The organism is Streptomyces bathyalis (genome assembly GCF_015910445.1).
Classification (GTDB): domain Bacteria; phylum Actinomycetota; class Actinomycetes; order Streptomycetales; family Streptomycetaceae; genus Streptomyces; species Streptomyces bathyalis.
Genome location: NZ_CP048882.1, coordinates 799241 through 1028820, shown reverse-complemented (window position 1 = coordinate 1028820; position 229580 = coordinate 799241). Strand labels below are relative to the sequence as shown.

The following is a 229580-nucleotide window of genomic DNA, read 5'->3' as shown; positions in this document are numbered from 1 at the left end:
GCACCTGGTTCGACAAGGACTACAAGGCGAAGCTGACCGACCCCGCCTTCGTCAAGGCCACCAAGTTCTACATCGACCTGGTGCGCAAGCACGGCGAGTCAGGCGCCACCCAGTCCGGCTTCGCCGAGTGCCTCAACAACATGACGCAGGGCAAGTCCGCGATGTGGTACGACGCCACGTCGGGCGCAGGCTCGCTCGAAGCCGCCAAGTCCCCCGTGAAGGGCAAGATCGGCTACGCGCCGGCGCCGACCGTGAAGACCAAGTCCTCGGGCTGGCTCTACAGCTGGGCGTGGGGCCTGCAGAAGTCCTCCCGCAACCAGGACAAGGCGTGGAAGTTCATCTCCTGGGCCTCCAGCAAGGAGTACGAACGGCTGGTCGGCAAGGAGTTCGGGTGGGCCAACGTCCCCGCGGGCAAACGCACTTCCACCTACGGCATACCCGAGTACAAGAAGACCGCCGGCGCCTTCGGCGAGACCACGCGCAAGGCCATCACCGAAGCCGACCCGCGTGACCCGGGCGTACAGCAACGCCCCACCATCGGCATCCAGTTCGTGGACATTCCCGAGTTCTCCGACCTGGGTACCAAGGTCTCCCAGGAACTCAGCGCGGCCATCGCCGGACGCCAGTCCGTGGAGACGGCCCTGAAGAAGTCGCAGCAGCTGGCCGAAGAGATCTCCGAGGAGTACGAGGGGCGAGGGCAGTGACGAACACGACCGAGTCGACGACCACCACTACGACCACACCGCCCGGCGGGTCCGGGCACCGCACCGCACGGCCCGCGGGCCCGGCGAAACCGCCGCCGGGGCTGCGCGCCTGGGTCACCCGCGCGCCGCTGATGCCCGCGCTGATCTTCCTGATCATCGTCACGCAGCTGCCGATGGTGGCCACGCTGGTGATCTCCGTCTTCGACTGGAACGCGCTGTATCCGGAGGCCCGTTCGTTCGCCGGGCTTGCCAACTACGGTGAGGTGCTGGGCGATCCGGAGCTGCGCAAGTCGGTCTTCACCACGATCCTCCTCACGGTCACCGTCGTGCTCGTCAGCCTCGTGCTGGGGATGCTCCTGGCCCTGCTGCTCGACCGCCGCTTCAGGGGCCGCGCGGCCGTCCGGACGATGCTGATCGCGCCGTTCCTGCTGGTACCCGTGGCCGCGGCACTGCTATGGAAGCACGTGCTCTACAACCCCGAGTACGGGCTCTTCAACGGCGTTCTGCACTGGATCCTCGGTGACGGCGCGGCCCAGCCGGACTGGGTCGCCGAGATGCCGCTCGGCGCGGTCGAGGCGTCGCTGGTGTGGCAGTGGACGCCCTTCATGATGCTGATCCTGCTCGCCGGGCTGCAGAGCCGGCCGACGGAGGCCGTCGAGGCCGCACGCATCGACGGCGCCGGCGCATGGCAGGTCTTCCGCTACATCACGCTGCCGCATCTGCGCCGCTATCTCGAACTGGGCGCGCTGCTCGGCACGGTCTACATCGTGCAGAACTTCGACGCCGTCTTCACCATCACCTCGGGCGGCCTCGGCACCGCGAACCTGCCGTACTCGATCTACCAGACCTTCTACCAGGGCCACGAGTACGGCACCGCATCCGCCGCCGGCGTGCTCGTCGTGATCGGCTCCATCATCATCGCCACCCTCGCGCTGCGGGTGGTCTCGTCCCTCTTCCGTGAGGAGGCCACATCATGAGCGCCGCGTCGCCCGCCACTTCCATACCGTCCGCCGTGGACACCGCGCCGAGGAAGGTGCGCAGGAGGAACGCCGCACTGGGCCTGATCGCATGGCTCGTCGGGATCCTCTTCGTACTGCCCGTGCTGTGGATGGCCCTGACCTCGCTGCACTCCGAGGCCGACGCCGCCACGAACCCGCCGTCGCTGGCCGCGCCCCTCACGCTCGACGGCTACCGCGAGTTCTTCGGAGCCGGGGGAGGACCGAGCCCGTGGTTCTCGCTCGCCAACTCCGTTACCGCGTCCGTCGTTTCGACGGCGTTCGTACTGCTGCTGGCGCTGCCGGCCGCGTACGCGCTGTCCATCCGTCCCGTGAAGAAGTGGACCGACGTCCTGTTCTTCTTTCTGTCCACGAAGATGCTCCCCGTCGTCGCCGGACTGCTGCCGATCTACCTCTTCGCCAAGTCCACCGGGACGCTGGACAACATCTGGTTGCTCGTCATCCTCTACACCTCCATGAACCTGCCGATCGCGGTGTGGATGATGCAGTCCTTCCTCTCCGAGATCCCCACCGCGCTCATCGAGGCCGCACAGATCGACGGGGCCCGGCTGCCGGTGATCCTCACCCGCGTCGTCGCGCCGATTGCCATGCCCGGCATCGCCGCGACCTCTTTGATCTGCTTCATCTTCAGCTGGAACGAGATGCTCTTCGCCCGGGTCCTGACGGGCGTGATCGCACAGACCGCGCCCGTCTTCCTGACCGGATTCATCACCAGCCAGGGCCTGTTCCTGGCGAAGGTCTGCGCCGCGTCGCTCGTGATCTCCCTGCCGGTGCTCGCGGCGGGGTTCGCCGCCCAGGACAAGCTGGTCCAGGGCCTGTCTCTAGGAGCCGTGAAATGAAGGCAGCTCTCGTCGAGTCCGTGGGCAAGGTCGGCCTCACCACCGTGCCCGATCCGACGCCGGACGCCCGCCAGGTCGTCGTCCGGGTGGCGGCCTGCGGCCTGTGCGGCACCGATCTGCACATCCGCCAGGGCGAGTTCGCACCGTCGCTGCCTCTCGTGCCCGGTCACGAGTTCGCCGGCGAGGTCGTCGGCCTTGGCAGCGAGGTGACGGAGCTGTCCGTCGGCGACCGGGTGGCCGTCGACCCCTCCCTGTACTGCTACGAGTGCCGCTACTGCCGGACGGGGCACAACAATCTGTGCGAACGCTGGGCCGCGATCGGCGTGACCACGGCAGGCGGCGCCGCCGAATACGCCGTCGCGCCCGTCGCCAACTGCGTGAAGCTGCCCGAGCATGTACGCACACAGGACGCCGCCCTCATCGAGCCGCTGTCCTGCGCCGTACGCGGCTACGACGTGCTGAAGAGCCAACTCGGGTCACACGTACTGATATACGGCTCGGGCACCATGGGCCTGATGATGCTGGAGCTGGCCAAGCGGACCGGCGCCGCCGCCGTCGACGTGCTCGACCTGAACGAGGAACGGCTGGCCACCGCACGCCGGTTGGGCTGCTCGTCCGCGGCGGCCACGGCCGACGAGCTGGACCGCCCGCAGGGCTGGGACCTCGTCGTCGACGCCACGGGGAACGCCGCCGCCATCCAGGACGGCCTCGGCCGCGTCGCGAAGGCCGGAACGTTCCTCCAGTTCGGCGTCTCCGACTACGCGACGACCGCCACCATCGAGCCGTACAAGATCTACAACCAGGAGATCACCATCACCGGCTCGATGGCCGTACTGCACAGCTACGAGCGTGCGGCCGAACTCTTCGCGGGCGGCGTGCTGGACCCGGAGATCTTCATCTCCGACCGGCTGCCCCTCGACGAGTACCCGGACGCGCTCGACCGCTTCGCGGCGGGCAAGGGGCGGAAGATAGTCGTCGTGCCCTGACGGGCGGCCTTCGGCCGTGATCCCCGGGGCGTTCACCGCCCCGGGGGGCCGCGAACCGTTCCCGGTCGCGCAACCGCTCCGACGGCGTGAACTGCGGCTCGTCCTTGATGGGTTGGCGTTCAGCGGGGCTCCCGCCCCCGGACGGGGCCGCGCATGTGCCGCGCACGCCGGCGGGCCTGCGCTATCCGCCCGCCTCCTGGCGGGCTGCTGTCATCCGCCCGCCTCCTGGCGGTCGACGTACTCGAACACGCTGCCGTCAGGATGGCGGGCGATCACACTGCGCCCGACCGGGGTCTCCTTGGGGCCTGCCACGATCTGGGCGCCGACCGCCTCCAGGTCCGCGACGGCTTCGCCGACGTCCTTCACGGCCAGCGTCGCCGCGATCTTCCGGAGGATCTCCAGATGCTCCGACGGGCCGCTCATCAAGACGAAGGGCCCCACGGCCGCGACCGAGACCGGTCCTTGGGCGAAACGCACCGCCTCGGTGCTCGTCAGCCGTTCGTACGCCGGAACTGCAGCGTCCAGATCATCGACGCAGACGCGCAGTGAAGTCCCCAGAATGTCCATGTCCCGCACCCTAGTTGGGCGACTCGGCGCACGTCAGGCCCGGCACAGGATCTCCCTGTGCGGCACGGCGAACCAGCCGTCCTCCCGCGCACCCCAATCCAGCCATGCGTCCGCCGCGTCCCTCAACTGCTCACGCGTGGCATGACCGCCCTCCACTGCGGACGTCGCGAAGGACGAGCTGAGCGTGCGCTCCGCCCACGACTCGCTCCACCACGCGCGGTCCTCGCCCGAGGCGAAGCACCACGTGGCCGACGACGCGGTGACGTCCCGCAGTCCCGCCTCACGCGCCCAGGCAAGCAGCCGGCGTCCGGCGTCGGGCTCGCCGCCGTTGGCACGGGCCACCCGCCGGTACAACTCCTGCCAGGCGCCCAGCCCCTCCACCAGCGGATACCAGAACATCGCGCCGTAGTCGGCGTCCCGTGCCGCCACGATGCCGCCCGGAGCGCACACACGGTCCATCTCCCGCAGCGCCCGCACCGGATCGCCGACGTGCTGAAGCACCTGATGCGCGTGCACCACGTCGAAGGCACCGTCCGGGTGCTTCAGGGCGTGCACGTCGCCCACCTCGAACGTCACGTTGGCCAGGCCACGGCCCGCCGCCGCCTCACGCGCGCGCTCCAGCACGCCGGATGCCGAATCGAGTCCCGTGACGTGCCCCTCCGGCACCAGCGCCGCAAGGTCCGCGGTGATGGTGCCGGGCCCGCACCCGATGTCCAGCACCCGCATGTCCGGCTTCAGTTCGGCCAGCAGGTAGCCCGCCGAATTGACCGCGGTGCGCCACGTGTGGGAACGCAGCACCGCCTCGTGGTGACCGTGTGTGTAGACGGCCGTCTCCTCGTTCCCGGCCGCCCGTGCCCCGTCATTCGCCGCCATGACGCGCAGGCTATTGCGTCTCGGGCGGTGGAGGACACCGGCGACCGGCATGCGGACCGGGGGCCGCGCTCACAGGCTCAGCGGCCGGTAGACACGCAGCGCCTCGTGCTCCTTGTCGAGCAGCAACCGCCCTGGCGCCTTCGCCACTTCACCGTCGTAGCTGAGATGGGTGCCGGGTGGGATGTCCGTGATCATCATGCGGCGCAGCCGCGTCGTGCTGTGGAGCGGAGATCGGTCGACGGCGCTGGTGAGGGCCGCTATGAACAGCCGGGTACGGGCCCAGCGGCCCGCCTTGACGATGCGGACGTCGAGTATCCCGTCTGCCAGGTCCTGCCGCCGCACGGGCGCCATGCCCACCCGGTAGGCGCAGTTGCCGGCGAAGAGCAGCCACAGCGCCCGCTCCTTGCCGCCCAGCCCGGCCTCGACGGGTCCGCTCGTACGCAGGACGCGCAGCGCGGCGAGCACCCCGGCCGGCCACGGGCCGATGCGGTGCGCCCACCGTTCGCGGATGCGGACCAGTTCCGGATACGCGCCGAGGCTGAAGGTGTTGAGGAAGTAGCCCGGCGCCCGCGGCTCCGGTGACGACAGCGCGGCCTCGGCTTCCGCGTCGCTCATGCCCCCCGCTTCCGCGGCCCGCACGATCTCCTCGGCACCCGAGACCGGCTGGGGCGTGAAGCGTCCCAGGTCCACGGCGACGGCGTCGCCCGACTGCACGGCCCGGCAGGTGTCGGCGAACTCCTCGATTCCGAGGTCGAAGGCGAAGTGGTTGTGCGTGCCGCCCGGCAGGACGGCCAGCGGAACCCCGGCACGCATCGCGCAGACGGCGGCGGTGTTCACCGTGCCGTCCCCGCCGCAGACGCCGAGCGCGCCGCCCAGCTCCGCGGCCCGCTTGGCCGCTTCCTCCAGCGCCAGGCCGATGTCGTCGGACTTCGGGTCGCAGGTGATGATCTCGGCCTTCGGCAGCATGTTCCGCACGACGCCGAGCGCCGCGGGTTCGATGGCCTCCGCGACCTTCTCCTGTTCGGCAGCCGCGGTCTCCCCGTTCCGGTTCACCTCCAGCAGGTTCGTCGCGGGGAGGAAGTCGGACTCCTCCAGCCGGGAACCGGACGTGGCGTTGGCGACCAGCACCAGCCCCGAACCCTCCGGCATCGCCGGCGCATCGGCCAACGGGCGTCCGGGGGAGGGGAGTTGCGAACGGGTGGGGGCGATGCCGCGTACGGCGAAGGCCGAACCGACGCCGAGGGCCGCGCCCACCAGGACGTCGCTGGGGTAGTGGACGCCGGTGTAGACACGGGAGAAGGCCACGGCCGCCGCGATGGGCGCGACCGCGGCGCCCCAGCGGGGAGACTCCAGGGCCACCCCTGTCACGAAGGCGGCGGCGGAGGCCGCGTGGCCCGACGGGAAGGAGGTGGTCACCGGCTGACGGTGCAACTGCCGGATGAGCGGCACTCCTTCGAGCAGCGGACGCTCCCGCCGCACAGCCTGCTTGCCGAGGGTGTTGACCGTCGTCGACGCCAGGGCCAGTGAAGCCAGCCCACGCGCGGCGGCCCTGCGGGCGCGCGGAGTGTTGGACAGCGCCATCGCACCGGCGACCGCGAACCACAGCCGCCCGTTGTTGGCGCTCCGGCTCAGGCGGGGCAGCACTCGCTCCGGACCGGGCCAGTCGCGGTTGGCAACCAGTTCGAAGAGGCGGCGGTCGGTTGCCGACCAGGCCCGTGACGCGGGCCAACTCCGCCAGGACGACGTACTGTCCGTCGCCGCAGCCGTCCTGTTCCAGCGGGCGAAGGGTGACTTGAGAGTCCCGGTCCCCGGCTTCGCCGTGCCGACCCGGTTCTGAAGGCGCCGCCGCTGCAAGCCGCGCAGACTCTCGCCCACACGGTCGGTGAAGGTTGCCATGAATCTGCGCCTTCTCTGACCTTGTTGTCCGTAAACCTTCGCGTCAGGCGACCGCGCTGTGCCCCTCTCGTGAAGCGGGTCCACGAGAGGGGCACAGCGAAGCGGTTCCCGTCGTCCGAGCGACGGGAACCGCTTCGCTCCTCTCATACGGCCGGAACCGGCGCCGGTCCCGTCACGGCCGCACAAGCCGCGTGGGCCCGCCGCGGGACCTCACCACGCCCGACGCGGGGCGGTGTGCCCGCGGCTTGCCGTTCCATGCCGGTCACGCCTGAGGCTTCCGCCCCAGCGCGGCCATCACCTCCTGCACATTTCCGTACTTCTCGCCGCCCTTGGGCAGCTCACGCACGGTCTCCACCAGGAAGTCCGGCGCGTACTGGTCCATGAGCGTGCGCTTGAGTCCCTCCCGGCCCGCCGGGAAGGCACCGCGGCCGAGATGCCGTGCCAGTTCGGAGCGCAGGGCCTCGTCCTCCGCCTCCTCGCGGTCGGTGGAGCGCAGTCCCTGCTGTACGGGGTGTTCCGTGATCTCGGGGTCGTCGTCGGCCCCGGGCTCGGGGTCGTCCCACTCCTCGGCCCGTGTGGGGTGCCCGGACCGGATCCAGCCCTGCATCTCCCGCTTGGCCTCGTCGTCCCGGTGGACATTCAGCCGGTCACTACCGCGTTGCATGTTGTCCGCCACCGGCTCCACCTCCTTCCGGTGCTCCTTCGTGCGGCCAGCGCAACAGCGCCCCGAGACCGCCGTCCGGCAGGTCCCGCGGCACGCCTTCCGGTACGTCGGTGTCGCGTACGCACAGCACGTCGGCGCCCGTTGCCGCCGCGGAACGCAGCAGCGCGTCGTCGGCGCGTGCCGGGGAAGGCTCGGTCGCTCCCAGGTACTGGGTTTCGCTGCGGCGCTGCGCGAGCTGGCCGGGCTCGTCGCCCACCCAGACCTCGCGGCGCGTGTCGGGGCCCTCCGGCCGTACGAGCAGCACGCCGATGCGGTGCTCGCGCGCCGCCTCGACCAGTGCCGGCACACCTTCGGCCGCGCCGATCCGGCCCGCGCCGCCCGGCGCGCGCCCGGCCTGGAAGCGTTCCATGACTTCGGCGGTCCGCTGCCGCGCATAGTCGGCCCGCGCGTTCGCGACCTCTTCCGCGAGCAGTCTCCGGCCGCCCGCGGTGTTCGAGGCGGGCCCCTCGGCGTGGCTGTCGGCGCGTACGCCGTGCTCCGCCTGGACGGTCCGTTCGCGCAGGTCGGGCGGCAGATGCGCGTACACGGAATTGCGTTCGCGCGCCTCACCGGCCAGCACGAGCACCTCCGCTCCGCACTTCTCCCAGCGGACGCGCAGCTCGTCGGCGATCTCCGCGGCGTTCTGCTCCCAGGTGTTCTCGACCCTTGCCTGGAAGTGCTGCTCCGACCAGTCGGCCGACGGGGTGCGGTGCAACGGCCAGTCGCTGCCCGTGACGCTGCCGGCGGGCTCTGCGCCGAGAGAGCCGGTCAGCTCGAATTCGGCGCCCTTGCGGTCGATGTAGGCCACGAGCGCCGGAGGATCGCTGTCGGCGAGTTCGACGAGCGGGCCCGTGTGCGGGAGCGGCTGCCAGACGGCGATCGGGCCGCCGCCGGGCGGTGGCGCTGTGAGCTCTGTGTCGAGGACGACTTCGCCCTGGGTGGCGAAGACCGCGTGAGCGGGGGGTTCCGGGCCCCGGCTCAGCGACATGAGCCTGTCGTGAACGGCTCTGCACGTGGGGTCGTCAGCGCCTGCGTCCTTGAGCTGGTCGCGCGCCGATTTGGCGTTGAGCTCGTGACGGGCGGCTGCGTCCTCGGAGGCCGTGCGGGTGTCGAAGTAGACCGACGCCCAAGGGCCCTTGCGCTCGAAGAGCGGACCGAGGAATCCGAGTTCCATTGATTCCCTCCTTGGATCGCCGAGGCCGGGTACCCGTACGGTCGCGGACCACACGAACCGCGCCGGCATGTCCGTCCGGGCAGGTCGGCGGCAGGTGGGCGCAGACGCAGCACGAAGCACGCAGAGTCACGAGAGCGACACGAGAGCGACACCGAGAGAGGGAGCCCCATGGGAATCGATCCCCGCGAGCTGTCCGACGCGGAGCTTCTCAGGGAACTGGAGACCATTCACCGCACCCGGCACGACACCCTGCTGCACGCACCGAAGGACGCGCTTTCCGCGCACAGCGTCAGGATGGCGGAGCTGGAGTCGGAGTATCTGCGCCGCCACCCGGACCGCCAGATCACGCCCGGCCGCACGAGGGAGGGCGCCCGCGCGAGGGAGTCGTCACCGGGGACATGACGGGGCATGACGGGACAGGGCGTATGGGGCGCCCGGGTCCGCACGACGGGGTCGACCGGTGCGGAGCCCGGGCACCACGCCCATCGGGACTCGCCCTCCGTGCCCCTGCCTTCGGGCGCTCCCGGCGCAGGCCGCCGCGCCCGGCCGCGGATCGTCCTACCCGTCCCGCTTGTTCGCGACCACGCGCAGCGTGCGCCAGGCCGGGCAGGGCGCTGATCTCGCGACGCAGCCACGCGGCCAACGCCAGTGCGCCGTCGAGCAGTTGGTGGACGGGCTGGTGGTGCCCAGCAGATTCTCACGGAGCTTCAGCACCGAGGGATCGACCAGCTGTCCCTGCCCCGCTCGTGGCATACGTCTGCGACGCCCTTGCTATCGGCGCACGTCCCGTACGCGGTCGGAGTGATCAGCACCGTGCCCACGGCGTCCGGTTGGCGGGCGAACGCGTCGGCAACTCCTGCGGCCCAACCCGTTGCGCTTGTAGTGCGCGAGGGCGTCGAGGACGGGCGCGCGGGAGTGGTCGAGTGTCCGCGACGGAGCGGCCGTGCCCGGCCGCTCCGTCCCAGGCGCACCGGCCGGTGCGCCTGGACCGGCCTCATGCGTCCGGCCCCTTCGCCGTGTGCTCGGGCTCGCGTCCGGCCGCACGCTTGCGCTTCTTGGGCTTCTTGCCGACCTTCTCCCCGCCACCCTTCGTCTTGCTCTTGCCTCCGTCCTCCTCGTGGGCGCCGGCGGCCTCGTCCGGCTCCTCGCTCCCGTCGGACGGATGGGGCCTGCCGCCCGGCAGGAACTCCTGCAGTTTCGCCTTGAAGCCCTGCTTGACCACGGCCTTGCGGTCGGGGTCGCCCTTCATGATCGACGCCACCGTGGCCTCGATCTGGTCCCAGTCGGCGTGTGGCGGGATCGGCGGCACGGAGGGGTCGGTCATGAACTCGACCACGGCCGGTCCGTCCGACTCCAGCGCCTGCCGCCACGCGTCCTCCACCTCCTCCGGCTTCTCGGCCCTGATGCCGGTCATGCCGAGGGTGCGTGCGAACGCCGCGTAGGAGACATCTGGCAGGGACTGCGATGGCACGAACTGTGGCGAGCCGCCCATGGCCCGCATCTCCCAAGTCACCTGGTTCAGGTCGCGGTTGTTCCACACGCCGATCACGAACCGCGGATCGTCCCAGGACATGCGGTACTTGGCGAGCGTGACGAGTTCGGCCATCCCGTTCATCTGCATCGCGCCGTCCCCGACGAGAGCGACGACGGGGCGGTCCGGATGGGCGAACTTCGCGCCGATCGCGTACGGAACGGCGCAGCCCATCGTCGCCAGCGTCCCCGACAGGGAGCCGCGCATGGTGCCGCGCATGGTCAGGTGACGGGCATACCAGTTCGTCGTGGATCCTGAATCGGCGGTGATGATCGCGTCGTCGGGAAGCAGCGGATCGAGGCAGTGGGCGACGTATTCCGGGTTGACCGGGTCCGCACTCACCTTGGCGCGCCGCCGCATCACGTCCTTCCAGCGGTCGACGGAGGCCATCAACTCCTCCTGCCACTCCTGCCCTTCCTCCTTCTGCCGGAGCTTGGGCAGCAGCCGCTGCAAGGTGGACCTGGCGTCGCCGATGAGGTTCACCTCGTACGGGTAGCGCATCCCCGCCATGTGCGGGTCCAGGTCGATCTGGACGGCGCGGGCCTTGCCGTACGGCGGCAGGAACTGGCTGTAGGGCAGGCTCGATCCGATGGTGAGGAACGTGTCGCAGTCCCGCATCATCTCGTAGCTGGGACGGCTCCCCAGCAGGCCGATGGGGCCGGTGACGTACGGCAGGGTGTCCGGCAGCACGTCCATCCCGAGCAGCGCCTTCGCCACTCCCGCCTGCAACATGCCCGCCATCTGCTGCACCTCGGCCTGTGCGCCGCGTGCGCCCTGGCCCGCCAGGATGGCGACCTTCTTACCGGAGTTGAGCACTTCGGCGGCGTGGTCGAGGGCCTCCTCGGTGGGCTCGGTGCGCCAGCCGCTGCTGCCGAGGCTCGAGGGAACCATCTTGAACTCGTGGCCGGGCGGCCGGTATTCGAGATCCTGCACGTCGGAGTGGACGATGATCGCCGTCGGCGCACGGCGGGCGTAGGCGGTGCGGATGGCGCGGTCGAGGACGTTGGGCAGCTGCTCGGGGACGGTGACCGTCTCCAGGAACTCCGAGGCCACATCCTTGAAGAGGGAGTGCAGATCGACTTCCTGCTGGTACGAGCCGCCCATGGCGGAGCGCGCCGTCTGGCCGACGACGGCCACGACGGGCACGTGGTCGAGCTTCGCGTCGTAGAGCCCGTTGAGCAGATGGATGGCGCCCGGGCCCGACGTCGCGGTGCACACCCCGAGCGTGCCGCGGAACTTGGCGTAGCCCACGGCCTCGAACGCTGCCATCTCCTCGTGCCGGGCCTGGACGAAGCGCGGTTCGTTCCCGGCCCGTTCCCAGGCGGCGAGCAGGCCGTTGATGCCGTCGCCGGGGTAGCCGAAGACGTGCTCGACGTCCCACTCGCGCAGCCTGCGCAGGATGTAGTCGGAAACCTTCTCGGACATGGATCGCGCTCCTCTCCCGCATGCCGGCCCTGCCGGCGAGTTCGGGTTCCGGTCCCCCGCTCGTTTGCTTCCGGGCCCCGGCCGGTCCCAAGACGGCCCTGGGCCCACGGCCGGCGTCAGTTCTCCGGCCTCGATGACTGCTGGGTGCGCCCCGGCACGGGGCGTCCTCGCGGACGGGCGCGGACCCGGCGGGCGTGGACGGAACCGGGCCTGGCCTCCCCGGTGTCGACGTCACCGGCCGGCTCGGCTCCTCCATGCCGGCGGATCCGGGCAGCGGGATTCCCGCCCGGGTGCGTCCCGCATCCTCCGCCGCGGGGGCACGCGGTCGCGGCCCCGGAGGACTCAGGTCCCCGCATGCCGGAAGGTGCCCGCACGTCGTCGCAGTCGGAAGGCATGCGGCCCCGGGTTACCGGGCGGGGAGGCAGGAAACCCACGGTCCTGCCACGGCCGACCCGGGGTTGAACCCAGTCGGGTGCCTTAAGACACAGCGCCGGAGCGGACGTTGACGTTTGCTGCCAGGAGTGAAGGGCAGCCGGAGAGTAGTGCTTCGGCAAGAAGGCACATCCGCGGGAGCGAGAGTTCTGTCTCTGCTCAGGGCCGTGATTCCGGTCCGTCCGCTGGTGCTCTTCTCCCGCGGTGTCCGCAGATGCGTAACACCTAGGGAAGGCCAAAGCACATGACTTCCGCAGTGACGCGCACCGAGCGTGCGCGCCATCCGCATGACGACGCCCCTGATACCGCGGCGGAATTCCGCCGTATCGCCTCCCTGCCCGAAGGCCGGGAGAAGGAAGAGCTCAAGCAGCGGGTCGTCGAGGCGTGGATGCCGATGGCGGAGCGTCTCGCGCAGCGTTTCCGCAACCGCGGGGAGACGCTGGAGGACCTGCAGCAGGTCGCCTCGCTGGGCCTGGTCAAGGCCGTGCGCCGCTACGATCCCGACCGCGGCAGCGCTTTCGAGAGCTTCGCGGTGCCCACCATCGTCGGTGAGGTCAAGCGGCATTTCCGTGACCACATGTGGGGGCTGCATGTACCGCGCCGGGTGCAGGAACTGCGCAACCGGGTGCGCACCAGCCGCCGTGAGCTGAGCCTGACGATGGGCGAGAGCCCGTCGGTGGCGCAGATCGCCGAGCACGCACGCATGTCCGAGGAGGACGTGCTGGTGGGCATGGAGGCGCTGGAGAGCTACAGCACCCTGTCCCTGGATGCCGAGCTGCCGGGCGCGGACGACGGGTACTCCCTGGCGGACACGCTGGGACGCGCCGAGCCGGGCTTCGACAATGTCGTCTACCGCGAGTCGGTCAAGCCGCGGCTGGAGCGGCTGCCGGAACGAGAGCGTCGCATTCTGTACATGCGGTTCTTCTGCGACATGACGCAGACGAACATCGCCGACCAGCTCGGCATCTCACAGATGCACGTCTCGCGCCTCATCAGCCGCACCTGCGACCGCCTCCAGCACGAGGTCGACGCCGACATGGAACGCGAGCGCGAACCCGAACTCGCCGCGGCCTGACCCGGCGCACCGGCATCCACCGGGCGAGGGGCCCGTCACATCTCCGTTCCGGCTGGTGTGGCGGGCCGCGTACGCGGTCGGTACGGGGCGCCACCCGGCCCGAGTTCACCACGTGCGCCGGGCGAGCGGGGGGTCGAACCGGCTCATTCCGGACAGTGCCCGGAGCTCCACGGCCCGCCATGGACTCCGCAGCCGTTCCGGAAACCCTGGGCACGGTCGCTGACGTCCCGACACCCGGCATGCGGCTCACGAGGCGCGGCCAGATCACCTGCCCGTCGCCGCTCGGGCCCCGCGATGTTCACGAAGCCCTCCGAAACTGCACACATGCGGCCGTTTTCCGTCCCCCTACCCGGGCAGCCGAACGCATGTGGAAGACCAGCAACCGCTCGGCGCCCTGGAGCGCCCCCAGCACGAGGCTCTCCTCTCCGTGATGCCGCTCGCGGAGCCGGACGAGCGGGCGACAGGGCGGGAAACCTTCTCCCGCGGGTTCAGCGAACTCGCGGAACACGCCGTCGTCTCCACCTCCGGGAGCTGCGCGGCCGCCGTCACGCTGACCGACCCCGAGGGCGGCCCGCTGACCGAGACGCCCGAGGGACGCGCCTCCGCCGTCACACACCCCGAGGTGTCCGAACTGGTCGCCGTCCAGTGGGAGTCCGAAGAGGGCCCGGTGCCCGAGGCTCTGGAGAGCGGCGAGCCGGTGTTCGTCAGCGATGTGCGGCACGAGACACGGTGGCCGCGCTACCGGGAGATGGCGCTGCAGCGGGGCCTGCGCGCGTGCGCGACGCTGCCCTTCCGCCACGAGGGCGCCGTGCTGACCGTCTCCGTCTACGCCTTCCACCCGGACGGGCTGAGCGGGGTGGTCGAGGAGAAGAGCACGGAGCTCGCCGGCCTCGCCGAGCAGGTCGTGCGCAGCCGCGGGCGCTGCGCGTAGCGGCGGGCGGGCAAGCCGCACCCCTGCGCCGGGCGCCTACGTGTCGTCACGCCTCACCGTCGGAACGTCTGCGAAGGTGGACGTATTGTGCGTTTGTCCGATTCGCCGCCCCCGACGGATGACATCGGGCGGCACGACGGCCGGAGGCGTGAGCGATGGAGGGCAGCGACGGCCACCGGCAAGCACGCTCCGCCGCAGCCGTCGCAGCCTGCGGCTACTGGCACCGGCGCGGCATGGAGACCCGTCCGGACCAAGTGGTGGCCGCACCCGGGGCCTCTCTTCTGCTCTTCGCGGTGCTGGCGGCGACAGGCTGTGGCACCGTCCTGATGCCCAGGCCCGGCGAGAGCTGGTACGCGCACCCCGCCCGCCTGCTGGGCCGTCCACTGCACACCGTGCCCGTTCCCGCCGAGTGCGGGGGAGTGCCCGATCCGGTTGCCCTGCGCGAGACGGTCAGGCGTGTGCGCACCGAGGTGCCCGAGCCGCCCCGCGTGCTGGTGCTGTCCGTGGCGGACGACTGCACGGGCACCGCCGCGCCCCCCGAGCTGCTGCACGAGGTGATCGAAGCCGCGGGTGACGAGCGGCTGCTGGTCGTCAGCGACGAGACATGGCGGGAGACGGCGCACGCGCCGCACAGCACCGTCGTCGTCAGCCCCGCAGAGATGGTCCAGGGAGGCCGGGAGACCGACGAGGTCGTCGTGCTCGCGGAACTCGGGGAGACGCTGCTGCCGCACGGCCTGGCCGCCGGGATCGCCCGCTTCCCTTCCAGCGGGCGCGGGCAGGGTCTCGCCGAGTCCGTGCGAGGGGTGCTGAAGTCGCTGCGTACCGGGCTGACCGGCCCGGACGACGCGGCCGTCGCCGACGCCCTCACCGAACCCGAGTCGCTGCGGGCCCGTCGTGCCGGCACCGCGCGCGCCTACGGGGCGGTCCTCGGCGAGCTGCACCGCGTCATCACGGAGGCCGGAGCGCTGTGCCGACCGCCGCGCGTAGGGCGGCACCTCTACGTGGACTTCGAGCCGGTGCGGGCCCGCCTCGACGCGCACGGCGTACGGGACTCGCCCGGCCTGGAGGCCCAACTTGTGCGGATGTTCGGGCCGTTCGTGTGCGGCGGGCACCGCTTCGGCGACGATCCGCAGGCGCTGCGGGTGCGGATGTCCAGCGGGCTCGTCGCAGATTCGGATCCCCCGGGATCTCCGGCATCACCCGGTGTCGGCCGGGCACTCGATTTCGTGAAATCGGCCCTTACCGAACTGACGGCCCTCCGGGGGTGACTGTGGAATCGGACCGGACGCTGACCGAACGGGAGACCGAGACAGACGAGAAGGCACCCCCGAGTGCGCCTGCCACGCCCGTCCGGCCGGCACATGTGGAGCCGCCGGTGCTGGTGCCCGTCGGAGCCAAGCGGTTCTGGCCGCGGACCTTCGCGCACCGGCTGACCGCGCCGCTTCCCGGCGTTCAGGCCCTCCTCCGCGTCGCACGCGAGGGGTCGATGCGGCCGGCGCCCGAGACGCTGGGGGACATCGCGCGGCTGCCGTACGAGCCGGGCCCGCTCCCCGCCGCGCGACCGGGCACCCTCGCCGTGACGTGGGCGGGGCACGCGAGCTGGGTCGTCCGCATCGGCGGTCTGACGGTGCTGACCGACCCGGTCTGGTCACGCCGCATCCTCGGCACCCCCGCCCGTGTCACGCCACCGGGCCTGCCGTGGGCGGACCTGCCGCGGATCGACGCGGTGGTCATCTCGCACAACCACTACGACCACCTCGATGCACCCACGCTCCGCCGACTCCCGCGCCGTACACCGCTGTTCGTCCCCGCCGGGCTGGGCCGCTGGTGCCGCAGAAGGGGCTTCAGGAGCGTGACGGAGCTGGACTGGTGGGAGGCGGCGGAGCTGCCCGCGAGCGACGGCGGGCGCGTCCGCTTCGAGTTCGTTCCCGCACACCACTGGTCGCGCAGGACGCTGACGGACACGTGCCGTTCGCTGTGGGGCGGCTGGGTGCTCACGCGGATCGGCAAGGGGCCGGGGGAGCAGGCAACCAGGCGCGTCTACTTCGCGGGGGACACCGGCTACGGCCGGTGGTTCTCCGAGATCGGCCGCCGCTGTCCCGGAATCGACGTGGCGCTGCTCCCGGTCGGCGCGTACGAGCCGCGCTGGATGCTCAGACCGGTGCACACCTCGCCCGAGGAAGCAGTGCGGGCCTGCGCGGACGTCGGGGCACGCGCCATGGCGCCCATGCACTACGGGACGTTCCTGCTCTCGGCGGAGCCGCCGCTGCAGCCGCTGGAGCGTGTACGTGCGGCGTGGGCCGCGGCGGGACGGGCGCGCGGTGATCTGTGGGACATTCCCGTGGGGGCGTCGCGCGCCTTGGAGGAGTGAGCCTCTCGGGTCGAAGCGGGTCCCGCGTCCGACGCTCAACTCGGCCTGAACCGCCGCCACACGGTGGGCGCGATGCTGATGATCACGGTGAGGGCGACCGCCGCCGCCACCCCCTCCCACGGTTCGGGGAAGACGGAGCCGCTGAGAAGCCCGATGAGCTGGTAGACCACGGTCCAGGCGAGGCAGGCGGGGAAGTTGCCGCGGACGAATTCGCGCGTGCGCATCCGCGCGAGCAGACAGGCCAGCATGACGGGTATGCGCCCGGCGGGTATGAGCCGCGAGACGATCAGCACGGCCACCTCGTGCCGGTGGAGTCTGTCCTGGGCCTGGCGCAGTCGCTCCGGGGGCGCGTGCTCCCGCAGCCGCTCCAGCCAGCGCGATCCGCTCTCGGAGTCCACGCCCCGCCGGCCGAGCGAGTACAGCGTGATGTCCCCGAGGAACGCGGCGGTCGCGCCCAGCGCGAACACCGCCGCCAGGCTGAGAACCGGCACGCTCTGATGCAGGGCCAGGACCGCCGCGAGGCTGACGATCGAGCCCGTCGGCACCACCGGGACCAGCGAGCCGAGCAGCACCAGGACGAACAGGGATGGGTAGGTGACGGCCTGCTGCGTGGACTCCGGAGGTATGACGGCGCCCGCGCCGGGGCCTGCCTCCGCGAGCATGAACTGAAAGGACATCAGGCCCCCTCCAGCGTCATGCTCTCACCGTGTCCGAGCCGGTGGACCGTGACTCCGGGTGCCAGCATCCCCGCCTTCCGCACGAACTCGTCGCCGGGGGCGTGGAATTCGTGCGGCCGCACCGCGTCCATGCCGATCGGCCAGTACGTGCCGTAGTGCACCGGCACCGCCGTGCGGGGGCGCAGACGCACCAGGGCCTCGGCGGCACGCTCGGCGTCCAGGTGCTCCGGGCCCAGCCACGGGCCCCAGCCACCGACCGGCAGCAGCGCCACATCGATGGCGCCGACCGCCTGCGCCATGCCGTCGAAGAGGCCGGTGTCGCCGGCGAAGTAGGTGCGGGCGGCGCCCTCCACCACGTATCCGAGCGCGGGCGTGCGGCGCGGCCCGTACGGAAGGCGACGCCCGTCGTGTGCAGCGGGCACCGCGCGTACCGTCACGTCGCGGACGGCGGCCCTCTCCCCGGGGCCCACCTCCTCGAGGCGCAGCAGGGACGCGAGCCGCCGCAGCCGCGGCACGGCGCGCAGCGCTCCCCGGGGCAACAGGACGCGCGTACCGGGCGTCAGCAGGGTCAGCGAGCCGAGATGCAGATGGTCGGCGTGGAGGTGGGACACGAGCACCACGTCGGCGTGCGCGGCAGCGGGCGGCGGCAGACTGCCCCGGCGTCTGCGCAGGTGAGCCATGCGCCGCACCAGCAGAGGATCGGTGAGAACCGTCACTCCGGAGTCCCGCACCGTTGCCGTGGCGTGCCCCCACCACGTGACTTCCACCGGCACCTGTGCTCCTCCTCATTACTGGCCGCGTGCTTCGAGCGTATGCGCCGGCGCACGGGGACGGGACGGGCGCTGTGCCACGAGCCGGGCGCAACGTGGAGAATTGGAGAATATCCCGCGCATCGGGTGGGTTCTCGTGTCAGAGGTGTGCGAGTGGATCAGGGAGAGTTGGGAGTCAGCATGCGGCTGCGGATCTTTCCCCCGGCCCTGCCGGGGGGCACCCCACGGCGCTTGCGGTCCTTCGGAGCCGCCGTGCTGCGGGTGCTGGCCGTCTGGCTGGTGAGCACCCTCACGCTGCTGGCGCTCGCGGGCATCCTTCCCGATTTCCGGCTGCAGTCACCGGACGGCGACAGCGCCACGTTCATCGCCACCACCGCCGCCATAGGAGCCGGCGTCTTCGGCCTGCTCGGAGCGGTGGTGTGGCCCGTGCTGGTGCGGGCCCTGCTGCTGGTGCCGGCGCTCGTGCTGGGCACGCTCGTTTTCTTCCTCAACGGCTCCCTGCTGTGGCTGGCGCTCTCACTCGTGCCGTACGGAAGAGGTTCGGCCGAGCCCGGCACCGCCGTGGTGGTGGCCGCGGTGATGTCCGCCGCTTCCTCCGCCACCGGCACGGCACTGGCGGTGCGCGACGACGGCGCCTACCGCCGCCGCCTGGCCCGCCTCACCGGCCGCAGGCGCCGCCGCGAGGGCCTGGGCCCGGCACCGCGCACACCCGGCACGGTATTCGTGCAGCTCGACGGCGTCGGTCACGACCTGCTGCGCGAAGCGGTGACCGGCTCGGAGAGCCAGCCCCCGCTGATGCCGGCCGTCGCCGAGATGTACGGCAGCACGCACCGGCTGACCCCCTGGCGCACCGACTGGCCCTCCCAGACCGGCGCGAGCCAGCTCGGCATCCTCCACGGCAGCAACAAGGACGTGCCGGCCTTCCGCTGGTACGAGAAGGAGTCCGGGGAGGTGCTGATCAGCAACCGCCCGTCCGGCGCCGCGGAACTCCAGCGCCGGGCGGTGGAGGAGACCGGCGACCGCGGGCTGCTCGCCGTCGACGGCGCCAGCCGGGGCAACCTTTTCAGCGGCGGCGCCAGCCAGGTCGCCCTGGTGGTCTCGGTGGCCGCTCGCCGGGACCGCGAGAACCGGTCCCGCGCAGGGTACTTCGCCTACTTCTCCGACCCGGCCAACGCGACCCGTACCGCAGTGTCCTTCGTCGCGGAGGCGGTGCGGGAGCTGATCCAGGCCAAGCGGTCGCGGATGCGCGGTGACCGGCCGCGCGTGCCGCGCGGCGGGCTGTATCCGCTGATCCGGGCGTTCGCCACGGTTGTCCAGCGCGACGTGGTGGTCGCCGCCGTGCTCGGGGACGTCTTCAGCGGGCGCAGCGCCGTCTTCGCCGATCTGGTCGGCTACGACGAGGTGGCCCACCACTCCGGGCCGCGGGGCGGTGACGCCCGGCAGGTGCTGCGCAAGCTGGACCGGTCCGTGGCACTGATCGCCAAGGCGGCACAGCGCGCGCCGCGCCCGTACCGCATCGTGCTGCTCTCCGACCACGGGCAGAGCGCGGGGGAGACTTTCCGCGCGTCCTACGGGCTGACCCTGGAGGACCTCGTACGGGCGGGCTGCGGGCTGCCCGTCTCCCGCCGCGTGGGGCGCACACCCAGCGGGGCGGAGGCGCGAGCCGCCGCACGCGCCGCGCTGCACAGGCCCGAGGAGGGGCCGCAGAGCGAGGAGCGGACACCGTCCAGGAGCGAGGGCCCGCTCGTGCTGGCCTCCGGCAACCTCGGGCTCGTCTCCTTCCCGGACGTGCCCGGCCGGATGTCGCGGGAGCAGGTCGACAAGCGGCACCCGGCTCTGCTGCGTACGCTCGCCGATCACCCCGGCATCGGATTCCTCCTGGTGCACAGCGACCGCTACGGGCCGGTCGTGCTCGGCGGCGGCGGAGCCGAACACCGCCTGGACACCGGCGAGATCACCGGCGGCCCGGACCCGCTGGCTCCGTTCGGCCCCGGTGCCGCGGATGCCGTACGGCGCAGCGCCGGCTTCCGCAACGTGCCCGACATCGTCATCAATTCGGTGGTCGATCCGGGGACCGGCGCCGTGCACGCCTTCGAGCAGCAGATCGGCTCGCACGGCGGGCTCGGCGGTGAGCAGAACGAGGCCTTCCTGCTCTCGCCGCGCGAGCTGTCCGCCCCGACGGACGGTGAGGAGCTGGTCGGGGCGGAGCGGGTGCATCTGGTCCTGCGCCGCTGGCTGAACGAGGCGGCGGCGGGTTCCCCCGTACCGGCCACGCGGGCGGCGGACGCGCTCGAGGCCGCGGACCGGGAACTCCCCTCGGCGCACCCGCCGGCGGCCCATCCCGCCTGAGCGCGCGATCCGCCGACGGCCGGGCGGGGAGCGGCACTTCAGCCGCGGAGCGGCGTGCCCACGTCGTGCAGATGACCCAGCGCCTCGCGCCACGAGGCGATCAGGCCCGTCTCGTGGTAGCCGATGCCCAGTTCGCCGCAGTAGTCGCGGACGATCACGCGGGCGCGGCGCAGATTCGGCGAGGGCATGCTCGGGAAGAGGTGGTGCTCGATCTGGTGGTTGAGCCCGCCGAGCAGCACGTCGGTCAGCGGCCCGCCCCGCACGTTGCGGGAGGTGAGGACCTGCCGCCGCAGGAAGTCCGGGCGGTCGTCCCCGCTGAGCGTCGGCATGCCCTTGTGGTTCGGGGCGAATATCGAGCCCAGGTAGACGCCGAAGACGGCCTGGTGGACGAAGAGGAACGCGAATGCCATCCCGGGCGGCAGGACGGTGAAGAGCGCCGCGAGATACGCCCCGAGATGCGCGAAGAGCAGGGACCCCTCCAGCACGCGCTGCTTCATGTGGGCCTCGCGCAGGGCGCGGACGCTGGAGACGTGCAGGTTGAACCCCTCGAGGGTGAGCAGCGGGAAGAAGAGCCACGCCTGGTGGCGGCCGATGAAGCGCGGCAGCCCCGTCGCGGCGCTCGCCTGGCCCTGGGACCACACGAGGATGTCCGGCCGGACGTCCGGGTCGAGCTCCTCGTGGTTGGGGTTGGCGTGGTGCCGGGTGTGCTTGTTCATCCACCAGCCGTAGGACATCCCGATGCCGAGGTTGCCGACGATGCGGCCTCCGATCTCGCTCGGTCTGCGCCGGGTGAAGACCTGACGGTGAGCGAGGTCGTGTGCGGCGAGGGCGAGTTGGCCGAAGACCAGCCCGAGGAAGCCGGCCACGGCGAGCTGCCACCAGGTCTCGCCGAGGGCGAAGAAGGCCGCCCAGCCGCCCGTCGCCGCCAGGCCCACCAGCGTCAGCCGCAGCGTGTAATAGCTGGGGCGGCGCCGCATCAGTCCCGCCTCGTCGATCCGCGCGTACAGCCGCGCGAAGTCGCTGCCCTGCCGCCCGGTCGGTCCTTCCCCGTGCCCCCGTCGGCGGGCCGTCGTCGCTGTCGTCGTCCGTGCCGCCGTATTCGCGGTCGTCGCCGGTGTCGTCATGCACTGAAGCCTCCCGGCGCGGGGGAGGGTGCCGACAGCCGTGCAGCCCGCCTCTCACCAGGGGTGTCCGCCGCAGCACGGGGGTGTCGCCAGGTGCACCCCCGTACGGGGGCGGGCCCGCGGGCACCCCCCGTGCAGGGTCGGTCTCAGAAGTCCTGCGAGGACTCCTGAGCCGCGTAGTTCCCGCCGTGCATCCGCAGCAGGTGCGTGTGGCGCACCATCCGGATGACCGGCCTCACCAGCAGCTCCACACTGCCGAAGACGAAGCACCAGGTACCGGCCGTCTGCCAGTCGGGGGAGAAGAACATGACGCTGCCGACGAGGAACCACACGGCGATGAGGATGTCGTTGGCGATGCTCGCCGCCTCGTAGCGCCGGCGGATCGCGGCCTCCGCGGCTTCGACACGGATCGTCAGCGGCCGTTTGCGGCTCCCGTGGGAGGGCTGACGGGGGCTTGACTCGGACACCTTGGTCCTCCTGTCACGTCACGCGTCGCGGGAACCGTGTGTCCAGCTCAGCAGCTCCGTGGCCGTCCAGGTGTTGATGACGCGCTCTTCGGGCACGCCGCACTCCGCCGCACGGACGCACCCGTTGATCTGCCAGTCCAGCTGGCCGGGCGCGTGCGCGTCGGTGTCGATGGAGAAGTGGACGCCCGCGTCGACGGCCCGGCGCAGCAGGCGGCGGGGCGGATCGAGCCGTTCCGGGCGGCAGTTGATCTCCACGGCGGTGCCCGACTCCGCACACGCCGCGAAGACCGCCTCCGCGTCGAACTCGGACTCCGGGCGGCTGGAGCGCAGCCTGCCCGTGCAGTGCCCCAGCACGTCCACGAGCGGATGACGCACGGCGGCGACCATGCGGCGCGTCATCTCCGCCGCCGGCATCCGCAGTTTGGAGTGCACGGACGCGACGACCACGTCGAGGCGGGCCAGCAGCTCCTCGTCCTGGTCCAGCGACCCGTCCAGGAGGATGTCGCACTCGATGCCGGTCAGCAGCCTGAACGGAGCCACCTGTTCGTTGACCTCCGCCACCACGTCCAGCTGTTCCCGCAGCCGGTCCGCGGACAGGCCGCGGGCCACCGTCAGCCGTGGCGAATGGTCCGTCAGCGCCGCCCATTCGTGGCCGAGTCCGGCTGCCGTACGGGCCATCGTCTCGATGGGGCTGCCGCCGTCCGACCAGTCGGAGTGCATGTGGCAGTCGCCCCGCAGCGCCGAACGCAGGCCCCGCGCCTCGTCGGTGACCGGGGCGTCGTCAACGGTCGTCGCCTCCGGCCGGGACTCCTCCTCGTCCTCCAGCTTCGCGAGATAGCCCGGGACCTCGCCGCGCAGCGCCTCCCGTACGACCTGTGCGGTCTTGGGGCCCACCCCTTTGAGTGATTCGAGCTGTCCTGAGGCCGCGCGCCGTTCCACCTCCTGCGGTCCCAGGCCCGCCAGCACCTCGGACGCGGTACGGAAGGCCCGCACCCGGTAGGTGGGGGCCAGCGCGCGCTCCAGCAGGAAAGCGATCCGGTCCAGTGCCGTGATCGGGTCCACCGGTTTCCCCTCCTCGCCGTGCCGTAGCCGTGTGCTCGCGGGGCCTGCCGGGCCTTCGCGTCGTCCTCATCTTCCACGGTCGGGCGCCCGGGCGGGGAGGGGCGCGCGCCGCTGCGAGCCGGGACGGACCGCCCGGAGTCAGCCGGCCCTGCCCCTCGGCCTTTCGGACCGGGTCCCCGAGGCCGCGGCTACGGCATGAGCAGCTGAAGGTCCTTGGCCGTCTCCGGACCGGCGGGCAGGAACGTCTCCACCGCCAGCTCGGAGACCGTCACGTCCATGGGTGTGTTGAAGGTCGTGACGGCCGAGAGGAAGGCGAGCCTGCGCCCGGCATGCTCGATGACCATGGGAAGCGCGAACGGGCTCGCCTCCCCGGCCGTCTCCTCGCCGCCCGGCGGCAGCGGGTAGGCCGTCACCTCCTCGTACAGGGCACGCAGCGGCTCGGACCTCAGCAGCGCCAGCTGCCGCTCCATCTGGTGCAGCAAATGGCCGCGCCACTCGCGGAAGTTGACGATCCGCCGGGCGAGCCCGTCCGGGTGGAGCGTGATGCGCATGGCGTTGACCGGCGGCTCCAGCAGCCACGGCGCGACGCCGTCGAGCAGCATCAAGATGCCCCGGTTGGCGGCGAGCACCTGGTAGGCGCCGTTCAGGGCGAGAGCCGGGTAGGGCTCGTACGCGGTGACCATGCGCTCCAGGTCGGCGCGCAGGGACTCCATGGCGGGGGAGTCGAGCGGCGTCTCCGGGTAGTGCGGTGCGTAACCGGCGGACACCAGCAGGGCGTTGCGCTCCCGTACGGGCACCTCCAGCTGTTCCGCCAGCTTCAGCACCATCGCCCGGCTGGGACGGGAGCGGCCCGTCTCGATGAAGCTGATGTGCCGGGACGACGACTCGGCCCGCAGGGCGAGATCGAGCTGGCTCAGCCCCGCACGCTCCCGCCAGCTCCGCAGCATGGGCCCGGCGCTGCTGTCACCGGCGGCGGAGGAGGTCATGGAGCAAGAGTAGGCCGCCCGCCGGTCGGGGACCGGCGGGGCTTCGTCCTAGGCTGGTGGGACGCCGTCACGCACGCCGCAACAGAAAGCGAGAGACCCCTCATGGCTCCCGAACCGCTGACCCGGCAGCAGACCGACGACGCACTGGCCGAGCTTCCCGGCTGGAGCACCGACGGCGACAGCATCAGCCGCACCTACTCCTTCGCGAAGCACCTTCCGGCCGCCGCGATGGTGGTCCATGTCGCCGCGATCCAGGAGGAGCTGAACCACCATTCGGAGATGTCGCTCGGCTACAACAAGCTGTCCGTCACGGTGAACACGCACAGCGTCGGGGGGCAGGTCACCGCGAAGGACATCGAGCTGGCCCGCCGCATCGAGGAGATCGCGGCGGGACACGGCGCGAGCTAGGCCTCCTGGCGCGTCAGCTGGTGCTCAGTTTCAGCTTGTACGCGGAGAGCGGCTCGGCGACCGGCTGATAGTAGGTCGTACCGCCCGTCGAGCAGTCGCCCGAGCCGCCCGACGTCGTCCCCTGGGCCTGGCCGCCGGAGACGAACGGCCCGCCCGAGTCGCCCGGTTCGGCGCACACGGACGTACGGCTCAGCCCCCGGACCGTGCCCTGCTCGTAGGAGACGGTGGCGTTGTGCTGCTCGATGGTGCCGCAGCGCCAGCCGCTGGTCGACCCGGAACGGCAGACCGAGGAACCGGAGGGCATCTTCTTCGACCCGGCGACCGACAGGTTCGCGGCGCCGGGGCCCTTCACGTGCGGCTTCGCCCGCCAGCCGCTGTTCACCGCGACCCAGCCGTAGTCGTTGCCCGGGAAGGACCGGGCCTGGACGGTGCCTTGTGCGGCTCTGTTGTGGCCCGTCGTCTTCGCGCCCGCCTTTCCGCAGTGCCCGGCGGTGAGGAACCCGTCGGTACCGCCCTTGGTGACGGCGAATCCGATGGAGCAGCGGGTCGAGCCGGAGGTGTAGTAGGCGTCACCACCGCGCAGATCCTCGGCGTACGTGCGGGGTTTCTCGGCGGACTGCGTCACCCGGACCAGCGAGGCGGACGCACCGCTGCGGGTGAGGAAGTCCTTCGCCGCGGCGGGCTCGTTCGCCCGCACGACGACGCTGTTGTTCCGTACGTCCACCGCCCACACCGAGGTGCCGCGCGGCGCGCGCTTGACCGCCGAGGTGTCGAGGGCGCTCTTCGCGGACTCCAGGCTGGCCAGGCTGTTCCGGACCACCTTCGGCTCGGCGCCGGCTTCCTTGATGGCGGCGATGTCGCCGCGGTCGGTCGTCGCGACGACGAGCTTCGAGGTCGCTCCCGTGACCCAGGCGCCTCCGAAGTGGTGCCCCAGCTCCTCGCGCAGCTGCTTCTCGACGGCGACGGCCCGCTCCTCGTTGGCGATCCTCTTCCTGGCGTCGTCAGCGGTGATGCCGAGGTCCTTGCTGATGCTCTTGAGCATCCCCGGCGCGATCTCGGGGGCGGGCGTCGCCGCCACGGAGGCAGCGGAGCCGGGAGGGGAGGGCTCACCCGCGGTCGCGGGCATCACGGCGATGCCGAGGGCGCCGACGGCCATGGCCGTGGCGGCGAGGACCGGGAGCTTACGGGGCATTGGCGCTCTCCTCGTGTCGCTGGTGCACAGGCATTCTGTGACCATGCCTCAGCGTCCGGCCGCTGCCTGGGGCGCACCACCCGTGGGGAGACCAGATGGACGTACGGTGCCATCACTCTGGCGTCCACCCGTCCGCCGTCCGGCGGCCCGTACCGCACGGACCCGTGAATCCGTGCGGTACGGGCCTGTCTCTTTGGTGCCTCCTGATGCCTGCTGTGCCTCTACTTCGGGGGGCATCAGGACCGAGTCGATGATGTGCACCGTGGCATGGGCCGTCCTCACGTTGCCGCAGCCCACCGCGGCCTCGTCGTTGACCGTGTAGGAGTCACCGGAGCCCGCGGTGGTGATCTCCTCCTTCGCCAGGGTGCTGGTAGGAGCCGTCGGCCCGCTTCTCCTTCGGAAGCTCCTCGCCCACCACGTGGTAGGTCAGGACCTTGGTGAGCATCGGCTTGTCGCTGAGGACCCTCTCCAGGTCGCCGCTCCAGCGCCGCCGACGCCCCGACCAGGCCGAACACGAGCACTCCGGCCGCGCCCGTACGCCGCCGGTGCAGCGCGAGCAGCCCGGCAGGCGGGGCTCACTTGTAGACGACGACCTTGTCGCCGAGCGCCCGGGCGAACAGCAACAGCAGTGCCCCGACGCCCAGTTGGAGGGCGAGCTTGTCCTGGCTGCCGAAGGTCCTGATGGCGAAGTCCTTGACGTCCGCCGAAAGGTCGGATCCGCGACCAAGCCGCCGCCCGTCCGGCTCCGAATGAGGTCGCAGAGGGCGGTGTTCGCCCCGTACGGAAGGAGCGGCATGGCAGAGCGCAGTGGCAGTGGCAGGCGGCGCCGGGTGGCCGTGGTCGGCAGTGGCGTGGCAGGGCTGACAGCCGCCTACGTGCTCCAGCGGTCGGACGAGGTGTCCCTGTACGAGGCGGACGGCCGGCTCGGCGGGCACGCCCACACCCACGACGTGCCGTCGGCGAACGGCCGTCTCCAGCGCATCGACTCCGGCTTCATCGTGCACAACGAACGCACGTATCCGATGCTGCTGCGGCTCTTCCGCGAACTCGGCGTCCGTACGCAGCCTTCCGAGATGAGCATGTCCGTGCGGTGCGAGGGCTGCGGCCTGGAGTACGCGGGTGCCCGGGGTGCGCGCGGCGTCTTCGCACAGCCCCGCAGCCTCGCCCGGCTCCGCTTCCTGCGCATGGTCGCCGAGGTGCCGCGCTTCCACCGTCAGGCCCGGCGACTGCTGGAGGAGGGCGACGGCCGGGGCCGGGCGGCCGGCGAGCGGGCCGACCGGGACGCCCTCACGCTGGGGGAGTTCCTCGCGAGGGGACGCTACTCGGCCTATTTCGTCACGCACTTCATGACGCCGCTGGTCTCCGCCGTGTGGTCCTGCGACTCGGCCACGGCGCTGCGCTACCCGGCCGCCTACCTGTTCCGCTTCCTGCAACACCACGGCATGCTCAGCGTCAAGGGCTCGCCGAAGTGGCGGACGGTCGCCGGCGGCTCGCGCGAATACGTCGAGCGGATCGCCAAGCAGCTGACGGCAGTTCACACCGCGACGCCCGTACGAACGGTGCGGCGCTTCGGCGACCGGGCCGAGATCGTCACGGAGGACGGGACGTCACACGATTACGACGCCGTCGTGCTGGCCACACACGCCGACACGGCGCTTCGGCTGCTCGCCGAACCCACCGGCGCGGAGCGCGAAGTCCTCGGCGCCTTCCGCTACTCGCGCAACCCCACGCTGATGCACACGGACCGCTCGGTGCTGCCACGGACCGGTGCCGCCCGCGCCTCCTGGAACTACCTGATGCCCTCCTGCCGCACCGACTCCGCGTCCGTGCGCATCACTTACGACATGAACCGGCTCCAGCGCCTCGACGCACCGGAGGACCATCTCGTCACCCTCGGCGGCGGAGACAGGGTGGACCCCGCCTCGGTGCTGGCCACCATGGTCTACGAACACCCCGTCTACACACCGGAGTCGGTCGCCGCCCAGCAGCGGCTGCCCGAACTCGCCTCCGCCGTCACCGCGTTCGCGGGTGCCTACCACGGCTGGGGCTTCCACGAGGACGGCTGCCGCTCGGGCGTCGACGCTGCCGCGGCGCTGGGGGTGCGATGGTGACCCCGCAGACCGCCGTCGTCCGGGCGGGAACGACAGGCCAACCGGCCCTGTACGACTGCCTCGTGACGCATGTACGGAACCGGCCGCTGCGCCACACTGTGCGGCACCGCACCTACATGTGGCTCGTCGACGTGGACCGCCTGCCGCGGCTGCCCCGCCTGCTGCGCCCCCTCGCCCGCTTCGAGAGCCGCGACCACTTCGGCGGCACGGCGCCGACGATCCGCGCCGGCCTGGAGCGCTTCCTCGCCGCCAAGGGCATGGACGCGCCCGCAGGGCAGGTGCTGATGCTCGCCAACGCCCGCGTCCTCGGCCACGTCTTCAACCCGCTGACGCTCTACTGGTGCCACGACCGCGGCGGCGAACAGACCTGCGTGGTCGCCGAGGTTCACAACACCTACGGCGAGCGGCACTGCTACCTGCTGCACACCGACGAGGGCGGATCGGCCACCACCGGCAAGGAGTTCTACGTCTCGCCGTTCTTCCCGGTCGACGGTGCCTACCGGATGCGGCTGCCCCGTCCCGGCACCGCGCTGAGCCTGTCCGTGCAACTGGAGCGCGCCGGCGGGCGGCCGTTCACCGCCACCCTGCGTGGACGGCGCCGGCCCGCGACCACCCGGAGCCTGCTCCGGGCCGCGCTCCGTCACCCCTGGCCCACCGCCGCCGTGACCGCCGCCATCAGGCTGCACGGCATCCGCCTGTATCTGCGCGGCCTGCCCGTGCGCCCCCGTCCCCGTCGCCGGATCCAGGAGGGTCTGGAGTGAGTCCGCACATACCATCCGAGTACGGGCGCCGCGCCGCCGTGGACCCCCTGCGCTGGCCCGACGTGGCCCGCGCTCCACGCCGCGCGCCCGTACGCACAGCCCTCGCTGCACGCCTGGTGCGGCGCGCCCTGCGGCGCCTGCCACTGCGAGTACGTACCGAAGACGGGGAGAGCCTCGGCCGGGGCGGTCCCGTGCTCGAACTCCACGATTCCGAGGCGTTCTTCGCGAGGATCGGACGGTCCGGCCTGATCGGCTTCGGCGAGTCGTACATGGCGGGGGAGTGGGACGCACCCGACCTGGCTGGGGTGCTCACCGTCCTCGCCGGGAACGTCACCGCGCTCGTGCCGCGGCGCCTGCAGCAGCTGCGTGCCCTGTGGGCGGCGCGGCAGCCCGCGAGCGGACGCAACACCGAGGATCACTCGCGCGAGAACATCCACCACCACTACGACCTGTCCAACGACCTCTTCGCCCTCTTCCTCGACGACACCCTCACCTACTCCTCGGCGCTCTTCAGCGGCATCCCCGCGGCGTGGCCCGACCTGGCTCCCGCCCAGCGGCGCAAGATCGACCAGCTGCTCGACATGGCCGAAGTGGGCCCCGGCACACGCCTGTTGGAGATAGGCACCGGATGGGGCGGGCTGGCGCTGCGTGCCGCCGACCGCGGCGCTCAGGTCGTCACGGCGACCCTCTCCGAGGAGCAGCTGAAGCTGGCGCGGGAGCGTGTACGGGCCGCGGGGCACGAGGATCGTGTGACGCTGCTGCTGCGCGACTACCGGCAGCTGACCGGCACGTACGACGCCATCGTCAGCGTCGAGATGATCGAAGCCGTCGGAGCGGAGTTCTGGGCGGGCTACTTCCGCTGCGTGGACCGGCTGCTGGCCCCCGGCGGCCGCGCCGTCCTGCAGGCCATCACGATGCCGCACGAACGGATGCTGGCCACCCGCAACACGTACACGTGGATCCAGAAGTACATCTTCCCGGGCGGGCTGCTGCCCTCCCTCGACGCCATCGACCACACCACCCGTGAGGCCACCGGGCTGCGGGTGACCCGGCAGGAACTCTTCGGGCCGCACTACGCGGAGACGCTCCGCCTGTGGCGCGAACGCTTCACCGAACGCGCTCCCGAGGCGGCAGCGCTCGGTTTCGACGCCACCTTCCAGCGGATGTGGACCTTCTATCTGGCCTACTCCGAGGCGGGATTCCGCGCCGGATACCTGGACGTCGGGCAGCTGCTCCTGACCCGGCCGTCAGAGCCCGCCGCACCCGGCGGGCCCGAGAAGGACAAGGAGAACCCCGCATGAACCCAGGCGGTGCCGCACAGAGTCTCTCGCCCCTGCTGAAGGAGTTCGTCGGCAGCCCGCTCCCCGTGCGGCTGCGCGCCTGGGACGGCAGCGAGACGGACCCCGAGGACTCGGCCGAGGACGCGCCGCTGCTGGTGCTCCACTCCCGCCGCGCGCTGCGCCGGCTTCTGTGGCAGCCCGGCGAACTCGGCCTGGCCGAGGCGTACATCACCAAGGACATCGACGTCGAAGGCGATCTCACCGATGCGTTGCGCACCGTGTGGCGCACGGTCCGCGCCGGCGGCCTGCGCCCGCCCCGGGTCACTCCGCGCGCCGCCGCCCGCGCGTTCCGGGTGCTATTGGGGCTGGGCGCCGTCGGGCTGCGGCCGCCCGCGCCCGCCCTGCGGGCCCGTCAGTCCGGGCGGCTGCACAGCCGGGACCGCGACCGGGCGGCCGTGAGCCACCACTACGACTTCTCCAACGACTTCTACGCCCTGCTCCTCGACGAGTCGATGGCGTACTCCTGCGGCTACTGGCGTCGCCCCGACGACCCGGCCTACACACTCAAGGACGCCCAGCACGACAAGCTCGAACTCGTCTGCCGCAAGCTCGATCTGCACCCCGGTGCCCGGTTCCTCGACATCGGCTGCGGATGGGGATCGCTCACACTGCACGCCGCGCGGAACTACAAGGCCCGGGTCACGGCCGTCACCCTGGCGAGCGAGCAGGCGGCCGCAGTGACCGGCCGGGTCCGCGAGGAGGGGCTGGAGGACCTCGTCGACGTGCAGCTGCGGGACTACCGCGACATCGAGCCGGGCACCTACGACGCCGTCAGCTCCATCGAGATGGGCGAACACGTCGGCGACGCCGAATACCCGGCGTTCGCCGCCTCGCTGCACGAGCGGCTGAGGCCCCGCGGGCGGCTGCTCGTCCAGCAGATGTCGCGTGGCCGCAACGCGCCCGGCGGCGGCGCCTTCATCGAGACCTACATCGCCCCCGACATGCACATGCGCCCTCTCGGTCACACCGTCTCCCTGCTGGAGGGCGCGGGACTCGAGGTGCGTGGCGTGGAGTCACTCCGCGAGGACTACGTCCGTACGATCGCAGCCTGGCGCCGCAGCCTGGAGGAGCGCAGGTCCGAAGTGACGGAGCTGGTCGGTGAGGAAGCGGCGCGGGTGTGGCGCCTGTATCTGGCGGGCGGGATGCTCGCCTTCGAGGAGGGACGCATGGGCGTGGACCAGATCCTGGCCGTACGTCCCGACGCGGAGGGCCGCAGCGGAATGGCGGGCGGCGGCCGGTGAACGGCTTCCCCTGGGGCGACTTCGCCGTCGGCCTCGCCGCCTGTGCCGGTGCCGCTCTCGCCGTCATGCTCGCGACCTTCGCCGTCGCCCTGGTCAAGGGCATGCACCGCATCGTCGACGTGGCGTGGGGGCTGGGCTTCACCGCCGTCGCCGCGGTCTCCTTCGCGCTGTCGGCCGGCCACGGCGACGACGGGCGGCGTCTGCTCGTCACGCTGCTGACCGCCGTCTGGGGGCTGCGGCTCGCCGGGCACATCGCCCTGCGCGGCCGCGGGCACGGCGAGGACCCGCGCTACGAGCGCCTGCTGGCGCGGGCCCGCGGCAACCCGAGGCTGTATGCGCTGCGCACCGTGTACCTGTTGCAGGGCGCGCTGGTGTGGCTCGTCTCGCTGCCGGTACAGGCCACCCAGTACGTGCCGGGGCCGGTCTCGGGTCCTCAGGCGGTACTCGCGGCGGCCGCGGTGGCGGTCTGGCTGACCGGCTTCCTCTTCGAGACCGTCGGGGACGCGCAGCTCGCCCGCTTCAAGGCCGATCCCGATGCCCGCGACATCACGGGCGCCCGGATCATGGACCGGGGCCTGTGGCGGTACACGCGGCACCCCAACTACTTCGGGGACTTCCTCGTGTGGTGGGGGCTGTACCTGACGGCGTGCGCGGACGCGGCCGTCGCGGCGGTGACGCTGGTCTCCCCGCTGGTGATGAGCCTGCTGCTGACCAAGGGCAGCGGAAAGCGGCTGCTGGAGCGGCAGTTGGCCAACCGCCCCGGCTACGCGGAGTACGCGGCCCGCACCAGCGGCTTCTTCCCCCTGCCGCCCAGGCGCGACGGGACAGGCCGAGCAGGGGTGTGACGGGACGGGCTGACCCCTTGCGGGGCGGGGCCCGGTGGGTCCGGGCCCCGCCCGGCTACGCCCGGGGAAGCTTCATCAGGGCCAGCGGCTCGGTCGTCGGCTGCGGCGAACCGCCCGCCGGCTCGACGGTGACACCCATCGCCGACGCCCGGCCCACCTTGCCCTCCATCAGAACGGCCTTGCTGCCGCCGCCCGCCGAGTCCATCAGTCCCGCCGAGCGCATCTTCTGCCCGTCGGCGAACCACAGTTGGTAGACCTTGCCCGTGGGAGGCGCCTCCAGACCGGAGGCGAGGAAGGCCGCACGGTCGCGGTCGCGGGAGACGACGACGGTGCCCGACGCCCCGCCCGGAAGTTCGCTGCGCCCGGCCGTCCTCGCGTCCGGCGCCGCCAGCACCCGTGCCAGTTCCTCCTGGTACTGACGTGACTGCTCGGCCTGTTCGCGTGCGTCCTGTGCCGCCTCGTACTGCCACACCGCGACACCGCCCGAGACGGCTGCCACTGCCGCCAGGCATGCCGCGAGCGCGAAGCGCGGCAGGGAGCGCAGCCGCCCGCGGCTCCCGCCGGGGCGTGCCCGCCCGCCGGTGCCTCGTCGGCCCGGTGCGGGTCCATCGGCGATCTTCGGCGGCTCCTGACGCACGCCGGCGATCTGCCGCAGCACACTCGCCCGCATCTGCGGCGACGTGCTCTCGGAGACGGCCAGGCCCAGCCGGCCGGCCGTGGCCCGCAGCTCGGCGACCTCCCGTTCGCAGGAAGGGCAGGCCGCAAGGTGGCGCTCGAACGTGTCGCGTTCCGTGGCGGGCAGCGCATGTACGGCGTATGCGCCGGTCAGCGTGTGCAGTTCGGCCCCGCTCACGCCGTCGGCGGTCGCGCTGTCGTCCGTCACGCCGTCACCCCCAGGCAGTCGCGCAGCCGGATCAGGCCGTCGCGCAGCCGGGTCTTCACGGTGCCGAGGGGCTGTGCCAGGAGCTCGGCGACCTCCCTGTACGTCAGCCCCCTGTAGTAGGCCAGGGTCACCGACTGGCGCTGGAGTTCGGTGAGGGTGCGCATGCAGCGGCGTACCTGCTCACGTTCGAGCCGGGCCTCCACCGCCTCGGTGACCTCGTCGAACGCGGGCGTGCGGTTCAGCATGGCCGCGCGCTGCTCGCGGTCCGCGGAGGCCTGTGCCGAACGCACCCGGTCCACGGCACGACGGTGCGCGAAGGTCAGCACCCACGACATCGCGCTGCCCTTCTCCGGACGGAAGTGCGCCGCGGTGCGCCACACCTCCACCAGCACCTCCTGGGCGACCTCCTCGGACTGCGCCGGGTCGCGCAGCACGCTGCGGACGAGGCCCAGGACAGGGCCGGCGATGCGGTCGTAGACGTCGGCGAAGGCGTCCTGGTCCCCGCGTGCCACCTGGGAGAGCAACTGGGCCAGATCGGGCGGGGCCGTGCCGCCCGTGCCCGCGATCCGCACGGTTTCTTTCACGCCACGGCACCTCCCCCCGATCGGCGAGCGCATGCGGGCGCGGCGGACCGCACCTGCCCGGCCCGCCCTCCGAGCCACGCGCGTCCGTGCACGGAGCGCCGTGCGGTCAAGCCCATGTTTCCTCCCGGGAGATCTCCTCACAGATGATTCGTGGCGGATCTCCCGGCGGATTGGTCCCGCTTCCGCCGCGTGCACGGGCCACGCGTGCACGGGCCCCGCGTGCACGGGCCACGCACGACCGCGCGCGGCCGGAGAGCTCCGGCCGCGCGCGGTGCGCGGCTCCCGTACGGGAGTCCACTGCGGGAGGACGCGGGATGCGGGCTGTCAGAACCCCCGAGTGCCTGCGCTCAGCCCACGAAGTTCATGGTGTCGGGGTCCGGGCCGAGCCGGGAGTCCGAGTTGAGCTTGGCGATGTCCGCCATCTCCGACTCGTCGAGCTCGAAGCCGAAGACGTCGATGTTCTCCCGGATGCGGGACGGGGTCACCGACTTGGGGATCACCACGTTCCCCGTCTGCAGATGCCACCGCAGCACGACCTGCGCGGGCGACTTGCCGTACTTGCCGGCCAGCGAGTTCAGGGTCGGGTCCTGAAGCAGGTCCTTGCCCTGCCCGAGCGGGGACCACGCCTCCGTCGCGATGCCGTGCTCGGCGTGGAAGGCGCGCGCTTCGCTCTGCTGGAGATGCGGGTGCAGCTCGATCTGGTTGACGGCGGGCACGGTGCCCGTCTCATCCAGCAGCCGCCGCAGGTGGACCGGGTTGAAGTTGGAGACGCCCACGGCCTTGGCGCGGCCCTCCGAGTTGATCTTCTCGAACGCCTTCCACGTGTCGACGTACTTGTCCCTCTCCGGCACGGGCCAGTGGATGAGGTACAGGTCCACGTAGTCCAGTCCGAGCCTGTTCAGGGACGCGTCGAAGGCGCGCAGCGTCGAGTCGTAGCCCTGCTCGGCGTTCCACAGCTTCGTGGTGACGAAGAGTTCCTCACGCGGCACGCCCGAAGAGGCAAGGCCGCGGCCCGTTCCCCGCTCGTTCTCGTAGATGGCGGCCGTGTCGATGCTGCGGTAGCCCGCCTCGATGGCGGTGGTCACGGCGCTCGCCGCCTCGTCGTCCGGCACCTGCCAGACGCCGAAGCCCAGCTGCGGCATGACGCTGCCGTTGTTGAGAGTGATGGTGGGAACGCTGCTCACGAACGATCGGTCCTCACATGTCGACGAACTGCTCCACTTCCGCCCCCGTCAACGATCACGGGTACCCCGGCATTCCTGCGGCACCGGATCAAGCGCCGGTCAGGGACGGGCGGCGGACGGTCCGCCGTGTGGCACTTCGCCGTGCGCCGCGTCGCGGCGCGCTCCCGTCACTGGTGGTACAGCGCCTCGATCTCGACGGCGTACGCGGTCTCGATCGCCTTCCGCTTCAGCTTCAGCGACGGGGTCACGTACCCCGCCTCCTCGGTGAACTGCGCCGCGAGTATCCGGAATGTGCGTATCGATTCGGCCTGCGAGACCTGGGTGTTGGCGGCGACGACGGCACGCCGCACCTCCGTCTCCAGGTCCGGGTCGCGCACGAGCTCCGTCGGCTTCAGCTCCGGCTTCTCCCGCATCTGCAGCCAGTGCGTCACCGAGTCCGGGTCGAGGGTGACCAGGGCGGAGACGTACGGGCGGTCGTTGCCGACCACGATGCACTGCGCCACCAGCGGGTGCGCGCGCACCCGCTCCTCCAGCACGCCGGGCGAGACGCTCTTGCCGCCTGAGGTGACGAGGATCTCCTTCTTGCGGCCGGTGATGGTGAGGTAGCCGTTGTCGTCCAGGGCGCCGAGGTCCCCGGTGGCCAGCCAGCCGTCGCGCAGGGCCTCGTCGGTGCCCTTGGGGTTGTTGAGGTAGCCCTGGAAGATCTGGTCGCCGTGCAGCCAGATCTCGCCGTCGTCGGCGATGTGCACCGTCGTGCCGGGCAGCGGGTGGCCGACTGTGCCGAACTTCGTCCGCTCGGGCGGATTGAGCGTGGCGCCGGCGCTGGTCTCCGTCAGGCCGTAGCCCTCGTAGATGCGCATGCCCACACCGTCGAAGAAGAGCCCGAGCCTGCGCTCCATCGCGCTGCCGCCGGAAATGGCGCCGCGGCACAGGCCGCCCATGGCCTCGCGCAGCTTGCTGTAGACGAGCGTGTCGAAGACCTGGTGCTTCAGACGGAGTGACGCGCTCGGTCCGGGGCCCGTGCGGAACGCCTTGTGCTCCATAGCCTCGGCGTAGCGTACCGACACCTCGACGGCCTTCTCGAACGGGCCGAGCTTGCCCTCCAGTTCGGCCTTCCGCCGGGAGGCCTGGAAGATCTTCTCGAACAGATACGGCACCGCGAGCATGAACGTCGGCTTGAACGTCTGCAGGTCGGGCAGGAGCGCATCGGCAGCCATGACCGGCTGGTGACCGAGCCTCACCTTGGCGCGTATGCACACAAGCTGCACCATCCGCCCGAAAACGTGGGCAAGGGGCAGGAAGAGGAGCAGGGAGGGCGGCTCACTCGGCTTGTGGCTGAAGACGGGCGCGTACTTGCCCTGGATGGCTTCGGCGTCCGCGATGAAGTTCGCGTGAGTGAGGACACAGCCCTTCGGGCGGCCCGTGGTGCCCGAGGTGTAGATGATGGTGGCCGTGGAGTCCGGCGTGACCGCGAGCCGGTGCCGGTGGACGATGTCGTCCTCCAAGTGGGCGCCGGCGGCCATGAGTTCCTTCTCCGCCTGGGCGTCCAGCTGCCACAGTCGCTTGAGCTGCGGAAGACGGTCGATGACGGAGCCGACCGTCATCGCGTGGTCCTCGTGCTCGACGATCGCGGCCGTGACTTCGGAGTCGTGCATCATCCAGCAGACCTGCTCGGCGGAGGAGGTCGGGTAGATGGGCACCACGTGAGCGCCGATGGCCCATAGGGAGAAGTCGAGCAGCGTCCACTCGTAGCGCGTGCGGGACATGATGGCGACCCGGTCACCGAAGCGGATTCCTTCCGCCAGCAGGCCCTTGGCCATGGCCATGACCTGGTCACGGAACTCCGCGGCGGTAATATCCTGCCACTCGCCTGCCGCATCCTTGCGGGACAGCGCGACCCGGTCGGGGTCCTCCGTGGCATGATCGAAAACGGTGTCAGCCAGCCCGCCAACCTGGGGTGTGGGCGCCAGAGCCGGGACGGTGAACTCGCGCAATGGGAATGCTCCTCGACGTGCAGTGCACAGCTGTGTAAGCACAGCGCGCGGTGACCGTATCCGATGAAAGAGCTGGTGGGGAGAGGGCCCGAAGCCGGTCAACCCGTCATTTCGGGACGCATCGGATTGGTGTCGTCAGGTTGTTGCAGATCGTACGAGTTTTCTGCACCGAACCTCCCCGAGTAAAGCAGCTGCGGGCCACGGGAGAGAATGGGTCCGGAGGACATTTAACGGCACGCCTCGTGGAACCCGGCCCCGGGTCCTGTTCCGCGACAGTCAACAGCACCGCACCGAGGGAGACATGCGCCGACTGGCACAACTGGCCGACCCGTACATCGCTCTGCTGCTGGGCACCGTCCTGCTCGCGGCGTTCCTGCCGGCGAGCGGGAGCATGGCCACCGGTCTCGGGTGGAGCACCAAGGCAGCCGTCGGACTGATCTTCTTCCTCTACGGCGCCCGCCTCTCCACGCGGGAAGCCTTCGAGGGCCTGCGGCACTGGCGGCTCCAAGTCCTCGTCCTGTTCTGCACGTTCGCTGCCTTCCCCCTGATCGGGCTGGCGACACGGGCGCTCGTCCCGTACGTGCTCACTCCCGGGCTGCAGGCGGGGCTGCTCTTCCTGTGCCTGGTCCCCTCGACGGTCCAGTCGTCGATCGCCTTCACCTCGGTCGCACGCGGCAACGTGCCCGCCGCGATCTGCGCGGGCACCTACTCCAGCCTGATCGGAATGGTGGCCACTCCGCTCCTCGCGGCCTGGTTCATCGGCGGTCACGTGGCGCTCGGCGCCGAGGGGCTCGTGGGAATCGTCTGCCAGCTGTTCGCGCCGTTCGTGGCAGGGCAGTTGCTCCGCCGCTGGATCGGCGGCTTCATCACGCGGCACCGCCGCATCCTCGGCTTCGTCGACCGCGGATCGGTGCTGCTCGTGGTCTACACGGCCTTCAGCCAGGGCATGATCGAGGGGATCTGGGGCCGGATCACGCCGATGCGACTGGTGGCGCTGCTCGGCGTGGAGGCCGCGCTGCTCGCGCTGATGCTGATGCTCACGTGGGTGGGGGCGGGCCGGCTCGGCTTCACACGTGCCGACCGCCTCGTCACCGTCTTCGCCGGGTCCAACAAGTCGCTCGCGGCCGGACTGCCCATGGCCAGCGTGCTGTTCGGAGCGCAGGCGAGCCTCGCCGTGCTGCCGCTGATGCTCTTCCACCAGATGCAGCTCGTCGTCTGCGCGTTCCTCGCCCGGCGCTGGGCCAGGACGGCACCGGAGGCACCCGTCACCGATGGCACGACCCGCACCGTCGCGGCGGGGGGACCGCCGGCGACGGCGCGGGGCGTGCGGCGCGCGAACCGCTCAGCGTCCGCGAGGGGAGCCGACACTCTCCAGCGGGATATCCAGCACTGAGCGCCCGCCGGAAGTGACGCGCACCTCGTCCAGAGCGCCGGTGAAGTGCGCCCGGCTGTCGACCTTCTGACCCAGGTGCACGCCGAAGGGTGACGTGACGCTCACCGAGCCCGGCACGTCAGGCGCGGACACGCTCTCGCTGTCGACCGTGAGCCGCAACTGGCCGTCCTCCCGGCGCAGTTCGACCCGATGCCACCGTCCGTCGTTGTACGCGCTCGCGGTGGACACCTGGGCCGTGGTGCTCGGCGCCGGGACCTGTCGTGCGGTGACCGCCGCTGTGATGCGGCCGCCTGTCGGGTCGGCCACGAGCCGGACCTGCGGCTGCGCGGTGCCGACACCGCCCATCCACAGCAGCGGCTGCTCCCCGGTGCCGGCGGTGTAGCGGAACCACAGGCGCGCCGCGAAGTCCCGTTCTCCCAGGGGCAGTCCACGACGCAGGGGCAGCCGCACGGCGTCGTCACGGCCGTCGAAGGCCAGGGCGTTCCCGTGGTGCCCGGGCACCTGCTGCGCACCGCCCAGCACCGCCGCGTCCCCGGCGTGGGGAGCGCGGTCGGCCGTCACCGGGTCCGGGCCCCTGCGGGGGCCGAGCCAGTCCTCCGTGAAGGCGGCGAACCGGATCTCGTCGCGGGCGTCGACCGGGCCGCCCTCGTAGAGCAGGCCGATGCGCTCGCCGCTCGCGCGGACCATGTCGGAGTAGCCGGACCAGTCGGTGGTCACGGTGCGGCCGCGGTCCACGCCCTCCCACGTCGCGCCCTCGTCGTAGGAGGAGCGGATCGTCATCGTGCGGCGCCGGTCGGGGTCGGCGGGCGCGGACAGCAGCAGCCTGTCCGTGCCGCCGGAACTCAGTACCGAGCCCTGGACCTGCGGCGTGTAGAGCCCGGGCAGTGCGCGGAACGGGGTGGTGAAGAACTCTCCGCCGCCCCGGGCGACCGCTGTGGCCCGGTGACCGAGGTCGGTGCCCTCGGTCTCCCGGGCGCTCGCGAGGACCGAGCCGTCGCGGCGCTCGTGGAGGCTCATCTCCTGCGGCTTCTGCCGGAAGGCCCCCTCGTCCGAGTGCCGATGGCTGTCCCTGGCTCCGAGCCGCCAGTTGCGGCCGCCGTCGTCGCTGATCGCCAGCGCCGCATGGTTCCGGGTGTTCCTGCCGTCGCGCCAGGTCTCACCGTTGACGCCGAGGACGAGCCGGCCCCCGTGCCGTCCGTGGCGCAGCTGAAGGCCGTGCCCGGGGCCCGTCGCGTACCAGGAGTTCCAGTCCGGGGGCCGGATCTGTGAGCTCAGGTCACGCGGCGGCGACCAGCTCTCGCCGTCGTCGTCGCTGTATTGCAGGTGCGGGGTGCGGTCGCAGGGGGACTCGCAGCTCTTCCCGTCCGCACGGCCGGTGTTGAACGTCTGGGCGAGCAGGATCCGCCCGGTGCGTTCGTCCACGACGGGCTGCGGGTTGCCGTGGGTGTCGCCGCCGCCCTCGCTGACCACACGCAGGGGGCCCCAGGTGCGGCCCCCGTCGGAGGACCGCCTGACGACGATGTCTATGTCACCGGCGTCGCCGCAGTCGCGCACCCTTCCCTCCGCGAAGGCCAGCAGTGTGCCCTTGACCGTGCGTACGACGGCGGGGATGCGGAAGCACCTGTAGCCCTGATCCGGCGTCGCCTTGAAGAGCACCTGCTGGGTGAAGGGCGGCTCGGTGCTGCGGGCGGACGCTTCCGCGCCCGCGGCGGGCTGCGGAACCGCCAGCAAGGCGGCGCACAGGGAGACCAGCAGTCCGGTTCTGAGGAACGCTCCGTGACGTAAGGCTGAGAGACCAGGACTCATGTACGCCCCTTCCGCGGCCCGCGAGGCACGGGCCGTGATCGGCGGTTCGCGGGATGTCCGGATGCACTGGGGGTAACCATGCCCGGCCGTGCCCCGGGCTACGTCGGGACGAAGGTGAACAACGCGGGTACGGGCGCGCCGAGGAGCGCACGTGGAGCCGGAGGCGTGGAGTCGCAGGGACTCGCCGGACACGGACACGGACACGGACGCGGACGGGCAGGGGCGCCCGCGGCGTTCCGTCACATGGCCACATGGACGGCTCTCAAGTGGGGGTTGCTGGGCCGGCGGGCCGCGAGAGTCAGCGGATGCGTTTGCCGGTCTCGGCGCAGGAGTAGCCGCCGAGGTCCTCGACGCGGGCCCGGAAGTCCGGGCTGTCGAGCAGGGCCCACAAGGGTGCGAGCAGTTCCTGCGACACGTCGTCCGAGCGAAGCACCAGGTCGTAGGGCTCCTGAGCGACAGGCACGAAGTCGAGGCCGAAGGCGCGGGCCGCGGCCAAGATGCCCAGGCCGGTGTCTGCACGGCCGGCCGACACCGCAGCGGCGACGGCGAGGTGGGTGTGTTCCTCGCGGTCGTAGCCGGGGATGGTGCCGGGGTCGATCTCACGCCGGGACAGTTCGTGGTCGAGCAAGGCACGGGTGCCGGCGCCGCGTTGGCGGTTGACGTAGCGCACACCGGGCCGAGGCAGGTCGTCGATCCCCTTGAGGCCCAACGGATTCCCCGGGGCGACGATGAGCCCCTGGTCCCGGTGCACGAGCCGGATCACGGCGGCGTCGGCGCCGAGGAGCTTGTCGACGTAGGGCAGCGTGTACTCGCCGGTGGCGGGGTCGAGCAGATGTGAGCCGGCGAGGTGGCACAGCCCGTCGCGCAGGGCTACCAGTCCGCCGAGGGAGCCGACGTTGGAGGAGGCGAGTGTCACCAGGGGATCGGTGGCGCGCAACGCCGAGGCAGCGAGGTCGAGCACGAGGTCGTGCGAGCCGATCGCGACGATGGTCCGGTCGATCTCGGCGAGCCCGCGCAGGAGTTCCACCCGGACCTCGGTTCCGCCGTGGTGTCCTTCGACACCCGCCGGGACGACGAGGAGGCCGTCGGCGCGCACGAGCGAGGTGAGCACGCCAGCGCCGCGGGGCAGTGGCGTCGCGACGATGTCATCCTGCACGCGGCCGAGCCGGACGCGGACCCAGTCGTCCATCCCGACCACCGACGGCAGTTTCCGGGCGAGCCGGGCTGTCGTCGAGGGCCGCTCGCGGGGCGCGGCGCCTTCGAGTTCGGCAAGCAGCGGCGCGGCGAAGATGTCGAAGGTGAGCGCCGCGGAGACCGGGTATCCGGGGATGCCGAGCACCGGTTTGGCCGGGCCCGTGACCGTCCCGAGTACCACGGGGTGCCCGGGACGCACAGCAACGCCATGCACGGCAACGCTTCCCGCTTCGGCGACGACCCGCGCGGTGTAGTCGTCGCGGCCCGCGCTGGACCCCGCGATGAGCATGACCAGGTCGGCTTCTTCCGCGGCTGCGCGCACGACGGCGGTGATGGCCGCAGGGTCGTCGACGACGATGTCGGTGACCCGGGCGTCGCAACCGGCCTCACGGGCCTGCGCAGCCAGCATCAAGGAGTTGGTGTCCGCGATCTCCCCGGGACGCAGCTCGGTTCCGATGGGCCGGATCTCGTCGCCGGTAGGGATGATCATTACGAGCGGCGCCCGCCGGACGGACAGCTCGGTGAGGCCGGCCGCGGCGCAGGCGGCGACGTCGACCGGGCGCAGCCGGTGACCTTCGGGCAGCAGCAGTTCGGCGGCGCTGATGTCTTCGCCGATGGAGCGCACGTGCTGGTAGGGCGGCACCGCGGCGCGCAGCTCGGCGCCGTCGGAAGTGCGGTGAACATGTTCACGCATGACCACCGCGTCATATGCGGGCGACAGCGGATCGCCGGTGTCGACGACTTCGAAGTCCGTCACGACCACCGGGGTGGTCTCGGAGGCACCCACCGTGTCGGCGGCGCGCACGGCGATGCCGTCCATCCCGGACGAGTCGAACCCCGGTGAGGACCGGCGGGCCCACACCGGTTCCGCGGTGACCCGGCCGACCGCGGCGCCGACGGGTACCCGGACCGCTTCGACCCGGGCCGGGCAGCCGGTGGCAGCCCGTGCCTCCCGCCAGGCGGCATGGGCCTGAGCGGCGGGTACGTCGGAGACGAACGGACTGTTCATGCGTACAGGGTTACATCGACGTCGAGACCGTCGTCGAGCCCGGTGGCCGGTTCGGGAATGATCACGTATCCGTCCGCGCGGGTGTGCACCGACAGCAGGGCCGACGGCCCGAACAGCGGTTCCGCGACGCCGTCCCTGACTTGCACCTGGACCACGTCGAGCCGCCCGGCCGCCGAGGCCAGGTCTCGCGACAGCCGGGCCCTCGTGGTCGGGCGGGCCGGTGGGGTCTCGCAGCCGCTGAGCCGCCACAGCACGGGAATCCCGACCTGCCCGAACACCACCAGCGCGGACAGAGGGTTACCCGGCAGACCGATCACCGGGATGCCGCCGCATTCGGCCAGCAGGGTCGGCTTCCCGGGCTTGATCGCGAGCCCGTGGCACCAGACGTCTCCGAGCGCGGCTACGGCTCCCATGGTCTCGTCCCGCGCACCGACCGAGGATCCGGCCGAGACGACCACCAGGTCCGCCTCGGGAAGCACAGCGGTCAGCTTGTCCTTCAGCGCGCCGGGCTCATCGGAGACGATGCCGGCGACGACGGGTTCACCAGCGGCATCGAGTACGAGGCCCGCCAACGCCGACGCGGTGGCATCCCGGACCTGGCCCGCAGTCAGCGAAGCGGTCTCGGGCGGGACGACCTCGTCGCCGGTGGAGATGATCACGACCCGGGGCCGCGCGTGCACAGGCACCGACACCACTCCGGCGGCGGCCAGAAGCCCCAGGTCCGGTGCACGCAGCGGCCGTCCGGCCGGGACCAGCGGTGCGCCGGTGGCCACATCGTCGTCGGCGCGCACGATTCCGGCGCCCGGCGCGACCGGCCGGGTGACCTCGATCGTGCCGGGCACGGTCTCAGCGGTGTACTCGACCATCACCACCGCGTCCGCCCCCTCGGGCAGCGAACCGCCGGTCGGCATCGCCACGCATCCGCCCGGCCGCACGGACACCGTGGGCGCTGCGCCCATGTCGACCGCTCCGAGCAGGTCGAGATACGACGGCAGGCCGTCCGACGCGCCATACGTGTCCGCCGCCCGGACCGCGAAGCCGTCCACAGTGGACCGGGTGAAGCCGGGCAGGGAGTGCGGCGACGGGACTTCGGCGGCGGGCACGCGGTGCAGCGCCGCCGGCAACGGCACACTTTCGATCGCGGTGCGGTGCGCCGGCCGGAAACCGGCGAGTGCCTCAGCGACGGTGCGGGTGGTGAAGAACTCGCGTCCGCTCACCGGGGCGGCTGGTCCTTCGATCCTTCGGGCCTCGGCTGCGGGCGCGCCACGGCACCGCCGTTGTCCAAGCCCAGCACCGACACCACCGGCCCGAGTGCGACTTGGCCGAGTCCACAGATAGACGTCTTCCGCATGGCCTCTTCCAGCTGCAGGATCTTCCCGCGCCCAGCATCGTCCAAAGCGGATCCGGAGTCGAGCACGCCGCGGAGCAACGTGTGCGCCTTCGTCGAACCGACCCGGCACGGCACACACTTGCCGCACGACTCGTTGCGGAAGAACCTCAGCACGTTCGTCGCCGCGGCCAGCAGGTCGGTGCCCTCGGCCAGCACCACAAGGGCGCCGGATCCGAGCATCGTGCCGGCCTCGGCCAGCGTGCCGAAGTCCAGTCGCAGGTCGAGCCGGTCGGGGCTGATGAAGTTGGACGACGCCCCGCCGGGCTGGACCGCACCGACCGGTGCGCCGTCGAGCACACCACCGGCGGTGTCGATCAAATCCCGCACGGTCGTGCCCATCGGCACGCAGTACACGCCCGGGTTGCTCACGTGCCCGGAGACGGCGAAGAACTTCCAGCCGACCGACTCGCCGATGCCCTGCGAGCGCCACCACTCCGCGCCCCGTTGCAGGATCACCGGTACGTCGGCGAAGGTCTCCACGGAGTTGATCAGCGTCGGGCGGCCGTGCAGGCCGTAGTTGCCGGGGAACGGCGGCTTGTTGCGGGGTTCGCCGCGGTGGCCCTCCATGCACTCCAGCAGCGCCGTCTCCTCGCCGAGGATGTATCCGCCGGGGGAGACGAAGATGTCCAGTTCCAGAGTGCGCCCGCTGCCGCACGCGTCGGGCCCGATCACTCCGGCGTCCCGCAGCGCGGCGATCTCTTCGCGCAGGACGTGTTCCTCGGGTCCGTACTCGTGCCGGATGAATACCCAGCCCTGCTCGGCGCCGACCGCCACCATGCCCAGCAGCAGCCCTTCCAGCACCAGGTGCGGCTGGTCGGCGAGGATCTTCCGGTCCTTGAAGGTGCCGGGTTCGGACTCGTCGGCGTTGCAGATGGCGTACTTCACCGTGCCGGGTTGGGCCTCAGCGACCAGGCCCCACTTCTTCCCGGTCGGGAACCCGGCGCCGCCCATGCCGCGCAGCCCGGAGTCGTTCAGCGTCGCCACGACGGACTCGGTGCTGATCTCGCCGGCCAGCACCGCGCGCAACGACCGGTAGCGGCCGGCCACTTCCGATCCTGCCGGGTACGGGTCGTTGGGCCACGGTTCGTCGCGGCGCGACGCGGTCGCGTGCCCGACTCCGGCACCGCGGGCGGCAGTGACCAGATCGTCCACCTCGGACACGGGGGCGGGGTGCTCGTTCACCGCCGCCGCAGGCGCGATGTCGCACCGGCCCAGACACGAGACCTGGGTCAGCTCGACATCGGTGTCCTCGCCGTACTGCTGCTTGATCTCCGCGATCCGGTCCGCACCCGAGCGCAGCCAGCACGACAGATCGTGGCACACGCTGACCTGCACCGGCTTCGGCGGTGTGGTGCGGAAGTGCGGGTAGAAGGAGATCAGGCCCTCGATCTCGTACCGCGGCCGACGGACCTCGCGGGCAAGCTCCTCCAGTTCCTCCCGCGGCAGCCAGCCCAGCCGGGCCTGGATCGCGTTCAGCGCCGGAATCAGCGACGGGCCCGGGAACTTGCCCGCCCGCGCCTCCACACCGGGAACCCGTTCGGGGCTGAAGGTCATTCCGCCACTCCTGCCGCTGAGACGGATTCCGTGTCCACCGCATCCAGGGCCTCGATCTGGATCGCGCAGAACTTGAACTCGGGGATCTTGCCGAACGGGTCGATCTCGTCGATGGTCAGCAGGTTCGCCGCCGCTTCCCGGAAATGGAACGGGATGAAGCAGTTCCCCAGTTGCTCGCGGTGGGAGATCCGGACCTGCAGCTCGATCACGCCGCGCCGCGATCGCACCTGCGCCAGCTCACCGTGGGACAGGCCGCGGTCCGCGGCATCCTTCGGGTGCATGTACACCTCTGGGATCGGTGAGATCGAGTCCAGTGCGAACGACCGCCGTGTCATCGACCCCGTGTGCCAGTGCTCGAGCAACCGGCCGGTGTTGAGCACCAACGGGTATTCCGCGTCCGGGAGTTCCTTGGCGGGCAACCACTGCGCGGCGACGAGGTGCGCCAGTCCGTCGTCGGTGTTGAACCGCTCGTCGAAGAGCACCACGGTGCCGTCGCTGTGCTCCGGGTCGTCGTTCGGGTACAGCTTCCCGGACAGGCCGAGGTTGTCGTGGGCGAGGTTCTTGTACGAGGGCATCAGCGCGACCATCTCGTCGAAGATCTCGCTCGGTGAGCCGTAGTTCCAGTCCAGGCCGATCCGCTGGGCGATGTCCTGCACGATCTCCCAGTCCACCCGGGCCTGACCGGGCGGATCCATGACCTTGCGGCCCAGCTGCACGCGGCGGTCGGTGTTGGTGTAGCTGCCGTCCTTTTCCAGGTAGGACGAGGCGGGCAGGATCACGTCGGCGAACTCGGCGGTCTCGGTGAGGAAGATGTCCTGCACGACCAGGAAGTCCAGCGCCGCCAGGGCTTTTCGGACCTTGTTGATGTTCGGGTCGGACAGGAACGGGTTCTCCCCGAGCATGTACATCCCGCGTACGCCATCGGGTTCGAGCACCGAACCGATGATCTCGGTGACGGTGAGGCCCCGGTTCGGATCGAGCGTCGTGCCCCAAGCCTGCTCGAACCGTTCGCGGGTGCCCTCGAGGTCGACGCCCTGGTAGTCCGGGTAGAACATCGGGATCAGGCCGGCGTCGGACGCCCCTTGCACGTTGTTCTGACCGCGCAACGGATGCAGACCGGTGCCGGGCCGGCCGACGTTGCCGGTGATCGAGCAGAGCGCGATCAGGCAGCGGGCGTTGTCGGTGCCGGTGGTGTGCTGGGAGATGCCCATGCCCCAGTAGATGACGCCGGCGCCGGCTTCGCCCCACTCGCGGGCGACGGCGCGTATCAGGTCCGCGTCCACGCCGGTGATCTGGGCAGCGCGCTCCGGTGGGTAGTCGGCGACCGTGCGGGCCAACTCGTCGTAGTTGGACACCCGCTGGGCGATGAACTCCCTGTCGATCAGGCCGAGCCGGATCACCTCGTGCATGATCGAGTTGTAGAACGCCACGTCCGTGCCGGGCTTGACCTGGCAGTGGTAGTCGGCGTGTTCGGCGACCGTGCTGGCCCTCGGGTCGACATAGACGATCTTGGTGCCGCGGCGGCGGGCCTGCTTGAAGAACGAGCTGGCGACCGGATGGTTCGCCGTCGGGTTGGAGCCCGTGATGATCACGATGTCCGCGTTGGCCACGTCGCCGTAGGTCGTGGACACCGCGCCGGAGCCGACGCCCTCGAACAGCGCGGCGACCGAGGAAGCGTGGCACAGCCGCGTGCAGTGGTCGATGTTGTTCGTCCTGAACCCGGCACGGATCAGCTTCTGGAAGAGGTACGCCTCCTCGTTGGAGCACTTCGCCGAGCCGAACCCGGCGATCGCGCCCGGACCGCCGGTCGCGTGGATCTCCATGAGCCGGCGCGCCACGAGGTCGAGCGCCTCCTCCCACGTGGCTTCCCGGAAGTGCGGCAGCACCTCCTCGTAGTCGACGAAGCCACCGGGTTTGCGCCGGCCGTCGCGGCCGCGCTTCTGCTTCCGTCCGCCACCGCTGCGGTTCCCGCCACCTCCGGAGCGCCCGCGGTCGTTGTCGGCGTCACCGCGCACGTCCGCGGACAGCGGGCCCTTCGGGTACGACGAGTCGACGCGGATGAGCGGCACGGTGAGCCGCTGCGGCGAGGCGGCGTAGTCCCAGCCGTAGCGGCCCTTGACGCACAGCCGGCTCTTCGAGCCCGGCTGGTCGCGGCCTTCGGCGAAGGAGATCCCGCCGCGGTCGCGGTCGACGTAGTAGGTCAGCGCGCAGCCGACGCCGCAGTAGGGGCAGACGCTGTCCACGGCGTCCAACTGCTCGCGGGGCTGGATCGGGATGAGGTTGATCGGCTTGTTGGTCAACGCGCCCGTGGGGCAAGCCTGCACGCACTCGCCGCAGGTGACACAGGAGCTGGAGCCCATGGGGTCATCGAGATCGAACGCGATCTTCGTGGAGTAGCCCTTGCCGGAGCGGCCGATCACGTCGTTGCCCTGGATGTCGTCGCAGGCCCGGACGCACCGGTCGCACAGGATGCAGGCGTCGTGGTCGACGTTGATGACCGGGTTGGACGAGTCCTTGCCGCGGCCGGATCCGCACGGCAGGTCGGTGGTCTCCTTGGAGAGGTCGAAGCCGTCGGCCAGCGCCAGCAACAGGTTGTCCCCGGTGGTGGTCTGCTTCGGGTCCTCCTCGCGGGCCGGCTGGTCCGACAGCAGCAACTCGGTCAAGGTGGCGCGGCTGCGTTCCACCTCCGGCGTGCTGGTCCTGACCTCCATGCCGTCCTCGCACGGGCGCACGCACGCGGCGGCGAACGCGCGGCCGCCGGTGTCGACAACGCACATGCGGCAGACGCCGACCGGGTCGTAGCGCTCGTTGTGGCACAACACGGGAATGTCGACGCCGACCTGCTGCGCCGCGGTGTAGATGCTCGTCCCCTCGGGCACCGTCACGGAGTTGCCGTCGATCGTCGTGGTGACCGTGCGCACAGCGGTGTCCGGCTCGTCGACTACCGTCATCACTGACCTCCGTCACAAGCGAGCGTATGTTGTATACAAAAGAGCTGTATACAACATATCCCATACAGCTAGTCGAAAAGAAGATCGGGAAGGTCGCTCGGGCGTACCCGTCCCTCCTCGTCGAGCCCACGAGTCACGTAATAGCTGTCGACCATGGCCTGCAGTTGCTGGGCGGTCAACGTCGCTGTGCGGCCGGACGCCATCGGCAAAGGCGTTTCCAGCATGCGGGCCGGCAGGGTGTCGTCCGCCGCAGTGGCGCCTTCGCGCTGGTTGAACGCCCGCTTGGCACGCACGATCCGCGCGGCCGTGCCGCGCAGCTCATCCGCGTCCACCGCCCATCCGGTTACCAGCGACAACAGCGTTGCCCATTCGGTGAACGGGTCCTCGAAGACCCCTCGCAGGAACTTGCACAGGATCATCGAGTCCATCACCGCGGCCCGGTCCTCCGTTCCGACGGCCGCACTCACGTGGGCGTCGCCGCCACGGAACCGGTTCACCTCGCCGGAGAGGTCGGCTTCGTAGGCACCGGAGCGGTTGTGGTCGGCGCCGCGCGAGTTCACCGCCAGGCCCAGCGCCATCGACTGGAGACTGCGTGGCTCGTAACCCGGCAGCTCCAGGCCCTTCACCTGCGGGGCGAAGTCGATCGAGCCCTGGCCGACGATCCCGGCTGCCCGCCATGACCCCTGGGCCAGCAGCTCCCCGAGCCCCGGCGAACGGGCGCCTATCGCCTCGAGTGCCCGCAGCAGCACGCGACCGTCGCCGAACTTCAGCCAGGGCTCGTCGATCAGGCCGCGTTCGACGCACTCCATGGCCCACGCGATGGTGCCGCCGGCCGAGATCGTGTCCAGGCCCAGTTCGTCGCACTTCGCGCTGGCGGCGAAGACATCGTCGGGGTCCGAGACGCCGCACAGCGGGCCGAGCGCGAACACGTTCTCGTACTCCATGCGCTGGCTGCCGCCGCCTTTGCGGGAGTAGATGTGCTCGCACCCGATCGAGCAGGACGCGCAGCTGTTGCGCGCCACGCCGCGCATCTCGTGCAGCTCCTCGGCGGCCAGCCTCGGCGCGCCTTCGAAGGTGGCCGCGGTGAAGTTGCGGGTCGGCAGTGTGCTGACCGCGTTGAAGGCCAGCAGGTTCGCCAGCGTGCCCAGTTCCCGGTACTTGGCCGTGGCGGGGCCGAAACTGCGCCGGCGCAGGTCTTTGGACGCGGCCAGCACCCCGGCCTCGTCCGCGACGCCCACCTTGGTCGTGGCCCGGACCAGGACGGCCTTGATGTTCTTGGCGCCCAGCACTGCCCCGAGGCCACCGCGTCCGGCGTGCCGGCCATCGTGGCTGACCGTCGCGTAGCGGACCTGGCGCTCACCGGCAGGCCCGATCGCCGCCGTACGCCAGCCGCGTCCGAATCGCTGCCGGGCCTGCGTCTCAGCCTCGGCTGCGGGCAGTCCGGCCAGTTCCGGTGCCGGTTCGAGCCGGACTCCGTCACCGTCGATGAGCAGCACCGACAACTGCGCGGCGCGACCGCGGACGACGAGGGCGTCGTGCCCGGTCAGCTTGCCGGCGATGGCGAACTGGCTCGACGCCAGCGCGTCGGTCAGCAACCCGGTCAACGGGGACTTGGCGACGACGGCGAACTTCGCGCTGGTGGTCAGCGGCGTTCCGACCAGGGAAGAGAACACGAACGCCAACGGTGCTTCCGGCGCCAGCGGATCGACCCGCGGCGGCGCGAACCTGTGCAGCAGCCACGTGCCCAGCCCGGCGCCGCCGAGGTAAGCGCGCAACACCTGGTCGTCCAGCTCGCACACCGCGGCCGTGGCCGCGTCGTCGCCGACGTCGACGATCAGTGCCCGCCCGAAGAAGCCACCTGGTGCCATACCACGACTCTAGGCCCATCCGGGCGGTTGCGACACGATCAGCCGCCGGCGTCCGCGGACAGGAACGCCACCGAATCACCCGCCACGAGGGGCAACAACGGATCACGCGTGACCTGATCACCGTTCACCGCGGCGACCACATGCCGGTCCAGCGTCAGCCCGGCCAGCTCGGCGGCCTCTCCCAACGTCGCGGCCCGGCCGGTGCGCGGTCGATGCCCGGCATCACGGGCCAGCGCGCCGAACCGCTCGATCGTGACCTCGGGCGCCGGGCGGCTCCTCGCCTCGGCGTAGTCCTCCGGGGTGTTGACGTTGACCACCGACTCCAACTCGGGGTCGAGACGGGCCAAAGCGCTGTCCGCCAGCAGTTCCGCGTCGTCGAGTTGGGCGACCTCGCAGTGCTTGAACAGCATCCCGGGTCGCAGGTCGCCCTCCCCGATGAGTTTCGTGAGAAGAGCCGACAGCGAGGTCCGGTAACCCGCCGCCAGGGGCTGACGGAACCCCCGTGCCACCGGCAGCACCATGTCCGCGCCGGTCTCCTCCGCGCCCCGCAGCACACGCCGCACGAACGCCGGATGCAGAAACGGCGCATCCGTGGAGCACGCGAAGGCAACCTCTGCCCGGCCGGTCAGAGCCGCCAGGCCCGCCGCGATGCCTTGCATAGGCCCGAGACCTTCGACCGGATCCTCGACCACTTCGGCCCCCGCCGGCAGGCCCGGCAAGACTTGACCGGGAGCGGCGACCACCACCAGCGGACCGTCGATGACGCGGCCCAGCAGCGCGCACGTCCGATACAGCAATGTGGAACCGTGCCACTCCAGTCCGGCCTTCGGCTCGCCCATCCGCGATGAACGCCCGCCCGCCAGAACGACACCCGCTTCGGTCTGCATCCCGTGAAGGGTAATCGCGATACACAAATCACGGTGAGAGCGGACGGGCCGCGCAGTCCGCCGTCCCCGATCGTGCGTATCGCGCGAATCATGGTGGTCCGGGTCCTCGTAGGTGACGTATCGCTTCCACCGGGCCCGGGGTCTTGATGCCTCTCTGAGACAGTGCTGCAGAGCTTGCTTGCCAGATGGATCTCTAGGGGGTGACCACGGTGATCTCGGTGGCCTTGACGCTGGTCCATACGGCTGTGCCGTCCGCGAGTTGGAGGTCGCCGGCGGCCTGCGGGGTGATCTCGGCGACGAGGTCGGGGACTTCGTCGGAGGCGATGACGACGCGGAGGCGGCTGCCTGCGGCGGTGATCTCGCGGACGGTTCCGGGCCAGTTGTTGCGTGGGCTGCCGGCGGGACGTTCCCGGTGGAGGGAGACGGCTTCGGGGGTGATGATCGCCAGCGCGTCCGTCCCTTCCGCCGGGGGATCGGCGACGACGAGGGTGCCTCCGCCGGTGAGGGAGAGCGTGGCGTCCGAACTGGCCGTGCCGGGCCAGGCGTTGCGGCCGAGCATGCGGGCCACCCACGGGGAGCGCGGGTGGCGGGAGACCTCGCCCGGTGTGTCGTACTGAAGGGTCCGTCCGTCGACGAGGACGAGTACGCGGTCCCCGAGCGAGATGGCTTCGACGGGGTCGTGAGTGACCAACAGGCAGACGCCGCCGAAGCCTTGGAGGTGGGTGCGCAGCGTGTGGCGGACCTGGGCGCGGGTGGTCTGGTCGAGTGCGGCGAGGGGCTCGTCGAGGAGCAGCAACCGCGGGCGGGCGGCCAATGCCCTTGCCAGGGCGATGCGTTGGGCCTGTCCGCCGGAGAGCTGCGAGGGCTTGCGCCGGGCGAGGTGGCCCACGCCGAGCCGGTCGAGCCAGTCCTGTGCGGTGCGTCGCGCCTCGGCCCGGCTGACGCCCTGAGTGCGTAGCCCGTAGGCGGTGTTGGCGAGTGCGGTGAGGTGAGGGAAGAGGGCCCCGTCCTGCGGTACCCAGGCCACGCCGCGGCGGTGCGGCGGCAGGTTCGTGACGTCCGTGCCGCCGAGGTGCAGTTGGGCGTGGGCCCGTGGGGTGAGTCCGAGGAGTGCGCGCAGGAGCGTGGTCTTGCCGGCGCCGTTGGGTCCGACGACGGCGACGGTGGTGCCGGCCGGTGCATCGAGGGTGATGTCGTTGAAGCCGGTGACCTCCGCGTGGAGGGACGACTGCTGCTGCGGGGCCGGCGGCTCCGCCGCGGTGGCGACCGGTGCGTCGGTCGCGTCTTCCGTCAGCTTCCCGTTCTCGTCCGCCCGCCGGTCGTTCGCGTTCACGCGCCGGGCTGCGGTGGCGCCTGTCCAGCGGCCGCGAAGGGCGACGAGGACGGCCGTGGCGACGGCGAGCAACAGCAGGGAAACAGAGGTGGCGGCCTCAGGCTGCTCCTGGAGGAGCAGGTAGACGTCCAGCGGGAGAGTCTGGGTGGTCCCCGAGAGGTTGCCGGCGAAGGTGATGGTGGCGCCGAATTCGCCGAGTGCCCGGGCCCAGGTGAGGGCGGCCCCCGCGGCCAGCCCGGGGGCGACGAGCGGCAGGGTGACGGTGAAGAACACCCGTGCCGGGGACGCTCCGAGTGAGGCCGCGGTCTCCTCGTAGCTCGGCCGGAGTCCGGCGAGGGTGCCTTCGAGGCTGATGATCAGGAACGGCATCGCGACGAACGTCGCGGCGACGACAGCGCCCGAGGTGTGGAACGGCAGGACGATGCCCAAGTCGTTCTCCAGCCACGGTCCGAGGAGTCCGCGCCGTCCGAATCCCAGCAGCAGTGCGACACCGCCGACGGTCGGTGGCAGCACCATCGGCAACAGCACCAGGGAGCGCACCAGCGCCTTGCCGGGGAAGCGGACACGGGCCAGCAGCCAGGCCAGCGGCACGCCGAGGACGAGGGACAGCCCGAGCGCGCAGAAGGACACCAGCAGTGACAGCCGCAGCGCCTCGGTGACCTCGGGGTCGGTCAGATGCGAGCCGAGCTGGTGCCACTGGGTCCGGGCAAGGATGCCGATCAGCGGCAGCAGCAGGAACGCGATCGCCAGCAACGCCGGCACCGCGAGGGCGGCAGGGGTGCGCGTTCCGGGTGCGCGGGTGCGAGGGCGGCTCATCGGCGGTTCCAAGGTCGGGGGCTGAAGCTGGCGAGTAAGGGTGGCGAGGGGCTGTCCGTGCTCTAGCCGGACAGCCCTTCCTCGAGCGCAGAGGGTTACGGCTTCTGGAAGCCGGCGTCGCGCAGGAGCTTCTGTGCCTCGGGGGTGCTGAGCCACCTCACGAAGGCGTTGGCCGCCTTCGAGTTCTCCGACGACTTCAGGGCGGCGGCCGGGTATGAGGCGACGGCGTTCTCGTCGTCGGGAATCTTGACGGCCTCGATCTTGCCGGGAACGGTCGCGGCATCGGTCCTGTAGACGATGCCCGCATCCGCTTCCCCGAGTTCGACCTTGCTCAGAACGGCCCGGACGTTGGCTTCCTCGGAGACGGGCTTCACGCCGACGTTCTGCTTGTCCAGGACCTGCCGGCTGTAGCGGCCGACCGGGACCTCGGGAGCGGCGAGTACGACCTTCAGCTCGGAGTCGGCGAGGTCCTTGAGCTTCTCCACCTTCTCCGGGTTGCCCTTGCCGGTGGCGATGACCAGCCGGTTCTTCGCGATGACCGTCGGCTTGCCGGCGTCGGACTTCAGCCCGTCCATGGTCTTGGTGTCGGCGGTGACCAGTGCGTCGGCGGGGGCACCCTGCTTGACCTGTGCGGCGAGCTCCTGGGAGGCAGCGAAGGAGAACTTCAGCTTCGTACCCGGGTGTTCCTTCTCGTAGGTCTTCCCCGCGGTCTTGAACACGTCGGTGAGTGAAGAGGCGGCCAGGACCGTGAGTTCGGCCTTCGAGGCACTGCTCGAGCTGCCGCCGTCCTTCTCCTCACCGCCGCAGGCGGTCAGCGGTATGAGGAGTGAGGCAGTGGTGATCGCGGCGGCGGCACGCCGCCAAGTGACTGTGGACGACATGAAGTTGAGGCTCCTTGAACGGTGCGGGGGGGCGGATGCGGCGGAACGGGGGGACGGGCCCGCGGGGAGAGGAGGCGGAAGGGCGGCGGACGGGCATGCCGCGGCGGCACGGGGTTGGGGGACGATGCGCTCAGATGCGTTCGGGGACGGTCTGCTCAGGTGCGGTCGATGTGCACGCTGGTCGACTTCACTCTGGCGGTGGCCCGCATGCCGACCTCCAGGCCCAGCTCCTCGACGGCCTCCCGCGTCAACAGGGACACCAGCCGGTGCGGACCGGCCTGGATCTCCACCTGCGCCGCGACATCACCGACCTTGACGGCGGTCACGATGCCGGGGAACGCGTTGCGGGCCGAGGTGCAGGAGGCTTCGTCCTCGCCGAAGCCGCCGTGGCCGACCTCTACGGAGAAGGCAGCAAGGTCCTTGCCGTCGATGAGACGGCGCCCCCCTTCGTCTCGGTGGGTTGCGACTCTGCCGGCGTCGGCCCAGCGCCGGGCCGTGTCAGGGCTCACCCCGAGCAGACGAGCCGCTTGACCGATCGTGTAGCTGTGCACCCGGGCAAGCTAAGCGCGCGATCTCGCATCCGCAAGACATCGGAGGCATTCATGCAGCAAATGCAACCCAGCTCAAAGTCGCTCCATCGCACCTGAGTAACCCCGGCAGTTCGCCCCTGAGGCCCGTGCGGTCACAGGGGCGTGGCAGCGCGGAGAGGGCTCGGGGCGCCAATGGCGATGCCTGAGGTCCGGGAGCCGAATCCTGAGTGGGTATCTGATCTCCGAAGGTGGGGTCGTGCCCTGGCAGGCAGGTGGGGCAACCAGCGAGGATGCCGGTCATGTCCAATGATCAGAACCTCGTTCCTCTTCGCTCGACGCGCTCAGCACCCGTGGTGTTCGGTGCGGGAGCGGCCATCGGCGTTGTGGGAGGGATGATCGGGTTGGGCGGGGCGGAGTTCCGCCTGCCGTTGCTGATCAGCCTCTTCGGGTTCGCTGCGCTATCAGCCGTCATCATGAACAAGGCGATGAGTCTGGTCGTGGTTCTGGTCGCGCTGCCCGCCAGGCTGGCGGCGGTCCCGGCCGGCGAGGTGGCCGCACGCTGGCCCGTAGCGGTCAACCTGCTGGCCGGCAGTCTGCTCGGTGCCTGGGCCGGGGCGACTTGGGCGGTGCGCATGCGCACCGCCACCCTCTACAAGGTGCTGGCGGCTCTGCTGGTGCTCATGGCGATCGCCCTGGTGGTGGTGACGCAGGCCACCACCCTGGCAACGCTCGCACTGCCGCTGTGGTCGCAGGTCCCCTGCGGGGTCATAGCCGGGTTCGGCATCGGGGTCGTAGCGGCGATCATGGGCGTGGCCGGAGGCGAGCTGCTGATCCCGACGATCGTGCTGTTGTTCGGGGAGGACATCAAGACCGCGGGAAGTCTTGCGCTGCTGGTGTCGTTCCCGACGATGCTGGTGGCGTTCGCCCGGTACAGCCGTGACGGCAGTTTCGCGGTGCTCGGTGCGAACCGCCGCTTCACGCTGGTCATGGCCTCGGGCTCCGTCGTCGGAGCGGTGCTGGGAGGGCTGCTCCTGGGCGTGTTCCCGGACTTGGTGCTCATTCCATTGCTGGCGGTGATCCTGCTCGTTTCCGCGGTCAAGCTCGCCCGTCACAACTGACTTTCTGCACAACTGACTTTCTGCATCTGCAGCAGGCTGCCGAGAGGTGAGCCACTCCAAGCCGCACCCTTCACAGATCCTGCGGTGCGCCGGAGGCCGCGTTGGGCCCGGTGAGCAAGGCGCCTGCGCGGGCGCCGAGGAGCGCCTCGGACTCTGAGACGGGCGCGGGCGCGCAGGGACCCCGCGGGAAGGCCCAGGCATGGGGAAGGGCCCGGCCGGCGCAGGGGGCGCCTCCCGCCGACCGAGCCCCTATCCCGTGCAGCAGGCGAGGCCGTCAGGCCCGGCCGGCCGTTGTGCGCAGGGCGAGCCGGTGCTCACCTGCATACACGTTCATGGAGGATCCGCGGAGGAAGCCGACCAAGGTCAGCCCCGTCTCCGCGGCCAGATCAACCGCCAGTGACGAAGGCGCCGAGACGGCGGCGAGCACGGGGATGCCCGCCATCACCGCCTTCTGCGCCAGCTCGAAGGACGCACGTCCGGAGACCATCAGCACCGCGTCGCGCAGGGGAAGTCCGCCCTGCTGGAGTGCCCGTCCCACGAGCTTGTCGACGGCATTGTGGCGGCCCACGTCCTCCCGTACGTCGAGGAGTTCGCCCTCGGGGGTGAAGAGGGCGGCGGCGTGGAGCCCGCCGGTGCGTTCGAAGACCCGCTGGGACGCGCGCAACGTGTCGGGCAGAGAGGAGAGCACGGAGGGGTCGAGACGGACCCGGGGCCCGGCGGGGTCGTCCGGGTCCTCCGGATTCTCGATGCTCCAGCGGGCTGTCGTACGGACGGCGTCGAGGCTCGCCTTGCCGCACAGACCGCACGACGAGGTGGTGTAGACGTTCCGCTCCAAGGCGATGTCCGGGAGGGGGACTCCGGGCGCCAGGCGCACGTCGACCACGTTGTAGGTGTTGGAGCCTCCCCCAGCTACCGCTGGGGGGTCCCCCACGCTGGTGGCGCCGGCGCAGTAGACGATGTTCGCGAGTTCCTCGGCCGTACCGAGCACGCCCTCGCTGACGAGGAAACCCGCGGCGAGCGCGAAGTCGTCACCCGGGGTGCGCATGGTGATGGCGAGCGGCTTGCCGTTCAGCCGGATCTCCAGTGGCTCCTCGGCGACGAGGGTGTCCGGGCGGGTGCTGACCGCACCGTCGCGGATACGCAGCACACGCCGTCGCTCAGTGACCCGTCCCATTCGGTCCGTCCTGTCGGTGAGTCGTGTGGGCGGTGGCCCCGGATTGCCCCCGGGGGTGGGGGCTGGCCGGGGCCCACCTGGTCCGTCAAGCGCCGGCCGGGTTCCCGCCGCCGACGTGCTGATAGCCGAATCGGCCCTTGATGCAGAGGTTTCCGTGCGTCACCGGATTGTCGAGCGGTGAGCTGACCTTGACGATTTCATTGTCCTGAACATGGAGCGTGAGGTTGCAGCCCACACCGCAGTATGCGCACACCGTGGTCGTCTGAGTCTGCCGCTCCTCGTCCCATGTGCCTGCTTCCCGCATGTCGAATTCCGACTTGAAGGAGAGCGCGCCCGTGGGGCACACCTCGATGCAGTTGCCGCAGTAGACACACGCGGAGTCCGTCAGCGGCGCATCGTGCTCGGTGGAGATACGGGCGTCGAAGCCCCGGCCCGCCATGGAGATCGCGAAGCTGTTCTGCCACTGCTCACCGCAGGCGTCGACGCACTTGTAGCAGAGGATGCACTTGTCGTAGTCGCGGACGTAAAGATCGTTGTCGATCTTCGGCGGCTCGTTCATCGTGGCCGCCTCCGCGCCGAACCGGTCCGGCTTCGCACCGTATTCCTTGATCCACTCGGACGCGCGCGGCGTCGTGGACAAGTCCGTTGCGGAGGCGAGCAGTTCGAGGACGAGCTTGCGGCTGTGCCGGGCGCGCTCGGTGTCGGTGCGCACCGTCATGCCGGGCTCGGCCTTGCGGGAGCAGGCCGGGGCGAGGGTACGGGCGCCCTCGACCTCGACCACGCAGACGCGGCACGCGTTCTTCGGTTCGAGCGTCTCGCCCTGACAGAGCGTGGGTATGTCCTTGCCCGCCGAGCGGCAGGCGTCCAGGATCGTGGACCCGTCGGGGACCCGGGTCGGCTCGCCGTCGAGCTCGAACTCGACGAGGCGGCGCGGGGGATCCAGCGGTACTGCGGTCATGCGTAGGCTCCCAGTCGGTCGATGGCGGACTCCACGGCGTTCCAGGCGGTCTGTCCCAGACCGCAGATCGAGGCGTCGCGCATCGCCTCTCCCACCTCGCGGAGCAGCGCGATGTCGTCGGCGCTTCCCTCGGCCCCGCCCGATGTCCCGACGCGTTCGGCGATCCGGTGCAGTGCCTCCTCCTGACGCACGGTGCCGATGCGGCACGGCACGCACTGGCCGCAGGACTCGTCGCGGAAGAACTCGGCGATGCGCAGAAGGATCCGCGGCAGCGGCACGGACGAGTCGAGCGCGAGCACCACGCCGGACCCGAGGGTCGTGCCGGCTTCTCTCGTGCCCTCGAAGGTGAGCGGGATGTCCAGCTCGTCCCCTCGTACGAAGCCGCCCGCGGCGCCGCCCAGCAGCACGGCACGCAGATCGTCGGTCGCACCGGCGAGCCGGAGCAGGTCGCCGAGCGTGGCGCCGAAGGGGAGTTCGTAGATGCCGGGGCGCTCGACGTTGCCGGAGACGCAGAAGAGCTTCGGTCCCGTCGACTTCCCGGTGCCGATCGCGGCGTACGCCTCGGCGCCCAACTCCAGGACGGACAGCACGTTCACGAGCGTCTCGACGTTGTTGGCGGCTGTGGGCTTGCCGAACAGGCCCTTCTCCACAGGGAAGGGCGGTTTGGAGCGGGGCTCGCCCCGGTGGCCCTCCAGGGAGTTGAACAGCGCGGTCTCCTCGCCGCAGATGTAGGCGCCGGCACCGCGCCGGATTTCGATGTCGAAGGCGTAGCCCATGCCGAGCACGTCGTCACCGAGCAGGCCGCGGGCGCGTGCCTGTGTGATCGCGTTCGTCAACAGGCGCAGCGCACGCGGGTATTCACCACGCAGATACAGATAGCCCTTGTGGGCCCCGGTGGCGTAGCCCGCGATCGTCATGGATTCGATGAGCGCGAACGGGTCGCCCTCCATCAGCACCCGGTCCTTGAAGGTGCCCGGCTCGCTCTCGTCGGCGTTGCACACCACGTAGTGCGGCTGGTCCGGCTGCGACGCCGTGGCCTGCCACTTGCGGCCCGTGGGGAAGGCGGCCCCGCCGCGTCCCACCAGCCCGGAGTCGGTGACCTCGCGCAGCACCCCCGCCGGGCCGAGGGCGAACGCGCGGCGCAGCGCCCGGTACCCGCCGTTGGCGCGGTACTCGTCCAGCGACTCGGGGTCGGCGACCCCGATGCGGGAGAGCAGCCTCAGACCCGGCTCGCCCGCCTGCGGTACGGCGAGAGCGGCGGAAGGCTCCTCGGGCGCGTCCTCGGGGGCGCGCGCCGCGGCCTCCACGGCCTCCGCGGTGGCGGGTGCCACGACAGCGGTCGCGTACGTCGCCTCGCCGGGGGCGGGCCCACTCGGGGCCGGTGAACTCCCGTTGGGCGAGGCCCCGTTGGCGGGGACCCCGCCTCCGGGCCCGGCCGCCGAGGGGCAGCCGTGCCCGGCACGTATCGACAGGGCGGCCGGAGCGCGTTCGCACAGGCCCAGGCAGGGGCTGGGCTGCCAGACCGCGCCGTCGCGCGGCTCACCCGCCGGGCCGAGGCGGCGCTCCACCTCGGCCTGGAAGGCGTCCGCGCCCGGCGCCGCCGCGCATGCGATGTCCGTACAGACATGCACGACGGTGGCCGGACGCGGACGCATGGAGAACATCGAGTAGAACGTCGCCACCCCGTAGGCCTCGGCCGGCGGCACCGTCAGCCTGCGGCACAGGTAGGTGAGCGCTCCTTCGCTGATCCATCCCACGCGGTCGTTCACCGCGTGGAGCCCCGGCAACAGCAGGTCACGCCGCTCCCGTGCGTCCCGGCCGCCCAATGCCCAGCGCAGGTCGCCCGTAGTGCGGTCGTCCGCTCCTTCCCAGGCGCTGGGGGGAGGTCCGAGCAGGTCGTCGACGGCTGTTTTTTCCTCGTCCGTCGGCTTGCTGTCACCGAAGCGCAGATCCATTGCAGGTCTCAGCTCCTCACGGCTGCTTCGACAGGCAGCTTCTCGATCCGTATCGCGGATGCCTTGAATTCGGCGGTACCTGCGATGGGGCAGTTGGACTCGATGGTCAGCTGGTTGGTGTCCACCTCGTCCGGGAAGTGCATCGTCATGAACGCCAGGCCCGGGCGCAGCGCCCGGTCGATCCAAACGGGCGCCACGACGGAGCCGCGCCGGGAGGTCACCTGCACCTCTTCGTTGACCTCGACGCCGTACAGTTCGGCGTCCTCCGGGCACAGTTCCACGTATTCGCCGCGCCGCAGCGGCGAGGCGTAACTCCCGCTCTGCACACCGGTGTTGTACGAGTCCAGGCGGCGGCCCGTGGTCAGCCGCAGCGGGTAGTCCTCATCGGTGAGGTCGACCGGCGGATCGTGCTTCACGATGCCGAACGGCGCGGGAGTGCCGCGCTTCGCAGGATCCGTCTCCCACAGCCGCCCGTGCATGTACGTCGGCTCCAGCTTGTCGGTGCTGGGGCAGGGCCACTGGATGCCCTGGTGCTCCGCGAGACGGTCGTACGTCATGCCGTAGTGCTGCGGCGAGACGGAACGCAGCTCGTCCCAGACCGCCTCTGAGTCCGCGAACTTCCACTCGTGTCCGAGCCGGGCCGCGATGTCGCAGATGATGTCGATGTCCTCGCGGGCCTCGCCGGGCGGGTTCACCGCCTTGCGTACGCGCTGCACACGCCGCTCGCTGTTCGTGGTCGTGCCGTCCGTCTCGCACCACGCGGCGGTCGCGGGCAGGACCACGTCGGCCAGTTCGGCCGTCCTCGTGAGGAAGATGTCCTGCACCACGAGGTGTTCGAGCTTCTGCATCCGCTCGACGGCCTGACCGGTGTCGGCCTCCGACTGCGCCGGGTTCTCGCCGATGCAGTAGACGGCCTTCAACTCACCCGTCTCCATGGCCTCGAACATCATCGTGAGGTTGCGTCCGTGGCGGGGCTCCAGAGTGGTCTCCCAGGCGGCCTCGAACTTCGCCCGGGTCTCCGGGTCGAGGACGTTCTGGAATCCGGGAAGGCGGTCGGGGATGGCCCCCATGTCGCCGCCGCCCTGCACGTTGTTCTGCCCGCGCAGCGGCTGGAGGCCGGCGCCGTAACGGCCCACGTGCCCGGTCAGCAGCGACAGGTTGATCAAAGCGCGCACGTTGTCGGTGCCGTTGTGGTGCTCGGTGATGCCCAGCGTCCAGCACAGCTGGGCACGCTCGGCGGTGGCGTAGGCGTGCGCCAGGTCCCGGATGGCGTCGGCGGGTACGCCGGTCACCTTCTCGGCGGCGCTCAGAGTCCACGGCTCGACCTCGGCCTTGTACTCCTCGAAGCCGGTCGTGGCCCGCTCGATGAAGGTGTGGTTGGCCAGCCCCGAGTGGATGATCTCGCGCCCGATCGCGTGCGCCAGCGGGATGTCGGTGCCCACGTTCAGCCCGAGCCAGCTCTCGGCCCACTCGGCTGTGGACGTGCGGCGCGGGTCGACGGCGTACATCTTCGCGCCGTTGCGGATCCCGCGCAGTACGTGCTGGAAGAAGATCGGGTGTGCGAAGCGGGCGTTGGAGCCCCACATCACGATCAGGTCGGTCGACTCGACCTCCTCGTAGGAGGAGGTGCCGCCGCCCGAGCCGAAGGCCGCGGAGAGCCCGGCCACGCTGGGCGCGTGACACGTGCGGTTGCACGAGTCGACGTTGTGCGTGCCCATGATGACGCGGGTGAACTTCTGCGCCACGTAGTTCATCTCGTTCGTGGCCCGGGCGCAGGAGAACATGCCGAAGGCGTCCGGACCGTGCTCCGCCTTGATCCGGCGGAACCCCTCGGTGGCCTTCTCCAGCGCCTCCTCCCACGTCGCCCGGCGGAGCGGGCCACCCTTCTCGTCCCGCACCAGGGGATGGGTCAGGCGGGGGTACTCCTTCGTCGGCTTCCCGCGGTCGCGTTGCCTCATGCTGCGCTCCTTACGGTCTGTGCCAGCAGGTCGGTGACGGCATGGATGGCGCAGAGCTTCGGAACGCGTGTGCCTGTCAGCGCGGCGAGTTCGACCACTGCGGCCAGGAGCACGTCCAGCTCCATGGGCTTGCCGCTCTCCAGGTCCTGGAGGGTGGAGGTCTTGTGCTCGCCGACGCGTTCGGCTCCTGCCAGTCGCTTCTCCACGGAGATCTCGGGACGGCAGCCGACGGCCTCGGCCACCGCGAGGGTCTCGCGCATCATCGTCGCCACCAGAGCGCGGGTGTCCTGGTGGCGGCAGATCTGTGCCATGGTCGCCCGGGACAGCGCGCTGAGCGGATTGAACGCGATGTTCCCGAGCAGCTTGATCCAGATGTCGTTCCGGATGTCCGCCTCGACCGGGCACTTGAGGCCACCGGCGATCATGGCTTCGCTGAACTCCTCGCAGCGCGTGGAGTCGGTCTTGTCCGGTTCGCCGATGGAGAAGCGGGTGCCTTCCATGTGCTGTACGACGCCTGGGCCCTTGAGCTGCGTCGCGGCGTAGACGACGCAGCCGATGGCGCGTTCGGGGGGCAGAACGGCACTGACGGCTCCGTCGGGGTCCACGCTCTCGACGCGCCTGCCCTTGTAAGGGCCTTCGAGACCGTGGAAGTACCACCAGGGAATGCCGTTCTGCGCGGCCACCACGGCCGTCTTCTCGCCCATCAGGGGATGGACCAGCGGCCCGCACGCCGCATAGGAGTTGGCCTTCAGCCCGAGGAAGACGAAGTCGACCGGTCCGATCGAGGACGGGTCATCGGTGGCGTGTACGCGTGCGGTGAAGTCACCGCGAGGGCTGAGGACCTGGACGCCGTTCTCCTTCATGGCGGCCAGGTGCGGTCCACGGGCGATGAGGTGTACATCGGCGCCCGCTCGGTGCAGGGCTGCTCCGACATAGGCGCCGATTGCTCCAGCGCCGACGACTGCAACTTTCATATCCGCTCTCCGTTCGGTTGAGGGGACCGAGCGTGGGATGGAACCTGAGATAGTCGACAGAATATTGTATACATTCATCGACCGACAAGACTTGTGCGGCAGTTGCGGCGCACATGCTCGTCCGAATTATCCGGTCGTGAGGGCCCCGAGGAACCCGTCAGCCGCCGGTGAAGAGCTGCACGGCCTTGAGGATCAGCTCGTACAGTCCGTACGCCATGGGCACGCCGACCCAGAGCCAGGCGAACGCGAACAGGGCCGCGGGGGGCCCGTCCGCGGTCGCCGGCGCTGCGGGTGTGCTGTTCTCGCCGGTCGTCATCGCCCCGTCGCCTCCTTGCGCTCTTCGCCGCTCCCGGGTCCGGCGGCTGTCGCCGCCGCGGGCTCGTGGAACTTGGAATTCACCGGCCGTATCAGCTCATTCGCGATGAAGCCGACGACCAGCAGTCCGATCATGATGGACAGGGCGAGCCCGTAGAGCCCCGGTCCCGAGCGGCCCGCCGCCTCCTGCGAGTCGGCGACCCAGTTGACGATGAGCGGGCCGAGCACCCCGGCGAGTGACCACGCGGTCAGCAGCCGCCCGTGGATGGCGCCGACCTCGTACGTGCCGAACAGGTCCTTCAGATACGCCGGCACGGTCGCGAAGCCACCGCCGTAGAAAGAGATGATCACGAGCGCGCAGGCGATGAACAGCGGCTTGGAGGAGTCGCCGAGCAGCACGATCCCCAGGTACATCAGCGCCCCGACGCCCAGGTAGCAGCGGTACATGTTCTTGCGGCCGATGACGTCCGATGTCGAGGACCACACGAAGCGCCCGCCCATGTTGGCGAGCGAGAGCATGGCGACGAATCCGGCCGCGGCGGAGGCCGAGACGGGGGTGGGGGTGTCGGCGAAGAAGTCGCCGATCATCGGCGCGGCTTTCTCCAGGATTCCGATGCCGGCGGTGACGTTCATGCACAGCACCACCCACAGGAACCAGAACTGCGGTGTCCGCACGGCGTTGCGCGCCGAGACGTTCGCGGTGGTCACCAGTGGCTTGCTCGCCTGCTGCTCCTGCGGCTTCTTCCCGCCGGGCGGCTGCCAGCCCTCCGCCGGTACGCGGACCAGCAGCACGCCGAGCGACATGAAGACCGCGTAGACCAGTCCGTGCACGAGGAAGGCGGAGGCGACCCCGCTGTTGTCGCTGCCGAAGCTCTCCAGCATCTGCGCGGACCACGGCGAGGCGATCAGCGCACCGCCGCCGAATCCCATGATCGCGATGCCGGTCGCCATGCCGGGACGGTCGGGGAACCATTTGATCAGCGTGGAGACGGGGGAGATGTACCCGATTCCGAGGCCGATGCCGCCCACGAAGCCGTAGCCGAAGACCACCAGCCAGTACTGCTCGACGGCCGCGCCCAGCGAGGCGAGGAGGAAGCCCGAGCAGAAGCAGAGCAGGGACACCGTCATCGCCCAGCGCGGACCGTTGCGCTCCACGAGGGTGCCGCCGAAGGCCGCGGAGAGGCCGAGCATGACGATGCCCAGCTGGAAGGGCAGCGCACTGGCCGTCCCGGACAGGTCGAGCGACGACTCGAGCGCGGGTTTGAAGACGCTCCACGCGTAGGCCTGCCCGATCGAGAGGTGGACCGACAGTGCGGCCGGGGGTATCAGCCAGCGGCTCCAGCCGGGCGGCGCGACAGTGCGTGAGCGATCAAGAAACCCGAGTGCCATGGCCAGGAGAGTAGGTAGTTGAAGTGGGGATGACCAGAGCCGCGGCAGATTTCGTCGACTGTATGTGGACTGGCCGGTGCGCCAGGTGTGTTGGGCGTGATGGGTCCGTGATCCGCCCCGCCCTCTCACCCCCGCTTTCCCGCGCCGCGGCGCACGCCGATCTGCCCGGCCGCCCCGCCCGGGAGGACCGGGTTCATGGCCCTGTGAGCTAGTGCCTCGCGGTGCCGACGTCCAGTATCTGCCCGGGAACGGCGACGGCGATCGGCCCGGAGAAGCCGGCTCGGGCCGCGCGCAACGCCTCCTCGTGCGGGGTGCCGGGCCACAGATGGGTCAGCACGAGCCGGGCCGCGCCGGCCTGCTCGGCGTACCGGCCGGCGAGGCGGGCGCTGAGCAGATGCTCCGCGTCCGCGGGCGGGACGGCTTCGGGGTGCGTGGCCTCGGAGAGGAAGAGGCCGGCCTCCCGGGCGAGCAGCGGCACCTGAGGGCTCGGGCCCGTGTCACCGGTGTAGGCGAGCACGGCGCCCCGAGGGTCGGTGATGCGGATGCCCGCGTTCGGCACGAAGTGCGGGAGCAGCAGGGTGGTGACCGTGAAAGGGCCGATCTCGAAGCGTGCTCCGGCGGTGAACTCGTGCAGTCTCCAGGCGTGGGCGAGCATGCCGTGCCGGTCGAGAGCGAGTACGGGGGCCAGGGCCCCGGGCAGCGCGTACAAGGGGAGCGGTGGGGGAGAGGCATCGCCCAGCGCCCGCGCGCGCAGCAGCGGATTGAGATCCGCGCAGTGGTCCGGGTGTCCGTGGCTGACGAGGACCGCGTCGACCTGCTCCGGGTCCGCGTGCTCCAGGAGCGCGGGCAGCGTGGCGTATCCCGGGTCGATGAGCAGCCGGAAGCCCTCGCAGACGAGCAGGTAACCGCTGCATCCCTGCGTTCTCGTCGGCCACGCCCCGCAGCCCCCGAGTACGGTCAGTTCCATATTGAGGCCCTTTCCTCCGGGCTCCCGCCGCGCCTGCCCGGGTCTTCCTGGGTCCGGCTTCCCGTCAGTGCCTTACGCAGGTGTACGAGGCGTAGGCGGAGCCGCGGTAGGAGGCATCGGTGATCTCGAAGCCCGCGGCCGTGAGCATCGGCTCGAACAGCCAGCGGAACGTGCTGTGTTCGGTGCGGATGTGCTCCGCGAGGTCCTCGCGTGTGTAGGCGGTGGAGGAATCCTTCGGAGCGGCGGCCAGCCAGTCCTCCAGGAACGTCTCCGTGTCCTGCGCGGCGACGTCGTATACCAAGTCGTGGAGCCGGAGGATGCCGCCTGGCCGCAGCATCCCGGCCATGCGGCGCAGGGCCATCACCTTCCAGAAGTCGGGAAGCTGATGCAGCGCGTGCCGGGTGAAGACCGCGTCCGCTGGGGCTCCGGAGTGCTCGTAGGTGAGGAAGCCGCCCGGCACGCATTCGAGCGTGGCCAGCTCCTCGGCGGCGGCGCGCTCGCGCAGCACGTCCCGCATCGCCGGTGAGATCTCCACCGCGATCACGCGGCCGAAGTGCCGCGCCGCCGGTACGGCGAACTGGCCCGTTCCGGCACCGAGATCGACGACCACGGAGTCCGCCGTGAGCCCGTGCGAACGGAGCAGGGCCAGGTCCTCGCCCGGGTCGGGATGCCCCTGCTTTCGGTCGAAACCGCCGACGAACGCTGCGTCGAGGTGCTCGGGGCCTGCGTGCGCGAGCTCGTCGGGGATCCAGTCGCGGTCCATGGAAGGAGAGACTGGCACGCCGACGTGGCGGGCGCGCGCCAATATCCGGTGGTGCCAGGGCCGTTGAGGGCCGGCGCGCCTTGACCCGCCGCCCGCGTGTGACGTGTCACAGAGATGCGAAAGTGGCTCACGACCCCACCACAATTCGAGTGCACTCCGTAGACTGTATTCAATAGCCAAGAGTTTCAGGGTTCCCATCTTTCAGGGTGCAGGGTCCCCGAAGGTCAGGAGTCGCAGAATGCTGTCCGCCGGACTGCCGGAAGGCACCATGCCCAAGCTGGAGCGGCCGGGGCCGCTCCGCGAGCGGGTCTACGAAGCGCTGCTGGAGCTCATCACCACCCGCTCGCTCAGGCCCGGGCAGCACCTGGTCGAGAGCGAGCTCGCCCAGCATCTCGGTGTCTCCCGCCAGCCGGTACGGGAGGCGCTGCAGCGGCTGAACACGGACGGATGGGTGGACCTGCGTCCCGCGCAGGGCGCGTTCGTGCACGAGCCCACGGAGGAGGAGGCCGACCAGCTGCTGACCGTGCGCACGCTGCTGGAGGCCGAGGCCGCCCGGCTCGCCGCTGCGAACGCTGACGCGGCCGGTGTCGCGGAGCTCGAGGACCTGTGCGCGCGCGGCGAGGCGGCAGTCGGCGGCGAGGAGGTGGAGAAGGTCGTGGAGGCGAACGCGGCGTTCCACGCCCGCGTGATGGCCCTGGCCGGCAACGCCGTCCTCGCTGAACTCGCCCGGCAGGTCGACCGCAGGGTGCGCTGGTACTACACGCCGGTCGCGCGGCAGCGCGGCGCGCAGTCCTGGATCGAGCACCGCGAGCTGATCGCGGCCATCGCCGAGGGCGACGAGCACTCGGCCGCCAAGGTCATGCGGGAGCACACGGAGCACACGCGGCGCTCGTACCACGAGCGTGAGCGCGGCTGACACCCGTCTCCCCTCGCTCCCGCTCCTCTCTCCCGGCCGCCCTCTCTCATCGGCGTTCCGCTCCGGCTTCCCGGCTCGGCCGAGGAGCCGGACATTGCTGTGCGCGGCCGCCCCGCGCGCCACGTCTCCCGGTCCCTGGGCCCGCCCCGGCCCAGGGACCGGTGCATCTGCCCTTCTTGCGTGCATATGCCGAGCCTTTGTCCAGTGCATGGAAAAAGTCGAAGGGGTTTGTGCAGAACTTCTTCCCCATTGCGCAGAGCGCTGGTACGTTCCCAGTCAATCCCCGGGGAGCGACCCACGCTTCCGCGGGAGAGGTCGATGAGAAGTCCGGCCGGAGGCAGGGGAGTTGTTGCCCTGTCCGTCGGCCGGGTGGCTTCCCAGAGCCGGCTTACGGTTACCAGGGGAGGGAGGGTGGCGGTGAGGCGCATGACTGCTCGGCCCGCGAACGCGCACCAGGCGCGACTGCTCCGCTTGCTGCGTGACGGCGGTCCGAACTCCCGCGCCGAACTGGGCGACCACGTCGACCTCTCCCGTTCCAAGCTCGCCGTGGAGATCGACCGGCTGCTGGAGACGGGGCTCGTCGTAGCCGACGGGCTCGCGGCCTCCCGCGGCGGTCGGCGCTCGCACAATGTGCGCCTCGCTCCGGAACTCCGTTTCCTCGGCGTCGACATCGGCGCCACCTCCGTCGATGTGGCAGTGACGAACCCCGAGTTGGAAATACTGGGGCACGTCAACCAGCCGATGGACGTGCGTGAGGGCCCCGTCGCCGTCTTCGACCAGGTGCTCGCCCTGGTCGCCAAGCTCCGTGACTCCGGCGTCGCCGACGGCTTCGCCGGTGCGGGGATCGGTGTCCCCGGGCCTGTGCGCTTCCCGGAGGGCGTCCCGGTCGCGCCGCCGATCATGCCCGGCTGGGACGGATTTCCCGTGCGGGAAGCCCTCAGCCAGGAACTCGGCTGCCCGGTCATGGTCGACAACGACGTGAACCTCATGGCGATGGGCGAGATGCAGGCCGGAGTCGCCCGCTCCGTGAGGGACTTCTTCTGCGTGAAGATAGGCACCGGCATCGGATGCGGTGTCGTGGCCGGTGGTGAGGTGCACCGCGGCACCACCGGAAGCGCCGGCGACATCGGGCACATACAGGTCGAGTTGGAGGGACGCCCCTGCCCTTGCGGCAACCGCGGCTGCCTCGAGGCCTACTTCGGGGGTGCCGCACTCGCACGTGACGCCGAGGCCGCCGCGCGCGACGGGCTCTCGCCGGAACTCTCGACCCGGCTCGAGGCCGTCGGTCGGCTCAGCGCCGAGGACGTCGCCACCGCGGCCGCCGCGGGCGACGGCACCTCTCTCGATCTCATCCGCGACGGCGGCGCCCGCGTCGGCCAGGTCATCGCCGGCCTCGTCAGCTTCTTCAACCCCGGACTCGTCGTCATCGGCGGCGGTGTGACCGGGCTCGGCCACACGTTGCTCGCCAGCATCCGCACACAGGTCTACCGCCAGTCGCTGCCCCTGGCGACCGGCAATCTCCCCATCGTCCTGGGCGAGTTGGGTCCCGTCGCCGGTGTGACCGGAGCGGCCCGCCTCATCAGCGACCACCTCTTCTCACCGGCCTGACCGGCTCATCGGCCCGGCCCGAGCCGGTCCGAACGGCCCCAAGGCCCGTCGTACAGCGCGCGCACCGCCCCGCATTTCGGCACCCGGCACCACCGCACCCGCCTTTCGGCACCCGGCACCACCGCACCCGGCACCACCGTCCCGCAACGGCACCGAGCACGGTCCCGCCTGCCCGTACGCAGTACGCACGGAGGCCCCGCCATGGCTCCAGAGGTTCCACACACTCCACTGCTGACGATGTCCCGCATCACCAAGACCTTCCCCGGCGTGAGGGCGCTGGACGGCGTCGACCTGGACGTACAGGCCGGCGAAGTGCACTGCCTGCTGGGGCAGAACGGCGCGGGCAAGTCCACCCTGATCAAGGTTCTCGCCGGCGCGCACCAGCCGGACGAGGGCGACATCCGCTGGCAGGGGGAGCCCGTACGGCTGGCCACGCCGATGGCCGCCATGCGTCTCGGCATCGCCACCATCTACCAGGAACTCGACCTGGTGGAGCACCTGTCGGTGACGGAGAACATCTTCCTCGGCAACGAGGTGTCCGCCCGCGGCTTCATCCGCGCCCGCGACGCCCGCACCCGCGCCGCCGCGCTACTGCGCCGCCTCGGCCACCCGGAGATCGACCCGGACGTGACCGTCGGCGCGCTTCCGGCCGCCGGGCAGCAGATCGTCTCCATGGCGCGCGCCCTCTCGCACGACGTGCGACTCATCGTCATGGACGAACCCTCCGCCGCGCTCGACCCCGATGAGGTCTCCAACCTCTTCCGTATCGTCGGCGGGCTGACGGCCGAGGGTGTCGCCGTCGTCTACATCTCCCACCGCCTGGAGGAGATCCGCCGCGTCGGCGACCGTGTCTCCGTGCTCAAGGACGGCCGTGTCGCCGCCAGCGGACTGCCGGCCCGCACGACGGAGACACGGGAGTTCGTCGCCCTGATGACCGGCCGCGACGTGCAGTACGCGTTCCCCGAACGCCCGGTCCACACCGAGCCGTTGGAGGACCGCGTCCTTCACGCAGCGCCCCGGCCACCCGTGCTGCGTGCCGAACGACTCGCCCGCAAGGGCGAGTTCGAACCGCTCGACCTCGAACTGCGCGCCGGTGAGATCACCGGACTCGCGGGCCTCGTCGGCTCCGGACGCTCGGAGATCCTGGAGACTCTCGCCGGAGCCCGGCGTCCCACCGCCGGGCGCATCCTCGTCCACGGCAAGCCGCTGCGCCCCGGCGACGTCACCGCGGCGGTACGGGCGGGCATCGGCCTGGCACCCGAAGAGCGCAAGTCCCAGGCGCTGTTGATGCTGGAGCCCGTCACCAGCAACGTGTCCGTCTCGGCGCTGCCCCGCTTCTCCACCGGCGGCTGGCTCGACCGTGCCCGCGAGCGCGCCGAGACCCGCGCACGCACCCGCGACCTGGCACTGCACCCGGACGACCCCGACAGGGCGGTGCGCACCCTCTCAGGAGGGAACCAGCAGAAGGTCGTCCTCGCGCGCTGGCTGCTGCGCGAGTGCCGGGTGCTGCTGCTGGACGAGCCGACCCGCGGCGTCGACGTCGGGGCACGCGCCGAGCTCTACACCGTCATCCGCCGTCTCGCCGACTCCGGCGTCGCCGTCCTTCTCGTCTCCAGCGAAGTGCCCGAAGTCCTCGGACTGGCCGACCGGGTGCTGGTGCTGAGGGAGGGCCGCGTCGTGCACACCGCCCCCGCCCGGGAGCTCGACGAGCACCGGGTGCTCGACCTCGTCATGGAAGGGAGCCCGTCGTGCTGAGCCCAACCGGTGCCGAGGCGGTCAAGGAGCCCGCGTCGCAGCCGCCCGCACCGCCGTCCCGGCGCGGCATCAGCGCCCCACGTCGCGGCGTGCGGCACCTCTCTCTCGTCGGGGTGCTCGTCGCGCTGGTCGTCGTCGGCGCGTTCACCAAGCCGGAGCAGTTCCTGACCTCCGACAACCTCCAGCTGATCCTGACCCAGTCCTCGGTCATCGGGGTCGTCACCGTAGGCGTCACGTTCGTGATCATCGGTGGCGGCATCGACCTGTCCGTGGGAGCGATCGTGGCGCTCGCCTCCGTGTGGGCGACGACCGTCGCCACGCAGGAGTTCGGGCTCGGCGGCATGCTGCTGTGCGCGCTCTCGGTGGGGCTGGGCTGCGGGCTGGTGAACGGGGTGCTCATTGCCTACGGGCCGATGGTGCCCTTCATCGCGACCCTGGCCATGCTCGCCTCGGCACGCGGGCTGGCGCTGCTCATCAGCGACGGCAAGACGCAGGTGGTGACGGTGAATTCCGTGCTCGACCTCGGCGTCTCCGACAGCTACGTGCTCGGCATCCCGCCTCTCGTGCTGGTCTTCGCGGCCGTCGCGGTGCTGGGCTGGCTCGTCCTGGGGCGCACCACCTTCGGGCGACGAACCGTCGCGGTCGGCGGCAACGCCGAGGCCTCGCGGCTGGCGGGCATCGCGGTGCGCAGGCAGCGGCTGCTGCTGTACCTGCTCTCCGGCCTGTGCTGCGGCATCGCCGCGTTCATGCTGATCGTTCTCACCGGCTCGGGTCAGAACACCAACGGCAACCTCTACGAACTCGACGCCATCGCCGCCGCGATCATCGGCGGCACCCTGCTCAGCGGAGGCCGGGGGACCATCACCGGCTCCGTGCTCGGAGTGCTCGTCTTCACCACGATCACCAACCTGTTCGCTCTCAACAACCTCCAGACGGACGTCCAGCAGATCGCCAAGGGAGCGATCATCGTCGCCGCAGTCCTGGTCCAGAAGGGTCGGAAGACGTCATGACCGAATCACCCGAGAACCCGAATCCACAGAACCCCAACCCCAACTCGCCCCGTACAGACGCGTCTTCGCTGAGTGCGTTCGGCGCCTCCCGCAGGAACGTCCTCTTCGGCGCCGCCGCCGGTGCCGCCTTCCTCTCCGGCTGCACCAGCAACGAGAGCAACGACGGGAAGGACGCCGAGGCAGGGCAGGCGAACGTCGCCGACGACAAGCCCGGCAAGAGAGTCACCATCGGCTTCGCAGGGCCGCAGGCGGACCACGGCTGGCTCAACGCCATCAACGAGCAGGCCAAGGAGCGGGCGAAGAAGTACAAGGACGTCACCCTCGAGGCGACGGAGGGGTCGAACGACAACGCCCAGCAGGTCGGCCAGATCGAGACGCTGATCAACAAGAAGGTCGACGTCCTCGTGATCCTCCCCGCCGACGGCAAGGCGCTGACGCAGGTCGGCCTGAAGGCGATGCGTGCGGGCATCCCCGTCGTCAACCTCGACCGGGTGTTCGCCTCGCAGCAGGCCTACCGCTGCTGGATCGGCGGCGACAACTACGGCATGGGGCTCAACGCCGGCCGGTACATCGGGGAGAAGCTCAAGGACAAGAAGAACGCGAAGGTCGTCGAACTCGCGGGCATCGACAACCTGGAGCTGACCCGGGAGCGTACGGAGGGCTTCGACGACGCCCTGAAGAACTACCCGAACATCAAGAAGGTCGCCCGTCAGGCCGCCGAGTTCACCGTCGAGTCGGGCCAGTCGAAGATGGCCCAACTGCTGCGTGCCGAGCCGAAGTTCGACGCGCTGTGGAACCACGACGACGATCAGGGCGTGGGCGCCGAGCGGGCCATCAAGCAGGCGGGCCGCGACGACTTCCTCATGGTCGGCGGTGCCGGGTCGAAGCGCGTCATGGAGGCCATCAAGGCCGACAACAGCGTCATCAAGGCCACGGTCCTCTACCCGCCGACGATGGCCGCCTCGGCCATCGACCTCGCCCGCGCGCTGGGCCAGAGCAAGGGGGTCGGTGGTCTCGCCGAGTTCGAGATCCCGGCGTCCATCACGCTCTACTCGGCCGTCGTCACGAGGTTGAACGTCGACGAATACCTGCCGACGGGCTTCAAGTAGGCCCGGCCCTGGCCCCGTTACCGGCGCACCACGCCACGCACCACGCCAAGGCCGTGCCCCACCCCCCACTTGTACCCCCGACAGGGAGGAGCCCCATGTCCGACGACACAGCGCCCGCACCCGCGCCCGTACGCCCCGATCAGGGCGGATCGGCGCCACCGCTCGGCGTGGGCATGGTCGGTTACGCCTTCATGGGAGCCGCGCACTCCCAGGGGTGGCGCACCGTCGGCAGGGTCTTCGACCTGCCGCTCACGCCCGCGATGACCGCCGTGTGCGGACGGGACCCGGACGCCGTGCGGGCGGCGGCCGGGAAGCTCGGCTGGGCGGCGGCGGAGACCGACTGGCGGAAGCTGATAGCCCGCAGCGACATCCAGCTCGTCGACATCTGCACACCCGGTGAGAGCCATGCCGAGATCGCTGTCGCCGCGCTGGAGGCCGGAAAGCACGTCCTGTGCGAGAAGCCTCTCGCCAACTCCGTCGCCGAGGCCGAGGAGATGGCCGCGGCGGCGCGAGCGGCCCGCGAGCGGGGCCAGTTGACGATGGTCGGCTTCAACTACCGCCGCACGCCCGCACTCGCCTTCGCGCGGCACATGGTCGCGGAGGGACGCCTGGGCGAGCTGCGGCACGTGCGCGTGAGCTATCTGCAGGACTGGCTCGTCGATCCTGCCTTCCCGCTGGCGTGGCGGCTGCGCAAGGAGGCCGCCGGATCCGGTGCGCTGGGGGACCTCGGCGCGCACGCCATCGACATTGCACAGCATCTGGCGGGCTCGCCCGTCGCCGGGGTCTCGGCGCAGACGGAGACCTTCGTGACGGAGCGTCCGCTGCCCGGCGAGGCACCGGGCGGCGCTCTCGGGCCCGTCACCGTGGACGACGCCGCCATCTTCAACGGGCGTCTGGAATCAGGGGCGTTGGCGTCGTTCGAGGTCAGCCGCGTCGCGTCCGGACGCAAGAACGCGCTGCGGGTCGAGCTCAACGGGACCCTCGGATCGGTCGAGTTCGACCTGGAACGCCTCAACGAACTCCACTTCCACGACCAGACCGACACCGCGTCCGAATCCGGGTTCCGGCGCATCCTCGTCACCGAGGGCGAACACCCCTACCTGGAGGCGTGGTGGCCGCCGGGGCACGGCCTGGGCTACGAGCACACCTTCGTGCACCAGGCGCGCGACCTGCTGCACGCGATCGCCACCGGCACGGACCCCGAGCCGTCCTTCGCCGACGGGCTCCAGGTCCAGCGTGTCCTGGCCGCGGTCGAGGAGAGCGCGGCAAAACACAGCACCTACATCAGCGTCGACGCCGGCTGACGAGACCGTCAGCCCGGCCGGGAGACCGGACCGGATCAATCGGCCCAGCTCGGATCAGGAGGCTGCGCACATGCCCCGACAGTTCACCCTCTTCACCGGCCAGTGGGCGGACCTCCCGCTGGAGGAAGTCTGCACACTCGCCCGCGACTTCGGCTACGACGGACTCGAACTCGCCTGCTGGGGCGACCACTTCGAAGTCGACCGTGCCCTGGCGGAGCCGGACTACGTCGACGGACGGCATGCCCTGCTGGAGAAGTACGGTCTGAAGTGCTGGGCGATCTCCAACCACCTCGTGGGACAGGCCGTCTGCGACGACCCGATCGACGAGCGGCACAAGGGCATCCTTCCCTCCCGCATCTGGGGCGACGGCGACCCCGAAGGTGTGCGGCAACGCGCAGCGGCCGAGATGAAGGACACCGCGCGCGCCGCGGCGGCGTTCGGCGTGCGCACCGTCGTCGGCTTCACCGGCTCCTCCATCTGGCATCTGGTCGCCATGTTCCCGCCGGTCCCGCCGCACATGATCGACCGGGGCTATGAGGACTTCGCCGAGCGGTGGAACCCGATCCTGGACGTCTTCGACGCGGAGGGCGTGCGCTTCGCGCACGAGGTCCACCCCAGCGAGATCGCCTACGACTACTGGACGACGCACCGCGCGCTGGAGGCCATCGGCCACCGCCCGGCGTTCGGGCTCAACTTCGACCCCAGCCACTTCGTCTGGCAGGACCTCGACCCGACGGGGTTCCTCTACGACTACCGGGAGCGGATCTACCACGTCGACTGCAAGGAGGCCCGCAAGCGCCTCGATGGCCGCAACGGCCGGCTCGGCTCCCACCTGCCGTGGGGTGACCCCCGGCGCGGCTGGGACTTCGTCTCGGCCGGGCACGGCGACGTGGCGTGGGAGGACGTCTTCAGGATGCTGCATTCCATCGGCTACGAAGGTCCCGTCTCCGTGGAGTGGGAGGACGCGGGCATGGACCGGCTCGCGGGAGCGCCGGAGGCGCTGCGCAGGCTCAAGGCCTACGACTACGACCCGCCGTCCTCCTCCTTCGACGCGGCGTTCAGCAGCTGAGCAGCCGCGTCCCCGTCCACCGGGCCCCGTCCCCGCCGAGCCGCCGCGCCCCGGGCAACCCGCCTGCCCGGGGCGCGGTGCGGCGTGTGTGGGACCGTCGCCACGGCGGTCCGGCGGGGGCCGGCGGTCAGGAGAACGAGCGTCCGTGGCTGCGCCCCGTCGGCGTCAACTGCCGTAGCACGGACGCCGGAACGCGTCATGACGTATGTCATGACGTGTCTTGACACTTTCTGTGAACGGGGTCACTCTCATGCTCTTCCAGCCTGTGCCACCGACCAGGGAGAGGCAGCGTCCGTCATGAGTTCACGTCCCGTCAGAGTGCTGTTGTCGGTTCTCACAGGAGCGGGCTTGATGCTCGTCGCCCCCGCGGCCACTCCCGCCGTCGCGAGCTCCGCATCGGCCGCCCCCGCCGAAGCGGCCGCCGCCGACGCGAGCGCTGCCGACGCCTGCTACAGCTGGAGCGGAACGCTGAGCGAGGGCGCGTCCGGAGAGGCCGTGCGGCAGCTGCAGATCCGGGTCGCCGGATACCCGGGGTCCGGCAATCAGCTTGCCATCGACGGCCAGTTCGGCCCGGCCACCAAGGCCGCGGTGCAGCGCTTCCAGTCGGCATACGGCCTCTCCGCCGACGGAGTCGCGGGCGCCCAGACCTTCAACAAGATCTACGAGTTGCAGGACGACGACTGCACGCCCGTCAACTTCAGCTACGACGAGCTGAACAACTGCAACTCCGACTGGTCCGGGGGCAAGGTCGGCGCGTCCGTCGCCCGTGCCAACGCCCTTGTCACCATGTGGAAGCTGCAGGCGATGCGCCACGCCATGGGCGACAAGCCGATCACCGTCAACGGCGGCTTCCGAAGCGTCGCCTGCAACAGCGCGGTCGGCGGCGCGGCCAACAGCCGCCACATGTACGGTCACGCGGCAGACCTCGGTGCCGGTTCGCAGGGCTTCTGCGCTCTGGCGCTGGCGGCCCGCAACCACGGCTTCACCGAGATCCTCGGTCCCGGCTACCCGGGCCACGACGACCACACGCACGTCGCGGGCGGCGACGGACGCTTCTGGTCGGCGCCCACCTGCGGGCTCTGACCCACCACTTCGCGTACTGCCTCGCCACGTCCGCTCCGTGCCATCGGCCCGGAGGGACGTGGCGAGATGCGTTTCCCCGGTGGGACCCCCGACCATGCCGCCGCCGGAAGTGATCACTGCCTCATCCTGCCCCCGTCACCGGGTACCTCGCGTGCCTGCTGTGTACGGTGATGAGGACTGTAAGGACGTCGGGGGACGGGGAGTTGTACGGATGTGCAGGGGGAGGCGGCACCGGCCGCGAACCGGGCGGCTGAGCTGCATGAAGTGGCGGCGCCGGTGGGGGAGTTCAGACATCGCCTGGTGCTGGTGCCGTTGCTCGACGGCGAGTTGATGTACGCGCAGCCGGGGGGGCCGCGACGGGACCTGTCGCAGGATGCGTCATGTCCCCTACGGTCGGAACGGCTGATCGAACCGGGGGGTTGTCATGCTGACGGAGGACATCGAGGACGCCGAGGGCGACGGGGACATCGATGCGGCACGGGAGCAAGTGCTCGCCGATCTGGGGGAGTTCCGCCGTTCGCTGCTGGTGGTGCCGATCCGGGACGGCGGGATCCTCGCCGGCGACCACGGCGGTCTGCGGTGGATCTATGCGTTCACGGACACGGACACGCTGACGGCATTCGCGCAGGCACGTGGTGAGGGCGGCGAGTGGGAGTTCCGGCGGGTCTACGGGGCCCGGCTGCTGGACGAGACGGTGGCCGAGGTCGGAGTCCCGTGCGGGATCGCGGTCGATGTCGGGAGCGAGGGGGCGTTCCTGTTGCCTCCGGCGAAGGGGATCGTGCCCGATGAGGTGGCGGTGACCGAGGAGTCGGAGAGGGCGTCGTCATGAGCGGTGGCTACAAGTTCGACCCGGCCGCGGCGAAGCAGGTCGAGCAGGGCATGAAGGCCGCGACGGCGGAGCTGGAGGAGACGGGCTTCTTCTCGATCACCGCGCAGCAGGGTCAGGGTTTCCAGTTCCTGATGATGTCCGGCATGGAGATGGGCAACGGCGAACTGGCCGAGGTGTTCGGGCAGTTCTGCGGCCTGTGGGGGATGGCGATCCACGAGAAGATGCAGCACCTGAACGACATCGCGGACAAGCTCGGCCTGTCGGCGGGGCTGTACCACGAGCAGGAGCAGTACGTGAACGACACCCTCAAGGAGGTCGTCGTCACTGCCGGTTCGTACAACCCGCAGCAGGGCGTCGCGGAGGGCGACAAGGCCGGGGAGAAGTCCTGGGGCGAGGTGTGGGGCGACGTCAAGCCGCGGATGCCTGAGGTCGATACCTCGCAGCCCGACTGGAACCAGATGGGCGACCAGTGGGGGCAGGTCGGGGACGACTTCGGGAACTCCCCGTGGCAGGACGTGGCCGGACCGGACCGGCAGGACGACTCGGACTGGCAGTGGGACGGGCCCCCTGAACAGCAGCAGGGCGGCCAGGGCAACGACAGGGGCAACGGGGGGAACTGACCGGTGGGTCTGGGGGACGCGTTCGAAGCGGTCGGTGACGGAGCCGAGTGGGTCGGCGACAAGGCCGCCGACGGCCTCGACAGCGTGGGTCTGGAAGGCGCGGCAGAGGGCGTACGGGACGCGGGCGAGTGGACGGCGGACAAGCTCGGTGCGGACGTCTCCGAACGGCAGCTCGGCGAGACGGAGGACCCGAAGGAGATCATCCACGGCGACGTGGAGAAGCTGACCGAACGCGCCGAGCACCTGCGGGACTTCTTCAAGGCGTTCGACAAGCTCGGCTCCGGGCTGAAGGGCCTGGACGTGCACGGCTGGGAGGGCGAGGCCGGGGAGGGGTTCCGGGCCGAGTTCGCGCCGCAGCCGAAGTTCTGGATCGAGGCCGCGGACGCCTGCGAGTCCGCCGCGAAGCAGTTCGTCCAGTACGCCTCCACCGTGCAGTGGGCACAGGGCCAGGCCAAGGAGGCCATCGCCCTGTACAAGAAGTCGAAGGCGACCTCGGACAAGGCGGTCGACGACTACAACGCAAAGGCCGACGACTGGAACCGCAAGAACGAGTCCGGCCAGGACCCGGGTCCGAAGCCGGGGCCGTTCCAGGACCCGGGCAAGGAAGGGCTGGAGCGGGCCCAGCACATGGTGACGGAGGCCCGCAGCCAGCGCGACGATGCCGCGCGCCGAGCGAAGGACGTGGTCAAGGGGCTGGTGGAGCAGGCCCCGAAGCTGCCCGGCGCCTGGGACATGGCCAAGCTGGCCTTCAAGTCCATGTCCGAAGGCATGGCCCTCAACGGCATGCACCTCCTCGGCGGGGCCCTGAAGGGTCTCGGCGAGACGGCGGGCCTGGTGCGGATGCTCAACCCGCAGGACCCGTACAACATGACCCACCCGGGCCAGTACCTGCAGAACATGAACGGCGTCGCCACCGGCCTGGCCTCCACCGTCGCCCACCCGGAACGCCTCGTCGGCATCGTCAAGAACCAGAACTGGCGCGACCCCGCAGAGGCCATCGGGAAGGTCGCCGTCGACCTGATCGGCGGCAAGGGCGCAGGCGGCGCGGTCAAGGGTGGTCTCAAGGGCGCGCTGAAGACCGGGGGCAAGGAGGCCATCGAGCAGGGCGCCAAGCAAGGCGCCAGGAGATCGGTCAAGGAGCGCATCCAAGACCTCGCACGGGACCTGAACTGCAAGGTTCTGCGCAATGAGCCCGTCGACATGGCCACGGGCCGGATGGTGCTGCCGCAGACCGACGTCAGCCTGCCGGGCACGTTCCCGCTGGATTTCACGCGCACCTTCGAGTCCGCGTACCGCAACGGCGGCTTCTTCGGGCCCGCTTGGGCCTCCACCATCGACGAACGCCTGGAGGTCGATGCCGAGGGTGTCGTGCACGTCGCCGCGGACGGCAGCGTGCGCGCCTACCCGCATCCCGCCCCCGGCCTGCCCGTCACCCCGGAGAAGGGGGTGCCGTGGTCGTTGGAGAGGCACCCGGACGGCTCGTACGAGCTCGTCGATCCCCTCAGCCGCACGACGCGCACCTTCGAGGCGCCCGCGGGCGTCGAGCCGGGCGGTGACGGCATCGCCAAGCTGGCATCCATGTCCGACGCACAGGGCAACTGGGTCTCCGTCGAGTGGGAGCTGGGACATCCCCACTCCATGACGCACTCCGGCGGCTACGAGCTGCGGTTCACGTGCGAGGCGGGCCGCATCACGGCCCTGTCGCTGGGCACGCCGGAAGGCCCGGTACGGCTGCGCTCCTACGCGTACGACGACCGCGGCTTCCTCATCTCCGTCGCCGACTCCGAGGACCGCGCCACCCGGTACGACGTGGATGAGCGCGGCCGCATCGCCAAGTGGACCGACAGCAACGGCCGTTCGTTCTCGTACACCTACGACGACGAGGACCGCTGCATTCACCACGCGGGGGAGGCCGGGCACCTCGCGGCCCGCTTCGAATACGGCCTGGAAAGCCCCGAGCCCGGCTGCACGACGACGCGGGTCACCGACTCCCTCGGCCACGCGTCCTTGTTCACCGTCGACTCCCGGCTGAGGATCGTCGCGGAGACCGACCGTGCCGGCCGGACCACCCGCACGACGTACGACGAGGAGCACCGGCCGCTGACGGTCACGGACCCGCTCGGTGCCAGCGTCGAGTACGTCTACGACGAGGTCGGACGCCCGCTGCGTGTCGTGCTGCCCGACGGCGGTGAGATCTCCGTCGAGTACGACGAAGGGGGCCGTCCCGTCCGCAGGACGGACGCGGACGGAGCGGAGTGGAGGTATGCCCGTGATGAGGGCGGGCTGCTCACCGCCGTCACCGACCCGGCCGGCTCCACGACGACGTACGGCTACGACGCCCGCGGCCATCTCGCCTCCGTCACCGACCCTTCCCCAGCCTCCGGCCGGGGAGACCCCAAGGGCGCCACCAGCGCGGTCCGTTGCGACGCGGCCGGGCTGCCGCTGCAGATCACCGGCCCTTCCCCAGCCTCCGGCCGGGGAGATTCCATCGGCGGGACCACCACGTACGTGCGCGACGCCTTCGGGCGTCCCGTCACCGTCACCGATCCCTCCGGCGCGGTCACCCGGCTGGAGTGGACGCCGGAGGGCCGTCTCGTCCGTCGCATCGACCCCGGTGGTGAGGTGCAGAGCTGGACGTACGACGGGGAGGGCAACTGCCTCACGCACACCGACGCGGTCGGGGGCGAAACCCGTTACGAGTACGGCCACTTCGACCTGCGCACGGCCCGGACCGGCCCTGACGGAGTGCGGCACACCTTCGCCTACGACACCGAGCTGCGGCTCGTACAGGTCGCCAACCCCCAAGAGCTGACCTGGAGTTACACCTACGACCCCGCGGGCCGGCTGATATCCGAGACCGACTTCGACGGCCGCACCGTGCAGTACGGTCACGACGCCGCCGGGCGCCTGGCCTTCCGCACCAACCCCGCGGGCCAGACGATCAGCTTCACCCGGGACGCGATGGGCCGCGTCACCAGGAAGAACGCCGACGGTGACGCGACCGACTTCTCCTACGACGCGGCCGGGCGTCTCATATCCGCCTCCGGCCCCGACGCGGAGCTGATCTGCCGCCGGGACAAGCTCGGACGCGTCAAGGACGAAGTCGTCAACGGCCGCGTCCTCACCCATGACTACGACGCGCTCGGCCGCCGCACCCGCCGCGTCACCCCCGCCGGCACCGTCACCACGTACACGTACGACGCGGCCGGCAACCGCACCTCGCTCACGACGAACGGCCACACGCTCAGCTTCGACCACGACGAGTCGGGCCGCGAGATCAGCCGCAGCGTCGGCGAATCCGAAGGTGCCCTGACCTTCACCAACCTCTGGGACCCGGCAGGGCGGTTGGCGTCCCAGACCATCGCGGGCCCTTCGGCGGGCACGGTGCAGCAGCGGACGTACCGCTACCGGGCCGACAGCCATCTGGTGGGCGTCGAGGACCGGTTGAACGGCTCGCAGCACTTCGACCTCGACCCGGCCGGGCGGGTCACCGAGGTCCGCGCCGAGGACTGGTCGGAGTCGTATGCGTACGACGCGGCCGGGAACCAGACCAGGGCCGACTGGCCCGCGCAGCACGCGGGTTCGGACGCGCGCGGCGAGCGCGCTTACAGCGGCACGAAGCTGCTCACGGCCGGGTCGGTCCGCTACGAGTACGACGAGGCGGGGCGCGCGGTGCTGCGGCAGAAGTCGCGGCTGTCGAAGAAGCCGGACACGTGGCGCTACGTGTGGGACGGCGAGGACCGTCTGACGTCGGTGACCACGCCCGACGGTACGCGGTGGCGGTACCTGTACGACCCGCTGGGGCGCCGCATCGCCAAGCAGCGGCTCGGCGACGGGAGCGGTGACGACGGCAGCGGCAGCGTTGGCGGCGAAGGCCAACAGGTGCTGGAGCAGGTGGACTTCACCTGGGACGGCTCCATCCTCATCGAGCAGACCAGTACCGCTCCGAATCTGCCCGATCCCGTCACCCTCACCTGGGACCACGACGGCCTGCGACCGCTGACGCAGACCGAGCGCATCACGAACGAGACGACCCAGGCCGAGATCGACTCACGCTTCTTCGCGATCGCCACCGACCTGGTGGGTGCGCCCTCGGAGCTCCTCGACGAGAGCGGCGGCATCGCCTGGCGCACGCGTCGCACGCTGTGGGGCACGACGACGTGGAACGCGGACGCCACGGCGTACACGCCGCTGCGGTTTCCCGGCCAGTACGCCGACCCGGAGACGGGCCTGCACTACAACTTCCACCGCCACTACGACCCCACGACGGCCCGCTACCTCTCCCAGGACCCGCTCGGCTTGGACCCGGCTCCGAACCCGGTCACGTACGTGCACAATCCGCACACGTGGGTCGACCCGCTGGGGTTGGCGGGGTGTGACGTCACCTACGGAAAGACACAGGGTGAGGGCGAGAACCTCAAGCGGTGGGCCAAAGTCGGCGATGACGACTGGCAGTTCAACACCGGCCACGGATACGACCGGACCCACACAGGTCCTGGTGGAGTGCAGAACGATGTGCGGAGCACGGGGCTTTCAGCCGACCAGGTCGAGAAGGCGATCGCGGGAGATGTATACGATCTCGTCAACAGCGGAGGGAAGGTGCCGCAACCCGGTCCAGGAGTTCGCCCCCTGGAAGGCGCCGTAGATGTGGATGGGAACAGTATCGGATATCGCGTGACGCAGACTCCGGACGGTACGTACCGAGTAGCGACCTACTGGTTGAACCCATAGTGAAAGGTTGATCGTGTCTGACCTGACTCAACTCATGTCGCAGGTATCGACGGGTGGGGTGAACGGCGGCGCCATGGGGATTCCGGTCGAGGTCCAGCGCTTTATCGAGAAGCTGACTTTTGCAGACCCTGAGGACATCCATGAGTCGCTGCAGGAATCCATGGGCGAGGATTGGATGGCACTGCCCGTCTGGGCACGCAATCTTGCCTTCCGCCTCCTGTGCCTGCAACGACCTGACGACGCCGAGATTCTCGGACAAGCCGGATCGGACCTCCTGAGCTTCGGCCCGGACTGGGATGATCACGCCGAGGAATTGCTGGCCCGCTCGCAGGAACTCAAGACCAGGAAGGAAGAGTGAGCTTTTCTAGCGTGCGGGCCGGGGCAAACGTTGACATGCCGTGACTGAATAGTATGAGGCGAGCCTGCAAGTGCATGCCTTTTCAGTCGGGAACCTGGAGCACTTCGCCATGAGGTACACCGTCTCCATCGAGATCGCCCTGCCGCGGGAGAGGGTGGTGCAGCTGCTCGCCGACCCGGCACACATGTCGAAGTGGCTGCGAGGTCTGGTACTGCACGAGCCGCTGAGTGGGGTGCACGGGCAGGTCGGTACCGAATCGCGGGTCGTGATGCAGATGGGGAAGCAGAAGATCGAGTGCACCGAGACCATCACGCGCCGGGAACCGGCAGACCTGCGCGGGATCCCGAAAGGGAGCGTCGTTCACCTCGACCGCGAGATCGTCGGCGAAGGCATGTGGAGTGCCGTGCGCGACCGGCTGACCGAAGCCGGTCCGGAGACGACGCTCTGGGTGAGCGAGAGCGAATACAGGTTCAACAGCTTGCTGATGCGGCTGGTGGGGCTCCTGATGCCCGGCGCCTTCCGCAAACAGTCGCAACAGCACATGCAGGACTTCAAGGCCTTCGCCGAGCAGGGTAAGGACGTCCGCGAAGCGGAGGACTGATCCACGATCAGCGTTCGTCTCCCGAAGAGTGGTGAGCAGCCGACGTTACGGCGGGCCGACCACCATGAGTGTGTCGGCCGACAAGACGTCGGAGTTCGCGAAGCAGAGCTATCAACCGCCGCCCGCCCGCGGGCCGCGGCTTTCGTCGGCACGAGTCCGTCCAATCCTTCCGCCATCTCCGGTGGCCACCGCCCCGTTCGCCGCGCACCTCGAACTCACGCATCGTCACGAAGCGTGACCCCCCCTGTCCATCACCCGCACCCGTAGGCCGGCCCCGCGTAGTCGCCAGGTGACCTGGCCCGCGTCACCGTGCGGCAACCCGTGTCGAGACAGGGGCACAGCTCGACGGACCCCAACCACCCGCAACCCTGCGTGAGTTCACGCTCCCTCACACTTTGTCCACCTCGTGGAAGAAGCCGACTTGGACGGTGCCAAAGGGGTTTCCGTATTGGACGAAGATGGCTAACGTCCTTGTGGTGTACCGGACATGAGCCGCTTTCCCCCTCGATCGCATGCACGACCGGTACATCCGCAATCCGGTGATCCCGGGCCCCACACCGGCGATCAAGTCGGCGCGACGGCGCGCGCCTGTGCCAGCACGACGGTCTACGACACCTCGGTCACCCACCGTTCTCCCTCTCAGGAGGAGTCGCGTGCACAGGATCACCCGCTACTCATCCCTGCCCTACGGACCCCACAGACACCCACGACAGCGCCTGTCGCCGACCAGGCCGCGACGCCTGCTGCTGCCGCGGCTGCCGCGACGGCCACGCGCCGCGTTCCGCTCCCGCATTGCCCTTCTCGTCTCCGGCGTCCTGATCGCCGGCGGCTTCACGCTCGGTGCCGCCCCGGCCACCCCGGCTTCGGCATTGGAAGCGCCGCAGGGCGCGGCCGCCGCCAAGAAGGCCGCCGACTTCCAGCAGGTCACCCTGGCGAAGGGGGCCGCCGAGACGGGCGAGCCGATGACGTTCGCCGTGCTGCCCGACAGCTCCGTGCTGCACACCTCGCGCGACGGCACCCTGCGGCTGACCGACAAGGGCGGCGCCACAAAGGTCGCCGGGGAGATCCCCGTCTACAGCCACGACGAGGAAGGGCTCCAAGGCGTCGGCGTGGACCCCGGCTTCAAGGACAACCGCTTCGTCTACCTCTACTACGCGCCGCCCCTGAACACCCCCGAGGGCGACGCCCCCGAGACCGGGAATCCCGACGACTTCAGGCCGTTCGACGGAGTGAACCGCCTCTCCAGATACGTGTTGAACGAGGACGGCACCCTCGACGCGGACAGCGAGAAGAAGATCCTCGAAGTCCCCGCCAGCCGCGGTCTGTGCTGCCACGTCGGCGGCGACATCGCCTTCGACGCCGACGGCAACCTGCTGCTGTCCACCGGGGACGACACCAACCCGTTCCAGTCGGACGGCTACTCGCCGATCGACGAACGCGCCGACCGCAACCCGGCGTTCGACGCGCAGCGCAGCAGCGGCAACACCAACGACCTGCGCGGCAAGATCCTCCGCATCAAGGTGAAGGGTGACGGCTCGTACGGCATCCCGGAGGGCAACCTCTTCGAGCCGGGCACCGAGAAGACGCGTCCCGAGATCTACGCGATGGGCTTCCGGAACCCGTTCCGCATGACCGTCGACAAGCCCACGGGCATCGTCTACGTCGGCGACTACGGCCCCGACGCCGGCGCTGCTGACCCGGCCCGCGGCCCCGCCGGACAGGTGGAGTTCGCGCGCGTCACCGAGGCGGGGAACTACGGGTGGCCGTACTGCACCGGCGACAACGATGCCTACACCGACTACGACTTCGGCAGCGGCGGGTCCGGCGGGAAGTTCGACTGCGCCGCCCCGAAGAACGAGTCGCCCAACAACACGGGCCTCACCGATCTGCCCCCCGCGCAGGCGGCCTGGATCCCCTACGACGGCGCGTCCGTACCGGAGTTCGGCGACGGTTCCGAGTCGCCCATGGGAGGCCCCGTCTACCGCTACGACAAGGACCTCGACTCGGCTGTGAAGTTCCCGAAGGAGTACGACGGGGACTTCTTCGCCGGCGAGTTCGGGCGGCGCTGGATCAAGCGGATCGAGCAGGACAGCTCGGGAGGTGTCACGTCCATCAACTCCTTCCCCTGGAGCGGCACTCAGGTGATGGACATGGAGTTCGGCCCGGACGGTGCGCTCTACGTGCTCGACTACGGCACCGGCTTCTTCAACGGTGACGAGCACTCGGCGGTCTACCGGATCGAGAACGCCACCGACGGCCACAGCCCCATCGCGGAGGCCAAGTCGGACAGGACCAGCGGGCAGGCGCCGCTGGAGGTCGCCTTCTCCTCCGAGGGCAGCAGCGACGCCGACGGCGACGAGCTCAGCTACAGCTGGGACTTCGGTGACGGAGCCACCTCCGAGGAGGCGAACCCGACGCACACGTACACCGAGAACGGCACGTACTCCGCGACCGTGACGGCCACCGACCCCGGCGGTCGCACCGGCAGCGCGAGCGTCATCGTCACCGTGGGGAACACCGCGCCGACGGTGCAGCTTCAACTCCCGCAAGACGGGCAGCCGTTCAACTTCGGTGACGAGGTGCCCTTCAAGGTGGAGGTGACCGACCCGGAGGACGGCGACATCGACTGCTCCAAGGTCGAGGTCAGTTACGGTCTCGGCCACGACAGCCACGGCCACCCGATCACCTCGGCCAAGGGCTGCTCCGGGACCATCAAGACCAGCGCGGACGGCGAACACGACCCGAACGCCGACATCTTCGGGGTCTTCGACGCGGAGTACACCGACAACGGAGGCGGCGGACAGGACCCGCTGACCGGTCACGACCAGAGCATCCTCCAGCCCGAGCACCGGCAGGCCGAGCACTTCACCGCATCGGCCGACGGTGTGACCGTTGCCGACGCCGAGGGCGCCGAGGGCGGACGCGCGGTGACGGGCGTGGACGACGGCCAGTGGATCTCCTTCGACCCGTATGTCACCGAGCACGTCACCGAGTTGTCCGCGCGCGTCAAGAGCAGCGGCAGCGCGAGCGGCACAGTCGAGGTACGTGCGGGAGGCCCGGACGGCACCCTGCTGGGCACCGCCGAGGTCGGCACCGGCGACGGCTGGCGGGACGTGACCACATCCATCGAGAACGCCCCGCAGGGCACCGGCAAGCTCTGCCTGGTGTTCAAGGGCGGCGCGGGCGACCTGTTCGACCTGGACAGCTTCAAGGTCACCACCGGCTGAGAGGAGGAGAGCACATGAGACGAACACGCAGATCACGCACCGCTCGGCCGGCACGCACCGCTCGTCCGGCACGAAGGGCGTGCACGACACGTGCGGCCCTCACCGCGGCCTCGGCGCTGCTGCTGACGGCGACGGCAGCGATGCCGGTGCAGGCTTCGGCGCAGAAGAAGCCGCCGCACGAGGGCGAATCCGTGCTGGTCTTCTCCAAGACCGCCGGCTTCCGGCACGACTCCATCCCCGACGGGATCGAGGCGCTCCGCCAGCTCGGTGAGCAGAACGGATTCACCGTGGACGCCACGGAGGATGCCGGCGACTTCACCCCGGGACGTCTCGCCGCCTACGACGCGGTGGTCTTCCTCTCCACGACCGGTGACGTGCTCAACGAGGCACAGCAGACCGCCTTCGAGGGGTACGTCGAGGACGGGGGCGGCTACGTCGGCGTGCACGCGGCGGCGGACACCGAGTACGAATGGCCGTGGTACGGCGGGCTCGTGGGCGCGTGGTTCGACTCGCACCCGGCGATCCAGCCCGCCACGGTCGATGTCGAGGACAGGGCCAACCCGGCCACCGCCCACCTGGGCACCGTCTGGGAACGCACCGACGAGTGGTACAACTACCGCTCGAACCCGCGGGAGAACGTCCACGTCCTGGCGGCCCTCGACGAGGGCTCGTACACGGGCGGCACCATGGGCGGCGACCATCCCATCGCCTGGTGCCAGGAGTACGGCGGCGGCCGGGCCTTCTACACCGGCGGCGGACACATCAAGGAGTCCTACGCGGACGACGCCTTCCGCGCGCATCTGCTCGGCGGCGTGCGCTGGGCGACGGGGGCCGCGCAGGCCGACTGCCGTCCGGAGAACGGCTACACGGCCGTCTACGACAGCGGCACCGGGCTCGGCGAGTGGAAGCAGGCCGGGCCCGGTCACTTCGAGGAGAGCGACGACGGGACCCTCCTAACCGTCGGCGGGATGGGCCTGTTGTGGTACCAGGCCGAGCAACAGGGCAGCTATTCGCTGAAGTTCGACTGGAAGATGACCGGGGACGACAACTCCGGTGTCTTCGTGGGCTTTCCCGCCTCGGACGACCCGTGGTCGGCGGTCGACAACGGCTACGAGATCCAGATCGACGCGACGGACGTACCGGAGAAGACGACCGGCTCCGTCTACGGATTCCAGTCGGCCGACCTCGAGGCCCGTGACGCGGCACTCAACCCGCCCGGGGAGTGGAACACCTACGAGATCCGCGTCGAGGGCGAACGTCTCCAGGTCTGGCTCAACGGCACCCGCATCAACGACTTCACCAACACCGACCCCGCACGCAGCCTCACCGACGGCCACATCGGCCTGCAGAACCACGGCGACGGCGACGACGTGGCCTTCCGCGACATCAGACTGCGCCAACTGGCGCCCGCCACAGCCTCCGGCGACAGGGCTCACGAGGGAGGCGAGCACTGAGCCGAGTGCCCGGCCGCGCCCCACCGCCCGGTGGCAGGCGGGACCGGGCCCGAATGTGAACCGCCGTCCGGCACACGCCGGATGACTGGCCGCAGCCTGCGGTCCGTCCACACGGTGTCCGCAGGTCCGAGGGGGGCCGCGGACCCGTACAGGCGGCGGGCGAGGAGAACGCCGACTCCTCCCCGCCGCCCCAGCCGTGAACGGTGCGGTGCCCGACCCGGGTGCCGCACCCCCCGACCGCGCCGAACCGGAACGGCACCGGCCCGGCGCCCGCTCGTCCCGACCCGGCTCCGTCACGACTCCGGCAGGTGCAACTCCTCAACTCCGGTTCCGTGCGGCGCCGTTCGGCCCCCTCACTGCGTCATCCCGCGACACACCGCGACACGCCGCGACACCCGGTCCACCCGTACACCCCCTCACAGCGGAGGCAGGCCGTGACCGAAGTCAATGCGAACCAGCCCGACGCCACCCCGGACGGCGCCCGCACCGGAGTGTGGCTCATCGGAGCACGCGGCTCCGTCGCCACCACGGCGATCGCCGGCTGCGCCGCTCTCGCCTCCGGGATGCATCCCCCGACCGGCATGGTCACCGAGACCGCCGCCTTCGCCGGATGCGGCCTGCCACCGCTCGGGCGGCTCGTCTTCGGCGGCCACGACACCGCGTCGTGCCCGCTGCCCAAGCGCGCCGAACAACTCGTCGCGGCCGGTGTCCTCCCGCACGGCCTCCCCGCCGCCGTGCACGACTGCCTCGCCGCCGCCGACGCGTGCATACGTCCCGGCGGCCCGCTGCCTCAGGACCCCCGCGACGAGGACGAACTGATCGGCACCTTCGCCGCCGACCTCAGGGACTTCGCCCGGGATAACGGGCTCGCCCGCACGGTCGTGGTCAACGTCGCCTCCACGGAAGGCATTTCGGGCGACGACGATCCCGCGCTGCCCCCGAGCTCCCGCTACGCGGCCGCCGCCCTCCGCGCCGGATGCGCGTACGTGAACTTCACGCCGTCCACCGGGCTGCACCACCCAACGCTGCGTGAGGAGGCCCGCCGCTGCGGACTGCCGCACGCGGGCCGCGACGGCAAGACCGGTCAGACGCTGCTGCGTTCCGTGCTCGCGCCGATGTTCGGGCAGCGCGCGCTGCCCGTACGCGCCTGGTCGGGCACCAATCTGCTCGGCGGGGGCGACGGGGCGTCGCTGGCCGACCCCGGCGCCGCTGCCGCGAAGAACGCCGGCAAGGAACGCGTGCTCGCCGACAACCTCGGCGGACTGCCGGAGGGCCGGCTGCACATCGACGACGTTCCGGCGCTCGGGGACTGGAAGACGGCCTGGGACCACGTCGCCTTCGACGGCTTCCTCGGCTCCCGCATGGTCCTCCAGACCATCTGGCAGGGCTGCGACTCGGCGCTCGCGGCGCCCCTCGTGCTCGACCTCGCGCGCATCGTCGCCCGCGCCCACGAGGCCGGTATCGGGGGAGCGGTCGGCGGGCTCGGTTTCTACTTCAAGGATCCCGACAGCGGACCCGCGGACCTGCCGGGACAGTGGCACGAACTGCTCGCCCTGGCCGGCCGGTTGCGGGCGCTCGCGTGAGGGGCGGGAGCGCGACCCGCGAACCCAGCGGCACCGGTGCTGCCGCCTGGGCCGAACTCCTGCGTGTATCGGCCCTGTTCACGGTGCCCGGCGACGCGGTCGCGGGCGCCGCGGCAGCCGGGCACCGGCCGAACCGCCGCACGGTGCTGGCGGCCGGGTCGTCGCTGTGCCTGTACGAGGCGGGCATGGCCCTCAACGACTACTCGGACCGGCACATCGACGCGGTCGAACGCCCCGGTCGCCCGATACCGTCCGGACGCATCACCCCGGCACGGGCGCTGGCGGCCGGTGCCGTATTGACGGCCGCGGGACTCGGCCTGGCCGCCGCAGCGGGCCGCGGAGCGCTGCTCACGGCCACCGCGCTGGCCGGCACCGTCTGGGCCTACGACCTGCGGCTCAAGCACACCGCACTCGGGCCCGCCGCGATGTCCGCCGCCCGCGGACTCGACCTCGTCATGGGCGCGGCGGCCACCGCGTCCGCCTCCGCGCACCCGGTCCGCCGCCGGCCCGGCGTGCGCCGCGAGGTGCTGCAGGCCGCCGGACTCCTCGGAGCCCACACTTTCGCCGTGACCACGGTCTCGCGACGGGAGACGCTCGGCGCGTCATCGGCGGTGCCCCTCGCGGCGCTGGGCGCCGTCGGAGCGGTCGCGGCCGGCGCCGGGGGAGCCCTGGGGGGCGCTCGTGGCGGGACGACGGGGAGAGCCGGGGCGCTGATGGCCGCGGCGTACGCAGCCACAGCCGCGCGCCCGCTCGTCCACGCCGTCCTCAACCCGTCGCCCCCGCTGCTGCAGCGCGCCGTCGGGGGCGGAATCCGCGCCACGATCCCGCTCCAGGCCGCGCTGGGTGCGCGTGCGGGACGGCCCGGAGCGGCCGCCCTGGTCCTCGCGCTGCTGCCGTCGGCCGCCCGGCTCTCACGGAAGGTCAGCCCCACATGACCGCGCCCGCACAGGACTCGCAGCACCCAGGCCTGCGCTACGCGTACGGCACCAACGGCCTCGCCGATCTCAGGCTCGGGGACGCTCTCGCCCTCCTCGCCGACCTGGGCTACGACGGCGTGGGACTCACCCTCGACCACATGCATCTCGACCCGCTCGCACCCGACCTGGCGCGGCGGACGGCCGCCGTGGGCAGGGCACTCGGCCGGCACGGGCTGTCGGTGACCGTGGAGACCGGAGCCCGCTACGTGCTCGACGCCCGCCGCAAGCACCACCCGACCCTCCTGGACCCCGACCCCGAAGCACGCGCGGCCCGACTGGAGTTGCTGCTCAAAGCCGTACGCGTGGCCGCCGATCTCGGCGCGCACGCCGTGCACTTCTTCAGCGGCTCCCTGCCGAAGGGCGCCGACGTGCACAGCGCCTGGCCCCGCTTCGTCGACGGCGTCGACGCGCTGCTCTCGGCGGCACGGGCCGCGGGCGTGGCGCTGGCCGTCGAGCCCGAACCGGGCCATCTGCTCGGCGACTTGGCGGCGTTCCACCGGCTTCGCTCCGGACTCGGCGAGCCGGAGGGCCTCGGTCTGACCCTGGACGTCGGGCACTGCCTGTGCCTGGAGTCCGAGGCGCCGCACAAGTGCGTACGGGCCGCGGCCCCCTGGCTGCGGCATGTGCAGATCGAGGACATGCGGCGCGGCGTGCACGAACATCTCCCGTTCGGCGAGGGGGAGTTGGACGTGCCGCCGGTCCTCGCCGCGCTGCGCGAGTCGCGGTACGGGGGACTGGTCACCGTCGAACTGCCCCGCCACTCCCACGCTGGCCCCGACTGCGCCCGCGACGCACTCCGCTTCCTGCGGCGGGCCGAGGCCGAGGCGGTAGGTCCAGGGGGCGGAACCAGCCCCGGAGGAGCCACGGAAGACCTGCTGCCCGGGAAGGAGAGAGGAGCCGCACCATGCTGAATCCCAGAGCCCCTCACGACCCGGATCCCGCAGCCCCGCGGCTTCCCCACGCGGACGAACACCCCACGCTCCAGGGCATCGAGGACCGGCTCGACTGCCAACTGGACGACACCGGCCGCAACTGGCTCCGCGAGGCGCTGGCGGATGCGGCGCGCGCGCCCGGGGAGGCCGCCTGGGAGCTGCACTTCGCCTCCGCGGGACGCCACTGCGGACGCAGGGCCGCAGGCGACGCCCGCGTCCTTCTCCTGCACGCGGCAGCCGCGGGCACGGACACGCTCACGCGCCTGTACCGGCAGGGCACCGCCGCCGAACGCGCCGCCGTGCTGCACGCACTGCCCCTGCTGCCCGCGGGCGCCGCACCGGAGGCGCTGCCGCTGGTCGAGGACGCGCTGCGCGCCAACGACACCACTCTCGTCGCCGCCGCCGTCGGCCCGTACGCAGCCGCGCATCTCGATCCGCACGGCTGGCGGCACGCGGTGCTGAAGTGCCTGTTCACCTCCGTCCCCCTCGGCGCCGTCGCCGGGCTGGCGCGCCGTGCCGGCGGCGACGCCGAACTGGCAAGGATGCTCACCGACTTCGCCCACGAATGCACCGCCGCCGGCCGTCCCGTACCCGCGGATCTGCACCGCGCCCTCGACCTGACGGGATCGGCGAGCCCGCCCGCCGGCACCGGCGCACCGGAGGAACCCGCCCCCGCGCACCCGCCCGAGGAGTCCTGATGCGCATCTTCGACCCGCACATCCACATGACCTCGCGGACCACCGACGACTACACCGCCATGTACGAAGCGGGCGTGCGCGCCCTCGTCGAACCCTCCTTCTGGCTCGGCCAGCCCCGCACCTCGCCCGGGTCCTTCTACGACTACTTCGACTCCCTCCTGGGCTGGGAGCCCTTCCGTGCCGCCCAGCACGGCATCGCCCACCACTGCACGATCGCCCTCAACCCCAAGGAGGCCGGCGACCCCCGCTGCGTGCCCGTACTCGACGAACTGCCCCGCTACCTCGTCAAGGACGGCGTCGTCGCCGTCGGCGAGATCGGCTACGACTCGATGACGCCGGCCGAGGACACCGCGCTGGCCGTGCAGCTCCAACTCGCCGCCGACCACGGCCTGCCCGCCCTCGTGCACACCCCGCACCGCGACAAGGCCGCGGGCCTGAGGCGCACTCTCGACGTGCTCCGTGAGTCCTCCCTGCCGCCGGAGCGCGTCGTGCTCGACCACCTCAACGAGGCCACGGTCGGGGAAGCTGCCGACTCGGGCTGCTGGATGGGCTTCTCCATCTACCCCGACACCAAGATGGACGAGGTCCGCATGGTGCGGCTGCTGCGCCTGCACGGCACCGACCGCGTCCTGGTCAACTCCGCTGCTGACTGGGGCCGCAGCGATCCGCTCAAGACCCGCGCCGTGGGCGACGCGATGCTCGACGCCGGCTTCACCGACGACGAGGTCGACCAGGTGCTGTGGCGCAACCCCGTCGCCTTCTACGGGCAGAGCGGCCGTCTGGAACCAGAACTCGAACCGGCGCCGCCGGCGGAACCGGCCACGCACGAGGGCAACTCCATTCTGCGCGGCGGGGAATGAGGGGGATCGGCTGACATGCGCTTCCGGCACCCCGACGGCTCGACCGTCCATCTCGCCTACTGCACCAACGTGCACGCCGCCGAGGACCTCGACGGCGTCATGAACCAACTGCGCGAGCACGCCGAACCCGTACGCCGCCGACTGCACCGCGACCGCCTCGGCATCGGCCTGTGGCTGGCCCGCGACGCCGTACGCAGACTCACCGCAGACCCGTCGGACGTGAGGGCGCTGCGCGCCGAACTCGACCGCCGCGGCCTCGAGGTCGTCACCCTCAACGGCTTCCCCTACCAGGGGTTCGGGGCGGAACGCGTCAAGTACCGTGTCTACAGGCCCGATTGGACCGAGCCCGAACGGCTGGAGCACACCGCCGACCTGGCACGGCTCCTCACCGCGCTGCTCCCGGACGACGTGACCGAAGGCACCGTCTCCACGCTGCCGCTGGCCTGGCGCAAGGGCTTCACACCCGCGCGGCGGCGCGCGGCCCTGTCCGCCCTCGGCACCCTCGCGGCACGCCTCGACGCGCTGGAGGAGACGACCGGACGCAGCATTCGCGTCGGCCTGGAACCCGAACCGGGCTGCACCGTGGAGACGATCGCCGACGCGCTGGAGGTGCTCGCAGGGGAGGACGCCCCGCCCGCGCACCGCATCGGCGTATGCGTCGACACCTGCCATCTCGCCACCCAGTTCGAGGAGCCCGGCCGGGCCCTGGACGCCCTCGCCGAAGCCCGCGTGCCCGTCGTGAAGAGTCAGCTCTCCGCGGCGCTCCACGCCGAACACCCCGCGGCCGACGGTGTTCCGGCCGCACTCGGGGCGTTCGACGAACCCCGCTTCCTCCACCAGACCCGCGCACTGACCGCCGCCGGAGTGCGCGGCACCGACGACCTCGGCGACGCCCTGCGGCCCGGAGCCCTGCCGGACTCCGTCCCCTGGCGATCGCACTTCCACGTACCGCTGCACGCGCCGCCCGAGCCTCCGCTGACCTCCACGCTCGACGTGCTGGAGGCGGCGCTCACCCGGCTCGTCGGCGGTGCGGTCCCGCTGACGCGCCATCTGGAAGTGGAGACCTACACCTGGCAGGCCCTCCCGCACGGACTGCGGCCCCGCACCCGCTCACAGCTGGCAGACGGCATCGCGGCCGAACTCGACGTCGCCCGGGAGATGCTGACCGCCCTCGGCCTGAAGGAGCTGCCATGAACGAGGCCCGGCAGGAGTCGAGTTCCCCCCGGCCCCGCAGGCACGGCCAGGCGCCGAATCCGCTGCTCGTCCTGGACGTCGTCGGACTGACCCCCCAACTCCTCGCCCACATGCCCCGGTTGAGCGCCATGGCAGGCGAGGGCAGCTACCGGCCGCTGGGCACGGTGCTGCCGGCCGTCACCTGCGCCGCCCAGTCCACTTTCCTGACGGGCCTCACGCCGCAGGAGCACGGAATCGTCGGCAACGGCTGGTACTTCCGCGAACTCGGCGAGGTGCTGCTGTGGCGTCAGCACAACGCCCTCGTCTCCGGCGAGAAGCTGTGGGACGCCGCCCGCGCCCGCCACCCCGGCTACACCGTCGCCAACGTCTGCTGGTGGTACGCCATGGGAGCCGGCACCGACTGGACGGTCACCCCGCGCCCCGTCTACTACGCCGACGGACGCAAGGAGCCCGACTGCTACACACGGCCGCCCGAACTCCACGACGAACTCACCGACGCCCTCGGCACGTTCCCGCTCTTCCACTTCTGGGGACCCGGAGCCGACATCGTCTCCTCCCGCTGGATCACCGAGGCCACGCGGCATCTGCTGCGCACCCGCCGCCCCGATCTCGCGCTGTGCTACGTCCCGCACCTCGACTACGACCTCCAGCGCTACGGACCGGACGACCCTCGCTCCCACCGCGCCGCCGCCGAACTCGACGCCGTACTCGCCCCGTTGCTCGACGACGCGGACGCCGAAGGACGCACGGTCATCGCGCTGTCCGAGTACGGCATCACCCGCGTCGACCGCGCAGTCGACATCAACCGGGCGCTGCGCCGCGAGGGCCTGCTCGAAGTGCACACCCAGGACGGCATGGAGTACCTGGACCCCACCACCTCGCGTGCCTTCGCCGTCGTCGACCATCAGCTCGCCCACATCTACGTGCGCGATCCCGCCGACCTGGACGCGGCCCGGGCCGTGGTGGAGTCCCTGGACGGCGTCGCTGAAGTCCTCGACGAGCGCGGCAAGAAGGCGCACAGCCTGGACCACCCGCGCTCCGGCGAACTCGTCGCCGTCGCCGAGCCCCGTGCCTGGTTCACCTACTACTACTGGCTCGACGACGCCCACGCCCCCGACTTCGCCCGGCTGGTCGAGATCCACCGCAAGCCGGGCTACGACCCGGCCGAGCTGTTCATGGACCCCCTCGACCCGTATGTGCGTCTGCGCGCCGCCACCGCGCTCGCGCGCAAGAAGACCGGCATGCGCTACCGCATGGCGGTCGTACCCCTCGACCCCTCACCGGTGCGCGGCAGCCACGGCCGGCTCCCCGGACGCAGCGACGAAGGGCCCGTCTTCATCTGCTCACGCCCCGGCGTGGCCGAAGGCCCCGGTCTGCTTCCCGCCACCGACGTCAAGTCCCTGCTCGTCAACCTCGCACTGGGAGAGCACACATGAGACGCACGACGAACACCCCGGACGCCGAACTGTCCCGCCGACTGCGCCGCCGCGGCTTCCTCGGTGTCGCCGCCGGCGCCGCCGCGGCATCGCTGCTGGGCAGCGCCGAGGGCACGGCACACGCCGCGAGCCGCACCGGCGCGGCGCACGGCCGCGGCGAACCGGTCGTTCCCAAGGGCCGCTTGGGCATCCAGCTCTACACCTTGCGCGACAAGGTGGCCTCGCTCGGCTTCGCCGCCGTCTTCGAGGAACTGTCCCGCTACAGCTACGAACAGGTCGAGTTCGCCGGCTACACCCAGGGGACCGGGGACATCTCACTCGCCGAACTGCGCAAGCTGCTGCGGGAGTACGGGCTGCGCGGCATCGGCAGTCACGTCGGCTACTACTCCGGCAACCCGGACGATTACACCTTCGACACCCAGCTGGAGAAGGTGGTCGACGACGCCGCCGCGCTCGGGCTGCCCCATGTGGGCACGGCATCGAGCCCCGACCGCTACGGCCGCACCGTCGACGGGTGGAAGCGCGCGGCGGCGGACTTCAACAGATACGGGGCCGCGGCGAGGAAGCGCGGCCTGAAGTTCTACCAGCACAACCACCAGATGGAGTTCGGCTTCGCCGAGGACCGCCCGGACGTGCGCCTGTACGACGTGCTGCTCGCCGAGACCGACCCCGACCTGGTGTACCTGGAGATGGACATCTACTGGGCCTACGCCGGCCAGTACCGCTTCAGCGTCCGCCCTGACGGCACGCCGGCGCCCTTCGAACCGGTCGAGTACGTCCTGAAGCAGCCGGAGCGCTATCCGCTCTTCCACGTGAAGGACGGGGAGCACGACGAGACGTCCGACGACGGCTACCGGATGGTGGACGTCGGCGACGGTGACATCGACTACAAGCGCTTCCTGACGAAGGTCGGCCGGACGCACGGCGGGAAGAAGCACAACTGGCTGGTCGAGCACGACCAGCCGGAGGACTCCTTCAGGACCGCCCGCCGTTCGGCGAAGCACCTGCGGTCACTTCGGACCCGCGGGCACTGAGCACAAAGACAGCTGCCGGGTCACCCATGGGGAGCGGGTGGCCCGGCAGCTGCTGGTTCTGTCCTCCTCAGTTACCTCATTCGCCGCCTATCGGCTGCGGATTGGGCTTGATCAAGGACCTCTTCGGCCGTCCCGGCTGATGCAGGAACAGGGCGATCGCGCCTGCCAGCAATGAGGTGCCACCGGCGAGGCCGAACGCACCGCCGTAGCCCCATGCCGCGACCACGAGCGAGCCGAGGCCCGCGCCCGCCAGGCCGGACAGCAGCTTCGAGCTGTAGATCAGGCCGTAGTTCGTGGCGTTGTTGTTCTCACCGAAGTAGTCGGCTGTCAGCGCCGCGAACAGCGGGAAGATCGCTCCACCGCCGAAACCGGAGATCATCGAGCAGATCAGGAACAGCGGCATCGACCCCGCCTGTCCGGACAGCAGGACGCCGAACTGCGACAGACCGAGCACCAGGCAGACGAAGATCAGGCACTGCTTGCGGCCGTACCTGTCGGACAGCCAGCCGATCACGCCGCGGCCGGTGCCGTTGACGATTGCCTTCAGCGACATGGCGGTGGCGACGATGCCGCCGGCGAAGCCCATGTCGTCACCGAAGGGCACCTGGAAGGCGATTCCGAAGATGTTCACGCCGGAGGTGCACAGCAGGCAGAACCACATGATCGGCACACGGCCGGTCCTGAGGGCCTCCCTTGGCGTGTACTGCTTGACCGCCGGCGGGTTCTTCTCCAGGGCTCGGCGGGCACGCGGGTCGTCCGGTGCCTTCAGCGGGTCGACGTCCGCCGGCCACCAGTTCTTCGGCGGGTCCTTGAAGAAGAATCCGGCGGCGGCGACCACGAGGGCCAGGAAGACGCCCACGCTCACCAGGACCCACTTGAAGTTGTGCAGGTCCATGAACCCGGTGAAGATGTACACGAAGGGCACCGAGCCATAGGCGAAACCGCCGTTGACGAAGCCCGTCTTGCCGCCCTTCCGCTCCGGATACCACTTGCCGACCATGTTCACACAGGTCGCGTATACCGCTCCCGCGCCCATACCGCTGAAGGCGCCGAAGCCGATGTACGCCCAGATGGGATTCTCCGCGTATGCGAGCGAGAGATAGCCCAGGAACGTACCGACGGCGCCCCACATCATCGCCAGGCGTGCCGGGAACCTGCCCGACTCGCGCAGATGTCCGACGGGCATGGCCACGCCGGCCTGGAAGAACACCCAGACACCCATGATCCAGAAGATGTGCAGGCTGTTCCAGCCGTGCGCGTGATGGAGCGTGTCCTCGGCGGAGGCGAACGCGTACTCCGCCGACGAAATGCCCATCATGCCGATCCACGGCAGGATGACCATCCAGCGGCGACGGCGCCCCATGATGTCGATGTCGGACTCGCCTATTCGGTAGGTCCGTCCGTTGCGGTCGGTCACCTCCCTGTACGGGAGGGCCGACGGCGCTTCTGTTGTTGTCATGTTCTGCACCCCTTGCGTGGAGAGAGTCTGGCCAGCGCCCCCTGTCCGGATCCCTAGCTCTGGTGCTGTGTCCTGCCTTTCAGCTCGTCCTGTGTCGGTGTAGGGGCTCCGGCGACCGCGGTTTCGCCAGAGCCCTGCCGGGGCTTCCCGCCGTAGCGGCGGAGGGAGGAACATCCGCCCTCACGGGGGGGAAGCCCACGGCATTGCGGCTCTTTTCAGATGTGCGGCTCTTGTCGTCTCCTGCGCGGCGTTACCGCAGCAGGCCCGCCGCCCGCGCCCACCGGTATTTGGCGCCGAGCACCGCGACCGGCTTCTCCGTCGTGTACGGGTAGGCGACCACGCCGCGTTCGAAGAGGTACTGACTTGCCTCTTCGACCTCGGTGTCGCCCGCGAGAGACGCCACCACCGGCTTCTCGATGCCCTTCTCCCGCGCCTCGGCCACGACCCTGGCCGTCAACTCCGCGAACACCATGGGCGGAGTGACGATCGTGTGCCAATAGCCGAGCACGAGGGAGTGGATGCGGGGGTCCTCCAGGCCGAGCCGGATCGTGGCCTCGTACGTGGAAGGCGGCTCACCACCGGTGATGTCCACCGGGTTGCCCGCGGCGCCGAACGGCGGGATGAAGGCGCGGAACGCCTCGTCCAGGTCCGGCGGGATCTCCATGAGCGACATCCCGTTGTCGACGATGGCGTCCGAGAGCAGTACTCCCGAACCGCCGGCGCCGGTGATGATCACGGTGTTGTCGCCCTGGGGGGTGGGCAGCACGGGCAGCGCCCGCGCGTACTCCAGCATTTCGTTCAGACCCGGCGCCCGGATGACGCCGGCCTGCCGCAGGACGTCGTCGTAGACCGCGTCGTCGCCCGCGAGAGCACCCGTGTGCGAACCGGCGGCCTTGGCGCCCGCACTCGTGCGGCCCGCCTTGAGCACGACGACCGGCTTCTTCGGCACGGTCGCCCGTGCCGCCTCGACGAACGCCCGCCCGTCCTTGAGATCTTCGAGGTGCATCGCGATGCACTTCGTGTTCGGGTCGTCCGCGAAGTACGTGAGCAGGTCGTCCTCGTCGAGGTCGGACTTGTTGCCGAGCCCCACGATCGCCGAGACACCGGTGCTGGTGCTGCGCGCGAAGCCGAGGATGGCCATGCCGATGCCGCCCGACTGGGAGGTGAGCGCCACACCGCCCTTGACGTCGTACGGCGTGCAGAACGTGGCGCACAGGTCGTGCCACGTCGAGTAGTAGCCGTAGATGTTCGGCCCGAGCAGCCGCACACCGTGCTTCTCGCCGATGGCGACGATCTTGTCCTGGAGCTCCACCTCGCCCGTCTCGGCGAAACCGGACGGAATGAGCACGGCGTTGGGAATCCCCTTGGCGCCGACGGCCTCCAGAGTGTCCGGGACGAACTTCGCCGGCACGGCGAAGACCGCCACGTCGACGTCGCCCGGGATGTCGGCGACCGACTTGTAGGCCTTGCGCCCCAGGATCTCGTCGGCCTTCGGGTTCACGGGATGGATCTCCCCGGGGAACCCGCCGTCGACGAGGTTCCGCATGACCGAATTCCCGATCTTGCCCTGCTCGTTGGAGGCACCGATCACGGCGACGGACGACGGCTGCATCAGCCGCTTCATCGAGGTGCGGATCTCCTCGGGGGTGTAGCGACGGCGCTCCGCCGGCTGGCCCTCGCTGAGCAGGATGCGGATGTCCGCCGCCATCGCACCGTCGGGCGACGCGAAGACGGGGTTGAGGTCGACCTCCACCAACTCGGGGAAGTCGTGCGCCAGTTGCGAGACGGAGGTGATGACCTGTGTCAGCGCCTCACGGTCGACCGGGTCGCCGCCGCGTACGCCCTTGAGGATCTCGGAGGCACCGATGCCGTCGAGCATCGACTCCGCGTCCTCCCGGGACGCCGGCGCGAGGCGGAAGGTGACGTCCTTGAGGACCTCCACCAGCACACCGCCCAGACCGAAGGCGACGACCTTGCCGAAGGTCGGGTCCGTGACCGTACCGACCAGAACCTCCTGCCCCGGCTTGGCCATCTGCTGCACCTGCACGCCGAGCACGTTCGCGTTCGCGTCGTACTTGCGGGCGTTGCCCACGATCTCGGTGTACGCGCTGCGCACCTCGGCCGAGGAGGACACCCCAACGCGGACGCCGCCCGCGTCGGTCTTGTGCAGGATGTCCGGCGAGACGATCTTCATGACGACGGGGAAGCCGAGCCTGTCGGCCAGCTGCACCGCCTCGTCGGCGGATTCCGCGAGCCCTTCGTCCGGCACCGGTATGCCGTATGCGTCCGCGACGCGCTTGCCCTCGGGGGCGGTCAGCGACGTGCGGCCCTCGGCGCGTGCGGCATCCAGTACCGCCCGTACCGCTTCCTTGTCCGGCGTGGCGAGGCCGTCGTTCTTACCCTGCGCCATCGGTCAGATCACTCCGTTCGTCTTGAGCAGTGCCAGTTCTTCCGCGCCCAGGCCCAGCTCGCCTATGTAGACCTCCTCGTTGTGCTCGCCCAGGAGCGGTGAGGAGGTGATCTCCACGGGGGAGTCGGAGAGCTTCATCGGGGAGCCCACCGTGGTGAAGGAACCGCGCTCGGGGTGATCGACTTCGACGATCATCCCGTTGGCGGCCAGGGACTCGTCCTCGACGATCTCCTTGGTCGAGAGGATCGGCCCGCAGGGGATGTTGTGGGCGTTGAGGGCGCCCAGCACCTCCCACTTGGGCAGGGTGGACGACCACTCCTCGATCAGCTGGAACATCTTGTTCAGCTTGGGCAGCCGCGCCTCCGGCGTGTTCCAGTCCGGGTCGTCGGCCAGTTCGGGACGGCCTATGAGCTTCGTCAGCGGCTCCCAGCCCACGGGCTGCACGATCACGTAGACGTAGTCGTTGGGCCCGCCCGGCGCGCACTTGACCGCCCAGCCGGGCTGGCCGCCGCCCGAGGCGTTGCCCGAACGCGGCACCTCGTCGCCGAAGTCCTCGTTCGGGTACTCGCCGAGCGCACCGTGTGCGAGCCGCTGCTGGTCGCGCAGCTTCACACGGCACAGGTTGAGAACCGAGTGCTGCATGGCCACGTTGACCCGCTGGCCTCGGCCCGTACGCTCACGCTGCAGCAGCGCGGCGAGGATCGCTGCGACGGTGTGCACACCGGTGCCCGAGTCGCCGATCTGCGCTCCGGTGGCCAGCGGCGGCCCGTCCTCGAAGCCGGTCGTCGACATCGAGCCGCCCATGGCCTGGGCGACGACCTCGTACGCCTTGAACGTGGTGTACGGACCCTCGCCGAAGCCCTTGATGGAGGCGTAGACGATCCTCGGGTTGATCTGCTTGATGCGGTCCCAGGTGAAGCCCATCCGGTCCACCGCTCCGGGGCCGAAGTTCTCCACCAGTACGTCGCTGCGCCGGATCAGCTCCGTCAGCAGCTCCTTGCCGCGGTCGCTCTTGGTGTTGAGCGTGATGCTGCGCTTGTTGCAGTTGAGCATCGTGAAGTAGAGCGAGTCGACGTCCGGGAGGTCCCGCAACTGCTTGCGGGTGATGTCGCCCGAGGTCGCCTCGAGTTTGATCACGTCTGCGCCGAGCCAGGCGAGGAGCTGAGTGGCCGAGGGCCCGGACTGGACATGCGTCATGTCCAGTACACGAATCCCGTCGAGCGCCTTCTCAGTCACCGTCGTCGTGCCGGTCACATCGGTCACTTCGGTCACCGCGGTCACCTCACTTGTACATCGTCTGGTTCATGGCTCCGGGCGCGTACGCGTCCGGGTCGATCCGCACATTGACCAGGGCAGGCTTGCCGGAGGCGCGGGTGCGCTCCAGCCCGGGCCTGATCCCGGAGGGCTCGCGCACGGCCTCGCCGCGGCCCCAGGGCATCCGCGCGAACTCCTCGTAGGGAACGTCGCCGAGGGTGTTGCCGACCCGCCTGCGCTCCTCGCCGTACCTGGCCTTCCGGCCGTAACGGATCTGGTTCATCGAGGATTTGTCGCCGACGCTCTCGCGGCTCTCCTGGCTGTCCTCGGGCATGACTTACGAGTCCCTTCGTCGGGTGTGAGCTCTGGTCAGAGCAGATTGCATACAGTCGACGAATACTGTATGAACCTTGTTATCCCGCATCGAGAGACCGATGTCCAGGGGGCGTGCACCGATCGTTTCGAAGATCGACCAGGGAGCACATGTGGACCTTTTCGAGCACCAGGCGAGGGAACTCTTCGAGCGCTACGGCGTCTTGGTACCTGAAGCGGAGGTCGTGGAGACGGGCAGTGCAGCCCGCGAGGCGGCATTGAAGCTCGACGCCGATCAGCACGGCGTCGTGGTCAAGGCGCAGGTCAAGACAGGAGGCAGGGGCAAGGCAGGCGGCGTGAAACTCGTGGCCGACTCCACTGCCGCGGAGGTCGCCGCACGCCAGATCCTCGGCATGGACATCAAGGGCCACACCGTGCACAAGGTGATGCTCGCCCAGCCCGTGAAGGTCGATACGGAGTACTACGTCTCCTTCGTCCTGGATCGTGCGCAGGGATGCTTCATCGCCATCGCATCCGCCGAAGGCGGCATGGAGATCGAGGAAGTTGCCGAGGCGCGGCCGGAGGCGGTCGCACGCATTCCCGTCGATCCGGCGGAGGGCGTGACGGACGAGAAGGCCGCGGAGATCGTCGCCGCGGCGGCTCTGCCGACGAATGTGGCGCCGGTACTGCGCAAGCTGTGGCAGATCCTCCAGGCCGAGGACGCGCTACTCGTCGAGGTCAACCCCCTTGTCCGTACGGCCGACGGCACGATCGTCGCCCTCGACGGCAAGGTCACCCTCGACGACAACGCCCGCTTCCGGCAGGCACGTTGGGGCGAGCAGGACGAGGGCGGCGGCCAGGACGCGCTGGAGGCGCAGGCGGCCGAGAAGGGCCTCAACTACGTGAAGCTGGACGGCGAGGTCGGAGTCATCGGCAACGGCGCGGGGTTGGTGATGTCCACACTCGACGTCGTCGCCGGCTGCGGCGCGAAGCCCGCGAACTTCCTCGACATCGGCGGCGGCGCGTCCGCGCAGGTCATGGCCGACGGCCTCTCCGTCGTCCTCGGCGACCCGTCCGTGAAGTCCATCCTCGTCAACGTCTTCGGCGGCATCACAGCCTGCGACGCGGTCGCGGACGGAATCACCCAGGCCCTCGGGCAGATACGGCTGACCAAGCCGCTCGTCGTACGGCTCGACGGCAACAACGCCGTGCGCGGACGCGAGATCCTCGAGGCGAACCCCCACCCGCTGCTGGAGCAGCGGACCACCATGGACGGCGCCGCCCAGCGGGCCGCCGAACTGGCCACGGCCGCGGCTGCGGCCGCATAGGGAGGCGGGAGACCATGGCGATCTTCCTCAACAAGGCGAGCAAGGTCATCGTCCAGGGCATGACCGGCTCCGAGGGCATGAAGCACACGCGCCGGATGCTGGCGTCCGGCACCGACATCGTCGGCGGCGTGAACCCGCGCAAGGCGGGTCAGGACGTGGACGTTGAAGGGCGTTCCGTGCCCGTCTTCGGCTCGGTGGCGGAGGCACGCGAGGCGACGGAGGCCGACGTGTCGGTCCTCTTCGTACCCCCGGCCTTCTCCAAGGCGGCGGTGGAGGAGGCGGCGGACGCGGGAATCCCGCTTGCCGTCGCCATCACCGAGGGCATCCCCGTCCACGACGCGGTCGCCTTCCGCGCCTACGCGCAGGAGCGCGGCACGCGCATCATCGGCCCCAACTGTCCCGGTCTCATCAGCCCCGGGCTGTCCAACGCCGGCATCATCCCCGCCGACATCGCACCGGAGCCCGGCCGTATCGGCCTGGTCTCCAAGTCCGGCACGCTCACCTACCAACTCATGTACGAGCTGCGGGACATCGGTTTCTCCAGCTGTGTCGGCATCGGCGGCGACCCCGTCATCGGCACCACGCACATCGACTGCCTCGCGGCCTTCGAGGAGGACCCGGAGACCGACCTGATCGTGATGATCGGCGAGATCGGCGGTGACGCGGAGGAGCGCGCGGCGGACTTCATCAAGGAGAACGTCACGAAGCCGGTCATCGGCTACGTCGCCGGATTCACCGCTCCCGAGGGCAAGACCATGGGGCACGCCGGTGCCATCGTCTCCGGCTCCTCCGGAACCGCGCGGGCGAAGAAGGAGGCACTAGAGGCGGCAGGCGTACGCGTCGGCGAGACCCCGACCGAGACGGCACGCCTCGTACTCGACCGGCTGGCGTGAGCCGACCAGGGGGTGTCGTCGGGACACCCCCTGGAGCTGACCGGGCCGGAGCTGACCGGGCCGGTGTGAACTGCGCGGAACGACGTGACGTTCCGCATATCTGGGCGGGGGCGGGTGTCAAGGCGCCCGCCAACTCACTACTGTCCAGTAATAAGTCCACGCCGGCTTCAGCAACCCGCCCCGTATGTGCAACGAGAGCGGAGAAGAACGATGGGCACCACACCCTCACCCTCGTCACTCCCACCCCCGACGCCGAACGGTCCACACAACCTCACACCCGAGCCCGGTACCGCCTGGGCGCCCCCCGACCCTGCCGGAAAGTCCCTGCCCGCCCCGGAGTTCGGGGCGCGGGCCGGCGCGGCGGGGGCCGAGGAGCTGCGCGGCCCGGCACGGGAGGCCGTCCCGGTGCCCGAGGCGGCGCCGCTCTCGCCCTCATCGTCCGCGGTGCGGCACGGCGCGCCGCTGTCCGGGCAGTTCGACGGCGTCGTCCGCATCGGCACCGGCGCGGAGCCGGTCGCCGCGACGAACACCGCAGACACGGCCGGTACACGTGCCTGCGGCCCGTCCGGCGAAGACCGCGTGGGCCGCGGCGGCGGTACTCACCGCCCCCGGGGCCAGGAGGATCCCACCGGACGGCGGCCTGACCTACCGCCAGAGCGGGCGGCCCGGCAAAATCCCCGCCGGGCCGCCCGCTCACCGGGGATCACCGAGGTGAACACCGCTGCCGGAGCTTGGTATGGTTGTCCGCGTCGCCACGGCAGAGCCGGGCGACGACCCTTGTCCGGGTGGCGGAATGGCAGACGCGCTAGCTTGAGGTGCTAGTGCCCTTTATCGGGCGTGGGGGTTCAAGTCCCCCCTCGGACACAGATATTGCGCCTGCCGGCGTCGGCCTCCGTCCGGCCGGCGCCCGCGGATTTCTCTCTGCCGGGCAGCTTTCCCCTCTGCGTCCCGTGGGTGGTCCACCCCGCGACAGCCTCCGTTTACGCCGCGCAACAGCGTGCATCCTCACATCAGTCCGATGCCGCGCTTCCGGCCGCTCGTCCTTTCACCAGAGGTCACCGGCAGCGCACCCCGCGACCGCGGGAGGAGCCACGGAGAACTCACTTAGGAATGGTCCCTGCACAGAGCCCGTCAGACTGACATTAAATAAGCAGCCCCTGAGCAGTCCCCTCACCGCCGTCCGGCCCCGAAGTACAACGGACCGCGGAGCCGCCCAACACCCCGTAAAGGGAGATCGATGTCAGATTCACATCCGCAGCAGGTGGGTGTCGCCGCAGAGTCGAAGGCCGGGGAGACCCGGGTCGCGGCCACACCCGACAGCATCCGGAAGATCCTGAAGCTCGGCTATGAGGCCGTCGTCGAATCGGGAGCGGGCGCTGCCTCGGGATTCTCCGACGAGCAGTACACGGAGGCGGGCGCGCGTATCGGCGACGCCTGGCAGGCGGACGTCGTCCTGAAGATCAACGAACCCTCGCGCGAGGAGATCGGGCGGCTGCGGGACGACGCGACGCTGATCGGCATGCTCGCTCCCGGCCTCAACCCCGGGCTGCTGGACGACCTCGCCCAGCGCTCCCTCACCGCGCTGTCCATGGACGCGGTGCCGCGGATCTCGCGTGCACAGTCCCTGGACGTGCTCAGCTCCATGGCCAACATCGCCGGATACCGGGCCGTCATCGAGGCGGCACACGTCTTCGGGCGGTTCTTCACCGGGCAGGTCACCGCGGCGGGCAAGGTGCCTCCGGCCAAGGTTCTCGTCGCCGGTGCGGGTGTGGCGGGCCTCGCCGCGATCGGCGCGGCGAGCAGCCTCGGCGGCGTCGTACGGGCCACCGACCCGCGTCCGGAGGTCGCCGACCAGGTCCGTTCGCTCGGGGGTGAGTACCTCGCCGTCGACGTCGAGCAGGAGGCCTCCACCGACGGATACGCCAAGCAGACCTCCGACGCGTACAACCAGCGTGCCGCGGAGATCTACAGCGAGCAGGCCGCCGACGTCGACATCATCGTCACCACGGCCCTGATCCCCGGCAAGCCGGCACCGCGGCTGATCACGGCGGAGGACGTGGCGAGCATGAAGCCCGGCAGCGTCATCGTCGACATGGCCGCCTCGCAGGGCGGCAACGTCGACGGGACCGTCGCCGGCAAGGCCATCGTCACCGACAACGGCGTCACGATCATCGGCTACACGGACCTGGCCGGGCGCCTGCCGACGCAGGCCTCGCAGCTGTACGGAACCAACATCGTCAACCTGCTCAAGCTGCTCACGCCGGAAAAGGACGGGCAGCTGACGCTGGACTTCGACGACGTCGTGCAGCGCGGCGTCACGGTCGTGCGGGACGGTGAGAAGAGCTGGCCACCGCCCCCCGTGGAGGTGTCCGCCCAGGCAGCTCCCAAGGCCGAGGCCGCGGAACCCGCCGCCGAACCGGCCAAGCCCAAGCTGTCCCCGGCGGCGCGGTACGGCCTCATCGGCGCCGGGATGGCCGCGATGTTCGCGCTGATCGCCTTCTCGCCGACCCAACTGGCCGAGAACTTCACGGTGTTCGCGCTGGCCGTGGTCATCGGCTACTACGTCATCGGCAAGGTGCACCACGCCCTGCACACACCGCTGATGTCCGTGACCAACGCCATCTCAGGGATCGTCGTCGTCGGGGCGCTGGTGCAGATCGGTCACGTGGGACCGGCGGTCACGGTCCTGTCGTTCGTGGCGATCCTGCTCACCAGCGTCAACATCTTCGGAGGCTTCTCCGTCACCCGTCGCATGCTCGGCATGTTCTCGAAAGGCTGAGGCCACATGACTGCCACCACGTCCGCCCAGGCCGCGCACCTCGTAGCGGCCCTTCTGTTCATCCTCAGCCTGGCCGGGCTCTCGCAGCACCGCACGTCCCGAGCCGGGGTCGTCTTCGGCATCGCCGGGATGGCGCTGGCGCTGCTCGCCACCGTCGTACTCGCCGCGCTCGAGATCTCCGCGACCGCCATCCTCCTGATCCTCGTCGCGATGGCGATCGGAGGTGCCGCGGGGCTGTGGCGCGCGCGGCAGGTGGCGATGACGGAGATGCCCGAACTCATCGCGATCCTGCACAGCTTCGTCGGCGTGGCCGCGGTGCTGGTCGGCTGGAACAGCTATTTCGAGGTTGAGGCGAAGGGCGCCGCCCAGCACGTCGTCCCCGCCGAGCTGCTGTCGATCCACCATGCCGAGGTGTTCATCGGGATCTTCATCGGCGCCGTCACCTTCACCGGCTCGGTCGTCGCGTTCCTCAAGCTGTCGGCGCGCATCAAGTCGCAGCCGCTGATGCTGCCGGGCAAGAACCTGCTCAACCTCGGTGCCCTCGCAGCGTTCCTCGTCCTGACGGTCTGGTTCACGATCGCCCCGAGCCTGGGCCTGATGATCGCCGTGACCGTGCTGGCGCTCGCCCTCGGCCTCCATCTCGTCGCGGCCATCGGCGGCGGTGACATGCCGGTCGTGGTCTCGATGCTCAACAGCTACTCGGGCTGGGCCGCGGCCGCCGCCGGGTTCCTCCTCGACAACAACCTGCTCATCGTCACGGGTGCGCTGGTCGGCTCCTCGGGTGCGTACCTGTCGTACATCATGTGCAAGGGCATGAACCGCTCGTTCATCTCGGTGATCGCCGGCGGGTTCGGCATCGAGGCCCCCTCCAGCGGCGACGACGATCAGGGCGAGCACCGCGAGACGAGCGCGGAGGAGGCTGCCGAACTCCTCGGCGCGGCAACCTCCGTGATCATCACGCCCGGCTACGGCATGGCCGTCGCCCAGGCCCAGCACCCGGTGGCGGAACTGACGCGCACGCTGCGCGAACGCGGCGTCGAGGTGCGCTTCGGCGTCCACCCGGTCGCCGGCCGCCTTCCGGGCCACATGAACGTGCTGCTGGCCGAGGCGAAGGTGCCCTACGACATCGTGCTCGAAATGGACGAGATCAACGACGACTTCCCGCAGACTTCCGTCGTGCTGGTGATCGGCGCCAACGACACCGTCAACCCGGCGGCGGCCGAGGATCCCTCCAGCCCGATCGCGGGCATGCCGGTGCTGCACGCCTGGGAGGCGGAGAACGTCATCGTCTTCAAGCGCTCGATGGCCTCCGGATACGCGGGAGTTCAGAACCCGCTGTTCTTCCGGGAGAACACCAGCATGCTCTTCGGCGACGCGAAGCAGAGCGTGGAGAACATCCTCCGCGCCCTGGACGACGCCATGTCAGCCGGGACGGTGCAGGCGAGCGGCGGCGGCGCCGGCACGGCGCAGCCTGCGGGCGCGGGGAGGTAGCCGGCCGGACACAGGCGCCGCTCCGTCCTGACGGGACCTGACGCAAGGAGACTCGCCCCCTGGTCGCCGCACCCCGCGGCCAGGGGGCGCTCCTGTGCGCATGGCGACGGGCCCGCGCTGCCGAACAGGGCTGGTGTTCACGCCTCGTTGACATGGCCGCGAACCCGTCCGGATACTGACTCATGATTCAGTAATTCGGTAATGAGTTCCGCGACGACGAGCGCCACCGCTGCTGCCGGAGGCACCATGACAGACCTCCCCGCCGAGCTGGTTCCCCTCACCACCGAGCAACGGGACATCGTCGAGCTCAGCAGGGCGTTCGCCGGCGCGGAGATCCGCCCGCGCGCCCGCGACGTGGACGAGGCGGACACCGTCACCCCGTGGGACCTGTGGCGCAAGGCGGCCGATGTCGGCATCACCGGATTCATGCTCCCCGAGGAGTACGGCGGGGGCGGATTCACCGACGTGTTCACGCAGTGCCTCGTACAGGAGGAGCTGTGCGTGGGAGACCTCGGCATCGGCAACCTGCTGTGCTCCAACGGCTTCTTCGCCGATCCCGTGCTGGAGCTCGGCAGCGAGCAGCAGAAGCGCGAATGGCTCACCCCGCTGGCCACCGCCGGTACGCCGATGACAGCGCTGGCGACCACCGAGCCGGGTGCCGGCTCGGACGCCGCCTCGATCACCACGACGGCCCGGCGGGTCGACGGCGGCTACCGGCTGAACGGCCAGAAGGCGTGGATCTCCAACGCGGGCGAGGCCGAGCAGTACGTGGTCTTCGCCAAGACCGACCCGGCCGCCCGATCCCGGGGCGTCACCGCGTTCCTCTTCCGCAAGGACACCGAGGGCGTCGCCTTCGGCGAGCCGATGCGCAAGATGGGTCAACGCGCCATCGTCTGCCGCGAGATCTTCTTCACCGACGCCTTCGTGCCGGAGGAGCAGCGCCTCGGCGCCGAGGGGCGGGGCTTCTACGGACTGATGCGCACCTTCGACATCTCCCGCACCGTGCTGGGGGCAGCCGCTACGGGAGTGGCCAGGGCCGCGTACGAGTACGCCGCCGACTACGCCAGAACACGCGAGCAGTTCGGCAAGCCCGTCATCGAGCATCAGGCAGTGGCCTTCCGCCTCGCGGACATGCGCACCCGCATCGAGCAGTCACGGCTGATGACCTGGCGGGCCGCCAAGCGCATCGATGCCGGACTCGACGCACGGACCGAGGCGGCGATGGCGAAGCTCACCGCGTCCGAGTCCGCGGCCTGGTGCACCTGGGCAGCCGTGCAGACCCTGGGTGGCTGGGGCTATTCGCGCGAACACCCGGTGGAGCAGTGGATGCGCGACGCCAAGCTGGAGGAGATCGAGGAAGGCACCTCGGACATCATGCGACTGATCATCTCGGCGGGCATCCGATGACCGCCCACACCCCGCTGGTCTCCCTCACCTGGACCGACCATGTGACGGGCCGCCAGGGGTACTTGGTCATCGACCGTCTCGTGCGCGGTGTCGCCAGCGGCGGACTGCGGATGCGTAAGGGCTGCACCCTGGACGAAGTGGCCGGTCTGGCACGGGGGATGACGATGAAGGAAGCCCTGCACTACGACCCGCGGGCCCGCTACATACCCCTCGGCGGCGCAAAGGGCGGCATCGACTGCGACGCCCGGGACCCCGAGGCCCACGGCGTCCTGGTGCGCTATCTGCGCGCCATGCGCCCGCACATCCAGCACTTCTGGACCACGGGCGAGGACCTGGGCCTCACCCAGGACACCGTCGAGGCGGCCGCCGCCGAGGCCGGTCTGGGCTCCACCATCCAGGCCGTCCACCCCCTGCTCGACGACGAGCGCGCCGCGCGGCAACGGCTCGAAGACGCCTTCGCCATCGAGGTGGACGGCATCGGGCTCGACGAACTCGTGGGCGGCTGCGGCGTCGCCGAAGCGGTGCTCGCGGGCCTCGACGGCGCGGGAGCCGGACACGAGGGGACCCGGGTCGCCGTGCAGGGCTTCGGCACGATGGGCGGAGCCACCGCGCGCTTCCTCTCCCGGGCGGGTCTGAGGATCGTGGCCGTGGCCGACGTCGAGGGAACCGTCGCCAACCCGAATGGGCTGGACGTGGAGACGCTGCTCGCCGCCCGCGACGCGCACGGCACCGTGGACCGTTCCGCCCTTGCCCCCGACGACCAGCGGCTGCCCGGCGATGCATGGCTGTCGGCGGACGCCGAGGTACTCGTCCCGGCTGCCGTCTCCTACGCGGTCGACACGGTCAACCAGCACCGGATCAAGGCCCGTTGGGTGGTCGAGGCCGCCAACATGCCCGTACTGCCCGAGGCGGAGGAACTGCTCGCGGCACGAGGAATCACCGTCCTGCCGGACGTCGTCGTCAACTCCTGCACCAACGCCTGGTGGTGGTGGACGCTCTTCGGCGACATCGGCGCGGACGCGGACGCCGCGTTCGCCCACATCCGCCGCTCGATGCGTGCGCTGGTCGAGCGGATGCTGGCACGGGCCGAAGCCGACGGCACCAGCCCACGTGCGGCAGCCCACGCGATCGTGGCCGACCGGCTGCCCCTCATCGCCGAACGCTTCGGCTGGTACGGGTGAGCAGCGGGACGGACCCTCCGCCCGGGGGGTCGGCAACGGGGCTCGACGCTCTCTTCGATCCACGGTCCGTCGCCGTGGTCGGAGCGTCGCAGAACCCCGCCAAGTGGGGTTACTGGCTGGCGAAGGGAGCGCTGGCCGGAGCGCACCGGCGTACGGTCCATCTGGTCAACCGGCGCGGGGGCGAGCTGCTCGGCACGCCCTTCCTGCCGGCGCTCGACGCCCTTCCGCGCATGCCGGAGCACGTGGTGGTGGCGGTGCCTTCGCAGGAGGTCCGTCCGATTGTCACCGCCGGTCTCGCGGGCGGCGCGCGCTGCTTCACCGTCATCAGCTCCGGCGCGGGCAACCGCCAGGAGGAGAGAGAGCTGGCAGACCTCGTGACCCGGCAGGGCGCCCGGCTGCTCGGCCCCAACTGCATGGGCGTACTCGACACCACCAGCGAACTCCGGCTCAGCTGGGGAGACTTCCCCGCCGGGACGGTGGGGCTCGTCTCCCAGAGCGGCAATCTGGCACTGGAGATCGGACGGCTGCTGGCAAGGGCGGGACAGGGCTTCTCGCGCTTCGTCTCACTGGGCAACCAGCGTGACATCGACGCGGCGGACGCATTGGACTCCCTCATCGCACACGAGGAGACGCGGGCACTCGCCGCCTACGTGGAGGACTTCCGCGACGGACGCAGGCTGGCCCGCACGATGGCCGCCGCGCACGCGGCCGGAAAGCCCGTACTGCTGCTGACAGTTGGCCGGAGCGACGCCTCGGAGCGTGCCGCGGCATCGCACACCGGGGCCCTCGTCAGTGCCCGCGCCACCGTGGAGGCGGTGTGCGGGGAGTCGGGTGCGCTTCTGCTCGACACGGCGGGGGAGCTTGTGGACACGGCCGTGTGCCTACTGGCTGCCCGTGCCGGCGGGGAGGCCGGTACGCGCGACGGGATCCGCGTCCGGTCGCCGGAGCCGGACCCGGGCCCCGCCCGGGTGGCCGTCGTCGGAGACAGCGGAGGTCAAGGCGCCCTCGCCGCGGACACGTTCGCGGCTCACGGGCTGGACGTACCCGCACTCCCCGAGGCCACGGCGTCCGCTGTCGCGGCGCATCTGCCGCACGGAGCCGGCTGCGGCAACCCCGTCGACCTGGCCGGTGCGGGCGAGCGGGACCTCGGCAACTACTCAAGGATCGCCGGGGTGTTACTGCACGGTGGCGACGTCGATGCCGTCGTCCTCACCGGATACTTCGGCGACTATGCGACCGCCGACCCCGCGCAGACGGCTCGCGAGTGCGAGACCGCCGGTGAACTCGCCGACGCCGCCGCCTCCTCGGGCCGGACACTCGTCGTGCACACCATGGCCCGCGACACGGCCGCGATCGACGTTCTCAGACGCCGGGGAATCCCCGTGTACGAGCGGATCGAGCAGGCCGCCCGCGCACTGGCCGGCGCCGCGAAGTTGCGCGCGGCCCGGCCGCAGCCACGGTGTGAGCCGACGGTCCGGGCCCGGACCCCGGCTCAGGCGCCGCTGAGCGACGGCGGCTACGAGACGGTGCGCAAGCTGATCGCCTCGTACGGACTCGCCACGCCGGCGGCCGAGTTCGTCACCTCCGTTGAGGAGGGGGTGGAAGCCGCGCACCGCGTCGGTTACCCCGTGGTCCTCAAGGCGATGGGGCTGCCGCACAGGACCGACGCCGGCGGCATCGCCCTCGGCATCGAGGGAGAACGGGCGCTGCTCACGGCATTCGCACGGATGCGGGAGGCCACCGGCGCCCCCCGGTACGCGGTCGAGGCGATGGCGACGCCCCGGCACGCGGTGGAACTCATCGCCGGTGTACGGCGGGACCCGGCATTCGGCCCCGTCGCCATGGTCGGCATCGGGGGAGTGGCCGCGGAACTGCTCGCCGACACGGTGCTCGCCACGGCACCGCTCACCCCCGAGCGGGCCCACGAGATGCTGCTGTCGCTGCGCCACACGCCGCTCCTCACCGGATGGCGCGGCGCACCGCCGGTGCGGCTGGACATGGCGGCCGGTGCACTGTGCTCTCTGGCGAGAGCCGCGGTCGAGCACGCCGAGCTGTCGGAGCTGGAGGTCAATCCGCTGCTTGTGCACCCGGACGGCGCGATCGCGCTCGACGCACACGCCGTCGTCGAACTCAGGCCATGAGCCCGGCGCTCGAGCCGTTGCCGAGGTGGGCAAAGGTGCAGGTGGCGGCGGGGAGCCGGAGAGCCGTTCCGGCCGCCGGCTGCCGCCGGCGGCGTAAGGTGACGCCGTGACCAGGGTGCGACTGAGCGTCGAGCAGCGCCGCGAGGAACTGCTGCGTGCCGCGGTGGAACAGATCGAGGCCCGAGGCGTGTCGGCCGTCCGCATCGCCGACGTCGCATCGAGCCTTGGCGTGAGCAACGCCCTTGTGCTCTACCACTTCTCCACGAAGGAGAAGCTCGTCGCCGCCGCCTACGCGCACGCCGCCGAGAGCGATCTGGCCCATCTGCGGAAACTCCTCGGCCGTCGCACCACCGCCCTGCGCAGGCTCCGCGCCGCCCTGCGCTGGTACGCGCCGACGGGCCAGGCCAAGGGGTGGCGGCTGTGGATCGAGGGCTGGGCCGCGTCACTTCGCGAGCCGTCGCTGCGGGAGGTCGCACGTGACCTCGATCAGCAGTGGAAGGCGGCCCTGACCGAGGTGATCGCCGAAGGGGTGAGAGCAGGCGAGTTCCACTGCGAGGACCCCGCATCCACGGCCTGGCGGCTGACGGCGCTCCTCGACGGTCTTGCGGTGCACACGACTTCGTACACGTCGCTCTCACGCGCGGCCATGCTGCGGTGGGCGGACGACGCCCTGGCCCGCGAACTGGGCATCGACCGCAAGGCGTTGACGGCCGCCGGGCGGTGACGACGGCCGGGCGGTGACGACGGCAGGGCGGTGACGAACGGTTCGGCCGGTTCGGCGTCCGGTGCGGGACGGCGGCGCCGGGAACGTGAAATGCGGTGCTGGGCACGCGAAGTGCGTGCCCAGCACCGCCGCCCGGCCGGAGCGCGACTGAAGTCACCGGCCGGGCCGGGAGTCAGCTACCGCTGCAGTACTGCTCCTCCTTGCCGATGGAGCGGTACATGCAGTCGGCGTTCTCGATCAACTGGAGCACCGCGTCGCGGTTGCGGTCGGTCTCGCGCTCGATGACCTCGTCGGGCGGGTAGAAGCCGCCTTCGAGGATGTTCGTCGGATACATCTCGAAGGTGTAGGCGAAGATCTTCTGGTTGCCCCACAGCCAGTCGTCGATCGACCCGTCGGTGATGTAGAGGTCGCTGGACTGCTCGGCGGTGTAGCCGTTGCTGGCGCCCATCTTCTCGCCGACTGCCGCGAAGGCGTCGTGGTCGTCCTGGGTGAGCCCCTCGGCGGTGTCGTCGGTGGTGTATCCGTAGGGCCAGAGCACCAGTTCGCTGTAGGTGTGGAAGTCGATGGCCGCCTTGAGCTGCTGCTCGCCTCCGACCACCCGCGAGCGCGCGAAGTCGGCGACGACCTTCACCTCCGGTGCGGACTCGGGGGCCGCGCCCCGGTAGGTCTCGGAGCTCGGACTGCCCGAAGAGCCGCCGCAGCAGCCGAACTTGTAGTCCCAGTTGCGGTTCAGGTCCGTACCCACGGAGCTGGAGCCGGAGTTGGGCTGCCGGTTCTTGCGCCAACTGCGGTAGGAGCCGGAATCGATGTCGTACTCGCCGCCGTCCGGATTGAGGTCGGGGATGATCCAGATCTCACGGCCGTTGACGGCGTCCGCTATCCGGGAGTCCGTCGCGTAGTCCTCGCCGAACTCGCGCAGCAGGTAGAGCGCCATCTCGACGGTGAGGTGCTCGCGGGCGTGCTGGTGGTGGGTGAAGAGGATCTCGGGCTCGTCCTCGTCCGTGGCGACGTTGTCGCTGACCTTGACGGCGATGAGATCGCGGCCCTCGTGGGACTTCCCGATGACCTGCTTGCTCATGATCGACGGGTTCTGCGCGATGCGCTGGTCGATCTCGTCCATCGCCTCGGCGTAGTTGTGGTAGCCGGAGTCGGAGGGCGGAAAGTCGCCGGGCTTGCGGGCCTCTCCGCCGGTGCGGGCGGGTGGCGCGCTCAGCTTCTTCAGCGTGTGTCCGAGTTTCCGCAGCTTGCCGGCCTGCGACGAGTCGGCGCTGACCACCACGGAGTGGTCATGGACCTCGTCCACCGAGACCCCGGTGGTGGCGATCGCGGTCCGGTCGGCGACCGAGGACGGCCCGTGGATCTCGTACTGCCTGATGTCCTCGTCGACGGTCGCCGTGGACGCCCGGGCCGGGGAAGCGGCGGTGGCGTTGGTGCTGGCGGTGAGCGGTGCCGCGAGGACCAGCGCCAGCAGGGCCGCGAAGGTTGGGGGTACCGCCCGCCGAAGGCAGGGGGAGGTTCGTTTTCGCTGTGTACGAAGTCGCATGGCAACTCCTGGGATCGGGAGCAGGGGGGCGCCCGTAGTGCGCTGACGGGTTCCGCGCACTACGGGTCCGGCGTTGCGAGTCGTGCGCTGTCCCGGCCCGGTGGGCACAGTCGTGGCTGCGCCCACCGGGCCGGGGGTGCGGGCCGGTGCCAGGAGGGGGACGTTCCTCGCACCGGCCCGGCGGATCAGAACAGGCTGTGGAGGAGCTTGTTCGGAGAACCGGCCATCGGGTCCTGGACCTTGTCGTTCGTGGCGTTGTTCACCAGAGCGTCCCGGACCTCGGTGGGCGAGGCGTCGGGGTGGTCGGCCAGGTAGAGAGCGGCGACGCCTGCCGTGTGGGGCGAGGCCATCGAGGTGCCGCTGATGGTGTTCGTGGCGCTGTCGTCGGTGTTCCAGGACGACGTGACGTCCACGCCGGGGGCGAACACGTCCACGCATGTTCCGTAGTTGGAGAAGGACGCGCGCGTGTCGGTGTTGTCGGTGGCGCCGACGGTGATCGCCTCGGTCACCCGGGCGGGGCTGACGGTGCAGGCATCCACGGGATTCCCGAGGAAGTCCCCGTTGCCGGCGGCAAGGGCGTAACTCACGCCGGAGGAGACGGAGTTGCGCACGGCCGCGTCGAGGGTGTCGCTGGCGCCGCCGCCGAGGCTCATGTTGGCGACGGCCGGCTTGACGGCGTTGGCGGTGACCCAGTCGACCCCCGCGATCACGCCGGCGGTGCTGCCGGAACCACCGCAGTCGAGAACCCGGACGCCGACGATCGAGGCGGCCTTGGCCACGCCGTAGGTGGACCCGGCAGTGGTGCCCGCGACGTGAGTGCCGTGCCCGTTGCAGTCGTTCCCGTTCTGGCCGTCGCCGACGGTGTCCGTACCGATGGACGCCCTGCCGCCGAACTCGCTGTGCGAGGTGCGCAGTCCGGTGTCGATGACGTAGACGTGCACGTTGGACGCCGTGGTGTTGTACGTGTACGTGCCGCTCAGGGGCAGGTCCCGCTGGTCGATGCGGTCGATTCCCCAGGTGGCGTCGGGCTGGGTGTCGCTGGCCGTGACCTTCGAGTCCTGTTCCACGAGGGCGACGCGGGGGTCGGCGGCCAGCTTGTGGGCCTGAGCCTTGGTCATCTTCGCGGAGAAGCCGTTCAGGACCTCTTTGTAGACGTGGGAGACGCGGCCGTCGCTGCGCCTGGTGAGTTCACCCGCGACAGACTTCGTCGACCGGGTGCCGTCCTTGAGGGTGACGATCCAGCTGCCCGGGATCCCTGTCCCGGTGGCGGCCGGCCGGACGTCGGCGGAGGGGGGTGTTGCGCCGTGGGCCGGCGAGCCGGCCAGTTGCATGCCTGTCAGCAGCAGAACTGCTGGAACGAGAGCGCTCAGACGACGGGTCACAGATCGCATGTAGTGCACCAGACCTTCCTGGACCGGATCTCGGACGTACGGACCGGACTGCTGCGTGCCCCGCCCGGGGCAGGGCGCGGTACGGCACGCAGATGTGCGACTGGTCAGGTGGTACACGGGGCAACTGGGGCTGCTTCCCGCCGAGTTGAGTCCGGTGCGCCGTCGAGCTGGGCTCCGCTGCTCCGTGGTGGGTTCGAGCAGACGGGCTGGTGGGGGGCGCGCCGGAGTTGTCAACAGGAGTTATGGAAGCTGTTACCCTGCTGCTGAGAAGTGTGCTGGGCGCCGCAGACCGCGTCAAGAGCCTTGTGGGGCAAGGGATTTGAGCGGTTCGACGAGGAGAGGCCGGTGGGCCGTGCCGTGTGACAGCGGGCCTCGCGCTCCGTCACACGCCTTCCAGCGCGGCCAGTCCTTGCCGGTAGACCTCCGCGGCCTCTTCGGAGCGCCCCCTGCGCAGCAGCTGGTCACCGAGAAGACGGCACGTTCCGATGGCCTCCAGCGTGGCGCCGACCTGCAGGTAGCGCTCGATGGCGGAGCGGAAGAGGGCCTCGGCGGCAGCGGCGTCACCCCGGTCGACGGCGATCCGTGCCTCGATGCGGTCCAGTTCGGCGGCCTGCTCCGGGTCCTGGCGGCTGGGGGCCAGAACGGACCGGCATTCGCCGACGAGGTCGGCAGCCTCCTCGGGCCGACCCAACTTGCGTACGACGTCGGCCAGTTCGGCTGTGGCGTTGATCCGGCGCTGAACGGCGCCGGTTTCACTCAGGATGCCCCGGGCCTCACGTAACTGCGCTTCGGCCTCGGAGAGCCGCCCACGGCGCGCGGTCAGGAAGCCGTGGGCGAACCGGCACATGCCCACTTCGGTGCGCAGCCGCAGATGTTCGTACAGGGCCGTTGCCCGCACGATCGTCTGCTCCGCCTCGTCGTATCTGCCCTGCGCCACCAGAACCCGGTTGATGTGGTAGTAGCCCTGGGCGAGTACGTCGGGCGCGCTCACATCCGGAGCCCGCGTCAGCGCCGCGTCGGCGACGGCCCCGGCCCGGCCCAGGTCCCCGCGCTCCACATGCGGCAGGCCGCATGCCGCGAGCAGCGCGAACTCCACCGTCGACTGGGACGTCCGGACCGCCTCGCGCAGATGTTCCTCGACGAGGGTCAGAGCATCGTCGATGGATCCGCCGGCGAACAGGGCCCACATCCGGCCCATCAGCGCCGGGAGCCGCTCGGCGAGATCCCGCTCGCGCAGCAGCGCGTCCGCCTCCTCGAACAGCATGCGGCCCGCGGCGGGATCGCCCTGGTGCCGGGCCACGAGGCCGAGTCCGTAACGGGCGAGCGCCCTCAGGGTCCGGTCCTGGTGCTCCTCCGCCTCGGCGGACAGCGCCTCGTACACGGCGGACGCCCGTTCCGTGTCTCCGCCGGACAGGACGATGCGCGCCTCGGCGGCCTCGGCCTGCAACTCGCGGCGCCGGCCGGGGGGATAGCCGAAGCAGAGGTCTTCGAGGTCGGTGCCGAGCCGGACGGCGAAATATGTCGCCGCGGCCGGCGACGGGGTGCGCTTGCCGCCCTCGATCGACGACACGTACGCCCGGGTGAACCGCTCGCCCGCCAACTCCGTCTGTGTCAGCCCCCGTTGGGCGCGCAGCTGCAGCATCCGCGCCCCGATCCCGGCCACATCGGCGTCGGCGGGGAACGAGGCGGCGTCTGACATGCGGGTCACCTTAAGGCACCGGTGAGGTGGGCTCAGGGGGGTCCGGTGAACTTTGGGATCATGCTTTGTCCCGACCCGCGGAGGCGCGCGTTGTCGTACGCGTTGTGGGGGCGCTGACGTCGGTCGCGAGGTCCGTCTCGGGACACGGGACACGGGACACGTGCCCCCTGACCGTTGCCCGTTCGCGCGCTCCCCCCCCCGGCCCGCGCCGCCGGCTTCAGGCGGCCGACCCCGGGCGGCCGGCTCCGCAGCCGGCCGCCCGAGGGCCCCCGCGTCAGCCGAAGATGTCCAGGATCTGCTGCCGCACCGTCAGGACGGTCAGCACACCGAACAGCACGATCGCCCAGATCAGGGCCGCGACCCGGACACCGCGCACCTTGAGCGGTGCCGGCATCGCCTTGCGGTTCATGTAGAGCAGCAGGCCCGCGTAGACGAACATCATCATCCCGGCCACGCAGGCGGAGATCACCAGCAGCACCAGCGGCTGGTCGGTCACCGTCAGCAGGACGAAGATGCCGACGAGGACGATCGCCCACACCAGGAAGAAGTACAGCCGGCTCTCGGAGAGCCGGGACCTGCGCATGTACGTCGACTTGAGCACGTCCGAGGCGAGCCTGCTCGTGTAGTCGACGATGCCCGCCGCCGCGGTGAACAGCGCGAACGAGCCGATCAGCCAGAACAGGGTGCCGAACCACTCGCCGACCTGCGACTTGAGGGCCTCGCCCTCCTTCTCCAGGAAGCTGATGTCGTTGGCCAGGCCTTCGGTGCCGAAGAGCGTGGAGTGCGCGAGCAGCGAGGAGAGCACGATGGTCACGATGGTGACCAGGACGAAAGTCATGGCCTGCTCGGTGTTCGCGAACCGCCACCAGCGCTTCCACCGCGCCATGTTCTCCTCGTTGGTGACGAAGACGTAGCCGGTGGTGGCCGCGGCGTCCTCGTCCTTCTTGGCGGTCAGGGGGCTGACCAGTCGCGGCACGTAGTGGCCCATGCCGAAGCCTTTGTCGCGTATCCAGTTGCTCTGGCACAGGTTCTGTCCGCCGCCCGCGCCGGCGTAGGCCAGCGCACCCATCAGCACGGCGACGCCCAGGTCGCTCGGGAACTGGCCGGTGTGGGTCACGCCCTGCGGCAGATCCGCCCAGCTGGACGCCTTCACGGCGAAGATCACAGCGAGGGTGAAGAACCCGCCGATCACCGCGACCTTCACGAACAGCAGGCCCTCCAGCGCCGTGTAGACGACGGGGGCGAGCGTGAGGATCGCCCCGATGCACAGCAGCAGCGCGATCGCGATGTACGCGGGGTTACCTCCGAACACGTAGGAGGCCATCGTGGCGGAGCTGGTGACCCAGCCGGGCCAGAGGTTCGCCGCGTACGTCAGCAGCGCCATCACCGCGCCCCAGTGCCGCCAGTACCGGTTGAAGCCGGTCATGGCGGTCTCGCCCGTGGCGAGCGTGTAGCGCTCGATCTCCATGTTCAGGAAGAACTGGGTGACGACGCCGACGACCGCTCCCCACAGGAAGACCAGTCCGGCCTGCGAGGCGATGTACGGCCAGAGGATGAACTCGCCGGAGGCCAGGCCCACCCCTGCGCCGACGATGCCGGGCCCGATGATCCGCCACGTCTTGCTGGGCGGCGGCGGCATCTCCCGTACCTCGGGCGGTGGCAGGTTGCGTGTGCTCAGCGAGAAGTGGCTGTCGGCAGAGCTGCCGGTGCCGCTTCGGTCGTCCGTGTGCGTCATGGGGAACGCCTCTCTCGGGCCGGTCGGGGGGCGGCGCGTAATGTGGCGGCAATCATCGGATGATTCGATGGAGGCGTCCAGGGGGTGGACAAAGATCGTGGAGCAGCACCGGACCAAGCACCTGCGAGTCGTCGACGAGCTCGGCCGTCGCATCGTGAAGGGCCTGCTCGCCCCGGACCGGCCACTGCCCGTCGAGGACACGCTCGCCGCCGACCTCGGTGTCAGCCGTGGCGCGCTGCGCGAGGCGGTGAAGGTCCTCGCCGCGAAGGGGATGCTGCGGACCCGGCCACGCACCGGCACGCACGTACTGCCCCGCAGCCACTGGGATCATCTGGACCGCGACCTGCTGCAGTGGCAACAGACCTGTGAGCCCTGGCAGTTGCTGCGTGACACCGGTGAACTGCGCCGCGCCGTCGAACCCGAGGCCGCACGGCTCGCGGCGGGACGTGCCGGACCCGGCCATATACGGGCCATGTTCGAAGCGCTGGAGGCGATGGAGACCGCCGCCGCGCGCCCCGGGCTCGGCGAGTTCGTCGAGGCCGACATGGCCTTCCACCGAGCGCTGCTGGACGCCAGCGGCAACAGGTTGCTCGGCTCGCTGGGCCGCGCTCTCGAAGTCGCGCTGGAGCACAGCTTCGCCGTGAGTTCGCAGAAACCGGGCGCCGTCGAGGCCTCACTGCCTTCCCATCGAGCGCTGGCCGAGGCCGTCCAGGGCTGCCGGCCTTCCGATGCGGCCGCGGCCATCCTGGCGATCATCGAAAGCGCCGAGGAGGAGATCGCCCGTGCGCCCGGACTGCCGGGCGTGAACGGTGCCGCGAACGGTGCTGGGAACTCACTGCCCTGAGGCCCGCATGCCCGCTCTCACACGGCCGTCGCCGCGTCCTCGAGGCTGATGACGCGGGCCGTGGCGGACGCCGTTGCCACCGTCAGGTCCTCGCCGTCGAGGAGAGACGCCTCAAGAAACGCCAGATCCCCGTCCCGCCGCAGCACGCGGCCCTTCCCGACGAGCCGGCCGGGCCGGACCGGACGCAGAAAGGTCACCTTGAGCTCCAGCGTGGACTGGAACTGGTCGGGCCGGACGGTGGCGAGCAGCGCGGGGCCCACGGTGTCGTAGAGCATGGCGGCGAGGAACGCGCCCAGGACGTTGCCCATGGGGTTGGTGAACGCCTCCGTCGCGTTGAACGCCAGCTCGATCGTGCCCTCTTCGGGATCGGCGTCCACGAACTCGAGACCCAGCGTGGCGGCGGCGCGGGGCATCGGAGCACGCCCCGCGACGGCGTCCCAGAACGGTCCCGTCCGCTCGGACATGGCGCAACCTCCGGTTCGCGGATCCTGTGTGCACCGTATTGTCACGCACTGCGGAATTGATCCCGCCCGTTCTGCGTGTGACCCCGTGTGACCTGCTCCGCCTACGAGCCGTCCGGGTCCGCCGCTCCGGTCGCCGCGAGGAGGCTGCCGGCGACCGTCCTGGCGCCGTCGTCGCCGAGCAGCAGGGTGTAGTGGTTGGTGCCGGGAACCATGCGGGTGCGGATCTTCGTGTCGCCGATTCCGGCGGCCTTCAGCCGCTCGTCGTCGTAGAGGGCCTGCGGTTCGTCGAGGAGGCCGCGTTCGGCCCAGAGCAGTTCGGCGGGGACGGCGAGGCGGTGCACCGCGGCCGTGGTCTCCTCGCCCAGCGCGTCCGCGCCGTCGGTGCGCACCGCGTCGATCCGGCACGAGGAGCGCAACTGGGGCTCCGTGCCCACCAGGTCTCGCTGGATGTGTGCCTCCGTCCACGGCTCCCAGGAGGAGGCGAACGCCGGATGCCCGCGCCAGAAGGCGCGATAGGCGTCGCGGTCGGGGAACGTCGTCTTCAGCCGGTCCATCGCGGGTCCGATCACAGCGGTGACGAGTTCGTCGGACGTCAGGCCCTCCGGGACGGGGAAGCCGACTCCGCCGTCGACGAGGAGCAGCGACCGGAAGTGCCCGGGATGCCGCACCGCGGCGACCGCGGCGACGAACGCGCCCATGGAGTGACCCGCGAGGATGACGTCCCCCAGGCCCAGCGCACGGGACAGCGCCACCGCGTCGTCGGCGTGCACCGCGATCCCGTACGGACCGGGCAGGTCGCTGCTCCCGGCGCGGCCGCGCAGGTCCGGGGCGACGAGTGTGACGCGGCCGCCGAGGTGGTGGGCCACCCCCGCCCACGACATGGCGTTCGAGGTGATCCCGTGCAGGGCGAGGACCGTGGGCGCAGGTCCGTCCCCTTGCGGCCGTACGGTCGCGGGCCAGTGCAGCACGGTCAGGTGGCCCCCTGATACGGGGACTTGGAGCTCTTCGTAAGTGATCGCTGCCATGCGTTCTCCCCTCGTCCTGGGCTGGCGGAGGCCGTCAGCCGGACCCGGGCCCGGACCCGGCGCCCCGCGGTCTCCGGCAGCGACCGTACGGGGCGTCCCCATCAGCTGCATCGCCGCCCGCACCTGCCGGCCGCACCCATCGTCGGCGCCGCCCGGGCACGCTGACGATGGAGCACCGCCACATCCCGGAGGCGGTGGCTGTGGTGCGGATGCCCACCGGCGAGCCGGCCAGGACGGCGAGGTGCCAGGAGGCGCCCCGGCGCGAGCCCCCCGGGGACGCACTCCCGCCCGGCACGGCACACCGACGGCCCATCGGCGGTTCAGGCGCCCGGATCCGTGGGACGACTGACTGTTCGGAGACGCTTCGAGCAGGGGAGAACGACGTGCGGGCGACCTTCGTACTGGGACGGATCGCCGGTGTCCGGATCGGTGTCCACTGGAGCGTGCTGCTCATCTTCGGACTCATCGCCTTCGGCCTGGCCCAGGGCCGGTTCGCGGTGGCCTATCCGAACAGTCCCGTGGCCGCGATCTGGGTCGCCGGGTTCCTCGCGGCGATCGTCTTCTTCGCGTCCCTCCTCGCCCACGAACTCGCTCACGCCGTCGTGGCCCGCCGCAACGGTGTCGGGGTCGACGACATCGTCCTGTGGCTCCTCGGAGGCGCGGCCCGGCTGAAGTCGGAGGCGTCCAACCCCGCCGCGGAGCTGAGGATCGCCGGGATCGGCCCCCTCGTCAGCCTGCTGCTGGGCGGACTCTTCGTGCTGCTGGCCTGGCTGCTCAGCCTGGGCCCGGTTCCCGGGCTCGTCGTGGAGTCGGTGGCCTGGCTCGGAGCCATCAACGTGCTGCTCGCCGTCTTCAACGCCGTTCCCGCCGCTCCCCTCGACGGCGGACGGCTGCTCCGCGCCTTCCTGTGGTGGCGTACGGGCGACCGGCTGAAGGCGACCGCCGGGGCCACCGCGGCGGGACGCGTCTTCGGCTGGCTGCTCGTGCTGCTGGGGGTCGTCCTCTTCCTGGGCAGCGGCTCGTTCGGCGGGCTGTGGCTGTCGGTCGTCGGATGGTTCCTCATCGCGGCCGCGACCGCCGAGGGGCGGCAGGCGCAGCTGCGGGGCGTGCTGTCCGGGGTGCCGGTACGGGACGCCATGACGTCCGATCCGGTCACCGCGCCGTCCGGACTCTCCGTGGCCGACTTCCTCTCCGGCCCGTCCTACCGGTACAGGCACTCCGCGTTCCCCGTCGTCCACGAGGACGGGACCCCTGCTGGACTGCTGACGCTGGACGCGGCCAGGAAGGTGCCGTGGGACAGCGCCGAGGAGGTGAAGGTCGACGAGGTGATGGTGCCGCTCACGGACGTCTCCGTCGTGGCACCGCAGGACTCGCTGGCCGACCTCGTGCCGCGCATCGAGCCCGGCGCGCACAACCGCGTCCTGGTGGCGGAGGGCGGAAGGGTCGTCGGGATCCTCACCTCCAGCGACATCAGCCGTACGGTGTCGTGGCTGATGAACTTCACCTCGCAGGCACGCAAGGACCAGTGACGAGGGGCAGCGGAAGCCCGCTGGAGTCGGCCCGGCCCGGCCCGCCCGTGCGCCGCCGGCCGCGCGCCCCTCACTGCTTGACGCGGCTGAAACCGGGGTCGAACGGTGCGCGCAGGTGCAGAGCCGCACCGTGCAGCCGGCCACCGATGTCGATCTCGTACGTGCCGGACGTCAGATGGTCCCTGGTGACGGGCTCGCCGTCGCGGCGCCAGATGTACGCCAGGCCGACGCACGCGCCCAGGGTGGCCCCCCACGCGGCGGAGGTGACCTGGCCGACCGCGACGCCGTCGCGCATCACCAACTCGCCTCCCCACATCATCGGTTCGGCGTCGTCGAGCACGAACGACACCAGCTTCCGCCGCGCGCCGGCGGCCCTGGCCTTCTCCAGGGCCTCGCGTCCCCGGAACGGGATGTCCTTCTTGAGCTTGCAGGCGAAGAGCAGTCCCGCCTCGAGCGGGTTGTGGTCAGCGGTCAGATCACTGCCGATGGCCCGGTAACCCTTCTCGAGCCGCAGTGAATTGATCGCGTAGTACCCGGCCTCGGCGAGACCGAACTGCTCGCCTGCGGAGGTCAGGAGCTCGTAGACGCCGACGGCGAACTCGACTGGCACGTACAACTCCCAGCCGAGTTCACCGACGTAGGTGATGCGGGTGGCGCGCACCGTGTAGTGGCCGAGGTCGATCTCCCTGCTGGTGGCGAAGGGGAACGCCTCGTGCGAGAGGTCGCTGCGGGAGAGCCCCTGCAGCAGATCGCGGGCGTGGGGCCCCATCACCCCGAAGACGGCGTACGCCGAAGTGACGTCGACAGCCGTGACATGGGCGTCCTCGCCGGTCTGCTTGCGCACATGGTCGAGGTCCCGCAGCACGGCCCCGGAGCTGGTGACCCACAGGAACTCGTCATGGGCGAGGCGGGTGACTGTCACGTCCGCCTCGTATCCGCCGCGGTCGTTGAGGACCCCGGTGTAGACGGTGTTGCCCGGCGGCACGGCGACATCCGCCGTGCACAGCCACTGCAACAGGGCTTCCGCGTCGCGGCCCTTGATGAGCAGCTTGCCGAACGACGTCTGGTCGAACAGGGCGACGCGCTCCCGGGCGGCCCGGTGCTCGGCGTCCGCCCACGGCTGCCAGTTCTGCTTGCCCCACGAGTACTCAAGGGCCGGTTCGGTGCCGGCGGGAGCGAAGACGTTGGCGCGCTCCCAGCCCATCTTCGAACCGAAGACGGCGCCCGCGTTCTCCAGCAGATGGTGGACGGGCGAGCGGCGGAAGGGACGGGCGGTGCCGACTTCGCGGTTGGGCCACGGCACTTCGTAGTGCAGCCCGAGGATCTCGCCGACGCGGGCGCGCAGCCACTGGTTGTTGCCGTTGAAGCGCCCGAACCTGCGGATGTCGACGCCGGCGACGTCACAGGTGGGGGAGCCCTCGGTGATCCATTCGGCAAGGGCGCGTCCGGCGCCGCCAGCGGAGGCGATGCCGACGGAGTTGAAGCCCGCCCCCACGTAGAAATTCCGCAGCTCGGGCGCCTCGCCGAGGATGAACTGGTTGTCCGGGGTGAAGCTCTCAGGACCGTTGTAGAACTTCTTGATGCCGGTCTCGCTCAGCGCGGGGATGCGCAGCAGGGCGCTCTCCATCAGGACGGAGAAGTGGTCCCAGTCCTCCTCCAGGAGCTGGAACTCGAAGGGGTACGGCAGTTCGTCGGGCGCCACCCATGGCTTGGCCTCCGGTTCGAAGCCGCCGACGACAAGCCCTCCCACCTCCTCCTTGAAGTAGGTGTAGCCGTCCGGGTCACGCAGGATCGGCAGAGCGGGGTGCACGCCGTCGATCCGGTCGGTGACGACGTAGAAGTGTTCGGCCGAGTGCAGCGGCACGGTCACACCGGCCAGTTCGCCCACGGCCTTGGCCCACTGGCCGGCGCAGTTGACCACGAACTCCGCCTCGATGTCGCCCTTGTCCGTGGTCACTCCGGTGACGGTGCCGCCGCGCGTGGAGATCCCCGTGACCCTGGTCCGCTCGACGACCTGTGCGCCGCGCATGCGGGCGCCCTTGGCCAGGGAGGCGGTGAGGTCGGTGGGATTCGCGGTGCCGTCGCCCGGCAGCCAGATCGCGCCGAGCAGGTCCTCGGTCTCCAGGACGGGATACAGCTCCTTGGCGCGGGCCGGACCGATCAGTTCGCAGTCGAGGTCGTAGGCCTCGGCGGTGGCTGCCGTCCGCCTGAGCTGTGTCATGCGGTCCTCGGTGCGGGCGACGGTCACCCCGCCGCAGCGCTTGTATCCGGTGGCCAGGCCGGTCTCCGCCTCCAGCCGCTCGTACAGCTGCGTGGAGTACTGGACGAGGCGGGTGCCGCTCTGCGAGGCGCGCAACTGGCCGACCAGGCCCGCCGCGTGCCACGTCGTGCCGGAGGAGAGCTGCCCCTGTTCGAGCAGGACGACGTCCGTCCAGCCCAGCTCGGTGAGGTGGTAGGCCACGCTTGTGCCGATGACGCCGCCGCCGATGATGACCACGCGTGCGCGGTCGGGCATTGCCGGGCTCATTGCAGGGTCCCCTCGTCGAGGTTGCCGTGGTCGCCGTCGCTCACACCGGATTCCGCGGGGGCGGAGGCGGGGTCATCCGTCCGCATGCTGGGTCTCCAGATCACCGGTTCCACCGGTTTTGCCGGAGCCGGCGTCATCCGTCACAAGGAGATGTTCGCCGGCGACCTGGTCGGACTTGTGCCTCTGCACGAGCAGGTAGTACGCGCCGCCGAGCACCGCGACCCCCACGAAGCTGACGACTCCGCCCCAGGCGTAGCCGCCCTCGCCGTACACGTCCTGGCGTGGCCACAGCAGATCGACGGTCATGAACAGGCCGTAGGCCACGGCCAGTCCGTTCACGATCATTCCGGCAGCGCGTCCCATCGTGAACAGGCCCGTGCCGCCCCGGTCGTGCGGCCAGCCGCCGAGCCTGCGCCTGAGCACCGGCACGGTCACCAGCAGATAGGCGGCGTAGACGATCGCGATGGCGACGGAGGTGACGATCGTGAAGATGTGGGGGTTGCCGACGTTGACGATGAGGATCGCCGCTGCCACCAGGCCCGAGACGATCGCCGGGGCCACCGGGGACTGCCTGGTGTCGGTGACGTGGGAGAGCTTCTCCCCGAAGGGCAGCTTGTTGTCGCGCGCCATGGAGAAAGCGATCCGGATCGTGGCCGTCTGGATGGCGAGGGTGCAGATGAACACGGCGATCGCGACGTCCAGCAGAATGATCTTGCCCATCGTGGAGCCCAGCACCGTCTGGAGGATGTACGGCAGACCGGCCGTACCGAGCTTCTCGAGGTCGAGCGTGCGGGTCGCCATGAGCGCGAACAGGAGCAGCAGCGCGCCGGCGATTCCCGCGGCGCCGAGCGCCTGGAGCAGGGCCACGGGCGTGCGCTTGCGGGGGTTGCGGGTCTCCTCGGCGAGTGAACCCGCCGTGTCGAAGCCGAACATGACCCAGGCGGGCATGATGGCGGCCATCAGCAGCGGAGCGCCGTAGCCCAGGACCTCCCAGCCGGGGGTGCCCGGCCCGGCGCCCTGCGTCGTGGCGACGACCTGCGGCCCCCGCACGGCGTGCACCGCCAGCAGCACCAGAACCACCGCGACGCCGAGCAACTCGGCGGCCACGCCGATGTTGTTGACCTTGGTCATGACCTTCACGCCGAGCGCGTTGATCAGCGTGGTCAGCGCGATGCAGACGGTGCCGAGGAACACGGCGTTGTGCGTGTCGTTCTCGAACACGTCGAATCCCGACCACAGTTGAGGCAGCACGACCTGCATCGCCATGGTCACCGCGGCAACGCTGACGAGCGAGCCGACGAGCATGGTCCACCCCGCCATCCAGGCGCCGCCCCGGCCGGAGATCCTCTTCGACCACTGGTAGACGGAGCCCGCGATCGGGAACCGCGCGCTGAGTTCGGCGAAGACCAGGGCCACACAGAACTGCCCCGCGAACACCAGCAGCCAGGCCCAGAAGATCAGCGGTCCGCCGAACCCGTAACCCAGGCCGAAGAGCTGGAACATGCCGGTGAGGATCGAGATGTAGCTGAATCCCGCGGCGAAGGAGGAGAAGCCGCCGAGGCCGCGGTGCAGTCGCTGGCGGTAGCCGAGCGTCGCGAGGTCGTCGGAGTCCACCGTGTCTGATCGGCTGTCTGTTGTTGCGTCGCTCTTGCGCATGGCAGACCTTTCGGAGGTGGCCGTGGGCCGGGCAAGGATCCCGTGGTCTTCCAGAGGCGGCGCCCGGCCGCGGTGGTCAGTCGGCGATCCGGGCGTCTTCCAGCAGACGCTCGAAGCGGGAGCCGCTGGAGAGGATCCCGACGGCCGTGTCGTACTTCTCCATCCCCCATGTCCAGAAGTCGAAGTCGATGCTGCTCGTCGCCTGCTGGATCGACGCCCACAGCGTCCAGCCGTACTTCGACATCAGTCCCTGGAGCTGGGCGCGTGCGACCTTGCCGGGGCTGGGGCGGCCGAAGTACGCGGTGATCAGCTCCTCCAACTCCTCGACGGACAGGTGGCATTCGCTCCAGATGTTGCCCAGTTCGAAGCAGGGGTCGTTGTTGCCCGCGTACTCGTAGTCGATGATCCAGATCTGTTCGCCGTCGTCGATGAAGTTCTCGGCGAGCAGGTCGTTGTTGCACGGCACCGTCTCGACCGGGGTCGCGGCCAGGACGTCACGCACCCGGTGGACGGCCTCCATGTTCTCCAGATAGCGGTCCGGCAGCCGGAAGCCACGCTCCCGCACCGTCGCCAGGTACCGGTCCTGCACGTCGGCCATGTCGAACTCGCTCACGAACCGCGGCCCTTGGTGCAGTCGGCGGCAGGACTCCGCCACACGGCGGAGGTTGCCGGGCTTCTTGATCAGTTCGTCGGACATGGTCACGCCGTCGATGTAGCCGACGACCAGCATTCCGTGGTCCGGGATGTAGTCGAGGACGGGTGCGCCGACACCGGTGGACGCCGCGGCAGTCGAATTGAGGTGCTCGTGGTCACGGTCGATCGGCAACTCGGGTTCGTTGCCGAAGACCCGTACGACGCAGTCGGTTCCGCCCGCGACGACCCGGTAGTTGCGGTTCGTCAGCCCGCCGGAGAGCTCCGAGACCTCACATGACCGGCCTGCGAGAGAGGGAATCCGCTCCAGCAGATCCTTCAGCGGCTCCGTCCCGGTCCGGGAGAGGTCTTCCACGATGCCGGCGTCCTGCTTGTCCATTCGCGGTCGCTCCTCGTGTCCTCGTGCTGATCGGATTCTCAGGTACGGAAGTTCTTCCCGTCGGGGTCGTGGAGGGGTGCGTCGTGGCGCGTCGCGTCGAACCTGCGCCCCGCGACCTCCACTTGGAAGGCCGAGCCGTGAGCGGACTCCTCGGGCACATAGGCGCTGAAGATGGTTCTGCCCACCGTCCAGCCGTAGCCCGCACTCCTCACACCCGCGGCCAGATCCGTGCCGGCCCGCGTCACCAGTTCACCGCCGTGCATCACCACGTCCGCGTCGGTGGAGAACCAGCACAGCCTCTTCGCCGGGCGCTCGTCCCGCAGCTTGCGCAGCGCCGGCCCGGCCAGCAATCCCGGCTTGTCCGGACGGACCCCGGAGCCGAGCCCCGCCTGGTACGGGCTGTGGTCGCTGCCGATGTCGGCCGGCCAGAGCGGGATCTGCTTCTCCAGACGCAGCGAGTCGACCGCCCTCCAGCCCACGTCCCGGATCCCGGACTCCGCGCCGGCGGCCAGGAGTTGGTCGTACACGCCCCGCATGTACTCGGTGGGGATGTGGAATTGCCAGCCGGCCTCGCCGACGCACGTCACCCGCAGAGCCCGCACCGGTGCGAAACCCAGATCGGCCTCCCGGGCGGTCATGAACCCGAACGCGTGGTCGCCGAAGTCGCATCGGCTCAACTGCCGCACGACATCGCCCGCCCGCGGCCCGCACACCTCGAGCACGCCCCAGGCGGAGGTGACGTCCCGTACGGTCACCGAACCGTCGTCGGGCGCGTTCTGGAGCAGGAACGTAAGGTCGTGGCGTCCGGACGCGCTCCCCGTGACGAGGAGGAACAGCTCCTCCGCGAGGCGGGTGACCGTCACGTCCGCCTCGATGCCGCCCCGCACGTTGAGCAGTTGGGTGTGCACGACGCGACCCGGCGCGACGTCGAGGTCCGCGCCGGCGGTCCTCTGCATCAGGGCGAGTGCGCCGGGCCCCGAGATCTCGACCTTGGCGAGCGACGTCCGGTCGACCACTCCCACGCCCTCGCGCACCGCGCGGTGCTCCTCCCCGATGTGCGGCCAGGCGTTGCTGCGTCCGAATGTCGGCTCCTCGACCGGGTCCACACCGGGCGGCGCGAACCAATTCGCCCGCTCCCAGCCGTACTTGGTGCCGAAGACCGCGCCGCGCGAGAGCAGCACGTCGTGCAGGGGGCTGCGCCGCTGACCGCGCGGGGCCGCCAACTCGCTGTTGGGGTAGTGCAGTCGGTAGTAGTTCTCGTACGCGCCCACCACGCGCTGCTCCAGATAGGCGGGCACGTTGTGCGACGCTCCGAAGCGGCGGACGTCGAAGGGCCACAGATCCATGCCCGGATCGCCGTCGACGATCCAGTTCGCCATCGCGTCACCGGCACCGCCCGCCGCCGCGACGCCCGCTGAGAATCCGCAGCAGTGGAAGAGGTTGTCCAGGCCCTCGGTGACGCCCATCAAGGGTTCCGCGTCGGGCGAGAAGGGGATCGGCCCGTTGACCCACGTCTGAATCCCCAGGTCGCCGAACGCCGGCACTCTGGTGGTGGCGCCCTCCGCGAGCGGCGCGAAGCGGTCCATGTCCGGTGTGAACAGCTCGGGCCCCAGGTCCCGCGGGATGGTGCGCCACGGCACGCGGGTTCCGTCCTCCCAGCCACCGACGAGCAGGGCTCCGGTCTCCGGCTTGAGATAGATGCGGGCGTCGGGGTCGCGGAACGTCGGCAGGTCCGGTGGCACCTCGGGCGTCTTCTCCGTCACCACGTACTGGTGCTCCACCATTCCCGCGGCGACGTCCACTCCCGCGAGCCGCGCCGTCTCCGTGCCCCACATCCCGGTTGCGTTCACGACGACGTCGCACTCGACGCGGCCCTGCTCGGTGACCACAGCCGTCACCCTGCGGCCCCGGCGTTCGACGGCCTCCACGCGGCAGTTCTGGACGATGCGCACACCGGCGGCGCGGGCTCCCGTGGCGAAGGCCTGGGTCAGCTGGCTCGGGTCGACGTAGCCGTCGCCGGGCACCCACGTAGCCCCGTACAGGCCGTCGGTCTCCAGCAGCGGGAACAGTTCCTTCGCCTCCGAGGGCGAGGCCAGGTGGACGTCGAAGCCGAAGCTCTTGCCCGCGGTCGCCAGCCGCTTCAGCTCCTCCCACCGGTCCGCGCAGGCGGCGACGCGTACGGAGCCGACGCCGCGCCATCCGGTGGCACAACCCGTGGACTCCTCCAGGGTCCGGTACGTCTCCACGCTCTTGCGCATCAGCCGCGTGAGGTTGCTGGACCCTCTCAACTGGCCCACGAGTCCGGCGGCATGCCATGTGCTGCCGTGGGTGAGGTTCTTGCGCTCGACCAGCAGGACGTCGCTCCACCCGCGCCCCGCGAGGTGGTAAGCGATGCTGCAGCCGACGACGCCGCCACCGATGACGACCACTCGGCTCCGATCGGGCAGTGCCATGAACATCCCGTGGTGTAGATCGCGGAAGGCGGGCCGTTGGGGATCGAGATGGCGATGCTGGCTGCGGCGCCCGGCCGAGAGGCGGGCGCGGACCGATAGACGGCGGACGCTACCACCGGGCCCGGACTCATAAAAGGTCTAGACGCAATCCGCCTCGGGTCGTGAATGCGCGGAGGCCATCCGGATGGTGAAGCCCGGTCGTCGGGAGGGAAACCCGCTGGTCGCGGGCGAACGGCGGCCGATGAGCAGCGGGGGAGAGGAGCCGCCGACTTCCGTGAGCGCCCGTGGAGTCCGGCCCGCCCGGCCGTTCGGGACAGCAGCCCTGACAGAGGAGTCCGCCGCCACGGCTAGCTGTTGGAGGCGGTCCCCTTCGCGCCGTCGGCCTGGCCGATTCCCGTGCGGAAGGAGATGCGCACCCGGTCGGACCTGAACAGATCCCGCGCGTACTCCAGTGCCAGCCCGCTGCCGCTGTACGCGGTGCGTTCGATCAGCATCAGCGGCGTGGTGGCCTCCACGCGCAGCAGCCGGGCCTCCTCCTCGGTCGGGATCACCGGCTCCAGGCTCTCGGACGCCACCTGGGGCCTCTGCCCGTAGCGGCGCGAGATCAGCCGGTAGATCGACCCGGTCAGGCCCTGCTCCAGCAGGTCCGGGAACACTTCTGCGGGGAAGTACGCACGCTCCAGCGCAAGCGGCCGGCGATTGGCCGTCCGCACCCGCACGACTTCGTGCACCGCGGCACCGGGCGGGAGGGACAGCGCGTCGGAGGCTGCCCGGTCGGCTGCTATCGTCGCCGCGCTGACGAGCCGGGCGCCCGCCCGGACGTCGGCCCGTTGCATCTGCTCGGTGAACCCGGCCAGCCCCGTAAGATCGCACTCGATCCTTGCCTCGGAGACGAAGGTCCCGCCGACGCCGCGTCCCCTCTTCCGTACGACGGTCCCGGCCTTCTCCAGGCTCGCGAGCGCCTGCCGGAGAGTCATCCGGCTCACCCCGAGACTCGCGGCGAACCGCTCCTCGACGGGCAGCTTGTCGCCGGGTACGAGATCGCGCCGCTCGATGACGCCCATCAGCCACCGCTCGATACGGGTGTGCGCGGGAAGCGTGGACGGAGCAGTCAGATCAGGGGCGCTCCCCAGCCACCCGGGATCCGAAGACACACGCGCCATGCGGCGTAGTCTCGCACAGCGAGCCCGCTGGTCAGCCGGGCGGCGACAGTCCCGGACGGGACCACGGACGACGCCGGGGCCGGGCCCGCCTCCCCCGGGTTCCGGGCGACGGCTGCGGCGTCGGCCTTTTCTTCCACGGGTGCCGCGAGCACCGCCCGTGGAGCGGCTTTCCTCAAGTGATCCTCAAATTTCTGACGAGGACACCTGACGGACCCTCAAGCCGAGCTCAATCGCTTCCTCAATTCCAGCTCAAGTCAACGGGGGATTCCTTAATCAATCCTCAAATCGAGGTAACGATCCGGGTGTCAGGAGCGAGCCAATTGGGGCGGCACGCCGACTATGGGCGGTTCTCCCTGTGACGCCCGCCACACTTCGCCGCGGGAGCCGGTCCCATGGCCGTGATAAATCTTCACGATCTCCTGCACGGCGTCCCTCCTGCTGTGCAGGAGACCAGTGCTGGCAGATTGCCGGCCAGCACCTCCATTCATTCCCGGGAGAGCCGGATCCGGCCCGATTCGAATGCGCGGCCGGACGTGGAGAAAGGCACGGACGTAATGGTCTCGGTGGAAACCAGGCAGCCTGAAGACGCCGGAGGGGCTGCGAGCAGCGGTTCCGAAGAGGGATACGAGCGCGGTCTCGGTTCGCGTCAGGTTCAAATGATCGCGATCGGCGGCGCCATCGGTGTCGGCCTTTTCATGGGAGCCGGAGCGAATATCGCGAAGGCCGGCCCCAGCATCATTCTCATGTACGCCCTCGCGGGTGTGGTCGTCTTCCTCATCATGCGGGCACTCGGCGAACTCCTTCTCTACCGGCCGGTGTCCGGTAGTTTCGCGGAATACGCCCGCGAATTCCTCGGGCCGTTCTTCGGCTTCGCCACGGGCTGGACGTACTGGCTCCTCTGGGTCGTCACGGGCATGGCCGAACTGACGGCCGCCGCGATCTACATCCATTTCTGGTTCCCGGTGATTCCGCAGTGGGTCAGCGCACTGGTGTTCCTGGTGGTGCTCTTCGGAGTGAACCTCATCTCCGTCAAGATTTTCGGGGAGATCGAGTTCTGGTTCTCGATGATCAAGGTCACGGCCATCATCGGCATGATCGTGATCGGTCTCGGTGTGCTGACCCTGGGCTTCTCCGAGGTGGGCGACACCGCCTCGGCGGCAAACCTGTACGCGCACGACGGGTTCTTCCCCAACGGCATCGGCTCCAGCCTGATGACGCTCCAGGGCGTCATGTTCGCCTACCTCGCCGTGGAACTCGTCGGCGTCACCGCGGGTGAGTCGGAGAACCCGGAGAAGACCCTCCCCAAGGCCATCAACACGCTGCCCTGGCGGATCATCTTCTTCTACGTGGGTGCGCTGCTGATCATCCTGTCGGTCGTGAAGTGGACGCAGTACTCGGAGGGGGAGAGCCCGTTCGTCCGTGCCTTCTCCGAGATGGGCATTCCGCTGGCCGCCGGCATCGTCAACTTCGTCGTGCTGACGGCCGCCCTGTCCTCGTGCAACTCCGGCATGTACTCCACCGGGCGCATGCTGCGCGACCTGGCGGCGAACAGCCAGGCGCCGAAGATCTTCGCGCGGCTCAACTCCCGCAAGTCGCCCGCCGTCGGCATCACGGCATCCGTCGCGCTGATGGGGATCGGCGTCGTCATCAACTACCTGGTGCCGGAGAAGGCGTTCGGCTACGTCACGTCGGTGGCGACCGCCGCGGGCATCTGGACCTGGATGATGATCCTCTGCAGCCACATCCGCTACCGCCGGGCGCTGAAGGCGGGCCAGTTGCGCGAGTCCTCGTTCCCCGCTCCGGGCGGTGCCGTGGCCAGCACGGTCGCGCTGCTGTTCCTCCTCATGGTCACCGGCCTCATCGCCTACGACCCGGAGGCCCGCATCTCCCTCTACGTGGGTGCCATCTGGGCCGTGCTGCTCGCAGGTGGATGGGTCAGGCTGCGCAGCATCGAGAAGTCCGCTGCCGCACACGGCCGGGAGGAGAAGGCGGAGCGCGTGCCCACCTCCCGGTAGGCCGCCGCACGCCCGCACCGACCGGCGCCCCATGGACCGTGAAGCATCGACGAGGGGGCTTCACGGCTCATGGGGCGCCCGCGTGCCCAAGCCGGAGGCGGTGAGGACGCTGAGCCGGAGGCGGTGAGGACGCTGAGCCGGAGGCGGTGATAGGACGGGCGGGCACCTGTTCGCGGCGGAAGGATCACAGACGATGGAAATCACGTCCCTCGACCTCGACATCCCTGCCCCGGACGGCACGGCGGACGCGTTCGCCGCATTCCCCGCCGAGGGCGGCAGGCACCCCGGCGTCCTGCTGTACATGGACGTGATCGGCCTGCGGCCCGTCATACGGGGGCTCGCGATGAAGCTCGCCTCGCACGGCTACTACGTGCTCGCTCCCAACGTCTTCTACCGCCACGGCCGGGCACCGCTGTTCCCGCTGCCCGACATGCGGGAGCCCGAGGCGCGCGACGCCTTCATCGCGAAGGTCAGGCCCGTCATGGCGGACCACACCCCCGACAAGTCCGTCCCCGACTCCGGCGCCTACCTCGACTTCCTCACGCAGCAGGAGCAGGTGAGCCCCGGCGCGGTGGGCGTCACCGGCTACTGCATGGGCGCGATGCTCGCCCTGCGCACCGCGTCCGCCCACCCCGGCACGGTCGCCGCGGCCGCGGGCTTCCACGGCGCCCGGCTCGCCACCGACGCGGCGGACAGCCCGCACCTGGACGTCGGCTCCGTCACCGCCGAACTCCACTTCGGCCACGCGGAGAACGACGACGCGATGCCTCCCAAGGACATCGCGCGGCTGGACGAGGCCCTGGACGCGGCGGGAGTCCGCTACACCTCCGAGGTCTATCCGGGGCCTCACGGCTTCACCATGTCCGACACCTCCGCGTACAGCCCCGTGGCGCTGGAGCGGCACTGGGAGCGTCTGCTGCCGCTGCTGCGCCGGAACCTCAAGGGGGGCACCTAGAAGGACGGGCGGTCGCGGGCCTGTCCCGCCGGCCGCCGTGCCGGTACATCGGGCCTCGGGGTTGTCCGTACGGGCTGTTCACCAGCCGAGGCCGCGTGGTCTGCGAGGGCGGGGCGGACGGGCTCTGAATTCCTCGTAGTTCATGATCTTGCACACCGGCGGGCGAGCCGTCGCGGCCACCTCGACCAGGTCCAGGCCGTATTCGTGTGTGATCTCCAGGGCCCTCGCGAGTGGGACGATGCCCATCTGCTCGCCTCTGGGCCCGACGACGCGCACCTCAGTGGCGTCTATCCGTTCGTTGATGCGGAGTTCGGGGCTGACGGGTCCTCCTCTGTCGGCGCACGCGCCGGCTCCGGCGGCGAGCCGCGCGGGTCCGTGCGACCACCGGGCGCCGTACGGGGAGTGACCCGTAGCGACGGCCGCGGAGCCCGACTCGGGGCGCCGCAACGGTGGTTCCGCCGGGCGGCAGGCTATCCGCGGGCCCCTCGCCCGCTCATCCCGTTTTCGCCGCGCCGCCCCCGGCCTCACGGCGCGATGGGGCCGAAGGCGGCGCAATGCCGGTACGAAGTCGCCTGCTCTCAGCCGGACTTGGGCACGAGACCGTCGGCGACCAGTCCCGCGAACACCGCCTCACCCAGCGCCTGCACGGCGGACTGCGGCCGGACCATGACGGTGAACTCCTTGATGCGGCCCGCCTCGTCGAACTGGAGCATGTCGATGCCGTGGATCTGCTTGCCCTGCACCGTGGCGCGGAAGACGAGGACCGCTGCCGGGGCATCGGTGCCGTCGGTGCTGGTCTGCGCCGCGCCGTCGAACTCCCCTGTGTAGTGGAAGTCCTCGAAGGTGCGCAGCAGGACGTCGAAGAGCCCCAGCACCATGGGCCTGCCTTCGAAGGGCGTGAACTTCACCGGGCTGTAGAAGCGGATGTCCTCCGTGAACAGCTCTTCCAGCGCGGCCCGGTCGCGTGTCTCGACGGCGGCGCGGAAGCGTGTCGCGGTCTCCATGGCTCTCCTCCCCAACTCCCATATTCAAGGATATGACTAATCAGTTTCTTGAGTATGATGCATCGGAGGGACGACGAGCGGGAAGGGGGCGCATCGATGGCCTTGAGGCACGCGGTGCTGGCGGCCCTGCTGGACGGGGAGTACAGCGGATACCAGTTGGCGAAGGCGTTCGACGTCGGCGTCGCCAACTTCTGGCACGCCCTGCCCCAGCAGCTCTACGCCGAGCTGGCCAAGCTGGAGAAGGAGGGGCTGGTCACCGGAAGGCAGGTGGTCCAGGAGACCCGGCCCAACAAGCGTCTCTTCAGGGTCTCCGAGGCCGGACTGGCAGAGCTGGAGGAGTTCGTACAGGCCGCGTCGAAGCCGTCGTTCATCCGCGACGACCTGCTCGTGAAGGTCCAGGCCGTCGACCGCGTCGGCGCGGGGCCCGTCATCGAACAGCTCGAAGAGCGCGCGTCAGCCGCCGAAGCCAGGATCGGGCTCTTCGGCGAGCTGCTGCGGCGGATGCGCGACGGTGCGGACGAGGAGGAGTTCCTGCGCCGCGGCGGACGGATCGGCCCGTATCTGACCTGCATGCGCGGCCTGGCCTTCGAAGAGGGACACCGGGACTGGTGCCGGCGCACGGCGGCCGTGCTGCGGGAGAGGCAGAGGGACGGTACGGAGGGCTCCGGGAAGACCGGCGCCGCGAGGACCGCCAACTGGAAACGCGGCACCTGACCCCTCCGAGGCCCCGGGCGTCGCCGTCACGTCGCCCGACGCGGATGTCACATCCGGGTCCGCCGTCCCGTCGTGATGTGTGACCCCTCGTTCCCGACCCGGAGCCTCCCCATGAATGCCGCCCTGTGGACCGTGCAGATCCTGCTTGCAGTCCTCTTCCTCGTTTCGGGGACGCTCAAGGTCAGCATGAGAAAGGACCGGCTGATCGCCACGGGACAGACCGGCGTGGCACCCTTCCCGCCCGCCGTGATCAAGGCGACAGCCGTCTGCGAACTGCTCGCCGTGGCCGGTCTGATTCTGCCCCGACCGACCGGTGTGGCCCCTCAGTTGACGCCGCTGGCCGCGGCCGGCCTGGCGATCGTGATGGTCGGGGCCCTGATGAGCCACAGCTCACTGCTCAGGGCCGACCGTGCCGCCGGACGCGGCTCGCGCGAAGCCGTGAACGTCGCCGCCAACGTCGTCATCCTGGCGCTCTGCGTGCTCGTCGCCGTCGGCCGCTTCTGAGACATCCGGGAGGCCCGCGTCCATCGGGATGCGGACCTCCCGGGTGTCCGCCGGCCGCACCCCCGTAGCGGCCACCGGGTCGCCCTCGACGTCACGGCCGCTGCTTGACCTTGTCGACTACGGCGGCTTCGGCAAGGCGGATGAACTGGTCGTAGCTCTTCTTGCCGTCCAACGTGGCGCGGATGTCCCTGTCTTCGAGGTATGCGTGGCTGTCCTCGTCGAAGAGGAGCATCTGGTTCCTGGTGAACTTGTGGTCGTACGAGACACCGACCGTGGGTCGTCCCCTGCTGTCCTCCACGCCCGCCTTCGCCTTCATCCCCGGGACCTTGGCCAGGGCCTCGAAAGCGGCGGGCCGCAGGCCCTTGGGTGAGATCGGCCGAGTGGCCAGCCCTTTCAGGGAGAACTGGACCATGTACCAGTCGCGCTTCTTGATCTCCTTCAGCGAATCGGGCTTGCCCGACGTGCCGAGCCCCTTCGCCAGGTAACGGATCAGTTCGACGGGGTCCGTGGGAATCTTCTTCTGCGCCTCCCAGCCCGGGGGCGGGAACGTGGACTCGTTCTTTCCCAGTGGCTCGTCCCAGGTGCCGTCGCCGCCGATCTCGTTCACCCACCCGCGCTTGGAGCGGTCCACCGACTCCCAGTTCTCGGCCTCCCTGACGTCGGTCCTGCCGGTCTTGCGGTTGGTCTCCTTGACGATGTTCCTGATGTAGATGAACTGGTCGTCGCGGGGGACGTCGGTCTTCGCGTCCTTCTCCTCCTCGCGCACCCGGTCCGCGGCATCGTTGAGCACCTTCTTCGCGCTGACCCGCGTGGTGGAGCTTTCCGAGACTGACGGTCCCGAACGTCCTTGCCGGTCACCGAGGTTGCCGGCGATGACGACCGTGGCCGTGACCGCGACCGCTGCGGTGGCGGCCACCACGGCGCTCAGCACCGGCCGGCGGACCAGGAGGCCGCGGGAGCCCTGCCCTCTGTCGCCCGTGATCTTGATGTCATTCATGAATCCCCCTGTCTGCGGCCGGTCCGAGGCGTCCCGGAGAGCCGGCCTCTCTTCGTTGATCGCGGCCTGAAGCCGCTCCCGGCCGGTGGTCAGCCGTTCCGGGTCGGGGTGGGAGACCTCAGCCCGCATGCGCCGAAGTTCTGTCATTTCATCCACGTGTGAACTCCTCGCGTGCCGCAGTGGGGTCGGCCCCACCGAGCGCCTTCCGGACCTTCTTGCGAGCCCGGTTCAGTCGGGAGCGCACTGTCCCGACGGGAATCGCGAGTGCTTGCGCCACCTCTTCGTAGGTCAGCGACTCCCACGCGACCAGCAGCAGCACGTCCCGGTCGCCCTTGGACAGACGGGCCAGCGCCGCGCCGAGCTGACGGGTCACCGCGGCCGCGGCCACCCGGCTGTCGGCGCGGTCGTCATGCCCCTCCACCACGGGATCGACCGCGGTCCTCGCCAGTACCCGGTACTGCATGACCTCCGAACGGCGGTGTCCGGCGATCAAGTTGCTCGCTATCCCGTACAGCCACGGGCGCGCGGAGCCCCGCGACGGGTCGAAGCGGTTCCGGCGGCGGAACGCGACCAGGAAGGTCTCCGCCACCACGTCGTCCGCCGCGGAGTGGCCCAGGCGTCGTGCGGCGTACCGGTGAATGTCCGGCGCATGCCGGTCGTACAGTTCGGCGAACCTCTGCGGATCGGTCTGTGACGCCTGCACCAGAACCGAGTCCTCCGAAGGGTCCGGCCGGCGCTCCACTCGGGAGGGCGCTGTCACATCGGGCTCCGTTCGTCGCCTGGCCGGGCGAGAACAGAGCCCGGTCACTCCCTACTCCGCACGAACCCCCGATCGGGTTCACGGTTCCTTCCAGAGACGTTCAGCCGCGGACTCGGGGCCGTTCGGCGTGTGCGGCCCGCAGCGGCCCGCAGCGGCGCGAGCAGGACGCGGGCACCCTCCCGGCATTCTCAGGGCCGCCTGCTGACGCGCAGCGTCCACCTCCGCCGGGTACTGCCGGTGGCCTCCCCGGCGTGCCGTTCCTCGACGGTCACGGTCAACCGGTCGCCGGAGAGGGCCAGTTCGCCCCGGAAGCGCCACGTCTCGCCGGGCGGCACCGGCAGCAGCTCCGCAAGGATCGAGTCGTCGAGATCGCGACCGACGGCACGCAGCACGCCCGCGTCGAGCACCACGAGGGTTCCGTCCGCGAGCACGACGGGCGGTGGCACTTGACCGCCGGACAGGCGCGTGCCGCGCTCGATCCCGCCGTCCTTCAGCAGCCGGACCACACGGGAGGATGTCGGTGTCCTCCGGTCGCACTCGACGACGCGGATGGTGCCGTCCGGATCGGGGACGTAGTGCCCGTAGCTGCGCCAGGTCCCCGACTGCGAACCGTCCCGCTCATGCAGCCAGGTGTCGAAGACGTCGTATCCCTCCAGGCCCAGCACGAAGCGGCCGCCGCCGAGAGAAGCGGCCCTCTCGCCGCGCAGCTCGGCCACGAGCCGTCCGTCGTCCGGATCGAGCAGCAGTGCGGGGCCGAGATGCCCCCAGGCGTGGTAGTCGAAGGAGTCCGAGAGCACCAGCAGCCGGTCACCGGAGATGTGGCCGGAACGGGGCCGACTCCCGTATCCGCGGCGCCACTTGGGGTTCCCATCGCAGCCAAGGCGGGCGACATGCTCCCCGTCGGCCACGATCCGGTCCCCGCCGAGGACAGCAAGCAGGTCCGCCGACTCCCGCACAGGGCGGCCCACTTGCTCCTGGTGGAGCAGCTCGGTCTCCCAACGGCCCACGGGCTCCCCCTGTTTCGTCCGTGCACTCCCGTGCCATCGGCACGCGCGGAGAGCTTCCAGCACAACGGGCACGGACGCAACGCCGGCGTGGGGGACCCTGCAGGGGTGGGGGTGCAGGTGCCGTCGTTGCGTCCGTGAGCCGTGGTCAGCTGCCGGGTGGCCGGCCGCCCGCACGCAGCGCCGGATTCTCCAGCGGCGGGTCACCGAGCACGTGCACGCGGCGCAGATGGCGGGGGGCACGGCTGGTGAACGCCTCCCGGCCGTGGAGCAGCGTGTAGTTGTCGGCGACGACGAGGTCGCCCGTGCGCCACTGGTGCGTGTACGCGTAACCGGGGGCGCGCAGGGCCTTGCTCAGACCGCGGTGGAATTCCTCGAGCCGCGCGGCGGGCACTCCGGTGAACTCCAGGACCGGGTGGTTGATGAACTCGTCGTCGGGAGCGACCGGTTCGTTGTAGCGGATCACCGGCTCCCCGGTGACGGGGTGTTCGCCGACCACGGGCGAGACGGCTGTGCTCTCGTAGAACTCCATCTTGCGGCGGTAGATCCCGGTGACCTGTTCCCACAGCGCGCGTGCGCCCGGCTCCGCGTCCCGGAGCACGGCCGAGGTCTGTGAGAAGACCGTCCCGCCGCCCTGGTCGTGGCCCGGTGCGTCGACGCAGTGGAAGAGCTGGAACTCGGGCACCTGGGGGCGGTACATGCCGTCCCAGTGCAGCGGTACGTGCCGGTGGTCGAAGATGTGGTCCTCGGGGTTCTCGTGCTCCACCAGTTCGAGCACCGCACCGAACGGCCACATGCTGATCTCACCCCAGCGCGCGCAGTACGCCGCCAGTTCCTCGCCGTCCGCGAAGGGTGTGAAGCCGCGCAGCAGCAGAAGGTGGTGGCTGCGGACCAGTTCGCGCAGTTCCTCCACGGGAAGCGCTTCCAGCCGCTCGCCCGGCGAGGCGGCCTCGACGACGGCTCCGAAGCCGGCGAGGGGCGGACGGGCAGGGGTGCTGATGGTCAAGGTCACCACTCCTTCGATTCGGTGGGTACGGCGCATGCGGTGGACGCGCTCGGTGCGGTGGCGGCGCCCGTACGTGCCGCGGGGTGCCGGAGGAGGTCCTCGTGCGCGGAGCGGGCCGGCCCCCGCAGGACGAAGTGGCTCGGGCGGCCCCCGCGTTCGACGACGTCGCAGTCGAGGGCTTCGGCCTCCGACCGCTTCATCAGCACCAGCCGTCCGCCGAGGTCGACGGCGACCCCGTGCCACGGGGTGAGCCAGGTGCCGGTCGACTCGCCCAGCCGGATGCCCAGCTTGAGCGCGGAACAGGGCTGGGGATGGATGGAGAGCCGGACGGAGCCGGGGAAACGCTGAGCGAGGAACTCGCCCCAGGCCTTGCTGCGCTGGATGACGACGTAGGCACGCGCCCGTGCGTCCCTCTGCAGTGCGGCCCTGCTTCCCTTGTATTCAGGTGTGTTGCCGTCCTCGAAGAGGAAGCGGGTGATGGCTCTGTAGAGCGGCAGCTCCTCGCCGCGCCGCACGCCGTCGCGCAGTCGGTCCAGAGGAACGGCGTGGCGTTCGGTGAGCACCTTGCGCATCGTGTCGTGCGGAAGTCCCGCGAATTCGGGGACCTGGTCGAGCGTGAAGAGCGAGACCCCGACGTGGGGGAGCGCGGCGATCATCGTCCGCAACTCCCGGTGGTAGGCGGTGATGTCGTCGTCCGGTATGCCGACGGCGTCGCTGAAGACACGGCCGTCGGAACAGATCACGATCTCCGCGCCGGGCGGATGGATCTCCCGGATCGAGGCGGTGAGGGAGTCGAGGTACTCCAGGGCCCGTTCCTCGGCCATGTCGGGCAGGGTCCCCAGTACCTTGGCGCGGTTCGGTGACTTGCCGGGGAAGGCGGGCAGTACGAGACGTACAGGCTGCCCGGCGAGCACGAACGCCTCGATCACGCGGGCCTGGGTGGCCCGGCAGTCGGCGCAGGGTAACTCCCGGCAGTCCCCGGGTTGTTGGTGCCGGTTACGGTCCGGTCTTCGCTGGTGGCCCAGCAGCAGTCCGGCTATCTCGTTCGCCCGCTCCCTGGCGCCGGATGTGGGCAGGGCATGCGAAGTGAGCATGCGACGGCTCCTCGCGGATGTGGTGGGGGGTGGCTGGTGCGCCGTGAACTCACGATGCCCGCCGACGCCCGCTCCCTGCCCATCCCACCTGGACATAGCATCGTGTGATGGACCTCGAAGTGCGCCACCTCCGAGTGATCCGGGCCGTGGCGGACGCGGGGAGCCTGACCAGGGCGGCTGCCGTGCTCGGACTCTCCCAGCCGTCCCTGACCGCGCAGCTGCAGCGCATCGAACGCATGCTGGGCGGCCCGCTGTTCGTACGGCATCGGGGCGGTGCCAGCCCGACGGCTCTGGGGGAACTGGTCGTCGCGAAGGCCCGCGAGCTTCTGCCGCAACTGGACTCCGTGCAGCAGGAGGTCCTGTCCCATCTCGGCTTCTCGGACGGCCGGTTGTCCCTGCGCTACGTCGCCAATCCGGGGCCGCTGATGGTGCGGCTGCTGGGCCCTCTGCGGTCCCTCTTCCCCGGCGCGGAGGCGAAGTTGCGCACCGAGCCCGACGTCGCGACCGTTCTCGACCTCGTCGCCGCGCGGCAGCAGGACCTGGGCGCGCTCGTCGAGTACGAGGGAAGCGCGCGGCCACCGCGCCGTGAGGTGGAGCAGCGTGTGGTGGCGATCGAGCCGGCGTTCGTGCTCCTCCCCGAGGAGCATCCGATGGCGGGACGGCCGATGCTCGGGCTGGGCGAACTGGCTGAGGACGTATGGGTGTTGCCACCCAGCCAGGGGAGCGGTCTGCACGACGCCTTCGCCGCGGCATGCACCGGTGCCGGCTTCACCGCCGTCGTCCAGCACGAGGCGGAGGCGGCCGCGGCACGCGAACTCATCGTGGCCGGGGCGGCGATCGGCCTCGGTCAGGCCACCTTCCGCAGCACTCCGGGCATCGTGCCGCGCCCGCTGAAGGGGACACCGCTACGGCTGCGGCACTCCCTGGTATGGCACCGGGAGAGCGCCCTGGCCGCTCACGGGGCGGCGCTCGTCGAACACGCCGAGAAGGCCTACGCCGACGCCATCGGCAACAACCCGCAGTACCCGGCCTGGCTCACCGACCACGGCCAGCAGGGCCCGGCCCACCGGGAGCCCCGCTGAGCGACGGGGGACATTCCGGACCGGCAGCGGCGAACTGCCTCTGGAGGCCGGCGAGTTGCCGGTCGTGCACCCTGCTGAGGAGAAGCAGCGCCGACGTCGCGCCGACGAGGGCGAGGAACATGTCCCACTGGGTGTCCCACACGTCGCCCTGTGTGGCGAGGAAGTCGTCCGCTGCCGAACCCCCGATCAGCGCAGCCCACCACTCGATCATCTCGAAGAAGGCGCTGAAGGCCACACAGCCGCACACGACCATCGGTGCCAGCCAGCGGCTGCCGCTCAGCGGCGAGCGCCGGACCATGATCTCCCTCACGAGCACCGCGGGAACGAACCCCTGCGCGAAGTGGCCCACCCTGTCGTAGGGATTGCGGGCCAGCCCGAACCAGTCCCGCAGCCACTCGCCCACGGGAGTCCGCGCATACGTGTACTGGCCGCCGTGAACCAGGATCAGGGCGTGCAGGGCGAGCAGACAGCACAGCAGCCCCGTCAGCGGGAAGCGGCGCCACACCAGCACGGCGAGCGGCAGCCCGAGGATGATCCAGAACGTCTCCATCAGCCAGGTGGCACGGTCGTACGGATCGATGCCCGACACGATCAGCGCTGCCGCCACCACGATCACCAGCACGGCGGGCAGGGAGAAGCGGCCGCGTGAGCCCGCGGACGGGCCGGCTGAGCCGGATTCCACGGCCGAATCGGACGAAGTGGACGATCCGGGCGGGTTGGACGAGGCGGACGAGGTCATCAGAGTCATCCCGGAGTGTGCTGCTGTCGGTTGCCGCGTGACGGCGGCGGCAGAGAACCTGCTGGGCCCTCACACCAGGGCACTCTTCCGAAGACGCCGAGCCGCGTACATGAGTACTCGTACTCAACTCGGCGCCTCCCGGCCCGCGATCCCGCTTCGGGCCGGGATCCACGTGGGCACCTCCTGTGTCCCGGCACCGGGCGGCCCCTGCCGGGTTCACGGGCGGAGGCGACGCATGACAGGGTTGGCGGTCGGCCGACAGCACTGTCCTGCTCAACAGCACGACGGACCCCCACATCCCATCGACAGGCGGCGTCCCCGGCCGGCGACCGCGGTCACAACGCGCCAGCCCGGATCACCCGGGGCCCCGACAGAGCGAGTCGCACCATGAACATCCTGCGCAAGATGCCCGTCGAGAACGTCCTCGAACGAAGCCGGCAGAACACGCTGAAACGCCGCCTGTCCGCGATATCCCTCGCGGGCTTCGGCGTCGGAGTCATCATCGGCACCGGCATCTTCACGCTGGTCGGCGTCGAGGCGAAGCAGCACGCGGGGCCCGCGGTCGTCGTGTCCTTCGTGGTCGCGGGCGTCGTCGCCGCTCTGGCGGCCCTGTGCTACGCCGAGCTCGCCTCCGCCGTCCCGACCGCGGGCAGTGCCTACACCTACGCTTTCGCCACTCTGGGAGAGCTGTTCGCCTGGATCATCGGCTGGGATCTGCTGCTCGAATTCGCGCTCGGCGCCGCCGTCGTCTCGCGCAGCTGGTCCGGCTACGTCGCCAATCTGCTGCACCTGCCGCCGGAGTGGTTCGGCGAGCAGGCCACGGTCAACATAGGCGCGGTGCTGATCATCGCGGTCCTCACCGTCGTAGCGGTCGCGGGCATCCGCGAGTCCTCGAGGCTCACCAACGCACTCGTCGTGATCAAGGTGTCCGTGTGCGTGCTGATCGTCGTCGCCGGCCTCTTCTTCGCGCGGGGAGCCAACCTCGACCCGTTCGTCCCGCCGGCGCAGCCCGCCGAGGCCACCGCGAGCGTCGTCGACCAGCCGCTGATCCAGGCCCTGGCGGGGCTGGAGCAGTCCGCCTTCGGATTCGGAGGCGTCCTCACGGCCGCGGCGGTCGTCTTCTTCGCCTACACCGGGTTCGAGGCGCTCGCCAATCTCGGCGAGGAGACCAAGGAGCCCAAGCGGGACCTGCCCCGGGGCCTTCTCGGCAGCCTCGCGATCTGCACGGTGCTCTACGTCGCCGTGGCGCTGGTGCTCACCGCCGTCGTCGACTACCGGAAGATCGACGAGGGCGCGCCGATCGCGGCGGCGTTCCAGTCGGCGGGAGCGCCCTGGGTCGGGGCGCTCGTGGGACTGGGCGCCATCACCGGTCTGACGTCGGTGATGATGGTCGAGCTCGTCACCCTCGGGCGGATCGGCTTCGCGATGAGCCGCGACGGCCTGCTGCCGCGCAGGCTCTCCGAGGTGCATCCGCGGTGGCGCACACCGCACCGGATGACCATCGCGATCGCCGTACTGATCATGCTGCTGGCCGGGTTCGTCCCGATCGCCGAACTCGCGGACATGGTCAGCATCGGCGCCCTGTCCGGATTCCTCATCGTCGCCCTGGCGGTGCCGGTGCTGCGGCGCCGCAACCCCGAGCTGGAGCGGCCGTTCCGCGTGCCGCTGTCGCCCGTGCTGCCGGTGATCACCGCTGCCGCATGCCTGTATCTGATGGCCAACCTCGACGTCTTCACGTGGCTGCGGTTCGGGGTGTGGCTGGCGCTGGGGCTGCTGATCTACCTCTTCTACGGACGCCGGCACTCCGTCCTGGCCATGCGGACCGAGGCGAAGGGCGACGTGAAGGGCGGGGCGTCAGGCGACTGAGTGACGGGCGGGGGCGAGGGGCGCCGACGAGGCGCGGGCCATACGAGGCGTTGGCCCTACGGGGCGCCGGCACTGCGAGTCGGGCGCGGCCGGTGCCGCGCCGGTACGGTCAGCGCCCCTCGGCCAGCTTCCTCAGGGTCAGCAGCTGCCGGCGCATCATCAGCAGGTCACCCCACGCCAGGAAGCGCCGGCGCAGCCGGCCGAGCACGCCTTCGCCTTCGTCGCCACCCACGACCAGTTTCGCCAGCAGCCTGGTCGTGCCCGGTCGTTCCTCGCTCACCGCGTAGGTGACGGCGAAGGTCCCGAAGAGCCGCCGTCCTCTGGGGTCGTCCAGCAGCAGCGTCATGTGCCGGTCCTCGGCGAAGGAGACGAGCTGGAAGATGGTCATCACCCGCTGCCCCGCCTCCAGGTCCGCGGCGCCGGGTGTGAGGTGCCGCGGGCTCCGGCGCCCGGAGTTGTCCAGCAGGTCGTAGCTGTAGGGAGCGACCTTGAGCTGGCAGAGCCAGCGGAAGACGGTGGCGCGGTCGGCGGCGACCGTGACGGCGCGGAACCACTCTTCCTCCGGCTCGGCGAGGAGGGCGTCGCACGGGTAGGCCCTGCGAACCTCCTCCTCGCGCGCTCCCCACACCCGCGGGACCCGCCTGGTCACCCTCACATTCGGTCTGTCGCTGCTCACATGGCAAGCGTCGACGGGACGGCCTCCCCAGGTCAACCGGCCCAGGCCGGCGCCTCCTCGGGGTGCCCGCCACAGGCCGGCGGGCGCCCGAGAAGGGCCGTCTCCGGCAAGGACATCGACGAGAGCCCCATCCCGCGCGGCGCCACCATCGGCGGCGCCGCCCGTCGACGTCCGGCCTCAGCCCGGCAGCAGTGCTTCCGCGAGCGTGCGCCACTGGGGGAGCGGCAGCGCGTTGAACGTGTCCTCGGTGACCACCTGAAGAGCCACGTGATCGGCGCCCGCGTCGAAGAACGTCCCGACACGGGTCCGTACGGCCTCCGCATCACCGAAGGCGTAGACCGCGTCCAGCAAACGGTCGCTGCCCCCGTCCGCCAGGTCGTCCTCGCCGAAGCCCATGCGCAGCCAGCTGTTGCGGTAGTTGGCCAGGGCCAGGTAGCGCTGCAGGTAGTCGCGGGCCCTCGCGCGGGCCCGATCCCGGTCGGCGTCGAGGACGACCTTGAGCTCGGGGGCGAGCAGCGCGTCCGTGCCGAGCACCTCACGGGCCCGGGCGGTGTGCTCCGCCGTCACCAGATACGGCAGAGCCCCCAGGGCTCGGTCCCGCGAGAGTTCCAGCATCTTCGGGCCCAGGGCCGCCAGGGCACGCTCGCCTGCCGGTACGGGCTGCGATGCGGCGTCCAGCCCGTCGAGATACGTGCGCATCGCGCTGTACGGGCGCCGGCGCAGCTCGTCCCGTGTGGCGTCATCCTTCGCGGCCTCGGCATGGCTGACGCCCATTCCGAGCACGAAGCGGCCGCCGTGCGCCATGTTGAGCCGGGCGTGCTGGGTCGCGGCTTCCTCCGCCGTGTGCTGCCAGATGTTCATGATGCTGGTGCCGACGGTGACCGTCGATGTGGCGGCCAGCAGGGGCTCGGCCTGCTCCGGAGCCGGACTGCCGCCGATCCAGAGGGCGCCGAAGCCCAACTCCTCGAGTTCCGCTGCCGTTTCCTCGATTTCCGTGCGGCGTGAGGGGCTTGTCGAGCCCAGTGCCGTGTTCCACACGCCGATCCGGCCGAACCGCTGGGTGTGCCCGGGGTGTTCGTTCGTCGTCATGCCGGGACAGCGGCGAGGGTCGCCGGCGGTATTCCTCACGGGCACCCGATCGGGGCACACCTTTCTTGAAATTCACAGGTCGGACGGGATGTGAGGCCGGTTCTCCACGGCTCCGTCACATCTTTCGTAAGCATCCCGTCACCACGCGCTTTCGAAAGAAAGCGTTTCGGGTGCGGCTTCTGTTTCATTCATTGACTTTCCGACTTTGTGATTTCTAGTCTCACGCAGCGATTCGAAAGACCGCCGGGTGCTTTCGCCTCGTGCGAGGAGCAGTGAGACATGCCGGGTATCGCAGAGCACGAGCGCCAGCAGGAGGTGCTGCGGCTGCTCGAGGGGACGGGACGGGTGAGCGTCCCGGAACTGGCCGAGCGCCTGGGCGTCTCCGTGGTGACGGTGCGCAAGGACCTCGACGCTCTGGAGCGGCGCAGGATCCTGCGCAGGGTCCGCGGTGGCGCGGTGGCCGTCCGGGGCGCCGACGAGGGTGCCTTCGAGATGCGGGTGCGCTACCGGGTGCCGGAGAAGCAGGCGATCGCACGGGCCGCGGCAGAACTGGTCAACGACGGCGACGCAATCGTCCTGGACTGCAGCACGACCTGCTACCACCTGGCCCGCGAGATCCGTGACCGCGGCGGCCTGATCGTCGTCACCAACGGGCTGCGCGCGGCGGAGGTGCTCAGCGAGTCCGACGCCACGGTGGTGATGCCGGGCGGCACGCTCCGCAGGTCCTCGTGGTCGCTGGTCGGCGACATCGGCGAGGCGTTCAGCGGCCGGGGCCGGGTCGCCCGGGGGTTCTTCGGAGTGCGCTCCCTCTCGCCCGAACTCGGGTTGATGGAGCTGTCCGCCGAGGAGACCGAGGCCAAGCGCATGCTCGTGTCGCTCTGCCACGAGGTGTACGGCCTCTTCGACTCCAGCAAGGTCGGCAGGTTCGCCCTGCACCCCTTCGTCGGCTCCGAGCACGTCACGGGACTGATCACCGACGCGGACGCCTCCGATGAACTCGTCGGCCGGTGGCGCGAGGTGGGAGTGCCGGTGCGCCGTGCCGCCGTATCGGCGGAAGGCGCGACATGACGACCAGGAGACGGGCCCCTGCGGTTGACCCCCGAGCGGACGGCGGGAGCGTCGACCTCGGCGGATCAGGCAGTCAGGCGGCCGGACGCACGAGGTGCGCCGCTACCGGCAGCGGGTCGCGGCCGATTCGGAAAAGGCGGGAATCACGGACTGAACGATCAGCCCGGACCTTCGGGCCGGGCGCCCCAGAGAAGGAGAGGCAGGATGCGTATTTCGCGAGGTGTCGCCGCGGGTGTCGTGGTGGCCTTGTCGGCGTCGATGACGCTGGCAGGGTGCAGCAAGAAGAACAACGGGTCCGGGGAGTCGGGCGGTGACAAGCCGAAGGTCGCGTTCGTGCCCAAGGTCCAGGGCATTCCGTACTTCGAGGCCATGAACAAGGGCGGCAAGAAGGCGGCGAAGGACCTGGGCGCCCAGTGGATCTACAAGGGGCCCACCACGGCCGATCCGGGTGCGCAGACCGACATCGTCAAGTCGCTTCTCCAGCAGCGCGTCGACGTGCTCGCCGTGGCGCCCAACGACCCCGACTCCATGCCGCCGATCCTGCGCGACGCCAAGGACCAGGGCGTCCACCCGATGACGTCCGACACCGACGCCCCCAACTCCGACCGCGAGGTCTTCGTCAACCAGGCCACCCCGGAAGGCATCAGCACGGCGCTGACCGACACGCTGATGAAGGAGATGGACGGCAAGGGCAAGTACGCGATCGTCTCCTGCGGGCAGACGGCGGAGAACCTCAACTCCTGGATCAAGGAGCAGAAGAAGTACACGAAGAAGAAGTACCCGAAGGCGGAGATCGTCGACATCGTGTACGCGGGCGAGGACGAGGCCAAGGCCGTGTCCATGGCCAAGGACCTGATGAACGCCCACCCGGACCTGAAGGGCCTCGTCGGCGAGTGCACCACCTCGGCGCCCGGTGTGGCCAAGGCCGTGCGTGAGGCCGGCAAGACCGGAAAGGTCGCCACCACCGGCGTCGGCACCCCGAAGTCGATGAAGCCCTACCTGGAGGACGGATCGTCCGCGGGCTCGGTCCTGTGGGACGTCGAGGAGCTGGGCTATCTGACGGTGTGGGCCGGCAAGCAGCTCAGCGAGGGCAAGTCGTTCAAGAAGACGAACAAGGTCAACGACAAGCTCCCGGCCGTGAAGTACTTCCCGGACCGCAAGGAACTGCTCCTCGGTGAGCCGCTGCGCATCACCAAGGACAACGTGGACGACTACGACTACTGACGCCGTCACGAGCCGCGCTCCGCGAACCGGCCGCCGGGCCGCACGCCCGCGGCCGGTTCACGGGGCGGGGCCGAGGAGTGAGATGACCGAGTCCGAGACGCTTCTGGTCTCCCGTGGGATACGCAAGCGCTACAGCGGTGTACAGGCCCTGCGCGGCGTGGACTTCGATGTGCGCGCGGGCGAGGTGCATGCCCTGGTCGGCGAGAACGGCGCCGGCAAGTCCACGCTCATCAAGATCATTTCAGGTGCGGAGGCCCCGGACGAGGGAACGGTCGGAGTCGGCGGCACGACGCTGTCGGCCGGTGACACGAACTCGGCACTCGCCGCCGGGATCGCGACCGTCTACCAGGAACCGCAGCTGTTCGGCGAGTTGACGGTCGCGGAGAACATCTTCCTCGGCCGGGAGCTGAGACGAGGTGTCCTCATCGACTGGGGCGGACAGCGCCGGCGCGTCTCCGGACTGCTCGAACGCCTCGGCCTCGATCCGGCGCTCGCGGACGAACGCGCCGCGGACCTGCCCGTGGCCGAGCAGCAACTGGTGTCCATAGCCAAGGCGTTCGCACACGAGGTGCGCGTCCTCATCCTCGACGAGCCGTCGGCGATCCTCACCGACCAGGAGGTGCAGACACTCTTCCGCGTCATCGACTCGGTGAAGGCGGAGGGTGTCGGCGTGATCTACATCAGCCACCGCCTCGACGAACTCGTCGTGGTCGCCGACCGCGTGACCGTGCTCCGCGACGGTGAGGTCGTCGCCACCCGGCCCGCGCGGGAGCTGACCGTCCGGCAGACAGCCGAGCTGATGGTCGGGCACGCCCTGGACTCCCGGCAGATCACCAGGGACGCCCCTGCCTCCGATCCCGTGCTCGAAGTGCGCGGACTGGGCAGCGGCGGTGCCTTCCGCGACGTGGACATGGTGATCGACCGCGGTGAGGTCGTCGGCCTGTACGGGCTGGTCGGCTCCGGCGTGAACGAGGTGGCACGGGCCCTCTACGGGATCGATCCGGCGGACACCGGCACGGTCGTCGTCGGCGGCGAGCGGCGGCGGTTGCGCAGCACCCAGGACGCCGTGCGCGCGGGTGTCGCGATGCTGCCGGCGAACCGCAAGGTCCAGGGCGTCTTCGCGTCCAAGTCGATCGGCTTCAACATCTCGATAGGGCACCTGCCGATGCTGAGCAAGCTCGGCGTGGCGATGGACCGCCGCCGTGAGAGGACCGTCGCGACGGAATTCCTCCAGCGCATCGCGATCAAGGCCCCCGGGGTGCAGACGCTGGTGGGAACGCTCTCCGGCGGCAACCAGCAGAAGGTCGTCCTGGCACGGTCGCTCGTCGAACGGCCGGACATCCTCGTGCTGGAGGAGCCCACCCAGGGCGTGGACGTCGGGGCGAAGGACGAGATCCACGACATCGTGCTCTCCCTCGCCGACCGGGGCAGCGCGGTGCTCGTCGTCTCCTCCGACCTGGCCGAACTCCAGCGCCTGGCCGACCGGGTGCTGGTGATGCGGGAGGGAGAAGTGGCCGGTGAGTTCGCCCGCGGCGCCTCGCAGGCGGACCTGCTGTCCGCGGCGGCCGGCGGTGCCGAGGAGGAGTCGACGGAACTGGACGCCGCGAGGGCGGCCATCACCAAGGAGGTGCCCTGACGATGTCATCGGCCACCCTCGAAAAGGACAGGGCGCCCTCGCGTGCACGGCACGGATCACTCCGCCTGGCCGAGGGCCAGGAAGTGGTGCTTGCCGCGCTGCTCGTGGCGCTCTGGCTGGCGCTGGCCCTGAGCACGGACACCTTCTTCGCAGCGTCCAATCTGCAGAACATCCTGTTCACCGTGGCGCCCGTGGCGATCGCGGGAATCGGCATGACGGCGGTCATCGTCACCGCCGGCATCGATGTCTCCGTGGGCGGCACGCTCGCCGTGGTCGGCGTCGTCGTGGCCAAGCTCCTGCGCGACGCCGGCGCCGGGCTGCTGATGGCGGTGGGCGTCGCGGTCGTGACCGGGGCGGTCCTCGGACTGGTCAACGGCCTGCTCGTCGCGTACGGACGGCTGCATCCGATCATCGTCACGTTCGGCACACTCAACGTGTTCCGCTTCGTGGCCCTGCAGATCTTCGATTCCAAGCAGGTCTCGGGCGTTCCGGGCACGCTGGGCGTGCTGGGCGGCGGGGAGAGCGGGCTGTCCCTCGGGGTGCCGCACGCCGCGGTCCTCGCGCTCGTGCTCGCGGCCGGGGCCTGGACGTACATGCGCTACGTGCCCACCGGCAGACACCTGTACGCCGTGGGCGGCGACGCCTCCGCCGCGCGGCTCGCGGGTGTCCGGGTGGAGCGCCGCCAGATCAGCGTCTACGTGCTCGTCGGCCTGCTGGTCGGCCTCGCCGCGTGCGTCCGCATCGGATCGGGCGGCCTCGTCGGGCAGGACATCGGCACCGGCTTCGAACTGGAGGTCATCGCGGCGGTGGTGATCGGCGGGACCAGCATCCTCGGCGGCCGTGGCAGCGTCGTCGGAACCCTGCTCGGGGCGATGCTCGTCAGCACCATCACGAGCGCCGTCACCTTGCTGAACTGGCAGAACGAACTCACCCAGCTGTTCATCGGTCTGTTCATCGTCGCGGCGGTCGGCGCAGACCTCCTCCGCGAACGAAGGAGGCGATCCCTGTGACCACTTCGACCCGAGACACACCGCCGGAGGGGACGGGGACCACGGGGACACGGCGCGGCTCCGGAACGCCCGAGGACCGGGCGGGCGGTGACGGGCGTCTGCGCCGGGCCGTCACCGTGCTGCTCACGGAACGAGTCGTCCTGCTCGGCGCCCTGCTCGCCGTGCTGCTGGTCTGGATGAAGGTCCTCGACTCCGGTGGCTATCTGCTGGCGCCCTACGACCTCACCTATCTCGCCTCCGCCCTGGAGACGATGGTGCCTCTGTGCATCCTGGGACTGGCCGAACTGCTGGTCATGGTGTCGGGCAGGGGAGGCATCGACCTGTCCGTCGGCGCGATGGTCAGCCTCACCGGAATGGCGTTCGGATACACCGTGAGCGAGTGGGGCTGGTCCCCGCTCATGGCTGTCCCGGCCACGCTCGCGGCCGGGGCGCTGCTCGGCGCGGTCAACGGATTCCTGGTGGCCCGGCTCGGCTTCCCCGCGCTGATCGCCACGCTCGCGACGTACTACGCCTACAGCTCGCTCTCCCTCGTCAGCAGCGGCAACAGGCCCATCTCCACAGCGCCCGTACGGGAGTTGCACGATCTGACGAGCCGCGTCCCGCTGCCCGGTCTGCCGGCTCTGCCGATGCAGGTGTTCACATTCCTGCTGCCCTGCGCGGTGCTGGTGTGGCTGCTGGTCAACCGCTCGACGTTCGGCCGCAAGCTGTACGGGGTCGGAACCAACGACGTTGCCGCGCGGTTCGCCAACGTGCCGGTCGTCTCCGTCCGGCTGCGCGCCTTCATGCTCTCCGGGCTGCTCTCGGCGGTGGTCGCCATCGTGACGGTCGGGCAGTTCGCCTCCGCCCGCCCTGACGCCGGCACCGTCGGCAACGGCATGGCGCTGCCCGCGATCACCATCGCGGTGCTCGGCGGTGTCGCCATCACCGGCGGGATCGGACGGGTGGGCGGCGTCGTCGTCGCGGCGCTGCTGGTCGCCTGGCTGAACGCGGGGATCCTGCTGGCCTTCGAGGGCTCGCAGGGCAGCCGCACCCAACTCCTCGCTCTGGGCGTGCTGTTGGTGTGCTCGGCGCTGCTGAACTCGGTGACGGCACGCCGGTTGGGAGGTGGCCGATGAGCGCCCTGTGGAAGCCGGACGCCGTACCGCCCGGACTCGTCGGGCTCACGCGCCGCCTCGGCGACCCGTCGGCGGACCTCGTCGTGCTCGCCGAAGGCAACACCTCGATGCGGCTGACGGACGGCACGTTCGCGGTCAAGACGAGCGGCGCACGCATGGACACCGCCGACGAGAAGGACTTCGTCGTCGTCGACCCGCAGGAACTGCTGGAACTGATGCGCGGCGGACCGGGCGCAGGGACGACACAGGACGACGTCACCGAGGCACTGGCCGTCGAAGGCCCCTACGAGGGCCCCCGCAGGCGCGCCTCCGTGGAGACGCTGGTGCACCTCGCCGCCCTCGAATACGCGGGAGCGACCTGGGTCGCGCACACCCATCCGACCGCAGTGGTGGGTCTGCTCGCCTGCCCCTCCGCCGAGGACCTGTGGCAGGCGCCGCTCTTCCCGGACGAAGCGGTCGTACTCGGCCGCCCCGCCTGGGTCCCCTACACGCCGCCCGGGCTCGAACTCGGCCGCGCCGTCGTCGAGTCGCTGGTGCGCCACCGCGAGGAGGAGGGTGTGCCGCCGCGGCTGGTGCTGCTGGGCAACCACGGCATCGTCGCTCTCGGGCAGAGCGCGGCCGAGGTCGAGGCGGTCACCGCGATGTGCGTGAAGGCGGCGCGGGTGCGCTCGGTCGCGCTCGGGGCCGGCGGCCTGGCACCCCTTGATGCGTCACACGCCGCGGCCCTGGCCGGACGCGGGGACGAGGCGGAGCGCTGGGCCCGGCTCGGCGCCGCGCGATGAGCGGATTCCGCAGCGTCGAGGCGGTGTTCTTCGACATCGGCGGCCCGCTGTACGACGACGAGAACTTCGTCCGCGCGGTGCTGAGCGCCATCGACGACCTGCGCGCCGAACGCGACCTGCCACCGGCGAGCAGAGCCCGCTTCCGGGAGATCTACGACGAGACACGGGCCCGGCAGCACGGTTCGCTGCGCGGCGCCCTGGCCGCCGAGTTCCTCGGAGACACCGGGCACCGGAAGCTGCTGCACGAGCGGACCGGCCCGTACTGGACACACCCGGAGGGCACGCTGCACTCCGATGTCCTGCCCTGTCTGCGGGAGTTGCACGGAAGGGTCCGTACCGGCGTGCTGGCGAACCAGGAGGCCACCGTCCTCGAACCCCTGCGACGCGACGGCGTGGCGCCGTACGTCGATGTATGGGCGGTGTCCGGGATCGTCGGCGTGGAGAAGCCGGACCCGCAGCTGTTCGCCTGGGCGCTGCGGGAAGCGGGTGCCGCCGCGGGCAACGCCGTCCATGTCGGCAACCGGCTCGACACGGACGTACGGCCGGCCCGCGCGCTCGGCCTCGGCACGATTTGGGTGCTGCGCGGCGAGGCCCCTCCCGAGCCGACCCAGCAGCAGCTCGCCGAACCCGACGCCGCCGTACGGGACTTGAGCACGCTGCCAGATCTGCTGTTCCGGCTGCCCGCTCCCGGAGCCGCCGCCGGCACGGCAGCGTCCCGACCCGAGGGCGGGCCGCTGTGACGGTGGTCGTCGGCGTCGACGTGGCCACGGCCGCCGTACGCGCCACCGCCGTCGATCCGTCGGGCGCCGTGGTCGCGACCGTGGCACGCCCGCTGCCCGCACCGCAGCGTCCGCGGCCGGGCTGGTCCGAACAGCCCGCCTCCTATGCGGACGTGGCGCTGGAGGTGCTCCGCACGCTGGCCGGGCAGCTCGGCGGTCGGCCCGTCGCCGGTCTCGCCGTCACCTCGACGTCCGGAACGGTCGTTCCCTGCGACGCTCGCGGCGTGCCCGAGGGCGACGCGCTGCTCTACGACGACAGGCGTGCCACGGAGGACGGGGCTCTGCTCGCCCGGGCGGAATGCGCACGGCGCGACGCACACCGCCACGAGGCAGAGGCATCGGAGCAGGCACCGGCACCGGACGAAGTGCCCACGGACGAACTGCCCGCGGCCCTGGGCCGGATCGCGTGGCTGGAGAGGCATCGGCGCGCGCCGCGCTACCTGCACGTCGCGGACGTCGTCGTGGCCGCGCTCGCCGGAGGGATCCAGCCGACCGACACCAGCCACGCGCTGAAGGGTGGCGCCGATCCGGAGACACTCTCCTGGCCGGGGCGGCTGCTGCCGCTGCTGGGCGTCGACGAGGAGAAGCTGCCGGCCTTGGAGCGTCCCGGTGCGGTCGTCGCGGAGGTCTGCGCGGAGGCGGCGGCCCGCACGGCGCTGCCGGTGGGAACCCCGGTCGTGCTCGGCATGACCGACGGCTGCACCGGCCAGATCGCGGCCGGCGCCGTCGCCGCCGGCGATGCGGTGAGCGTCCTGGGCACCACCCTCGTGGTGAAGGCCGTCACGGACACCCGGCCTCACCTGCCGGGGACGGCCGTCTACAGCCACCGCGCACCGGACGGGCGTTGGTGGCCCGGAGGCGCGAGCAACGTCGGAGCGGGCGTGCTCATCGCGAGATCTCCGGGTGCCGATCTCGCCGCGCTCGACCTGGCGGCCGACCGCCACGGACCCGCCCGCGTGTGCTGCTATCCGCTGACGCGGCGCGGGGAGCGCTTCCCGTTCGCCCGGCCCGACGCCGACGGCTTCTGGACGGGGGAGCCCCGCGACGGCGTGGAGGAGCACCGGGCCCTCCTGGAGGGCGTCGCCTTCACCGAGCGCCTCGCCCTCACGGTGCTCGGCCGGGCCGGAGATCTCGCCGCCCGCCCCCTCAGCGCGGTCGGCGGCGCGAGCCGGAGCGAGGTATGGCTGCGCATCCGTGCCACGGTCATGAGACGAACCGTCTCAGTCCCCGAACATCCGACGAGCGGCTTCGGCGCCGCGGTCCTCGCCGCGTCCGCGACCGTTCACGGATCGCTCGCCGAATCCGTTGCCGAGATGGTCCGTCCATCCCACACCGTCGACCCGGACGAGAGCCAGAGCGAGGCGCTCGAGGCCTCCTACGGCCGCTTCCTCGCGGCGCTGCGCGACCGCGGCTGCCTCGACGGTGACGAGGAGACTGCCGCGACGGAGTGACCCCTCGCGGGGGCGAGGGATGTTCTCAGCCCCCGGATCCACGGTTCTTGCGCTGGTTGGCATTGAAGCGCGCCTTCTTCTGACGATTCCCGCACGTGTTCATGTCGCACCACTTGCGGGTGCGACTCTGGCTGGTGTCGAAGAAGGCCGCCTGGCAGGTCGATGATGCGCACAAGGCCAACTTCCCGTCCCGTTCGCCTGCGATGATGCTGATCGCATCGGCGGCGATCACGCTCAGGGCATCTTCCACGCAGGAAGCCGAGCTGAGCCGCCATCGGCGAGTGCCCTCGGGCGTCAGGATCGCCGCGGCCCGGCCCTGAGCGCTGCAGTCATTGATGACTTGGACCGCGGACGCAGGGAGAGCGTCCTGGATCGCGGCCGCACTCGCGGCGGCGTGAATCGACTCCCTCAGTTCCCGGGCGAGGTCGAGCTGGGCAGTGGTGCAGGAGTCCACGGCGAGGCCGTTCACTGCCAGCCAGTCGACGAGTCGCTGCGGCGTGGGGATGCGCTCCACAGCGTCGCCGTGACGCTCCGAGAGAGTCCCCGTGAAGCTGGTCGCCAGCACGTTGCCGAGGCGGAAGTCAGGAAGCCGAGCACGCATGGAACCACCTTAGCCGGTTGCGGCGTGCCCGGAGAACTGTTAGAACCGTCTTAGCCGGTTCTCGACAGGTCGCAGCCGGTGCCGCGATGGCCAGGAGGTCTCATGCCCCGTCCAACCAGCGACGTGCAAGCATTTGAAGCCCACGCGACTGACGCTGACCTCGACGATCTGCGCGCACGACTGGCCGCCGCGCGGCTGCCGGAGGCCGAGACGGTCCATCGCGCCGCGCCCGACTCTCGCCGATGGGAGCAGGGCGTTCCTCTCGCCGACCTCGTCGATGTCGTGAACTACTGGCGCACCGGCTACAAGTGGCGGTCGCTCGAAGAGCGCCTCAACCGGATCGGCCAGTTCCGCACGACCATCGATGGTCTGGGAATCCACTTCCTGCACCGCCGATCCGCGCGCGCGGACGCCACTCCTGTGATCCTCACGCACGGCTGGCCAGGCAGCATTGCCGAGTTCGTCGATGTAGTGGACGAGTTGGCAGACCCGAGGGATGCAGACGCGCCTTCGTTCCACGTCGTGGTTCCGTCGCTGCCGGGCTTTGGTTACAGCGACAAGCCGGCCACCACCGGGTGGGGAACCGAAAAGATCGCGGCCGCCTGGGTGGAACTGATGGGAAGGCTCGGCTACAGCAGGTTCGCAGCCCACGGGGGCGACTGGGGAGGCAATATCACCACGGTCCTCGGCGGCAGGTTCCCGGCGCATGTTCTCGGCATCCACACAACGTTCGCGGAGGGGCCGCCCGGTTTGACGACGGACGGGCTGACGGCGGTCGAGCGCAGGTGGACCGAGGAAACCCGCGATTTCTGGCGTCACCGCGCGGCGTACGCGAAGCAGCAGGCGACCCGGCCGCAGACCATCGGCTACTCGCTCGTCGACTCACCGGTCGGGCTTCTCGCCTGGATCCTCGACAAGTTCGCCGAGTGGTCGGACACCGAAGACAGCCCGTTCGAGACGATTTCCAGAGACCGCGTCCTTGATGACGTCACCCTGTATTGGCTGACGCGGACCGGCGCATCGTCGGCCCGCATCTACTACGAGAGCCACAACTCGCTGGACCCCGAACTCCGGGTCGACGTCCCGTCAGCGATCAGTATCTATCCCCGCGACATCGAGAAGTGCCCGCGCCCCTGGGCACGGGAGCGGTACCGGCAGATCGTCCGGTGGCGGGCGCCCGAAATCGGGGGGCATTTCCCGTCGCTCGAGGTTCCCGAGTTTTTCGTCAAAGACCTGCGAGAGGGCCTCGCGGCAGTGCTGGCCGCTGACCGGTGAAACGGGGCCGGGTGCCGGCACTCGATCACCGCCTGATCCGGCTCGAGGTGTCGCCTGACGAATTCCGGGCCGAGCTCATCGAGACGGCAGAACGTGGCCGGACAGGGCGCGCCACCCTGGAAGGCCTCAACGCCTGCCCCCACACCTTCAACTGCGAAGAGCACCTTGTGCCTTGGGGTGCGCCTGCCATTGCGGCAGTGGTTGTCGCGGTGACATCGCTGTTCCTCACGTGAGGGTCGGAACAGTCAGCGGACCTTCCGATGTCCTGCGACATCACATGGAGACCGTGGCGGGATTCGAACCCACGTAACTCGCTTTGCAGGCGAGCCCCTGAACCACTCGGGCACACGGTCGGGTCTGTGCGTTGCCCGGGCCAGGGAGCCGTTCGCCCCCTGGCCCGGGCCGCGGGTCACGCCGAGGGCGCGCCCTCCTTCACGTCCGTGCCGGCGGCTGCCGCCGCCTCCTCTTCCCGCTCGCGTGCGGCGTTGCGGCGGTGTTCACGCACCGAGTACGCGAGTGCCGCGGCCCAGACCGCGTAGAGCACCACGTAGACGGTCGTGCTCACGGCCCCGCCGGCGCCGATCCAGTCGCTGCCCAGCAGTGTCTTGGTGTTGGTGAGGACGATGATGCCGCCGACGGCGGACCCGAGGATGCGGGGCGGAACATGCCGCACCAGCCATGCGGCGAGCGGTGCGGCGATCACGCCGCCGAGCAGAAGGGCGCCCGCCCACGTCCAGTTGACGCCTTCGGAGCCGAGTCCCGCGAGGAAGCCGATGCTCGCGGCGACGGTGACGAGGAACTCGCTGGTGTCGATGGAGCCGATGACCTTGCGGGGCTCCAGCCGTCCGCTGGCGAGGATGGCAGGGGTGCCGACCGGACCCCAGCCGCCTCCGCCGGTGGCGTCGACGAATCCGGCGACGAGTCCCAGCGGGGAGAGGAAACGCTTGCGCAGCGGCTTGCCCAGATTGCGGGACGAGAAGCCGACGAAGGTGAAGCGGCCGAGCAGGTAGAGGCCCAGGGCCAGCAGGATGAGCGACATCGCGGGCTCGGCGACGGCGGTGGAGAGGCTGGAGAGCACCGTCGCGCCGGCGAACGCGCCGATCGCGCCCGGCACACCGATCTTCGCCACGACGCGCCAGTCGACGTTGCCGAAGCGCCAGTGCGAGGCGCCGGAGACGAGTGTCGTGCCTATCTCGGCCAGGTGCACCGTGGCCGACGCGGCCGCCGGGTTGGTGCCCACGGCGAGCAGCAGGGTCGTCGACGTGACGCCATAGGCCATTCCCAGGCTGCCGTCGACGAGTTGGGCGCCCAGGCCCGCCAGCGCCAACAGGATGAGCGTACGCATGCTGCCCCGATCTGGATCCCTAGTATTCCTACCGCTTTGATAGGGAAATCTGCCCGACGGCGGCAGAACGGGTCAAGACCGTCTCGTCACGTGGACACGATCAGGGATAGTCCACGGTCAGGAGGCCGCGCAGGATCAGGGGTTGGTCCACGACTCGGGCTCTTCCGCGAGCTTGTGGACGCGCTCGGGAAGGTCGGAGCGTGCCACGTCCGCGAGCGTGACCTGGCCGAGGATCGCGCGCACGTTGGCGCGCACGGCGATCCACAGCGGCAGCAGCGACTCGGCCGGCCCGGTGTAGGAGAGCGCCGGCGGACGCTCACCGCGCACGGAGACCAGCGGCCCGTCCACGACGCGGATCACGTCGGCGATGGTGATCGTCTCGGCGGGCGCGCCCAGGTTGTAGCCGCCCTGGCCGCCGCGGCGGCTGACCACGAGCCCGCCCCTGCGCATGTCGTTGAGGATGCCCTCGAGGAACTTGCGGGGGACACCCTGGGCCTCCGCGATCGCCTCGGCCTTGACGGGGCATTCGTCGCCCGCGGCCGCCAGTTCCAGCGCGGCACGTACCGCATAGTCCGCTCTCGCCGAGATCCGCATGCAGACATTGTCCGGCACCACGGGCCCCGTGCCTCCCGGCGGATGCCACCGGCCTGCCGCGGTCACGGGGGTCGCCGCGTGTTAGGCCCCGCGGACGGGGCCAGGCTGAATCCCTCGGCGGCATGCGCCGAGTGACGCCCGGAGGCGTACGGCGTGAGGAGTTACCAGGGTCCGTCCTCAAAGATCACTGGGTGATGGATCACGGTCTGGTGCTCGGCATGAACTCACCGACCGGGATCGGGAGTCCGGACCATCTGGTGGCCGACAAGGCCTCCACGGCCGGGGGGTTCCACGCCTACCTGCGCCGACGCGCAATCGGCCACAAAGTCAGGCTCCGCCTGAGGACTCAGCACGGGCATCCCAGACACCGCTGGCGGCGGCCTCCCGGGCATACTCCGCGAAGTCGCGGGGCGGTCTGCCAAGAATGCGCTCGACGGTGTCGGTCACGTTCGCCCTGCGCCCGTCGAAGACCTCGACCATGAGGCCGGCCAATTGCGTCGCGTACTCCTCCGGCACGCCTCGTCCGGTCAGCGATGAGACGAACTGCCCGGGCGTCACCGGCAGATAGCGAACCTCTCTGCCCACCGCCCTCGTCATCTCGCCGGCGGCCTCGTCGAAGGTGATCAGTCGTGGTCCCGTCACGTCGTGGATCCGGCCGCCATGGCCGTTCTCGGTGAGCGCCGCGACCACGACATCCGCGATGTCCTCTGCGTCGGTGAACGGTTCCGCGACGTCACCGGCCGGAAGCGCGACCACACCGGCCCGGACCAGTTCTACGAGGAACGCCTCGCTGAAGTTCTGCGTGATGAACCCTGCCCGCACGATCGTCCACTCCGCGCCCGAGTCCCGTACCGCCTGTTCGCACCGCTCGGCCTCGTGCGCACCGCGATCAGCGAGAAGGACGAGTCGCCGGACGCCGCAGGCCACCGCCAGATCTGCGAAAGAACCCACGGCCCTGGCCGCGCCGGGGAACGCCGCATCCGGATAGAAGGCCACATAAGCCGCGTCGACGCCCCGCAGTGCGGGCTCCCACGTCGTGTCGTCCTGCCAGTCGAACGGCGGCTCAGCACGTCGTGAGCCGACCCGTACCGGCACGTCGCGCGCCAGAAGCCCGGCGGCCACCCGGCGTCCGGTCTTGCCGGTCCCCGCGAGGACCAAAGTTTTCGGTGCAGTCGGTGTCATGAACCACAGCACACGTGAGGGCCTGGCTACGGGCCATGGTCGAGGCGCGCAGGTCCATAATGGCGAGTCTTACACTCCGCCCATGGACCCCTTGTCGACTCTGCTTGACGGAGCCAGGGCGAGGGGTGCGTTCGTACTGCGCACCATCCAGACCCCGCCCTGGTCTGTTCAGGTTCGGGACAGGGCGCCGCTCAGCGTTGTGGCCGTCCTGCGAGGGACGCCCTGGGTTGTGCCCGTCGCCGGCGACGCGGTGCGAATGGAGGCAGGCGACATCGCGATGATGCGTGGCCCGGACGCGTTCACCTTCGCCGATGATCCCCTCACTCCGATCCAGGTGGTCATCCATCCCGGCCCTCGACGGACGACGGCAGCCGGCGCAGAGCTGCCCGAGGCCGCGGACACGGGTGTACGCACCTGGGCCAACGGCATGCGGACCTACGACGACGACAGCGCGGATGGCTCGTCAGTGCTGCTCATCGGCAAATACCGGGGACCGGGGGAGATCACCACGCGCCTGCTCGGCGCGTTGCCGCCGCTCCTTGTCCTCCCCAGGGCCGCCCACGTCGAGTCCGCGCTGGTGTCGCTTCTCGCCGAGGAAGCCGCGCGAAACGAGCCCGGCCAGGATCTCGTGCTCGACCGGCTTCTGGATCTCCTGCTGGTCGCGATGCTCCGCACGTGGTGCACCCGGCCGGATGCCGATGCACCGGCCTGGTACCGGGCCGGCGGGGATCCCGTCGTCGGGCCCGTCCTGCGACTCATACACGGCGACCCGAGCCGACCCTGGACGGTGGGCGCGCTCGCCGGGCAAACCGGGGTGTCCCGAGCGACGTTGGCACGCCGCTTCACAGCCCTCGTCGGTATGCCACCAATGGCATACCTCACCGGGTGGCGCATCGACCTTGCCGCGGATCTTCTCAGGAATTCGGACGCCACGATCGACTCCGTGGCCCGTCAGGTCGGGTATGGCAGCGCATTCGCGCTCAGCGCCGCTTTCAAGCGAGCCCGTGGGATCAGTCCCCAGCACCACCGCGACCGGATGTGACCGCGTACTCGTCCCGCTCCTGCCCCTGGAACCGCTGTGGCGGGGGAGTGGCCTCAGCGCCGGGGAGCGACGAACAGGCTCTGCACTCCACGGCCGATCGGCCCCTGCTCGTCGTGGATGGCGGCCTCGCTCATGCCGACACCGGCGGAGTCGATGCTTGTACGGGCGTCGATGCAGACCCATTCCCCGGCCGGATGGCGGTGCAGATGCACGGTCAAGTCGGGGTTGACGAAGAGGTGTTGGGAGAAGTCCAGCACGTTGCTCACGCCGTTGCCGGAGTCGGCCGCCACCAGGACGCGGTCGAGCGGCGCCACCTTCTCCCCCTCGACCAGGGGAACCCTCATCCGCAGCCAGCACGCCGCGGGTCCGCGCCCGAGGAACGAGCCGTGTGCGAACCGGGATTCCATGGCCGTGTGATAGCCGACGTCCCACGGAACGGGGAAGAAGGGCTCGCTCTCCGCACTGCCGGGGGCGGGGATCTCCGGCCCCGGCGTCTCCTGGGGCACCGAGCCGGGTTCCGTACGGATGCGCAGTGCCCGCGCCCGCATCACCTCCTGGCCGCCCTCCGGGGCGAGCGAGGCCTCGACCAGTTCCACGCTGCGTCCCTCGCGCAGCACATTCGTCGTCACCGCCAGCGGCTTCAGGGGCACGGGACTTGTGATCTCGAACGTGATGCGGGCAAGCCGCATGTCCTCGCGGGCGCCCGTACGCGTCTGCACCGCCCGGCCCAGGAGCGCGGCGGGCGGACCGGCGTGCTGGCTGTCGGCGGACCAGGGGCCGCGGGTGTTCTCGGTCGGCAGATACCGGTCGTCAGCCACCCGCTCGAAGAAGGCCTCGGCGCAACTGGTCTTTTCTGTCACGGCTGTCCTCCTGCACGCCGGCTGGTCCGGCCAGAAGGCTACTGGCAGGTAGTCCGCGGTGTCACGGCCGGGTGGACCGGGGTCCTGCGGACGGGGAAGGGCTGGTCAGCCCGTGGCCGTGCCGGTCCGTGCCGGTCGGAGGCAGTACGGCAGGGACGAAGTTGGAGGTGAAGCCGAGTTCATGTATAAGTTGACCATGGCATCCATCGCGTCCGACGACTGGGAGGGTTCGCCGCTGCCGTCCATGGTGAACCCGGCCCTGCTGCGCGACACGCCCGCCACCGAGCGCGGCGCCCGCCGCCGCTCGGAGCTCGTGGCCGCCGCGCGCAAGGTCTTCGAGCGCTCGGGGTATCTGGATGCCCGCCTCACGGACATCACCAAAGAGGCGAAGTGCTCGACGGGCTCGTTCTACACCTACTTCAAGAACAAGGAAGAGGTCTTCGCGGCGGTCCTCGAGGTCGCCCAGCAGGACATGCTGCACCCGGGCATGGACCGCGTACCGGACAGCGACGATCCCTATGCCGTCCTCGAGGCGAGCAACAGGGCCTATCTGGAGGCCTACCGTCGCAACGCCAAGCTGATGGCCCTGCTGGAGCAGGTCGCCAACGTGGACCCGACCTTCAGGGAGCTGCGCCGGCGCCGGGGTGAGGCGTTCATCCACCGCAACGCACGCGGCATCGCCGATCTGCAGAAGCGCGGCTATGCCGACCCGGACCTGGACCCGATGCTGGCCTCGCGTGCCCTGTCGAGCATGGTCAGCCGCGTCGCCTTCAGCCTCTTCGCGCGGTCGGGCAGCGGCCGGGAGCCGGTCGACTTCGAGCAGGTCGTCTTCACCGTGACGAGGATCTGGGCCAACGGGCTGCGGTTCCCGGGCCACGCCTGATTCCTCTTCCGCGTCCTCGCCGGTAGCCCTCGTCCGAACTCCCGACAGGGGCCGGGTGATCGGGTTCCCTTCGCGTTCCTGCGTCCTCCCGCCGTGTCCGTGTGCGTACGAGGAGCCGGGGCAGCGGTGCGGACGGCGGATGTCGTCCCAGCGCAGACCGGTTCTGTCCAGGTGGTTGACAGCACAAGGGCCTTCACCGAGGCTTCGCCCCACAAGTTGAACTTGACGTCAGCTTACGGGGACCAGTTGCAGTCCACCGCCTCAAAGGAGAGCTCGATGACTGAAACGGCGGAACCGAGCGATGCGGCAACGGCCGCACAGCCCGGCGTCCAACCCAGGGGCCATCGCAAGCTGCTCGCAGCAGGGCTGATCGGCAGCTCGATCGAGTGGTACGACTTCTTCCTGTACGGCACGGCCGCCGCGTTGGTGTTCCCGCACGTCTTCTTCCCGTCCAGCTCGGCGCTCACCGGCACGCTGCTCTCGTTCAGCACTTTCTGGGCGGGCTTCATCGCGAGGCCGCTGGGCGGCATCCTCGCGGGGCACTTCGGTGACCGCTACGGACGCAAGCCCATGGTCGTCGCCTGCCTGCTCGGCATGGGCGTGGCGACCTTCCTGATCGGCTGTCTTCCCTCGGCCGGGAGCATCGGGGTGCTCGCGCCGATACTCCTGGTGACCCTGCGCTTCATCCAGGGGCTGGCGTGCGGAGGGCAGTGGGGCGGCATCGTGCTGCTGCTGACGGAATCGACGAACCCGAAACGCAGGGGATTCGCGGGCACGTTCGGGCAGATGGGCGTTCCGTTCGGAGTCATCCTCGGCAACGTGGCCTTCCTGGCGTCGACCGCGGTCATGTCGGAGTCGGCGTTCATGAGCTGGGGTTGGCGGATTCCGTTCTTCTTCTCCGCGCTGCTCTTCCCGGTGGTGCTGTACATCCAGACGAAGGTCGAGGACAGCCCCGAGTTCCGCGCGCTCCAGGAGGCGTCCAAGAGCAAGCAGCAGAAGGTCGCACGGGCCCCGCTGAGCGAGGCCATCCGCAACGACTGGCGAAAGATCCTGCTCGCCTGCGGGACACTCGCCGCGACCAACTGCCTCTTCTACATCAGCATCGCGGGCGTCCTCAGCTACGCGACCGAGGAACTGCACATGAGCCACGAGTCGTTGCTCTCGGTCTCGCTGCTCACCTCGCTGATCGGAGCGGGCGCGATCCTCTGGTCCGGCGCCGCGTCCGACCGGATGGGCCGCCGCCCGATGATCCTCATCGGCTCGGCCATGCTGATGCTGTGGGCCTTCCCGTACTTCTGGCTCGTCGACACCAGGAGCCTGCTGCTGTTCTTCGTCGCGCTCGCCGTCGGCAGCATCTTCCAGTCGATGACCTACGGGCCGGTCGCCGCCTACATCGGAGAGATGTTCGCGCCGAAGGTGCGGTTCTCGGGTGCGTCGCTGTCCTACCAGCTCGCGGCGATCACGGTCAGCGGTGCGACTCCGCTCGTCATGACCGCGCTCATCGCCGAGACGGGTTCGACGACGCTGGTGTCGGTCTTCGTGGCCCTCATGGGCCTGATCACCTTCTGCTGCACCTGGGCCCTGCGGGAGTCCAATCCCCCGGAGGTGCGCAACGACCCGGACGCGGTGCCGGGCGAGTTGCTGCACGCCTGACCACTCTTCGTGGCCTGCCCGGGACGTCACGACGACGCTCCGGGCAGGCCACGGCCGTCATCCGGCATCCATGACCGACCGACCCGCCGCCGGCCGACAGGAGTTCCCCATGGCTGTGTCTTCGTCGCCCTCGTCCCTCCCCGCGTCGCCCTTCGAGATGTCCGCCCGGACGCTGTCGTACCGCGATGAGCTGCTCGCCTTCATGGACGCGCACGTCTACCCGGCCGAGCCGGTGTACGAGCGGCAGATGCGCGAGTCGGGCGACCCGCACTTCCACCCGCCGGTCCTCGACGACCTCAAGGCCGAGGCCCGGCGGCGCGGCCTGTGGAACCTCTTCCATCCGCATCCGGAGTGGGGCCCGGGGCTGACGAACCTCGAGTACGCGCCGCTGGCGGAGATCATGGGGCGCAGCCGCATCGCCTCGGAGGCCTGCAACTGCAATGCGCCCGACACCGGGAACATGGAGGTGCTGACTCTCTTCGGCACCGAGGAGCACCACGAGAAGTATCTGAGGCCGCTCCTCGAGGGCACGATGGCGTCCGCCTTCGCGATGACCGAGCCCGAGGTGGCCAGTTCGGACGCCACCAACATCGAACTGCGCATGGAACGCGACGAGGACGGCTACCTGCTGAACGGCCGCAAGTGGTTCGCGTCGAACGCGATGCGCGCCGACTGCCGGGTGCTGATCGTGATGGGCAAGACCGACCCTGCCGGGCCCGTGCACCGTCAGCAATCGATGATGGTCGTCCCGATCGACGCCCCCGGCGTGACGGTGGTGCGCAACCTCCCCGTCTTCGGCTACGACGACCGCGAGGGCCACGCCGAGATCACCTTCGACGATGTGCGGGTGCCGGAACGGGACGTCCTCAAGGGGGAGGGCGAAGGCTTCGCGATCAGCCAGGCCCGCCTCGGTCCGGGGCGCATCCACCACTGCATGCGCACCATCGGCGCCGCCGAGCGTGCCCTCGAGCTGATGTGCGTGCGTGCGCGTTCCCGTTCGACCTTCGGGCAGCCCGTCAGTGAACGCTCCAACGTCCAGGACTGGATCGCCGAGGCCCGCATCGAGATCGAGATGACCCGCCTCCTGACGCTCAAGGCGGCGCATCTGATGGACACCGTCGGCAACAAGGAGGCCCGTACGGAGATCGCCGCCATCAAGGTCGCGGCCCCGAACATGGCCCTGAAGATCATCGACCGGGCCATCCAGGTGCACGGCGGCGGTGGCGTCACCGGGGACTTCCCGCTGGCTTCGATGTACGCGCACATACGGACCCTGCGCCTGGCCGACGGGCCGGACGAGGTGCACAAGCGCGCCATCGCCCGTCGCGAACTGCACAAGTACGACTCCGAGTCCGGCGCGGCCTCGCGCAACGGCACGCGGGTGGCGGTGAGTTGACGACGACCGGGTGGCGGCGGGCTGCCGCGGGGGAGGAGCGACCGGGCCCGTCCTGGCGGGCAGGCCTCAGTAAGGAGCGCCGCGCTGGAGTATCCGCCGCGGGTTGCCGGTCATCATCGTCGCGATCTGCTCCTCGGTCACGCCGCGCTCCCGGAGGGCGGGAAGGACGTCCCTGGCTCCCCAGCCCCTCCAGGGCCCGGTCTGCCACTGCCCTGACGTCCGGCGCGGAAATCCGCCGTGGACGCGGCGTCGATTCCTTCTTGAGGCCCCCTTCCGCGTGGCGCATGGCCCCACATCTGCGAGGTGCCGGATGTGAGTGCCAACCTCCCTGCCGGCGAGGTCACTTCGGCAAGCCGGTGACGCGTCGCGGGACGGTGCAGGCGGTGAGCACCGCGGCCAGCAGGAACGCGAATCCGGCCGCAATCAGGGACACCCGCAGCCCCGTCACGAACGACGCGCCGCTGCCGTGCAGCAGAGCACCGAGGAGGGCCACCCCGATGACGCCGCCGGTCTGCCTCGCCGAGTTGATCACCCCCGACGCCAGCCCTGCACGCTCGGCGGGCGCCGCCTCCACAACTGCCGTGGTGGCCGCGGGCATCGTGAACGACATGCCGAACCCGACGGCGATCAGCGGCGCCACCAGCAGTGGATACCCGGAGCCGGTCCCGGCGGCGGTCAGACCGAACAAGCCCGCGCTCCCTGTCAGCAGCCCGGCCAGCATCGTCGGACGGGGGCTTCCGGCACGTGCGGTGAAGCGACCGGAGAGGGCGGAGCCGATGGTCGCCATGCCCAGCTGCGGGAGCAGCGCGATACCCGCGACGAGGGCGGAGTGGCCGAGTATCTGCTGGAAGTAGAGGTTCAGCACGAACAGTTCGCCGTAGAAGCCGAGATTGATGAGCAGCCCGACGAGGGTGCCGCCGGCGAACGCGCGGTCGCGGAAGAGCTCCAGCGGCAGCATCGGCCTCGCGACGCGGCGTTCGACGGCGACGAAGGTGGCTGCCGCCGCCACGCACAGCGCTCCCGCCGCGAGCACCTGTGTACGGTGGCCGGCCCGTCCGCCCTCGATGAGAGCGAAGGTCAGCGACGCCAGAGCCACGGCGCCGAGAATCTGCGCCCAAGGATCGAGCGGACGGCGTTGAGGGGCGGGCGCGGGAACGTACCGGGCGGTGAGCACCATGGCGAGCAGGGCGACGGGCACGTTCACGAAGAACACCGGCCGCCAGCCGGTATGACCCACGAGCAGGCCGCCAACGATCGGCCCCGAGGCCGCCGCCAGCCCGGCGATCGCACCCCAGGCACCGAAGGCGCGGGCCCTGGAGGCCCGTCCGGGGAAGGAGGCCCGCAGCAGCGCCAGCGACGCCGGCACGCTCAGCGCCGCGGCGGCGCCCTGCGCGAGCCGGGCGGTGACGAGCAGCCACGTCTGCGGCGCGAGTCCACACGCGACGGAGGAGAGGGCGAAGAGAGCAAGTCCCGTCTGGAACACGCGGCGGGCGCCGGCCCGGTCCGCCAGCGCACCGCCGGTGAGCAGCCCCGCGGCGAGCGTCAGCATGTAGCCGTCGACCACCCACTGAAGGCCGGACACCCCCGTGTGCAGATCCTCACGAACCGCGGGCAACGCCGAGTTCACCGCGGTCGTGTCCAGGATGACCATGAAGTAGCCCAGGCACACGGCCACGAGCGCGGGTGAGAACGTCCGTCCGGGCTGGGAGCCGGTTCCGTCGGACCCTCCCCCGGCAGTGAGCGTGTTCTTCTTCAGTCGCATCGCAGCAGTGTGGGCGCGGAAAACTTCGGCGCCCGCCGAAGTGACGGCCCGTGCCCACGGGGGAGGCCGTGCCCACGGGGGAGGGGCGGGGAGGACCGAACTCCCACACGGGGGGAGGCGAACTCCCACACGGGGGAGTTGCACTCCTACGCGGGGGACGCGAACTCCCACGCGCGGGACACGAACCTCGGCCGGGGGAGGGGAACTTCCACCCCCCCTCCCGCCCTCAGGCGCCTTCGGCGGGCTGCTCCTGCACCTCTTCCTTGGCTCCGTCCTTCTGCGAACCGCCGCCGTCCGAGGGCAGGTTGGTCAGGCGCACCTCGCCGCGTGCGATGTCGCGGCCCGTGTCGTCCGTGATGGTGACGAGCCAGAGCTGCTGGGTGCGGCCGCGGTGGATCGGGGTCGCGGTGGCCGTGACAGTGCCGGAGCCGATGGCCCGCAGGAAGTTGGTGTGGTTCGAGACACCCACGACGTTGCCGCGGTCGGCGTACCAGATCGCCGCGCCGACGCTGGCGGCCGTCTCGACCATCGAGCAGTACACGCCGCCGTGGACGATGCCGTAGGCCTGCAGGAGTTCGGGCGTGATCTCGCAGGTGACGACGACCTTGTCGGCCGTCAGCTCGGGGAACTCCATGCCGACGGTCTTCTCGAAGCCCGTGCCGAAATCGTTCATTCAGTCTCTCCGTGGTCGAGGGCTTTCCAGTGGCGGACCCGCGTCGTGCCGCCGGAGGCTGTGGCGTTCGTTGACGAGCGCGGGTGCCTCAGCTCGGCGCCGCTCCCGGGGCAGCGTTGGTAGGTCGGACCCGCAGGGAGGTGGGGGAAGCGGCTCCGTTTCCCGCACCAGTCTGCTGTGGGCAGTGAGCGTCTCCGCATCGACCCCCGTGTTCGACGGCGCGGGCATCGTCGAGGAAGCCTCGCAGGCCCGCTCGGCCGCGTCGAGTCCCAGGTCGGACCGGCTACGTCGCGCCCCTCACCCCACCGCCGGGCCCGATCCGGCCGGCCGGCTCCGGTCCCTGCGAGTCCTGGCCCGCGCCCTGTCCTGCCCCGGCTCCGTGTGGAGGGCCAGCGTGCGCCGCGAAGCCGTTGGCCTGCCCAATCATTCCACACTGCTATTGACGATCGTCCAGAACGTGTAGAGCATGACGCCACTGTTCCAGGCGAAGGGGAGACCCGATGACCGCCCACGGCGTGACTCCGCCCGTCACTCCCGCCACGGCCGCCGTCACCGACATGTTCAACGCCTCCGACTACCTTCTCCAGGCCGCCGTCGACCCCGTGACGGCCGGGCGTAGGGCCGTCACCGGTCCGGCCGGAGAGCTGACGTACGCAGAACTCGCCGAACTCGTCGGCCACATCGCCGCGGGGCTGCGGGCGTGGGGCGTGCGCGCCGAGGAGCGGGTCATGCTGCTGATGGCCGACGGCCCCGAGACGGCCGCCGCGATCCTGGCGGCCATGCGGCTCGGTGCCGTCCCCGTTCCGGTCTCGACGATGCTGACCGGGCCGGAGCTCGCCGAACTCCTCGGGGACTCGCGGGCGAGGGTGCTGCTGGTGAGCGAGGAGTTCACCGCCGCCGCGGAATCCGCCGTCGCGCGCGTGCCGGGGATCCGGTACGTGGCCGTCACAGGAGCCGCCGAGGGCACGGAACCGGCCGTCCCCGCCGGCGTGCGGCTGCGCCCCTTCTCCGAACTCGTCGAGGAAGGCAGGCGGCGTGGCGGCGAGCTGCAGGACCCGTACATCACCTCCGAGGACTCAGCCGCCCTGTGGCTCTACACCTCCGGAACCACTGGCAAGCCCAAGGGCGCGATGCACCGGCACGCCAACATCCGTCATGTGGTGGAGAGTTACGCGCGGCAGGTGCTGGGCATCACCTCCGCCGACCGGTGCCTGTCCGTGGCCAAGCTCTTCTTCGCCTACGGCATCGGCAACTCGCTCTTCTTCCCGCTGGCCGCCGGTGCCGAGACCGTACTCGACCCGCAGCGGCCCACACCGCAGTCCGTGGCCGAACGGCTCACCGAGTACCGGCCCACGCTCTTCTTCGCCGTGCCCACCTTCTACGCCGCGATGTTGCGCTCCGACGTGCCGCGCGAGGCGTTCGACTCCGTAAGGCTGGCGATCTCGGCTGGAGAGGTGCTGCCCGCCGACCTGTGCCGCAGGTTCGCCGACCGGTTCGGCGTCGAGATCCTCGACGGGATCGGCTCGACCGAGGCGCTGCACATCTTCCTCTCCAACCGTCCCGGCCTCTCCCGGCCCGGCACCACGGGAACCGCCGTGGACGGCTACGAACTGCGCGTCGTCGACGGCGAGGGCCGGGACTGCGCAGCGGGCGAGCCGGGGTCGCTGCTGGTCAAGGGCGAGTCGATCGCGACCGGCTACTGGTGCAGGACGAGCGTCACGCGGCAGGTCTTCCAGGGCGAATGGCTGCACACCGGCGACACCTACGTCGTCGACGACGACGGCTACTACACCTGTCTCGGACGGACCGGCGACATGCTCAAGGCCGGCGGCATCTGGGTCGCCCCCTCCGAGGTGGAGGCCCGGCTGCTCCAGCACCCGGCGGTCTCCATGGCCGCGGTGGTGGGCCTGCCGGACGAGGACGGCATCGACAAACCCGTGGCATGCACGGTGCTCGCGGACGGCGCACAGGCCGGACCGCAGGAACTGATCGAGTTCTGCCGCGACGGACTCGCCGCCTTCAAGCGTCCCCGCGAAGTGCTCGTCGTGGACGAACTCCCCACGACCGCGAGCGGAAAGCTGCGCCGCCACGCGGTCCGCGAGCTCGCCGCGGAGCGCCTGGGGCACGCCACGGAGTGAGCCGACGTCCCGTCCCGCGTCCGGCATCACCTTCACGGACACGGACCTCCGACCCGGACTGCTCGGCTTCCGTCAGGTCCCGTCGGGCTGGGCGACGCGCTCCTGGCGGGCTGGGGCGGACTCAGCCGCCCGCCTGTGGGATCTCACCCGCACCACCGCGACGATCACAAGCACCGCGAACACGCCCGCCACGACGGGGATCCCCGTCCACTCGAGGGCCGCCGCGATCGTCCGCTGAACCGTGCCGGCGGTCTCGATGACCGGGTCGCTCGTCGCACCGCCGCTCAGCGACCGGATCTCGTACCAGCCGTAGTACGCCGTGTACGCGCCGACGAGTACGAGCAGGCCCCCGCCCACACGGGAGGCCACTGAGCCCATGCGCCGCAGACGGCCCAGGGCGGAGGTGCGCGCCAGGGCCACGGCCAGCGCGGCCGTACCGACGACCGCGCCCATCCCGGCCGCGTACGCCCCGAAGAGCAGCAGGCCCCCCGCCGTCGAACCGCTCTGGAACGCCGAGACGACGGTCGCGAGGAACGGCGCGATCGTGCAGCCGAGGGAGGCGACGGCGTACGCGCCGCCGAAGAGCGCCATCGACGGCACGGAGCGCGTGACGCCGGGCGCGCGGCGGACCTTGGGCAGCAGCGTGGGCAGCTCACGCCCGGCCAGCAGCCACACGCCGACGCCCGCGAGGAGCAGCCCGAACACCACTGTGAACCACGGCAGATGCTGCTGGACCTGGCCCGCGACGGGAGCGACGACCAGGCCGAACAGCCCGAAGACCGCCGCGAATCCGAGAGTCATCGCGGCGGTCGCCGACAGGGCCCTCCCCACGGCCGCGCCCCGCGAGGGCGAGTCCTCGCCCAGCACCAGCAGCGACAGATACGCGGGCAGCAGCGCGAAGCCGCAGGGGTTCACCGCCGCGAGCATGCCCGCGGTCAGCGCCAGAGCGAGGGGCAGGTCGTCCATGGGGCGTCCGACCGGTCAGCCGGCGAGCCCGGCCACCTGCTCGCTCAGCTGGTCCGGGGTCGTCGCGGCGCCCTGCTCGACCGTCTTGCCGTTCTTGTCGAGCATGACGAACGAACTCTGCTGCGTGATCCCGAACTTCTTCCAGACGGCGCCCTTCTGGTCGTTGAGATGCGGGAAGTTGCCGACCTTCTGCGTCTTCACGAAGCCCTTGATGGGTTCGGTCTTGTCGAGGCCGGCCACGCCGATGAAGTTGATCTTTCCCTTGTACTTGTCGGCGAGCTTCGCGGTCTGCGCCGCCTGCCCCTGGCACGTCCCGCACCACGGCGCCCAGAACCACAGCACGGAAGGCTTGTCCGCGAGCGACGCGCCCTTGAAGGCCTTCCCGTCGAGCGTCTGGCTCGTGAACTGCAACTTCGCGGGTGTGGCCTTCCCGTTCGGATCCTTCTCGCCCGGGGCGATCCCTTCCGGGGCGTCCTTGTCCGGTGCCTTCTTCTCGTCGTCTGCCTTCTGATCGTCCGCCGCGGCCTTGTCGGCGGGCTTCGAGGAGGCCGAGCCGCCGTCGTCCATGCCGCATCCGGCCAGGGACAGTGAACTCGCCACGAGCAGGGCAGTGAGGGCTACACGGGTACGACCGGCACGCATCATCTGAATCCTCTGGTGATGGATCGGGCTCGTCACGCTAGGACGTGGCGTGCGGCGGCAGTCGGTCTTTAGCGGCAGCTGACTAATCCGCAGGCAGGTGTGGCAATCCCGTTGTGCTGCGGTCCCGCCCAGCCGCCCAGCCGCCCAGTCCGCCCAGTCCGCGCAGTCACGCGAGCGCGTCCACTCCATCGCGTGACTGCCCGGCCCGGCTCGGGCGGGTCTCCCAGGAGGGCGCGGTCCCGGGGGAGCACGATGCGCGGACCGTGGGCCCCGCGTGCGGCCCCGGAGGAGCACGGGCCCCGGAGGACACGGACGATGGACACCCACTGGCATGCCTTCAGCTACACCGGCCACGCGAGACCGAGCGACGGTGAGGCCCGCGACCCTCAGTCCCCGACGCCGCCGATCGAGCTCAACATGTGGTTCCGCAAGCCGCGTTCGATGATGGACGGGACCTTCACGGAGGCCCCGGCCGCCGCGGCATGGCTGGAGGAAGAGCTGAAGGAGTCACCGCCACCGGACACCGCGCTCCCGGTCGCGCGGCACATGGAACCGGCCCGTGAGGCGCTGCGCCGCGGAGCGGACGCGTACGTCGGCTACTACACGGCTCATGACCGCTTCCTCGTAAGGGCGGTTCTCGCCTGCCCCCGCCGGGGCGTGCCGTGCCCGTCCCCTCCGCGGTAGACCACCGTCCCCCGGTCCCCTTCCGCGCGGAGGGTCACGGTCTCCGCGACGCCGGCAAGGGGAGGCCACGGTGAGGAGTTCGCGGTTCGGCCCGTGACGGCATGAAATATTGCGGCGATGAGCGGCGAATCGGTCACTTTGTCCCTGTGTGGCGACGTCATGCCCGGCCGCGGCGTCGACCAGATCCTTCCGCATCCGGGCGCCCCGGAGCTGCGAGAGGGATTCATGCGCGACGCGCGGGCCTACGTCGAGCTGGCGGAGACGGTGAGCGGCAGCATCCCCTCGCCGGTCGAATTCTCCTGGCCCTGGGGAGACGTCCTGGACGTGCTGGATGAGGCCGCACCCGACGTCCGCGTGATCAACCTCGAGGCGAGCGTGACCCGGCACGGGGACTTCGACCCCCACAAGGGCATCCACTACCGGATGAACCCCGCGAACATCGGCTGCCTGACGGTCGCACGGCCCGATGTGTGCGTGCTGGCGAACAACCACGTGCTGGACTTCGGACGCTCCGGCCTCGAAGAGACGCTGGACTCGCTCGCCGGTGCGGGCCTGCGCGCCGCGGGCGCGGGCCGGGACGCCGACGCGGCGCGCGATCCCGCCGTCGTGCCGCTCGACGGTGGAAGGCGGCGCGTGCTCGTCCTCTCGATGGGGACGCCGTCCAGCGGCATCCCCCTGGACTGGGCCGCACGGCCGGACCGCCCCGGCGTGAACCTCCTGGACCGGCCCACCCGCGACGCGGCCGCCCTGATCTCGCGCCGCCTGCTGAAGTCGAGACGCCCGGGCGACGTGGTGGTCGCCTCCGTGCACTGGGGCTCCAACTGGGGCTACGGCGTGCCCCGCAACCAGAGGGCCTTCGCGCACGCGCTCATCGACGGCGGCGGCGTGGACGTCGTACACGGGCACTCCTCGCACCACCCACGCCCGATCGAGGTCTACCGGGGCAAGCTCGTGCTGTACGGCTGCGGCGATTTCATCGACGACTACGAGGGCGTCGAAGGCCACGAGGAGTACCGCGACGATCTGCGGCTCCTCTATCTCGCGTCGATCGACTCGGAGACGGGCGGACTGACGGCCCTGCGCATGGCTCCGTTCCAGGCACGGCGCATGCGGCTGTCGCGTGCCGCGTCGGGGGACACCGAGTGGCTGCGTGCCGTCCTCGACCGCGTGAGCGGGGAGTTCGGCGTACGGGTCGACGTCGGCCGGGACGGCATGCTCGCCGTCCGCACGACCGTCCCCACGAGCACCGGTCGGCAGTGAGCCGGTACGGAACCGAGGGGCGCGACCAGAGATCTGTCACCTGGCGTGGTCGTGGGTGTGCCCGTGGCCGGGCCGCGGGCGGGGTGGCGGTGACCGCCTGGGTCTTGCGGCTGCTGAAACTGATCACTCACGTCGGACTACCAGGGCCATCAGGCGCGTCAGGTAGCCGGTGCCACAGCCGATGTCGATCACGCGCTCACCGGGGCGGGCGCCACTGAGCTCGACGAGTTGCCCGTGGAGCCGTGGGCGTCGCCCGGCGGTGAGGAGCCGGCTGAGGACTTCGTAGCCGCGCGGGTGAGGGATGGCGCAGATGGCCACCGGCCTCGCCGACCTGCTCCGCCAAGGGCAGTCGGACGGTGACATCCGGCCCGACCTCGATCCGGTGACAGGGGCGTGGTGGCTGATGTCCCAGCTCGGCTCGCATGGATTCCGCGCGGCCGTCGTGCCCGACCGCAACACCGTCGAACCGGGGCTGAGCAGACTGCTGTTGGAGTCCCTGACCCGCCCGTCGCGGTGACCCCTGCGGTGACTCCTGGAGAATCGGCATGCTCCTGACGCACGGCCGCCCCCGTTCACGACCCGGTCAGCACCCCCGGTGACCGGACCGCGCTCACCACTCGGCGAACGCCCCGTCCCCGTACCGCCAGAGCGGGTTGTGCCAGCTCTCCGTGGTGCCGTCCGCGTCCCGGACCGCCTGCTCGTCGATCTCGACGCCGAGCCCGGGTCCCGTCGGCCGCAGCATATGACCGTCGTCGAAGCGGAAGACGGACCGGTCGGCGACGTAGTCGAGCAGCTCGGCACCCTTGTTGTAGTGGATGCCGATGGACTGCTCCTGAATGAGGAAGTTCGGTGTGCAGAAGGCGAGTTGGAGGGACGCAGCAAGAGCCAGCGGCCCCAGGGGGCAGTGCGGTGCGACCGCCACGTCGAAGGTCTCGGCGAGCGACGCGATGCGACGGCACTCCGAGATGCCGCCTGCGTGGGACAGGTCCGGCTGGAGCACGGCGATCCCCGCCCGCAGCGCCGGCAGCACGTCCGTACGGGAGAAGAGTCGCTCACCCGTGGCGACGGGCAGCGCCGTCGAGTCGGTCACCTGCCCGAGCAGATGCGTGTACTCGGGCAGCACGGGCTCCTCGACGAACATCGGCGCGTACGGTTCGAGCACGCCGACCGCCCTGACAGCGCCGGCCGTCGAGAAGCGGCCGTGGAAGTCGATCGCGAAGTCCCGCTCGGGGCCGAGGGCTTCACGCGCTGCCTCTGCCCGCGCCGCCACCTCGTTCAGCTCCGAGACGGTGGGCAGCCGGCTCATCCTCCCCGAGGCGTTCATCTTCACCGCGGTGAAACCGGCCTCGACCTGGGCGGCCACCTGGTCCCGTACGGCGGCCGGTTCGTCACCGCCCACCCAGCAGTAGGCGCGGGCACGCTCCCGTACCGGGCCGCCCAGCAGCCGGTGGACGGGAGCGCCGAGCGCCTTGCCCGCGATGTCCCACAGCGCCTGGTCGATGCCGGCGACCGCGCTGGAGAGGACCGGGCCGCCGCGGTAGAAGGAGCCCTTCGTCATGACCTGCCACAGGTCCTCGATGCGCGAGGGGTCCGCGCCGACGAGGAACTGGTCGGCGAGTTCGCGGACGGCGGTGCGTACGGTCTCCGCCCGGCCCTCGACGACGGGCTCGCCCCAGCCGACGAGGCCGTCGTCGGTCTCGATACGGCAGAAGAGCCAGCGCGGCGGAACGGCGAAGGTTTCGACTCGGGTGATCTTCAAGTGGTGCTCCAAAACGGTGTGTTCAGGGGCGCCCCGCTGTCCGGGGCGCCCCGGCAGGTCATCCCTTGAGGCTCCCCTCGGTCAGACCGGTCCTCCAGAAGCGCTGGAGCACCAGCATCGCGACGGCGAGCGGGATGACGGACAGGAAGGCGCCTCCGACCGTGTACTGGAGGAGTTCGGGGATCCGGTCCTGGGAGGTCTGCCACGTGGTCAGACCCAGCGTGATCGGGTACATGCGGTCGTCGGACAGCATGACCAGGGGCAGGAAGTAGTTGTTCCAGATGCCCACGAACTGGAAGAGGAAGACGGTCACCAGCGCCGGCGACATGATGCGCAGCGCCAGCCCGAAGAAGATCCGGCCCTCGCTCGCTCCGTCCACCCGCGCGGCCTCCAGCAGCGTGTCGTCGACGGCCGATTCGGCGAAGATCCGGCACAGGTAGACACCGAAGGGACTCACGACGCTGGGGATCAGCACAGCCCAGTACGTGTTGGTGAGCCCTACCTTGTTGAACAGCAGGTAGAGCGGCAGCGCCAGTGCGGTGTGCGGCAGCAGCACGCCCGCGAGAACGGTCTTGAACACCGCTTCCCTTCCCCGGAAGCGGTACTTGGCGAGAGCGAAGCCGGCCGCGGCCGCCAGCAGAGTGGCCAGCAGGGCGCCGACTCCCGCGTACAACAGCGTGTTGGCCACCCAGTACAGGTAGACGTTGTCGTCGTAGGTGAGGACCTTGCCGATGTTCTCCAGCAGATGCGGATTGTCGAACCAGAGTCCGTTGCTGCCGTAGATCTTGTCCGTGCTCTTGGTGGCGGCGATGATCAGCCAGTAGACGGGCAGCAGGAAGTAGACGGAGGCGGCTGCCAGCGAGGCGATGAGCAGGACTCGGCCGGGGCTCGGTGCTCGACGCGGGCCCGGTGGCGTGCTGCGTACGGGCGCGACCGGAGGCGTCACGGTCGCTTCGGGGGTGGTCGTGGCACTCACCGCTGCCTCCGTTGCTTGCGGGTGACCAGGCTGAGGAACCCGAAGGACAGGGCGCAGGCCACGATGGCGAGGATGACCGCCTTGGCGGCGGCGAGATGGATGTTGGCGTTCGCGAAGGCGTCGTTGTAGGCGTTGAGGTTCGGCGTGAAGGTGCTTGTCACTGCCGGAGTCAGCACCTTGAGCACGAGCGGCTCCGCGAACAGCTGCATGGTGCCGATGATGGAGAAGACGCAGGTGAGGACGAGTGCCGGGCGCACCAGCGGAATCTTGATCCGAAGCGCCGTCTGCCACGGTCCCGCTCCGTCGATCTTCGCCGCCTCGTACAACTCCTGCGGGATGGACTTCAGTTGGGCGACGATGATCAGCATGTTGTAGCCCGCGAACTCCCAGACCACGATGTTCGCGATCGACCACAGCACGTTGTCGTATCCGAGGAAGTCGGGCGCGGCGCTGCCGAGCACCTCGGTGATCGGGCTGATTCCCGGCACGTACAGAAAGCCCCACAGGATCGTCGCGATGACGCCGGGAATGCCGTACGGCAGGAAGTACGAGGCGCGCAGCAGACCCGCCCACCGGTTGGAGAGCTGGTCGAGCATCAGAGCCAGAGTGAGCGCGAGAACCAGCATCACCGGCACCTGTACGACGCCGAAGAGCAGGACCCTGCCGAAACTGTCGACGAAGTCGGCCTGTTGGAGGGCGAGGGTGTAGTTCTCCAGGCCCGCGAAGCCGACGCCGGGCTTGCCGAGGCCCAGCGGCCCGCTGCGCTCCACCGTCAGGAGGCTCTGGTAGATCGCGTAGCCGATCGGCAGGACGAAGGCGAAGAGGAACAGCAGGAGGAACGGGCCGAGGAAGTACCAGCCGGCACCATCGGGCCGGGCGGAACGGCGGGCGTTGCGTGATGTGGAGCCGGTTGCGCCGGATGAGCCGGCTGAGGGGGTCTTGCTCGGCGAGTGGGCAGTGGCGGCCATCATGCACTCCTCACCTTGAGGCCCTTGGCCTTGAAGTCGTCGATGAACCGGCCCTGTATGTCGCCCAGAGCCTCCACGAGGGTGCCGTTCCCGGCGGCCACCCGCCCCATCGCGTCCTTGATGTGCTCGAAGGACTGACTGGTGGTCGGCGCCCACTTCCACGAGGTGTCCACGTTGCCGTCGGACTCCTGGAAGACCTCGTTGTAGCGCTGGCCGCCGAAGAACGCGTCGGGCTTGCCGAGCGCGGAGTCGCCGAGGTCGATACGGGCCGCCGGCCAGCCGTAGCCCGCCTCGACGAGCAGGTCGATGCTCTTGGCGTCGGTGTTGAGCCAGTGCGCGAACTCGATGGCCTCGACCGGGTGCCGGCTGCCCTGGGGGACCGCGGTGGCGGAACCGCCCTGATTGGCCGAGGCGTTGTCCCCCTTCTCCCACTGGGGGAGTGTGGTGACCCGCCATTTCCCCTTGGTGCCTGGGGTGTTGCCGCGCAGCAGCGCGTCGCCCCACTGGGGTCCGGGCCAGCTGGCCATGCGGCCCGTCTGTGCCGCCCTGTACCAGCCGCTGGTCAAGTCGGGCATCGCGAGGACGAGTTCGTCCCGCAGCAGTCCGTCCCAGAAGTCGGCGACTTCGCGCGACGCCTCCGAGTCGATGTCGACGATCCAGGTGTCGCCCTCGGTACGTATCCACCGCGCGCCCCGTTGCCATGAGAAGGCGGCGAACCACAGGGCGCTGTTGGGCGCGAAGCTGCCGATGAGGGAGCCACCCGCGCGCTTCTTGATCTTGATGGCAGCCGCGCGGAACTCGTCCCAGGTGCTGGGGACTTCGGCGTCGCAGCGCTCGAAGATGTCCTTGCGGTAGTAGAAGCCCATCGGGCCGGACGCCTGCGGCATCGCATGGAGCTGCCCGTCGAAGACGCCCTGGCTCCATTGCCAGTCGACGTACTGGTCCTTGAGCTTGTCCACGCCGTACTTGCTCAGGTTCGTCAGGCCGTTGACGAGCATGAACTCAGGAATCGTGTGGTATTCGACCTGAGCCAGGTCCGGCGGGCTGCCTGCCTTCAGGGACGAATGGATCTTCTGGTAGCCGCCGTTGAGGCCGTTCGGCACGATCTGCAGCTCGACGTGGATGTCGGGGTGCGTCTTGTTCCACAGGGCCACGGCCTTCTGCAGCGGCACCCACGTCCAGAAGACCAGGTTGACCTTCTGGCCGTCCCTGCGCGGCGCCTGCTTCGTGAGCCGGGCCGCGCCCGCCTGCTCGCCGCAGGCGGCGAGCAGGGGCGTGGCGGCAGCGGCGGCGCCCCAGGTGAGGACCTTCCTTCGGACCGGCATCTGACCTCCTTGTCAGGGGGTCCCCCCAAGCCGGAGGCCGAGGGGGGACCGTCGGACGATCAGCGCTCCATGACCGCGACGCCGCGCGGCGGAAGCGAAACAGAGGTGACCGCGCCGGAATCCGGGCTCAGACGGTCACGCATCGGTTCCGGGAGTTCCACGACGGACGAGTCGTCGCCGTGGTTGAGCAGGAACAGGAAGCTGTGTTCCGTGTCCTCGCGGACCGTGGCCTGGACGCCCTCGGGCAGTCCGGGCAGCACGGGCTCCACACCTGCCGCCTGCCGCACGTGGTCCATCAGGCGGCGCATCGCGGTCCGTCCGAGACGCGTGCCGACGTACCAGGCGGCGCCGCGGCCGTAGCGGTGCCGGGTGACGGCGGGACGCCCCGCCAACTCGCCCGCGCCGAAGACCGCCAGGGCCTCCGCGCCCTCCAACTCGACGGCCTCGGACCACAGATCGCCCTGCGTGCCCTGCTCGTCGACCGGCCCGGCGGGCGCCACACCCTGGACCGGCACGCTCGCGCCCTCGTCCAGCGGCCAGAACTCCTCGACGCGCAGGCCGAGCAACTCCCGCAGCGGCGCCGGGTATCCGCCCTGGTGGACGCGGTCGCGCTCGTCGACGATGCCGGAGAAGAACGAGACGAGAAGCTGCCCTCCCTCCTCGACGTACTGCGCCAGACGACGGGCGTCGTCCGCACGGAGCAGATAGAGGTTCGGGACGACGACGAGTTTGTAGCCGGACAGTTCACTCGCCGGCGGAAGGATCTCGCAGGCCACGCCGGCCTCGAAGAGCGGCCGGTGGTGCGCGCGGTTGATCAGCGCCTGGTCCAGGGCGGTCGAGGGGTGCGAGTCGAGCTCCAGCGCCCACCAGCTGTTCCAGTCGGTCAGCAGCGCGACGTCCGCGTGCGTGCGGGTGCCCGCGATCTCCGGTACGGAGCCCAACTCGCGGCCCAGCTCGCTCACTTCGCGGTGGATGCGGGTGTCCGTGCCGCCGTGCGGAAGCATCGCGGAGTGGAACTTCTCCGCGCCGCCCAGCGACTGCCGCCACTGGAAATACATGATCGCGTCGGAGCCCTGCGCGACTGCCTGCCAGCTCCACAGCCGCATCACACCGGGGGGCTTCGGGCTGTTGCGCGGACGCCAGTTCACCGCGCTGGGCGCCTGTTCCAGCAGCATCCACGGCTGCCCGCCGAGAGCCGAGCGCATGAGGTCGAAGTTGAACGCGGCGCGCAGGTGATCGTCCGGGTCGTAGGGGTCCTGGTAGAAGTCCAGGGACATCACGTCCTGGTGGCGTGCCCACTCGAAGGCGTCCACCGGCTTGTGGTGCGCCATCAGATTCGTCGTCGCCGGTACCTCGGGCGTGAGACGGCGCAGCACGGCCAGCTCGGCGAGATAGCACTGGCGCAGCGCGTCGTCGCTGAAGCGCAAGTAGTCGAGCTGCTGGGAGGGGTTGCCGAACGTGGGTGCCAGGCGCGGCGGCTGCACCTCGTCGAAGGAGTCGTAGCGCTGGGACCAGAAGGCCGTTCCCCAGGCTTCGTTGAGGGCGTCGACGGTGCCGTAGCGCTCGCGCAGCCAGCGGCGGAAGTCCGCGGCGGAGACGTCGCAGAAGCACTGGCGGATGTGGCAGCCGTACTCGTTGCCGACGTGCCACACCTCGAGCGCCGGGTGCTGTGCGTAGCGTCCGGCGACCTGCTCCACCAGGCGCGTGGCGTATTCGCGGTAGACGGGGCTGGAGGGGCAGTAGTGCTGCCGGCCGCCCGGCCACTTGCGGCGGCCGTCCTCCGTCTCCGGAAGGATCTCGGGGTGCAAGCGGCTGAGCCACGGCGGCGGGGACGCGGTCATCGTCGCGAGGCAGACGCGGAGACCGGCCTGCCCGAGGTTGTCCATCACGCGGTCGAACCAGCCGAAGTCGTACTCACCGGGGCGCGGTTCGACCTGGGCCCAGGCGAAGACCCCCGCCGTCACCAAGGTGACCCCGGCCTCCTTCATCAGCCGGGTGTCCTCGGCCCAGACCTCCTCGGGCCATTGCTCGGGGTAGTAGTCGCCGCCGAAATGGATCTGCCTGTCTGACCTCTTCATGCTGCGGGGCACCTTCGGGTCGTGGGTGGCTGTCGCACGCAGGAATGTTCAATCCATTAATTATGAATTAACGTAAGCGCAGCTCGGGTGGGGGTCAACCCTCCCGGCGACGGTCCGTACCGACGCGAGGAGAAGACTGATGACGGGGCCGACGGAGCACCCGGCGACAGGTCCGGAGACAGGCGCGACGGGGACGTCAGAGTTGCCGGGAACGACGCAGGACGCCCCAGCCGTGGCCGAGTCCGGCGCCGCAGCCCCCGCCGCCCGCTTCCGTGGCCTGACCGCCGTCGTCACCGGAGCCGCGTCCGGAATCGGCGCCGCCACCGCACAGCGCCTCGCGGAGGAGGGCGCCGCCGTCGTGGTCGCGGACGTCGACGAGCAACGGGGCGCACAGGTCGCGAAAGACATACGCGGGAGCGGCGGTGACGCCGTGTTCGTCCGTGCCGACGTGGGAAGCGAGGACGGCTGGCGGCGCATCCTCGAATCCGCCCACGCCTACGGGCCCGTCGGCGTCCTGGTGAGCAACGCGGTGAAGGTCGAACTCGCCCCCGCGCACGAGACGACGCCGGAATCCTGGAACCGGCAGATCAACGTCGGGCTGACCGCCGCCTACCTCGGCGTGCGCGCCTGCCTGGCCGATCTGCGGGCCGTGGGCGGAGCCGTCGTCCTCGTCTCCTCCGTACACGCACACCGTGGGATCCCCGGGCACCCCGCGTATGCGGCGGCGAAGGGCGGACTGCTGTCGCTGAGCGGTCAGTTGACGGTCGAGTACGGACCACAGGTGCGGTTCAACACCGTGCTGCCGGGACCGGTCCTCACCGGGTTGTGGGACCGCGTGCCGGAGGATGAGAGGGCAGCCAGCGTCGCGGAGACCGCGGCCGGCCGGTTCGGCACACCGCAGGAGGTCGCCTCCGCGATCGCGTACCTGGCCTCGCCCGAGGCGTCGTACGTCACGGGAGCGAGTCTGCTCGTGGACGGGGGATGGAGCGTCATGAAGTCCTCGGCATGACGGGGGAACCGGGGGAGCGGGGTGCCGGGCCGAACGCAGGCCCGAGATCACGGGGCGGGTGGATCGACCATGAGAGAAGGCCAGGGAATGTCGGGTTACGCGCGGCGAGGGGTGCACGGCCAGACCGTCGAGACCATCGCACACCGGGTGCTGAGCGGCCGCATCGGTGAGGGCGACACGCTCGACCTGGGTGCGCTCCAGAGCGAACTCGGCGTCAGCCTCACCGCGTTGCGCGAATCGCTGAAGGTGCTCGCCGCCAAGGGCATGGTCGACGCGCGCCAGAAGCGCGGCACGTTCGTACGGCCGCGTGCCGACTGGCACTTCCTCGACGCGGACGTGCTGCGCTGGCAGTTCGAGTCGGCCGAGGGCCCGGACGCGGGCGCCGGCAACCCCCTGCTGCGTGACCTCGGCGAGGTGCGGGGCATCGTCGAACCGGCGGCCGTACGGCTCGCGGCGGAGCGCCGCACCGACGCGGACCTCGCCGCGCTGGACGACGCGATCGACGCGATGACGCAGGCCTCCGAGGTCGGCGACGAGGCGGTAGACGCGGACCTCGCCTTCCACCGCGCCCTGCTCGCGGCATCGCACAACGAGATGCTGGAGCGGATGGAGATGGTCATCGCCACGGGCCTCGCCTTCCGCGACCGGCTCGTCCACGCCTCCGGGCACCGCCCGCAGAACCCCGTGCCCAGCCATGTGGCAGTCCTCGACGCGGTACGGGCGCGCGACGCCGACGGGGCGGAGGCGGCCATGCGGGCCCTCCTCGACCAGTCGGCCAAGGACCTCGACAAGATCCGGCGCGAGGGCGACGGCTGAGGGCCCGCCCCGTCCTCAGCGGCGGGCAGCGTCCGCGACGAACCCGACGAAGGTCGTCCACTGCTGCGACGGAACCGAAAGCACCGGCCCCTGCGCGCACTTCGAGTCCCTCACGTGCACGGTGCCCGCACCGGCCGCGACCTCGAGGCAGTCACCGCCGTCCGAACCGCTGTGGCTGCTCTTGAACCAGCGCAGCTCGCCGGAACCGGCCTTGTGCTGCTCGGTGTTCATAGCTCTCCCGCAAGCTGCTCGATGAATGCCGTCGACTCCCTGATGTTCAGGGCCATCGAGCGCAGCTTGCCATACCGGAGAGAGAACGTACTCACGTGCGCGCGGTCGCTGACGACGTGACCGATGCCCTGCGATTCGAAGTAGCCGAAGTGCTGATGCTCTCCCGTCTCGATGAGCACCATGGGCCCGTTGAGCCCGGGGTGGAAGCCGCGCCCCAGAGGCATGACCTGGATCTCCACGTTGCGCAACCGGCCCTGCGTCAGAAGATGATCGATCTGATGCCGCATGCTTTCCGGAGTCCCGAGTGGATTGCGCAGCGCCGCCTCCTCGATGACGAAGGAGAAGTTGACGGCCGGGCGCTTCGTTAGGAGCCGCTGCCTGTTCAGCCGGGCGTCGACGTGCTGTTCGACGACCTCGTCCTCAAGGGGAGGGCATCTGCCCTCGAACACGGTACGTGCGTAGTCCTCGGTCTGCAGTAGCCCCGGAACGAGTTGCGGGTCGTACGAGCTGCGGCTCACCGCCTCCATCTCGATCAGGACGAAGTCCCGGAAGAACGCCGGGAGTTTGGCGAAATCCACCTCCTCCTGGAGGACGTGCAGCGCACCGCCCGCCTCCAGCACCCGCTCAGCCGCAGCGGTGAAGGGCGCTTTCGCCGGACGGCGGCCCTGCTCGACCGATGCGACCGACTCGTGCGAGTAACTGATCCGTTCGGCCAACTCCTCCTGTGTCAGCCGGGCGTTCTCGCGGAAGAGCTTCAGCAGCTTTCCGTAGCCGACCCAGATGGAGGGCCGGTCGTCGTTCCTCTTGCCGGTCTGCTTGCCGTTCGTGCCGCCCATGCGCGCCTCACGTCGTCGACGAAGATGTGAGGTCCAACGCCTCCGTGCGCGCCGGGGCTACGGGCAGCGGCCCGTACAACACCCGGCGACGCCCGTACACGAGGCGGCCTGGCGCGTGGAGGCGGATTGCCCGTCTGAACGGCCGCCTGTGGCCTGCCGGTTCACGGCGCGCGTTCACGCCGATCAGTTCCTGGCAGGCACCCCCAGCGCCAGTACAGCCGTGTCGTCGACCAGTCCTTCGCCGAAGGCGTCCAGCAGCTGGGTGATGGCGGAGACGACGTCGCTGGCCGTGCAGGGCGCCAGCACGTCGGCGTAGCCCAGCAGCGCTTCGTCGCCGTAGCGGTCGCCCGAATCGCTGGCGGTATGGGCCTCGGTGAGCCCATCGGTGTAGAGGAGCAGGGTGTCTCCGGGCGACAGATGCACGCTGGTGGTCGCGACGTCCGGTGCGGCCAGCACACCGATCAACTGTCCGCCGGGGGTGGGGATGTACTCGGCGCTTCCGGAGTGCCGCAGCAGCAGGGCGTCGGGATGTCCGCCGCTGGCGAGCGTGATGGCGAAGCCGTCGTCCTCGGGCTTGAGCACACCGAACAGCACGGTGCAGAAACGGGGGTCGTGCTCGTGATCGGCGGTGTTCAGCACGGTGTTGAGATTCGTGAGCACCGCGACGGGGTCGGGGTTGTAGACGGCCGCGGCCCGCAGGGTGTACCTGGCGAGCGACGTCAGCACCGCTGCGGGCGCGCCCTTGCCGCAGACATCGCCCACGAACAGCCCCCATGCGTCCTTGCCGAGGGGGAACAAGTCGTAGAAGTCTCCGCTGACTTCGTCGGGGGAGGCGACGTGGTAGTGCGCGGTCACCTCCATTCCCCGGGGTGACGCCAGGGCCGGCGGCACCAGGGTCTGCTGCAGCGTGCTGACCAGGCGCTGGGAATGCTCGCGTTCGAGTTCGGCCTTTTCGCGTGAGCGCAGCAGCTCCGCTTCGTAAGCTCGCCGGTCCCGGGCGCTGTTGACGGTGGTGCGGATCAGCTGTGGCTGTCCGCTGCTGTCGGTCTTGACGACGGAGGTGACGAGCACGGGCAGCCGGGTGCCGTCGGCGGTCCTCAACTCCAGGGCGATCCCGCTGACCTCGTGCTGAAGGTGGACCAGCGGTGCGAAGTGCGTCTCGTGATAGATCTTCCCGCCCACCGTCAGCAGGTCCGCGAAGCGCATGCGTCCGACGACTTCGTCGTGCGAGCGGCCGAGCCAGTCCAGGAGCGTGCGGTTGGCCTTGACGATCCGTCCGTCCATCCGCGTGGAGAGGTAGCCGCACGGAGCGTTCTCGTACAGGTCTTCCGGGTCGTCCTCCGGCAGCCCCCAGTACCCTGCCCGCTCCTGTGCGCCGTTGCCGTCGGCGGTGCGCTGCTGCTGCGGAGGTCCCTGCTCCGCGTGGTCCGCGCCCGGCATCATCCGTCACGGGCTGCGAACCCGGCGATGGCCTCCGTCGTGGCGGCCGGCGCGCTCAACTGCGGGCAGTGGCCCACCGCGTCCAGAGTCACCAGTTCGCTGCCGGGGATCGACTCGTGGACGAATTGTCCGACCTCCCGGGGCGCGATGACGTCCTGGGCGACATCGATCACCCGCGTCGGCACGGACACGCGCCCGAGATCCGCGCGGTTGTCGGAAAGGAAGGTCGCGCGGGCGAAAACCCTGGCTATGGCCGGGTCGATCCGGCAGAAGCTGTTGCTCAACTCCTCGGCCAGTTCCGGCCGTTCGGGGTTGCCCATGACGACGGGCGCCAGCGACTCGGACCAGCCGAGGTAGTTGCTGTCCAGGGACTCCAGCAGCTCGTCGATGTCCTCGGCACTGAACCCGCCCCGGTATCCGGCATCGTCGATGTAGCGGGGCGAAGGTGTGAGCAGAATGAGCTTCTCGAACAGCCCGGGCTCCCATGCCGCGGCCAGGACGGCGAAGACGGCGCTCACCGAGTGCCCGACGAGTACGAGCGGCCCCAGGTCGAGTTCATGGCAGATTTCCAGGATGTCCTCGGCATAGGCGTCCAAGGCGGAGTAGCGCTCCTCGCTCCATGCTGAGACATCCGACTGCCCGGTGCCGACGTGATCGAACTGGACGATCTTGAAATGCCGCGCCAGCTCCGGGGTCACGAGCCGCCACATGTTCTGGTCGCAACCGAAGCCGTTCGCCAGCATCAGCACGGGGCCGTCGCCCCGGCCGGTGATCACCACATTGTTCCTGCTCAGTACATCCATGACGCCTCCATTGTCCTACTTGAACCGTTATGCGGCGATGGATGTCATGCGAATCGACGGTCGCCCGGGCCGAGGGGTTGAGAGGGATCTCCGTCCGCGGTATGCATGAGTCATGCATGACACAAACCGCACGGCCAACCTCCTCGGCGCCACCGCGCTCGCCGTGACCGACCTGGCTCTCACCGGTGCCACCAAGGCGGCCGGGACCAGCACCAGTGGCTCCGCCGCACTGGTGGTGCTCTCCGCGTCGCCCGGATTGAGCGTCACCGAGCTCGGCCGCCGCGTCGGCCTGTCACAGCCGGCCGCGGCCCGCATGGTCGACTCGCTGGAGTCGGCCGGGCTCGTCGAGCGGCGCCCGGGACCCGGACGCTGGGTCTCCGTGACGCCGACCGCCGCCGGCGCCCGCACCGCACGCACGATGCTCGCCGCCCGCGGAACCCCGCTGAACGGGATCGTGGAGGTACTGGACGAGTCCGAACGGGAGGAACTCGACGGTCTCCTGGCCAAGTTGCTGACGCGGCTCTACGCGGAGGTCGGCAACGCGGATCTCCTGTGCCGCCTCTGCGACCGCGCGGGCTGCGTGCACGGCGGCGCGATCTGTCCCGTCGGACAGTCCGAGCGCGACGAACAGCGCGACCAGCCGGACGGAAGCGGCGGGGACCACGGGAGCGGCGGGAGCGGTGAAGCCGCCGCGTCGCGCGGCAGCTGATGGGTGCCCTCCTCGCGCTGGCCTCCGCCGTCTTCTACGGGATGGCCGACTTCGCCGGCGGCCTGCTCTCCCGCCGTGCGGGTTTCGCCCTGGTCGCCCTCACCGGTCAGGCCGGAGGACTCGTGCTGGCCCTCGCGGCCGCGCCGCTGTACCCGGCCCCCTCGCCTGCGTTCCCCGATCTCGCCTGGGGAGCGCTCTCCGGGGTCGGCACCGGCCTCGGCATGATCTTCCTCTTCCGGGGGATGACCCGCGGCGCGATCAGCGTCGTGGTGCCCGTCAGCGCCGTGGGTGGCCTGGCACTGCCCGTGCTTGCCGGAGTGGCGGTCCTCGGTGACCGTCCGTCCGCGCTGTCCTGGCTGGGCATCCTCGTCGCCGTGCCGTCCCTCTGGCTGGCTTCACGCACCGCTCCCGCGCTCTCCACCGCGCCCGCGGCCTCCCTGGACGGACTCACCGCCGGGGCCGGGATCGCCCTCCAGTACGCGGCACTCGCCCAGGCCGGCCAGGACTCCGGCATCTGGCCCGTCACCGCGGGACGTCTCACCGCCCTCGCCGTGATCCTGCCCGCCGCGCTGCCGCCGCTGCGCGCCGCACTGACCCGGCAGGGGGCCGGGCCCTCCGGGCGGACGGGGAGGACGGGCCGGGCCGCATGGTCCGTGCTGCCGCTGCGCCAGGCGGCCGGGGCCGCCGCGACGGGCGCGGCCGCGACGCTGGCCCTGGTGTTCTACCTGCTGGCCACGCGGGAGCAGATCGTCACGGTCGCCGTCGTGCTCTCCTCGATGTATCCCGCGATCCCGGCGCTCCTGGGACTCACCGTCCTGCGTGAACGTCCCACCCGGCTGCAGACCGCGGGGCTCCTCGGCGCGGCCGTCGCCACGGGACTGCTCACCGCGGGCTGAAGCCGCCCGGGACGGGCTGCGGGAAGCCGCCGCGGACGTGTTGCAGGGCCTTTCGGGGGAACTCCGCACCGGAAGCTTCATGAAGCCGACACAGCGTGGCCCGGCCAGGTCGGGTCAGCGGGACGGATTCCAATGACCAGCGGGTACATGGGTCCCGAGGACTTCGGCAGGGACCCGTTCGGAGAGTACATACGGCGGATCCTGGGGGGCGCCGACTCGTCGGTCGGCGGCGGCAGCCGGGACCCCCGCTACTACGACTTCCTCCGTCTGATGAGCGAACCGGCCCGGCAGCTCATCTCCGAAGCGGCCTCGTACGCGGCACAGCGCGGCAGCAGCGATCTGGACACCGAGCATCTGCTGCGTGCGGCGCTCACCACCGAACCGACCCGCACCATGATCAACCGCGCGGGCGCGGACACCGACGCGCTCGCCCACAACATCGACCGCGAGGTGGGGGAGGGCACGCCGCGCAAGTCCATCGCCGTCAGCCCCGCCGTCAAGCGCGCGCTGCTGGACGCCCACGACATCGCCCGTGCGCGGGGCGCCTCCTACATCGGCAGCGAGCACGTGCTCATCGCGCTCGCCGCCAACCGCGACTCGACCGCCGGGCAGATCCTCGGCGCGGCCCACTTCGACCCGCGTGCCGCCTCCTCCGGCCCCTTCCCCGGCCATCCGGGCCAGCCCGGCCAGCCGGGACACCCCGGCCAGGGCGGGCCGCAGTACCCGGGAGCGCAGGCCGCCGGACCGGAGGCGCCTCCCGGCAGGGGACCGCAGGGCAAGCAGCGCTCCGAGACACCCAACCTCGACAAGTACGGCACCGACCTGACGGAGATGGCACACGACGGGCGCATCGACCCCGTGATCGGCAGGGAGGAGGAGATCGAGCAGACCATCGAGATCCTCGCCCGGCGCGGCAAGAACAACCCCGTCCTCATCGGTGAGGCGGGCGTCGGCAAGACGGCCATCGTGGAGGGCCTGGCCCAGCGCATCACCGACGGCGACGTGCCGGACAGCCTGCTGGGCCGCCGCGTCGTACAGCTCGACGTCTCCGGCGTCATCGCGGGCACCCGCTACCGCGGCGACTTCGAGGAACGCCTCAACGCCATCATCGACGAGATCCGCGAGCGCTCCGAGCAGCTGATCGTCTTCATCGACGAGCTGCACACCGTCGTCGGTGCCGGCGGAGGCGGGACCGAGGGCGGCTCGATGGACGCGAGCAACATGCTCAAACCGCCGCTCTCCCGGGGCGAGTTGCACGTCATCGGCGCCACCACGCTGGAGGAGCACCGCCGCCACATCGAGAAGGACGCGGCGCTCGCGCGGCGCTTCCAGCCGGTCCTCGTCTCCGAGCCGAGCGTGCCCGACGCCGTGGAGATCCTGCGGGGCCTGCGCGACCGCTACGAGGCGCACCACCAGGTCCGCTACACCGGGGACGCGCTCATCGCCGCCGTCGAGCTGTCCGACCGCTACCTGACGGGCCGGTTCCTTCCGGACAAGGCCATCGACCTCCTCGACCAGGCCGGTGCCCGCGTACGTCTGCGCACCGCCACCCGCGGCACCGACATGCGGGCGCTCGAACGCGAGGCGGAACGGGTCAGCCGGGACAAGGACCAGGCCGTAGCGGCCGAGGACTACGAGCGGGCCACTCAGCTGCGGGACCGCCTCACGGAGCTGGAGGAGGAGATCGGCCGCGGCGAACGCAAGCAGCACCCCAACGGGCGCATCGCCGAGGTCACCGTCGAGGACATCGCCGACATCGTCGCCCGCCAGACGGGCATCCCCGTCAGCAACCTCACCCAGGAGGAGAGGGAGCGGCTGCTCGGCATGGAGGACCGGCTGCGCGAACGCGTCATCGGTCAGGACGAAGCGGTCTCCGCCGTGGCCGACGCCGTGCTGCGCTCCCGCGCCGGACTGGCGAGCCCGGCCAAGCCCATCGGCAGCTTCCTCTTCCTCGGCCCCACGGGCGTCGGCAAGACCGAACTCGCCCGTGCGCTCGCCGAGTCGCTCTTCGGCACCGACGAGCGGATGGTGCGCCTCGACATGAGCGAGTACCAGGAGCGGCACACCGTCAGCCGGCTCGTCGGTGCCCCGCCCGGCTACGTCGGGCACGAGGACGCGGGCCAGCTGACGGAGACCGTGCGCCGCAACCCGTACTCCCTGCTGCTCCTGGACGAGATCGAGAAGGCGCACGCGGACGTCTTCAACCTCCTGCTCCAGGTGCTCGACGACGGACGCCTGACGGACTCCCAGGGCCGCACCGTCGACTTCACCAACACGGTCATCGTCATGACCAGCAACCTCGGCTCCGAGGCCATCACCGGGCGAGGCGCCGTCCTCGGCTTCGGCAGCGGGGACGAGGAGGAAGAGGAGGACGCCCGGCGCGAGCGCGTGATGCGGCCGCTGCGGGAGAACTTCCGCCCGGAGTTCCTCAACCGCATCGACGAGATCGTCATCTTCCGGCAGCTCTCCGACGAGCAACTGCGCACCGTCACGGACATGATGCTGGACGAGACACGGCACCGGGTTCACTCACAGGACCTGGCCGTCGAGTTCACCCCGGCCGCCGTCGACTGGCTCGCCCAGCGCGGCTACCAGCCCGAGTACGGGGCGCGGCCCCTGCGCAGGACCATCCAGCGCGAGGTGGACAACCGGCTCTCGCGGATGCTGCTCAGCGGTGAACTGAAGCCGCACACCGGGCTGTTGGTCGACGCGGAGGCCGACGAGCTGGTCTTCCGGCCGCAGGGCGAGACCTCTTCGGCCGGTTCGGACGCCGGGAGCATGGAGTGAACGGTCACGGGCACCAGGGACCGCAGCGGCCCTGATACACAAGGAGGCGATCATGCCGCTGACGTTCCGTAAGAGCTTCCGGGTACTGCCCGGGGTCAAGGTGAACATCAACCGCAAGTCGTGGTCGGTGACGACGGGTGGCAAGCACGGCCCGCGCCGCACTGTCAGCTCCGACGGCCGCCGCACGACGTCGATGGACCTGCCGGGCCCGTTCGGCTACCGGCACACCACCTCTTCCTCCTCCAGCCGCCGGACCAGCCGGGGGAGCAAGCTGAAGACCCTCACCCGGGCCCTGCGGGGCGGGAAGCACTAGTCCCTGTCAGAGCCAGGGACTAGGAGCGGGGCTTCGCGCCCGGGATCTCACCGGTCTCGGTGACGATGCGCACGATCTCGCGCAGCTTGGTGTTCCGGTCCTGCGAACTCTTCTTCAGCACGGAGAAGGCCTGGTCCTCGTCGAGGTGATAGCGCTCCATGACGATGCCGATGGCCTCGCCGATGTTGTGCCGCGTCTCCAGCGCCGTGTGCAGCTGCGCGTGCGTACGTGCGCTGGAGAAGGCGACCGCCGCGTGCGACGCGAGCAGCCAGCCGACGTGCTCGGACTGCCGCGTGAAGGCGTTCGGCGTCGAGGAGTAGAGGTCGAGGGCCCCGAGGTTGTCCTCGTCGGTGTAGAGCAGGAAGCCCATCATGCTTCCGACGCCCAGCTTGCGGGCCTCGGGCGCGTAGTGGGGCCACCGCGTGACGGTCTCGGTCATGTCCGCGACGCGGTAGACCTCCTTCGGCGTCCGCGCCGCGTCGAAGCAGGGGCCCTCGTCCAGAGCGCCCTGGAGGCGGTCCGAGGCGCGTACGACGTCACTGCTCGTGGCCAGCGTCTTGACCTGCCTGTTCTCCACGGTCATCACGCCTGCGGCCTCACACCCGTCCACCAGTTCCACGGCGTGCGTCACGATGCGGTCGAGGGTCTTCTGTACGGAGTCCTGAGCGAGCAGGTCACGTGCCATGTTGGCCAGGCCTGTGGCGAACTCCTCCAGCTCGTCGGCGGACATACCTGTACTTTCATCAGTCGTCATGGCGGCGCCCCTCCCCAGGTGCGAACAGTATGCCCGGTCCCGGCACCGTCAGGGATCGTGGCCTGGGGTTACTTCAGCAGCCGCGACATGCGCCGGTCCGCGAGCGGCTTGCCGCCGGTCTGGCAGGTGGCGCAGTACTGCAGGGAGGAGTCGCTGAAAGAGACCTCGCGCACGGTGTCGCCGCACACAGGACACGGTTCGCCCTTGCGGCCGTGTACCCGCAGTCCCGTCTTCTTCTCCGACTTCAGCTTCCCGGCGGCCAGCCCCCGCGAGCGTTCCACGGCATCGCGGAGGGTGGCGCGCAGAGCCTCGTAGAGGCCGGTGATCTCCTCCTCCGTGAGCTCGTCCGCGATCTTGAAAGGTGACAGCCGTGCCGCGTGCAGGATCTCGTCCGAGTAGGCGTTCCCGACCCCGGCGATCACGCTCTGGTCGCGCAGCAGCCCCTTGATCCGGTGGCGCTGCCCCTGTACGAGGCCGGCGAAGACCTCTCTGGTGAAGTCGTCGGCGAGCGGGTCCGGGCCGAGCCGCCCGATGCCCGGCACCTCCGACGGATCGTGCACGCAGTAGACCGCGAGGCGCTTGCGCGTCCCGGCCTCGGTGAGATCGAACCCACCGCCCTCGCCACCCTGCTCCGGGCCGGCCAGCGACAGCCTCAGAGCCAGCGGCCCCTTCCCGGGGCGGGGCGGACCCGGAGGGACGGAATCGCGCCAGCGCAGCCATCCCGCCCGGGCCAGGTGCACGACCAGATGCAGGCCGCCCGCCTCCAGGTCGAGGAACTTCCCGTGCCGGGACACTCCCGTGACCGTCTGCCCCTCCAGCGCGGAGGGCTGCGGCTCGTAGGTCTTCAGCACGCTGATCGCCACGGGCGTGACGCGCTCCACCGTGCGCCCCGTGAGGCGGTCGTCCAGGAAGTCGCGCAGCGCCTCGACCTCGGGCAGTTCCGGCATCTCTCCTCCGCTCCCGTGCGGCAGCGGGGGCTCGTGCCCGCTTGCCGCCCGGCTCAGCTCAGCTTGGCGGTCAGCGTGATGGTGGTGCCCGAAAGGGCCTGGGAGACAGGGCAGTTGGTCTTGGCCTCCTCCGCCGCGGCGGTGAAGGAGGCCTCGTCGATGCCCGGGACCTCGCCCTGCACGGTGAGGTGGATGCCTGTGATGCCGGTGCCCGGCTGGAACGTGACGTCGGCCCGGGTGTCCAGCCGGGTGGGGGGCTTGCCCGCGGAGTTGAGCCCGTTGGACAGGGCCATCGAGAAGCAGCTGGAGTGCGCGGCCGCGATCAGCTCCTCCGGGCTCGTCCTCCCGTTCGGCTCCTCCGCTCGCGATGCCCAGGTGACGGACTGCGTACCGATGCCGGAGGAGTCGAAGGTGACCTCACCCGACCCCTTCTTCAGGTCCCCGTTCCACACGGTGTGAGCGGTGCGTGTCGTCGCCATGGTCGTACTCCTCGTCGCCTGTGCGTCTCTACCAGTGTGCCGGGTGCGGCCGCTGCCGCACCCGCACCGATCCTCGCCGCCCGGCGTCACGGGCGCCGGGGGACGCGCCGGAGGAGGGCGCGCGGGCAGGGTCGAGTGGTCGCCCGGAGCGACCGATCGGGGCCCCACGGCGGCCCGTTCGGGGTACGGTGCGCCGGGTTACGGGTATCGGAACTGATGACCGCGTGGCCGGACGGCAGAAGGAGTGCATGGTGATCAAGGGCGTCGACGTCTCGAGCTACCAACCGTCGGACTACAGCACGAAAGGTCTCGACTTCGTCTTCATCAAGATCACGGAGGGGACGTCGTACACCAACCCCAAATGGGTCGCCCAGCGCAAGACCGCGCGCGACGCCGAACTCGTCACCGGCTTCTACCACTTCGGCCGCGCCGGGAGCATGAAGAAGCAGGCCGACTACTTCATGTCGAAGATCAACCTGGTCAAGGGCGACATGCTCGTCCTGGACTGGGAGGACTCCGAGGTCACCAACGCGGAGAAGGACTACTTCATCAAGTACGTCCAGAAGGAACGCCCCCACACCAGAGTCCTGCTGTACTGCAACACCAACTTCTGGTTCAACCACGACACGACGTCGTTCGCCGGTGACGGCCTGTGGATAGCGCACTACAACGGCAAGCCCGGCAAGCCGGGAATCAAGCACTCGTGGCGCTTCCACCAGTACACCAACGACCCGATCGACACGAACCTCGCCAAGTTCGACACCCGCGCCGAGCTGCGCAAGTGGACGCACAAGGAGCCCTAGCAGTCGGGGAGTTGGGGCGCCGCGCGGGTTCCCGCCCCGGCGGGCCGTTCGTTCCGGTGCCCTGGACGGCCCTCGCGCGACACGCGGTGCCGAATGCGGATAACCTCCCGGCATGCCCGAAGCGAACATAAGCCCGCCGACCGAAGACGAGACGACCGAGGACGGGACCGCCGCGGTCACCGGGGAAGAAGAGCCCGGACCCGCGCCGGGTGAGGAGGGGGAGCCGGCCGAGCAGACCGAACCGGCCGCCCGTACCGGTCTGACACCGCGGCAGGCACGCAGGGTCCGCATCGTCGTCTCCGGCGTGGTCATGGTGGCCGTGGCCGTCGCACTCGTCGTACGGCTGGGCAGCGCGCCCTCGGTGCTCACCATGGGCTTCTACGGCATCGCGCTCATCCTCTCCGGCACCGCGATCGTGCTCAGCCGACGTGGCCGGACCCGGGTCGCCACCGGGGTGCTGGTGCTGGGATTCGCGGCCGTCGCCCTGGCCGAGTGGCTTCTCGCGTCCGTCCAGTAGCCGGTTCCGGAGGCCACTGTGCGTAATAGGGTGACCGCATGAGTGACGAGCTCCCCGACATGCGCGCTTCGGACGCCGAGCGGGAGCGCATCGCGGACGTGCTGCGCGATGCGCTGGCCGAGGGGCGGCTCGGCATGGACGAGTTCCAGGAACGTCTCGACAGCACCTACCGGGCCCGCACGCGCGGGGAGTTGGTTCCTCTCGTACGCGATCTCCCGCACCACCCGGAGGAGGACACCTCCGGTGACCGCTCGCCGGAGGTCTCCGGAGCGCAGGACGCCTCGACGGCTCCCTCGCTGCGCAAGACGCGGCGGTGGGCGGAGCGGATCGGCGGAAGGGCCACCTCACGCTGGGGCATCGGAATCATGGGCGGGTTCGGGCGCCGCGGACAGTGGACCGTGCCGCGCGTCTTCACCGGCATCGGCATCATGGGCGGCGGTGAACTGGACCTGCGGGAGGCCCGCTTCGAGGACCGGGACGTCGTCATCCGCTGCTTCGCGCTGATGGGCGGCTTCAGCGTCACCGTGCCGCCGGGCGTCGGGGTCGAGGTCCGCGGCGTCGGCATCATGGGCGGATTCGACTCCTCCGCCTCGGGATTCGGCGACGCCGGCGCACCGCGCGTGGTGATCACCGGCGTCACGGTGATGGGCGGCGTCGGAGTCGTACGGAAGATCCCGCGCGAGGAGAAGCTCGAGCTGCGCGCCGAGCGGCGCCAGCAGCGGGAGCTGGAGCGCCGCGAGCGCAGGGAAGGGCGGGACCGGCGCCGCGGACACGGCGGGCACCACGGCGGGCACCACGGCGGGCACCACGGTGGTCACGGGGGCCACGGGAGCAGCGACCACGGCGGCAAGTCCCTGTAGTGGGAGGTCGACGGCCTCCGGGCGGTCGGCATGTTCGGTGACCGGCGGGCGGTCGGCCCGCCCTGATCACCACCGGCCCCCTGATCACCACCAGGCAGCGGGATCCGTGCCCGGCATGCCGGGCGGGTGCGGCCAGTCGGTGGGGGAGCCGTCGTAGGCGACCGGTGGCAGCGCATAGCGCAGACGGCCCAGCGGGCTGTCCGTCTCGGCCAGCCAGGCCGCCGGATCCACCGGCTCCTGAGCTGCGGCCTCCGCCGCCTGGGACAGTGCGTAGGGTGAGATCTGCGAAGTCAGCCCGTTCATCAGCCAGTTGGCAGTCTGGGACAGGGCCAGCCGTACCAGCCTCGCGCCGCACCGGCCGCGCCGCTGCTCGGTGAGAGCCCGCATCAACGCGGCTGCCAGCAGATAGCCGGTGCCGTGGTCGAGGGCCTGCGCCGGCAGGGCGCCCGGGATCCCCTCGCCCGCCTCGTCCTGCTGCCCCTCGATGATGGAGATTCCGCTCGCCGCCTGCACGAGGCTGTCGAAGCCGCGCCTTCTGTGCCAGGGCCCGTACGCGCCCCAGGCGCTGAGCTGGCCCACGACCACTCCCGGGCGGCGGTCGGCCAGCGACTCGGGTGCCAGCCCGAAGCGGTCGAGTGCGCCGGGGCGGTAGCCGGTCACGACAACGTCCGCCGCCGCCAGCAGTTCGTCGAAGGCCGCCTGCCCGGACCGGGAAGAGAGGTCCAGGAGCGCGGAGCGCTTTCCGGCGCCGGTGTCGGCGTGCGTGTCCAGGTTCTCGGGAAGCTGCGGGGCGTCGATGCGGAGCACGTCAGCGCCGAAGAGGGCGAGCGCGCGGCTGGCGACGGGGCCGGCCAGGACTCTGGTGAGGTCCAGCACGCGCACCCCGTGCATCGGGCCCTTGCCCGAGGGGTCAGGCAGGGTGCGGACGGGCGCCTGGTCCATGCGTGCCGTCGTCAGCAGCGGACGGCGGGCCGCCTGCAGGCCCTGAGGATGCGCCGCCCACTCCTTGGCCGTACGGACCGCGACGGCGAGGCCGCCCGCCGCATGCACCGTCTCCTCGACCTCGGCGGCGTCACGCTGGGCCAGTTCCGTGGCGAGGATCTCCGCGAGCGTGGTGTCGTCGCGGTCCTCGACGGAGATGCCGAGGGCGGACAGCAACCGGGTTCGGTGGTGCGGGTAGTTCGCGTGGGTGCGCAGCCAGCCGTCGGCGGTGCGCCAGAAACGGGACAGCGGGGAGAACGTGACCGGGGCGCGTCCGTCCGCTCTCAGATGACGCCCGCTGGTGAAGGAGGTCGCCACGGCGCCGTCGTCCACCTGTACGGACGGCACCGCCCGGCTGCCGCTCTCATTGCCACCGCCACCGCCCGCAGTGGTGCCCGTCCCGGTCCCCCCGGCCCGTACGGACGACAGCTCGGCCGCGGCCAGTGAGCACACAGCGACCGATGCGCGGGCCAGTTCGAGCACCGGCAGCCGGGACGGCAGCACCGCGCGCTGTGTGCAGGAGATCCTTTCGAGCAGCGCGCCGTCACCTCCCAGCGCGGCCCAGGCGTGTGCGATGCCCGGAAGACCGGCATCGGTGCCGGCAGCGGCTGCCTCGGCCTGTGCCAGGGCGGGTTCCGCACCCACCGGGTCACTGCCGGGATCGCTTGCCGGGCCGGAGGGGATCGCTGTGCCGACTGCCGCTGAGGAAGATCGTTCCATGCTGGGCATTCTGGCACTGGCCGTGCGCTGTCCCGTGGCAACGGACTCGCAGGTCGGCCCGCGTCGCCAGCGACGACGTAACCGGGCGGGCGCCGGACGGGCGCACGCCGCATGCGCACGCGGCAGGCTTCGCCTCCGGGCTGTTGCTCAGCCACCGGCCATGGGCGGCGCCGCCGTCACCACACGCAGCCCCTGGTCGGTGAACTTCTGCCGGGAGGCTTCGTCCATGGCCGCGTCGGTCACGAGCGTGCCGAAGACGTCCGCCCCGCCGACGCGGGCGAAGCAGCGCAGGCCCAGCTTCGAGGAGTCCGCGACGACAACGGCACGGGCCGCCCGCTCGGCCATGAGCCGGTTCGTGCTGGCCTCGGCCTCGTCGTGGACGGTGCCGCCCCACTGCGCGTCGATGCCGTTCACACCGATGAAGGCGATGTCCAGCGTGAGCTGCCGCAGCACCATCTCGCTGTAGGGACCGGTGAGTTCGAAGGAACGGGAATGGGCCACGCCGCCCGTCAGCACGATCCTGATCTGCGGACGGACCGCCAACTCGTTCGCGATGTTGAGGGAGTTGGTGACGATGGTCAGACGCGCCTGCGGGCCCGCCTCCGCGAACTCCGGCCGGGTCGCGAGCGACCGGGCGATCTCCGTCGTCGTCGTGCCACCGCTGAGCCCGACGACGTCGCCCTCCTCCACCATCGCCGCCGCGGTCTCGGCGACGGCGTGCTTCGAGGCATGGTGACCGCGCTTGTAGCGGATCGGCAGGTCGTAGGCGACAGGGGCGAGCACGGCGCCGCCACGGGTCCGCTTGAGCAACTGCTGCTCGGCCAGCGCGTCCATGTCGCGGCGCATCGTCGCGACCGACACCTCCAGGGATGTCGCGGCCTCCGCCACGTCGAGCCGCCCCCGCTCACCGAGGAGTTCCAGCAGGGCGTTCATGCGCTCGTGCCTTCTCATGAGGCCGGTGCCCCCAGCAGGCGCAGCAACCGCTCGGCCTCTCGCGAGACCGCGTCCCTGGCAGGGCCCACATACTTGCGGGAATCGATGAGCGACGGACTCCCCGACAGCGTTCTGCGCACCTCGCCGGTGAACACCGAGACCAGATGCGTGGAGATGTTGATCTTCGTCATGCCGGCGGCGACGGCCGCGCGCAGTTCGTCGTCGGGAACCCCTGACGATCCGTGCAGCACCAGCGGTACGGGCAGCCGCTGCCGCAGGGCGCGGATCAGTTCCTTGTCGAGCACGGCCGTCCGCTCGCGCATCGCGTGCGAGGAGCCGACGGCGACCGCGAGGGCGTCCACCCGCGTGGCGTCGACGAAGGCCAGTGCTTCCTCCGGGTCCGTGCGCGCGCCGGGTGCGTGCACGCCGTCCTTGCCGCCGACCTCGCCCAACTCGGCCTCGACATAGACCTGTTCACGGTGGCACCAGTCCGTCAGCTCCGCGGTGGTGGCGACGTTCTCCTCGTACGGCAGGGCGGATGCGTCGATCATCACCGAACGCACTCCCGCTGAGACGCCCTCCCGCACCAGCGCCGCATCGGTGATGTGGTCCAGGTGCACGGAGACGTCGGCCTCGGATGCCTCCGCCAGGGCGAGCGTGGCACGCAGGATCGGCAGCAGACTCCCGTGATACCGGACGCAGTTCTCGCTGATCTGGAGGATGAGCGGGACGCCCGCGCGCTCCGCCGCGGCGACGAGTGCCTCGGCGGTCTCCAGATGCAGCACGTTGAAGGCGGGAGCGCCGACGCCCGCCGCACGTGCCGGACCGACGACGGCGTCGGTGGAGACAAGGGGCATGCCGCGACCTCCGTTGGGAGCGGGAACGTGCAGGTATCAGGAAGGGGAAGAGCGCCAGGAAACGACGGGGGAGTGGGCCCGGCCGAGCTGCGTCCCCGCGGTCAGGGGGTTTCCAGCATGACCGACCGGGTCAGGCTGCGCGGTGCGTCGGGATCGAGCCCGCGCGCCCGTGCGCGCGCCAGCGCCACCCTCTGCGCCAGGACCAGTTCCGCCATCGGATCGCGCTGCTCGTGGTTCACGAACAGGGCGCCCGTGCGCGCCACTTCCTCCTCCAGCCCCTCCGGTGAAGGCCCGAACAGCCAGGTCACGCGCCCGGGGGCTGCGATGGATATGGGCCCGTGCCGGTACTCCATGGCCGGGTAGGACTCCGTCCAGGACTGCGAGGCCTCACGCATCTTCAGCGCCGCCTCGTGCGCCGCACCGACTCCCCAGCCGGTGCCCAGGAACGTGAACTGCTCGGCGTCCACCCACTCCTGCCGGACCTCGGCAGCGAGCGCCTCCTCGGCGTCCCGCACGGCCGCCGTGACGTCCTCGCCGAGGTGCGTCCGGAGCAGAGCGAGCGCGCTCGTGGCGAACCGCGTCTGCACGACGGACTCCTCGTCGGCGAACGGCAGCGCGACCGTCTCGTCCGAGACTCCGGTGGCCGGGGTGTCCGGGTCGCCCACGAGGGTGACGGTGGGGATGCGTCCCCGCACCGCCTCCAGCAGGCGGAGGACCTCTGTCGTCGTGCCGGAGCGGGTGATGGCCAGCAGCCGGTCGTAGCGCCGGCCGGCTCCGAGCATCGCCTCGGAAGCCGCGAAAGCGTCCGTCACGCCGAGTCCCGCGCTCTCACGCAGCGCGGCGTACGCCTGGGCCATGAACCAGGACGTGCCGCACCCGACGACCGCCACCCGCTCTCCGCTGCGGGGCAGCGGCGCCCCCGTAGCCAGCTGCGCGGCCGCGCGCCACGTCTCCGGCTGGCTGCGCAACTCCCGCTCCATGTGCGTGGTTTCGCCCATCGACTCCACCTCTCCGTGCCTGCCCGGCGCCGTCTCCGCCCCGTCTGCTTGTCCGGGAATCCGCTCACCCGGTCGTCCGGCGGTGGTCCGGAGATGCCGCACCCGGCGGGATGCGCGAACATGCACGTTTCCACCGCGCTTCAATCAGTATCGCGCATGACCTCGCCACCGTGCCAGGCCACGTATGGGTGAGCAGGCGCGCACGGCATTGACGCCCGCGGGTCCTGTTCGGCGCAGTCCCGGGCGCCGCCCGCCGTGCCTGCTTCCCGTGTGGCGCATGCCACGGCACGGCCGGTGCTCCGCCTGCCGTCCGGGCTTGTGGAATGTGCAACGCGTCCTTAGCATCACCGGTGTTACATCAGTTGTGTCAAAGTGTCAGGGGACGGGCGTGATGACAGCAGCGGCGTCGGGCGGCGAAGGCCCGCTTCGCGGTGTACGCGTCGTCGAACTGGCCGGGATCGGCCCCGGTCCCTTCGCGGCGATGCTGCTCGGCGACCTGGGCGCCGATGTCGTGCGCGTCGACCGCCCCGGGGGCCCCGTCCTGGGGATCGATCCGTCCAGCGACGTGACCAACCGCAACAAGCGCTCCGTCACGCTGGACCTGAAGGATCCGGACGGCCTCGCGGCCGTCCTCGATCTCGTCGAGCGCGCCGACGTCCTCGTCGAGGGCAACCGGCCCGGCGTCGCCGAACGCCTCGGCGTCGGCCCGGAAGCCTGCCTCGCCCGCAATCCCGCCCTCGTCTACGCACGCATGACGGGCTGGGGCCAGGACGGACCGCTCGCCCCGCGCGCGGGGCACGACATCGGGTACATCGCCCTGACCGGTGCCCTGGGGATGACCGGCCCCGCCGACGGCCCTCCCTACGCCGCCGCCAATCTGCTCGGGGACTACGCGGGGGGTTCGCTCTACCTGGTGATCGGCGTGCTGGCCGCCCTGCAGCACGCCCGCACCCCGGGCGGGCGCGGCCAGGTCGTCGACGCCGCCATCGTCGACGGCACGAGCCATCTCACCGCCATGATCCACGGGATGCTCGCGGCCGGTGTCTGGCAGGACCGGCGGGGTGCCAATCTGCTGGACGGCGGTGCACCCTTCTACGGCACCTATGAGACGGCCGACGGCGGCTTCATGGCCGTGGGCGCCCTGGAGCCCCAGTTCTACGGGGAGTTCACGAGACTGCTCGGCGTCGAAGGAGAGGTGCCCGGGCGCGACGACCCGGCCGCCTGGGGCGAGTTGCGCGCCGCCGTCGCGGACCGCTTCAGGACCCGTACGAGGGACGAGTGGGACGAGGTCTTCCGGGAGTCGGACGCCTGCGTCGCCCCAGTGCTCTCCTTGCGGGAAGCTCCCAGCCATCCGCATCTGGCCGCCCGCGGCACCTTCGTCGAGCACGGGGGCATCACCCAGCCCGCCCCCGCGCCACGCTTCTCCGTGACCCCGACCGCCGTCTCCCGGCCGCCCGCGCTGCCCGGTGCCGACGCCGCCGAGGTGGCGCGCGACTGGCAGCTGCCCGCACTCGCCGAGCACGCCCCCTCCGACCCCGCCAAGGACAGTGACGCATGAAGATCGCCACGCCCCTCCAGTACGCAGACAACCCCCGCACCGCGGCCGAGGAGGTCGTGAAGCTGGAGGCAGCCGGCCTCGACGCGGTGTGGGTCGCCGAGGCATACGGCTTCGACTCGCCCACCGTCATGGGCTACATCGCCGCCCGCACCGAACGGATGCTCATCGGCGCGGGCATCCTCAACGTCTACTCACGCACCCCGGCCCTCATCGCCCAGACCGGCGCCGGTCTCGACGTCCTCTCCGGGGGACGCGCCCTGCTGGGGCTCGGCGCCTCCGGCCCGCAGGTCATCGAGGGCTGGCACGGCCGGGCCTACGACAAGCCGCTGGGGCGCACCCGGGAGACCGTCGAACTGTGCCGGCGCATCTGGCGGCGCGAGGTCATCGACCACCACGGCATCACCGACATGCCGCTGCCCGCCGAGAAGGGCGGCAAGCTCGGCAAGCCCCTGAAGTTCCTCAACCGCCCGGAGCGGGAGGAGATCCCCCTCTACATCGCCTCCCTCGGCCCGGCCAACGTCCGGATGACCGCCGAGATCGCCGACGGCTGGCTGCCGCATCTCTTCGTCCCCGAGAAGGCGAAGCAGGTGTGGGGGACCGCGCTGGAGGAGGGCACCGCACTGCGGGCGCCGGAACGCGGCCCCCTGGAGATCTCCGCGGGCACGCTCCTGGCGATCGGCGAGGACGCAGCGGCGGTACGGGAGCACGTGCGCCCGCTGATCGCCCTCTACATCGGCGGCATGGGCGCCAAGGGCAAGAACTTCTACAACGATGTGGCCCGGGCGTACGGTTATGAGGAGGCGGCCGAGAAGGTGCAGGACCTCTACCTCGCGGGAAAGAAGCGGGAGGCAGAGGCCGCGGTCCCCGCCGAGTTCTGCGAGCTGGTCTCCCTTTGTGGCCCCGAGGGATACGTGCGTGAGCGCATCGAGGCGTTCCGCGAGGCCGGGGTGACGATGCTCAACGTGACGCCCGTCGGGTCCGACCCGGCCGAGCTGATCGAAAAGGTCAAGAGCTGGCTCTGACGGAGCCGCCGTCCCCGCGGTGCGCGGCACGGCGTACGGGTGAGCAGGCGAGACGTGAAGAGCGACCACGCGAAGGCCCGAAGGGGAGCACCGACCACATGAAACGCCAGATCTTCACCGAGGACCACGAAGCGTTCCGGCAGACCGTCCGCACCTTCCTCGCCAAGGAGGTCGAGCCGCACTACGAGCAGTGGGAGAAGGACGGAATCGTCTCCCGCGACGCGTGGCTGGCGGCCGGCCGCCAGGGCCTGCTCGGGCTCGCCGTCCCCGAGGAGTACGGAGGCGGCGGCACCGCCGACTTCCGCTACGCGGCCGTGCTCGGCGAGGAGTTCGCCCGGGCGGGTGCCGCGGGAATCGCCCTGGGCCTGCACAACGACATCATCGGCCCGTATCTGACGTCTCTCGCGACGGACGAGCAGAAGCGCCGCTGGCTCCCCGGCTTCTGCTCCGGCGAGATCATCACCGCCATCGCCATGACGGAACCCGGCGCGGGCTCCGACCTCCAGGGCATCAGGACGACCGCGGAGGACAAGGGCGACCACTGGGTGCTCAACGGCTCCAAGACCTTCATCTCCAACGGCATCCTCGCCGACCTGGTGATCGTCGTGGCCCGTACGAAGCCCGAGGGCGGCGCCAAGGGCCTCAGCCTGCTCGTCGTCGAACGCGGCATGGACGGGTTCGAGCGCGGCCGCAACCTCGACAAGATCGGGCAGAAGTCGCAGGACACCGCCGAGCTGTTCTTCAACGACGTGCACGTGCCGAAGGAGAACCTCCTCGGCGAACTGCACGGAGCCTTCATCCACCTGATGACCAACCTCGCCCAGGAGCGGCTGGCCATCGCGGTCGGAGCCATCGCCGCCGCCGAGGAGATCCTCGAGCAGACCACCAGGTACGTGAAGGAGCGCGAGGCGTTCGGACGTCCGCTCGCCAGACTCCAGCACGTCCGCTTCGAGATCGCCGAGCTCGCCACCGAGTGCGCGGTCACGCGCAGCTTCCTCGACCGCTGCATCGAGGACCACTCGAAGGGCGAACTGGACGCCGCACACGCCTCCATGGCCAAGTGGTGGTCGACGGAACTGCAGAAGCGCGTCACCGACCGATGCCTCCAACTCCACGGCGGCTACGGCTACATGAACGAATTCCCCGTCGCCCGTGCCTACACCGACGGACGCATCCAGACGATCTACGGCGGCACGACCGAGATCATGAAAGAGATCATCGGCCGTTCGATCCTCGACTGAACCGACCCCGACCCGCCCGACCCGTACGCACCGAAAGGCTGCCGATCTTGAGCACCGAAGCGTATATCTACGACGCGATCCGCACCCCGCGCGGCCGCGGCAAGGCCAACGGCGCCCTGCACGGCACCAAGCCCATCGACCTGGTCGTCGGCCTCATCCACGAACTGCGCCGCCGTCACCCCGACCTGGACCCGGCCGCGATCGACGACATCGTTCTCGGCGTCGTCAGCCCCATCGGGGACCAGGGCTCCGACATCGCCAAGACCGCGGCCATCGCCGCCGGACTCCCGGTCACCGTCGCGGGAGTCCAGGAGAACCGCTTCTGTGCCTCCGGCCTCGAAGCGGTCAACCTCGCGGCGGCGAAGGTGCGTTCGGGCTGGGAGGACCTCATCCTTGCGGGCGGCGTCGAGTCGATGTCCCGCGTGCCGATGGGCTCCGACGGCGGTGCCTGGCACATGGACCCCATGACGAGCCTGGAGACGGGCTTCGTGCCCCAGGGCATCGGCGCCGACCTCATCGCCACCATCGAGGGCTTCTCCCGCCGCGACGTCGACGAGTACGCCGCACGCTCGCAGGAGCTGGCCACAGAGGCGTGGAAGGACGGGCGCTTCGACCGCTCCGTCATCCCCGTGCTCGACCGCAACGGCATGACCGTGCTCGACCGCGACGAGCACATCCGGCCGGGCACCACGGTCGACTCCCTCGCCGGGCTGAAGCCGTCCTTCAAGGACATCGGCGAGATGGGCGGCTTCGACGCGGTGGCGCTGCAGAAGTACCACTGGGTCGAGGAGATCGACCACGTCCACCACGCGGGCAACTCCTCCGGCATCGTCGACGGCAGCGCCCTCGTCGCCGTCGGCAGCGAGCAGGTCGGGCAGCGCTTCGGGCTGCGCCCCCGCGCCCGCATCGTCTCCGCCGCCGTCTCAGGCGCCGACCCCACCATCATGCTGACCGGTCCGGCGCCCGCCTGCCGCAAGGCCCTCGCCAAGGCCGGGCTGACGGCGGCCGACATGGACCTGGTCGAGATGAACGAGGCGTTCGCCGCGGTGGTCCTGCGCTTCGCCCGCGACATGGAACTGCCGCTGGAGAAGATCAACGTCAACGGCGGCGCGATCGCCATGGGGCACCCGCTGGGCGCGACCGGCGCGATGCTGCTGGGCACCCTCGTGGACGAGCTGGAGCGCCGCGACCAGCGCTACGGCCTGGTCACCCTGTGCGTCGGCGGAGGCATGGGCAGCGCCGCAGTCGTCGAACGGCTCTGACCGGGCCCGAACCGGTAACCCGCCGTCCGCACGGGAGCACCCGCTCCCGTGCCGCGGCACCCACGCGCCCACCGCACCTCGCCTTCACGTACGGAGAGAAAACCCACCATGCCTGAGTCCACGACCATCCGCTGGGAGCAGGACGGGACCGGCGTCGTCACCCTCGTACTGGACGACCCGGACCAGTCCGCGAACACCATGAACGCCGCGTTCAAGGAGTCGCTCGGCGTCATCGCCGACCGCCTGGAGCGCGAGAACGAGGCCGGCAACCTCCGCGGCGTCATCTTCACCTCGGCCAAGAAGACCTTCTTCGCCGGCGGCGATCTCAACGACCTGATCCGTGCCCGTCCCGAGGACGCCCAGCAGGTCTTCGAGAGCAGCATGGAGCTCAAGCGCGACCTGCGCCGCATCGAGACCCTCGGCAAGCCCGTCGTCGCGGCGATCAACGGCGCCGCGCTCGGCGGGGGCTTCGAGATCACGCTCGCCTGCCACCACCGTGTCGCCCTCGACGCGAAGGGCTCCAAGATCGGCTGCCCGGAGGCCACCCTCGGCCTGCTTCCCGCGGCCGGCGGCGTGACCCGTACGGTCCGTCTGCTGGGGATCGCCGACGCACTCCTCAACGTGCTGCTCCAGGGCCAGCAGTACTTCCCGGCCAAGGCCAAGGAGAAGGGCCTCGTGCACGAGGTCGTGGACAGCGAGGAGGCCATGCTGGCCGCTGCCCACGCCTTCATCGACGCCAACCCGGAGTCCGTGCAGCCCTGGGACGTGAAGGGCTACAAGATTCCCGGCGGCACCCCGTCGCATCCGAAGCTCGCCGCCAACCTCCCTGCTTTCCCCGCCAACTTGAGGAAGCAGACCGGCGGCGCCCCCTACCCCGCCCAGCACAACATCCTGGCGGCGGCCGTCGAGGGCGCGCAGGTCGACTTCGAGCTCGCCCAGGTCATCGAGGCCCGCTACTTCGTCGAGCTGGTCACCGGCCAGATCTCGAAGAACATGATCCAGGCGTTCTTCTTCGACATGCAGGCGGTCAACGCCGGGCGCAGCCGCCCCAAGGGCATCGAGTCCAGGCCCGTACGCAAGGTCGCCGTTCTCGGCGCCGGCATGATGGGCGCGGGCATCGCCTACTCCTGCGCGAAGGCCGGCATCGACGTCGTCCTCAAGGACGTGTCGCTGGAGGCCGCCGAGAAGGGCAAGCGCTACTCGGAGGGACTGCTGGAGAAGGCGCTCAAGCGGGGACGTACGACGGAGGCGAAGCGGGACGAGCTGCTCGCCCGCATCACGCCCGCCGCGGACCCGCAGGACGTCGCGGGCTGCGACGCCGTGATCGAGGCGGTCTTCGAGGACCCGGCGCTCAAGCACAAGGTCTTCCAGGAGATCCAGGACATCGTCGAGCCCGACGCGCTGCTGTGCTCCAACACCTCGACGCTGCCCATCACCACCCTCGCCGAAGGCGTGGAGCGCCAGGCCGACTTCATCGGACTGCACTTCTTCTCGCCCGTCGACAAGATGCCGCTGGTGGAGATCATCAAGGGCCGCAGCACGGGGGAGGAGGCCCTCGCGCGCGCCTTCGACCTGGTGCAGCAGATCAAGAAGACCCCGATCGTCGTCAACGACTCCCGCGGCTTCTTCACCTCGCGGGTCATCGGGCACTTCATCAACGAGGGCGTCGCCCTCGTCGCCGAGGGCGTGGAGCCCGCGACCGTGGAGCAGGCAGCGGCGCAGGCCGGCTACCCCGCCAAGGTGCTCTCCCTCATGGACGAGCTGACCCTCACCCTGCCCCGCAAGATCCGCGAGGAGACCCGGCGCGGCCTGGAGGCCGAGGGCGTCGAGTGGAAGGCCCACCCGGCGGACGTGGTCATCGACAGGATGGTCGACGAGTTCGGGCGTACGGGCCGCAGCGGCGGGGCCGGCTTCTACGACTACGGCGGGGACGGCAAGCGCGGCAAGCTCTGGCCGGGCCTGCGCGAGCACTTCATGAAGGACGCCGACCCCGGCATCTCCTTCGAGGACATGAAGGAGCGGATGCTCTTCGCCGAGGCGCTGGACACCGTCCGGCTCTTCGAGGAGGGCGTGCTGACCTCGGTCGCCGACGCCAACATCGGTTCCATCCTGGGCATCGGCTTCCCGCCGTGGACGGGCGGCGTCGTCCAGTACATCAACGGCTACGAGGGCGGCCCGGCCGGGTTCGTGGCCCGCGCCCGCGAACTCCAGGACCGCTACGGCGACCGCTTCGCCGTGCCGGACCTGCTGGCGGACAAGGCCGCCAAGGGTGAGTCCTTCAAGGACTGACGCCACTGGGCCCTGTCTGACAAAGCCTAGTCGGAGGACTGCGGGGGGCGTCCCTTCGGGAACGCGCCCCGCAGTTCCTCCTTCAGCGACCGCTGGAAGGCGGTCATCAGCGCCTGCACCACCATCGGCTGCATGTGGGCCGACAAGGACTTCATCCGCTCGACCTGCTCCGGGTCCGCCTCGCGCGCCCGGTAGGGCTCCCACACCTCGTCCTTGAAGAGGCGGCTGAGTTCCCGCGCCGCCGCGCGTGCGTGTTCCATCATGGCTTCGCGCGCGGCCAGGATCGTCTCCTGCGACATCGGCATGTCCAGGAGCCGCACACCGAGGTGCAGCAGGGCGGGATCCACGAGGAAGCGGGCCGGGTCGTCCGTGGTCTCCAAGACGCCCATCGCGGTCAGCCGCTCCAGGTCGTCGCCCGTCAGCTCGCGGCCCACCCGCCGCTCCAGGACCTCGCGCGTCGCCTCGTCGACGGTGTCGGGCATCCAGGAGGCGACCATGGCGCGGTGGATCGCCAGGTCGTGGGGGTCGGTGTCCTCGGGCAGGCGCTGCAGGTAGCGCTCGATGGCCGCGAGCGTCATGCCCTGGTTCTGCAGTTCCTCGATAAGGGCCAGCCGGGACAGGTGTGCCGGGCCGTAGCGGCCGACCCTGCGGGGCCCGATGGTCGGTGGCGGGAGCAGACCGCGGGTGCTGTAGAAGCGGACCGTGCGGACCGTGACGCCCGCCCGCGCGGCGAGTTCGTCCACGGTCAGACTGTCCGCGCCTCCCTGGCCGTTCGGCTGCTGCTGCTCCATGCGCCTGTCTCCCTGACACGGTCCGTTCGAACTGTGTTCAACAGTATTGCTGTCTCACCACCCTTGTACTGCAATGCTTTCCCAGGGAAGTTCCCGGCACCCCCCGGCCCGCCCTGAGGGCCGTGTCCCAGGCACAGCTGTAGCCAGCCCCGGAGGCCGCCATCACCAGCACCCTGCGACTCCCCGAAGCAGACCCGGCCGAACTCACCGTCCCCGCGCTGCTGTTGCGCAACGTCGAGGACCACGGAGACCTGCCCGCCCTCTCCTGGCGGGAGACCGACGGGAGCGGGGAGACCCACTGGGCCACGCTCACCTGGGCCGAGGCGCGCGAGCGCATCGCCGGGCTCGCAGCCGGCCTCGCCGATCTCGGCGTCGGCCGCGGCGACCACGTCCTGATGATGATGGGCAACCGCCCCGAGCACTGGCTGACCGATCTCGCCCTCACCCATCTCGGCGCCGTACCCGTCTCGGTCTACGGCACCGCCGCGCCCGGCCAGATCGCGCACATCATCGAGCACAGCCGCGCACGGCTCGCCGTGATCGAGGGAGCCGGCGAGGTGCGGACATGGCAGCCGCTGATGGGCCGCCTCGTCGTCGTCGAACCGGACGCCGCCGACGGGCACATCCCCTACGCCGACCTCGACCGCCCGTACGACGCGGAGTTCTTCGAGCGCACCTGGCGCGAGACACGGGCCGCTGACCCCGTGACCGTCGTCTACACCTCCGGCACCACGGGCGACCCCAAGGGCGTCGTCGTCTCGCACCGCAACGTCGCCCTCAACTGCCAGGCCCTGGAGAAGGTCGTCGAACTGCCCGAGCACGTCGAGCACATCTCCTATCTGCCCTTCGCCCACATCGCCGAGCGGATGCTGGGCATCTATCTGCCGGTCCACCGGGCCGCACACGTCCATCTGTGCGCCGACCCCCTGCAAGTCGCCGCGACGGCAAGGGAGTTGCGCCCCGCGCAGTTCTTCGGGGTGCCGAGGGTGTGGGAGAAGCTCGCCGCGTCCGTACGGGCGGCGCTCGCGCAGCTTCCCGAGGAGCAACGCCGGGCGGTGGAGCAGGCGGGCGACGTGGCCCGTGATTACGTCGCACACCTCGAACGGGGCGAGGAGCCGCCCGAGGCGGTCTCGGCCTCGTACGAGCGGGTCAGCCGGGAGATCCTGCGGCCGCTGCTGGCCATGGCGGGCTTCGACCGGCTCGTATGGACGGCGAGCGCCTCCGCTCCGATGCCCCAGGACGTGGTGCGCTTCTGGGCCGGATTCGGCATCGTGATCATGGACGCCTGGGGGCTGACCGAGACGGTCGGTGTCGCCACGACCAACAGCCCGGGAGGGTTCCGGCTCGGCTCGGTCGGCAGGGCGCTCGAAGGCATGGAGATGCGCACGGCCGAGGACGGCGAGATCGAGGTGCGCGGGCCCACCGTCGTCGAGGGCTATCTGAGCCCGGACGGTTCCGTGGAACCCGCCACCGACGACGAGGGATGGTTCGCGACAGGCGACATCGGGAGGATCGACGAGGACGGCTTCCTGTGGCTCGTCGACCGCAAGAAGGAAATGATCGTGACTTCGACGGGCAAGAACGTCTCACCTGCCCTGGTCGAGAACACCCTCAAGCAGCATCCGCTGATCGGCCAGGCTTTCGTGCACGGAGACGGCCGCTCCTACCTCGTCGCGCTGCTGGTCCTGGACGCCGAGACGGCAACCGGCTGGGCGGCGGCCAACGGCATCGACGCGGAGCTCACCGCGCTGGCCTCACACCCCGAGGTCCTGGCCGAGACCGACGGCGCCGTGGCGGCGGCCAACGCGCAGCTCAACCGCACGGAACAGGTCAAGCGGTACTGGCTGCTCGCTGACGAATGGGGGCCGCAGACGGGCGAGTTGACGCCTTCACTGAAGCTGCGCCGCGCGACCGTGCGGGAGAAGTACGGGCCCGTCATCGAGGAGCTGTACGGACAGGGCGGGCGGACGCCGGACGGCTGATCCGCTGCCGTCCCCTGCCCCGCCTCGCGCCGCTCCCCGTCGACGGGCCGGCAGCGTCACCGCCCGCCGACGGCGGAGGTGGGCGTGAAGGTGACGGGCAGCGACTCAAGACCGCGCAGGAAAGGGGAGGGCCGCCACGCCAACTCCTCCTCGTCCACGGCCAGATCGACGTCCGGGAGCCGGTCCAGCAGCACCTCGATGCCCGTACGCGCGATGCCCTCGGCGATCTCCTGCGCCGGGTACGGGCAGCGGTGGGAGCCGTGCCCGAAGGAGAAGAAGGCGCTGTTGCCGCCGGTGAAGGAGTGCTGGTCCGGGCGGATGTGCGGGTCGGCGTTGGCGGCGGCGAAGCTGAGGACGAGCAGGTCACCGCCCTGGATGCGCCTGCCGCCGAGCTGGGTGTCGCGCGTCGTCCAGCGTCCGGCGATGTTCTGCGTGGGCGTCTCCTCCCACAGCACCTCGTTCATCGCCTCGCCGACGCTGGCACGTCCTCCGCCGAGGGAGGCGGCGAACCGGTCGTCGGTGAGCATCAGCCGCAGCGAGTTGCTGATCCAGTCGGCGGTCGGCTGATGGCCCGCGATCAGGTCGACCATCATGTCCTCGAGGATCTCCTCCGAGGAGAACTCGCCCGAGTTGGGATGCGTCTGCATCCGCGTGGCGACGTCGCCGGCGGGCGCGATGGCGCGGGAGCGCAGCAGCGTTCCCATGGCCCGCTGGAGATACTGTCGGCCCTCGATCGCCCCGTCGGAGCCGTCGACGACCGCGTTGATGCTCGGGACGAGCGCGGCGCCGTCCTCGCCGGTGAAGCCGAAGATCCGCGCCAGCACCAGGGCGGGGAGCTGCATGGCGTACTCGTCGACGAGGTCGGCCCGGGCGCTTCCGCAGAAGGCGTCGATGAGCTCGTCGGCGTGCTGCTCGGAGTGGGTGCGCAGCTCGAACGGGTCGACGTCGCGCAGCGCGTCGCTCACCAGCGTCGAGCGGCGCTCGTGGCGGTCGCCCACCTCGTAGAGGATCGACGGCTGGCGGCCCACCATCGGCATCAGCGGCCAGTCCGGCGGTATCTGGTCCCACATGTTCCACACCGACGAATCACGGGTGAACAGACCGGGGTTGCCGGTGATCTGGTGCAGCTCGCGGTAGCCGAGCACCAGCCAGGCCGGTACGTCGCCGACGAGGGTCACGGGAGCGATCGGACCGTGCTGCTCGCGCATCTCGCGGTAGAGCTTCCCCCGGTCCTCGCTGATGAAGCGGGTCCCGAACATGGGGACGGCGTCAGGGTGCGCGGGGCATCCGGACGACGGCGCGGCCCGCCCGTCGGCAGAGTCACCGGACGCCCGGGACTCGTCGGAGGCGGACTGCGGGTCTGGCGTGGTCACTGAGCGCTCTCCCGGGCGGAGGAGGACAGGGTGTACAGGTGATTGACGAGGGTGATCAGCACTTCCTTGCTGGACTCACGGGAACGGGCATCGCACTCGATGAGCGGGATGTTGTCGGGCAGATCGAGCGCCTCGCGCACGTCCTCGGCGGAGTACTCGGGGCCGCCGAAGTCGTTGCGGGCGACGATGAAGGGCATGCCGTGCGCTTCGAGGCGGTCGATCGCGTACCAGGAGTCGACGAGCCGGCGCGTGTCCACGAGCACCACCGCGCCGAGCGTGCCGGTGAAGAGCCGGTCCCACAGGAACCAGAAGCGCTCCTGGCCCGGCGCGCCGAACAGGTACAGCACCGTACGGTCGTTGAGGCTGATGCGCCCGAAGTCGAAGGCGATCGTGGTCGTCGTCTTGCTGGGAACGCCGTCCGCGTCGTCGACGCCTTCTCCCGCCCGCGTCATCGTCTCCTCGGTGTTGAGCGGACGGATGTCGCTGACGGAGCGCACCATCGTCGTCTTGCCGACACCGAAACCGCCGACAATGACGATCTTGAGGCCGTTGTCGGCGGTGCTGCGCAGTGGCGGGCGGGTTCCGGTCAGATCAGAGGTTGCGGAGTCCAACGAGCACCTGCTTCAGGATTTCTGGATCGGGGAGTTGATCCGCGGCTGCGGCCGTACGCGGATGGCGGGCGGTGATCCGGTTTGTGGCGTGCAGGTCGCCGAGGAGGATCCGGACGATGCTCACGGGCAGCCCGAGATCCGCTGCGATCTCGACCACCGCCGTCGGCGAGCGGCAGATCCGCAGGATGGAGGCGTGCTCCGACTGCATCCCGGGGGTCGGCTCGCACTCACTGACCACCAGCGTCACCAGGTCGAAGGCGTCGGTGCCGGACCGGCTGCGCCCACCCGTGACGGTGTACAGCCGGTCCGGGTCGTCGTCCCGGCCCGGCCGTTTCATGCGGGGTCTCTGGTCTCGTCCTGCTGCCTGGGCGGCGTGGTGAGGTACTCGCTGAGCTGCTCGACGAGTTCGTTCATGTTGTGGCCTATGAGGCCCACGTCCGAGTCCTCCGTCGCCACGACAGCCAGGTGGGCTCCGGAGCCCGCCTCCACCACGAAGAGGATGCCGCCGTAGAACTCGGCCATCGCCTGCCGCACGCCTCCGGTGCCGTTGCCGAACTCCACCGACGCGCCGTGGGAGAGGCTCTGGATCCCTGCGGAGATGGCGGCCAGCTGGTCGGCCTGGTCCATGTCGAGTTCGGAGGAACTGCACAACTTGAGTCCGTCGCGGGAGAGCACGAGGGCGTGCCGTGCCCCCGGGGTCCGCCGAAGCAGACTCTCCAGCAGCCAGTCGAGCTTGCCGTCGGTGATCATTCGGTGTTGTCCTCCGGACGTGAAGAGGAGGTGGAGGGGGACACGGAAGAAGCGTCGTCGTCGGGTTTCTTCTCCCGGGCGGTCGAACCGCCCTGCACAGCGCGGCGGAAGTCACCGAAGCGTGACCCCGACTGCTCCGACGATCTGGCCGGCTGGGCCGCGTTCCCCGGTTCGGACGACGCGCCGCGCCGGTGTGACGCGGCGAGCGTCTGTCCGCGGCGCCGCTTGGGCAGGCCGCTGGGGCCGGTCTCGGTCAGGGAGGTGTGCTCCGGGGACGGTTCGGCGGAGTTCCCGGACGAGAAGTCCAGGGCCGGCTCGGTCTGTTCCGTCCCCTCGCTCACGGGCGTGGTCTCGGGGCGCCTGCGCCGCGGCAGTCCGCTCGTGCCCGCAGCCTCCCGGCCGGGCAGCGACGTCTCGCCGCCGGACGGTGGGACCGGCTCGGACGGACGCGGCCCGGACGAAGGGACGGCCGCGGGCGAGGAACGCGGCCCCGCGCCCGCACCGGACTCGCGGGTCCGTGCGGGCGGCGTCTCGGGCTCCCGCTTCGCCTGGGTGATCAGCGTCTGAGGGATCATCAGCAGCACGCCGGTGCCCCCGTGCGCCGACGGGCGGAAGGAGACGGAGAGCTTGTGCTTGTGGGCCAGCCGGCCCACGACGGCGAGGCCGAGACGCGTGCCGGAGAGGTTGGTCAGGTCCAGCGACTCCGAGGAGACGGCCTGCTGGGCGCGTTCCAGGGCGACGTCACCCATGACGAGGCCGCCGTCCTCGACGGTGATGATGACTCCTGCCGAGGCCTCCTCCACGTAGACGTGCACCTCGGAGGTCGGCGGCGAGAAGTTGGCGGCGTTGTCCATGAGTTCGGCCAGCGCGTGCATCACGCCCTCGGCAGCGTGGCCGGCCACGGCCAGATCGCACGAGGAGTGCAGGCGTATGCGCTGGTAGCCGCTGATGCGTCCCATCGCGCCGCGCAGGATGCTCTCCATGACGATGGGCTTGGCCCAGCGCCTCCCGGTGCGGGCGCCGGTCAGCACGGCGATGGAGTCCGCGAGGCGTCCCGTCTGCGCCGTGCGGTGGTCCAGGTGCAGCAGGTCGCCCAGGACGTCCTCGTCGGAGTACTTGTGCTCCATCTCCCGCAGGTCCGCCGCCATGCTCGTGGCCAGCGCCTGTACGCGGCCCGCCGCGTTGGCGCACGCGGCCATCGCTGCGGCCCGCATGCCCTCACCGCGGTGCACCTCGTTGGCGAGGGAGTGCAGGACGCGCTGGTGAGTGGGGTTGGCGACCGTCGGCACGGCGGCGAGGGCGGTCTGCGCGGAGGCGCCGGAGCGGAGCCGCTCCACCAGGATCGGGACGACGACGTCCGCGAAGTGGGCGGCGACCGCCCGCTCGGCCTCGGCCTCGGAGTTCTGGTGCGCGACGACTGCGCGCAGCCCGCGCGAGACGAGGATGCTGCGTGTGGCGACGGCGACCGCGATACTCAGCGCGAGTGCTGCCGCGCCGCTGCCCCAGGCGATGCCGGGGCGCACGGACTGGGGCGCCGCGTAGACGGCGAGCAGGCATGCAGGACCGGTGACGAGCACGGCTATGAGCAGAGCGAGCGCGGTGCCCGTCCCCGCTCTCGGCTTCTTCGGCGGCTGCCCGGATCCAGGTGCCGCTGCGCCGTGGGCGGAGCGCTTCTTGGGTGGAGAGGTCTCGGGGGTCATCAATCAGGGTCCTTGTGGGGACAGGTCCGGGCAGGGAGGAGAAGTGAGCCACGACGGTCCGGTCAGCGCCGCACCAATATAGGGGAGGCAGCGATCATTCATAGCCGCAGGCCGAAAACATCCGATCAATCGCTCACATACGTCCGCCCGTTCAGATCTTCCGGGCGCAGGACCGGCCTCGAGGGCGGTAAATCCTGCCGATTGCGTCCCGTTGGATCTCATTCCCGGCGCAGTGGACCGTGAAAGGGGCCAGTGCGCGCAAATGCCGTTCCATGTCCTGTTCGGTCGTGGCCGTAACCGCCCGTCAACTGCGTTCCTACCGGGGCGGTGTGCTCGGCCGGTTGCCTCCTCAGTCTGGCCATGGATGCCTCCCGTGGGAAGAGTTCGGAAGGTTCCGCATCGCACTGCTGCCCGGTTCCTGGTTCCCCCTCGGGCCTGCGGACCGAAGGGGAGCCCTCAGAAAGCCGGGCGCACTCCAATTCCGTGGCCAAATCGGCCAGACGGTGGCGCAGTGCCTGGAAGGAACGCAATGGCCGCCCCGCAGACGTACGGGCATTCGTAATCCGCTGGGAGCATCATGAACAAGATGAGCAGCACGAGCAGCGACCGGGGCGGCAGCACGGGCTCCGAGGGCGGCCGCACCGCCCGCGACGAGCCCCTGCCGCCCCCTGCGGACGGCATGCTGTGGGACCTCGCGGGCGAGGTGCGGGTGCTGCTGACGCTGCCGGCGGCCCTGACCATGCAGGTCGCGCACCCCGCCGTCAGCGCCGGCGTCGACGAGTACTCGGTCTTCCGCACCGACCCGTGGGGCCGGGCCGAGCGTTCCGTCGAGAGCGTGCAGCTGTGGGTCTACGGCGACGAGGAGGCCGTCGAGGAGGGCCGCCGCCTGCGGCGCCTGCACCGTGGGATCCAGGGGGTCGACGCGCACGGACGCGAGTACCACGCCCTGACCCCGGCCAACTACGCGTGGGTGCACGCGACCGGCTTCCCCGTCTTCCAGCACTCACGGCGCTACCTCGGCCCCCGCCCGTACACGCCGGAGGAGGAGCGGCAGTTGTACGCGGAGTGGCTTCAGGTGGGGCGGATCCTCGGCATCCGGGACCGGGACATGCCGCAGACCGTCGAGGAGTTCTGGCCGTACTTCCGGCAAAGGCTCTCCGAGGAGGTCGAGAGGACCCCCGTCGTGGAGGAGCTGATCTCCCTCGGCCGCAGGGTGCCACCGCCCGACCGCGGTCCGCGCCCGCTGCGCCTGCTGCTGACGCCGCTGTGGCCCATCGTGCGGCCCGCGTTCGCCCGTTTCCAGCGCTTCGTGACCATCGGCTTCATGCCGCCGGAGGCCCGCGAGGCCATCGGCCTGCCGTGGTCGGCGCGGCAGGAGCGGCGGCTGGTGCGACTCGGGCGGGTGGTGGGGGCCGTGGTGCCGAGACTGCCGGAACGGCTGCGGTTCCTGCCGCCGGCGTACGCGGCCCGTAAGGCGCACCGGGAGGCCGCGCGCACCTGACGCCGGCGGCGTCGGGCGGTTGCGGGGATGCGGGTGAATTCGGTGCCCGCCGGGCCCCGGGGCGGCGTGGCGGAGGGGGCCGGACAGGGCTGTCTCGGCACAGTGACCGCCATCGAGTCCCGACAAGGAGCTGTCATGCCCGAGGTAACTGAGAGGTACGAACCCGGCGTCCCGTGCTGGGTCGATTTGATGGTCCCCGACCAGCAGGCGGCCCTCGACTTCTACAAGGATCTCTTCGGCTGGCAGGGTGAGGTCGGGCCGCCGGACACCGGCGGATACTCGGTCTGCACCCAGCACGGCAGGCCCGTCGCGGGCATCATGGCCGCGACGGCCCCCGACGACCAGCCGCCGCCACCGCCCGCGTGGACCATGTACCTGGCGACGGAGGACACGGACGCCGCAACGGAGCGCATCACTGACAACGGCGGGGCGCTGATGGTGCCGGCCATGGACGTGATGGACCTCGGGCGCATGGCGGTCGCCAAGGACCCGACGGGTGCGGTGTTCGGCCTGTGGCAGGCGAAGGACTTCATCGGCGCGAGGACGGTCAACGAGCACGGCGCCGTGATCTGGAGCGAGCTCAACACCTCCGGGCTGGACGCCGCCAAGTCCTTCTACCGCAACCTCGGCATCGAGACCGCGCCGATGGAGGGAGCGCCCGGCTACCACGCGCTCAACGTCGGGGGCCGGACGATCGGCGGCATGCAGGGCCTGGAGAACTCACCGCCCGGGACGCCCTCGCACTGGATCACTTACTTCGCGATCGACGACACCGACAGCACGGTCGATGCCCTGACCCGGGCGGGCGGCTCGGTGCTCGTTCCGCCGTTCGACATGATGGCGGGCCGGATGGCGGTCGTTCAGGATCCGCAGGGGGCGGTCTTCGCGCTCATCAAGCCCGTGCCGATGGGGAACGCCTGACCCGGCCGCATGCGGCGGGCACACGGCCCGGCCCCGGAAAGCGGACAGCGCTTCGGGGCCGGGCCATGTGCTGTGCGGGGCGTGGGTGCTGGTGCGGCGTGCGGTGGTTCAGTGGCGGTGCGCGCCGTGCACGGCCTGGATCTCGTCCCACGACTTCGGCCGGTCCTGCTTGCCGTTCGTGGCGTTCACCTCGCCGCCGAGTGCCGGCTTCTTGGGCTTGGAGGTCTTGTACAGCCAGGTGTCGAACAGCGACGAGAGGGACTTGCCGGAGACCTTCTCCGAGTACTCGATGAAGTCCTCGACGCGCGCGTTGCCGCCCTTGCGCTCGGTCTGCCAGCCTTCGAGGATCTTGAAGAAGTCCTTGTCGCCGATCTTGTTGCGCAGCGCCTGGAGCGCCATGGCGCCACGGTCGTAGACGGCGCCGTGGAACTGGTTCTCCGCTCCCGGGTCGCCGGGGCTGACCTTCCAGAACGGGTCGTTGGCGGGATACGACTCGTAGACCTCGGAGGCGATCTCCTGTGCCGTGCCCTCGCCCTCCTTCTCCGACCACAGCCATGACGCGTACGAGGCGAAGCCCTCGTTGAGCCAGATGTCACGCCACTTGCGAACCGAGACGCTGTCCCCGTACCACTGGTGCGCAAGCTCGTGCACGACGACGGAGACGTCGGTGCCCTTCTTGAAGCGCGCGTTGCCGTAGAACGGCCGCGTCTGGGTCTCGAGGGCGAAGCCTGCGCCGGTGGCGGGCACATAGCCGCCGACCGAGCTGAACGGGTACTTGCCGAAGACGGTCTCCAGCCAGTCGGTGATCTCGGCGGTGCGCTCGATGCTGGCGCGTGCCGAACCGTCCTCGTCGCCGAGGCTCTCGCTGTAGGCGTTGACGACGGGTATGCCGCTCTCCGTCTTGCTCTTCGTGACGTCGAACTTGCCCACGGCCATGGTCGCCAGATACGTGGCCTGCGGCTGGCCGGAACGCCAGTTGGAGCGGGTCCAGCCGCCTCCGGCCGGCTCCTCGGAGACCAGGTCGCCGTTGCTGAGGCTCTTGTAGCCCTTGGGGACCGCGATGCTGATGTCGAAGGTCGCCTTGTCGCTGGGGTGGTCGTTGCTCGGGTACCACCACCACGCCGACTCCGGCTCGTTGGCCGCGACCCCTCCGTCGGGGGTGCGCTGCCACGAGGTGTAGCCGCCGACCTCGACCTCGGAGGGGACGCCCGAGTAGCGGACGACGACGCTGAAGCGCTCACCCTTCTTCAGCGGTTCGGCGGGCGTGATTTCCAGTTCGTGGGAACCGGTGGCGCTCACCTTCGCCTTGCGTCCGTTGACGTGCACCTCCTTCACGTCGAGCGCGAAGTCCAGGTTGAACCGGCTGAGATCCTGCTCGGCCCTGGCGAGGACCGTCGTCGTCCCGCTCAGTTCGTCCGTCTTGGGCTGGTACTTCAGCCGCAGGTCGTAGTGCGAGACGTCGTAGCCGCCATTGCCGTAGTCCGGGTAGTAGGAGTCTCCCGCGCCGGGCGCGCCGGGTGAGGGTCCGTCCGCCGCCGAGGCCGGGACCGTCAACGCGAGAACGGCAGCCACCGCGCCCGTAACGATGAGTCTTTGACGCACGAGTCCTCCAACTCCCTTGCGACAGCGCAGAGATGCGCGATGTGAACAGTCGCAGGGTATGTACTCCGCTCGAACGCCGTATCTGTTTCGTACGCATCTACACATGAATGCCATGCGGTTGGCATCAGCCGTTGCTGCTCAGCCGCTCCCGGTCCTGTGGCCGGCGGCCCCGAGCAGCCGCACCGCCTCCAGGGCGCAGCCCCACGAGACCGTGACACCGCCGCCGCCGTGGCCGTAGTTGTGCACGCACAGCGCGCCGTCAGGCAGCGTCTCCGTCTCCAGCCGCACGCGAGGGCGGTACGGGCGCAGGCCCACGCGGACCTCGAGGATCCGCGCCCGCGCGATCTCGGGGTGGACGCGGGCGCACCGCTCCACGATGGCCCGCGTGGTGGCCGGGTCGGGCGTGGTCTCCTCCGCGTCCTCATCGGCCGTGCCGCCCAGCAGCAGACCGTAGGGCTGCGGAAACATGTACGTGGTGTCACTCGTCCCCGCCTCGGACGAGAGGAACCACTCCTCGATGCCCGGGTTCTCCACGACGACGATCTGGCCCCGCACGGGCCGCATGCCGGTGTCCCCGGCCAGTTCGCGCGCGCCGAGTCCGCTGCAGTCGACCACCACCGGCGCCTCGGCCGACGCCTCGGCCAGGGAGGCGAGCGAGCGCTGCTCGCAGCGGCCGCCGGCGGCCGTCAACCGCCCCCGCAGATAAGGGAGATAGGTCTGCATGTCGACAAGAGGCGTGCGGGGCGGTGACCCGATGAGTGAGATCCACTCCGGGGGCACCGAGGAGGAGGCACCGCCCTCCAGGGTCCCCCGCATCAGCCGCACCCCCGTGAGCGACGGCTGTTCGGCGAGCCACGCGAACTTCCGGAAGGAACGCACCGCCCACTCAAGCGCCTTCTCCCTGGGCTCGATGCGGTACGGCCAGCACAGGCCGCCGGAGATGCCCGACGCGGTGTCGGCGTCCCGGTCACGGCTCCACACCCGCACGTTCATGCCGCGCTCGGCGAGGAGCACGGCCGTCGTCAGTCCGCTCACCCCGCCGCCCACGACGATCACTTCATCCATGCCGCGACGTTATCCCGCTGCGCCGCGTGGGCACCGTTCGACGGGAAGCGCGCTCCCGCGGGCGCTCCCGTGCACACGTATCGGCCGCAAAACACTCACGTCCTGCACATCCCTGCGAAGAACTCTTACGCAGCGCACAGACAGCGGGCAGAATCCCGGCCATGTCCCGTGCAGCCGCCACCGAATTTCTCGACGGACTCGAGCCGCTCGCATATCCGCAGCGCACCCGGCAGGTCGCCGCCCATGCACGGGCCGCCGACCGCGAGGAGCTGACCGGTCTTCTGCACGGGCTCGAGGAGTACGGCACGTACGGGCAGCGGATCGCCGTCATCGCCGCGTGCGCGGCCCAGGACACCGACTACCTCTCCGCACGGCTGGCACACCCCGACCCCTTCATTCGCGGTCACGCCCAGCGCGCGGCAGCCGCGCCCTCCGCCGGCGTCAGCGACGACGCGCTGTGGGTGGCCCTGCACGACGCGCCGTCCGCCGTACGCGCCCAGCTGGCGCGCACCATCGTCAGGGGCCGCCGCACGGAGCTCGCCGACGGGCTGGTCGACGCCGTCCGCGGCCGCTGGGGCGACCAGGAGGCCGCGCGGCTGCTCCCCGCCTGCGGACCGGACACGGCGGCCCGCCTGCTGCCGGCGCTCTTCCACGCCGTCACCGGCTGGCGCTCGCTCGCCGCCCGCCACCCGGACATCCTGCTGGCCGAGGCGGGACGGCAGTTGGAGGATCTGCCGCACGTGCTGCGCGAGCAGTGGTGGCGGCGGTACGGCGCGGGCGTCGCCCGCACCGCGGACAACCGGCCGCGGCGCGTGCTGGATCTGCTGGAGCAGTACCGCGAAGGCGGCCTGCTGGATCCGGAGTTCCTCCCGCACCTCGTGCGGCTCGTCTCGGCCGACGCCGGTCGCGCCCTCCGGCTGCTGCTGCGCCCCGCGCAGATCGACCGGCTGCGCGAGACCGGGCTGCCCGCGCCCGTGCTGAGGCGTCTCGTGCACGTCGATCCGTCCGAACTGGAGGATCTGGGAAGGGTGTTCAGCGGCAACCCCACCCGCCTCGCGGAGCTGCTGCACGCGCTGCCGCCCGGCCGCCGCGCCGAGTTCTACGAAGCGGTGACCGACGCCGAGGAACGTGCCCACGCACCCGTCCACGAGGATGTGCTCCGGGCTCTGCCGCACGACCTCCGGGAGGACGAGGCGCGGCGGATGTCGCTGCAGGCGCGGGCCCGCGGAGCGCACTGGTCCACCGTCATGGCCGCGCTCGCCCATCTGCCCGACGAATCGGCCTACGCGGAGGTCACCGCCGCCACCCGCCGTCCCTCGACCGAGGACAGGGCGCTCGCCTGGCCGATGCTGGTGCGCCAGGCCGAAAACACCGCGCAGCGTCACGGCGGCAACAAGACCGTCGTGACGGCCCTCGTGGCGGACATGGCCCGGCTGCGCGACGAGCACGAGTCCGTAAGGGCCGCGGCGCTCGGCGCGCTCGCGGACCTGCCGGCAGGGCTCTTCGAGGACGAGGCCGTCGAGCATCTGGACCGTGTGGCCGGTGACGCCGTGGGAGCGGCGGGCTCCTCGCACGAGAGCCGCGCCGCCCTCGGCCGCCTCGCCCGTGCCGTGCTGCGCGAACACGTGGCGGGCTCCCAACAGGGCCTGACCGGCTGGGCGTTGCGCACGATCGTCCGGCTCACGGGCAACACCGACGAGGCGGACCTCGGTCATCTCGACCGGAGACTGCCGCGCGGTGGGGAGTACGCCGTCTTCGAGGCGCTGCGGTACTGGCTGGAGGCGGGCGCCGAGAACGACGACCACGGCCTGACGTTCGCGCTCGCGCGGGCCGTCGGCAGACGCGCGGCCGGAATGCCGGAACTTCAGCAACTGCTCTGGCAGGCCGTTCAGTTCGGCACCGAGTCCACTGCCCGTACCGCCGTCGAACTGTGGATGGCCGAGCCGGCGACGAGGGCGGAGAGAGCCGAGCGTGTGCTCGCCGTGGACGGCTCCGCGGCCCTCCTCCCCAGCATCTCGCGGACCATCACGACACGGCGCACCGATCTGCTCGACCCCGTCCTGGACGCCACACCGCCCTGCGGCCGTTTCCTCAGCAAGGAGAGCCGCCGTCCGCAGCCCCCCGTCGGGAAGTGCACGGCGCGCTGGCTTCCCCGCCAACTGCGCGCCGCCGCCAAGCTTCTGGCGCAGGAGGCGGACGACAACACCAGCGACATGCACACCCGGCGGGCAGCGCTGCGGCGGCTTGCCGCGATCCCCGGCGAGGGCGGCAGAGAGTTGCGGCTGTGGGCGAACGACCCCGTCGAGGCCGAGTCGGAACTCGCCGACACCGCGCTGGCGGCCACCGTCCGGACCGACCGCCCCGACGAGGCGCTGTCGCTGCTGCTGGAGCACGTCCGGGACGGCCGCGCCCGCATCGCCGTCCCGGCGCTGGGACGCGCGTTCCGCTACACGGACCCGTGGCGGTTGTCCGACGTGCTGCACCGCCTGCTGCTTCCGGCGTCCCGGAAGCAGCAGGCGGAGGAACAGGGCGGCAAGGGTGCCGAGGGCGGGGCGGAGGAATCCCGGACCGGAGCGGCGCCGGTCGCCGGGCACAAGGCGGCGGTGCGGCTCGCCGTGGAATGCCTGCCCCTCGCCGAGGCCGCTGAGCTGTTGCTGAAGGTCTACTCGCTGCCGGGCCAGCACCCGGATGTGAAGGCGGCCTGCGTCACGTGCGCACCGCGGCTGCTGGACGACGACCGCGCCTGGGAGCTCGTCGAATCCGCGGCGCAGGGAGTGCCCGTACTGCGCCACGCCCTGCTGCGTGCCCGCCCCCTCGATCTGCCCGAGCGGCACCGGGAGCGGTACGCGGGGATGATCAGCGGCCTGTGCCACGCGGACGACCGGGGCGTGACCGAAGCCGTCTACTCCTCGCTGGCCGACTGGGCGCTGTGGGCACCGGACGCGGCGGCCGTTCTCTCCTCGGCCGTCACCGACCTGGGCAACCGCGGTACCTGGCGGCAGGCCGCCGAGGGACTCATCGAGCTGGTGATCACGCTGCCCGGCACCGGCCGCACACTCGAACAGGTGCTGTCCGGGCTCATCGCCGCGGACTCCGCGCCCGACACCCCCGACGCCCGCGCCGACCGCGACCGCCCGGCGAGGCGCCGCGTCGAACACCTCGCGCTGACCCTCGGCGAGTGCGCGAAGAAGCGGGGCGTCGCCCGCCGCCCCGCTGGACGGACGGGCGTACTCCTCGCCGGGCACGAGGAGTTCGTGCCGATCGCGGCGAGGCTGCTCTGCTCGGCGGTGACCCTGGAGAGCGACGCGGAGACCCTGGGCCGGCAGCTGCGCGGCATCGCCGGTCTGCACACCCACCGCCCCGGGCTGGCCTGGCGGACGGCGGAGGAGCTGCGCCGTTCCCTCCGCCCCGTCCAGCGCCCGTCGGAGACCAGGGAGCGGCTGCTGCCCGTGGCACAGGAGCTCGCCGACGACGGCGGCACCGCGGCGGGGCTGCTGGCCGTGACGCTGGCCGCCGCCGTCAACCCGGCGTCGGGCTGGGCGGAGCCGTGGCGTGACCTGCTGCGGTCGATGCGCCGTCACGACGTGCCCGACGTCCGGGCGGCAGCGCTCGACCTGGAGACCCATCCCGGGGAGTGACGCGGCGCGGCGGCCCGTCTCCCTCGGCGGGCCATGCTTCCGCCGCACCCCGAAATGCGCGCGACCGCCGGCGGAAGTGCCCGTAACATCGGCGGCCATGTCCGCCACTCTCGTCGCCAAGGCACTCGCGGCCGGTCACGGCGACCGCTCGCTCTTCTCCGGACTGGATCTCGTCGTCGCCCCCGGAGAAGTGGTGGGCCTCGTCGGGGTGAACGGTGCCGGCAAGTCCACCCTGCTGCGCATGCTCGCCGGGCTGGTCAGGCCCGAGGAGGGGGAGGTGTCGCTCAACCCGCCGACGGCGACCGTGGGACACCTTCCGCAGGAACCGGAGCGGCGTGCGGGCGAGAGCGTCCGCGCCTTCCTCGAACGCCGCACCGGCGTGGCAGCGGCCCAGACGGCGCTGGACGAGAGCACGCGCGCCCTTGAGGAGAACCGCAACGGAGCCGAGGACGCCTACGCCCTCGCACTGGAACGCTGGCTGGCCCTCGGAGCTGCCGACCTGAGTGAAAGGGCGGAGGAAGTCACCGCCCGGCTCGGCCTCGACGTGGCCCTCGACCGTCCGATGACGACCCTCTCCGGCGGTCAGGCCGCCCGTACCTCTCTGGCGTCCCTGCTGCTCAGCCGCTACGACGTCTTCCTGCTCGACGAGCCCACGAACGACCTCGACATGGACGGCCTCGACATCCTGGAGACCTTCGTCAACGGCCTGCGCGCCGCCACGGTGCTCGTCAGCCACGACCGGGAATTCCTCTCCCGGACCGTCGACAGCGTCCTCGAACTCGACCTGGTCCAGCAGCTCGTGCGCCAGTACGGCGGCGGATACGACAGCTACCTGGAGGAGCGCGCACGCGCACGCAGGCACGCACGCGAGGAGTACGAGGAGTTCGCACGGACCCGTGCCGGACTGGAGGCCCGTGCGCGGCAGCAGCGCGGCTGGATGGACAAGGGCGTGCGCAACGCCCGCCGGAAGATGCCCGACAACGACAAGACGTTGCGCAACGCCCGCATCGAGGCGACGGAGAAACAGGCCTCCAAGGCACGGCAGACGGACCGGATGATCGAACGCCTCGACGCCGAGGCCGTGGAGGAGCCGCGCAAGGAGTGGCAGCTGCGCATGGAGATTGCCGCCGCACCGCGCTCCGGATCCGTGGTCGCCACCCTCCGGGGCGCCCAAGTGCGCCGCGGAGACTTCGTGTTGGGACCCGTCGACCTCCAGATCGACTGGCGCGACCGCGTCGCCGTCACCGGACCCAACGGCGCCGGCAAGTCGACGCTGCTCGCCGCGCTGCTCGGCAGGACCCAACTCGCCGCAGGGAGCGCCTCTTCGGGCTCCGGCGTCGTCGTCGGCGAGGTCGACCAGGCACGCCGCCTCTTCCACGGGGAGGAGAGCCTGCTGGACGCCTTCCGCGATGCCGCGGGATCGGAACCCGAGGAAGTACGCACGCTGCTCGCGAAGTTCGGGCTCTCGGCGCGCCATGTGCTGCGCCCCGCGGTGACCCTCTCACCCGGCGAGCGGACCCGGGCGGCGCTGGCGCTGCTTCAGGGGCGCGGCGTGAACCTGCTGGTGCTGGACGAGCCGACGAACCATCTCGACCTGGCGGCCATCGAGCAGCTGGAATCGGCGCTGGCCTCCTATGAGGGCACGCTGCTGCTCGTCACTCACGACCGCCGCATGCTGGACGCCGTTCATACGACGCGGCACATCGAGGTGTCCGGCGGCGCTGTGCGGGAAGTCCAGCGCCCGCAGTAGGTCTTCGCAGCGCGTCGCTCTCTCCGCTGATGAGCCGTCAACTCACCTTTCGCCGTGAGGCCCGATCCGGCCTCGGACCGGCTCGGGTTACTGGTGTGCTCGCGTTTTCCTATGTCGCCAATGCCCGACCGAAGGAGCAGGGTGATCACTTGGCGCGGTCGGGGTGATCGTTCCTTTCCGCCCGAATGGAGCCTTGGACCGATACTCCGTGGTCGATGCGTCGACCATGCCGGTAGTGTCTGGCGCGTGCGATGAGTCTCCAGCGGCGCAGTGCCGCGCCGTCCACGAGGTCGAATCAAGCCGCCGTATCGGGCGGTTCCTTCGTTGTTCCTGGAGACGCTCACCCATGACGCACCGCACCACGCCATCCCCATGTCCTGCGGCCGGTGACCGCACTGGCTCGGACGTCACCTCGCCTGCCTCGTCGGGCACCAAGCACCCCGCAGTACCCCACAGTGAAACGATCACTGCCGCCCTGTCCCTCCACTGGGACCTTGGCAACGCCGAGGTCACTCCTCTCATGGGAGGCATGAACTCCGCGACCTGGCACGTGAAGTGCCACGGTGACGAGTGGGCGGCGAAGGCCGTCCCTGACGGACCGCCCGCAGAGCAGTTCCGCTACGGACTGGAACTGGCCTCACGTGTCGAGGAGACCGGCATCCCTTGCGGTGCGCCGGTGAGGTCGAAGGACGGCCGACGGACGGTCGGTATCGTCGGTCACGAGTTGGCGCTGTTGCGATGGGTTCCGGGAAGGGAGTTGAACGATCGCAACGAGGGCGACATGGCGCTCATGGGCGTCACCCTCGCCCGCGCGCACCAGGCGCTCGGCACCGAGCCAGTCACCGAGGACCAGGCGTGGTCGCGTTTCGACCTTCTAGCCGGAATCGAAGACACTGCCGTCCTTCATGCGCGTCCGTGGATTCGGCCCGCGGTCGAAAGGGTTGTCACGCGGCTGCGCCGCCTCCGTCCGGAGACGCTGACGTGGGGCCCCGTTCACGGCGACCCGGCTCCCGAACACTTCCGGCTCGATCCTGACACCGGCCTGTGCGGTCTCATCGACTGGGGCGCCTCGAGTCCCTGGGCCCGGATGTACGACTTGGCCACGGTTGTGATGGACGCGGGCGGCCCAGACGCTGCCCGTCCCCTGATCCGGGCATACCTTGAGCACGGGGCGCTCCCTCCTGACGAAGTCGGCCAAGCCTTGCTTCCGCTGCTGGACTTCCGGTACGCCATCAACACCTTGTTCTACGCCGGGCGGATCTTGCGCGACGACCTGACCGGCGTCGCGGACCGCGCGGGCAACGAGGAGCGTTTGGAGCAAGCACGTCGGTGGCTTGTCCGCTAAACGGAAGGTGTCACCGCATGTGGTCGCCGGGGGCATGCCGGGCCCAGGAGGAGCCGGGCTCGGCGGCAACGTTCGTCGTGGTCACGTCGCAGTAGCCGAGGGACTTCGCGATCACAGGGCGGGCGGCTGCGTGCGTCAAAAGGTGACGCAGAGCTGCTTGGCGTGCGTGCTGGGGCGCGACGTCAGCGACACGAAGGCTGGCGCCGAGGGCTGTGAGGCGTCATGGGCTCGCCGGCGCGGGAGCGGGGGAAGAGCCAGTGGGCGCTGCAGAGAGGGGTCGGGGCGTCTGCGAGGTGCGAGGCACGGTCCCACCGGTCAGCCGGACCCGCCTCGGTCGGCGCTCCGCGCATGCGACGGCCGGGCCACTCCCTTGGAACGGCCCGGCCGTGTGCGCTCAGCGCTTCTTCTTGCCGTCGCCGCCCAGCAGCCCGGCCCGGCGCAGCGCGTCCGCCATCTCGCTGTTCGCGGGCGCGGCGTCGCGGCGCTGCTGCCTGCCGCCGTTGCCGCCCCCGCCCTGCTTCCTGCCCTCGGGGCGGCCTCCGCCCTGCCGTCCGCCGCCTCCCTTGCGGGGGCCGGGCGCGCGGTCGTTGCCGCCCTGGCGCTTCCGGCGCTCACCACCACCGCCCTCGCCGGAACCCGAACCGCCCGCGGAAGTGTCGTCGTCCAGACGCATCGTCAGCGAGATGCGCTTGCGTGCCGCATCGACCTCGCGGACCTTCACCTTCACGATGTCGCCGGGCTTGGCGACGTCCCGCGGGTCCTTCACGAACGACTTCGACATCGCGGAGACATGCACGAGCCCGTCCTGGTGCACGCCCACGTCGACGAAGGCACCGAACGCGGCCACGTTCGTGACGACGCCCTCCAGGACCATCCCCTCTTCGAGGTCCGTGAGCTTCTCCACGCCTTCCTTGAACACGGCCGTCTTGAAGGCGGGACGCGGGTCGCGGCCGGGCTTCTCCAGCTCGCGCAGGATGTCCGTGACGGTCGGCAGGCCGAACGTCTCGTCCACGAACTGCTTCGCGTCGAGCGAGCGCAGCACCGCCGTGTTGCCGATGAGGGAGGGCACATCGGTGCCGGTGGTGCTCACCATCGTGCGGACGACCGGGTAGGACTCGGGGTGCACGCTGGAGGCGTCCAGCGGGTCCTCACCGTCCCGGATGCGCAGGAATCCCGCACACTGCTCGTACGCCTTCGGGCCCAGCCGCGCCACGTCCTTCAGTTCGCGGCGGCTCTTGAAGGGGCCCTGGCCGTCGCGGTGCGCGACGATGTTCTCCGCGAGCGACGTGCCGATGCCCGAGACGCGGGAGAGCAGCGGCGCGGACGCCGTGTTGACGTCCACGCCGAC

192 protein-coding genes, 2 tRNA genes and 3 pseudogenes (2 of these 197 running past the window's edge) are annotated in these 229580 nt (G+C 70.5%); 96 read left to right on the top strand and 101 right to left on the bottom strand.

Going from position 1 to position 229580, the window contains the following annotated elements; all coding sequences use genetic code 11:
- The 4 genes in view from G4Z16_RS04565 to G4Z16_RS04550 are tightly spaced (each overlapping or abutting the next) and all read left to right on the top strand, a layout consistent with a single transcriptional unit that may run on beyond the window.
- Nucleotides 1-704, top strand: the 3' portion of a protein-coding gene (locus tag G4Z16_RS04565; protein WP_197349305.1) for an ABC transporter substrate-binding protein. Its footprint begins 658 nt before the window's first position; only the last 704 of its 1362 coding nucleotides appear in the window; its start codon lies beyond the left edge, outside the window; it ends in the stop codon at nt 702-704.
- On the top strand, nt 701-1681 hold the full coding sequence (locus G4Z16_RS04560; RefSeq protein WP_425508048.1) for a carbohydrate ABC transporter permease: 981 nt from the start codon (nt 701-703) through the stop codon (nt 1679-1681). Before G4Z16_RS04565 ends, G4Z16_RS04560 begins: the two co-directional genes overlap by 4 nt.
- A complete protein-coding gene (locus G4Z16_RS04555) occupies nt 1678-2559 on the top strand; it encodes a carbohydrate ABC transporter permease (RefSeq protein ID WP_197349304.1) in 882 nt (293 codons plus the stop codon). The genes G4Z16_RS04560 and G4Z16_RS04555 overlap by 4 nt, the downstream gene beginning before the upstream one ends.
- Nucleotides 2556-3545: a zinc-dependent alcohol dehydrogenase family protein gene (locus tag G4Z16_RS04550; RefSeq protein WP_197349303.1), complete on the top strand. Its 990-nt coding sequence runs from the start codon at nt 2556-2558 to the stop codon at nt 3543-3545. The genes G4Z16_RS04555 and G4Z16_RS04550 overlap by 4 nt, the downstream gene beginning before the upstream one ends.
- A gap of 210 nt (nt 3546-3755) precedes the next feature.
- On the opposite strand, the gene G4Z16_RS04545 is transcribed toward G4Z16_RS04550, so the two are convergent.
- From G4Z16_RS04545 to G4Z16_RS04525, 5 genes are all read right to left on the bottom strand, one after another.
- Nucleotides 3756-4112 carry a VOC family protein gene (locus G4Z16_RS04545; protein WP_197349302.1) on the bottom strand — a complete coding sequence of 119 codons (357 nt, stop codon included), beginning with the start codon at nt 4110-4112 and terminating at the stop codon, nt 3756-3758.
- A 33-nt stretch (nt 4113-4145) separates the two neighbouring features.
- Entirely contained in the window at nt 4146-4985 is an 840-nt protein-coding gene (locus tag G4Z16_RS04540; protein ID WP_197349301.1) for a class I SAM-dependent methyltransferase, read from the bottom strand.
- A gap of 69 nt (nt 4986-5054) precedes the next feature.
- Nucleotides 5055-6881, bottom strand: coding sequence for a bifunctional phosphatase PAP2/diacylglycerol kinase family protein (locus G4Z16_RS04535; RefSeq protein WP_197349300.1), 1827 nt, complete (start codon nt 6879-6881; stop codon nt 5055-5057).
- A gap of 262 nt (nt 6882-7143) precedes the next feature.
- Complete coding sequence (locus tag G4Z16_RS04530) at nt 7144-7545, bottom strand: DUF2795 domain-containing protein (protein WP_197354157.1); 402 nt, start codon at nt 7543-7545, stop codon at nt 7144-7146.
- A complete protein-coding gene (locus G4Z16_RS04525) occupies nt 7532-8758 on the bottom strand; it encodes a baeRF2 domain-containing protein (RefSeq protein ID WP_197349299.1) in 1227 nt (408 codons plus the stop codon). The genes G4Z16_RS04530 and G4Z16_RS04525 overlap by 14 nt, the downstream gene beginning before the upstream one ends.
- A gap of 168 nt (nt 8759-8926) precedes the next feature.
- Between G4Z16_RS04525 and G4Z16_RS04520 the strand changes: the two genes are divergently transcribed.
- A complete protein-coding gene (locus G4Z16_RS04520; protein ID WP_197349298.1) occupies nt 8927-9160 on the top strand; it encodes a DUF6158 family protein in 234 nt (77 codons plus the stop codon).
- 156 nt (nt 9161-9316) lie between these two features.
- On the opposite strand, the gene G4Z16_RS04515 is transcribed toward G4Z16_RS04520, so the two are convergent.
- Together G4Z16_RS04515 and G4Z16_RS04510 are read right to left on the bottom strand one after the other, a co-directional pair.
- Nucleotides 9317-9511, bottom strand: coding sequence for a hypothetical protein (locus tag G4Z16_RS04515; RefSeq protein ID WP_197349297.1), 195 nt, complete (start codon nt 9509-9511; stop codon nt 9317-9319).
- 241 nt (nt 9512-9752) lie between these two features.
- The gene (locus G4Z16_RS04510) at nt 9753-11714 is read right to left on the bottom strand and encodes a thiamine pyrophosphate-requiring protein (RefSeq protein ID WP_197349296.1); all 1962 of its coding nucleotides are present in this window, start codon (nt 11712-11714) and stop codon (nt 9753-9755) included.
- A 676-nt stretch (nt 11715-12390) separates the two neighbouring features.
- Between G4Z16_RS04510 and G4Z16_RS04505 the strand changes: the two genes are divergently transcribed.
- The 4 genes from G4Z16_RS04505 (at nt 12391) to G4Z16_RS04490 (ending at nt 16523) form a co-directional block, all read left to right on the top strand.
- Nucleotides 12391-13221, top strand: coding sequence for a SigB/SigF/SigG family RNA polymerase sigma factor (locus tag G4Z16_RS04505; protein ID WP_197349295.1), 831 nt, complete (start codon nt 12391-12393; stop codon nt 13219-13221).
- 367 nt (nt 13222-13588) lie between these two features.
- Nucleotides 13589-14152, top strand: a complete 564-nt coding sequence (locus G4Z16_RS04500) for a GAF domain-containing protein (RefSeq protein WP_197349294.1) — start codon at nt 13589-13591, stop codon at nt 14150-14152.
- Between the two features lie 155 nt (nt 14153-14307).
- Nucleotides 14308-15420 carry an aminotransferase class I/II-fold pyridoxal phosphate-dependent enzyme gene (locus G4Z16_RS04495; protein WP_197349293.1) on the top strand — a complete coding sequence of 371 codons (1113 nt, stop codon included), beginning with the start codon at nt 14308-14310 and terminating at the stop codon, nt 15418-15420.
- Nucleotides 15417-16523, top strand: coding sequence for an MBL fold metallo-hydrolase (locus tag G4Z16_RS04490; RefSeq protein WP_197349292.1), 1107 nt, complete (start codon nt 15417-15419; stop codon nt 16521-16523). The genes G4Z16_RS04495 and G4Z16_RS04490 overlap by 4 nt, the downstream gene beginning before the upstream one ends.
- Before the next feature lie 35 nt (nt 16524-16558).
- Here G4Z16_RS04490 and G4Z16_RS04485 read toward each other — a convergent pair whose 3' ends face one another.
- Nucleotides 16559-17200 (bottom strand): DedA family protein, encoded by a 642-nt coding sequence (locus tag G4Z16_RS04485; protein ID WP_197349291.1) that lies wholly within the window; start codon nt 17198-17200, stop codon nt 16559-16561.
- Entirely contained in the window at nt 17200-17973 is a 774-nt protein-coding gene (locus G4Z16_RS04480) for an MBL fold metallo-hydrolase (protein WP_197349290.1), read from the bottom strand. Before G4Z16_RS04480 ends, G4Z16_RS04485 begins: the two co-directional genes overlap by 1 nt.
- Before the next feature lie 177 nt (nt 17974-18150).
- Here G4Z16_RS04480 and G4Z16_RS04475 point away from each other — a divergent pair, with 177 nt between their 5' ends.
- Complete coding sequence (locus G4Z16_RS04475) at nt 18151-20319, top strand: phage holin family protein (protein ID WP_197354156.1); 2169 nt, start codon at nt 18151-18153, stop codon at nt 20317-20319.
- 38 nt (nt 20320-20357) lie between these two features.
- Here G4Z16_RS04475 and G4Z16_RS04470 read toward each other — a convergent pair whose 3' ends face one another.
- The 4 genes from G4Z16_RS04470 to G4Z16_RS04455 form a co-directional block, all read right to left on the bottom strand.
- On the bottom strand, nt 20358-21443 hold the full coding sequence (locus G4Z16_RS04470) for a fatty acid desaturase family protein (protein ID WP_197349289.1): 1086 nt from the start codon (nt 21441-21443) through the stop codon (nt 20358-20360).
- Between the two features lie 146 nt (nt 21444-21589).
- Nucleotides 21590-21910, bottom strand: a complete 321-nt coding sequence (locus tag G4Z16_RS04465) for a YrhK family protein (RefSeq protein ID WP_246530676.1) — start codon at nt 21908-21910, stop codon at nt 21590-21592.
- Nucleotides 21911-21928: 18 nt separating this feature from the next.
- The gene (locus G4Z16_RS04460) at nt 21929-22972 is read right to left on the bottom strand and encodes a PHP domain-containing protein (RefSeq protein WP_197349288.1); all 1044 of its coding nucleotides are present in this window, start codon (nt 22970-22972) and stop codon (nt 21929-21931) included.
- A 188-nt stretch (nt 22973-23160) separates the two neighbouring features.
- Nucleotides 23161-23958, bottom strand: coding sequence for a helix-turn-helix domain-containing protein (locus G4Z16_RS04455; RefSeq protein WP_197349287.1), 798 nt, complete (start codon nt 23956-23958; stop codon nt 23161-23163).
- A gap of 102 nt (nt 23959-24060) precedes the next feature.
- Between G4Z16_RS04455 and G4Z16_RS04450 the strand changes: the two genes are divergently transcribed.
- A complete protein-coding gene (locus tag G4Z16_RS04450) occupies nt 24061-24366 on the top strand; it encodes a 4a-hydroxytetrahydrobiopterin dehydratase (protein ID WP_197349286.1) in 306 nt (101 codons plus the stop codon).
- A 13-nt stretch (nt 24367-24379) separates the two neighbouring features.
- On the opposite strand, the gene G4Z16_RS04445 is transcribed toward G4Z16_RS04450, so the two are convergent.
- Nucleotides 24380-25558 carry a S1 family peptidase gene (locus G4Z16_RS04445; protein WP_197349285.1) on the bottom strand — a complete coding sequence of 393 codons (1179 nt, stop codon included), beginning with the start codon at nt 25556-25558 and terminating at the stop codon, nt 24380-24382.
- Between the two features lie 225 nt (nt 25559-25783).
- Nucleotides 25784-26033, bottom strand: a pseudogene (locus G4Z16_RS32310) (fasciclin domain-containing protein); the annotation flags it as partial.
- Nucleotides 26034-26352: 319 nt separating this feature from the next.
- Between G4Z16_RS32310 and G4Z16_RS04435 the strand changes: the two are divergent.
- From G4Z16_RS04435 to G4Z16_RS04415, 5 genes are read left to right on the top strand one after another with little or no spacing between them, the layout of a single operon-like run.
- On the top strand, nt 26353-27669 hold the full coding sequence (locus G4Z16_RS04435) for an NAD(P)/FAD-dependent oxidoreductase (protein WP_197349284.1): 1317 nt from the start codon (nt 26353-26355) through the stop codon (nt 27667-27669).
- Nucleotides 27663-28430 carry a DUF1365 domain-containing protein gene (locus tag G4Z16_RS04430; protein ID WP_197349283.1) on the top strand — a complete coding sequence of 256 codons (768 nt, stop codon included), beginning with the start codon at nt 27663-27665 and terminating at the stop codon, nt 28428-28430. The genes G4Z16_RS04435 and G4Z16_RS04430 overlap by 7 nt, the downstream gene beginning before the upstream one ends.
- Nucleotides 28427-29731 carry an SAM-dependent methyltransferase gene (locus tag G4Z16_RS04425; protein ID WP_246530675.1) on the top strand — a complete coding sequence of 435 codons (1305 nt, stop codon included), beginning with the start codon at nt 28427-28429 and terminating at the stop codon, nt 29729-29731. Before G4Z16_RS04430 ends, G4Z16_RS04425 begins: the two co-directional genes overlap by 4 nt.
- Nucleotides 29728-31011 (top strand): SAM-dependent methyltransferase, encoded by a 1284-nt coding sequence (locus tag G4Z16_RS04420; RefSeq protein ID WP_197349282.1) that lies wholly within the window; start codon nt 29728-29730, stop codon nt 31009-31011. Before G4Z16_RS04425 ends, G4Z16_RS04420 begins: the two co-directional genes overlap by 4 nt.
- Nucleotides 31008-31856, top strand: a complete 849-nt coding sequence (locus G4Z16_RS04415; RefSeq protein WP_197349281.1) for a DUF1295 domain-containing protein — start codon at nt 31008-31010, stop codon at nt 31854-31856. Before G4Z16_RS04420 ends, G4Z16_RS04415 begins: the two co-directional genes overlap by 4 nt.
- 55 nt (nt 31857-31911) lie before the next feature.
- On the opposite strand, the gene G4Z16_RS04410 is transcribed toward G4Z16_RS04415, so the two are convergent.
- From G4Z16_RS04410 to G4Z16_RS04395, 4 genes are all read right to left on the bottom strand, one after another.
- Nucleotides 31912-32709: an anti-sigma factor gene (locus tag G4Z16_RS04410; RefSeq protein ID WP_197354153.1), complete on the bottom strand. Its 798-nt coding sequence runs from the start codon at nt 32707-32709 to the stop codon at nt 31912-31914.
- 26 nt (nt 32710-32735) lie between these two features.
- A complete protein-coding gene (locus G4Z16_RS04405; protein ID WP_246530674.1) occupies nt 32736-33323 on the bottom strand; it encodes a sigma-70 family RNA polymerase sigma factor in 588 nt (195 codons plus the stop codon).
- Nucleotides 33324-33670: 347 nt separating this feature from the next.
- On the bottom strand, nt 33671-34507 hold the full coding sequence (locus G4Z16_RS04400) for an aldo/keto reductase (RefSeq protein WP_281393658.1): 837 nt from the start codon (nt 34505-34507) through the stop codon (nt 33671-33673).
- 167 nt (nt 34508-34674) lie between these two features.
- The gene (locus G4Z16_RS04395; RefSeq protein WP_197349279.1) at nt 34675-36501 is read right to left on the bottom strand and encodes an AMP-dependent synthetase/ligase; all 1827 of its coding nucleotides are present in this window, start codon (nt 36499-36501) and stop codon (nt 34675-34677) included.
- A 301-nt stretch (nt 36502-36802) separates the two neighbouring features.
- On the opposite strand from G4Z16_RS04395, the gene G4Z16_RS04390 reads away from it, so the two are divergent.
- Entirely contained in the window at nt 36803-37894 is a 1092-nt protein-coding gene (locus tag G4Z16_RS04390) for a bile acid:sodium symporter family protein (protein WP_197349278.1), read from the top strand.
- On the opposite strand, the gene G4Z16_RS04385 is transcribed toward G4Z16_RS04390, so the two are convergent.
- The 10 genes from G4Z16_RS04385 to G4Z16_RS04340 form a co-directional block, all read right to left on the bottom strand.
- Nucleotides 37844-39700, bottom strand: a complete 1857-nt coding sequence (locus G4Z16_RS04385) for an exo-alpha-sialidase (protein ID WP_197349277.1) — start codon at nt 39698-39700, stop codon at nt 37844-37846. The two genes, G4Z16_RS04390 and G4Z16_RS04385, sit on opposite strands and share 51 nt — an antisense overlap.
- 298 nt (nt 39701-39998) lie before the next feature.
- Nucleotides 39999-41903 (bottom strand): molybdopterin biosynthesis protein, encoded by a 1905-nt coding sequence (locus G4Z16_RS04380; protein WP_197349276.1) that lies wholly within the window; start codon nt 41901-41903, stop codon nt 39999-40001.
- Entirely contained in the window at nt 41900-43120 is a 1221-nt protein-coding gene (locus G4Z16_RS04375) for a molybdopterin molybdotransferase MoeA (RefSeq protein ID WP_197349275.1), read from the bottom strand. Before G4Z16_RS04375 ends, G4Z16_RS04380 begins: the two co-directional genes overlap by 4 nt.
- Nucleotides 43117-44847, bottom strand: coding sequence for an NAD(P)H-dependent oxidoreductase subunit E (locus G4Z16_RS04370; protein ID WP_197349274.1), 1731 nt, complete (start codon nt 44845-44847; stop codon nt 43117-43119). The genes G4Z16_RS04375 and G4Z16_RS04370 overlap by 4 nt, the downstream gene beginning before the upstream one ends.
- Nucleotides 44844-47798, bottom strand: coding sequence for a formate dehydrogenase subunit alpha (gene fdhF / locus G4Z16_RS04365; protein WP_197349273.1), 2955 nt, complete (start codon nt 47796-47798; stop codon nt 44844-44846). Before fdhF ends, G4Z16_RS04370 begins: the two co-directional genes overlap by 4 nt.
- 68 nt (nt 47799-47866) lie before the next feature.
- Nucleotides 47867-49666 carry an aldehyde ferredoxin oxidoreductase family protein gene (locus G4Z16_RS04360; RefSeq protein WP_197349272.1) on the bottom strand — a complete coding sequence of 600 codons (1800 nt, stop codon included), beginning with the start codon at nt 49664-49666 and terminating at the stop codon, nt 47867-47869.
- 38 nt (nt 49667-49704) lie between these two features.
- Nucleotides 49705-50553 carry an NTP transferase domain-containing protein gene (locus tag G4Z16_RS04355; protein ID WP_197349271.1) on the bottom strand — a complete coding sequence of 283 codons (849 nt, stop codon included), beginning with the start codon at nt 50551-50553 and terminating at the stop codon, nt 49705-49707.
- A 193-nt stretch (nt 50554-50746) separates the two neighbouring features.
- On the bottom strand, nt 50747-52702 hold the full coding sequence (locus tag G4Z16_RS04350; RefSeq protein ID WP_197349270.1) for an ABC transporter permease: 1956 nt from the start codon (nt 52700-52702) through the stop codon (nt 50747-50749).
- 95 nt (nt 52703-52797) lie between these two features.
- On the bottom strand, nt 52798-53583 hold the full coding sequence (gene modA / locus G4Z16_RS04345) for a molybdate ABC transporter substrate-binding protein (protein WP_197349269.1): 786 nt from the start codon (nt 53581-53583) through the stop codon (nt 52798-52800).
- Between the two features lie 155 nt (nt 53584-53738).
- Complete coding sequence (locus G4Z16_RS04340) at nt 53739-54134, bottom strand: TOBE domain-containing protein (protein ID WP_197349268.1); 396 nt, start codon at nt 54132-54134, stop codon at nt 53739-53741.
- 278 nt (nt 54135-54412) lie between these two features.
- On the opposite strand from G4Z16_RS04340, the gene G4Z16_RS04335 reads away from it, so the two are divergent.
- On the top strand, nt 54413-55231 hold the full coding sequence (locus G4Z16_RS04335) for a sulfite exporter TauE/SafE family protein (RefSeq protein WP_197349267.1): 819 nt from the start codon (nt 54413-54415) through the stop codon (nt 55229-55231).
- A gap of 274 nt (nt 55232-55505) precedes the next feature.
- On the opposite strand, the gene fdhD is transcribed toward G4Z16_RS04335, so the two are convergent.
- The 9 genes from fdhD to G4Z16_RS04290 form a co-directional block, all read right to left on the bottom strand.
- Nucleotides 55506-56405: a formate dehydrogenase accessory sulfurtransferase FdhD gene (fdhD, locus tag G4Z16_RS04330; RefSeq protein ID WP_197349266.1), complete on the bottom strand. Its 900-nt coding sequence runs from the start codon at nt 56403-56405 to the stop codon at nt 55506-55508.
- Between the two features lie 85 nt (nt 56406-56490).
- Nucleotides 56491-57363 (bottom strand): 2Fe-2S iron-sulfur cluster-binding protein, encoded by an 873-nt coding sequence (locus G4Z16_RS04325; protein WP_197349265.1) that lies wholly within the window; start codon nt 57361-57363, stop codon nt 56491-56493.
- The gene (locus tag G4Z16_RS04320; RefSeq protein WP_197349264.1) at nt 57360-59318 is read right to left on the bottom strand and encodes an NAD(P)H-dependent oxidoreductase subunit E; all 1959 of its coding nucleotides are present in this window, start codon (nt 59316-59318) and stop codon (nt 57360-57362) included. Before G4Z16_RS04320 ends, G4Z16_RS04325 begins: the two co-directional genes overlap by 4 nt.
- 8 nt (nt 59319-59326) lie before the next feature.
- Nucleotides 59327-61276: a molybdopterin oxidoreductase family protein gene (locus tag G4Z16_RS04315; protein ID WP_197349263.1), complete on the bottom strand. Its 1950-nt coding sequence runs from the start codon at nt 61274-61276 to the stop codon at nt 59327-59329.
- A complete protein-coding gene (locus tag G4Z16_RS04310) occupies nt 61273-62250 on the bottom strand; it encodes a 2-dehydropantoate 2-reductase (RefSeq protein ID WP_197349262.1) in 978 nt (325 codons plus the stop codon). Before G4Z16_RS04310 ends, G4Z16_RS04315 begins: the two co-directional genes overlap by 4 nt.
- Before the next feature lie 157 nt (nt 62251-62407).
- Nucleotides 62408-62566, bottom strand: coding sequence for an MFS transporter small subunit (locus tag G4Z16_RS04305; RefSeq protein ID WP_197355065.1), 159 nt, complete (start codon nt 62564-62566; stop codon nt 62408-62410).
- A complete protein-coding gene (locus G4Z16_RS04300; RefSeq protein ID WP_197349261.1) occupies nt 62563-63954 on the bottom strand; it encodes an L-lactate MFS transporter in 1392 nt (463 codons plus the stop codon). Before G4Z16_RS04300 ends, G4Z16_RS04305 begins: the two co-directional genes overlap by 4 nt.
- A 208-nt stretch (nt 63955-64162) precedes the next feature.
- Complete coding sequence (locus G4Z16_RS04295) at nt 64163-64921, bottom strand: MBL fold metallo-hydrolase (protein ID WP_197349260.1); 759 nt, start codon at nt 64919-64921, stop codon at nt 64163-64165.
- 64 nt (nt 64922-64985) lie between these two features.
- Nucleotides 64986-65684 (bottom strand): class I SAM-dependent methyltransferase, encoded by a 699-nt coding sequence (locus tag G4Z16_RS04290; RefSeq protein WP_197349259.1) that lies wholly within the window; start codon nt 65682-65684, stop codon nt 64986-64988.
- A 238-nt stretch (nt 65685-65922) separates the two neighbouring features.
- On the opposite strand from G4Z16_RS04290, the gene G4Z16_RS04285 reads away from it, so the two are divergent.
- The 23 genes from G4Z16_RS04285 to G4Z16_RS04175 all read left to right on the top strand — a co-directional run bounded on the left by G4Z16_RS04285 (nt 65923) and on the right by G4Z16_RS04175 (nt 96072).
- The gene (locus tag G4Z16_RS04285; protein WP_197349258.1) at nt 65923-66600 is read left to right on the top strand and encodes a GntR family transcriptional regulator; all 678 of its coding nucleotides are present in this window, start codon (nt 65923-65925) and stop codon (nt 66598-66600) included.
- Nucleotides 66601-67026: 426 nt separating this feature from the next.
- Nucleotides 67027-68208 carry an ROK family transcriptional regulator gene (locus G4Z16_RS04280; RefSeq protein WP_197349257.1) on the top strand — a complete coding sequence of 394 codons (1182 nt, stop codon included), beginning with the start codon at nt 67027-67029 and terminating at the stop codon, nt 68206-68208.
- Between the two features lie 201 nt (nt 68209-68409).
- Nucleotides 68410-69963 carry a sugar ABC transporter ATP-binding protein gene (locus G4Z16_RS04275; protein ID WP_197349256.1) on the top strand — a complete coding sequence of 518 codons (1554 nt, stop codon included), beginning with the start codon at nt 68410-68412 and terminating at the stop codon, nt 69961-69963.
- Nucleotides 69964-70031: 68 nt separating this feature from the next.
- Complete coding sequence (locus tag G4Z16_RS04270; RefSeq protein ID WP_246531209.1) at nt 70032-70973, top strand: ABC transporter permease; 942 nt, start codon at nt 70032-70034, stop codon at nt 70971-70973.
- Nucleotides 70970-72082 carry a substrate-binding domain-containing protein gene (locus G4Z16_RS04265; RefSeq protein WP_197349254.1) on the top strand — a complete coding sequence of 371 codons (1113 nt, stop codon included), beginning with the start codon at nt 70970-70972 and terminating at the stop codon, nt 72080-72082. Before G4Z16_RS04270 ends, G4Z16_RS04265 begins: the two co-directional genes overlap by 4 nt.
- Before the next feature lie 95 nt (nt 72083-72177).
- Nucleotides 72178-73386, top strand: coding sequence for a Gfo/Idh/MocA family protein (locus G4Z16_RS04260; RefSeq protein WP_197349253.1), 1209 nt, complete (start codon nt 72178-72180; stop codon nt 73384-73386).
- 70 nt (nt 73387-73456) lie between these two features.
- A complete protein-coding gene (locus tag G4Z16_RS04255) occupies nt 73457-74455 on the top strand; it encodes a sugar phosphate isomerase/epimerase family protein (RefSeq protein ID WP_197349252.1) in 999 nt (332 codons plus the stop codon).
- Nucleotides 74456-74752: 297 nt separating this feature from the next.
- Entirely contained in the window at nt 74753-75538 is a 786-nt protein-coding gene (locus G4Z16_RS04250; protein ID WP_197349251.1) for a M15 family metallopeptidase, read from the top strand.
- 424 nt (nt 75539-75962) lie between these two features.
- A complete protein-coding gene (locus tag G4Z16_RS04245; protein WP_246530673.1) occupies nt 75963-76367 on the top strand; it encodes a hypothetical protein in 405 nt (134 codons plus the stop codon).
- Nucleotides 76364-76987, top strand: a complete 624-nt coding sequence (locus tag G4Z16_RS04240) for a hypothetical protein (protein ID WP_197349250.1) — start codon at nt 76364-76366, stop codon at nt 76985-76987. Before G4Z16_RS04245 ends, G4Z16_RS04240 begins: the two co-directional genes overlap by 4 nt.
- A gap of 3 nt (nt 76988-76990) precedes the next feature.
- The gene (locus G4Z16_RS04235) at nt 76991-81718 is read left to right on the top strand and encodes a putative T7SS-secreted protein (protein ID WP_197349249.1); all 4728 of its coding nucleotides are present in this window, start codon (nt 76991-76993) and stop codon (nt 81716-81718) included.
- A gap of 13 nt (nt 81719-81731) precedes the next feature.
- Nucleotides 81732-82076 (top strand): hypothetical protein, encoded by a 345-nt coding sequence (locus tag G4Z16_RS32300; RefSeq protein ID WP_246530672.1) that lies wholly within the window; start codon nt 81732-81734, stop codon nt 82074-82076.
- A gap of 109 nt (nt 82077-82185) precedes the next feature.
- Entirely contained in the window at nt 82186-82677 is a 492-nt protein-coding gene (locus tag G4Z16_RS04225; protein WP_197349248.1) for an SRPBCC family protein, read from the top strand.
- A 740-nt stretch (nt 82678-83417) separates the two neighbouring features.
- Nucleotides 83418-85904, top strand: coding sequence for a PQQ-dependent sugar dehydrogenase (locus G4Z16_RS04220; RefSeq protein WP_425508146.1), 2487 nt, complete (start codon nt 83418-83420; stop codon nt 85902-85904).
- A 14-nt stretch (nt 85905-85918) separates the two neighbouring features.
- Complete coding sequence (locus tag G4Z16_RS04215; RefSeq protein ID WP_197349246.1) at nt 85919-87358, top strand: ThuA domain-containing protein; 1440 nt, start codon at nt 85919-85921, stop codon at nt 87356-87358.
- Nucleotides 87359-87792: 434 nt separating this feature from the next.
- Nucleotides 87793-88941, top strand: coding sequence for an inositol-3-phosphate synthase (locus G4Z16_RS04210; RefSeq protein ID WP_197349245.1), 1149 nt, complete (start codon nt 87793-87795; stop codon nt 88939-88941).
- Entirely contained in the window at nt 88938-89876 is a 939-nt protein-coding gene (locus G4Z16_RS04205) for an SCO3242 family prenyltransferase (protein ID WP_246530671.1), read from the top strand. The genes G4Z16_RS04210 and G4Z16_RS04205 overlap by 4 nt, the downstream gene beginning before the upstream one ends.
- The gene (locus G4Z16_RS04200) at nt 89873-90829 is read left to right on the top strand and encodes a sugar phosphate isomerase/epimerase family protein (RefSeq protein WP_197349243.1); all 957 of its coding nucleotides are present in this window, start codon (nt 89873-89875) and stop codon (nt 90827-90829) included. The genes G4Z16_RS04205 and G4Z16_RS04200 overlap by 4 nt, the downstream gene beginning before the upstream one ends.
- Complete coding sequence (locus G4Z16_RS04195; protein WP_197349242.1) at nt 90823-91548, top strand: EboA domain-containing protein; 726 nt, start codon at nt 90823-90825, stop codon at nt 91546-91548. Before G4Z16_RS04200 ends, G4Z16_RS04195 begins: the two co-directional genes overlap by 7 nt.
- The gene (locus G4Z16_RS04190) at nt 91548-92408 is read left to right on the top strand and encodes a TatD family hydrolase (protein ID WP_197349241.1); all 861 of its coding nucleotides are present in this window, start codon (nt 91548-91550) and stop codon (nt 92406-92408) included. Before G4Z16_RS04195 ends, G4Z16_RS04190 begins: the two co-directional genes overlap by 1 nt.
- Before the next feature lie 15 nt (nt 92409-92423).
- The gene (gene eboE / locus G4Z16_RS04185; protein WP_197349240.1) at nt 92424-93602 is read left to right on the top strand and encodes a metabolite traffic protein EboE; all 1179 of its coding nucleotides are present in this window, start codon (nt 92424-92426) and stop codon (nt 93600-93602) included.
- Entirely contained in the window at nt 93599-95038 is a 1440-nt protein-coding gene (locus tag G4Z16_RS04180; RefSeq protein ID WP_197349239.1) for an alkaline phosphatase family protein, read from the top strand. The genes eboE and G4Z16_RS04180 overlap by 4 nt, the downstream gene beginning before the upstream one ends.
- Nucleotides 95035-96072 carry a sugar phosphate isomerase/epimerase family protein gene (locus tag G4Z16_RS04175; protein ID WP_197349238.1) on the top strand — a complete coding sequence of 346 codons (1038 nt, stop codon included), beginning with the start codon at nt 95035-95037 and terminating at the stop codon, nt 96070-96072. Before G4Z16_RS04180 ends, G4Z16_RS04175 begins: the two co-directional genes overlap by 4 nt.
- Before the next feature lie 76 nt (nt 96073-96148).
- Here G4Z16_RS04175 and G4Z16_RS04170 read toward each other — a convergent pair whose 3' ends face one another.
- The 4 genes and pseudogenes from G4Z16_RS04170 to G4Z16_RS04155 form a co-directional block, all read right to left on the bottom strand.
- Nucleotides 96149-97531 carry an OFA family MFS transporter gene (locus tag G4Z16_RS04170; protein WP_197349237.1) on the bottom strand — a complete coding sequence of 461 codons (1383 nt, stop codon included), beginning with the start codon at nt 97529-97531 and terminating at the stop codon, nt 96149-96151.
- Between the two features lie 250 nt (nt 97532-97781).
- Nucleotides 97782-99941 (bottom strand): acetate--CoA ligase family protein, encoded by a 2160-nt coding sequence (locus G4Z16_RS04165; RefSeq protein WP_197349236.1) that lies wholly within the window; start codon nt 99939-99941, stop codon nt 97782-97784.
- Nucleotides 99942-99944: 3 nt separating this feature from the next.
- Complete coding sequence (frc, locus tag G4Z16_RS04160; protein WP_197354149.1) at nt 99945-101177, bottom strand: formyl-CoA transferase; 1233 nt, start codon at nt 101175-101177, stop codon at nt 99945-99947.
- 46 nt (nt 101178-101223) lie between these two features.
- Nucleotides 101224-101496 (bottom strand): annotated as a pseudogene (locus G4Z16_RS04155) (thiamine pyrophosphate-binding protein); the annotation flags it as partial.
- 184 nt (nt 101497-101680) lie between these two features.
- On the opposite strand from G4Z16_RS04155, the gene sucC reads away from it, so the two are divergent.
- The 9 genes from sucC (at nt 101681) to G4Z16_RS04110 (ending at nt 113451) form a co-directional block, all read left to right on the top strand.
- Nucleotides 101681-102835 carry an ADP-forming succinate--CoA ligase subunit beta gene (gene sucC / locus G4Z16_RS04150; protein WP_197349235.1) on the top strand — a complete coding sequence of 385 codons (1155 nt, stop codon included), beginning with the start codon at nt 101681-101683 and terminating at the stop codon, nt 102833-102835.
- Nucleotides 102836-102849: 14 nt separating this feature from the next.
- A complete protein-coding gene (sucD, locus tag G4Z16_RS04145; RefSeq protein ID WP_197349234.1) occupies nt 102850-103728 on the top strand; it encodes a succinate--CoA ligase subunit alpha in 879 nt (292 codons plus the stop codon).
- 779 nt (nt 103729-104507) lie between these two features.
- Nucleotides 104508-104592, top strand: a tRNA-Leu gene (locus tag G4Z16_RS04140).
- 373 nt (nt 104593-104965) lie between these two features.
- A complete protein-coding gene (locus G4Z16_RS04135; protein WP_197349233.1) occupies nt 104966-106507 on the top strand; it encodes a Re/Si-specific NAD(P)(+) transhydrogenase subunit alpha in 1542 nt (513 codons plus the stop codon).
- Between the two features lie 6 nt (nt 106508-106513).
- Nucleotides 106514-107998 (top strand): Re/Si-specific NAD(P)(+) transhydrogenase subunit beta, encoded by a 1485-nt coding sequence (gene pntB / locus G4Z16_RS04130; protein ID WP_197349232.1) that lies wholly within the window; start codon nt 106514-106516, stop codon nt 107996-107998.
- Between the two features lie 246 nt (nt 107999-108244).
- Entirely contained in the window at nt 108245-109405 is a 1161-nt protein-coding gene (locus tag G4Z16_RS04125; RefSeq protein WP_197349231.1) for an acyl-CoA dehydrogenase family protein, read from the top strand.
- The gene (locus tag G4Z16_RS04120) at nt 109402-110586 is read left to right on the top strand and encodes a glutamate dehydrogenase (protein WP_197349230.1); all 1185 of its coding nucleotides are present in this window, start codon (nt 109402-109404) and stop codon (nt 110584-110586) included. The genes G4Z16_RS04125 and G4Z16_RS04120 overlap by 4 nt, the downstream gene beginning before the upstream one ends.
- Before the next feature lie 74 nt (nt 110587-110660).
- Nucleotides 110661-112727 (top strand): acetate--CoA ligase family protein, encoded by a 2067-nt coding sequence (locus G4Z16_RS04115; protein ID WP_246530670.1) that lies wholly within the window; start codon nt 110661-110663, stop codon nt 112725-112727.
- 106 nt (nt 112728-112833) lie between these two features.
- A complete protein-coding gene (locus tag G4Z16_RS04110; RefSeq protein WP_197349228.1) occupies nt 112834-113451 on the top strand; it encodes a TetR/AcrR family transcriptional regulator in 618 nt (205 codons plus the stop codon).
- Between the two features lie 172 nt (nt 113452-113623).
- On the opposite strand, the gene G4Z16_RS04105 is transcribed toward G4Z16_RS04110, so the two are convergent.
- The 4 genes from G4Z16_RS04105 to G4Z16_RS04090 form a co-directional block, all read right to left on the bottom strand.
- Entirely contained in the window at nt 113624-114994 is a 1371-nt protein-coding gene (locus tag G4Z16_RS04105; RefSeq protein WP_197349227.1) for a M14 family metallopeptidase, read from the bottom strand.
- Nucleotides 114995-115179: 185 nt separating this feature from the next.
- A complete protein-coding gene (locus tag G4Z16_RS04100) occupies nt 115180-116394 on the bottom strand; it encodes a S8 family peptidase (RefSeq protein WP_425508047.1) in 1215 nt (404 codons plus the stop codon).
- Between the two features lie 373 nt (nt 116395-116767).
- Nucleotides 116768-118084, bottom strand: coding sequence for a tetratricopeptide repeat protein (locus tag G4Z16_RS04095; protein WP_197349225.1), 1317 nt, complete (start codon nt 118082-118084; stop codon nt 116768-116770).
- 274 nt (nt 118085-118358) lie between these two features.
- A complete protein-coding gene (locus tag G4Z16_RS04090; protein ID WP_197349224.1) occupies nt 118359-119819 on the bottom strand; it encodes an Nramp family divalent metal transporter in 1461 nt (486 codons plus the stop codon).
- 67 nt (nt 119820-119886) lie between these two features.
- On the opposite strand from G4Z16_RS04090, the gene G4Z16_RS04085 reads away from it, so the two are divergent.
- Complete coding sequence (locus tag G4Z16_RS04085; protein WP_197349223.1) at nt 119887-120663, top strand: FadR/GntR family transcriptional regulator; 777 nt, start codon at nt 119887-119889, stop codon at nt 120661-120663.
- A gap of 17 nt (nt 120664-120680) precedes the next feature.
- Here G4Z16_RS04085 and G4Z16_RS04080 read toward each other — a convergent pair whose 3' ends face one another.
- Complete coding sequence (locus G4Z16_RS04080; protein ID WP_197349222.1) at nt 120681-121127, bottom strand: PaaI family thioesterase; 447 nt, start codon at nt 121125-121127, stop codon at nt 120681-120683.
- Between the two features lie 101 nt (nt 121128-121228).
- Nucleotides 121229-122152, bottom strand: coding sequence for an alpha/beta hydrolase (locus G4Z16_RS04075; RefSeq protein WP_197349221.1), 924 nt, complete (start codon nt 122150-122152; stop codon nt 121229-121231).
- Between the two features lie 383 nt (nt 122153-122535).
- Here G4Z16_RS04075 and G4Z16_RS04070 point away from each other — a divergent pair, with 383 nt between their 5' ends.
- The gene (locus tag G4Z16_RS04070) at nt 122536-123681 is read left to right on the top strand and encodes a site-2 protease family protein (protein ID WP_197349220.1); all 1146 of its coding nucleotides are present in this window, start codon (nt 122536-122538) and stop codon (nt 123679-123681) included.
- 70 nt (nt 123682-123751) lie between these two features.
- On the opposite strand, the gene G4Z16_RS04065 is transcribed toward G4Z16_RS04070, so the two are convergent.
- The 5 genes from G4Z16_RS04065 to G4Z16_RS04045 form a co-directional block, all read right to left on the bottom strand.
- The gene (locus G4Z16_RS04065; protein WP_197349219.1) at nt 123752-126196 is read right to left on the bottom strand and encodes a GcvT family protein; all 2445 of its coding nucleotides are present in this window, start codon (nt 126194-126196) and stop codon (nt 123752-123754) included.
- 84 nt (nt 126197-126280) lie between these two features.
- Nucleotides 126281-127822, bottom strand: coding sequence for an APC family permease (locus tag G4Z16_RS04060; protein ID WP_197349218.1), 1542 nt, complete (start codon nt 127820-127822; stop codon nt 126281-126283).
- A gap of 118 nt (nt 127823-127940) precedes the next feature.
- On the bottom strand, nt 127941-128894 hold the full coding sequence (locus G4Z16_RS04055) for a choline/ethanolamine kinase family protein (protein WP_197349217.1): 954 nt from the start codon (nt 128892-128894) through the stop codon (nt 127941-127943).
- 38 nt (nt 128895-128932) lie between these two features.
- Nucleotides 128933-131347: a GcvT family protein gene (locus G4Z16_RS04050; protein ID WP_197349216.1), complete on the bottom strand. Its 2415-nt coding sequence runs from the start codon at nt 131345-131347 to the stop codon at nt 128933-128935.
- A gap of 347 nt (nt 131348-131694) precedes the next feature.
- Nucleotides 131695-132510: a GntR family transcriptional regulator gene (locus tag G4Z16_RS04045; RefSeq protein WP_197349215.1), complete on the bottom strand. Its 816-nt coding sequence runs from the start codon at nt 132508-132510 to the stop codon at nt 131695-131697.
- A gap of 554 nt (nt 132511-133064) precedes the next feature.
- On the opposite strand from G4Z16_RS04045, the gene G4Z16_RS04040 reads away from it, so the two are divergent.
- Nucleotides 133065-134525: an amino acid permease gene (locus G4Z16_RS04040; RefSeq protein WP_197349214.1), complete on the top strand. Its 1461-nt coding sequence runs from the start codon at nt 133065-133067 to the stop codon at nt 134523-134525.
- Nucleotides 134526-134718: 193 nt separating this feature from the next.
- Nucleotides 134719-135480, top strand: a complete 762-nt coding sequence (locus G4Z16_RS04035; RefSeq protein ID WP_197349213.1) for a dienelactone hydrolase family protein — start codon at nt 134719-134721, stop codon at nt 135478-135480.
- 123 nt (nt 135481-135603) lie between these two features.
- On the opposite strand, the pseudogene infC reads toward G4Z16_RS04035, so the two are convergent.
- Both infC and G4Z16_RS04025 read right to left on the bottom strand, forming a co-directional pair.
- A pseudogene (gene infC, locus G4Z16_RS32295) lies at nt 135604-135783 on the bottom strand (translation initiation factor IF-3); the annotation flags it as partial.
- Nucleotides 135784-136058: 275 nt separating this feature from the next.
- Nucleotides 136059-136484: a nuclear transport factor 2 family protein gene (locus tag G4Z16_RS04025; protein ID WP_197349211.1), complete on the bottom strand. Its 426-nt coding sequence runs from the start codon at nt 136482-136484 to the stop codon at nt 136059-136061.
- A 96-nt stretch (nt 136485-136580) separates the two neighbouring features.
- On the opposite strand from G4Z16_RS04025, the gene G4Z16_RS04020 reads away from it, so the two are divergent.
- Both G4Z16_RS04020 and G4Z16_RS04015 read left to right on the top strand, forming a co-directional pair.
- Nucleotides 136581-137198, top strand: coding sequence for a PadR family transcriptional regulator (locus G4Z16_RS04020; RefSeq protein ID WP_197349210.1), 618 nt, complete (start codon nt 136581-136583; stop codon nt 137196-137198).
- Nucleotides 137199-137309: 111 nt separating this feature from the next.
- The gene (locus G4Z16_RS04015; protein ID WP_246530669.1) at nt 137310-137702 is read left to right on the top strand and encodes a DoxX family protein; all 393 of its coding nucleotides are present in this window, start codon (nt 137310-137312) and stop codon (nt 137700-137702) included.
- Between the two features lie 91 nt (nt 137703-137793).
- Here the strand turns inward: G4Z16_RS04015 and G4Z16_RS04010 are convergent, their stop codons facing one another.
- The 5 genes from G4Z16_RS04010 to G4Z16_RS03990 form a co-directional block, all read right to left on the bottom strand.
- Nucleotides 137794-138846: a CU044_5270 family protein gene (locus G4Z16_RS04010; RefSeq protein WP_246531206.1), complete on the bottom strand. Its 1053-nt coding sequence runs from the start codon at nt 138844-138846 to the stop codon at nt 137794-137796.
- 1 nt (nt 138847) lies between these two features.
- Nucleotides 138848-139459, bottom strand: coding sequence for an RNA polymerase sigma factor (locus G4Z16_RS04005; protein ID WP_246530668.1), 612 nt, complete (start codon nt 139457-139459; stop codon nt 138848-138850).
- A gap of 188 nt (nt 139460-139647) precedes the next feature.
- Nucleotides 139648-140466 carry a hypothetical protein gene (locus tag G4Z16_RS04000; protein ID WP_197349208.1) on the bottom strand — a complete coding sequence of 273 codons (819 nt, stop codon included), beginning with the start codon at nt 140464-140466 and terminating at the stop codon, nt 139648-139650.
- 145 nt (nt 140467-140611) lie between these two features.
- Nucleotides 140612-141469, bottom strand: coding sequence for a TauD/TfdA dioxygenase family protein (locus G4Z16_RS03995; RefSeq protein ID WP_197349207.1), 858 nt, complete (start codon nt 141467-141469; stop codon nt 140612-140614).
- Between the two features lie 2 nt (nt 141470-141471).
- Complete coding sequence (locus G4Z16_RS03990; protein WP_197349206.1) at nt 141472-142563, bottom strand: L-tyrosine/L-tryptophan isonitrile synthase family protein; 1092 nt, start codon at nt 142561-142563, stop codon at nt 141472-141474.
- A gap of 107 nt (nt 142564-142670) precedes the next feature.
- Between G4Z16_RS03990 and G4Z16_RS03985 the strand changes: the two genes are divergently transcribed.
- Nucleotides 142671-143645: a LysR family transcriptional regulator gene (locus tag G4Z16_RS03985; protein WP_197349205.1), complete on the top strand. Its 975-nt coding sequence runs from the start codon at nt 142671-142673 to the stop codon at nt 143643-143645.
- Here G4Z16_RS03985 and G4Z16_RS03980 read toward each other — a convergent pair.
- A complete protein-coding gene (locus G4Z16_RS03980; RefSeq protein ID WP_246530667.1) occupies nt 143599-144393 on the bottom strand; it encodes a DUF2238 domain-containing protein in 795 nt (264 codons plus the stop codon). The two genes, G4Z16_RS03985 and G4Z16_RS03980, sit on opposite strands and share 47 nt — an antisense overlap.
- 378 nt (nt 144394-144771) lie before the next feature.
- On the opposite strand from G4Z16_RS03980, the gene G4Z16_RS03975 reads away from it, so the two are divergent.
- Nucleotides 144772-146250: an APC family permease gene (locus G4Z16_RS03975; RefSeq protein ID WP_197349204.1), complete on the top strand. Its 1479-nt coding sequence runs from the start codon at nt 144772-144774 to the stop codon at nt 146248-146250.
- A 109-nt stretch (nt 146251-146359) separates the two neighbouring features.
- Here the strand turns inward: G4Z16_RS03975 and G4Z16_RS03970 are convergent, their stop codons facing one another.
- Complete coding sequence (locus tag G4Z16_RS03970; protein ID WP_246530666.1) at nt 146360-146926, bottom strand: hypothetical protein; 567 nt, start codon at nt 146924-146926, stop codon at nt 146360-146362.
- 177 nt (nt 146927-147103) lie between these two features.
- On the bottom strand, nt 147104-148015 hold the full coding sequence (locus G4Z16_RS03965) for a TIGR03620 family F420-dependent LLM class oxidoreductase (RefSeq protein ID WP_197349203.1): 912 nt from the start codon (nt 148013-148015) through the stop codon (nt 147104-147106).
- Nucleotides 148016-148294: 279 nt separating this feature from the next.
- Here G4Z16_RS03965 and G4Z16_RS03960 point away from each other — a divergent pair, with 279 nt between their 5' ends.
- The 8 genes from G4Z16_RS03960 (at nt 148295) to G4Z16_RS03925 (ending at nt 157080) form a co-directional block, all read left to right on the top strand.
- Nucleotides 148295-149083, top strand: coding sequence for a DeoR/GlpR family DNA-binding transcription regulator (locus G4Z16_RS03960; protein ID WP_197349202.1), 789 nt, complete (start codon nt 148295-148297; stop codon nt 149081-149083).
- 204 nt (nt 149084-149287) lie between these two features.
- A complete protein-coding gene (locus tag G4Z16_RS03955) occupies nt 149288-150307 on the top strand; it encodes an autoinducer 2 ABC transporter substrate-binding protein (RefSeq protein ID WP_197349201.1) in 1020 nt (339 codons plus the stop codon).
- A gap of 82 nt (nt 150308-150389) precedes the next feature.
- Nucleotides 150390-151943 (top strand): sugar ABC transporter ATP-binding protein, encoded by a 1554-nt coding sequence (locus tag G4Z16_RS03950; protein ID WP_197349200.1) that lies wholly within the window; start codon nt 150390-150392, stop codon nt 151941-151943.
- Between the two features lie 2 nt (nt 151944-151945).
- The gene (locus tag G4Z16_RS03945) at nt 151946-152953 is read left to right on the top strand and encodes an ABC transporter permease (protein ID WP_197349199.1); all 1008 of its coding nucleotides are present in this window, start codon (nt 151946-151948) and stop codon (nt 152951-152953) included.
- Nucleotides 152950-154068, top strand: coding sequence for an ABC transporter permease (locus tag G4Z16_RS03940; protein WP_197349198.1), 1119 nt, complete (start codon nt 152950-152952; stop codon nt 154066-154068). Before G4Z16_RS03945 ends, G4Z16_RS03940 begins: the two co-directional genes overlap by 4 nt.
- Nucleotides 154065-154850, top strand: a complete 786-nt coding sequence (locus G4Z16_RS03935; protein WP_197349197.1) for a class II aldolase/adducin family protein — start codon at nt 154065-154067, stop codon at nt 154848-154850. Before G4Z16_RS03940 ends, G4Z16_RS03935 begins: the two co-directional genes overlap by 4 nt.
- On the top strand, nt 154847-155590 hold the full coding sequence (locus G4Z16_RS03930) for an HAD family hydrolase (RefSeq protein ID WP_197349196.1): 744 nt from the start codon (nt 154847-154849) through the stop codon (nt 155588-155590). Before G4Z16_RS03935 ends, G4Z16_RS03930 begins: the two co-directional genes overlap by 4 nt.
- Nucleotides 155587-157080, top strand: a complete 1494-nt coding sequence (locus G4Z16_RS03925; RefSeq protein WP_197349195.1) for an FGGY-family carbohydrate kinase — start codon at nt 155587-155589, stop codon at nt 157078-157080. Before G4Z16_RS03930 ends, G4Z16_RS03925 begins: the two co-directional genes overlap by 4 nt.
- 25 nt (nt 157081-157105) lie before the next feature.
- Here the strand turns inward: G4Z16_RS03925 and G4Z16_RS03920 are convergent, their stop codons facing one another.
- Entirely contained in the window at nt 157106-157681 is a 576-nt protein-coding gene (locus G4Z16_RS03920; RefSeq protein WP_197349194.1) for a CGNR zinc finger domain-containing protein, read from the bottom strand.
- Nucleotides 157682-157783: 102 nt separating this feature from the next.
- Between G4Z16_RS03920 and G4Z16_RS03915 the strand changes: the two genes are divergently transcribed.
- Nucleotides 157784-158956 carry an epoxide hydrolase family protein gene (locus tag G4Z16_RS03915; protein ID WP_197349193.1) on the top strand — a complete coding sequence of 391 codons (1173 nt, stop codon included), beginning with the start codon at nt 157784-157786 and terminating at the stop codon, nt 158954-158956.
- 11 nt (nt 158957-158967) lie between these two features.
- Nucleotides 158968-159189, top strand: a complete 222-nt coding sequence (locus tag G4Z16_RS03910) for a hypothetical protein (protein WP_197355064.1) — start codon at nt 158968-158970, stop codon at nt 159187-159189.
- Between the two features lie 45 nt (nt 159190-159234).
- On the opposite strand, the gene G4Z16_RS03905 is transcribed toward G4Z16_RS03910, so the two are convergent.
- From G4Z16_RS03905 to G4Z16_RS03890, 4 genes are all read right to left on the bottom strand, one after another.
- Nucleotides 159235-159309, bottom strand: a tRNA-Cys gene (locus G4Z16_RS03905).
- Nucleotides 159310-159365: 56 nt separating this feature from the next.
- Complete coding sequence (locus G4Z16_RS03900) at nt 159366-160301, bottom strand: sulfite exporter TauE/SafE family protein (RefSeq protein WP_197349192.1); 936 nt, start codon at nt 160299-160301, stop codon at nt 159366-159368.
- Nucleotides 160302-160436: 135 nt separating this feature from the next.
- The gene (locus G4Z16_RS03895) at nt 160437-160895 is read right to left on the bottom strand and encodes an RrF2 family transcriptional regulator (RefSeq protein WP_197349191.1); all 459 of its coding nucleotides are present in this window, start codon (nt 160893-160895) and stop codon (nt 160437-160439) included.
- 327 nt (nt 160896-161222) lie between these two features.
- Nucleotides 161223-162077, bottom strand: coding sequence for an NAD(P)H-binding protein (locus G4Z16_RS03890; RefSeq protein ID WP_197349190.1), 855 nt, complete (start codon nt 162075-162077; stop codon nt 161223-161225).
- Nucleotides 162078-162159: 82 nt separating this feature from the next.
- Between G4Z16_RS03890 and G4Z16_RS03885 the strand changes: the two genes are divergently transcribed.
- The gene (locus G4Z16_RS03885) at nt 162160-163119 is read left to right on the top strand and encodes an AraC family transcriptional regulator (RefSeq protein ID WP_197349189.1); all 960 of its coding nucleotides are present in this window, start codon (nt 162160-162162) and stop codon (nt 163117-163119) included.
- 53 nt (nt 163120-163172) lie between these two features.
- Here the strand turns inward: G4Z16_RS03885 and G4Z16_RS03880 are convergent, their stop codons facing one another.
- Nucleotides 163173-163979 (bottom strand): thioesterase family protein, encoded by an 807-nt coding sequence (locus G4Z16_RS03880; RefSeq protein WP_197349188.1) that lies wholly within the window; start codon nt 163977-163979, stop codon nt 163173-163175.
- Nucleotides 163980-164175: 196 nt separating this feature from the next.
- Between G4Z16_RS03880 and G4Z16_RS03875 the strand changes: the two genes are divergently transcribed.
- The 3 genes from G4Z16_RS03875 to G4Z16_RS03865 all read left to right on the top strand — a co-directional run bounded on the left by G4Z16_RS03875 (nt 164176) and on the right by G4Z16_RS03865 (nt 167911).
- Entirely contained in the window at nt 164176-164862 is a 687-nt protein-coding gene (locus G4Z16_RS03875; RefSeq protein ID WP_197349187.1) for a TetR/AcrR family transcriptional regulator, read from the top strand.
- Nucleotides 164863-165138: 276 nt separating this feature from the next.
- Nucleotides 165139-166515 (top strand): MFS transporter, encoded by a 1377-nt coding sequence (locus G4Z16_RS03870; protein ID WP_197349186.1) that lies wholly within the window; start codon nt 165139-165141, stop codon nt 166513-166515.
- Nucleotides 166516-166624: 109 nt separating this feature from the next.
- The gene (locus G4Z16_RS03865) at nt 166625-167911 is read left to right on the top strand and encodes an acyl-CoA dehydrogenase family protein (RefSeq protein ID WP_425508046.1); all 1287 of its coding nucleotides are present in this window, start codon (nt 166625-166627) and stop codon (nt 167909-167911) included.
- A gap of 66 nt (nt 167912-167977) precedes the next feature.
- Here G4Z16_RS03865 and G4Z16_RS33210 read toward each other — a convergent pair whose 3' ends face one another.
- The 3 genes from G4Z16_RS33210 to G4Z16_RS03850 all read right to left on the bottom strand — a co-directional run bounded on the left by G4Z16_RS33210 (nt 167978) and on the right by G4Z16_RS03850 (nt 170346).
- Nucleotides 167978-168205 (bottom strand): phosphotriesterase family protein, encoded by a 228-nt coding sequence (locus G4Z16_RS33210; RefSeq protein WP_197349185.1) that lies wholly within the window; start codon nt 168203-168205, stop codon nt 167978-167980.
- A gap of 46 nt (nt 168206-168251) precedes the next feature.
- Nucleotides 168252-169673 carry an MFS transporter gene (locus G4Z16_RS03855; RefSeq protein ID WP_197349184.1) on the bottom strand — a complete coding sequence of 474 codons (1422 nt, stop codon included), beginning with the start codon at nt 169671-169673 and terminating at the stop codon, nt 168252-168254.
- Between the two features lie 226 nt (nt 169674-169899).
- The gene (locus G4Z16_RS03850) at nt 169900-170346 is read right to left on the bottom strand and encodes a PaaI family thioesterase (protein WP_197349183.1); all 447 of its coding nucleotides are present in this window, start codon (nt 170344-170346) and stop codon (nt 169900-169902) included.
- Between the two features lie 500 nt (nt 170347-170846).
- Between G4Z16_RS03850 and G4Z16_RS03845 the strand changes: the two genes are divergently transcribed.
- On the top strand, nt 170847-172484 hold the full coding sequence (locus G4Z16_RS03845) for a benzoate-CoA ligase family protein (protein ID WP_216865953.1): 1638 nt from the start codon (nt 170847-170849) through the stop codon (nt 172482-172484).
- Nucleotides 172485-172556: 72 nt separating this feature from the next.
- Here G4Z16_RS03845 and G4Z16_RS03840 read toward each other — a convergent pair whose 3' ends face one another.
- Nucleotides 172557-173450 carry a cytochrome c biogenesis CcdA family protein gene (locus G4Z16_RS03840; RefSeq protein ID WP_197349182.1) on the bottom strand — a complete coding sequence of 298 codons (894 nt, stop codon included), beginning with the start codon at nt 173448-173450 and terminating at the stop codon, nt 172557-172559.
- A 15-nt stretch (nt 173451-173465) separates the two neighbouring features.
- Entirely contained in the window at nt 173466-174092 is a 627-nt protein-coding gene (locus tag G4Z16_RS03835) for a redoxin family protein (RefSeq protein WP_197349181.1), read from the bottom strand.
- A 315-nt stretch (nt 174093-174407) separates the two neighbouring features.
- Here G4Z16_RS03835 and G4Z16_RS03830 point away from each other — a divergent pair, with 315 nt between their 5' ends.
- Both G4Z16_RS03830 and G4Z16_RS03825 read left to right on the top strand, forming a co-directional pair.
- Complete coding sequence (locus G4Z16_RS03830; RefSeq protein ID WP_197349180.1) at nt 174408-174776, top strand: hypothetical protein; 369 nt, start codon at nt 174408-174410, stop codon at nt 174774-174776.
- Between the two features lie 117 nt (nt 174777-174893).
- A complete protein-coding gene (locus G4Z16_RS03825) occupies nt 174894-176036 on the top strand; it encodes a CapA family protein (protein ID WP_197349179.1) in 1143 nt (380 codons plus the stop codon).
- Between the two features lie 123 nt (nt 176037-176159).
- Here G4Z16_RS03825 and G4Z16_RS33205 read toward each other — a convergent pair whose 3' ends face one another.
- Nucleotides 176160-176399, bottom strand: a complete 240-nt coding sequence (locus G4Z16_RS33205; protein ID WP_425508045.1) for a hypothetical protein — start codon at nt 176397-176399, stop codon at nt 176160-176162.
- Between G4Z16_RS33205 and G4Z16_RS03815 the strand changes: the two genes are divergently transcribed.
- Complete coding sequence (locus tag G4Z16_RS03815; RefSeq protein WP_197349177.1) at nt 176347-176553, top strand: hypothetical protein; 207 nt, start codon at nt 176347-176349, stop codon at nt 176551-176553. The two genes, G4Z16_RS33205 and G4Z16_RS03815, sit on opposite strands and share 53 nt — an antisense overlap.
- A 93-nt stretch (nt 176554-176646) precedes the next feature.
- On the opposite strand, the gene dgoD is transcribed toward G4Z16_RS03815, so the two are convergent.
- The 5 genes from dgoD to G4Z16_RS03790 are packed head-to-tail and all read right to left on the bottom strand — an operon-like array spanning nt 176647 to nt 183142.
- Nucleotides 176647-177795, bottom strand: coding sequence for a galactonate dehydratase (gene dgoD / locus G4Z16_RS03810; RefSeq protein WP_197349176.1), 1149 nt, complete (start codon nt 177793-177795; stop codon nt 176647-176649).
- Between the two features lie 58 nt (nt 177796-177853).
- Nucleotides 177854-178771: a carbohydrate ABC transporter permease gene (locus G4Z16_RS03805; RefSeq protein ID WP_197349175.1), complete on the bottom strand. Its 918-nt coding sequence runs from the start codon at nt 178769-178771 to the stop codon at nt 177854-177856.
- Nucleotides 178768-179739 (bottom strand): carbohydrate ABC transporter permease, encoded by a 972-nt coding sequence (locus G4Z16_RS03800; RefSeq protein WP_197349174.1) that lies wholly within the window; start codon nt 179737-179739, stop codon nt 178768-178770. The genes G4Z16_RS03805 and G4Z16_RS03800 overlap by 4 nt, the downstream gene beginning before the upstream one ends.
- The gene (locus G4Z16_RS03795; protein ID WP_197349173.1) at nt 179739-181064 is read right to left on the bottom strand and encodes an ABC transporter substrate-binding protein; all 1326 of its coding nucleotides are present in this window, start codon (nt 181062-181064) and stop codon (nt 179739-179741) included. The genes G4Z16_RS03800 and G4Z16_RS03795 overlap by 1 nt, the downstream gene beginning before the upstream one ends.
- A 59-nt stretch (nt 181065-181123) precedes the next feature.
- Nucleotides 181124-183142: a beta-galactosidase gene (locus G4Z16_RS03790; protein ID WP_197349172.1), complete on the bottom strand. Its 2019-nt coding sequence runs from the start codon at nt 183140-183142 to the stop codon at nt 181124-181126.
- 139 nt (nt 183143-183281) lie between these two features.
- Here G4Z16_RS03790 and G4Z16_RS03785 point away from each other — a divergent pair, with 139 nt between their 5' ends.
- On the top strand, nt 183282-184151 hold the full coding sequence (locus G4Z16_RS03785; protein ID WP_197349171.1) for an SDR family NAD(P)-dependent oxidoreductase: 870 nt from the start codon (nt 183282-183284) through the stop codon (nt 184149-184151).
- Nucleotides 184152-184238: 87 nt separating this feature from the next.
- Nucleotides 184239-184967, top strand: coding sequence for a FadR/GntR family transcriptional regulator (locus G4Z16_RS03780; RefSeq protein WP_197354142.1), 729 nt, complete (start codon nt 184239-184241; stop codon nt 184965-184967).
- 15 nt (nt 184968-184982) lie between these two features.
- Here the strand turns inward: G4Z16_RS03780 and G4Z16_RS03775 are convergent, their stop codons facing one another.
- The 4 genes from G4Z16_RS03775 to G4Z16_RS03760 form a co-directional block, all read right to left on the bottom strand.
- Nucleotides 184983-185198 (bottom strand): DUF397 domain-containing protein, encoded by a 216-nt coding sequence (locus G4Z16_RS03775; protein WP_197349170.1) that lies wholly within the window; start codon nt 185196-185198, stop codon nt 184983-184985.
- A complete protein-coding gene (locus G4Z16_RS03770) occupies nt 185195-186034 on the bottom strand; it encodes a helix-turn-helix domain-containing protein (protein WP_197349169.1) in 840 nt (279 codons plus the stop codon). The genes G4Z16_RS03775 and G4Z16_RS03770 overlap by 4 nt, the downstream gene beginning before the upstream one ends.
- Nucleotides 186035-186217: 183 nt before the next feature.
- Entirely contained in the window at nt 186218-187477 is a 1260-nt protein-coding gene (locus G4Z16_RS03765) for a PP2C family protein-serine/threonine phosphatase (protein WP_246530665.1), read from the bottom strand.
- Nucleotides 187474-188277 (bottom strand): alpha/beta fold hydrolase, encoded by an 804-nt coding sequence (locus tag G4Z16_RS03760; RefSeq protein ID WP_197349168.1) that lies wholly within the window; start codon nt 188275-188277, stop codon nt 187474-187476. The genes G4Z16_RS03765 and G4Z16_RS03760 overlap by 4 nt, the downstream gene beginning before the upstream one ends.
- Nucleotides 188278-188389: 112 nt before the next feature.
- On the opposite strand from G4Z16_RS03760, the gene G4Z16_RS03755 reads away from it, so the two are divergent.
- The 4 genes from G4Z16_RS03755 to G4Z16_RS03740 all read left to right on the top strand — a co-directional run bounded on the left by G4Z16_RS03755 (nt 188390) and on the right by G4Z16_RS03740 (nt 192982).
- Nucleotides 188390-188986 (top strand): MarR family winged helix-turn-helix transcriptional regulator, encoded by a 597-nt coding sequence (locus G4Z16_RS03755; RefSeq protein ID WP_197349167.1) that lies wholly within the window; start codon nt 188390-188392, stop codon nt 188984-188986.
- Complete coding sequence (locus G4Z16_RS03750) at nt 188986-189882, top strand: EamA family transporter (protein ID WP_197349166.1); 897 nt, start codon at nt 188986-188988, stop codon at nt 189880-189882. The genes G4Z16_RS03755 and G4Z16_RS03750 overlap by 1 nt, the downstream gene beginning before the upstream one ends.
- Before the next feature lie 132 nt (nt 189883-190014).
- Nucleotides 190015-192669, top strand: a complete 2655-nt coding sequence (locus G4Z16_RS03745) for an ATP-dependent Clp protease ATP-binding subunit (protein ID WP_197349165.1) — start codon at nt 190015-190017, stop codon at nt 192667-192669.
- Between the two features lie 52 nt (nt 192670-192721).
- Nucleotides 192722-192982 carry a DUF4236 domain-containing protein gene (locus G4Z16_RS03740; protein ID WP_197349164.1) on the top strand — a complete coding sequence of 87 codons (261 nt, stop codon included), beginning with the start codon at nt 192722-192724 and terminating at the stop codon, nt 192980-192982.
- Between the two features lie 19 nt (nt 192983-193001).
- Here the strand turns inward: G4Z16_RS03740 and G4Z16_RS03735 are convergent, their stop codons facing one another.
- The 3 genes from G4Z16_RS03735 to G4Z16_RS03725 all read right to left on the bottom strand — a co-directional run bounded on the left by G4Z16_RS03735 (nt 193002) and on the right by G4Z16_RS03725 (nt 195162).
- Nucleotides 193002-193712, bottom strand: a complete 711-nt coding sequence (locus G4Z16_RS03735) for a GAF and ANTAR domain-containing protein (RefSeq protein WP_197349163.1) — start codon at nt 193710-193712, stop codon at nt 193002-193004.
- A 92-nt stretch (nt 193713-193804) separates the two neighbouring features.
- Nucleotides 193805-194683: an Fpg/Nei family DNA glycosylase gene (locus tag G4Z16_RS03730; protein WP_197349162.1), complete on the bottom strand. Its 879-nt coding sequence runs from the start codon at nt 194681-194683 to the stop codon at nt 193805-193807.
- A gap of 53 nt (nt 194684-194736) precedes the next feature.
- Nucleotides 194737-195162 carry an OsmC family protein gene (locus tag G4Z16_RS03725; protein ID WP_197349161.1) on the bottom strand — a complete coding sequence of 142 codons (426 nt, stop codon included), beginning with the start codon at nt 195160-195162 and terminating at the stop codon, nt 194737-194739.
- Nucleotides 195163-195410: 248 nt separating this feature from the next.
- On the opposite strand from G4Z16_RS03725, the gene G4Z16_RS03720 reads away from it, so the two are divergent.
- The 3 genes from G4Z16_RS03720 (at nt 195411) to G4Z16_RS03710 (ending at nt 197342) form a co-directional block, all read left to right on the top strand.
- On the top strand, nt 195411-195965 hold the full coding sequence (locus G4Z16_RS03720) for a glycoside hydrolase family 25 protein (RefSeq protein ID WP_197349160.1): 555 nt from the start codon (nt 195411-195413) through the stop codon (nt 195963-195965).
- Between the two features lie 112 nt (nt 195966-196077).
- Nucleotides 196078-196482 carry a hypothetical protein gene (locus tag G4Z16_RS03715; protein ID WP_197349159.1) on the top strand — a complete coding sequence of 135 codons (405 nt, stop codon included), beginning with the start codon at nt 196078-196080 and terminating at the stop codon, nt 196480-196482.
- A gap of 38 nt (nt 196483-196520) precedes the next feature.
- Nucleotides 196521-197342: a DUF1707 SHOCT-like domain-containing protein gene (locus tag G4Z16_RS03710; protein ID WP_246530664.1), complete on the top strand. Its 822-nt coding sequence runs from the start codon at nt 196521-196523 to the stop codon at nt 197340-197342.
- Nucleotides 197343-197426: 84 nt separating this feature from the next.
- Here G4Z16_RS03710 and G4Z16_RS03705 read toward each other — a convergent pair whose 3' ends face one another.
- The 4 genes from G4Z16_RS03705 to G4Z16_RS03690 form a co-directional block, all read right to left on the bottom strand.
- Nucleotides 197427-199043 carry a CoA transferase gene (locus G4Z16_RS03705; RefSeq protein WP_197349158.1) on the bottom strand — a complete coding sequence of 539 codons (1617 nt, stop codon included), beginning with the start codon at nt 199041-199043 and terminating at the stop codon, nt 197427-197429.
- Nucleotides 199044-199190: 147 nt separating this feature from the next.
- Nucleotides 199191-199994: a DeoR/GlpR family DNA-binding transcription regulator gene (locus G4Z16_RS03700; RefSeq protein WP_197349157.1), complete on the bottom strand. Its 804-nt coding sequence runs from the start codon at nt 199992-199994 to the stop codon at nt 199191-199193.
- Nucleotides 199991-200833, bottom strand: coding sequence for a class II fructose-bisphosphate aldolase (locus tag G4Z16_RS03695; RefSeq protein ID WP_197349156.1), 843 nt, complete (start codon nt 200831-200833; stop codon nt 199991-199993). Before G4Z16_RS03695 ends, G4Z16_RS03700 begins: the two co-directional genes overlap by 4 nt.
- Nucleotides 200834-200934: 101 nt before the next feature.
- Entirely contained in the window at nt 200935-201831 is an 897-nt protein-coding gene (locus G4Z16_RS03690; protein ID WP_197349155.1) for an SIS domain-containing protein, read from the bottom strand.
- 391 nt (nt 201832-202222) lie between these two features.
- Here G4Z16_RS03690 and G4Z16_RS03685 point away from each other — a divergent pair, with 391 nt between their 5' ends.
- The 5 genes from G4Z16_RS03685 to G4Z16_RS03665 all read left to right on the top strand — a co-directional run bounded on the left by G4Z16_RS03685 (nt 202223) and on the right by G4Z16_RS03665 (nt 209203).
- Nucleotides 202223-203389, top strand: a complete 1167-nt coding sequence (locus tag G4Z16_RS03685; protein WP_197349154.1) for a CaiB/BaiF CoA transferase family protein — start codon at nt 202223-202225, stop codon at nt 203387-203389.
- Nucleotides 203386-204411, top strand: coding sequence for an LLM class F420-dependent oxidoreductase (locus tag G4Z16_RS03680; RefSeq protein ID WP_197349153.1), 1026 nt, complete (start codon nt 203386-203388; stop codon nt 204409-204411). Before G4Z16_RS03685 ends, G4Z16_RS03680 begins: the two co-directional genes overlap by 4 nt.
- A gap of 98 nt (nt 204412-204509) precedes the next feature.
- Entirely contained in the window at nt 204510-205652 is a 1143-nt protein-coding gene (locus G4Z16_RS03675; protein WP_197349152.1) for an acyl-CoA dehydrogenase family protein, read from the top strand.
- A 47-nt stretch (nt 205653-205699) separates the two neighbouring features.
- Entirely contained in the window at nt 205700-206914 is a 1215-nt protein-coding gene (locus tag G4Z16_RS03670) for an acetyl-CoA C-acetyltransferase (RefSeq protein ID WP_197349151.1), read from the top strand.
- Between the two features lie 108 nt (nt 206915-207022).
- On the top strand, nt 207023-209203 hold the full coding sequence (locus G4Z16_RS03665; protein WP_197349150.1) for a 3-hydroxyacyl-CoA dehydrogenase NAD-binding domain-containing protein: 2181 nt from the start codon (nt 207023-207025) through the stop codon (nt 209201-209203).
- Between the two features lie 26 nt (nt 209204-209229).
- Here the strand turns inward: G4Z16_RS03665 and G4Z16_RS03660 are convergent, their stop codons facing one another.
- Nucleotides 209230-209994, bottom strand: a complete 765-nt coding sequence (locus G4Z16_RS03660; protein ID WP_197349149.1) for a MerR family transcriptional regulator — start codon at nt 209992-209994, stop codon at nt 209230-209232.
- Between the two features lie 161 nt (nt 209995-210155).
- Between G4Z16_RS03660 and G4Z16_RS03655 the strand changes: the two genes are divergently transcribed.
- Nucleotides 210156-211976: an AMP-dependent synthetase/ligase gene (locus tag G4Z16_RS03655; RefSeq protein WP_197354139.1), complete on the top strand. Its 1821-nt coding sequence runs from the start codon at nt 210156-210158 to the stop codon at nt 211974-211976.
- Between the two features lie 56 nt (nt 211977-212032).
- On the opposite strand, the gene G4Z16_RS03650 is transcribed toward G4Z16_RS03655, so the two are convergent.
- From G4Z16_RS03650 to G4Z16_RS03625, 6 genes are all read right to left on the bottom strand, one after another.
- The gene (locus G4Z16_RS03650; protein WP_425508044.1) at nt 212033-213349 is read right to left on the bottom strand and encodes a cytochrome P450; all 1317 of its coding nucleotides are present in this window, start codon (nt 213347-213349) and stop codon (nt 212033-212035) included.
- Nucleotides 213346-213960 carry a GTP-binding protein gene (locus tag G4Z16_RS03645; RefSeq protein WP_197349148.1) on the bottom strand — a complete coding sequence of 205 codons (615 nt, stop codon included), beginning with the start codon at nt 213958-213960 and terminating at the stop codon, nt 213346-213348. The genes G4Z16_RS03650 and G4Z16_RS03645 overlap by 4 nt, the downstream gene beginning before the upstream one ends.
- Nucleotides 213941-214297 carry a DUF742 domain-containing protein gene (locus G4Z16_RS03640; RefSeq protein ID WP_197349147.1) on the bottom strand — a complete coding sequence of 119 codons (357 nt, stop codon included), beginning with the start codon at nt 214295-214297 and terminating at the stop codon, nt 213941-213943. The genes G4Z16_RS03645 and G4Z16_RS03640 overlap by 20 nt, the downstream gene beginning before the upstream one ends.
- Nucleotides 214294-214710, bottom strand: a complete 417-nt coding sequence (locus tag G4Z16_RS03635) for a roadblock/LC7 domain-containing protein (protein ID WP_197349146.1) — start codon at nt 214708-214710, stop codon at nt 214294-214296. Before G4Z16_RS03635 ends, G4Z16_RS03640 begins: the two co-directional genes overlap by 4 nt.
- Nucleotides 214707-216410 carry a sensor histidine kinase gene (locus G4Z16_RS03630; protein ID WP_197349145.1) on the bottom strand — a complete coding sequence of 568 codons (1704 nt, stop codon included), beginning with the start codon at nt 216408-216410 and terminating at the stop codon, nt 214707-214709. The genes G4Z16_RS03635 and G4Z16_RS03630 overlap by 4 nt, the downstream gene beginning before the upstream one ends.
- A gap of 218 nt (nt 216411-216628) precedes the next feature.
- Nucleotides 216629-216940, bottom strand: coding sequence for a hypothetical protein (locus tag G4Z16_RS03625; protein ID WP_246530663.1), 312 nt, complete (start codon nt 216938-216940; stop codon nt 216629-216631).
- A gap of 56 nt (nt 216941-216996) precedes the next feature.
- Here G4Z16_RS03625 and G4Z16_RS03620 point away from each other — a divergent pair, with 56 nt between their 5' ends.
- Nucleotides 216997-217911, top strand: a complete 915-nt coding sequence (locus G4Z16_RS03620) for an oxygenase MpaB family protein (RefSeq protein WP_197349144.1) — start codon at nt 216997-216999, stop codon at nt 217909-217911.
- 135 nt (nt 217912-218046) lie between these two features.
- Nucleotides 218047-218832: a VOC family protein gene (locus G4Z16_RS03615; protein ID WP_197349143.1), complete on the top strand. Its 786-nt coding sequence runs from the start codon at nt 218047-218049 to the stop codon at nt 218830-218832.
- 108 nt (nt 218833-218940) lie between these two features.
- On the opposite strand, the gene G4Z16_RS03610 is transcribed toward G4Z16_RS03615, so the two are convergent.
- Both G4Z16_RS03610 and G4Z16_RS03605 read right to left on the bottom strand, forming a co-directional pair.
- Nucleotides 218941-220434 (bottom strand): M1 family metallopeptidase, encoded by a 1494-nt coding sequence (locus tag G4Z16_RS03610; RefSeq protein WP_197349142.1) that lies wholly within the window; start codon nt 220432-220434, stop codon nt 218941-218943.
- 138 nt (nt 220435-220572) lie between these two features.
- Complete coding sequence (locus tag G4Z16_RS03605) at nt 220573-221499, bottom strand: FAD-dependent oxidoreductase (protein WP_197349141.1); 927 nt, start codon at nt 221497-221499, stop codon at nt 220573-220575.
- Between the two features lie 161 nt (nt 221500-221660).
- On the opposite strand from G4Z16_RS03605, the gene G4Z16_RS03600 reads away from it, so the two are divergent.
- The 3 genes from G4Z16_RS03600 (at nt 221661) to G4Z16_RS03590 (ending at nt 228232) form a co-directional block, all read left to right on the top strand.
- Entirely contained in the window at nt 221661-225137 is a 3477-nt protein-coding gene (locus tag G4Z16_RS03600; RefSeq protein WP_197349140.1) for an ATP-binding protein, read from the top strand.
- A gap of 97 nt (nt 225138-225234) precedes the next feature.
- Entirely contained in the window at nt 225235-226887 is a 1653-nt protein-coding gene (locus G4Z16_RS03595; protein WP_197349139.1) for an ABC-F family ATP-binding cassette domain-containing protein, read from the top strand.
- Nucleotides 226888-227113: 226 nt separating this feature from the next.
- Nucleotides 227114-228232 carry a phosphotransferase enzyme family protein gene (locus tag G4Z16_RS03590; protein WP_343070644.1) on the top strand — a complete coding sequence of 373 codons (1119 nt, stop codon included), beginning with the start codon at nt 227114-227116 and terminating at the stop codon, nt 228230-228232.
- 394 nt (nt 228233-228626) lie between these two features.
- Here the strand turns inward: G4Z16_RS03590 and G4Z16_RS03585 are convergent, their stop codons facing one another.
- Nucleotides 228627-229580: the 3' portion of a Tex family protein gene (locus G4Z16_RS03585; RefSeq protein ID WP_197349137.1), read on the bottom strand. Its footprint extends 1488 nt past the window's final position; 954 of the gene's 2442 nt are visible here — the last part of the coding sequence; its start codon lies off the right edge, out of view; the stop codon is at nt 228627-228629.

What these genes read in the sequence shown, in the direction of transcription:
- G4Z16_RS04555 (WP_197349304.1), top strand. Translation starts at nt 1,678, where the DNA reads ATGAGCGCCGCGTCGCCCGCCACTTCCATACCGTCCGCCGTGGACACC.
- G4Z16_RS04550 (WP_197349303.1), top strand. Translation starts at nt 2,556, where the DNA reads ATGAAGGCAGCTCTCGTCGAGTCCGTGGGCAAGGTCGGCCTCACCACC.
- G4Z16_RS04545 (WP_197349302.1), bottom strand. Translation starts at nt 4,112, where the DNA reads ATGGACATTCTGGGGACTTCACTGCGCGTCTGCGTCGATGATCTGGAC.
- G4Z16_RS04540 (WP_197349301.1), bottom strand. Translation starts at nt 4,985, where the DNA reads ATGGCGGCGAATGACGGGGCACGGGCGGCCGGGAACGAGGAGACGGCC.
- G4Z16_RS04535 (WP_197349300.1), bottom strand. Translation starts at nt 6,881, where the DNA reads ATGGCAACCTTCACCGACCGTGTGGGCGAGAGTCTGCGCGGCTTGCAG.
- G4Z16_RS04530 (WP_197354157.1), bottom strand. Translation starts at nt 7,545, where the DNA reads ATGCAACGCGGTAGTGACCGGCTGAATGTCCACCGGGACGACGAGGCC.
- G4Z16_RS04525 (WP_197349299.1), bottom strand. Translation starts at nt 8,758, where the DNA reads ATGGAACTCGGATTCCTCGGTCCGCTCTTCGAGCGCAAGGGCCCTTGG.
- G4Z16_RS04520 (WP_197349298.1), top strand. Translation starts at nt 8,927, where the DNA reads ATGGGAATCGATCCCCGCGAGCTGTCCGACGCGGAGCTTCTCAGGGAA.
- G4Z16_RS04515 (WP_197349297.1), bottom strand. Translation starts at nt 9,511, where the DNA reads ATGCCACGAGCGGGGCAGGGACAGCTGGTCGATCCCTCGGTGCTGAAG.
- G4Z16_RS04510 (WP_197349296.1), bottom strand. Translation starts at nt 11,714, where the DNA reads ATGTCCGAGAAGGTTTCCGACTACATCCTGCGCAGGCTGCGCGAGTGG.
- G4Z16_RS04505 (WP_197349295.1), top strand. Translation starts at nt 12,391, where the DNA reads ATGACTTCCGCAGTGACGCGCACCGAGCGTGCGCGCCATCCGCATGAC.
- G4Z16_RS04495 (WP_197349293.1), top strand. Translation starts at nt 14,308, where the DNA reads ATGGAGGGCAGCGACGGCCACCGGCAAGCACGCTCCGCCGCAGCCGTC.
- G4Z16_RS04485 (WP_197349291.1), bottom strand. Translation starts at nt 17,200, where the DNA reads ATGTCCTTTCAGTTCATGCTCGCGGAGGCAGGCCCCGGCGCGGGCGCC.
- G4Z16_RS04475 (WP_197354156.1), top strand. Translation starts at nt 18,151, where the DNA reads ATGCGGCTGCGGATCTTTCCCCCGGCCCTGCCGGGGGGCACCCCACGG.
- G4Z16_RS04470 (WP_197349289.1), bottom strand. Translation starts at nt 21,443, where the DNA reads ATGACGACACCGGCGACGACCGCGAATACGGCGGCACGGACGACGACA.
- G4Z16_RS04455 (WP_197349287.1), bottom strand. Translation starts at nt 23,958, where the DNA reads ATGACCTCCTCCGCCGCCGGTGACAGCAGCGCCGGGCCCATGCTGCGG.
- G4Z16_RS04450 (WP_197349286.1), top strand. Translation starts at nt 24,061, where the DNA reads ATGGCTCCCGAACCGCTGACCCGGCAGCAGACCGACGACGCACTGGCC.
- G4Z16_RS04445 (WP_197349285.1), bottom strand. Translation starts at nt 25,558, where the DNA reads ATGCCCCGTAAGCTCCCGGTCCTCGCCGCCACGGCCATGGCCGTCGGC.
- G4Z16_RS04435 (WP_197349284.1), top strand. Translation starts at nt 26,353, where the DNA reads ATGGCAGAGCGCAGTGGCAGTGGCAGGCGGCGCCGGGTGGCCGTGGTC.
- G4Z16_RS04430 (WP_197349283.1), top strand. Translation starts at nt 27,663, where the DNA reads ATGGTGACCCCGCAGACCGCCGTCGTCCGGGCGGGAACGACAGGCCAA.
- G4Z16_RS04420 (WP_197349282.1), top strand. Translation starts at nt 29,728, where the DNA reads ATGAACCCAGGCGGTGCCGCACAGAGTCTCTCGCCCCTGCTGAAGGAG.
- G4Z16_RS04390 (WP_197349278.1), top strand. Translation starts at nt 36,803, where the DNA reads ATGCGCCGACTGGCACAACTGGCCGACCCGTACATCGCTCTGCTGCTG.
- G4Z16_RS04385 (WP_197349277.1), bottom strand. Translation starts at nt 39,700, where the DNA reads ATGAGTCCTGGTCTCTCAGCCTTACGTCACGGAGCGTTCCTCAGAACC.
- G4Z16_RS04380 (WP_197349276.1), bottom strand. Translation starts at nt 41,903, where the DNA reads ATGAACAGTCCGTTCGTCTCCGACGTACCCGCCGCTCAGGCCCATGCC.
- G4Z16_RS04370 (WP_197349274.1), bottom strand. Translation starts at nt 44,847, where the DNA reads ATGACCTTCAGCCCCGAACGGGTTCCCGGTGTGGAGGCGCGGGCGGGC.
- fdhF (WP_197349273.1), bottom strand. Translation starts at nt 47,798, where the DNA reads ATGACGGTAGTCGACGAGCCGGACACCGCTGTGCGCACGGTCACCACG.
- G4Z16_RS04360 (WP_197349272.1), bottom strand. Translation starts at nt 49,666, where the DNA reads ATGGCACCAGGTGGCTTCTTCGGGCGGGCACTGATCGTCGACGTCGGC.
- G4Z16_RS04355 (WP_197349271.1), bottom strand. Translation starts at nt 50,553, where the DNA reads ATGCAGACCGAAGCGGGTGTCGTTCTGGCGGGCGGGCGTTCATCGCGG.
- G4Z16_RS04350 (WP_197349270.1), bottom strand. Translation starts at nt 52,702, where the DNA reads ATGAGCCGCCCTCGCACCCGCGCACCCGGAACGCGCACCCCTGCCGCC.
- modA (WP_197349269.1), bottom strand. Translation starts at nt 53,583, where the DNA reads ATGTCGTCCACAGTCACTTGGCGGCGTGCCGCCGCCGCGATCACCACT.
- G4Z16_RS04335 (WP_197349267.1), top strand. Translation starts at nt 54,413, where the DNA reads ATGTCCAATGATCAGAACCTCGTTCCTCTTCGCTCGACGCGCTCAGCA.
- fdhD (WP_197349266.1), bottom strand. Translation starts at nt 56,405, where the DNA reads ATGGGACGGGTCACTGAGCGACGGCGTGTGCTGCGTATCCGCGACGGT.
- G4Z16_RS04325 (WP_197349265.1), bottom strand. Translation starts at nt 57,363, where the DNA reads ATGACCGCAGTACCGCTGGATCCCCCGCGCCGCCTCGTCGAGTTCGAG.
- G4Z16_RS04320 (WP_197349264.1), bottom strand. Translation starts at nt 59,318, where the DNA reads ATGGATCTGCGCTTCGGTGACAGCAAGCCGACGGACGAGGAAAAAACA.
- G4Z16_RS04315 (WP_197349263.1), bottom strand. Translation starts at nt 61,276, where the DNA reads ATGAGGCAACGCGACCGCGGGAAGCCGACGAAGGAGTACCCCCGCCTG.
- G4Z16_RS04310 (WP_197349262.1), bottom strand. Translation starts at nt 62,250, where the DNA reads ATGAAAGTTGCAGTCGTCGGCGCTGGAGCAATCGGCGCCTATGTCGGA.
- G4Z16_RS04305 (WP_197355065.1), bottom strand. Translation starts at nt 62,566, where the DNA reads ATGACGACCGGCGAGAACAGCACACCCGCAGCGCCGGCGACCGCGGAC.
- G4Z16_RS04300 (WP_197349261.1), bottom strand. Translation starts at nt 63,954, where the DNA reads ATGGCACTCGGGTTTCTTGATCGCTCACGCACTGTCGCGCCGCCCGGC.
- G4Z16_RS04295 (WP_197349260.1), bottom strand. Translation starts at nt 64,921, where the DNA reads ATGGAACTGACCGTACTCGGGGGCTGCGGGGCGTGGCCGACGAGAACG.
- G4Z16_RS04290 (WP_197349259.1), bottom strand. Translation starts at nt 65,684, where the DNA reads ATGGACCGCGACTGGATCCCCGACGAGCTCGCGCACGCAGGCCCCGAG.
- G4Z16_RS04285 (WP_197349258.1), top strand. Translation starts at nt 65,923, where the DNA reads ATGCTGTCCGCCGGACTGCCGGAAGGCACCATGCCCAAGCTGGAGCGG.
- G4Z16_RS04280 (WP_197349257.1), top strand. Translation starts at nt 67,027, where the DNA reads ATGACTGCTCGGCCCGCGAACGCGCACCAGGCGCGACTGCTCCGCTTG.
- G4Z16_RS04275 (WP_197349256.1), top strand. Translation starts at nt 68,410, where the DNA reads ATGGCTCCAGAGGTTCCACACACTCCACTGCTGACGATGTCCCGCATC.
- G4Z16_RS04265 (WP_197349254.1), top strand. Translation starts at nt 70,970, where the DNA reads ATGACCGAATCACCCGAGAACCCGAATCCACAGAACCCCAACCCCAAC.
- G4Z16_RS04260 (WP_197349253.1), top strand. Translation starts at nt 72,178, where the DNA reads ATGTCCGACGACACAGCGCCCGCACCCGCGCCCGTACGCCCCGATCAG.
- G4Z16_RS04255 (WP_197349252.1), top strand. Translation starts at nt 73,457, where the DNA reads ATGCCCCGACAGTTCACCCTCTTCACCGGCCAGTGGGCGGACCTCCCG.
- G4Z16_RS04250 (WP_197349251.1), top strand. Translation starts at nt 74,753, where the DNA reads ATGAGTTCACGTCCCGTCAGAGTGCTGTTGTCGGTTCTCACAGGAGCG.
- G4Z16_RS04245 (WP_246530673.1), top strand. Translation starts at nt 75,963, where the DNA reads ATGCTGACGGAGGACATCGAGGACGCCGAGGGCGACGGGGACATCGAT.
- G4Z16_RS04240 (WP_197349250.1), top strand. Translation starts at nt 76,364, where the DNA reads ATGAGCGGTGGCTACAAGTTCGACCCGGCCGCGGCGAAGCAGGTCGAG.
- G4Z16_RS04225 (WP_197349248.1), top strand. Translation starts at nt 82,186, where the DNA reads ATGAGGTACACCGTCTCCATCGAGATCGCCCTGCCGCGGGAGAGGGTG.
- G4Z16_RS04215 (WP_197349246.1), top strand. Translation starts at nt 85,919, where the DNA reads ATGAGACGAACACGCAGATCACGCACCGCTCGGCCGGCACGCACCGCT.
- G4Z16_RS04200 (WP_197349243.1), top strand. Translation starts at nt 89,873, where the DNA reads ATGACCGCGCCCGCACAGGACTCGCAGCACCCAGGCCTGCGCTACGCG.
- G4Z16_RS04195 (WP_197349242.1), top strand. Translation starts at nt 90,823, where the DNA reads ATGCTGAATCCCAGAGCCCCTCACGACCCGGATCCCGCAGCCCCGCGG.
- G4Z16_RS04190 (WP_197349241.1), top strand. Translation starts at nt 91,548, where the DNA reads ATGCGCATCTTCGACCCGCACATCCACATGACCTCGCGGACCACCGAC.
- eboE (WP_197349240.1), top strand. Translation starts at nt 92,424, where the DNA reads ATGCGCTTCCGGCACCCCGACGGCTCGACCGTCCATCTCGCCTACTGC.
- G4Z16_RS04180 (WP_197349239.1), top strand. Translation starts at nt 93,599, where the DNA reads ATGAACGAGGCCCGGCAGGAGTCGAGTTCCCCCCGGCCCCGCAGGCAC.
- G4Z16_RS04175 (WP_197349238.1), top strand. Translation starts at nt 95,035, where the DNA reads ATGAGACGCACGACGAACACCCCGGACGCCGAACTGTCCCGCCGACTG.
- G4Z16_RS04170 (WP_197349237.1), bottom strand. Translation starts at nt 97,531, where the DNA reads ATGACAACAACAGAAGCGCCGTCGGCCCTCCCGTACAGGGAGGTGACC.
- G4Z16_RS04165 (WP_197349236.1), bottom strand. Translation starts at nt 99,941, where the DNA reads ATGGCGCAGGGTAAGAACGACGGCCTCGCCACGCCGGACAAGGAAGCG.
- sucD (WP_197349234.1), top strand. Translation starts at nt 102,850, where the DNA reads ATGGCGATCTTCCTCAACAAGGCGAGCAAGGTCATCGTCCAGGGCATG.
- G4Z16_RS04135 (WP_197349233.1), top strand. Translation starts at nt 104,966, where the DNA reads ATGTCAGATTCACATCCGCAGCAGGTGGGTGTCGCCGCAGAGTCGAAG.
- pntB (WP_197349232.1), top strand. Translation starts at nt 106,514, where the DNA reads ATGACTGCCACCACGTCCGCCCAGGCCGCGCACCTCGTAGCGGCCCTT.
- G4Z16_RS04125 (WP_197349231.1), top strand. Translation starts at nt 108,245, where the DNA reads ATGACAGACCTCCCCGCCGAGCTGGTTCCCCTCACCACCGAGCAACGG.
- G4Z16_RS04120 (WP_197349230.1), top strand. Translation starts at nt 109,402, where the DNA reads ATGACCGCCCACACCCCGCTGGTCTCCCTCACCTGGACCGACCATGTG.
- G4Z16_RS04105 (WP_197349227.1), bottom strand. Translation starts at nt 114,994, where the DNA reads ATGCGACTTCGTACACAGCGAAAACGAACCTCCCCCTGCCTTCGGCGG.
- G4Z16_RS04095 (WP_197349225.1), bottom strand. Translation starts at nt 118,084, where the DNA reads ATGTCAGACGCCGCCTCGTTCCCCGCCGACGCCGATGTGGCCGGGATC.
- G4Z16_RS04090 (WP_197349224.1), bottom strand. Translation starts at nt 119,819, where the DNA reads ATGACGCACACGGACGACCGAAGCGGCACCGGCAGCTCTGCCGACAGC.
- G4Z16_RS04085 (WP_197349223.1), top strand. Translation starts at nt 119,887, where the DNA reads ATGGAGGCGTCCAGGGGGTGGACAAAGATCGTGGAGCAGCACCGGACC.
- G4Z16_RS04080 (WP_197349222.1), bottom strand. Translation starts at nt 121,127, where the DNA reads ATGTCCGAGCGGACGGGACCGTTCTGGGACGCCGTCGCGGGGCGTGCT.
- G4Z16_RS04075 (WP_197349221.1), bottom strand. Translation starts at nt 122,152, where the DNA reads ATGGCAGCGATCACTTACGAAGAGCTCCAAGTCCCCGTATCAGGGGGC.
- G4Z16_RS04065 (WP_197349219.1), bottom strand. Translation starts at nt 126,196, where the DNA reads ATGCCCGACCGCGCACGCGTGGTCATCATCGGCGGCGGCGTCATCGGC.
- G4Z16_RS04055 (WP_197349217.1), bottom strand. Translation starts at nt 128,894, where the DNA reads ATGGACAAGCAGGACGCCGGCATCGTGGAAGACCTCTCCCGGACCGGG.
- G4Z16_RS04050 (WP_197349216.1), bottom strand. Translation starts at nt 131,347, where the DNA reads ATGGCACTGCCCGATCGGAGCCGAGTGGTCGTCATCGGTGGCGGCGTC.
- G4Z16_RS04045 (WP_197349215.1), bottom strand. Translation starts at nt 132,510, where the DNA reads ATGGCGCGTGTGTCTTCGGATCCCGGGTGGCTGGGGAGCGCCCCTGAT.
- G4Z16_RS04040 (WP_197349214.1), top strand. Translation starts at nt 133,065, where the DNA reads ATGGTCTCGGTGGAAACCAGGCAGCCTGAAGACGCCGGAGGGGCTGCG.
- G4Z16_RS04035 (WP_197349213.1), top strand. Translation starts at nt 134,719, where the DNA reads ATGGAAATCACGTCCCTCGACCTCGACATCCCTGCCCCGGACGGCACG.
- G4Z16_RS04025 (WP_197349211.1), bottom strand. Translation starts at nt 136,484, where the DNA reads ATGGAGACCGCGACACGCTTCCGCGCCGCCGTCGAGACACGCGACCGG.
- G4Z16_RS04020 (WP_197349210.1), top strand. Translation starts at nt 136,581, where the DNA reads ATGGCCTTGAGGCACGCGGTGCTGGCGGCCCTGCTGGACGGGGAGTAC.
- G4Z16_RS04015 (WP_246530669.1), top strand. Translation starts at nt 137,310, where the DNA reads ATGAATGCCGCCCTGTGGACCGTGCAGATCCTGCTTGCAGTCCTCTTC.
- G4Z16_RS04010 (WP_246531206.1), bottom strand. Translation starts at nt 138,846, where the DNA reads ATGACAGAACTTCGGCGCATGCGGGCTGAGGTCTCCCACCCCGACCCG.
- G4Z16_RS03990 (WP_197349206.1), bottom strand. Translation starts at nt 142,563, where the DNA reads ATGCTCACTTCGCATGCCCTGCCCACATCCGGCGCCAGGGAGCGGGCG.
- G4Z16_RS03985 (WP_197349205.1), top strand. Translation starts at nt 142,671, where the DNA reads ATGGACCTCGAAGTGCGCCACCTCCGAGTGATCCGGGCCGTGGCGGAC.
- G4Z16_RS03980 (WP_246530667.1), bottom strand. Translation starts at nt 144,393, where the DNA reads ATGACTCTGATGACCTCGTCCGCCTCGTCCAACCCGCCCGGATCGTCC.
- G4Z16_RS03975 (WP_197349204.1), top strand. Translation starts at nt 144,772, where the DNA reads ATGAACATCCTGCGCAAGATGCCCGTCGAGAACGTCCTCGAACGAAGC.
- G4Z16_RS03965 (WP_197349203.1), bottom strand. Translation starts at nt 148,015, where the DNA reads ATGACGACGAACGAACACCCCGGGCACACCCAGCGGTTCGGCCGGATC.
- G4Z16_RS03960 (WP_197349202.1), top strand. Translation starts at nt 148,295, where the DNA reads ATGCCGGGTATCGCAGAGCACGAGCGCCAGCAGGAGGTGCTGCGGCTG.
- G4Z16_RS03955 (WP_197349201.1), top strand. Translation starts at nt 149,288, where the DNA reads ATGCGTATTTCGCGAGGTGTCGCCGCGGGTGTCGTGGTGGCCTTGTCG.
- G4Z16_RS03950 (WP_197349200.1), top strand. Translation starts at nt 150,390, where the DNA reads ATGACCGAGTCCGAGACGCTTCTGGTCTCCCGTGGGATACGCAAGCGC.
- G4Z16_RS03945 (WP_197349199.1), top strand. Translation starts at nt 151,946, where the DNA reads ATGTCATCGGCCACCCTCGAAAAGGACAGGGCGCCCTCGCGTGCACGG.
- G4Z16_RS03935 (WP_197349197.1), top strand. Translation starts at nt 154,065, where the DNA reads ATGAGCGCCCTGTGGAAGCCGGACGCCGTACCGCCCGGACTCGTCGGG.
- G4Z16_RS03930 (WP_197349196.1), top strand. Translation starts at nt 154,847, where the DNA reads ATGAGCGGATTCCGCAGCGTCGAGGCGGTGTTCTTCGACATCGGCGGC.
- G4Z16_RS03920 (WP_197349194.1), bottom strand. Translation starts at nt 157,681, where the DNA reads ATGCGTGCTCGGCTTCCTGACTTCCGCCTCGGCAACGTGCTGGCGACC.
- G4Z16_RS03915 (WP_197349193.1), top strand. Translation starts at nt 157,784, where the DNA reads ATGCCCCGTCCAACCAGCGACGTGCAAGCATTTGAAGCCCACGCGACT.
- G4Z16_RS03900 (WP_197349192.1), bottom strand. Translation starts at nt 160,301, where the DNA reads ATGCGTACGCTCATCCTGTTGGCGCTGGCGGGCCTGGGCGCCCAACTC.
- G4Z16_RS03895 (WP_197349191.1), bottom strand. Translation starts at nt 160,895, where the DNA reads ATGCGGATCTCGGCGAGAGCGGACTATGCGGTACGTGCCGCGCTGGAA.
- G4Z16_RS03890 (WP_197349190.1), bottom strand. Translation starts at nt 162,077, where the DNA reads ATGACACCGACTGCACCGAAAACTTTGGTCCTCGCGGGGACCGGCAAG.
- G4Z16_RS03885 (WP_197349189.1), top strand. Translation starts at nt 162,160, where the DNA reads ATGGACCCCTTGTCGACTCTGCTTGACGGAGCCAGGGCGAGGGGTGCG.
- G4Z16_RS03875 (WP_197349187.1), top strand. Translation starts at nt 164,176, where the DNA reads ATGGCATCCATCGCGTCCGACGACTGGGAGGGTTCGCCGCTGCCGTCC.
- G4Z16_RS03870 (WP_197349186.1), top strand. Translation starts at nt 165,139, where the DNA reads ATGACTGAAACGGCGGAACCGAGCGATGCGGCAACGGCCGCACAGCCC.
- G4Z16_RS03865 (WP_425508046.1), top strand. Translation starts at nt 166,625, where the DNA reads ATGGCTGTGTCTTCGTCGCCCTCGTCCCTCCCCGCGTCGCCCTTCGAG.
- G4Z16_RS03855 (WP_197349184.1), bottom strand. Translation starts at nt 169,673, where the DNA reads ATGCGACTGAAGAAGAACACGCTCACTGCCGGGGGAGGGTCCGACGGA.
- G4Z16_RS03850 (WP_197349183.1), bottom strand. Translation starts at nt 170,346, where the DNA reads ATGAACGATTTCGGCACGGGCTTCGAGAAGACCGTCGGCATGGAGTTC.
- G4Z16_RS03845 (WP_216865953.1), top strand. Translation starts at nt 170,847, where the DNA reads ATGACCGCCCACGGCGTGACTCCGCCCGTCACTCCCGCCACGGCCGCC.
- G4Z16_RS03840 (WP_197349182.1), bottom strand. Translation starts at nt 173,450, where the DNA reads ATGGACGACCTGCCCCTCGCTCTGGCGCTGACCGCGGGCATGCTCGCG.
- G4Z16_RS03835 (WP_197349181.1), bottom strand. Translation starts at nt 174,092, where the DNA reads ATGCGTGCCGGTCGTACCCGTGTAGCCCTCACTGCCCTGCTCGTGGCG.
- G4Z16_RS03830 (WP_197349180.1), top strand. Translation starts at nt 174,408, where the DNA reads ATGGACACCCACTGGCATGCCTTCAGCTACACCGGCCACGCGAGACCG.
- G4Z16_RS03825 (WP_197349179.1), top strand. Translation starts at nt 174,894, where the DNA reads ATGAGCGGCGAATCGGTCACTTTGTCCCTGTGTGGCGACGTCATGCCC.
- G4Z16_RS03815 (WP_197349177.1), top strand. Translation starts at nt 176,347, where the DNA reads ATGGCCACCGGCCTCGCCGACCTGCTCCGCCAAGGGCAGTCGGACGGT.
- G4Z16_RS33205 (WP_425508045.1), bottom strand. Translation starts at nt 176,399, where the DNA reads ATGTCACCGTCCGACTGCCCTTGGCGGAGCAGGTCGGCGAGGCCGGTG.
- G4Z16_RS03800 (WP_197349174.1), bottom strand. Translation starts at nt 179,739, where the DNA reads ATGGCCGCCACTGCCCACTCGCCGAGCAAGACCCCCTCAGCCGGCTCA.
- G4Z16_RS03795 (WP_197349173.1), bottom strand. Translation starts at nt 181,064, where the DNA reads ATGCCGGTCCGAAGGAAGGTCCTCACCTGGGGCGCCGCCGCTGCCGCC.
- G4Z16_RS03790 (WP_197349172.1), bottom strand. Translation starts at nt 183,142, where the DNA reads ATGAAGAGGTCAGACAGGCAGATCCATTTCGGCGGCGACTACTACCCC.
- G4Z16_RS03785 (WP_197349171.1), top strand. Translation starts at nt 183,282, where the DNA reads ATGACGGGGCCGACGGAGCACCCGGCGACAGGTCCGGAGACAGGCGCG.
- G4Z16_RS03780 (WP_197354142.1), top strand. Translation starts at nt 184,239, where the DNA reads ATGTCGGGTTACGCGCGGCGAGGGGTGCACGGCCAGACCGTCGAGACC.
- G4Z16_RS03775 (WP_197349170.1), bottom strand. Translation starts at nt 185,198, where the DNA reads ATGAACACCGAGCAGCACAAGGCCGGTTCCGGCGAGCTGCGCTGGTTC.
- G4Z16_RS03770 (WP_197349169.1), bottom strand. Translation starts at nt 186,034, where the DNA reads ATGGGCGGCACGAACGGCAAGCAGACCGGCAAGAGGAACGACGACCGG.
- G4Z16_RS03765 (WP_246530665.1), bottom strand. Translation starts at nt 187,477, where the DNA reads ATGATGCCGGGCGCGGACCACGCGGAGCAGGGACCTCCGCAGCAGCAG.
- G4Z16_RS03760 (WP_197349168.1), bottom strand. Translation starts at nt 188,277, where the DNA reads ATGGATGTACTGAGCAGGAACAATGTGGTGATCACCGGCCGGGGCGAC.
- G4Z16_RS03755 (WP_197349167.1), top strand. Translation starts at nt 188,390, where the DNA reads ATGCATGACACAAACCGCACGGCCAACCTCCTCGGCGCCACCGCGCTC.
- G4Z16_RS03750 (WP_197349166.1), top strand. Translation starts at nt 188,986, where the DNA reads ATGGGTGCCCTCCTCGCGCTGGCCTCCGCCGTCTTCTACGGGATGGCC.
- G4Z16_RS03745 (WP_197349165.1), top strand. Translation starts at nt 190,015, where the DNA reads ATGACCAGCGGGTACATGGGTCCCGAGGACTTCGGCAGGGACCCGTTC.
- G4Z16_RS03740 (WP_197349164.1), top strand. Translation starts at nt 192,722, where the DNA reads ATGCCGCTGACGTTCCGTAAGAGCTTCCGGGTACTGCCCGGGGTCAAG.
- G4Z16_RS03735 (WP_197349163.1), bottom strand. Translation starts at nt 193,712, where the DNA reads ATGTCCGCCGACGAGCTGGAGGAGTTCGCCACAGGCCTGGCCAACATG.
- G4Z16_RS03730 (WP_197349162.1), bottom strand. Translation starts at nt 194,683, where the DNA reads ATGCCGGAACTGCCCGAGGTCGAGGCGCTGCGCGACTTCCTGGACGAC.
- G4Z16_RS03725 (WP_197349161.1), bottom strand. Translation starts at nt 195,162, where the DNA reads ATGGCGACGACACGCACCGCTCACACCGTGTGGAACGGGGACCTGAAG.
- G4Z16_RS03720 (WP_197349160.1), top strand. Translation starts at nt 195,411, where the DNA reads ATGGTGATCAAGGGCGTCGACGTCTCGAGCTACCAACCGTCGGACTAC.
- G4Z16_RS03715 (WP_197349159.1), top strand. Translation starts at nt 196,078, where the DNA reads ATGCCCGAAGCGAACATAAGCCCGCCGACCGAAGACGAGACGACCGAG.
- G4Z16_RS03710 (WP_246530664.1), top strand. Translation starts at nt 196,521, where the DNA reads ATGAGTGACGAGCTCCCCGACATGCGCGCTTCGGACGCCGAGCGGGAG.
- G4Z16_RS03705 (WP_197349158.1), bottom strand. Translation starts at nt 199,043, where the DNA reads ATGGAACGATCTTCCTCAGCGGCAGTCGGCACAGCGATCCCCTCCGGC.
- G4Z16_RS03700 (WP_197349157.1), bottom strand. Translation starts at nt 199,994, where the DNA reads ATGAGAAGGCACGAGCGCATGAACGCCCTGCTGGAACTCCTCGGTGAG.
- G4Z16_RS03695 (WP_197349156.1), bottom strand. Translation starts at nt 200,833, where the DNA reads ATGCCCCTTGTCTCCACCGACGCCGTCGTCGGTCCGGCACGTGCGGCG.
- G4Z16_RS03690 (WP_197349155.1), bottom strand. Translation starts at nt 201,831, where the DNA reads ATGGGCGAAACCACGCACATGGAGCGGGAGTTGCGCAGCCAGCCGGAG.
- G4Z16_RS03685 (WP_197349154.1), top strand. Translation starts at nt 202,223, where the DNA reads ATGACAGCAGCGGCGTCGGGCGGCGAAGGCCCGCTTCGCGGTGTACGC.
- G4Z16_RS03680 (WP_197349153.1), top strand. Translation starts at nt 203,386, where the DNA reads ATGAAGATCGCCACGCCCCTCCAGTACGCAGACAACCCCCGCACCGCG.
- G4Z16_RS03675 (WP_197349152.1), top strand. Translation starts at nt 204,510, where the DNA reads ATGAAACGCCAGATCTTCACCGAGGACCACGAAGCGTTCCGGCAGACC.
- G4Z16_RS03665 (WP_197349150.1), top strand. Translation starts at nt 207,023, where the DNA reads ATGCCTGAGTCCACGACCATCCGCTGGGAGCAGGACGGGACCGGCGTC.
- G4Z16_RS03660 (WP_197349149.1), bottom strand. Translation starts at nt 209,994, where the DNA reads ATGGAGCAGCAGCAGCCGAACGGCCAGGGAGGCGCGGACAGTCTGACC.
- G4Z16_RS03640 (WP_197349147.1), bottom strand. Translation starts at nt 214,297, where the DNA reads ATGAAACGGCCGGGCCGGGACGACGACCCGGACCGGCTGTACACCGTC.
- G4Z16_RS03635 (WP_197349146.1), bottom strand. Translation starts at nt 214,710, where the DNA reads ATGATCACCGACGGCAAGCTCGACTGGCTGCTGGAGAGTCTGCTTCGG.
- G4Z16_RS03630 (WP_197349145.1), bottom strand. Translation starts at nt 216,410, where the DNA reads ATGACCCCCGAGACCTCTCCACCCAAGAAGCGCTCCGCCCACGGCGCA.
- G4Z16_RS03620 (WP_197349144.1), top strand. Translation starts at nt 216,997, where the DNA reads ATGAGCAGCACGAGCAGCGACCGGGGCGGCAGCACGGGCTCCGAGGGC.
- G4Z16_RS03615 (WP_197349143.1), top strand. Translation starts at nt 218,047, where the DNA reads ATGCCCGAGGTAACTGAGAGGTACGAACCCGGCGTCCCGTGCTGGGTC.
- G4Z16_RS03605 (WP_197349141.1), bottom strand. Translation starts at nt 221,499, where the DNA reads ATGGATGAAGTGATCGTCGTGGGCGGCGGGGTGAGCGGACTGACGACG.
- G4Z16_RS03600 (WP_197349140.1), top strand. Translation starts at nt 221,661, where the DNA reads ATGTCCCGTGCAGCCGCCACCGAATTTCTCGACGGACTCGAGCCGCTC.
- G4Z16_RS03595 (WP_197349139.1), top strand. Translation starts at nt 225,235, where the DNA reads ATGTCCGCCACTCTCGTCGCCAAGGCACTCGCGGCCGGTCACGGCGAC.
- G4Z16_RS03590 (WP_343070644.1), top strand. Translation starts at nt 227,114, where the DNA reads ATGCCGGTAGTGTCTGGCGCGTGCGATGAGTCTCCAGCGGCGCAGTGC.